The following is a 230,686-nucleotide window of genomic DNA, read 5'->3' as shown; positions in this document are numbered from 1 at the left end:
CAAAACCAATCAGGAATTTCATTCCTAATCTAGTTTACAGTGCAAGGGGGAATGAAGTAGATACCATTATTGTGAAGGGTCGGATTCTAGTCGAAAATAAAACAGCAATAACATTTAACATGGAAGATATATTGAGGGAGGCGCAAGCATTTGCAGATGAAATCGGAGAACGGGCGACCCCTCAATTTATAGATATAAATGGGAAAAATGTACAATATATGAAGGAGCAAAAGCTTTAATAATGGAGGGGAACATGGAGCAGTTAGATTTAATCATTAAAAATGGGGATGTATTTTTAGATGGACGGACAATAAATGCAGACCTCCATATAAAGGATGGTAAAATTATATCTATCGTAATGCCAAATACAAGTGAGAGCTTTTCTAAAAAAGTAATAAATGCGCAGGGAAAATTAGTCTTACCAGGAACGGTTGATCCACATGTTCATGTAAGAGCACCGGGATACGAAGAAAGAGAAGATTTTTTATCCGGTACCATGGCTGCGGCGAACGGTGGAGTAACAACAATGATTGAGCACCCAATTGCAAACCCTCCGCAATATTGCTTAGAAATTTTGGAGCGTCGTATCGCAGCAGCAAAAGAATCTGCGATTGTCGATTTTGCTTTTTATGGAGCTGCGGGGTCAGAATTTCCGGATAAGATCATGGAATTAGCTGCATCAGGAAAGATTGTTGCCTTTAAAACGTTTCTTCATGAGGCGCCAATGAATCGAGAAAGTGAATTCCTCGGATTGGTCATGAAAGATGCAGGAGAACAATATGAGGGCATGAAACAAATTTATAAGAGTGGGAAAATCTGCGCAGTTCATGCTGAAAATAATGCGATGATTCATGTAGGTATTAAGAAGATGATTGAAGCGGGGAGGATACAGGGAAAAGCACATGCGGACTCAAGACCGCCCATTACAGAATATGAGACGGTCTCGAAGCTTCTATTGTTTGCAGAAAGTACAGGAGCACGTATTGAATTTTGTCATGTCAGCACACCAGAAGCTATGGAGATGATTAAGCAGGGAAAAGCGAAAGGCTTGGATGTTTATGCAGAAACCTGCCCACATTATTTGTTAATGGATGACTCCTTCCTAGAGTCTTACGGTCCTTACGCAAAATGTAATCCACCACTTAGAGATAAAATGCGGGTTGAAAGAATGTGGGGATATGTGAATGATGGAACCGTTGATTTTATTGGAAGTGATCACGCTCCGTATACATATGAAGAAAAGAAAAAAGGGGAAAAAAATATTTTTCAATGCCCGGCAGGGATTCCTTGTATCGAGATGAGATTACCCTTAATGCTGAATGCAGTCAGCCAAGGAAAACTGTCTTTGGCGAAAATGGTAGAATTGCTCTGTACAAATCCAGCAAAGACATTCGGATTGAGTCATCGTAAAGGAAGTATCCAAGTGGGAGCAGATGCAGATATTATTCTTGTAGATCCAAAGGAACCATACACGGTGAAAACTTCTGATATGTATACCAAGTGCAGAGATTCCGCAAAAATATTTGATGGAATGAAATTAACTGGACGATTAAAAGCTAGTATTGTAAGAGGACGTATCGTAATGGAAAATGGGAACGTAAGTGAGGAAAATAAGGGTTATGGCAATTTAATTTGTCCATTATAAAAATCGATAGGGGGGCATATAAGATGAAAATTTGCATTATTAATCCGAATAGCAGCATTGATATGACAAGAGTAATTGAAGAGAATGCAAGAAAGTATGCAGATGGTGAATTTGAGATTGAATGCATTGCAAATAGCGGTGCACCGGAGTTTATCGGAAGCTATGAAGATATGCTGGAAGCAGAAGTGAAAATGATAAAAATAGTAAAAGAAAAGCAGGATGAATATGATGCATTTATCATTGCCTGTCATAGTGATCCGGGACTAGATGTATTAAAGGAAATTAGTAAGAAGCCGATTGTAGGTATTTGTGAAGCTTCTCTAAAGCTTGCAACAATGCTGGGGCACAGCTTTTCAGTAATATCTACGGGGGAACGACCTATTCCAAATAAAGAAGCTCTTTGCAGAAAATATGGAGTAACTTCATACTTGGCATCGGTTGTAGGGCCAAGAGAATTTAAGACTGACTGGCATAATATAGATAGCTTTATTGAAACGGGGCGTCGCGCTGTTGTAGAAGACAAAGCAGAGGTATTGGTGCTTGGATGTGCCGGAATGGGGCATATTACAAAACAAATGGAGGAAAAACTGGGAGTTCCGGTTTTGGATGGTGTGGTTTGTGCGTTAATTGTTGCAACCGGTTTGGTAAAGGCAGGCCTTTCTACAAGTAAAGTCAGAAGATATTGCAGGAGGGAAGGAGGTGTATTTTTGTGAGAACAATGAGAGAAGACATACAGGCCTTAGAAGAAATATTTAGCCGATTCTATGAAGTGGGGATGACAAATCTTGGCGGAGTAACGAGGCTTGGATATTCTGAGGAAGAAGATTGTATGCATGATATCTTTATAGATATTGCAAAAGAAGAAGAATTTAAAGTATATACTGATGAAGTAGGAAATACTTACGCTGCGGTAGAAATGTCAAATCGGGAATATTATTTAATTGGATCTCATTTAGATTCTGTAATAAACGGTGGGCGCTATGATGGTGTAGCAGGTATCATTGCAGGAATTTTGATAATGAAGTGGGCAAAAGAAGATAATTTGGGATTACCGATTCGCACGGTGGCGTTTCGCTGTGAGGAATCGAGTAATTTTGGCAGATGTACGATTGGAAGCAGCTTGATTACAAAACGGATTGGACGAAATGAGGTAGAGGGGCTACATTCAAAGGATGAAATTGCTTTTGGCGAAATCTTTAAAAAAAGAGGTCTTTCTATGGACCCGCCCCAGATTAGTAACGTAAAACAATATTTAGAGCTGCATATTGAACAGGGCAAAGTTTTGGAAGAGCACGGGATGAAGGTAGGAATTGTTACTGACATTGCAGGCCCAAGAAGATTTCATGTACACATTCATGGAAAAGCAGAACATTCGGGTGCAACTCCAATGAATATGAGAAGTGATGCACTTTGTGCAGCGGCAGAGTTTATTTTGGAGGTGGAACGTATTGGAAAAGATGAAAGCCATCGAAAATCCGTTGCGACAGTAGGTGTAGTAAATGCATTGCCAAATGTTTTAAATGTAACACCCGGAGAGGTTATGCTGGGCATTGATTTGCGAGGGATTGTAATTGACTCATTAGATACGATGGAAAAAAGAATGCGTGAAGCAGTAAAGTATATTTCAACAAAGAGAAACATTGCATTTTTTGTTGAACAAATCAGTGCGGCAGATCCGATTAAATTAGATATGAGTATGCAAAAACGATTGGTAGAATGTGCGGAACATTTAAGGATTCCATATAAATTTATGCCGAGCGGAGCAGGTCACGATGCAATGACATTTGCTGAGATTACCAAAACAGCAATGGTATTTATTCCGTGCTGTAAGGGAATCAGCCATAACAAAAGCGAATTTACCTCATTGGAAAGTATTTATGATGGAGCAAGGGTCATATATGAATATTTGAAGGGAGAAAGGGATCGATATGATTTTAGTGAAAAATGGAAGGATCATTGATCCTGAAACAAAAAGGGATGAAGTCATAGATATTATAATAAAAGATGGAAAGATTTATCGGATTGGAAAATATCAAATTACCGATGAATATGAACGGGTCATTGATGCTTTGGGCTATGTAGTGGCACCAGGACTGATTGATGTGCACTCTCATTTTAGAGACCCGGGGTTTACATACAAGGAAGACATTGAATCTGGTTGCAAGGCAGCAGCAAAAGGGGGTTATACAACAGTTATTTGTATGGCAAATACCAATCCGGTTGTGGATAATAAAGAAACACTCTCTTATATAAAAGAAAAGGCAGAGAAAGCAAAGATCCGTGTTCTCCAAACTGCGAGTATTACAAAGAATATGTGCGGAGAAGAGTTGACGGATATGGAGAAACTTTTGGAAGCAGGCGCAGTAGGATTTACAGATGATGGATATGCTTTAAAAGATACGAAAACTGTACTGGGAGCAATGCAAGAAGCGAAAAGATTAGATACAGTATTGAGTTTTCATGAAGAGGACCCAAGCTTAATTGATAAAGCAGGTGTGAATAAAGGAAAAGTCAGCGAAGAATTAGGCATACCGGGGGCAAGTCATTGTGCAGAGGATGTGATGGTAGCCAGAGACTGTATGCTTGCCTTGGAGACAGGAGCTAAGGTCAATATCCAGCATGTTAGTTCTGGAAATTCTGTAGAGTTGATTCGTTTGGCTAAGAAATTAGGAGCGAATATATGGGCCGAGGTGAGCCCCCATCATTTTTCTTTAACGGAAGAAGCAGTGAAGAGAATAGGAGCAAATGCGAAGATGAACCCTCCCCTTAGAACAGAAGATGATAGATTTAAGCTAATTGAAGGTTTAAAAGACGATACGTTGGAATTGATCGCTACAGACCATGCTCCACATTCTGCACAGGAGAAAGAAAAGGGATTATTGGAAGCACCGAGTGGGATTATTGGACTTGAAACAGCATTGGCACTGGGAAATACCTATCTAGTACGTAAAGGACATTTGACAATGATGAAGCTTTTAGGAAAGATGACTTATAAACCAGCACGGCTTTATGCCCTAAATGCAGGCATCATTAAAGATGGCGGAGATGCAGACTTAGTGATTTTCGATCCGTCCGAAGCTTGGATTGTAAAATCTGACTTTGCTTCTAAATCAAATAATTCCCCGTTTATAGGGGAAAAACTTTATGGAAAAATTAAATTTACTATTTGTAATGGCGCCATTGTATACGAAGAAAATTAAATAAATACAAAACTGATTAAAAGGCTGCCGATGAAGTAACCGCTGAAAGTTAGACTAAAAAATTTAACTTTCAGGATGGCGATTCAGAGGCGGCAGTCCTTTTTATAATAGGATTTTTAATGCCAGAGTTCAACACCCATGTAACAGATTGATTCAATTTCCCTTAAATCGATGATATTTGAAAAGGTCTGATCCTTAGTGAAAGAGAAGCCGTCTGTATTGGTACCGGATGAATTGTGATTAACTTTTGTTCCATCCTTTAGGGTTATTTCAATATCTCCCGTTGAATCTCCGGCATGCTGTGCGGTATCGTACAGTGAAACACCGCGTCCTTTTGCTGTAATAGTAATAGAAATCGGCGAAATCCTTAATGAAGTAATGAACACACTTTTATCGGTACCCGAAAAGGAGATTCGTTTCATAGGATGCGTGGTAATCGAAGCATCCTTATAGTCCAAAGGAATCTCAAGATTCCATTGACCGGTTATCAGGGTTTCTTCAAACGGTTCGCTGCTATGATAAATACAGATATCTTCAAGCCGAATTTCCAATTTTTTATTTAGTAGGCTTTTGCTGGAGTTTAAACATAAAAGGAATGTTCTAATATTATCGTCCGGATCTTCGTCTTCCATCTGTTCTATAAAATAACCCATGCCATGACCTCCCGGAAAACTGAAAGGAAATAATGGCGTCGAATTCTCTACTGTAATGTTATTAGAAGAAAAATTATAATATGGAAGATTAAAAACACTCTCGTCTTCAGCAACTAGATCAAATAGGACGTAGACTATATTTTTATCTCCAATTGCTTGTCTTGCTCTTACCGTATAACCATTATTGCTGCTCTCTTGTCCCAGTAGTATTGCAGAATTTTGAAGCGCATCGATTTGTTCTTGGTAGGATGGTTTAAGGTACGTAAGAAAAACAGGATCGATAATCGTGGTAACGGCAGCAAAAGATATAGTTGCCATTGCAAGAATTGCAATTAAAATGACAGGGAAAAGCCGTCGCTTTCTTGCTTTTTGATTCCATCTTAAATTCCATCCAGTCTTTTGGCTTGGTACATTTTTTTGTATCTCCTGCTGAATCGGTTCTTTTGCTTCTTCAGTCGTGTCAAAAATGGAAAGATTAGATTTTGTTAACACTTTTTTGAGCAAGGCTGCTCGTTCGCTCTCCGTAAAAGGAGGGATTTCTAAAGAATCTCGTTCCTTATCTTTCATTTCATCCAGCTTATTTGGATCAGGTGTCCAATTATCTATCAAATCAGTTAGTTTATTCATATAATAAATCCCCTCTCGATTAATTGCTGTTTTAAACTCATTTTTCCCCTATACAGCTTGTTTTCTACCATCTTCTCCGGCAGATGCAATTCGCCGGCAATTGTCTTTATCCGTTCTTCTAAAAAATAGCGGCGTATGAAAATTTCTTGATCGGGTGACGGCATGTTTTCAATTACATCATGCAAAATTAGGAGATTTGTTTTCTTTGCAAGCTCACCCGTGAAATCCACGTCCAAAGAAAGGTCATCTTCTTCTAGGGGTACGAGAAGTATGCTTTTTTTCTGCTTTTGATAGTCCAAAGCGGTGTGTCGTGCAATACCGTAAAGATAGCTTTTTAATGGAACATTAGATGTACTGTCAAAACGCTCTAAGCTTTGCCAGAACCGAACGAAAATATCTGAAACACATTCTTCAATATCCTCTGAGTTGTTAAGACCTAATATTTTACATGCAATCCAACGAACTGAATCTCCATATAAATCAATCGCTTTTGCAAGTCCTTTTGAAGGAGAATTTTGGAGCAGTATCAATAATTGTTGATCATTCATAGTAACCTCGTTATAACTAAGTTTTTTATTTACAATTTTTTTCGGACAGTTAAGTCGTTGTGAAGAGTTCTTCAATAATACATTCGATCTAAAAAGTATTTTCACTCAAACTATTTTTAGAAATAGTTGACTTTATTATAAATGTTATTCTATCCAAATAGTAAAATAAAAAGAGTATTTTATGGATAATCAGAATTTAACGGATGCTTTTCGGTCACAATAAAAGAAAACGAAAGAGGTATTTTTAAATGGCAGTATCACATAAAGGTGCAATTAGCTTTGGGTTGGTTCATATACCCGTGGCATTATATACCGCAACTCAGGATAATGATATTCATTTTAATCAGCTTTGCAGAGAAGATAACAGCCGGGTTCGATATAAAAAGATATGTTCCGATTGTGGAAAAGAAGTTTCCTCAGGAGATATTATAAAAGGTTTTGAATACGATAAGGATCAGTATGTGATCGTATCGGATGAAGATTTTGAAAAAATCAAGACAGAGAAGGATAAAACGGTTCAAATCTTACATTTTGCTGACTTAGACAACATTCAGCCTATTTTTTATGATAAAACGTATCACGCAGTTCCTGAAACAGGTGGAGAAAAGGCATTTGAGCTGCTTCGTGCTGCTATGAAACAAGAAAACAAAGTAGCAATTGCAAAGACCGTGATGGGTAACAGCGAAACTTTATTGTGTATTATACCAAGTGAGGAAGGAATCTTGGTTGAAAAGATGTTTTATTCTGATGAAATAAAAGAAATTCCGAAGTCTTATGCAAAACCAGATTTGAATGAGAGTGAATTAACAATGGCGAAAACTTTAATCTCTTCTATGGTAAAGCCTTTCGAACCAGAATTATATAAAGATGAATACCAAGAACGATTGAGAAAATTGATTGAAGACAAGATATCCGGAAAAGAAATAATCGCAGCAAAAGAAGATGAAAGAGGAAATGTAATCGATCTTATGGAGGCACTGCAAAGGAGCATTGAGCAAAATACTCCCACTCCGGCGAAGAAAAAAAGAACTTCAAAAAAACCAAGAGCAAAAGAGGCCTAAATGGATATTTTTAAAAGTAAGATCGTGAAACCGATGTTAATTGGAATGGAAGGGGAGCCGTTTGATAATAAAAGTTATATTTTTGAATTAAAATTAGATGGTGAGAGGTGCATTGCTTATTTAGATGAAAATGGGACAGAGCTAAGGAATAAAAGAAATATGAAAATGCTTCGAAAAGTTCCGGAATTATCTCAAATTCATAAACAAGTAAAATGTCGATGTATTTTAGATGGTGAGTTGATTATTATTAAAGATGGCGTTCCTGATTTTTCTGAAATTAAAAAAAGAAGCTTAATGTCGAATACATTTAAAATTGAGATGGAATCCAAGAAGCTTCCCGCCACCTTTACCGCTTATGATATTATATATTATAAGGACAAGCAAGTTACGAATATGCCTTTAATGGATCGTAAATTGCTATTAGGCAAAATAGCTAAAGAAAGTGAACGATTGGCAATCTCTCGTTATATTGAAGAAAAAGGGATTGCGTTATTTGACCTTGCAAAGCAAAAAGAATTAGAGGGTATTGTTGCAAAGCTTAAGGATAGCAAATACTATTTAGATAAGAGAACGAAGGATTGGATCAAAATAAAATATCTTAAAGATGATGATTTCGTAATCTGCGGATATATTGAAAAAAGCGACTATATTGTAAGTCTTATCCTAGGTCAATATAGTAAGGAAGAATTAATTGATAAGGGGCATGTGACCTTGGGAGTATCAAAAGAAAGTTTTTCAAAGATAGCATCTCATAAAAAAACTTCCAATCCACCTTTTACAGAGCAGGCAGCTCAAAGTAGAAATAAAAATGCAGTATGGCTTTCTCCTGATCTGGTATGTACGGTAAAATATATGGAGAAAACATCAAGTGGATCTCTTCGCCAACCGGTATTTAAGGGGCTTCGCGAAGATAAACAGGCAAAAGAATGCATCTCATGCATGTAATTGCAATGCTTTGTCTATGATATGAAATTAGAAGCAGGCAGCTGAAAAGACTGCCTGCTTCTATCTTTATTTTGCTTTTTACTTTTATTATCGTCCTATTTTATCAAGCAAAGATAATAATTCTTCAATTTTAATATCTTTTTCTGCTTCATTATCGCTTTCCAATGCACTTTTTACACAGCATTTTATATGACTGCGAAGAATTTCTTTGTTTGCTTTTTGTAAAATGGCTTGTGTTGCAAGGATTTGATTCGAAACATCCACGCAATAGCGGTCTTCTTCTACCATTTTTAAAATTCCTTCAAGCTGGCCTTTTGCAGTTTTCAGCAAGCGGTTGATTGTGCTTGTAGATGCTTTCATAACGATTTCCTGCTATTCTTCTTCAATGGAAGTTACGTGATAGCCTGCATCCTCCACTGCTTTTTTCAAAGTACTGTTATCTACTTCCTTAGATAGCGCAATTGTTGCGGATTGCTGTGCGAGATTTACTTTTGCCTCTACGCCGTCGATTGCGTTGAGCACGTCCGTTACACGACCGCTGCAATGGCTGCAAGACATACCTTCAATGTTCATTTTTAATGTTTTCATCTTTTTTTCTTCTCCTTTTTGTTCATTAGAAATAATTGGTTCTATAATTGGCGATGCTGCGGACTGCGGTAAGGCTGTTGAAATGCCAGTGTGGTCTGCTTTAAATAATTTTAAACGTAAGGCATTGCTTACGACGCAGACACTGCTCAAGCTCATTGCAAAAGCTGCAAACATCGGGTTTAACTTCAATTCATAAAGGCCGTAGAGCAGGCCTGCGGCTAATGGAATGCCGACACTGTTGTAAAAGAATGCCCAAAATAAATTTTGTTTGATGTTTCTGATGACTGCTTTACTTAGTTTAATCGCAGTTACCGCATCGAGCAAATCATTTTTCATCAGGACTATATCTGCACTTTCGATTGCGACATCAGTGCCAGCACCTATTGCAATACCGACATCTGCTCTGGCAAGAGCGGGAGCGTCGTTGATGCCGTCACCAACCATTGCGACCTTATGGCCTTTTTTCTGTAACGCTACAATTTCTTTTTCTTTATCTTGAGGGAGCACTTCCGCAATTACAGTTGATATTTCTAACTGATTTTGAATGGCAGAAGCAGTTTTTTTATTGTCTCCGGTTAGCATGATAACATGGATGCCAAGATCCTTTAGAGCAGAAATCGCACGTTTACTTGTCGGTTTTACAACGTCAGCTACGGCGATAATGCCAAGCAGTTCTTTTTCCGATGCAAATAGAAGCGGTGTTTTTCCTTCTTGTGCAAGCTGGTCGATTTTCGCTTCATAAGAAGCAAGTGAAATATTATTTTCTTTTAATAATGCAGCATTCCCTGCGAGGTAGAGTGAACCATTAATTGATCCTTTTACGCCACGACCGAAAATAGCAGTAAAATTACTGACAGCAGATGGCATAATTTGTTTTTGTTTGGCGGCATTTAAAATAGCTTCAGCAAGTGGGTGTTCACTTTGTTTTTCTAAGGTTGCGGCAAGCTGAAGTAAATTCTGTTCTGTAAATTCTTTTTCTTGACTGACAGTAAGAATGTCCGTAACCTGAGGTTTACCCTCTGTAATTGTCCCGGTTTTATCTAAGACAACCGTTTTGATATTGTGTGCGGTTTCTAATGCTTCTCCTGATTTAATTAAAATACCATTTTGTGCACCTTTTCCGGTACCTACCATGATTGCAACCGGAGTGGCAAGCCCAAGCGCACAAGGGCAGGAGATTACGAGGACAGCAATGCCAATGGAAAGTGCAAATTCAAAAGTGGCACCAAGCAGTAGCCATATGATTGTAGAAGCAACTGCAATGGCAATGACGACCGGAACAAATATACCAGTAATTTTATCAGCCATATTTGCGATCGGGGCTTTGCTTGCACTTGCTTCTTCTACTAAAGCTATAATTTGTGCAAGTGTAGTATCGTTTCCAACCTTGGTTGCTCGGCATTTTAAGAAACCAGCTTTGTTAATTGTAGCAGCGGTGATGGAATCACCAGCTTTTTTTTCGACGGGAATACTTTCTCCGGTCAGTGCAGATTCATCTAAGCTGGATGAACCTTCAAGGATAATGCCATCCGCAGGCACGCTGGCACCTGGTTTTACTAAAAAGATATCTTCTGCAACGATCTCTTCAATCGCTATCTCTATTTCTTTACCATCCCGTTCCACGATTGCTGTTTTCGGAGCTAAATCCATAAGCTTTGTAATTGCTTCACTTGTTTTACCTTTGGAGCGGGTTTCTAAGTATTTTCCCAAAGTGATGAGAGCAAGTATGGTAGCTGCCGACTCAAAGTATAGATCCATATGGTATTGATGAGCCAACTCCAGATTTTGAATGCCGAGTCCGTAGCCGATTCGGTAGATTGCAAATAGGCCGTAGATGAGGGCGGCACTGGAACCGATTGCAATTAAACTATCCATATTTGGCGCCCCATGCAACAATGTTTTAAATCCGACTTGGTAATATTTACGGTTAATATACACAATCGGAAGGCAAAGTAAAAATTGTGTGAGAGCATAGGAAACACCATTTTCAATTCCGGTAAGGAAAGCCGGGAGCGGTGCACCCATCATATGACCCATGGAAATATAGAATAACGGAATCAAAAATATAAAAGAAACCCATACGCGTTCTTTCATTGAATGCAGCTGCTCTTCCATCATGTTTGGAGCAGAGGACGTTCGACTTGTGCCCTTACTGCTTTTTTGGTTTGTTGTTTCATGTACAGATGCACCGTATCCTGCATGTTTTACTGCATTAACAATGCTTTCTTCATTCAATTGATTTTCATTGTATTCAACCTGCATGCTGTTGGTAAGCAGATTTACATTAGCAGCAGCTACGCCATCTAGTTTATTTATACTTTTTTCTACTCTTGAAGAGCAAGCGGAACAGGTCATTCCTGTAATATCAAATTTTTGCTTCATAGATTTTTCCTCCCACAGATATAGTACCCCCCGGGGGTATGGTATAAACATAGCATCAATATTTCTGCATGTCAAGGATTAGTTTTCTCAAATTGATAAAAACCATACAGTGGACCGATTTTGTTTTTTATCAATTTGAATTAGCATCAAAAGAGGGAGCTTTATTAGAAAACAATAAAAAAAGAAAAGGATTACTTTCTTAATCCTTTTCTTTTTCTTAAAATGTCGAGGATACTATCCTTAATAGTCACAACTGCCTTAATGAGTGAAGCGACCATGAGTAATGCGACAGCGATCGATCCGGCCATAAGAATTGTTTCTGATCCTACTTTTGTCATGTTGTCAAAGTTGCTGTCAAGAAATGCAAGCATTGTATTGTACATGCCGGCGCCCGGCACCAAAGGGAGAATCCCTGGAATGATAAAAAGAGTAGTCGCATCCTTTAATACTCTGGAGCAAATATCACTGAGCAGAGCAACGGTACACGAGCCTAAAAAGCAGGCAGCAACGTTTCCGTAGCCAATAGAAAGTGCATACTGAAATGTAATCCAGCCTAGTGCACCGACGAAAGAGGCGCTAAACATATGTCTTCTGGGTACATTGAAGATGAGGCAGAAGCCAGCGGTGGCTGCCAAGGCGTAAAAAAACTGTAGAAACATTAATAAACACCTCCAATTGCACCAAAAATTTTAAGTACCAGTCCGACTCCTGCAGCAATTGCTATTGCGACTAAAATTGCTTCCATGGCTCGAGAAAGGCCGGAAACCAGGTCTCCGGTGAGAGAGTCTCTGACCGCATTTGTGATAGAAACACCGGGAAGGAAGATCATAATGGAGCCAATAATGATCAAGTGAGGGTTGTGACCAAGTCCGATTTTGGAAAAGAGCAATGCTAAAAGTGCAACGACGGCACAGGAGCAAAAATCTTTGATAAAAAGATTCAATTGCAGACGTTCTAAAAAAATAGTTACAAAATAAGTGAGTATTCCAATCGCAAAGGAGGCAAGAAAATCTGAAAAGAGCCCACCCAGCATGAGTGTAAAAAATGAAGCAATCATACCTGCACCGAGAACCCGCCATAGAAAGGAAAATTGAAAAGAACGGTTGATATCTTTTAACATTTGCATCCCTTCTTCGACAGAAAACTCGTTTGTTGCGAAGTTTCTGGAGAATTGATTAATTTTTGATATTTTTTCAAGGTCAATGCTGCTGCTGTGGATACGTTTTAAAAAAGTATGCATATCACTGTGTTCAGAACCGTCGTCAACTGAAACGAAAATACCGGTTGTAGTAGCAAATACTTCTGCATAAGGTATATTGCAGGCTTTGCAAATGCGGGTTACGGTATCTTCAACACGATAGATTTCAGCTCCGCTTCGCAGCATGATTTCTCCTGCGTACAAAGCTAAAATTAATATTTTTTTTTGTATTTGATTAATCATAGGAACCTCTTGTTGTTCATTATTACTAGCGATAATAGTACTTATAAAATATATCATATTTTAAATTGCTGTATTTTAAGCAAACATATATATGACACGAAGAATGTTTCTTGAAAGCAAGGCTAGATATTTTCTTTATATTTTGTTCATTGTATCGTAATTTATTTTTTCAGCTAAGATATTCTCCTTTTCAACCGTGCTGTACCTTGGAAAAAGGGAGGAAACTATGAAGAAATATGAATCAAAATTTTTATAGCTTTTTTCCATTTTAACATAGAGAGGATTTAAAATATCCCTTTAATTTCAATTTAATAGCCTTTTTTTCGACATTGCAAAAAATATGGTATAAATATGATGTATAACCAATAAAAGGTTATTTTTTAACTTTATAATTTATATTTTTTCAAAGATGCAGATGTTCAAAAATCAACGATTTAAGGGGGTATCGAGAAAAAAATAACAAAAAAGTGTATACTTTTATTCCTGTTATGTTATAATAGCTAAGTGTTTAGCTTTAAATGAACACAAGAAAGAGAGGAGAAATAGATATGGCAAAGAAGCTTATATCTGTGTGGCTTTCGTTGACAATCTTACTTTTCTCATCAATTTCTATATATGCTGGAGATAATGTTCGAGGGGATTTTTTTATTAAGGACATTTCAATTAACGGACAACAAATTATAAACTATCAAATGGACGATCCATTCTTTCTTTATAAGAATACAACCTATCTGCCTTTGAATGCAGAGATGGGAAAAATTCTTGGATTGAAGATTGAATTGGATATGGAAAGCCGCACATTGAAACTTTGGAAAGCAGAATCTACGCAGACCCAGCTCTCGCAGAGATGGATGAAAAACAATAAACAGGACGTAAAGACAGAAATTGCAAATAACGTCTCGGTAATCGCGTATGAAACTGCAAACAACGAAAAGGCTGCTGAAAAGGCAGATGATACCGAAAGTGAGACGGGATCAGATGACGAATTGCAGTCGGATCAGGAAACGGTGATTGAATTGCCAAAACTTGAGGCAAAGCAGGTCGACCTGAAGGGGTTGCCGGTACTGGTAAAAGGGACAGTACCTTATATTCCGGTCGCTGCAATCACAAGCAATGGTTTATTCGGATGGGATGTATATTTTGATTCGTATACAGGCATTTATATCAGTACAAAAGAAGGTATAAAAGCAAAATCTCTGTTTAATGAGCCACGCTCAAGATATAATCGGGGATTGGTAAGTTATATCAAAAAATATAATAGTAGTTATACTACGGATAAAGCACAAAATTTAGTCTTTTTATTTCAACATGAAGCCAATATTTACGGTGTAGATCAGACGTTGCTTCTGGCGGTAGCACATCGGGAAAGCACGTTTAATCCTTCTGCAAAATCATCAAGCGGATCGCTGGGGATGATGCAGATTATGCCATCCACCGCAGCACGATATGGGATTAGTTCCACACAGCTTTTGGATCCTCATGTAAACATTGAATTCGGTGCAAAGTATTTAAAAGAGAGAATTGATGCTTACGGAGGCAATGTAACAAAAGCATTGTCCGCATACAATCAGGGGTCGGTTGCTGTAAACAGAGGAAGTTATTCCACACGGTATGCAGCGAAAATTATTAGTACGCAGAGTAATTTAAAAACGTATTTGTCAAGCGGCGGATATGGAACCGGTAAATAAAAGAAAAGTAAATAAAAAGCATATAGCATATAGAAATTAAAAAAGATACCGTCAGCAGTTGTTGACGGTATTTTTTTGTGTGCGAAAGCATTTCTTATTTTCTTGCACGGGAAAGAGAAAAATATGGTAGCTTTATTGTTCATGGAAAAAATAAAATTTGAATTATGGGATAAAAAAATGGCAAAAAAGAAAAGAAGCATAATATCAAACAAAATATTCGTATTTTATTTGATATTTATTATAGAATCTGTTAATATAGAGGTGAAAAAAGGAATATATTGCGAAAATCACGAACTATTTTAATAAATTACAATCATAATGTTCGTAAAATGGGAGGATGACCGATGGTAAGACGAATTTTTGTGGAAAAGAAAAAGGGCTTTGATATTGAAGCGCAGCGGCTTTTTTCTGATTTGAGGATCCATTTGCATTTGAAGCAAGTGGAAGCAGTAAGAGTGATTAATCGTTATGATATAGAAGGAATCGAAGAAAAGGTGTACGAGTCTGCAAAATGTACCGTTTTTTCAGAACCTGTGGTTGACCGGGTTTGGGAAGAAACGATGAGTTTAGGTGCAGATTCTTTTTATTTTGCAGTGGAATATTTACCGGGGCAGTACGATCAGCGTGCAGATTCTGCGGCGCAGTGTATTCAGATGCTGAGTACAAGCACAAAAGCCTTGGTTCGTTCCGCAAGAGTGTACATCATTACAGGTCACCTGAATGAGGAAGAAAAACAGGCAATTAAGGAATATTGCATCAATCCGGTTGATTCCAGAGAAGCGAGTTGGGGAAAGCCATTGCGTTTAGAATTAGACATGGATGTACCGGAGAATGTAGAACGTATTTTGGATTTTACAAGCTGGGATACAAAAGCTTTGGAGGAATTTCGCACAGAAAGAGGGTTTGCCATGAGTAAAGAGGATATGCTCTTTATTCAAGCATACTATAAGAAAGAAAATACAGTTCCTACGATAACCGAGCTTCGAGTAATAGATACCTATTGGTCGGACCATTGCCGCCATACCACATTTCATACGAAGATCACAGACGTTCAATTTGAAGAGGGACCTTACAGTGAGATGCTGAAAGAGGCCTATGAATCTTATTTACAGCTTCGCAAGGACGTATATGGAGAGCGTGAGAAAGACATTTGTCTTATGGATATGGCTGTTATGGGTGCAAAATATCTAAAAAAGCAGGGCATTGTAACGGATTTGGACGAGTCTGAGGAAATCAATGCGTGTAGCATAAAAGTAAAAGCATTGATTGACGGAAAAGAAGAAGACTGGCTGGTGATGTTTAAAAATGAAACACACAATCACCCGACTGAAATTGAACCATTTGGCGGAGCGGCTACTTGCCTTGGCGGAGCGATCCGAGACCCACTTTCGGGGCGTGTTTATGTATATCAGGCTATGCGTGTGAGCGGAAGCGGTGATCCAAGAACGAAAATAGAGGATACCTTAACGGGGAAACTCCCTCAAAGAAAAATCACAAAAGGTGCAGCAGATGGATACAGCTCCTATGGAAATCAGATTGGACTGGCTACCGGTCAGGTTACAGAAATCTATGACCCGGGTTATGTGGCAAAGCGCATGGAGGTCGGCGCAGTAATTGGAGCGGCACCTGCCAGCCATGTGAGAAGAGCACGCCCGATTCCGGGAGATTGCATTGTTTTAATTGGTGGGAGAACGGGAAGAGACGGCTGCGGAGGAGCAACGGGTTCTTCCAAGGAACACACAGAAGATTCCATTTTAAATTGCGGTGCAGAGGTGCAGAAGGGAAATCCTCCGGTAGAACGAAACATTCAGCGTTTTTATCGGAGAAAAGAAGTGGCGACATTAATCAAACGGTGCAATGACTTTGGTGCAGGCGGCGTTTCCGTAGCAATCGGAGAATTGGCAGACAGCATAGATGTTAATTTAGATTTGGTACCGAAAAAATATGAAGGTCTTGACGGAACAGAATTAGCAATATCCGAATCACAGGAACGTATGGCAGCTGTTGTTTCTAAGGAGGATTGCGAAGCATTGATTCGCTATGCAAGCGAAGAAAATTTAGAAGCAACTGCGGTTGCGTGGGTAACGGACAGCGGGTATTTCCGTATGTTTTGGCGTGGAGAATGCATTTTAAATTTAAGCAGAGCATTTTTAGACACCAACGGGACGACACAAAATATTGAAGTAAAAGTGGAATCACCATGTGCACCTGTCTTTGAGCGAACGCAAAAAAAAGACATAGAAGAGATTGCGTCTGATTTGAATTGCTGTAGTCAAAAAGGGTTGATAGAGCAATTTGACAGCACGATTGGTGCGGGGAGTGTCCTGATGCCTTTAGGTGGCCAATATCAGTTGAGTCCGGCAGCCGGAATGGCAGCAAAATTACCGATTACAAAGGGCTATACAGATACAACTTCACTTATGACCTTTGGATTTGATCCGCAGATTTCAAAAAAAAGCCCCTTTCATGGAGCATTGTATGCCGTGATTGATTCAGCAACAAAGATAACGGCAATGGGCGGTGATTACGCAAAGGCTCGTTTAACGTTTCAAGAATACTTTGAGAGACTGGGGGACGATCCCGTTAAATGGGGGAAACCGTTTGCGGCATTGCTTGGAGCGCTGAAAGCACAGATTGAACTGGAAATTCCTGCAATTGGAGGAAAGGACAGCATGTCCGGTACTTTTATGGATATTCATGTACCTCCCACTTTGATTTCTTTTGCAGTGGGCATGATCGAAGCTGGTCAAGTTGTTTCAACAGAATTTAAAACAACCGCAAGTAAATTAGTGTTTGTGTATACGGATCGTGATGCAACGGATGTTTTGGATTTTGCCCAGTACCGTAAAAATATGAAGACAGTTCAACAGTTGAGCAATGAAAAAAAGGTATTGGCAGCTGCTGCTGTTGGAAAAGGCGGTATTTTTGCCTCCGTGCTTAAAATGGCAGCGGGCAATAAGATTGGAGCATCCTTAAAAAATATTTCCAAAGAAGAATTATATGCGAGTGCCTATGGCTCTTTGATTTTGGAAATTGTCGATACGGAAGATGCGGAAAGCTTATTTGCGGGCAGCCAATATAAAGAGATTGGATTCACAACAGATGATTCAGAAATAGAAATTATTTTAAATGATTCGAAAGAAAGTCATAAGGTAAACTTAGACCAGCTGATTTCAGCTTGGGAAAGCCCTTTAGAAGAAATTTTTCCGACGAAGGCAAAAGAAGAATGTGAGAAAAAAGAAGTAAAAAGGGTTTCTTATTATGAAAGGAATCATGCAAAGCCAAGCGCATGCTATGCAAAACCACAAGTTTTTATACCGGCATTTCCGGGAACGAATTGTGAAATGGATTCCAAAAGAGCCTTTGAGCGTGCAGGAGCGGTTGGAGAGATACAAATTATCCGAAACCGGAGTGAAAAAGATTTGAATGAATCCATTGAAGAGATGGCTAAAAATATAAGAAACAGCCAAATCATTATGATTCCGGGCGGATTCTCAGGAGGAGATGAACCGGATGGTTCCGCAAAGTTTATTACTGCGCTATTCCGCAATCCAATGATTCAAGAAGCAGTGGAGGATTTAATAGAGAATCGTGATGGTTTAATGCTGGGAATTTGTAACGGATTTCAGGCCTTAATTAAATTAGGGCTGATACCATACGGAAAAATTGTTGATGCAGCAGAAGGAAGCCCGACTTTGACTTATAATCGAATCGGACGGCACGTATCGTGTTTGACAAGAACCAGAATTGCTTCTGTGAAATCACCTTGGCTTGCGTTTACTGAAGTAGGAGATGTGCATACCATTCCGATTTCACATGGAGAAGGCCGATTTATAGCCGATGAAAAGCTTGTAAAAGAACTGGCGGAAAATGGGCAGATTGCAACACAATATGTGGATTTGAACGGAGTGCCGACGATGGAGCCGAGATGGAATCCAAATGGAAGTGTAGAAGCCGTTTGCGGGATCACATCACCGGATGGAAGAATTTTTGGCAAGATGGGGCATTCTGAGAGAATTGGACACAATCTATATAAAAATGTAGTAGGAGAAAAAGATCAGAAGTTATTTGAAGCCGGTGTTGCTTATTTTAAATAAAAGGAGGAAGAACAATGAAAGTTGCAATTGTAATGGGAAGCAAATCGGATTATCCGGTTGTGGAAAGAGCGGAAAAAATATTGGAGCAGTTTGGAGTCGCATTTGAAACACGCATCATATCAGCTCATAGAACACCGAGAGTGGCAGAGCATTTTGCTTCTCATGCAGAAGAAAAAGACATTGAGGTTATGATTGCCGCAGCTGGAAAAGCGGCACATTTGGGAGGTGTTATGGCGGCTTTTACGGCACTTCCGGTGATCGGTCTTCCGATTAAGTCTTCTACGATGGATGGGCTGGATTCGCTTCTTTCGATTGTACAGATGCCAAAGGGAATACCGGTAGCGACGGTTGCGATTGATGGCGCAGAAAATGCGGCACTTCTCGCGGTGCAGATTCTATCTGTAAAGTATCCCAAATTAAGAGAAGCGATGAAGCAGTATAAAAAGAAAATGGAAGACGATGTTATGAAATTGGACGAACAGTTTCAATCTGAAAATAAATAACGTGCAGTGATAAGAGAAAGGGAGAGAAAACAGATGAAAAAATTAGAGCAAATTTATGAAGGTAAAGCAAAAAAAGTATTCAAGACAGAAGAACCGAAGCTTTATATTGTTGATTATAAAGATGATGCAACCGCATTCAATGGCGAGAAGAAAGGCTCCATTGCAGAAAAAGGCGTAGTGAATAACATCATGTCCGATATTATTTTTGCAATGCTTGAAAAAAAGGGGATTCCGACCCACTTTGTTGAGAAACTCAGTGATCGGGAGACTTTGGTAAAAGCAGTTTCTATCTTACCACTTGAAGTCATCATTCGAAATGTGGCGGCTGGATCATTTTCTAAGCGCTATGGCGTAGAAGAAGGAAGGCCGCTTGCACGGACTGTATTGGAATTTTCCTATAAAAATGATGACTTAGGTGATCCGCTAATTAATGATGACCATATTCTTGCCTTAGAGCTTGCGACGGAAGAACAACTTGAAACAGTTCGGAAATATGCTTACCATGTAAATGATGAATTAAAGCCGTTCTTTTTAGAAAGAGGGCTGAAGCTGGTTGACTTTAAAATTGAATTTGGACTCTACGACGGTGAAGTGATCTTAGCAGACGAAATTTCACCGGACACCTGCCGTTTGTGGGATGTCAAAACAAATGAGAAGATGGACAAAGACCGTTTTCGAAGAGATTTGGGAAATGTAGAAGAAACGTATCAAGATGTATTGAAGAGAGTGGAAAAAGAATAAATTTCATGAGCAATAGCTGGACAAGAGGCAATGTGCAGGTAATCGGAGAGGCGAGAAGAAAGGATCAGGAATGGAAATGAAAGAAGAGAAATTCACCTATAAAGATGCGGGTGTTGATACAAAGGAAGGTGAAAGAGCCGTTCGCTTGATGAAAGATCATGTGAAAAGAACATTTACACCAAATGTACTCACAGGCTTGGGGAGTTTTGGAAGCTTATTTAAGCTCGATGTGAAAGAAATGAAAGAGCCGGTATTAGTTGCCGGAACGGATGGTGTAGGAACGAAGCTCAAAATTGCATTTCTTATGGAAAAGCATGATACGGTAGGACAGGACTGTGTTGCAATGTGTGTCAATGATGTGTTGTGTCAGGGTGCCGCACCTCTGTTCTTTTTAGATTATATTGCTACCGGTAAAGTGCACGCAGAGAAAGTTGCGGAAATTGTCAAGGGAATTGCGGATGGCTGCGTTCTCGGAGAATGTGCATTGGTAGGCGGCGAAACTGCGGAAATGCCGGACTTTTACGGAAACGGCGAATACGATATGGCCGGCTTTGCAGTGGGCGTAGTGGACCGTGAAAGAATTATAGATGGATCAAAGATTAAAAAAGGAAATGTGTTAATCGGTATTCCATCAAGCGGCATTCACAGCAATGGTTATTCTTTGGTTCGCAAAGTGATTTTTGAAAAAGAAAAAATGGATGTTATGGACTATGTGGATGAGCTGGAAGAAACCATTGGAGATGCACTCTTGCGTCCTACAAAAATTTACACGGCAGCTTGTAATGCGGTTCGCAAAGCGGTAGATGTAAATGGAATCATTCATATTACGGGAGGCGGTTTTTTTGAAAACATTCCAAGAATTATTCCTGAGGGTCTCGGTGTGGAAATTCAAGTTGGAAGCTGGACGGTGCCTCCGATTTTCCGCTATATTCAAAAATGTGCAGGGATTGAAGAAAATGAAATGTTTGCAACCTTTAATATGGGTGTAGGTATGATTATGGTCGTAGAAGAAGCAGATGCAGAGGCTGTTATGCATGCATTAAGAGGAGCCGGAGAAACACCGAATGTGATTGGAAGAATTGTGGAAGGACAGGGCGTTGTTCTATGCAAAAAATAACGGTATTGGTTTCCGGTGGAGGTACGAATCTGCAGGCGATCATTGATGCCATTGAGTCCGGTGAGATTGAAAATGCTAAGATTGTTCAAGTGATTTCCAGTAACAGCAAAGCCTTCTCGTTGGAACGTGCAAAGAAACATGGCATTTGTGCAAAAGTTATTGGAAAAGAAGTGTATTCGGATCCGATGAAACGAAGCGAAGCATTGCTTTGCGCATTAAAAGAAGAACGAACAGACCTTGTGGTCCTGGCCGGATACATGAGCGTACTCGATGTGTCATTGATACAAGAATATGAAGGCAGAATGATTAACATTCATCCATCCTTGATTCCAAAATACTGCGGCAAAGGGTATTATGGGAAACGTGTACACCAAGCCGTTTTAGATAACGGAGAATCCACGACTGGTGCAACAGTTCATTTTGTGGATGAAGGCGTAGATACAGGCGAAATTATATTGCAGGAACGTGTTCCTGTGCAGGATGAGGATACGGCTGATACATTGGCAGCCAGGGTCTTGGTCACAGAACATAAAATATTAATAGAAGCAATTAAAAAATTGACGGAAGAGAAAAACAGAGGAGGAAAATAATGGGTGGATTATTTGGAGTGGTCTCCAAAAAAGATTGTGTGATGGATTTATTTTTTGGAACCGATTATCATTCCCATTTAGGCACCAAACGCGGTGGGATGTGCGTATTTGGTGACAATGGCTTTGAACGTGCCATTCACAGTATAGAAAATGCTCCGTTTCGAACCAAATTTGAAAAAGAAGTAACGATAATGGTGGGAACAAAGGGAATTGGGAGCATCAGTGACGGAGAGCCGCAGCCTTTAACGGTATTCAGCCGTCAAGGACATTATTCAATCGGTACGGTAGGGCGTATCAACAACAAAGAAGAAATTGTTCAAGAACTCATACGCATGGGAAATAATCAGTTTCTAGAAATGAGCGGCGGAACAATCAATAATACAGAACTAGTTGCAGCACTGATTTCTACAAGCAATAACATCGTAGAAGGCATTCAGTTTGCACAGAAAAAGATTGAAGGTTCCGTTACAATTTTAATTTTAACAGAAGACTGTATGTATGCGGCAAGAGATCTTTATGGAAGAACCTCTATGATACTAGGGAAAAAACGAGATAGCATCTGTGCTTCTTCTGAATCCTTTGCCTTCTATAATTTAGGCTATAAACCTCTTCGAGAGCTTGGACCGGGAGAAATTGTACGCATTACCGCAGAAGAAGCGAGAACCGTCAGTCAGCCGAAAGATAAAATGCGTATCTGTACCTTCCTTTGGACCTACTTCGGTTATACGACCTCGACGTACGAAGGGAAAAATGTAGAACAGATGCGCTATCGAAACGGCGCCAGCATTGCAAAACACGATGAAAAGTTAGATGTGGATTATGTAGCAGGGGTTCCGGACAGCGGAACGGCACATGCACTTGGATATGCAAACCAGTCCTGCATTCCTTACGCACGCCCCCTGATTAAATACACGCCAACCTGGCCTAGAAGCTTTATGCCGCAGAATCAAAAAGCAAGAGATTTAATTGCAAAGATGAAGCTGGTACCGGTTCATGAAATCATTAACGGAAAAAGATTCGTTTTAATCGATGATTCCATTGTACGAGGCACACAGCTTTATGGGACTGTAAAATATCTTTACGAAAACGGTGCGAAGGAAATTCACGTGCGTTCAGCCTGTCCTCCAATTATGTATGGATGTAAGTATCTGAATTTTTCCAGATCAGTCAGCGACATGGATTTGATTACACGCCGTGTGATTCAAGAATTGGAAGGCGGAGAAGCGACCGAAGAGGTTTTGCAGGAGTATGTGGATGCATCGACAGAAAAGCACGCAAAGATGATTGAGAAAATAAAAGAAGAGTTAGGATTTACAAGCTTAAAGTATCATGAACTGGAGGATACCTTGGCTGCGGTAGGAATTGATAAGTGCAAGCTTTGCACTTATTGCTGGAATGGAAAGGAGTAAAAGATGAGAGCATTAATCAGTGTTTCCGATAAAACAGGAGTGGTAGAATTTGCGCAGAAATTAGAAGAACTGGGTGTGCAGATTATTTCAACCGGAGGTACGGCGGCTCGTTTGAAGGATGAGGGAGTTGCGGTAACTGGCATTTCGGAAGTCACCGGCTTTCCGGAATGTTTGGACGGTCGTGTAAAGACCTTACATCCGGCTGTACACGGCGGCATTTTAGCGATGAGAGAAAAACCGGAGCATATGCAGCAGTTGAAGGAATTGAATATTGAACCAATTGATATTGTTGCAATCAATTTATATCCATTCAAGCAAACGATACTGAAAGAGGATGTCACTCTGGAAGAGGCAATTGAAAACATTGATATTGGCGGCCCGACTATGCTGCGTTCTGCGGCAAAAAATCACAAAGATGTCGTGGTGATTTGTGACCCAAAAGACTATGAGAAAGTTCTCTTTGAGCTAAAGGAAAACGGGACCGTTTCTTATGATACAAAATATAAACTTGCGTTGAAGGTATTTGAGCATACCGCAGCTTACGATGCATTGATTTCTGATTATCTGAGAAAACAGATCCAAAATGAACTTCCGGAGCAGCTGACTTTGACCTTTGAAAAGGCACAGGAGCTTCGCTATGGTGAAAACCCACATCAAAAAGCGTGGTATTATAAGGAAGTCAAGCCACAGGCAGGAGATCTGATTAATGCAAGACAGCTCCATGGAAAAGAACTTTCCTTTAATAATATTAATGATACAAATGGAGCATTAGAGGCTTTAAAAGAATTTGAAGAACCGACTGTGGTTGCAGTAAAGCATGCAAACCCTTGTGGTGTGGGAATTGGAAGCGATGTTTACGAAGCATATCTGAAAGCGTATGCGGCAGACCCGGTCTCTATTTATGGCGGAATTGTTGCGGCAAACCGTTCGGTTGATGAAAAGACAGCGTTAGAAATCAGTAAAATTTTTGTAGAGATTATTATTGCACCAGATTTCACCGAAAAGGCATTGGAGATTTTGACAAAGAAAAAGAACCTTCGCCTCTTAAAGCTCCCTGCAATTTCTGATCCGATTCAGCCCGGTACTTTGACTTTGAAGAAGGTAACAGGTGGACTTCTTGTTCAGGAGATTGATACGACACTTTTTGAAGAAGAAAGCTTGAAAGTAGTGACCGATCGCGAGCCAAATGAAAAGGAGATGGCTGATCTGCGTTTTGCAATGAAAGTTGTGAAACATATTAAATCCAATGGAATTGTCATAGCAAAAGACCAGCGTACTTTAGGAATTGGACCGGGACAGGTAAATCGCATTTGGGCAGTTGAAAATTCGGTTAAGCAGGCAACCGGCGAGACAAAAGGAGCCATACTGGCATCTGATGCATTCTTCCCATTCCATGACTGTGTACAAGCCGCAGCCGATGCCGGTATCACTGCAATTATACAGCCGGGTGGTTCCATTCGAGATGAAGAGTCCATTAAAAAGGCAAATGAGCTTGGAATCGCTATGGTATTTACAGGGGTTCGTCACTTTAAACACTAAGTGATATAACAGATAGCATTTTGCTTTAAAAGAAGCTCAGAGAAGCAGCAGAGAAACAGAAAAAAGAGGGAAATAAAATGAAAGTTTTGATTGTTGGGAGCGGAGGAAGAGAGCATGCAATTGCATGGAAGCTCAGCCAAAGTCCCCGTGTGACAAAATTATATTGTGCTCCTGGAAATGCAGGAATCACGAAGCAAGCAGAATGCGTTGCTGTGAAAGCGGAGGATATCGACGGAATCTGTAGTATTGCAAAAGAAAAAAAAATAGATATGGTTGTGATTGGTCCGGAAGTTCCCCTCTCTATGGGCATTGTAGACGCTTTAGAGAAAGAAGGCATTCCAACCTTTGGCCCGAATAAAAAATGTGCGCAGCTTGAAGGAAGCAAAGCCTTTACAAAGGCTTTTCTGGATCGACATAAGATTCCTACAGCCGGATATCGGGAATTTACCGATAAGGAAGAATTAAAAAAGGCAGTAGGGCTTTTCGGCTATCCAATGGTATTAAAGGCAGATGGCCTTGCTGCGGGAAAAGGCGTTGTCATTGCAGCGGATCAAAGCGAAGCGTTAAGAGCCATTGAAGAAATGATGGGTGATAAAGTGTTTGGAAGTGCCGGAGAAAAGGTCGTTGTGGAAGAATTTCTTACGGGAATTGAAGCGTCAATGCTTTGCTTTGTAGACGGGAATGTGATTGTTCCGATGGAGTCTGCACAAGATTACAAACGTATCTTTGACGGCGACAAAGGACCGAATACAGGGGGAATGGGAACTTATTCTCCAAGCTTAATCTTTACTGATGAGTTGGAGCAGCAGATTCGTGAACAGATTTTAGAGCCGACCATAGAAGGTTTTAAAAAGGATGGATTAGATTTCAAAGGTGTTCTTTTTATCGGTCTAATGATTGGAGAGGATGGCCCGAAGGTCATTGAGTTTAACAATCGTTTTGGCGATCCGGAGACACAATCCGTACTTTCCCGCTTAGATTCCGACTTGCTCGATATTTTTGAAGCGGTCATTCATGGAACACTTTCTGAGCAAAAAATAGCGTGGGGCAGTCGCAAGGCGGTCTGTGTTGTGCTGGCATCAGAAGGATATCCTGGGTCTTATCCAAAGGGCAGAAAGATCAGCGGGCTGGAGGCTGTAGATCAGGATGTTATTGTATTTCATGCGGGAACAAAATATGGGAATGAAGCGGATGAGGATGGAAAACTTCCGGTGCTTACGAGCGGTGGACGAGTTTTAGGCGTCACGGCAACTGGAATAACGCATGAAGAAGCGAGAGAAAAGGCATTTGCGAATGTGAAAAAGATTTTCTTTGAAGGAATGCAGTATCGAAAAGACATCGGGTGCATCATAAAGCAGTAATCAGATAGCAGGCAGCTGTTTCGAGTTTTATTTGAAGCAGCTGTTTTTTATTGATAAACTAGACTGTTTTCTAATAAAAAAAATAAAATTTTTCTTTCTTGACAGGGACACTACTTTGCATTACAATATAGATACTACTTTGCAATGCATAATACCAAGAAGGAGGTTTTATTTAGATGAAACGAAGGAAATTAATGAAAGAAATGGCTCGCTATAGTAATGAGCTAACCGAGGAGAATCATAAGCTCTTTGATAAAATTTTGTTGACAATCCGCTTTTCCAATCTTTCTGAGACGGATGCGGAAGAGTTTAGCCATCACTGTTTAAATTTATTTTTACAAGCACAGCAGGAAGGCATTCCGGTAAAGAGGATTTTAGGGACAGAGGATATCGATGCATTTTGTGAGGAGTATATTGAGCAGGTATACGGTTCCTACAGCCTGCTAAAAAAGATTTTGCTAAAAGTGTCTTATATCCCAATGATCCTTTTATTATTTACAGGTTTTTTTGGAATGTTTGTGAATATATTGCTGCCTGTGTGGATCGCTCAAAAAGCATTTACCTTTCATGTAGCAATCCCATTGTCTTTGGTGATAAATACTATATTTGCAATTGTAGTGGTATATGCTGTAGTGAATAAGTTGGACCAATGGCTTCTCGCTTGGGATGATATGGAGAAGAAGCAGAAAAGAAAATGGACTTTTTATCTTTGGGCTGGAAATGTCTTAGTCATTGCTGCATTTGTTCTCAGTGGATTTTATCTAAGGCAAATATTGTTTCAGATAAATGTCTTATTGTTTAGTTTGGTTTGTGTATTTTTAGACCGGCTGCTTGACTACGTATCAGAAAAAATAAATTAGGAGACGGTGAAATGAATAATAAATCACAGTTATTAAAAGGAAGCTTAGAAGGCTGTGTGTTAAAGATTATTGACTTAAAAGGAGAAAGCTACGGATACGAAATTGCAAAACTGTTAAAAGAAAATGGTTTTGATGATATTTCTGAAGGAACGCTGTATCCTTTATATACGAGACTACAAAAAAATAAATTAATCGAAAGTTTTATGCAGAAATCCGATTTGGGACCGTCGCGGAAATACTATAAATTAACAGAAAAAGGGCATCAGGAATTGTTTGACTTTGTTTCTGGATGGAAGCATCTGACAAGAAGCATAGATGGTATTTTAAATGGGAACATTGAATAAATAGGAATGTATTTTAGAGAATAGCCTCTTTTATTTACAAGTATATTATGGTAAGATTCGATAGAACAGCATCGCAGAGAAGATTGCGGTTGCAAGATTATAAAGGAGTAATAGAATGAACGGTCAGAAGTTTTCACCCATAAAATTTCAAGATGGAATGCTTTTGATTTTGGATCAGACAAAGCTTCCCACAACAACAGAATACCTTGAGATGCATACAAAAGAGGATGTTTGGCATGCCATTCATAAGCTTCAGGTTCGAGGAGCGCCTGCTATTGGGATTGCAGCCGCCTATGGAAGTTACATTTCCGTAAAAGGAAGTATGGAACAGGATTACGAGGGTTTTTATACGGAATTTTGCATGGTAAAGGATTATTTGGATTCGGCAAGACCGACCGCAGTTAATCTTTCTTGGGCTCTTTCACGGATGGAACAGTGTGTGAAAGAAAATAAAAGCTGCACAGTGGAAGAGATAAAAGGTGCAATGCTGAAGGAAGCAGAGCGGATAAAAACGGAAGAAGAAACCGCATGCCTGGCGATGGGTGAATACGGACTTTCTCTTTTGAAATCAGGAATGGGCATTCTGACACATTGCAATGCGGGTATCCTTGCCACTTCAAAATACGGGACGGCTTTGGCTCCGCTCTATGTCGGGCAGGAACAAGGATATGCATTTAATGTATTTGCAGATGAAACAAGGCCTCTTTTACAGGGGGCAAGATTGACTGCATGGGAACTGAATCAATCCGGTATCCCTGTGACATTGATTTGCGACAATATGGCATCTATGGTCATGAAGAACGGATGGATTGATGCGGTACTGGTGGGATGCGACCGCATGGCGGCAAATGGCGATGGGGCAAATAAGATTGGAACTTCTGGTGTTGCAATTTTAGCAAAGGAATATGGCATACCATTCTATATGTGCGTTCCGACATCTACCATTGATTTTGACACTCCAAACGGGGAAGAGATCAAAATTGAGCTGCGTAGTGGGGATGAAATTTCCCAAATGTGGTACGAGAAGGAGATGGCACCTGCCGGCATTCAAACGTATAATCCAGCCTTTGATGTAACCGAAGCGAAGTATATTACAGCAGTGATCACAGAGAAGGGGATTGCATATCCACCCTATGAAGAGAGTTTAAGGGGTTTGCTGGAAAAATAAAGATTTACTTTACCCTATAAAAATGTATTGACAAGTTTTTTGTAAAATGATAAATTATTTCTAATCAAGTAGCAATTAAAGACATTGACCAGAAACAAGTAATCTTATGGTATAACAACAGAGAGCAGCCGGATGGTGAGAGGCGCAGGTAAAACATAAGACGAATACATTCTGTGAGTTGCTCACCCAAAGGATTTCCGAGTAGGCTGAGACGGCTGCACCCGTTATCGTGCTGGAGTATGTTTGTACTCGACAAGGCAGAAACTGTGAAGTTTGTGTAAATAGAGGTGGTACCGCGGGAAGTCCTCCCGTCCTCTGAGGAAGCTCAGAAGACGGGATTTTTTTATTTAATAGAAAAAAAGCTGTTTCAGCACTTATTTTATGATAGTAAAACCTGAAATCCGCCTTTATGGGTGAGTGGAATTATAGTTTTGTAGGTCTGTAGTTTTGTAGGTTTGTAGAAAGAGGAGTAAAAACATGATCATCAAAGTATTTTTATTAGCATTATTTTTTGCTATGACGGTAGGTGTGGGTGTTTTCTGTAGAAAGCATACTGCGAGTGTAGGAGATTTTGTACTTGGAGGAAGGAATGTCGGTCCTTGGGTGACAGCATTTGCTTATGGAACTTCCTATTTTTCCGCTGTTATTTTTGTCGGCTATGCAGGGCAGTTTGGTTGGGCATACGGAATGTCTGCCACATGGATTGGCATAGGAAATGCACTGATTGGGAGTCTTTTGGCATGGGTTGTATTAGGAAGACGTACACGTATTATGACAAAGCATTTTGAGTCAGCTACCATGCCTGATTTTTTTGCAAAACGATACCAGTCGGAATCTTTGCGCGTGATTGTATCTGTTATCATATTTATATTTTTGGTACCGTATTCTGCATCGGTATATAAAGGTCTCTCCGGTTTGTTTGCTATGGCATTCGGAATTAATTTTGCATACTGCATGATCGGCATGGCAATTCTGACTGCAGTTTATGTGATGGTAGGCGGTTATATGGCAGCTGCATTGAATGATCTAATACAAGGAACCATTATGCTCTTAGGCATTGTAGCAGTTATTTGGATGACACTTCACAGTCAAGGGGGACTGATGGGTGCGATGGTTGGGATGTCAAAGATAGAGAACGTTTCAAATCCAGCATTTAAGGGTGCATACACTTCTTTTTTCGGACCGGACCCGATTGGACTTCTTTCCGTTGTCTTATTAACAAGCTTAGGAACATGGGGCCTGCCGCAGATGGTTCATAAATTTTATACTATAAAGAATGAAAAGGCGATTAAAACCGGTACGATTATTTCAACCCTGTTTGCATTGGTAGTAGCCGGTGGGTCCTATTTTCACGGTTCCTTTGGAAGACTGTTTATCCGTGCAAATGCGGATGGAAGCGTTGCATTTGATGAAATTGTACCGACCATGATCGGAAATAACCTGCCGGATGTTCTAATTGGAGTGGTAGTAATACTCGTGCTTTCTGCATCCATGTCAACACTTTCGTCTTTAGTCATTGCATCGAGTTCAACCTTTACTTTAGACTTTTTAAAACCATTATTTTTTAAAAACATGGATTCCAAAATGCAGATTTTATTTATTCGAGTGCTTTGTGGCTTGTTTGTACTAATTTCTGTATTGATTGCGCTGCGTCCGAATCAATTGATTACATCTTTGATGTCTCTGTCTTGGGGTACCTTGGCAGGATGCTTTTTAGGGCCTTTTATCTATGGATTATTTTGGAAAGGAAGCACAAGACTTTCTGTCTTTGCAGCATTTCTTTCAGGAATTGGAATCAATGTTTCAAATTTATTTCTACATTTTACAACGCCGGTTATTGCAGGCGCAGGTTCCATGCTGCTATCGCTTTTGATTGTCCCGCTGATTAGTTTTATGACTCCGAAACTGTCTGCATCGTTTGTAGAGGAAACCTTTGCTTGCTATGATGAGAAAGTTATGGCCGCACATAAGATGGTTTTAAATGAGGATGAAGATCAGCAGTAAGGCAAAAAAGTAAGTAAGCATGGAAAAAAAGATGAATCAGCGTAATGAAAATCAAGGTCGATTAATGTAAAATGCCGTAGATTCTTTTGATATTATAGTTTTTTTAAATAAAATAACTAGGAATATTACTTGATGCCCAAAAAAGAAACGAGTATAATAAAAGCGAACTGCAAAAGGTAAAAATTAGCAGCAGTTCGCTTTTATTATATGTTTTATTTAAAGGAGGAATTACTTATGTTCAAAAAGTTTACGAATGGCTGTGTTGCATTAGTTCAGAGATTCCTGCCAGATCCATTTATTTTCTGCGTAATTTTAACCGTATTTGTATTCGTAGTAGCGATACCGGTTACTCATCAAGGCCCGCTTGAAATGGTGGCGCATTGGGGAGGCGGTATTTGGACATTACTGGCATTTTCAATGCAGATGGCACTTGTTTTAGTGCTTGGGTCCGCGCTGGCAAATGCTCCTGCCGTCAAAAAAGTGGTGGTAAAACTGGCATCCATTCCTAAGACTCCGTTTCAGGGAATTGTTTCAGTCACTGCATTCTCAATTCTTGCTTGCTGGATCAATTGGGGATTTGGATTGGTTGTTGGTGCAATTTTAGCAAAAGAGATTGCGAAGCAGGTTAAGGGAATTGATTACCGGCTTCTGATTGCATCTGCATACTCGGGTTTTATCATTTGGCATGCAGGGTTATCTGCATCTATTCCTTTGACGGTCGCAACGGGAGGAGAAGCGCTCACGGTCGCAACGGGAGGTGCAATTACAGAGGCAATTCCGACGACTCTAACAATCTTTTCTTCATATAACTTAATTATGTGCGCAGCAGTATTTTTCATTATGCCATTTGTAAATGCTGCAATGCATCCTTCTGCAGATAAAGTTATCATGATTGACGCAAAGTTGCTAAATGAAACAACTTCAGAATCAAGAATTGCTGCAACTCCAGCTGAAAAAATGGAAGATAGCCGCATTATGAGTGGCTTAATTACAATATTGGGGCTTGCTTATATTATCATGTACTTTAAAGATAATGGGTTTAAGCTTGACTTAAACATCGTTAATACAATCTTTTTAATCGCAGGCATTTTATTGCATGGGACACCAATGCATTATGTCAATGCCATTGGTGAAGCGGTAAAAGGCGCGGGTGGAATTATCTTACAGTTCCCGTTCTATGCGGGTATTATGGGTATGATGACTGGTATGGGAGCTGATGAGATTTCATTAGCCGGAGCGATCAGCAACTGGTTTGTTTCAGTTTCCACAGCGACAACATTCCCGATCTTTACTTTCTTAAGTGCAGGCATTGTAAATTTGTTTGTACCTTCCGGCGGCGGACAATGGGCAGTTCAGGCACCAATTATGATGCCGGCTTCTTTAAAACTAGGCGTAGAGCCCTCTGTTACCGCTATGGCGATTTCATGGGGGGATGCATGGACGAATATGGTTCAGCCGTTTTGGGCATTGCCGGCATTAGGAATTGCTGGACTTGGTGCTCGTGACATCATGGGTTATTGCGTGATCTGCTTATTGGTAGTCGGATTGATTGTATGTGGTGGATTCCTCTTCTTAACGTGATTTTTGATGAGAAGGGCAAAGAGAAATCCCGAAGATAGAATTGTTTATAAATAGAGCAGCGTGCTTTGAAATTTTTCAAGCCACTGCTTTTTACATTTTAAAGGAAGGTTTATCTAAAGTTATTTATAAAAACATACAACAGGGGGGAAGATGTTTCAGATTGGTGAATTTTCAAAGTTGACACAGGTATCAGTTCGTATGTTGCGATATTATGATGAAACTGGATTGTTAAAACCTGCAAAAATTAATAAATTTACAAACTATAGGCTTTACTCTACGGAGCAAATAGAGCTTTTAAATAAAATTATATTTATTCCTTTGAAAAAGATATAAAGATATAAGAGGATTTCATATTGACTCTCACATTGTGTCAGGGTTTACACTGTATTTATAAATCAATACAAAATGTGGAGGGAATATTATGAAACAATTACAAGTCAACCCAATTGCACTTACTACCTCACAGATTATTCATATCGATAACGAGCAAGGAATCATTCAAGTCGCTTATATTGATGCAGATGATAAGACACCACTTCTTGATATTAAACCTTACGCTCCTAGCCTTGATCGAGTTGAACAGCCTGAATTACCAAATTGGTGCAGCTATTGGCCAAAAAGTACGGAAGAATCAGGAGACTTTGACTGGGAAGATGAATTTAATTTTTAAAAAAGTAAATTCATTTTATATCCAGCGGAAATAGAGATATTTCTCTTCAAGCTTTCCCTCAAAAAAGCTGCTTTATTTTTAAAAAAGTAATTGACATGAAAAAGTTAGAATGGTATATTAATAGTGGTTAGCAAAAGCTAACCGCTATTTTATATGAATAAGGCATAAATGAGGTTAGCGTTGCTAACCACTATTTATACTAAAGAGTTAGTAAGAGCTAACATTTAAAAGGAGTTGATGATGATGCCATTGACATTTACAAAGGTTGGAGAAGTAAAATGCATTGAAAGAATTAATGGTAAGGATGAGACAAAGCGCTTTTTAAACAATTTGGGCTTTGTTGAAGGCAGTGAGGTTTCCATTATAACGGAAATTGCAGGGAACTTAATTGTGATGGTAAAAGACACTCGTGTTGCAATCAGCAAGGAAATGGCGAATCGTATTGTCGTATAAATTTAGAGACGGAAGGGAGAGGCGATAATGTATACATTAAAAGAAGTGAAATGTGGTCAAACCGCAACGATTAAAAAACTCCATGGTGATGGTGCGGTGAAACGCAGAATTATGGATATGGGGATTACAAAGGGAAGCGAAGTATATATCCGAAAAGTAGCACCTCTAGGCGATCCAATTGAGATAAATATTCGCGGATATGAATTATCCATCCGTAAGGCAGATGCAGAAACAATCGAGGTAGAACTGGCTTAGCCGTAAGACATTGAAATAATAGATAAATGTTCTAACATAAAGTTAGCCTAAGCTAACTAAATAAAGGAGGAAAAAGATGTTGAAGATTGCTCTTGCCGGTAATCCGAACAGTGGAAAAACGACATTGTTTAACGCACTTACAGGTGCAAAACAATACGTTGGAAACTGGCCCGGTGTTACCGTAGAAAAGAAAGAAGGACGGATAAAAGGACACAAGGACGTACAATTAATTGATTTGCCCGGTATTTATTCGCTTTCTCCGTATACTTTAGAGGAAGTTGTCTCAAGAAATTATTTGTTGGACGAAAAACCGAATGCAATTATAAATATTCTTGATGGGTCTAATTTGGAACGTAATTTATATTTGACTACACAGCTTGAAGAACTCGGAATCCCAATGGTGGTTGCGATTAACATGATGGACGTAGTTAATAAAAACGGAGACAAGATTGATTGTGCGAAGTTATCAAAGTCACTTGGATGTCCGGTTGTCCCGATTTCTGCAATGAAAGGAGAGGGGATTGCGGATTTGATAGATAAGGCAATTTCAGTCTCCGGTGCTTCAAAATCCACTAAGCCTTTGAAACGCTTCTCGGCAAAAGTAGAAGAAGGGCTTGATGAAATCCAGAAACAGCTACCAAAGGAAATTGATGAACAACAGAAACGTTGGTATGCTGTTAAGCTCTTTGAAAGAGATGAGAAGGTAACACAGCGGATTAAGAAAACAACAAAAGTGGAAGCGCTGATTAATGAAATAGAGATGGAAATGGATGATGATTCAGAAAGTATCATTATCAATGAACGTTACCAATTTATAGGAGAACTGATTAAGAAGTCTTATTTAAAAAAGAATAAATCAAGAATGACTACATCAGATAAAATTGACCAAATTGTAACCAATCGTCTCTGGGCACTCCCGATCTTTGCAGTCGTAATGTTTGTCGTGTACTACATATCAATCACGACAGTGGGAGATATTGTAACCGGATTTACAAACGATACGTTATTTGGAGAATGGATATCAGAACCGGTTGCAGGCTGGTTGGAAGGTATCGGCGTAAGTGCTTGGTTGGTCGGATTGATCGTAGATGGTATTATTGGTGGCGTTGGTGCGGTATTGGGATTTATTCCACAGATGTTCATTTTATTTGCGATGCTTGCACTCCTGGAAGAATGCGGCTATATGGCACGTGTTGCCTTCATTATGGATCGAATTTTCCGCAGGTTTGGACTTTCCGGTAAATCATTCATTCCGATGTTAATCGGTACTGGCTGTGGAATTCCGGGGATTATGGCATCTAGAACCATTGAAAATGAAAGCGATCGAAGAATGACAATTATGACGACCACTTTTATGCCTTGCGGAGCAAAGATGCCAATTGTAGCGTTGATTGCAGGTGCTTTATTCGGAAGCGCTTGGTGGGTTGCCCCTTCCGCTTACTTTGTAGGAGTTGCAGCCGTCATTATATCAGGACTTATTTTAAAGAAAACAAAAATGTTTGCAGGAAAACCGGCGCCATTTGTTATGGAGCTTCCGGCTTATCACCTTCCTACAGCGGGAAGTGTTTTCCGCAGCATGTGGGAACGTGGAAGTTCATTTATTAAAAAAGCAGGAACCATTATATTGCTTTCCAGCGTTTTAGTCTGGTTCTTATCTTCTTTCGGAATGGTAGATGGAAGCTGGCAGATGGTTGAGGATATGGATGAAAGCATTTTAGCTGTTATCGGAAACGGCGTTGCTCCTATTTTCGCGCCGTTAGGATTCGGTGCTTGGCAAAGTGCAGTTGCGACTATTATGGGTTTAGTTGCAAAAGAAGAAGTTGTTGGAGTATTCGGAGTCCTTTATGGTGTATCCGGGGATGCACTTGAGATGGTAGAAGAAGGAACATTTGGACCGCTTGGACTGATTGCTCAGCATTTCACAATGCTTTCGGCATATTCGTTCTTAGTTTTCAATCTTCTTTGCGCTCCTTGCTTTGCGGCAATTGGTGCAATCCGAAGAGAAATGAATAATGCAAAGTGGACTGTATTTGCAGTTGCATACCAGTGTATCTTTGCTTATGTTATGGCATTTATGGTTTTCCAGTTTGGTTCCTTAGTCAATGGAACGTTCGGTGTAGGCACAGTAATTGCGTTTGTCCTTCTTGCAGGGGTACTGTACTTATTATTCCGACCTTATAAGAAGGTAAAAGAACCGGAAGAGGAAATGGATGATTTGATGCTATCAAAAGGGATGAACTAAATAAAGAAGCAGCTTTACGCTGCTTTTTTATAACACGTTGGTTAGCGTAAGCTAACTAATAGGAGGAAAGAAATGAGTGTTGTAATTGTAGGAGGAAACGATTGCATGGTATGTCAATATAAAAACCTATGCAAGAAGTATAAGTGTAACGCAAAAGTGTTTACACAAATGAGCGGAACCTTAAAAAATAAAATAGGGACACCGGATTTAATGATTCTTTTTACCGGCACAGTTTCACATAAAATGGTAAAATGTGCATTAAATGAAACAAAAAATGGAACGACAAAGATTGCTCGTGCACATTCCAGTTCCATTTCAGCGTTAAGAATAATATTGGAAGAGCATATCTCATAAACTTACTTTTGTTTTATGATAAAACACCCGCTTGAATTTTCGCCAGACGGGTGTTTTTGTGCTGTATAGGGAAGGGAATGAATCGATGAATCCGCAGGATTGGGAAATAGCAGAACGTATAGCATTAATGAGAAGATAAGGCATATGAACAATAACTAAAAGATGATAGCGTGTGCAATTTTGATTTCTTTATGATAGAATAGAAACGAAATGAATGCAAGGAGAACAATATGTCATATAAGGTTAAATTGGACGTATTTGAAGGCCCTTTTGATTTGTTAGTGTATCTAATCGAAAATGCTGAAATGAATATTTATGATATTCGGGTGTCGGAAATAACCGCACAATATTTAGCGTACATTGAGCAAATGAAGAAGCAGGATGCAACAGTCGCAGGGGAATTTATGGTTCTTGCGGCTGCTTTGATTGAGATAAAGTCGAAAATGCTGCTGCCGAGGGCTAAGATCGAAGGAAAGCCGGATGAAGAAGACCCTAGAGATGAACTGGTGCAGAAACTCTTAGAATATAAGAGATTTAAAGGTGTTGCTGGATATTTCGAGAAAAGAGAAGAATATATGCAGGGTATTTTTACAAAACCCCAGGAAGAGCTTTCACCTTATACTCTGAAACCGGATGAATATTTAAATTTAGATATTGGTCAGTTTATGAAGGCATTTCAAGTATTTTTGAATAAGAAGAGAAAACTGGAGGATATCAAAAAAAGATATGCTCGAGTAGAGCGGCAGCGCATGTCGGTTGAAGCACGAATTGAGCAGATCATAGGTTTTTTCCGGACGAAAAGAAAAGGAACGTTTACTGAGTTATTAGCTGGAAAAACGAGTCGATATCATGTTGTGCTAACTTTTATGTCTATGCTGGAGCTTTTAAAACAGAGAGCGATTACCGTCCATCAAAGCGTCAATTACGGAGAAATTACCCTGACATTATGTCAGGAAAAAGGACAAATACAAATAGAATCAGGGGGAACTTCCTATGAGCAGTAAAAAAAAGATAAAATCCATTTTTGAATCGATTTTGTTTGTATGGGGAGAACCGCTGGATGTGAAAATTGCGGCAGAAATTCTCAATTTACCTTGGAAAGAGGCATATGAATACTTCAAAGAATTGCAGCAGGAATATGAAGTACAGGAAAGAGGCATGCAAATCCGTGAGATAGATAAAAGTTTTCAATTATGCACAAAAGAGGAAAACAATATTTACATAGAGCGTCTTTGTACGCCGATAAAAGAAAAACGTTTATCCCAGTCCGCATTAGAAGTTCTAGCAATTATAGCGTATAAGCAGCCTGTAACGAAGGGAGAAATTGAATCCATCCGAGGAATTAAGTGCGACCGAGTTATAGAAGGACTTATGAAAAAGGAATTAATTGTGGAAGCCGGACGTTCGATGTCGATTGGCAGACCGATTCTGTACGGTACGACAAAAGAATTTTTAAAGCACTTCGGTTTTTCATCTATAAAAGAATTGCCGAATATTGACGATATTGAAAGCGTTGTCAAAGAAGAGAATTCGGGCCATTTGGATTTTCAGCAAATTGCTATTGATTTTGAAAAAAACTAAGTAGAAATAGTATCCATAAATTACCATAAAGAAAAAGGAAAAAGAAGCGAAAATTTGTACAAACTAATCGTATGAAAAAGAAATGGATATTTACAGGAATCATTATATTGTTTGTTATGACTTTTTACAGCCGTATGGCAGTTACGCAATATACCGTTTATACAGAAAAATGGGAAAAGGAGCAAGCACTGCGCATCGTGCTTCTTGCTGATTTGCACAGCCGCTACTATGCAGAAGGACAAGATAAATTAGCTCGGTTAATTTTAGATCAAAAGGCGGATTTAATCGCACTTTCCGGGGATATCATCGATGACCAAATTCCAACGCAGGGTGCGTTTGAACTCATAAAAAAAATTGAGGGCAGTGCACCTATTTTTTATGTAACAGGAAATCATGAATGTGAGCGAGATGACTTAGATGATATTCTTACTGAGTTAAAAAAGTATAGTATAAAGGTATTAGACGATAAAGAAGCGGTGTTTGTATTTAAAGGACAGAAAATACGCATAGCCGGTCTTGAAGATCCTTGCAATCGAGATTGTAAAATGACAAAAAAAGACTGGATTTTAGAGAAAAAAAATTTATTTCACAAACAAGAGGATACAGTTTCTATTTTGATTTCTCATCGTCCGGAGCTTTTTTATTTATATGACCGATGGGGGTTTGATTTAGTTTTGTGCGGACATACACACGGCGGATTTCTTCGCATTCCGGGACTTTTAAATGGACTGTGGGCGGCTGACCAAGGTTATTTTCCTAAATATGCGGGCGGATTATATTTCCATGAAGGAAAGGCTGGTAATTATGCGCAAGTTGTAAGCCGCGGATGCGCAGTCAACCCGATTGTTCCTCGTATCTTTAATCCGCCTGAAATTGTTGTCATCGATATTAAAAATAAAAAATTGAAAAATACAGAGCTGCTGTAATTAATAATTTAAGTGAGAGCCAATTCCAACCGAAGACAAAACGGGCGGAATTGACTCTTTTTATTATGCCAAAAATGCCCGTATCGTGACAGATTTGTCACACTTATGAGAAAATTAAGAAACAAAAGCTGCTTGTATATTTGTTAATTATATAAATATAATTAATTTTCTGACTTAGAATATCAATGGATGTCAGCAAATTTGAAAATAAAAGACAAGCTTTAATTTTTTATTGGCATGCGTTTTGCTTTTTAACAAAGTGAGTGTGTAAATCTTGCTGCAATTGGAGGTTATATACATTTTCAGAATAAAACAGAAATTATAGCATTAGAGATTATCGAGAAAAGGAAAGGAGAAAAAATATGAGAGAGTATATGCCATACGGCGAAGAAGCGCCGTTCATCAAAGCGGGACCATTTAAAATCCGTTTTCCATTCATTCATTATCGATTTGAGGTAGCAGATTACATCCAAGGCCTGCTTATGTGTGCTGTATGTCTCGGTGCAATTCCGCTTTTACAGGATGCGTTAAGTATGCCTTTTGAGGTTGCACTTGCAGTTGTTATTTTAAACGGATTTTTTTATACGTGGCACACGTTGCTTGGAGATCCGGTTGTTCCGGGCTGGATTACACCGGCAATTCCATTGCTAACCGCGTATTGTCTGACTTTTCCTGCAGGTCATGCGAGAATGCAGGGCTTGGTTGCATTTGAAATTACACTTGGAATTTTTGCTATTTTATTAGGATTAACTGGTGTAGCAGGAAAAATTATTTCTCTGATTCCACCCGCAATTAAATCCGGAATCATATTGGGCGCGGGTATTTCTGCCATTACCATGATTTTCAAAGAAGGCGGAAAATTTGAGATGATGCCTTATACAACTGCTATTTGTTTGATCGTTGCGTTTTATCTGCTTTTCTCAAACGGATTTAAACGGTTAAGCACAAAAAATAAAGTATGGGAAACGATAGCAAATTTAGGAATTTTACCTGCTGTTTTAATTGCAGTTATCGTCGCACCACTCGTAGGAGAAAGTGCGCTACCTCACATTGAACTTGGCTTTAGTAATCCCGATTTTCATACTTTGTGGACGGATTGGGTACCTTGGGGGGCAGTTGGCTGGCCAACACCAATCATGTTTTTGAAATCAATTCCGACCGTGTTAGCAATTTATATTGTGCTATTTGGTGACGTTGTACAGAGTAAAGCACTGGTGCATGACGCAGATGTCGCAAGGGATGACGAACTCATTGACTATAATCCCAATCGTGCACATTTAATCTTTGGTATCAGAAACACCATTATGGGAGTAATCGGGCCGGATATCACCATGTGCGGACCACTTTGGGCAGCCATGCAGGTTGTTGTATGTGAACGTTATAAGAAAGGCAGAAGAAGCATGCAATCGCTGTTCGGCGGCGCAGCCTCTTTCCGATTCGGAACGTTTACAGGATACTGGTTATTACCGATTGTAACTTTGGTACAACCGATTTTATCTGTGGCGTTGGCTTTGACGATGATTGTTCAGGGATTCGTAAGTGTACGTATTGGCGTACAACAGTCTCAAAGCTTTAAGGATTTAGGGATCGCTGGTGTGATAGCCGGAGCGCTACTGGTAAAAGGCTCTGCCTTTGGACTCGCGATTGGAGTGCTTGCATGTCTTCTGTGCTATGGAAAAGATTTTCTTAAAGGAGACGCTACTTTTGGGCATTTATGGTCAAAAGAAGTTGAAATTATGACCCAAGAATCCGGTAATTTGGAAGCGGATGAAGAAATTGCTTAATAAAAAATAGTATTGGAGTGACTACTTTGGAAGAAAAAATAAAAAAAGTGATAGAAGATAAAGTAAACCCCATGTTATCCGAGCATTACGGAGGAGCAATGCTGACCCGATTTGAAGATGGTGTTGTCTGGATCCGTATGACTGGTGCATGCGGGCAATGTCCTTCTGCACAACAGACGATAGAAGGAGCTGTAAAGGAAATTATAACAGAAAACGTTGAAGGAGTTACGGATGTCTGTCTTGATACCTCGGTGAGTGAAGACTTGCTTGATATGGCTCGCAAAATACTGAACAAAGAGGTTTAATACCGGCAATTCAATCACTACATTGATGTTTGCATATAGAGTTAAGGTTTATGTAATTCGATTAAAAAATTGTATTAAATCGGATTCATGAGAAGGAGGAGTTTGGATATGTTAATGACGGGAAAACAGTACATTGAAAGCTTGAAAAAGTTGAATACGAGAGTGTATATGTTTGGAGAAAAAATTGAAAATTGGGTGGATCATCCTATGATTCGGCCTTCCATCAATTGTGTGGCAGTTACATATGACTTAGCGCAAGATCCGCAATATGCAGACCTTATGACTGCAAAGTCAAACTTGACCGGCAAAACGATTAACCGTTTTGGACACTTACACCAAAGTACAGATGATCTTAGAAAAAAAGTGAAGATGCAAAGACTTTGCGGACAAAAAACAGCAAGCTGCTTTCAACGTTGTGTTGGGATGGATGCTTTTAATGCAGTCTTTTCTACTACCTTTGAAGTAGATAAAAAATACGGAAGTACATACCATGAGAACTTCAAGAAATTTTTAAAGATGGTACAGGAAGAAGATTTAGTAGTGGATGGCGCTATGACCGATCCAAAAGGGGATCGCGGTGTTGGTCCATCTGGGCAGAAAGATCCGGATTTATTTGTGCATGTAGTGGAGAAAAGAAAAGATGGAATTGTTGTTCGTGGTGCAAAATGTCATCAAACTGGGTCCATTAATTCACACTGGCATTTGATTATGCCTACACAGGCGATGCGTCCGGAGGATAAAGACTATGCTGTTTCATTTGCATGTCCTTCTGATGCAGATGGCATATATATGATATATGGCAGACAGTCCTGTGATACCAGAAAGCTTGAAGAAGATGCAGATGTTGATCTTGGAAACAAGCAATTTGGCGGGCAGGAAGCTTTGGTTGTATTTGACGACGTATTTATTCCAAATGAATATGTTTTTCTAAATGGAGAATCCGACTATGCAGGAATGCTTGTAGAACGCTTTGCAGGATATCATAGACAATCTTATGGTGGGTGCAAGGTAGGTGTAGGTGATGTTATCATCGGTGCAGCGGCGCTTGCAGCGGATTATAACGGAGCAAATAAGGCATCTCATATTAAAGATAAACTAATCGAAATGACACACCTGAATGAGACTTTGTATTGCTGTGGAATTGCCTGTTCTGCAGAAGGATATCCAACTGAATCCGGAAATTATCAAATTGACCTTTTGCTTGCGAATGTATGTAAACAAAATGTTACAAGATTTCCATATGAAATTGTAAGATTGGCAGAAGACATTGCAGGTGGATTAATGGTAACGATGCCTTCCGAGAAAGACTTTAAATCGAAAACTAAGGTAGGGAAAAACGGAGAAACAATTGGAGAAGTTTGCAATAAATACTTTGCTGCTTCCCCGGTATGCACGACTGAGGAAAGAATGAGAGTTCTGAGATTCTTAGAAAATATTTGTCTTGGTTCTTCCGCAGTTGGTTATAGAACTGAATCAATGCATGGTGCAGGTTCTCCTCAGGCACAGAGAATCATGATCAGCCGCCAGGGCAATATTAATGCGAAAAAAGAATTGGCAAAAGAAATTGCCGGAATCAAATAAAGATCTGCCATTGATTCTTTTAACTCTGCATAGTATGATAAAAGAAAAATTATGTGGGGCGGTTTTACCGTCCCACTAATAATACACGGAGGAAGAAAGAATATGAAATGTGGTGTTAGATTTTGCGGAGGATGCAATCCGAGATATGACAGAGGAAATGCTCTGGAAGAGATAAAGAAATCATTAAGTGACGTTGAGTTCGAATATGCCTGTGAGGGTGTAACCTATGATGTTATTTTAGTAATAGGAGGCTGTACAAATTGCTGTGCTTCTTATGAACAATTTAAAACTAGAGAAGGCGTTATTAAAATGTGGGACTATGGCGACATAGACAGGATTGTAAAAGTCATTCGTGATTTAAGTTAAAGAGGTGAGTGTTTTTTAATCCTCACCGAAGTGATTTACAAGGAGGACTTAAGTATGGATTGGAAAGCAATTTATGACAGCCGTAAATGTACGGCAAAGGAGGCTGTCAATAAGATTCATTCAGGTGATACGGTAGTCTTGGCTCATGCAGTAGCAGAGCCGCCGCTTTTAGTAGAAGCTATGGTGGCGAATAAAGAAGCGTATAAAAATGTAACGGTATCGCATATGGTTACATTAGGGAAAGGAGAATATTCCTTACCGGAAAATAAGGAGCATTTCACTTTTCGAGGCTGGTTTACGAGTGCAACGACAAGAAAATCGCTGGAACAGGGGCATGGACAGTTTGTTCCTGTGTTCTTTCATGAAATTCCGGGTATGATTCGTAAAGGAATTTTTAAAGTCGATGTATTTATGGTCATGGTATCCCCGCCGGATGAAAATGGGTTTTGCAGCGTCGGAGTATCGTCTGATTATACAATGCAGGCAATGAAATCAGCGAAAATTGTCTTAGCAGAAGTCAATGATCAAGTTCCTGTGGTTTATGGAGACACTTTTGTACATGTGAATCAAATTGACGCATTTGTAGAAAGCTCTCATCCGCTCCCGGAAATCGGAGTTCCCAAAATTGGTGAAGTAGAAACAGCGATTGGAAAGAACTGCGCTTCCTTAGTTGAAGACGGTTCCACATTGCAATTGGGAATCGGCGCGATTCCGGATGCTGTGTTGAGCCAATTAAAAGATAAAAAACATCTAGGGATTCATTCCGAAATGATTTCAGATGGTGTAGTTGACCTTTATGAAGCCGGAGTTGTGGACTGTTCTCAGAAATCGATTGATAATGGAAAGATGACGGTTACCTTTTTGATGGGAACCAAACGTCTGTATGATTTCTGTAATAAAAATCCTATGGTCGAGATGAAACCGGTTGATTATGTAAATCATCCATCCATTGTCGCACAATCCTCAAAGCTGGTTTGCATCAATGCTTGCCTAGAGGTGGACTTTATGGGGCAGGTTGTATCAGACGCCATTGGAATCAGGCAATTTTCCGGTGTTGGCGGTCAGGTTGATTTTGTTCGAGGAGCGGCCATGTCACTCGACGGAATGGCAAAAGCAATCATTGCTATGCCTTCTACTGCGTCGATGAAAGATGGCAGTAAGGTTTCCAAGATTGTACCTTATATTGCACATGGTGCAGCAGTCACGACATCAAGGCATGATGTCGATTACATTGTAACGGAATATGGCATCGCACAGATGAAGGGGAAGTCTCTTCAGGAAAGAGCGAGAGCGCTGATTGAAATTGCGCACCCTGATTTCAGAGAAGAACTTGGAAAAGAATTTGAAAAAAGATTCCATGTAGAGTTTTAAGTATGTTAAAATAAAGAGAGTCCATAATGATGTTTTTTCACTATGGACTTCTTTCTATTTTTACTTTAGATAGTGACACGTGTGGAGAATTCTTATGTTTAAATCGGTTCAAACAAGAGCAATGTTTTATTTGGTGTGCATTGCAATCAGCTTGCTGATTATTATTAGCTATGTTTTGGTAGCAGGCATAGAAAAAATAGGTCATGGCATGCAGGAAAGAACACTTGAAGATCGAACACATTTACTTTCTGAGTGTTTTCAAGCGGTAAGCCAGAAAGAAGGGGCTATTACGCCGGAAGAAGCCTATCTGATCATTCGAAATTCAAATTATATTAATGAAGATGTCAAAGAGAACAGCTTTCTGATTAATAAAGAGAAAAGGACAATCGGATATTATGGATGGGAACTTCCTTATGATTTGACCTTTTCCAAGCAATCCTCCCTACAGCAAATTTATAAAAAAGGGGAAAATTATATTTCACACCTTACCTCATTGGATCAAATTGCGGGGCTTGAAGGTTGGTATGTCTGTTCAGAAGACAGATATTCAAAAGTTTTTCGAGACATCAACAATATAAAAACAGGAACCATTGTTTTACTGGTTATTCTATTGTGCATTTTATGGCCGCTTTCTAAACGGATCTCTAAAAAGATAACAAATCCAATACGTGACCTTTCAAAATCGGCGGCTCGCATCGCTTCTGGAGATATCAGCCAAGAAATTAAAGCAAAAAATAAAGATGAGCTGGCGGACATTGCCGCTTCCTTTAATTTAATGTTAAATCATTTGAAGTCGACGATGCAGCAAGTTCTGACGAAGTCGGGAGAAACGGCTTCTATGCATGAAATTATGGAATATGCAGAGCAGGCATATGAAAATCTTTTAAGCGGAATTATAAGCATTAATAATATTGGAGAAATCACAACTTTTAATGAGGCAGCTGAGCAATTAACTGGATTAAAGGCAGAAGAAGTACTGGGCTTAAATGTGCAAAATCCTATACCGAAAGAAATTAAACCATTGATAGATACGTTGAAACGCTGTCTGGCAAAAGGAAGTTTGCAATTGAAGACCTTAGCAGATATATATAATACACATGGAGATAAAATTCCGATTTTATACAGTGTTAAAATTCAATTTGGTTTAAAAAAGGAAGTCATCGGTGCGATCTGCGTGTTCCGAAATATCCTAGACATTCAGAGGTTTGAAGAAAGTACCAATCGAACAAAAAATTTAAAAGCCTTAGGAGAGATGAGTGCCAGCCTGGCACATGAAGTGAAAAATCCTTTGACAAGTATCCGAGGGTATGCACAATTGGCAAAGCTAGAATTGACAGAAAATGAATTAAATGTAGAGGGACTTGATATCATCATTCATGAAGTGGATCGCTTAACGCAGATGCTTGACCGCTTTATGCATTTTGCAAGACCGAAAATCCCTGTTTTAAAGGAAGTTGACTTACGGAAGACGATCAATTATGTAATTACCTTGCTGCAAAATGATCTTCCGAAATCGATAAAAATAAATACCGTATTTAATGATATTCCAAATGTGATGGTAGATGAAGAACTCTTTGAACCTGTAATTTTAAATCTCTTGCTCAATGCGGTGCAGGCGATGCCGCATGGCGGCGTGATTACAATTAAAACAGGCTACAATGAGAACCGTAAAATGGTGTTCACAGAAATCATCGATACCGGCGAAGGAATACCAAGAGATCTGTCGGAACGAATCTTCGAGCCGTTTTTTACGACAAAAGATATCGGTGCTGGCATGGGACTTGCCATCTCATCTAGAATTATAGAGGCCCATAAGGGCGTCTTGGAAGTGGAGAGTGTAGTAAAAGAAGGAGCTAAGTTCACCATTCTATTACAATCAGTTGAAGCCAGACCTTGGATTTGAGAAAGGGGAAGAAATGTGGGACAGATAAATATTCTGGTAGTTGATGATGAGCAGCATGTCAGACAGCTCTTAAACAAGGTTCTAACAAAAGAAGGATACCAGGTATGTACTGCATGTGATGGATTAGAAGGGTTAGAGATACTTCAGACCATCAATGTGGACATCATAATCAGCGATATTAAGATGCCTAAAATGACGGGGATTGAATTTTTACATCGAGTGAAGGAAATGGATCCTGAGATTGCTTTTATTTTAATTACGGCATTTGCAACCATGGAAACTGCAATTGATGCATTAAAAAGCGGTGCGCAGGATTACGTAACCAAACCTTTTGACATTACGGAGATTTTAACAGCAGTAAAAAAATTATGTCTGCCTGTTCAGAAAAGAGATCCTTTTGGGGGCCTTCTTTTGGGCGCAAGGGAAACCCAGTACAGTATAAGCAGCAAAAGTCCGAAGATGCAGGAGGTTTTGCAGCTCGCAAAACAGGTGGCTGCCTGCGGTTCAACGGTATTGCTTACGGGCGAGACCGGAACGGGAAAAGGCTATATTGCAAGAGCCCTTCATCAATGGGGGCTCAGGAATGATAAACCGCTTATCAATGTGAACTGCGGAGCAATACCGGATAACCTGTTGGAAAGTGAATTGTTCGGATATGAAAAAGGTGCATTTACCGGAGCGGTATCATCTAAGCCTGGACGTTTTGAATTAGCAGACGGAGGAACGATATTTTTAGATGAAATCGGAGACATTTCGCCGTCACTTCAAGTTAAGCTGCTTCGGGTATTGCAGGAAAAGACCTTTGAACGGCTGGGTGGAATTCGCTCTGTCAAAGCAGATGTCAGAGTCATTGCCGCAACAAATAAAAATCTTTTAAAGGAAGTACGGGAAGGCCATTTTCGAGAAGACTTGTATTATCGGCTTAATGTAGTTCCGATTCACATTCCTCCTCTGAGAGAACGTGTGGAAGACATTGAAGATCTCGTAACGATTTTTTTAGAGGATTCTGCACGGATCTCAACTACAAATACACGAAAAGAATTGACAAGTGAAGCAATGAAATGTCTTAAGGCCTACAGCTGGCCGGGAAATATCCGAGAGCTGGAAAACATTATTGAGCGTTGTGTTGTGATCTCTTCCGGAAACACGATCCATGTGGATTCTTTGCCAATTGAAGTTCGTGAAGAAAAAGAGGTTTCAAAGAGTTTTCATAAGAAACAGGAGCCGATGTTGAACAATGCGATTGACTCAATAGAAAAAGAAGTGATTCAAAATGCGATGACTGAGAGTGGCGGCAATAAAACGAAGGCAGCGCTTGCTCTAGGCATCAGCAGGCGCTCACTCCATAGAAAACTTCAGAAATACGCAATGAATGATTAAAGGAACGACTGTCTTCTTCCTAAGTAAAAATATTCTTTAGTCTTTATGAAAAGGATTTGAAAGAAAAGAAGGTTAAGAATATAATAATAAAGTAGTGCTTTAGGTACAGTTTTACATGCTTGCAGGAAGAAAGGATACAGGATGAATAAGACGGTTGGAATTAGCTGTGCGGTAGGAGCGGCATTTATTTATGGGTTTGCACCACTTTTGGCAAAAATTGCTTATATGGACGGCTGCAATACGATTACCTTAACCTTTTTTCGAAGTTTAATCTCTTTTCCCGTGATGTTTGCCATTCTAAAAACTAAAAAAATACCAATTAAAGTATCTCGAAAAGACTTTTTTACCTTAATTATACTCTCTTTTTTAGGGGCCTTCGCAACGGGACTTATGCTTTATGGAGCTTATAATTATATATCAGTTGGCTTGACAACTTGCATTCACTATGTTTATCCGGTTTTGGTAGCACTTGTATGTGTTCTGTTTTTTAAAGAGAAAATCAGCATGACAAAGCTGGCTGCAATGGGACTTTCTATCATTGGTCTCTTATCCTTTTTAGAGGGAGATTTGCAGGTGAATTTTATCGGAATTGCATTGGCATTAGGCTCCGGTATTGCCTATGCTGCTTTTTTAGTTGTAATGGATAAAACAGAAATTAAACATCTTCATCCATTTTTAATTTCATTTTATTGTGCCTCAGTCGCGTCGGTATGTCTTTTTATCTTTGGAACAGCAACGAATCAAATCGTTTATCACATTGCACCCAGAGGATGGGTTTTGATGTTTGTCATGGCGATGGGGGTATCTGTAATTGCCAATTCAATTACACCGATCGCTGTCAAAAATGTTGGACCGACCGTGACTGCGATTTTAGGTATGTTTGAGCCAATTATAAGCGTGATTTTAGGAATTTTGTTTTTAAAAGAGGCGTTTACATTCCGAAGTGTGGTGGGCTGTATATTGGTCATTTTATCAGTGGTGATGCTGACCTTGGAACGAGACAAAACAAATGAAAAATTAGAATAAAATAGTATGGAACAATGCATATCTCCACTGAAAAAGAAATATTCTTTTTTAAAGGAGATTTTTTTTATGCTTAAAAGTAGGGATACAAAAAAATTATTAATAAGAGCCATGAGCATGGTCCTTATAGTAGGAGCTTTTATTTTTGGTGCGAAGTTTATGGAAACAGACAAGAACACAAAAGGGAAGCTTCGTGAGGTTCCTCCGAGAGAAGCAACGGAGGAACAAGTATCTGGTAATTCGGTTATGAAACTTCCGCAGGAACCGGAAATTTCTGCACAGACTGCTATTGTAATGGATTTAAATTCAGGAATGGTACTTTATGAAAAAAAAAGTCAAGAGAAGGTATACCCTGCCAGTACTACAAAAATTTTAACGGCATTGCTTGCGATTGAGCAAGGTGATTTAAATGATGCAGTTACGATTTCAAAGACAGCATCCGGTGTAGAAGGATCATCCATTTATCTCGAAGTAGGGGAAAAAATATCGTTAAAAGACTTGGTGTATGGCTTGATGCTTCGATCGGGAAATGATGCAGCGATTGCAATTTCAGAAAAAATATCAGGAAGTGCCGCGGCGTTTGTAGAAGAAATGAATGAGAGAGCAAGAGAAATCGGTGCCGAACATACACACTTTATGAATCCAAACGGACTGTATGACGATGAGCATTATACAACAGCCTATGATATGGCATTGATCGCAAGACAAGCCATGCTGAATCCTGCGTTTAAAGAGGTTGCAGCATCAAAAAGCTGGACTGCAGAACGTGGAGAAGGAAAATTTAATGTGTTTTACAATAAAAATAAAGTTGTGCAGGAGTATGAGGGTGGTACCGGGGTTAAGATTGGTTATACGAAATCATCAGGAAGAACCTTGGTCGCTTCGTCAAAACGAGGGGAAATGGAACTGATTTGTGTGGTTATGAACGATCCGAATTGGTTTGAAGATTCCTATCAGTTAATGGATGCAGTATATGATTCCTATGAACAGGTAACCATTGCACAAAAACAGCAGCGCTTAAAAACCATTCCGGTTGAAGGCGGAGTAAAAGAATACGCTTATGTTGGAACAAAAGAGCCTGTTTTATGTCCGGTATTGAAGGAAAATGAAGAAGCAGAAGTCAGCATTCAATATGTGCTGGGTTTTCAGTGCCAAGCTCCGGTACGTAGATGGCAGGAGGCGGGTATGCTCAATGTATATGTGAACGGTGCTTATGTACATTCCGTTCCTCTCTATTTTCTTGAAGATATTGATGCACTTTAAAGGGAAGTGTTGTCACCAATTTCACTTCGCTTCAATATTTTAGTATTGTAGTAAAAAAAAAAGGGGGCATCTAAATGAACTACAATACTTATGATTGCATTGATGCGGGAACTGAAAATTGCCCTTGTTATCTCGCGCTTACAGGTGATTGCTTGATTTGCAGCCGTTTGCAAGGCAAGGATTGTTGCGATTGCAATTGGCGTGGCGTTTGCATATATAATGAATTTGTGCAGGGGAATCGGAAAGTAAATAATCCTAGAGCAGAATTTGAAGCAAAGATATTAGAAAAAAAATTCTATCTGGATGATTTGGTTATTTTTGTATTAGACGTAGGAAAGGGATTTGCAATTAAAGCAAGTCATCCCGGCTCCTATGTTTTTTTAAGAGGAAGAGAGAGCAGCCATTTTTATGATTTGCCGATTTCTGTCATGCATGCAGATGTAGAGAAGGGAACCATTCATGTTGCAGTAAAGATCATTGCATTGAAAACAAAGGCATTGCTGGAAGAATCGGAGCGCTTTATCTTGCGAGGGGTATATCGAAATGGAATTCAAGGAGTCAGTGCACTTCGACCATCAAGGACAAAGGGGCAAAAAATATTATTGATTGCAAAAGGAATCGGAGTTGCTCCGGCAATCTTAACCGCAAATGCACTGCGCCGTCAAAATAAAGTGGATTTTGTTTTGGACACTGAAAAAATAAGCACAGAGCTGATTCATGATTACCTAGAAGGGAAATATAAAATCGGAGATGTAAAAGAAGAGATAAATTGCAGCGATGAACTGGGGACGATCAAATATCTGACTTTGAATAATGAGGAGGATCAGAAAGATTTGCTTCGTTTGTTAAAGAAAGAAAACTACGATTGTGTTAGTGTGCTTGCTTCAGACTATTTTGTGGATACGATTGGTGCTTTGGTACGTAAAACGTTACCAGAAGCAAAATTTGCAAACAGCAATAATTTCCGTATCTGCTGCGGAGAAGGGATCTGCGGAGCCTGCTCGTTTGTCAATGATGCAGGAGAGACTATAAGGATGTGTAAATGTCAGAGAAAGGAATAAACAGAATTGGAGAATCCGGAGTGATAGCACCGGATTCTTTTTTCATGTAGAAGACAATCGAAGTGTATCTTGAGACAATACATGAATAAAAACGAGTAAATGGATTAGAATAATAAGGAAATTTTATATGAATTCATCAATAGGTGAATGAAAGAAAAAGGGACAACTTATTTAACTTTTGCTTGCTTCATAGGATGATAAATGTTATGAATAAAGCAAAGGTATATTCTATGAACAGGAGGGATTATAATGGCGTATTTTTTGACTGACGATAATGTGAAGTTATTCTATGAAACGAAAGGAGAAGGAAAAAAGACGATCGTTCTTATCCATGGATGGTCCGCTCACCATTTATTTTTTAAAAAACAAATACCGGAGCTGTCTAAAGATTACAAAGTAGTTTATTATGACTTGAGAGGGCATGGGTTATCAGAAGTGCCTGATGATGGATATACAATTTCAAGATATGCGCAGGATCTAAAAAATCTGATTGATTTTTTAGACTTAAAAGAGATTACCTTAATTGGATGGTCGATGGGTACTCATATCATGTTTGATTATGTGAAACAGTTTGGCGTGCATGGCATTGATAAAATGGTTATCATCGACATGACAGCGAAACTGATCACAGATGATGCATACAAGGTTGGACTTTATGGAAAATTCACCATGGAAGACAACTTTGGTACGATGGTTTCAATGAATGAAGACTGGAAGGGGTTTGCAGATGCATTTGTTCCGGCCATTTATGCGAAATCAGGCTGCAAAAACAAAGAAGATCTTGAATGGAACTACGGAGAGGCCTATAAGAATTCTTCCACCGTTATGACTCGCATGTGGATTTCTATGAGTGCGCAAGATTATCGTGAAGTATTGCCAAAGATTACCATTCCTACATTGATTACATTTGGAGAAGAAAGTTTACTGTATACGAAAGAGAATAGTGAATATTTGAATCAAATGATAAAAGACTCCAAGGTGGTTGGATTTCCAAATTGCGGACATGGTTTGCAGCTTGAAGACCCTGACAAATTCAATAAAGAAGTGAAGGAGTTTATTGGGTAATTGCTTCTAAATAATACTTTATAATTTGGAAGCCGTTGGACATGTATAATTAAATTTAAATAAAATAAAAGAAGGCAAGTTTTTTCTTGCCTTCTTTTATTTTGAGATGAAGCAGTACAGAACCGCTTCAAGTAAGAGGAAGTTTTTGAATCTTGATAAAGTCGAATAATGTCGTAAAATGTCTAAACAGAATTAGGAGACGCGTTTATGTTAAAATCACTTCGTTTTTACTTTTTAGGATATATCGGGTTATATATTTTAAGTTTCATTATTTTTGTAATGCAAAGCATTTTATTCATGAGAGAAGGTATCTCTCTTAATTTGTACTCGCCTGACCCGGAATATTTTCCTTTTCTGCTTCTGATAATACCGTGCGCTTTTATATTTGGTATATATTGGGGAAGAAGACGCAATGATCAAAGAATTTCTTTTGAAAAAACATATTATTATTTTCTTATAGGATTTAATTTGATTTTAATTTATATAAGCATTGCTTACCGGAGTGAAATACTTGAAACGATTACTCTCTTTCTGTATGATTGGTTTGGATTTGATCCGTTTAATGAAGATCCAAAATTCGCACAACGAATTATTGTTGCTGGGTGTGAAATGTTGTTTGATCCGTGGTTTTTCATTCAAGTTTTTATATTAGATTTGGGATTTTGCTGTTCAATGATTCGATTTAATAGAGGATGGATACAAAGCAGGATAAAGTAAATAAATATGGAAGCAAGCTGCCAACATTTTTAACACGAAACTGCATCACATAGGAGAAACATATGAAGTATATTATTCATGGAATTTTTGGATATTTGATTTGGGCGAGTGCACTTTAAGCATTGTTTAAAAGAATGGCAAAAACTACAAAGAGGATATAAAAATATCCTCTTTGTATAACATTTAATTATAAATAATTTTGCATCAATACAGAAATCATTTTGGAACATTCTGCTCTTGTAGCATTCCCTTTTGGAACAAACGTTTTTGACGTTTTTCCATTAATAACACCTGCTTTCTGCAGTTCTTTTATGGCTGCTTGTGCATAGCTGTCAATCTGATTTCTATCTGTAAAGTTTACTTCTTTGTTTCCTCCGCGCAGTTCTTTCTTTTCAATCTTTGACAAATACCTGGAAAGGATTACTGCCATGTCTTGCCTTGTAATCGTATCATTAGGATGAAAGGATGTTGACCCATCACTGTTTGAATATCCAGCTGCAAGGCCGGTATCAGCAGCCCATGATACTGATTTTGTGAACCATGCCTTTCTGCTTACATCATCAAATTTTGAATCCTCATATTCATTCAAATCTGAACCCGACAGATTGGCCAGAATTTGTATAAATTGGGCTCTTGTTATATTTTCATCCGGTTCAAACGTTGAATCATTCATGCCCTTGATTACCTCTCTTGACGCAAGATAAGTGATGTCGCTGCCTGCCCAATGCTTTTGTATATCCAGAAAGCCTACATCATTATGTGCAATGATATATGTTGAGCAGTGATCTGCTGTTATTGTGAAAGTCTTTCCATCCGCTTCCATCTTCCCGCTTACAATCGGTTTCAACAAGCCTTCGCGGGTTATCTCATAAGCCACAATTGCTTCCTTTTTTTGATTTGCAAGCTTTTGATAAGGCAGCTTTATAACCAGATTACTATCAAACTGTGAGATTTTTTTTGTGCCCACTACTACTGAGACTTCAAAGCTTTGACCCTTTTTAATCTGCTCTTTGCTTTTCTCCGAAATGTTTGCCGCATTGATTCGTACCGTTTCTGCACTTTTCTTTGTAATTGTAATCTTTAGATCTCCCTTTTCCTTATACAGGGTGTTTAAAGAATGCTTGTCAAAGAAAAGTTTTCCTACAGAGGTCGATAATTTTACCGTATCTACACTGTTATGAAGCTCGGAAACTGCTGCTTGAGGAATCGTGGTTTCAACGCTATTGGCTTTTGAATCCGATCGAACCTCAAGAATGATTTCTTTATTAGCGGAAGTTCCTTGCTTCTTAATTTTTTCAGCTTCTTTTAGCATCTTGGCAATGGCATCCTTTACTGTTTCTGCGCCAATAACTGCACTTGCTTTTCCCTGTGCATCTGTTTTAGCTTCTGCTGTGGCTTTACCGCTTATGGTAGTTCCTTCTGCATTAGTGGTTTCCTCTGTAACCGTTTCTTCTGGATTCCAGCCTTTTGTACCGGAAACTTTAGTCCAATCTTCTGTATAGAACCAAAGGATTTTTTCACCTCCATTTAATTTCCAGTCAGCTGCACTTACATCGATTAGATAATTATCTACTTTTACCATCCAGCCGGAATTTTTACCCAAGTCAAATTCACCAAGCCCGTCTATACTGGAGACATATTTATCACCAGATTTAATCGTATAGGTTGTGCCGTTAAGGGCTAAAACTGCTTTAAGTGCATCCATAACTGATGTGACACCTGGATCAATGACATAGCGGCTGCTGGTCCAAGTCTTTCCATTTGCTCCTTTAATCGTTAAAATAACGGATTGTTCTTTTTCTATTGGATTTTCCTGCTTTTCATCGATCACATTTATAACAAAAATAGCGGAAGTATTTATCCTCTTGATAAAGTTATCATTGTCATCATAATAATCTTCATAATGAGATACTTTAATACTTTGAGCACCTGTTACCTTGCTGTCAAATCCTTCAATCGTGCAGGCAGCGGTATCAATATCTTTTAATACAACAGCGCCGTCTGATATATATTTTGCCTTTAGGGCAATTCCTTTAGTATTGAGGCTTTCTCCCAATTTATAGACGGTTTTATCCGGCAGCTTTGTAACGATTAAGTCTGAGAGATAATGCTTCAACTGATAATCTGAATGATCTCCGATATTTGCCCCAATGATACGAATGGTATAGATAAGTGGTTCTTTTTCTCCATTCTGAACAATGATTCTGACTTTGTCTGCTAAAGCGAGTGGCTCAGAGCTTGTACCGGAAGAGATTCTTCTATTATTGATAAAGATATTATCTGAGCTGTTGCCAGTTGCTGTAATCATTAAACTTTTTAAATCTGTAGCATCGTAGATATAATGGTAGGTTCCGTCGATTAACGCTATGGATTCTCCGTTGATTACAAGTTCTTTTAAGTTATTTGTTTTTCCCACCGCAGATTTTTGGCTTTGCGCTGTAAAGATTCCGGCTACTTCCGAAGAGGTTTCTCCCATGATTCCGTTATCTTCAAGTGCAGCCGTATAAATTTTAATATATTTTGCACGATCAATTTGCACACCATTGCCATCTTTATCAACAGCCCAATCCAGATCCATCCCATCGCCATTATACTCTTGAATTCCATAGGCGTATGGGTTAACAGCGATATGATTGCTTCCTGTTTTATGGCAGTCTGCATAGCCGAAGGAAGGTGTCTTTTCTGCCTGGATCATGTTTCCTACAAAGGAAAGTGTGCTATCAGAGTACTTTGAATTTGCAGCAACGCCCTTATTATATGCGTTATAGAGCTTTGGATTTGGATAGTATGCTTGTGTATGGTTACCATTCTTGTAGATATATCCGGTTTTTTTATCCGAAGTTGTCCAAGGGACATCAACGGTGCCCTTAAATGAAGTATCTGGATTTGTATAGGTTATGGCAAGGTTTTTCTTTGTATTTGCATTGTAGTATTCACTTCCTGCTAATTCATACCAGTTTTCACCGTCATTAGAAACCATAACGGCGCCTGGCTCACTTTTTCCGTTGCCAGCATTTCCATATACAATAAAGTCAATTCCATAAGGGTTATTTGGGCTATTCGTTATAGGTTGATCAAATTCATATACAATGTATCCGCCATATGCTCCTAATGAAACTACTTTTTCCGAAAGGGGATTTTCCAGCGTCACATTTGGATCTGGGTAAGCATTATAAAGCATTTCTGTTTTGTTTACAAACTGCCCGGGAGCCGGTAAGAAAGTTACAACTCTGCTTGGCTTGTTCGAACTTACTTCTTCTTTATAAAGCTCCAGCTCTTCCACATCTGCGTAATTGGCTCTGACAATTAATGTTTCATTTCTTATCAGAAGTCCATAACCGGGATCAATCCCTGTTGTCTCATCTAATATCAATTTTTTAATTTTGTTTTTTAAATCATAGGCATACACATCACCGGTGTTATCCACCAGATAAAGAATTCCGTTGTATTCTGCCTGAGCAAGAATGTTTTTCAGTGTAAGATTTTGTAGAATGATCACATCTGCACGACCCAGCGAATCAAAGCGGATCTTACGGTACTGTGTTGCATGAATCTGATTTTCTACATTGAAAAAAGCCTTCTCTTTAGAATCGTATACAAACGGTAGCGTACTGTTTTTCCATGGAGCATCTCCATTATAGGATTTCGCACACTTGATGTCATATCGTGTTGTCCATTTGCTGTGATAATTTTGATCCTTTATTTCTTCGTCACTCAGCAAGAAATAGTTATGCTTTACTTTTCCTGGTCTGTCCGGTGTTTCATCTGCCCAGGTAGAATCTACATGATACCAATTTCCTGCAAGGTTCACTACATTCCATGCATGTCCGTTTCCGCTTACATAGTGGCTCTCTACACCTGCTTTTTGAAGCAGTAAATTCAAAGCCATAGAATATCCTTGGCATACCGCATCCCCGTCTACTAAAGCACCGTATGCTGTGTAAGCATTCATTTGATCTGCAGCACCTGTCAGATGACCGACTTTATTATATTGACAATGTTCAACAAGCCAGTCGTGAAGTGCCAGAAGCTTCTCTAGATCGGTCATATCAGAAAAAATACATTTCTCTGCTGCCGAGTCCAAAGCTGCCTGCAGTTTATTCTTTGCGATTGTAAGGAATTCCGTGTCTCTAAAATCTTCAATGATCGAAGGTCTTATGATTGCAGCGTTTCCTTCGAATTCAATTTGATATTCCGTTCTGACATAGAATAATTCAGGATGCTCAAATAACACGTTTAAGTATAGTCCGATCAAACTGTTTTCAATTTCACTAGCCGTTCCTGTATAAGGAATCGTGATGGTTATTTCAGATGCGGTTCCGCCATTATAAGATTTTAAGCTCTTATAAATGGTATTATAAGCTTCCTGTTCTTTTTCCACTTTCTCCTCTATAGTCAGCTGTGCATCCGTCTTAATGGTATCGATTTCTTTCTTTGCCTCTGCAAGAGCCTCTTTTATCTGCTCAAAGGTTTCCCCATGATTAATGGATGCTTTTCCCTTGACAATCGCAGTTTCTAATTCCTGTTGTTGCTCTTCGCGATAATCGGAGCTGTTTTTATAATTTGTCAACTCTTCAATTGCTGATGTTTTCTTATCTTCTAAGGTTTCTCCTGCTGTTATTACCAGTTTTGAAAGAGGTAACAGGATTGGGGTTGAACTTTCTTTGGAAGCGGTAATATAGTAGGAGCCTGCCGATAACGTGAGTCTTGCTTTTCCATCGCTGTCTGTCACTGCGTTTTCAATTGCTGTCAATGCTCCATATTCGTTGACAAGATACAACTGAGCCCCCGAGATATTTTCCGTCTGTTTCTTTATTTCATTCTCATCCTTCATACCATAGTACGCAAAACAGAACCCTTTTAAAGATACATTGAAAGGAACATTTGCTGCTGCTTCTATTTCGTTTCCTTCTTCAAACCATGTGTAATAATCTGAATACCCTGTAGTGTCGCGATAAATAAAGAACTCCACAATATCACGGTCCTTTATCTGTGCTTGATTTACAGTGTAGCCGGTATACCCTTGATACGTTTCGTTATAGATTCCATCATTCGGAGCTCTTCCGTTGATAGAAAATCCATTATTTGAAGTGTCGATCCCGAAAATAACAGAAATGCTGCCATTGGAACTTACCTGTAAATATTCACTTTTTGTTTCTTTGGTAAATGCGTCTCCAAAGATTAGTTCATGTTCTTTGACTAAAGCGTCCAAAGCAGAGACGTGATTTTCTACTTCATCAATATAGCCGTAGCTTTCGGCTAGATCATATGCAACATTGATGTTTTGAGGAACGGTTAAAAAAGCACCTTCTGCCTGAGCTCTAATCAGTACATTTGCTTCTGCATCGATCTCACCTTCGTTTGGATTTTCAGTTCCCTGGCTTCCCCTTACTGTGACAGTTGCTTTTACCAGTTGATTTACCAGCTTTTTCAGATCTACATTATCAGGGTACTTCTCTGCATATTTTGCGAATCTGCTGCTCTGCAGATTACTTGTTATGACAACCTCAGTATCATAGTCTGGCGTTGATGCCAATACTAAATTTTCATGCTGAATGAGCTTTGGCTTGCTTGAATGATATAAATTATAAGATTCATCATATCCTTCCTTTGGTAAATCATAAGGTTCAATTCCTTCGTTTGTACACTCAGAAATATCATATACCCAAACCAGATTATCATCTGTATCTAAGTAGCACTCCTTAAATGCATGAAGACTTTTTGTTACCTGCTCCGCATGCATTCCGTCAAGAATACCTGCTGCATAATTGGCCTTTACCCGTTCCATCAGTGCGATCTCTTTATTGATTTCTCCTTGAGTAAGAGGTTGGATATTTAAGGTGAACTCCTTAGTTACTGTAATGTCTGTATTCTTCCGTTGCATAGATATGGTGAGTGTTACGGTTTTTGCTGCATCACCTGGAAGAGATCTGTATACAATCGCACGGTAGCCATTAATCTTTACGCTGCTCGGATCGCTGCTCGATACAGTAAACTTATAGTCATTGTAATTTTCAATTCCGGTATTTCTAGCGGTAAGTAATTGGATATCCTCTGTAACATTTTTCGGATCAATTTGTTTGCCGCTCGAAGAAATCTTCAATTTATCAATTGTATAATTTTTAGTTAATTGTTCTTGCATGTATGCTGGCCAATCGACAGAATTGTCTCCTTGCAGCACCAAGTGAAATCTTTTCTTAAGAACGATTTCGTCTTCGCTCCCAGAGCTAGTCTTATTAAAAGTTATCGTAGCAACTAGGTTTACATTTATATCTTCCAGAGGCCTTGTGACCTCACCGGTAAAATTACCAAACAATTCGCTGTTATTCTTTATAATGTTGATATATGTACTGTCTGATTCCCAGCTGATCGCTGCCCACGCTTTTCCATTTACTTGCTGTGGCAAGGTTAAATTTTTGGTAACTGCATCAATATCTGTATTTTGTTCTTTTATCAAGTCAAAGGTAAGAGCGTCAACAACCTGTTCCGTCATCGTTTGGATCACCTTATCTCTATCCCATCGAATGATTGCATTTACAGAGAAATTAACACTTTGCTGTGCTTTTCTTAAAGTAAACTTTAAGTTGTTGACTTGTCCGAAGTTCATGGAATTAGTCAATTCCGGATCTGCATAGAAATAAGTGATGTCTCCATTTGAAGCGATATACCTTTCATCCACATTATCGACGATGGTTGCTGTTACATCAGAAAAACCTAAATCCTTCAACTTTTCCTGAACCATGGCAACAACATTTGTATCGTTTCCAAATGCAGGAGACAAAACCTTTAGCGTACCATTTAATGAACTATTTGCCCGATCCAGATAATCCTTAGTTGCTTCATCAAGCGATTTTACCGTCAATTCAAATTGTTTTGTATCGGAAGCAGTTCCTCTTGTAATCGTTGCAGTCAGGGTTATCTTTATGCTTCCTGATAGAGGAAGGGTTACCAATCCATTGTGAGTGATAATCTCTGTGTTGCTGCTGGACCAGGAAATCGTTGTTCCATGCTCTCCGGTGAGAGGAAGATTTAGGCTTCCTGCTTCTTCGATCACCAACGGTTCCAGCTGAAGGGCATTTCTGTCGGCTGCAACTGCTTCCACACTTGCATTTCCTCCGGCTTCTAATCCACCCTGCCACTTTAAGACCGGATATTCCTGATTGATTGCCTTATCGCCGGAATAATCTTTATTAAAAGCGTCTCCCAGCATGATCACAAACGTGTCATCTTGCATCTCTGCTGCAGTCTTTGCTATGGCATCTCCCGTACCGCTGCCCAGACCTGTGCTGAAGCTGCCTGTCAGGTAATAGCAATTGCTGACGCTTCCGGAAGAAGCACCTGCTACCGCCCCTATTTTACCCATGGAATCTTTTTCTTTCGTTAGGGTTCCAATGCTGTAGCAATTTTGTATACTTCCTGTTGAGTTTCCGGTGATTCCGCCTATTTCTCCGCAGCCTGAACCGGGACAAGAGCCTGTGATGGTTCCAAAATTATAGCAATTTTTAAGAATGCCCGATGACTGTCCTGCGATACCTCCTGCATCCAGCTCGGTAGCATAATAAGTGGTGGAAGTTTTTATATCCGCATAATTTGCGCAATTTTCAATCATTCCACCTGCATTATTTCCGACGATACCTCCCACACGCTGTCCGGTGGAAACAATACTGCCGCTGAAAGAGCAATTACTGATATTACCGTAATTTGAACCCATAATGCCGCCGATATTGCTGCTTGCCTGGGTTATGATTCCTTCAACAGTGATATTTTTTATGACGCTTTCTGTATTACTATACGCAAAAAGTCCATTTGAACCTTTTAAGCCGGTAATTGTATAGTTCTGCCCGTCAAATGTTCCTGCGTATTGATTTGAGTAACTGCCTATGGATGACCAAGTATTATCCTGCTCCTCATCACTTAAAACAAGATTTCCTGTGAGAAGAGCATTGGCCGTTACATTTCCGGCATTTACATAATTAGAAAACCATGCTAGGTTTTCACCGTTGGCGATCTGATAATAAACGCTTCCATCCTTTGAGATCGTGGAAGGCTCTTCTGCTGTTCCGCTCCATACGATCCGTATTTCCATGGTCTTTTGGATATGAAGTGCTTCTCCTTTTACGGTTATGCTCCCCATGATGGTCTTATAGCCATTGCAAGCTATCGAATAAGCGTATTCGCCGTCAGCTAGGCTATAGCTTCCGTCCATACTCTTTTCCTGCACATCTTCTTCGTGTTTTACCGATACAATCCCAACGGCTTTCGGATTGTCATCAATAAAAGAAATATCAAATGTAACCGTGCTTCTAGCGGACGCAGTAAGAACGATTTCAGGAATCTCTATATCGGTACCACTTACAGTAAAATTTCCTTCTTCTGTGTGATATCCAAATTTAGAAACAGTGAATGTATAGCTGCCCTTTGGCAGATGATATACCAGGCCGCTCTCATTTACTATTGTTCCTGTTGAATCCTTAACGAGTAGCTTTGAGTCTGTCGGAGTGATATTCTTAAAAGTTACAGCATAGGTCTTAATCTCTAAATTTACAGAGATTTTTTTTCCGCCGTTGCTGATATTAAAACTGCCATCTACTGTTTTAAATTCATCCTTTGAAACAGTGTACGAATAACTTCCGTTACTCAACTTATAGATTCCGCCTGCTTCAGCGGCAACCGGATTTCCCTGGCTGTCTACTACTGCAACCTTAGCCTGCTCTTGATCCACTTCAAAAGCAACAATGTACTTTGCATTAGGGTCCTGCCATCCCAAAATTGGATAACCGTTATTTTTATTTGGGACGGTATCGGAAACAAAGCTTCCCCCGAGATCAGCAACAAAGCTGTCGGTTTTCATGTTAGCCGAAGATTTCGCACTGACATTGGAATTTTCTCCGTCATTGCCGATCCCTACAGGGAAAGTTCCTTCAAGATAGTAGGCTTTTTCTAAAGCTGCATTAGAGGATTGATATAAAAATCCAATCACCGCACCTACATTGGTGGTTCCGGTTGACTTAACGGTTCCGGTGCTGTAACAGCTGGAAATTGTTCCGGTATAGGCGTATCCTACAACACCACCGGTGTTAGAGCCGGACGATTCTATTTCCCCTAGAGTATAGCTGCTGTTGATATCAGCATATCTGTTCTGTCCGGTAATTCCGCCTACATTAGAATTACCTGTCACTGCACCTGCATTATAACAGCCTGTTATTTTTGCATAAGAATTAGCTTTTCCGTAGTTACTGCCCGCAATTCCGCCTACATACTTCTGTGTTGAAGTAATCGTTGCCTTATTGCAACAGCTTTCAATGGTTCCGGCATTGTAGCCCGCGATACCGCCTGCATAATTAGATTGCGTTGATATATTTCCTTCCACGGTTACATTTTTTACAGCACCGGCACTGCCTATGTACCCGAACAACCCTTGATAGGTTGACGAAACATCGATGCGAATGCCACTGATGGTATGTCCTTCTCCATCAAAAATTCCCGTATACTGATTTGAATAATTTCCCATAGGAACCCAAGGATCATCACTGAGAAGGATATCATCCGTCAAAACGGCTCCTGCACCTTTGTCCTGTAACGTTCCATCTGTAAGAGTACCGTTTACCAACTCGGCGAACCACACTAAATTCTCCTCATTTGCAATCTGGTACACTCCGTCTTTCAGCTCCGGTTTGGCAGATGCTTCACCATCCACAGCATCCTTGCCTTCCATCTTAATAGACAGCGGCTGCTCCTGCTTCTGCTTCTCTTTTTCAGATATACCTTCCTCAATGAATAGGTCTTTCGAATCTTCTTGAAGGTCTAATTCTTTTTCCAGATCCGACGATTCTGATTCCAACTCTGAGACTTCTGACTCTGATTCCGACTCGCTACTTACAGTAGAACCGGAGTCTTCTTCAACTACTTCTGCAGACACATTGCTTTCTATCGTATCCGCCAGCGCTACTATTGGCAATAAATTTAGACATAACATCCATGTCAAAAACATTGCTAAAACTTTTTTCTTCATTGTTGTTCTGCACACTCCCTTCGTTTGCTTTGAAAAATTTATGTTATCGCAAATGCGTTACACTGAAATCATTGCCTTTTTCTTAAAAAGCAATAAAAAAAACTGCAGCAAAATGCTACAGTCCGTTTTCTCTGTATTATATTTGAATTGTTGTCTTTTAAGATACATTCTTCTTTTAAATGATCTAGATACTGCAATCAATTGCACAAAGTTAAATTTGTACAATAAAAAAAACTGCAGTAAAATACTACAGTCCGTTTTTCTGTAAATAAACACAACAAAAATTCAAGAAACTTTAAACAATACCGATAATCCGCGGTTTGTTGTTGACTCTTCATGCAGGTCTTCTGGCTCACGTATCATCATTTCTTCCCGCCTTCCCAGGAAATTCCCAGTGGCATACCAGTGGTATATAAGAGAAACTACACGCATACAGCGGCGGTACCGCGCAGGCCTTTAACCTGCTTCCCTCTTAGCTGCACAATTGTTAGTCCCCAGTTTACTTTATCGTACTAGGCTTTCAATGTGCAGAACATAAAGGTTTTATTAAATTGTTTCTTAATAGTAACATTATCATCTAAATATTGTCAAGCAATCTTCTACAAAATTCAACATTCTTAAGCTGATTCAGGGTCACTTACCATTTAATAGAGGATGGATACAAGGTAGGATAAAGTAAATAAATATAGAAGCAAGCTGTCAATATTTTTAATACGAAGCTGTGCTATAACCAAAGCTCTCCTACACGTGCCCTGCTTGCCTTTTTCTCTAATTTTTGTTACAGTTAAGCTAGAAAAGAAAAAGGGAAGGGTAACTCGGGATGAACGCAAATTATGATATTAAATTAATCGCATTGGATATGGATGGAACTCTATTAAACGAACAGGGGCGTTTGTCTTTATCCAGCCGAAGAGTTTTAGAAAAAGTCATGGAAGAAGGAATCCATGTGGTAATTTCTACCGGACGTGTATTTAGTGCGTTGCCCGAAGATGTATTGGATGTTGACGGCATGGAATATGCGATTACTTCAAATGGTGCCAATATACTAAAGCTGAAAGACCAATCGACGGTATATTCGAATTTAATCGGTGAAGACAACATCCTAGAGATTCTTCCGCATATTCAGGACGAAGACATTATGATAGAAGCCTTCTTTGACCATGACGTGGTTGCGGAGCGCAGATGTCTGGAAAATTTACAACGATATGGAATGGTGACGGAGCGATCACAGATTTATACCCTGAGTACAAGAAAGCCCGTGGAAAACATTGAGCAGGTTATAAAAGAGAAAGCCGGCCGGATGGAGAACATTAATTTAATTTTTTCAGATAAAGAAAAGCGTGCAGCGTATTGGCGATTTTTTTCAAAGTTTCCGTCTATTACGGTAACAAGCTCTATGCCGTATAATCTTGAAATCGGCGGTGCGACGACGAGCAAAGCGGATGCATTGCAGCACTTATGCGGTCTTTTAAATGTACAGCATAATCAGGTTATGGCATGCGGTGACAGTGAAAATGATCTGGCAATGCTTCAATTCGCAGGTCTTTCCGTTGCAATGGCAAATGCTGCAGAGCCATTAAAAAAAATTGCACATTTTATAACAAAAACCAATCGGGAAGATGGCGTTGCTCATGCGATTCAAAGGTTTGTGATTGGACAAGATGAGTAGAAAAATTAATAACTTAAATAGAAAAAAGCAGTTAAAATGTAATTTGAAATCAGTATTTTTGAAAGCTCTTTATAAGAATAAGAAGTAAAAAAACATACCTCCTCATATACTGTAATGTATGCAAAAAAACAGTGTTAAGGAGGTATTTCTTTTGAATAGAGTGATTGTAATTGGCGGAGGCTGGTCCGGGTGTGCAGCGTCCTTGGCTGCGAAAAAGGCCGGGGCGGATGTAGTTTTGGTTGAAAAGACGGATTTGCTTTTAGGGCTTGGAAATGTGGGCGGTATCATGCGCAACAATGGAAGATATACGGCAGCCGAGGAAAATATTGCGCTTGGAGCAGGAGAATTGTTTGCAATTACCGATGCACTGAGTCGGCATAAAAATGTAGATTTTCCCGGACATCGGCATGCGAGCCTGTATGATGTCATTAAAGTGGAGCCGCATGTAAGGCGGTTTCTTGAAGAGCAGGGGATTGAAATACATACGATTGCAAGAGCGATTGATGTCGAGTTACAGGCCTCTTCCGCTGGAAGCAGTGCACAGGAACAGAAAAAATGTCTTAAGAGCATTACTTTGGCAGATGGGACTATATTGGAAGGAGACTTTTTTGTTGAATGTACCGGGTCTACCGGGCCGATGGGGAATTGTCTGACTTACGGAAATGGATGCTGCATGTGTATCCTGCGCTGTCCTTCATTTGGACCGCGTGTCAGTATTACACAAAAAGCAGGCTTGAACGATATTATGGGGCAGAGAAAAGATGGAGCGTTCGGTGCATTCAGTGGCTCCGGAAAATTAGAGAAGGAATCCTTATCCAGTGAAATTCAAAGAGAACTGAACGAAAAAGGGGTGGCGATCATTCCATTACCGCCTGAGCAGATTACAAAAGAAAAATTGGATTTAAAAGTATGTCAGCAATATGCATTGGAAGAATTTGCAGACAATATTGTTCTTTTGGACACAGGGTATGCAAAAATTATGACGCCTTTCTTTCCATTGGAAAAATTAAGAAGAGTGCCGGGCATGGAAAATGCACGCTACATTGATCCATACGCAGGAGGAAAGGGAAATTCGATCAGATATCTTTCTGTTGCAGAGAGAGAAAATAATATGATGGTAGACGGGATAGAGAACCTTCTTTGCGGAGGTGAAAAATCAGGCTTATTTGTTGGTCATACAGAAGCGATTACAACAGGAACGTTAGCCGGATACAATGCGGCGCGTCTGATAAAAGGGATGAGACCGTTAGAATTGCCGCCGCAGCTTGCATTGGGAGATATTATTTCTTATGCAAATGAAAAGATAAAAACAAAAGATGGTTTGATGAAACGCTATACTTTTGCCGGAGCGGAGTATTTTGAGCGGATGAAAGAAAAGGGGCTTTACACCACTGATAAAAAGACAATTCAAAAACGTGCCAAAAAATATGATTTAGCAAATATCTATAAAGAGAAAATACTGTAAGAAAATGCTTGGACAAAAAAATCTCTTTGAATCAGTTGACAACTTCTGAGGGAAACTATATGATAAACGTGCGAAAATAGAAGAAAAAGAGGATAAAGATGAGATTAAACAAGTACATTGCTCAATCGGGGATTGCATCTCGAAGAAAAGCAGACGAACTGACCATAGCTGGAAATGTAAAAATAAATGGTACTGTTATGAGAAAACCGGGATATGACGTGGTTGAGGGTGACATCGTTGAGGTTTCAGGACGAAAGATTGAGCCTGTTAAAAAATTAATATATCTTATGCTGAATAAACCCAAAGGTTTTGTTACTACTGTTTCCGATGAAGACGGAAGGGCAACAGTTTTGGATTTGCTAACAGATGTTTCCGAACGCATTTTTCCGATTGGTCGTTTGGATTATAATACATCCGGTTTATTGTTACTGACTAATGATGGAGATTTGGCATATCGTCTGACACATCCAAAACATAAAATTTATAAGACCTATCGAGCCAGAGTCAATGGCATTATATCAGATGCGAGGCTTGCACAGCTCAGAAATGGAGTGGATATTGGCGGATTCGTAACGTCACAGGCGAAAGTGAAGGTACTAAAAGGAACAGCACATACCAGTCTGGTAGAAATTCAGATCTACGAAGGAAAAAATCGTCAGGTTCGCAAAATGTTTGCAAGTGTAGGAAATAAAGTGATTGATTTGGAACGAGTGGCAATGGGAGAGCTTTATTTGGGAAGATTGAAAGAAGGACATTATCGGAAGCTGACACAAGAAGAAATTAATTATTTGAAGAATTGCTGATTATTAGAAATTAGGTGTGGCTTGCTTGCACCTAATTTTTTCTTGCACTAAAAATACCCGTCATAATTGAACGGGCACTTTTAGTATGAGTGTATATATATGTTTCTTATTTTCTCTTGGATTCTTTTGGAGTGACACAAACGCCTTTTGCTCTGCAAACAACGATAGGCTCTTCTAAAAAATCAGCAGCAGAAGGACTGATGTCCGGTCTTGCAGCAACGACTTTCTTTGCAACAAATTCCATTTTTCTGGAAGTATTGCCTAATTTAGTGATTTCTCCATAAGCTTCAATGTAATCTCCAGCATAAGTTGGAGCTAAAAATTCAACTTCATCGTATCTTAAAAATAAGCCTTCGTCTCCATCTGCCTTAATTAAAAGCTCAGTAGCAACGTCTCCAAACAAGTGAACCATGTGAGCGCCATCAACTAGGCTGCCGCCATAGTGTGCGTCTTTGTGAGACATTCTTAAACGAATTGTTGAGGTGATCTTTTCCATTTCATTTTCTCCTTTACGCATTTAGGTACTTTATTCTACTTTTACGATACATAAAAATAGGATATGCCTAACATGTATCGCTTTGAAAGTTAATTATGTAACACTAAAAATAAGTTGCAAATTTCATGCCAATGCGTTATGCTTAGTATAAGCTAAAACTGAACCGATTTGGCATCGGATTTTTTTTGGAAGGAGATGAAAATGCGTAATATTTATGGAATAAATCGTGTCATGGAACCAAACCACGTTTTGCCTACCTCAGCATGGAGGATTAATAACGATAGAGATATATATCCAAATGAACTGCGAATTAATGTACAGAAAATTCATATAGAAAGCACCAGCTTCCGTCAAATTTGTATTGAATGCAACAATAATATGGAGAGGATAAAAGAAAGGATTCTGCATATTGTTGAAAAACGCGGTAAGCTGCATAATCCGGTGACAGATACCGGGGGAGTTATCTTTGGAACGGTCGAAGAAATCGGTGAGGAGTATGAAAATACAAAAGGGTTAAAAGTAGGGGATGAAATCATCTGCAATGCATCGCTGGCAGGGATTCCGCTGTTTTTAACGCACATTTCAAAAGTCGACATGGCATATACACAAGTGGATGCAGGCGGATATGCAATTTTATTCAATAAAGTTCCGGTGGTAAAAAAACCAGAAGATCTGCCCATTAATCTGATGCTCTATACGTTTGATGAGTCTGGAACTCTATATTCCGCTTATAAAAGTGCGAAAAATAAAAAACGCTGCCTTGTAGTAGGAAACAGCTTGCTGACCAATTTGCTCTTTGGAAGAGCAATTCGAAAATCAGCAGGTGACGATGCAGAAATTATCTGTCTTTTTGATAATAACACAGACATCGGAATAAGAGGGAAGGAACTAAAAGATATCTTGGAGAAGACCTTTTCGGAGGTTCACTATGTAAACATTTTAAAGCCAGTTGAGAGCTTGGAGAAACTGGATGTTGGATTGTTTGATGTCAGCGTAAACTGTGCGGATATACCAGGTGCAGAAACGATAAACATTTTATCGACCAAGCCGGGAGGAACCGTTTACTTTGCAAATTTGATTAACAATTACAACATTGCCTTATATATAACAGAGGCTATTTCCCGGGAAATCCAGATAAAATGTGCAGACGGATATGAAGAAGAGTACGCTGAATTTGATATTGAACTCATGCGTGATATTGCGCCGTATGTTGCAAATTCAAAGCTGGATTCTTATAAAATTGTCGATAACATAGCTTATTCGCTGCGTAAAAACAAATACGGATATGAGCAAACTGTCTATCAGAAGACTCTATTAGATGATTTTATCTGCAACAGCAGTGCGATGGCAACCGTTGTCGATGAAATTCTCAGCGTGGCAAAATATGATTGCAATGTGCTGATTACAGGAGATACTGGAGTTGGTAAGGAAAGAGTTGCAAGTTTAATTCAGAAAAACAGCAATCGAAATATGCAGCCATACATCAAAATCAACTGTGCTTCCATTGCGGATAATTTAATCGAATCCGAATTCTTCGGCTATGAAAAAGGAGCATTTACCGGTGCGAATGCCGGAGGAAAGAAAGGGTATTTTGAGTTAGGAGACAATGGAATTATTTTTTTGGATGAGGTTGGCGAATTGCCGATGGATTTGCAGGCAAAACTGCTGCGTGCAATTCAGGACGGAGAATTTTATCGAGTGGGCGGAACGGTACCGATTAAAACGAATGTCCGCATAGTTTCTGCAACAAATCGAGATTTGGAACAGTTGATTGAAGAAAAAAGATTTCGAAAAGATTTGTATTACCGTCTCAATGTGTTTCCGATTCGCGTACCGAATTTAGATGAAAGAAAAGCAGAAATTCCAAACCTTGTTCAGCATTTTTTCAGAAAATACAATGCGAAATTCGGAACAGTGCGGACGATTACGCCAGATGCTTTAGAATATTTGCAGGGCTGTAGCTGGCCTGGCAATATACGAGAATTAGAAAATGTCGTGCAAAGACTTTTGATTTCTGCTAGGAATGAAAATATTTCAGTATTTGATGTCACAAAAGAACTGCATTCCGATTTGTACAGCTCTGTTAACATTGACTTTAATCAAGAAGAGTTTGATACAAATAAAGAGTTGACACTGGACACGATGGTTAATAATTTCGAGCGGAGCATTATGCAGTTTGCTTACGAAAAATACGGATCATCAAGGAAAGCAGCAAAAGCGCTCGGTATTAGCCAAACACAATTCATTAGAAAGAAAAATAAATATAATATTTGCTTGCCGGAGCGGGAAGAATAAATATATGTTTTTATCTAAAAAAACAGTGAACCGAAAATGGATCACTGTTTTTTGGTTGTTTGAGTTGAAAATGGTTCTATATTTGGTCGCGGATACGATTTTTCAAAAAAAATGTCAAAAAAGATAGGCAAAATTGAAAATAAGCAGAAATATTTTGCAAAAAAAACGTATCTGGCGAAAAAAATAGTGGTTTTATCATTTTGGCATATTATTTGCTCTATATTTGAGTGGAAATATTTTTATGTGAGAGAATATTTTTATAGTTTACAGCGCATTATGCAAAATAATTTTTTTAAACTTTAAGGAGGATGAAAAACATGCAAAAAAAAGGATGCCCTTATGGCACACACAGAGTAATCTCCCCAAAAGGTGTTTTGCCGCAACCAGCTGAAAAGATTGACAACAATATGGAGATCTATGACAATGAAGTATTGATTAACGTTCATACTTTGAACATTGACTCAGCTTCTTTTACACAGATCGAAAGACAGGCGGAAGGAAACATCGAAGAAATCAAAAAAATTATGCTTGGCCATGTTGAAAAGCAAGGTAAACATAAGAACCCGGTAACCGGTTCTGGCGGTATGTTGATTGGTACTGTTGAGGAAATCGGCGATAATTACAAAGGTGATTTAAAAGTTGGCGATAAAATCGCTACATTAGTATCCCTTTCCTTGACCCCATTAGTAATTGATGAAATTCTTGCAGTAAGACCTGACATTGACCAAGTTGATATCAAGGGACATGCGATCTTATTCCAAAGTGGTATCTATGCAGTTCTTCCGGAAGATATGCCAGAAACATTAGCTCTCTCCGTATTAGACGTAGCAGGTGCTCCGGCTCAAGCAGCTAAGCTTGTAAAACCAGGAGACACGGTAGTCGTAATCGGCGGAGGTGGAAAATCCGGCCTTCTATGCTTGTATGAAGCAAAGAAGAGAGCTGGAATTAATGGAAATGTTATCTGTATTGGCGGATCTCCTAAATCCACAAAGAGAGCAGAAGATTTGGGTCTGGCGGATCATTATTTTGCAGCAGATGCAACCGATGCAATCACAATCTACAACAAAATTATGGAGTTGACAGATGGTGAGTTAGCTGATATTGTTATCAACTGCGTAAACATTGAGAATACAGAAATGGCATCGATCCTTGCTTGTAAGGATGACGGACTTGTATATTTCTTCTCTATGGCTACCAGCTTTACAAAAGCAGCATTGGGTGCAGAAGGCGTAGGTAAAGATGTAAACATGATTATTGGTAATGGATATTGCAAGGGACATGCAAATGTAGCTCTGCAAGTTCTTAGAGAGAGTGAACCTCTAAGAAAGCTTTTCCAAGAAATGTATGCATAGCTTTCATGAGGAAAACTAAATGATTTAGTTTTTCAATCAGGAGCGGATGGTTTCTTCGGCCTTCCGCCCTGAAAAAATAATTTAAAAAAAGCTTTGTTTTGAACGGAGCAATAAAAAGGAGATAGAAAATGGCAGAGAGAAGACATTTCAGAGACATTGAGCTTTGGAAAGATGTTACTGACGAACAGTGGAATGATTGGAAGTGGCAGGTTGCGAACAGAATTACAACCGTAGAAGATTTAAAGAAAGTAATTAATTTAACAGACGCTGAAGAAAAAGACATTACAGAAGTTGCAAATAATTTTCGTTTGGGAATCACGCCTTACTATGCATCCTTAATGGATGTGGATGATCCAAGATGCCCAGTAAGAATGCAGGCTGTACCTGTAATCGCTGAAAACCACAGAAGCGATGCGGATATGCTTGACCCTCTTCATGAGGATGAAGATTCCCCGGCTCCTGGTCTAACCCATAGATATCCGGATAGAGTTCTTCTTTTAATCACAGACCAGTGCTCTATGTATTGCAGACACTGCACAAGAAGAAGATTAGCAGGAGAAACAGACGGTGCTAGAAGCATCGAAGATATTGACAAATGTATTGAATACGTTAGAAAGACCCCTCAAGTAAGAGACGTACTTCTTTCCGGTGGAGATTGTCTATTGGTTGATGATGACGTATTGGAATACATCATTAAGAAGTTGAGAGAAATCCCTCATGTAGAGATCGTAAGATTGGGTTCTAGAACACCGGTTGTAATGCCTATGCGTATTACAGATAGCTTGGTAAATATGCTTAAGAAATACCATCCAATCTGGCTGAACACTCACTTTAACCATAAGAAGGAAATGACAGAAGAAGCAGAGACTGCAGTTGCTAAGCTGGCAGATGCAGGTATTCCTCTTGGAAACCAGTCTGTATTACTTCGCGGAGTAAATGATTGTCAGCACATCATGAGAGAATTAGTTCATGTATTGGTTAAGAATAGAGTAAGACCTTACTACATCTATCAGTGTGACCTGTCTCTGGGAATTGAGCATTTCAGAACGCCAGTTTCTAAGGGAATTGAAATCATTGAAGGACTTCGCGGCCATACTTCCGGTTACGCAGTACCTACATTTGTAGTAGATGCTCCAGGAGGCGGCGGAAAGACTCCGGTTATGCCTCAGTATGTAATTTCTCAATCTCCAGAAAAGGTAATTTTGAGAAACTATGAAGGTGTAATTACTACTTATACCGAACCGACAGAGCTTCCTAAGATTGAATGTACTTGTGATTATTGCACAGGAAAGAAACATTATGAATATGAAGGCGTTGCCGGCTTGCTGAGAGGACAGAGATTAGCAATGGAGCCGCAGGATCTTCTTCGTCATAAGAGAAATAAATAGTTCGAGAGAGCAAAATATAACAGATGGCGGGGCAGAGTGATCTGCCCCAAGCCAACTGAAACGGAGAAATGAAATGAGCTTACTGTACCAATTGCAACAGAAATATAAAACTTTATCCATTGTCGGAATGGCAAAAAATGCCGGAAAAACAACCGCTTTAAATTATTTGATTGAAGAAGCTATGGATGAAGGCATGATTTTAGGTGTCACTTCTACAGGAAGAGACGGAGAAAGCTCAGATTTGGTTACAGGTACAGAAAAGCCAAAGGTTTACTTAGATGCGGGAACGATTGTTTCAGTACCGGTGCAGCTGTATGATTTAGCAGAAACCGGGTTGGAAATTATTCGAAAGACAAAATATAGTACTTCGTTAGGAGAGCTTCTCCTTTGTCGCGTTGCCGAATCCGGTTATGTACAGATTGCAGGACCGGTAAACACCGTAGAACATAAAAAACTTTGCAAAGAAATGGAAGAGCTGGGGGCAGAATTAATTTTGATTGATGGAGCCATTGATCGAAAATCCATTGCATCACCAGAGACCTCAGATGCCATCATTTTATCAACGGGTGCGGTTTTATCCCGCAGCATGAAAAAAGTAGTTGAAGAAACGGTTCATGTCGTATCACTTTATACCATGCCGGAATTACCGCAGGGGATTGTACGCGATATCCTTTGTAAACAGTTGAATGAAAATGAAAAAGAAAGAATTACCTTAATTAGTGATAAAAATGAAATGCAGTTTCTTGATCTAAAAACCGGTCTAGGAGCCAGCAGATTTTTAGATGAAGCAATTGATGATAATACACAGTATGTTTACATACCAGGCGCTTTGACCACGAGTGTATTTGAAGACATTCATCCTGCGAAGAGAAAAAAGATTCAATTTATTTTGAAGGACCCAACGAAAATATTTATTGGTTCTTTGGCATGGCAGCAGTTGAAAAAAAGAGGGTTCCACGTCTGTGTGCTGGAAAATATCGAAGTAGCAGCTGTTACGGTGAATCCATACGCACCCTCCGGATATTCCTTTGATCATGATGAATTGAAAAAAGCAATGGAGGACGCATTGGAAGGAATCCCTGTCATTGATGTTAAGCTTGGGGGGTGTGTTTGATGAGTACGAAAGTGGCGAAACATCTAAGCAACAGTAAAACGAAAATAGAAACAGGGTTTGAAGATGTATTGCAAAATATCAATACCTTGACGCCTTTCGGTACCCGACGAGTGAAAAACATTAAGCCTTTTATGCCCGGAGATGAAGCAGATTTGCGGCATGAGTTTGACAAACTAGATTTGATGATAGATTTAGTGAAAGAGTATCCGTCGGAGATCGAACAGTTAACAGAAATTTTCATGGAGATTAAAGAAATTGCCTATACCCTAGACCGAAGCATAAAAAATGTATTATCTGTAGTAGAACTCTATGAAATAAAGACCTTTTTACTGCTTACAAAAAAAGCATTAGACATTCTTTCAAAGATTGGAAATAATATGCCGCTGGAATTTAAGCTGCAGGATACAGTGGCTTTACTGGATATTATGGATCCGGGGAAAGACCGTATTAATACCTTTTATATTTACGACCAGTTTTCAGAAAAGCTGGCTGCTTTACGAAAAGAAAAAAGAGAAATAGAGTTAGCGGTTCGGAAAGAATTAAAACAAGTACGTCGGAGACTGGAACAGGAATATAAATTTCAGATGACGCCGAAGTGTGAGCTTCTAATCCCAAAATCCAATACAACCTTAATGCAATTAGCGCGTAGTGTTTCGGACCTTGAGCAAATGGAAGAAGACTACATGACGATTACTTTTAAAGTCAAGGCAAATGATACAGTATACGCTTTACAGAAAAAGATGTCGGATCTAAACGAAGCAATTGAAGAAGAAGAGCTTATTGTTCGTACTGATTTATCTGTGAAGATTGCAAAAGAAGCTGACGCTTTAAAAAAGAATTGTGAACGCATTGGGAACTTGGATTTTACTTTGGCAAAGGCCTTTTATGCAGAGCTACATCATTGTATCCGACCTACTATTGTGTCAGAGCATGTTTTAAAAATAGAAGAAGGTCGACACCTTCTTGTAGAAAAAGTCTTAAAGAGCAAAGGAAAGCAGTATTGCCCTGTCAGCGTTTCACTGTCAGATGGAGTAAGCTGTATTACAGGTGCCAATATGGGCGGAAAGACCATTTCTTTAAAAATGATTGGTTTGGTCGCTATGATGGCGCAATATGGATTTTTTGTTCCCTGTAAGTCTGCGCAGATGGGCTTATCCAATTATATGCATATTTTGATTGGAGACAGCCAAAATGTGCAAAGAGGACTTTCCAGCTTTGGAAGTGAAATGGAAGAGCTTCGAGAAATTCTTGATAAAAGTCAGGAGAAATCTTTGCTGTTGATTGATGAAATCGCCAGCGGAACCAACCCGATAGAGGGTTTGGCATTGACTAAAAGCTTAATTCATTATTTGATGGAACACGCTTATATTACGGTTATTACAACGCATTTTGACCATGCGGCCGTAGGAGATAAGGTGCATAATATGCAGGTAAGAGGACTGGCGGATGCAGATTTTAACCGTTTGGCAAAAGAGCTTGCTCATGCAAATCGGAAAGAGCGCATTGAAATTGTCGGTCGGTATATGGATTACCGCTTATATTCTGTTAAAAATGAAGAGCAGATTCCAAGAGATGCATTAAATATTGCAAGAATACTGGGAATTTATGAGGAAATCATTGATTATGCAAGAGAAATCATGCAATCAGATAAATAATTCGTCTTATATTAATGGATAGAAAAATGTTGAAAAGGAGAAAAAAGGATGAAAAGTAAGCTAAATCTAGACCCAAAAGTGGTCGAAAGTGCAAGATCTGCCGCTGCTAAAATTGCGGAAAGTATGCAGAGTTTCATTAACAAGCATACGACAGTAACGACAGAAAGAACAATCCTGAGACTATTAGGTATTGACGGGGTGGATGATGTAGAAAGACCACTTCCAAACGTTATTGTTGATGAAATTAAGGAAGCAGGCGGCCTTTCAAGAGGTGTTGCATACTGGATTGGTAACGCGATTGTTCAGACAGGAAAAGAACCACAAGAGATTGCTGAATTAGTAGGCAAAGGCGAATTAGATTTAACAAAGCTTGAACTTTGTAAAGCAGAGGAAGCAGCGAAAGCAATTGAACCTTATGTTAACAGTTCATTAAAGAAAATTCAGGAACAGACTGCAAAGAGAAATGAATATATTGCAACCATAGGAGAGGGAAGAAGACCTTACCTTTATGTAATTGTTGCAACCGGTAATATTTATGAAGATGTAATTCAGGCACAGGCTGCTGCTCGTCAGGGTGCGGACATCATCGCTGTAATCCGTACAACGGCACAGTCTTTATTAGACTACGTTCCTTACGGTGCGACAACTGAAGGATTCGGCGGTACGTATGCAACACAAGAAAACTTCAGAATCATGAGAAAAGCACTGGATGAAGTGGGAGAAGAAGTTGGAAGATATATCCGTCTGTGTAACTACAGTTCTGGACTTTGCATGCCGGAAATCGCAGCAATGGGTGCTCTGGAGAGACTTGACGTAATGCTGAATGATGCATTATATGGTATCTTATTCCGTGACATCAATATGCAGAGAACGATTGTTGACCAGTTCTTCTCTCGTGTAATCATTGGATACTGCGGAATCATCTTTAACTCCGGTGAAGATAACTATTTGACTACAGATGATGCGATTGAATCTGCACATACAGTTCTTGCATCTCAGCTGATGAATGAGCAGTTTGCAGTACTTGCAAATATTCCGGAAGAACAGATGGGTCTTGGACATGCATTTGAAATGGATCCGGACACAGAGAATGGATTCTTATATGAATTATCTCAAGCACAGATGGCAAAAGAAATTTTCCCAAATGCTTCCCTAAAATATATGCCTCCTACTAAATTTATGACTGGTAATATTTTTAGAGGACATATTCAAGATGCATTATTTAACTTAATCGCTGTATGGACAGGACAGTCATTACAGTTATTGGGTATGCTGACAGAAGCAATTCACACTCCACATCTGCATGATAGAATGCTTTCTATCGAAAATGCAAAATATATATTCAATAATGCACGAGACCTGGGTGAGGAAATTGAATATAAGAAGGACGGCATCATTCAAAAGAGAGCGCAGAAAGTTCTTTCTGATGCAAACGAACTTTTACAGCAAATTGAAAAGGACGGCTTATTCCCAACCATTGAAGCAGGTAAATTTGCAGCGGTAAAACGTCCAATGGATGGAGGAAAAGGATTGGAAGGCGTTTGCACTAGAGATGAGCACTACTTCAATCCGTTTATCGAAAAGATGCTTGGAGGTGCGAAATAATGACAAATACAACAACAGCAGCAACAAAATTGGATTTAACGAAGATTAAGCCATATGGCGATACAATGAATGACGGTCAGGTACAAATGAGTTTTACATTACCGGTACCTGCTGGTGAAGAAGCAAATGAAGCAGCCCGTCTTCTCATGAAGCAGATGGGTTTTAGCGAACCGAGTGTAGTATATTTTAAAGATTTAGGAATTGGATATACTTACTTCGTTTGTTACGGAAAGACGACGCATACAGTTGATTACACTTCCATCAAGGTTACAAAGGTTGAAGTAGATATCATGGATCGTCTGGAATGCGAAAAATATATTGAAGAAAATATTAAGAGAACGGTAACGATGGTTGGTGCTTCAACTGGTACCGATGCACATACTGTTGGTATTGATGCAATCATGAACATGAAGGGTTTCCATGGTCACTTTGGACTTGAAAGATACCATGGTGTAAACGCAATCAACATGGGATCTCAGGTGCCTAACGAAGAATTGATTGCAAAAGCAATTGAAACAAAGGCAGATGCAATCTTAGTTTCTCAGACAGTAACACAAAAAGATGTACACATTCCGAATTTGACGCAGATGGTTGAACTTTGCGAAGCAGAAGGCATTCGTGATAAAATTGTTCTTGTTTGCGGTGGACCTAGAATTTCCCATGAATTAGCACAAGAACTTGGATATGATGCAGGTTTTGGTCCAAATACTCATGCAGAAGATGTTGCATCCTTTATTTTGACTGAGGTTGTAAGAAGAGGTTTGGTATAATTTTCAAAGAACAACTGGAAACAGTTTGTATAAAGATGTAAACTAATGGGGGCGGGTTAATTCACCTGCCCCGATTGTTATATTTTAAAGCATTGATGTTCATTGATACAATGCGTATCCGGCTTCAATGTATATCATTATAATAATGGAGGGAGAAAATATATGATTAACAAAATCAGAACTGCTGAAGAAGCAGTAGCTGGCATCAAAGATGGCGCTACGATTATGGTCGGCGGATTTTTAGGTACAGGCTCACCTGAAATTTTGATTGATGCTCTTGTGAAAAAGGGTGTAAAGCATTTGACTGTAATTGGCAATGATGGAGGACTTCCTGCAAATGAAGGAACTTCTGCAAGAGGTATCGGCAAATTATTAGAGGCAGGAATGGTTGACCATATCATCGCTTCCCATGTTGGTATGAACCCTTTGATTGGAAAAGGAATGAATGACGGAACTTTAAAGTGCACTTTAGTTCCGCAAGGTTCTTTAGCTGAAAAAATCAGAGCAGCAGGAGCTGGTCTCGGTGGTGTTTTGACTCCAACCGGTGTTGGTACAATTGTTGCAGAAGGAAAAGAGACCATCAATATTGACGGAAAAGATTATCTTTTAGAAAAACCAATAAAGGCTGATTTTGCATTGATTCGTGCATCAATTTGTGATGAATTCGGTAACTTTTCTTGTGCTAAGGCGACTAAGAATTTCAACTATGTAATGGCAATGGCTGCAGAAACTGTAATCATTGGTGCAGAAAAGCTAGTTAAGGTTGGCGAAATGGATCCGGACACCTTTACCATGTCCGGCGTTTTTGCAAAGTATATTGTTGGAGGTGAAAAACCATGGCAGATTTAAAGGCAAGAATCGCTTCTAGAACAGCGAAGGAATTTAATGACGGTGATGTAGCAAATCTTGGGATCGGTCTTCCTACTAAGGTTGCTAATTATCTTCCGGAGGGTGTGCATATTACACTTCAATCAGAGAATGGATTTACAGGTCTTTCTGGAAGTGCAGAATCAGGAAAAGAAAACGTTGACGTTATCAATTCTGGTGGGGCTTATGTAACGTATGCTCCAGAAGCTAACTTCTTTGATTCTGCAATGAGCTTTTCAATTATTCGAGGTGGACATGTTGATGCAACTGTACTTGGTGCAATGGAAGTTGACGAGCATGGAAATTTAGCAAACTGGATCGTACCCGGAAAAATGGTTGCAGGTATGGGCGGAGCTATGGATCTTGTAGTTGGAGCAAAGAAGGTTATCATTGCTATGCTTCATACACAAAAAGGAAACCATAAAATTTTGAAAGAGTGTACACTTCCTTATACGGCACTTGGTGTTGTTGACAAGATCATTACTGAAATGGGTGTTATGGAAGTAACGCCTGAAGGTATTGTATTAAAGGAATTACATCCAGACTATACATTGGATGAAATTAAGGCAGCAACTGGCTGTGAATTAATCATCAGCCCGGACTTAAAACCAATGCAAGAAGAATAATTTTTACACAAGATTAAGAAAATTTTAAAGGAGATACCTTCTATGCTAGTGTTACCTAGTGTAGGAGGTGTTTTTTATTGCACGGAATATATTTTCTGACCGATTAGATCATAAAAGAATGCCTATATTCTTTAAGAAAATCTCATTAAGAGTAACAAGAAAAGACCCTTGCGAATACCTTGTATATAGGAAAAGATATCCAATAATTAAAGGGGAGAATATAATGAAAAATTCCAGAGATTTTAATCGGAATACTTTCGATTCTTTTTGCGATGATCCATGCGCAGGTCAAGCACCTACATGTGGAGAAAGAAGACCAGTTGAAGGATATTCCTGTATTAACAGTATGAAAGAAGTTTTAGAAGCTATCATTTATGCTGTAAACCGTATAGATATCCCTGGATTTAGTGTTGCAATTGAAATTACAATGAAAAACGGTGTCATTTATACCGTTAATATTGATTCAGGCACATTATATCCAGCAAGGATCAGAGGTAATTTATTTGTTACAGAAGATATAGCAATATCGATTTGCGATATTTCCAAAATTCAAATTTTGTCTGCGCAATCCGACCCAACATTTGTAACAATATTGGAGAGGGCATTGCGGAGAATTTGTTATGACGGACCGTGCCCGCCTTGTCCGCCGTATCCACCGTGTCCACCGTGTGGACCGTCTTCCTGCCAGCAGTATTGTGGGGATCAGGTGATAACATGGGAACCACCTTATCAGGGACCACAAGAAATAGAATGCGATTCGCCTTCTGAAAAAGAAGAATGCGCAAGTGATTTACAACGTTTTATCCGAAGAAATATGGATAATATTGAAGAAGTTGCTTTTAACGGAGGATTGAATACAATAGAGTCTATTTCGGCTATCAGTAATATAACCTCTGTTGATGTAGTAGAAGATGCTTCACTTACAACAACTACAACTCCTGTTATACAAACCGCGGTTCTTTCTCAGAGCGCAGCTACTGTTGTAGATGGCGTGGTTCCAGCAGCGATAAGCGTTGTAACGGATGTAGCGCTAGTCGCTATATCTTTAGTCGCAGGAATTGGAACACTCGCAGCGCCTGTCAGCGCGCCAATTACAGTAACACCGGTTACGGTAGCAACATCTGTAAATACGGCAGATCTGCCAGATGGTGTTGTGACTGGCATCAGCGTCACCGCTCAGACAGTCGTTGAAAGTCTCACGACTACAGCTGCTACGGTAGTAAATGGATTTGGTGCACCGACATTATACGACGGTGTTGTATCGGTAGACGCAATCTCGACAATCGGCACAACGACAACCATTATACCGACTATCACGGCTGCCAGTACAGGGCTGCTACAAGTCGTCGTTCCGGCTGACGCTTTTGGTGCTGGAATCCCTGGAGCACCCGTCACCTTGGATATATTGGTAGGTGGAGCTACTGTTACACTTGGAACACCTTCTACAGTGTATACGCTGCCAACTGATGTAAGTCTTTTAGCAGGTGCGACTACAGCTACTTTGGTAGCCTTTACAGTTCTGGGAGCACCGACTGCGACATCAGTTATTGAAACAGTGGTTGAAAATCCAATTGGTGTAGCTGGTGCACTTACAACGACAACGTATCAGGGAGACTTGATTGAAAGCGCAAATCTCGCACCGATAAATGAAGTGGCAGTTCAGCCGGCATCGGTTACAGCTTTGACCGGAATTGGTCTGGTTACTGAACTTGTTAATGTTGTGGAAGATGTAGTTGATACTCCTGCAAGCAGTCTGTTTACAACAACAACTGAGAGTGTAGTGGGTGCAGCAGCACTGAATACAACGACAACAAATGTCGTAAACAGTGCTAGCCTAATTACTACAGATGTAAGTGTTGTAGAATCAGTCGATGCAGAAACGATTAGCGTACTTTCACCGACTGAAGAACCGATTGCCGGAACGGTAACACAGGCTTGTGACGGGATTATGACGGTTGAGAATACTAATGGTAATATTACTGTTTATTCTATTTGTGAGATCAATTCTGTTACTGTAGACTAGGTAAAGATAAGATAGAAATAATATGGACCGCTGCAAGTCAGCGGTCCGTTTTATTGTGCATAAAATAATTGGAAAGTATAAAAGTAGAATAAATTGAAATAGTTACATTTTTCTACAATTGTTGTGCTTGACAAGCTTTTTTTTTTCAGGATAGAATATTTTAAAGCAATAAATAAATGGAGTAGTCTTGTTGGCTTCAGGATAAAATTAGATTTCGTTGAAAGGATTGCATATGAATGCGCAACCTATCTGTTTAAATGAACAAGTGAAGCAAAAAGTCTTCAATTTTTTTGAAGCTTATTATTCCGGTGATCGCTTAAAAGTGTATAGTTATTTGGATACCTCCTTTCAAAGAAAAGTCCCTTTAAATTATTTTTTAATTCATCCCAGTTATGAAATAGATATGGGAAGACTTCTTTCAATCACGCAGATTGAATACAAACAAGATGATAAACTGGCGTTGGCTGAGTGCAATATAGAGATTCAAGGTAAGTTAAGAACGGTTGTATTGGATTTAAAATATGATTTTGGTGGTTGGAAATTGGAAGGAGAAAGTGTTTTTAGGGCATAGATTCTTTTTCAAAAGAAAAAAGAATCAAGCAATGACTTGGAAAAGGCAGCTAGAATGATTGCTTAAAAAGGATTGGTTTTTAGCAGTGAATGAATGCTGCTTAAAATACAATATTTTAAGGAGGAAATCATCTATGTTTAAAAGAAAGCTGGCACGCATTGTTGTGGTTGCTATAGTCTTAGCATTGTTTGTTCCGACAACGTATGCGACAGACTTAAGTGCAAGCAGTTCATGGGATGCAGGAGCACTGTTTCTTGATGCGGAAAATCAAATTGCAGCGGCGGATTTGAGGAAAACAGGAAGCGAAGAAAGCTTACTTTCGAAAGCTGTAGCATTACCGGAGATTGACTATACTACGGGATCAGCAATGTATCTGCATTTAAAAACGCTGTCGGAGGATATTGGATCGAGAATCGCAGGCAGCGATTCGGAAAACCAGGCGAGGGATTATATTATTTCCGCATTCGATTCTTTTGGCTATACAACGACAGCACAAGCATTTGTGTATACGCGCAAAGGAACGAGCTATGAATCAACAAATGTCATTGCAACTAAACCGGGAAAGTCAGAAAAGCAAATTATTGTTGGAGCACATTACGATTCAGTAAATACAAATGGAGCCAGTGACAACGCTTCCGGTGTTGCGGTTATGCTGGGAGCGGCAGAAGCGATTAAAGAAATCGACACGCAGCATACGATAAAATTTATTGCCTTTGGAGCAGAAGAAGTCGGACTAAAGGGTTCTACCTATTATGCATCACAGATGACAGAAGCGGAAAAGGCAAAAACTGTTGGCATGATCAATTTAGACACGGTATTGGTCGGCGACAAAATGTATGTTTATGGCAATGCGGGAGAAAAGGGCTGGTTTCGTGATCAGACCTTAGAACTGGCAAAACAGTTAGATCTGGATGTCATTACGCAGGAAGGGCTGAATCCAGATTACCCGCGAGGAACAACGGGAGATTGGAGTGATCATGCCCCATTTGATCAATTGGGATTTCCTTGGATTTATTTTGAAAGTACAAACTGGGACTTGAAGGATGAAGAAGGCAATTATTCATCTGGTGAGAATGAAACGGAAGAATTTGGTGAAATTATGCATACAGAGAGAGATAATCTCAAATTTATGCATGAAAACCTGTCTGGGCGAATTGAAAATAGACTGTATACTTATACCACATTACTTTCCCATTTGCTTTTAAAGGTAAACCCTCCGATTTCCATTCATGCAGATACAAACTTGCTATCCATGACAGAAGCGAGGGATGTGGAGATTACTTTTGATTTGGGTTATATTCCTGAATTAAAGCATTTAAAATGGACATTAGGAGGAAAAGATTTTAAAGAATGGAAATCTTTTCAAAACAAGACCGGAACGTTTTCAGGGGATCCATTCATTCGATTTTCTAAAGTACCGTATATAGAAAATGGAATAGTCAAAGCTGTGATTCGATGCGAGCTGCCTTTTGGAACAGATAATCTTCAAGGAAGACCGTATCCAAGAAGAGTGTATCCAAAGCTGATTGGTGAGTATCCATTGACAGTTGTCGATGAAGAGACGCTTGCAGAGGCAGCGACATCGTTTAAATTAAATGCATATGATTCTTACCATACACAGGAAGAAATTTTGCCGGCCATCAACGAAATCATTGAAAGAGCAAAGGCTGATCGTTACATTGAATATGCACCAATGGGTAAATCTGCACAAGGCAGAGAGATTCCATTTGTCATGTATGCAAGAGATAAGGGTAGCTTGGATACCTATTTGAACCAGACCTTACCAAAGATGCTGAAGGAGCCGGCTGCTTTTATCAAAAGCATTGAAGATGGAACGGCGGGTGTCTATAAGCCGGCAATTTGGTTTAATAACATCCATTCAGATGAATCAAATGGAATGGATGCACAGATGGATATACTGAAAAAGTTAGCAACACAGGACACGATAACCTTTGACAGAGGAAAGAAGGATAGCAGTGAGGTAGAAACGGTAACGTTAGACGTTCAGGAACTGCTCGATAACTATATCCTACTGTTTAATTTGAGCAACAATCCGGATGGAAGATACTTAAACAGCAGAGAAACCGCTTCGGGCTTTGATCCAAATCGAGATGTGACGTATCAGACACAGGTAGAAACTGCAAATGTATTTCAGGGCCTTGCTAAATGGTCTCCAATGATATTTAATGATTTTCATGGTTATGTTTCGGATTTTTTAATTGAACCATGTACACCGCCGCATGATCCGAATTTTGAATATGATTTATTAATGGACAATGCGATTGATCACGCACATGCGTTAGGGAAAGCTGGCATTGCAAATACAGATTATGATGGTTATATCATTCCAATGATTGATTATGAAGATGGATGGGATGACGCTGCTCCAATGTATGCTGCGGTTTTAAGCCTGATGCATGGAGCTTTGGGCCATACCATTGAAGTTCCAGAATTGAATCAAGAATCAAACGATGCCTTTCTATATGCAGGTCTTGGCTCATTAAAATATGCATTGGAAAAGAAAGAAGACCTCTTTAAGAATCAACTGGAGATTTACAGAAGAGGCGTGGAGGGTGTTGATAGTCGTAAAGTAGATCCGTGGTTGATTAATGCAAAAGGAGAATCAATTGGGAGACAGAGAGGGGCGAATGAAAACTTCTTCCCGCAATACTATGTTTTGCCTGTAAGCGGCAAATTACAGAAAAATGCACTCTCTGCTTATGAGATGGCAGATTTTCTAATAAAAAACGGAGTTGAAGTGAAAAGAACAAACACAGAAGTAACCGTAGGAGGTGTAATTTATCCAAGCGGAAGCTATCTGATTGATATGCATCAGGCAAAGCGAGGTTTTGCGAACTGCGTTTTATATGACGGATCAGATTTTTCGGATTTTGCCGATATGTATGCAGAGGTGACAATGTGCTTCCCTGCATTGAGAGGCTTTGATAAATATGAGGTTCGGCTTGCAGATGTGTTTAAAGGCAAAGCAGATGCAGTCGCAGCGGTGGAAATCCCAAGCACGGAAATTCCATCTTCAGTAGTTGTGATTAAAAATACGAATAATGATGCAATCAGAGCAGTGAATGAGCTGTTGTTAAACGGTAAAACCGTATCTATGACATATTCGTCTCAAAACGGCTATAACAAAGGAGATTTTGTAGTAGAAGGAAGTTTGCTTGAGGCGATAAAGGATAAATATTTCTTAGAACTAATCCCGTATACAGGGAAGGCATCTTTAAAGAAATTGCAAAGACCAAAGGTAAGTGCAGCCGGAAAAGAACTGACTTATGTGTTAGAAGAATTAGGGTTTGAGCTGGAAGAATCCTATGAAGATGCAGATATAATTGTGGATGAAAGCGGAATATTGACTGAAAAAGTTAAGAATCAAATTCAGTCAGGCACGCCGTATATTGGTGTTGGAGGAGCGGCGATCGGTGCATTTGAAAACAGCGGATTGCTTTCTGGTCTAGTGCGCGGGAGAAATGGGTATTCCTATGAGGGCGTTTTAAAAGCAGATCTGAATCTAGACAGTGTAATTACAGGGAGGTACCAGAAAAGTGATATTCTTTACAACAAGTCAGCGTCATGGATTGAGAGTGTACCGGTGACATCAAAGGTATTAGCGAGCATCAGCGATCAAGATGATTTCTATCTTGCTGGATGGTGGCCGGGGCACGATGAGGCAAAAGGGAAAGCCTATATCATTCAAGACAAAGTGGGCGATGCTGCAATCACACTCTTTGCCAACGATATTGTAAACAGAGCACATCCGACCCACCAATTCAGAATGCTGGCAAATGCGATATATGACAGCATGCCCGGAACCGTTACCACTCCGAAAAAAAGCAGGAACAAAGGTAAGAGCGCGGTAAAAGAGAAAACAGAAAAAGCGGATAACGTGAATGAAGCAGAGAAAGAAGTAGAATCGAAAACGGCACCAAGCGATATTAATAGGCATTGGGCGCAAGAAAGCATTCAAAGATTGCTTCAAATAGGAGCGGTCAGCGCTTATCCGGATAAGACCTTTAAACCAGATAAAAATATTACAAGAGCGGAATTGGCTACGATTTTAGTCAAAGCATTTAAAATAGAGCTTAAGACAAATAAAACATTTAGCGATACGAAAAATCATTGGGCAAAGGATTATATTTCCGCAGCAGAGGCATTTGGCATTGCTGCTGGATACGATGGAGACCATTTCGGACCGAATGATGCGGTTACAAGAGAACAGATGACAGTGATGATAGTAAAAGCAATGCAGTTGAATCCGCAGATGGCACAAATGGTATTTGGAGATCAGAATGCCATATCGGATTGGGCAAAAGATTACATTTCAACAGCGAAAAATGCCAACCTGATTTCAGGGTATTCAGATGGCTCTTTTCGGCCAAAAGCAAATGCGACAAGAGGAGAAGCGGCAAGTATTATTGTGAATGCGTTAAAGGATAGTAACAATTAAGTTTGCATAAATAAAAAGGTGCAGCTACAATGCGCCGTGCCAATAAGGATATTCTCAATTTTTAAGAAAAGCCGTAGGATTTCAAATCCTACGACTTTTCTCTTGCCCTAAACACATTATTTCAGATGAACTAAATGTTTAGCGTAAATGCTTTTCAAGCAAATCAACATAAGTTTCAACGTCCTCTGATTTGGTGAAGATGGCTCGTGCGCAAACGGCATTACCGCCCCCTTTTCCCTGATAAATGTCGGCATTGTCGCGAACGAGCTGGCCGCAGTCAGGCTTGCCATTAGAGAATAAAAGCACCGTTTTTTCAGGGGGGCAGATCAGGATCAAAAGTCCTTTGATAAAAGAGGTAACGTGTCTGCCAAGTGTTTGTAGATCATCAGGATTTAAGCAATCGTAGGATTGCAACATGATGGGATTGGAAAAATTCCCTTTAAATGGTGGGAATAATACATTTGTAGATAAAGAGTCATAGAGAGCCTCTATTTTTTGAACTTCATCGTCAATGATTCTTTTTTTTAAGTCATAAAGCTCTTTTCGGAACATCTGATTTTTTTTCTCTTGTGCGTTAATTTTTTCAAGAAGCAGCTGGGGTTCAGAGGAAAAACGTTCACACAAAGTCGTTAACGTTTTATGTTCAAAAGAAAAATGCTGATAAGCAAGCTGTCCGGCTATTACGGTAAATCGTGTCATACCCTTATAATTTTCCATTTTCAAGATCTTTACGATACCAACTTGTCCGGCTGTGGATGGATGCGTTCCACAGCAGGCAACACAGTCTGCAGGATTTTCTTCACTGCCGACGCAGACGATAGAGATATTTTCTTCAATTTCCAGTTCTTTTCTAAGCGGAAGCTGTTCTGCATCGGATTTTTTTTGAAAGTGGCGAACTGTAACTGGGACATCAGACCAGATCGCTTTATTAGCTAAAAATTCGACATGCGATGCCATTTCCTCAGTAAGATGAGTAAATTCCGGTTTTTCTTCCAAATTAATATCAATGGTCATGTAGTCTGAACCCATATGAAAGCCTCGATTGACACCTCCGTATTCCTGATAAAACATACCGGATAAGATGTGTTCTCCACAATGCATCTGCATATGAAGAAAACGACGATTCCAGTCAATTTGGCATTTTACTGTTGTTCCAACAGCTAGTAGCGTAGATAATTCAGCAAGATGAAACGAGGGTGATGAAAGCTGATGATAAACAATATCGTCCTTTTCAAAGACGTAATAAACCGGATAGTCATTGATGAAACCAATGTCTGTTGGCTGGCCGCCGCCCTCCGGAAAAAATACAGTTTTATCTAAGACGAGACAAAAGGTATTCTGTTGTTCTTTTGCTCCTAAATTTTTCATTTTATCCAGATCAGTGATAACTTCTAAAATGGTGCTTTCGCATTCTTTCAAATAAGTATTTTTCTGATACAGTCGTTTTGTTTTCATAGTAAAACTCCTCTCCTCGTACCATTTTATCATAAATTAGGACGCTTTGTTCATATATTTAGCTAGAAGAAAGGCGGGGTATATAATGAAAAAAAGATGGGGCTTTGCAACAACCTTAGCGGCGATTGTTTTCTTTTTACTAATTGTTCCTTTTGGAAATTTAAAATCGATGAGAGTGCAGTTAGTGTCACCATCGGATACAATCGTTCTGGATGCGGGACATGGAGGCATTGATGGCGGTGCAGTCAGTATGAGCGGGGTCATGGAAAAAGATATCAATTTAGCCATCACCCAAGAAATTTTCGATCTTGCCACCGCGGATGGATGGCATGTAATTATGACGAGAGACAAAGATAAGGGATTATACAGTGACGTTGTCGGAGACGGAACAAAAGCGGTTGAAATTAAAAACAAAAGAAGCATACGGAGTCTAAAAACAGAAGACTTGAAGGAAAGAGTAAAAATAATAGAAAAGGAAAAGCCATTGATTGCCGTGAGCATTCATCTAAATAGTTTTAAAGAGGATCGATCCGTTCATGGGGCACAGACCTTTTACCCAAAGGGTGTGGATGAGAAAATTGAAGAAGAGAGTAAGCATCTGGCAGAATGTATACAAGAAGCAATCATTCAAGGAGTTCAAGACGGAACAGAGAGAGCAGCACTTGGAAAGAAAGATGTATTGCTGTTTAAAAAACCAACAGTACCTACGGTGATTGTAGAATGTGGCTTTCTTTCCAATCACGAAGAAGAGAAAAAATTACAGGACCCGGAATATCAGAAAAAGGTTGCAAAGTATATCTACGAGGGGATTATGAAATATACGGGGCGAGAAAAAAAGACAAATCTGAAAATTCTTGATAACAGAGGATGAGAACAAGTTTGCACATAAAAAGAACGGCCTGTGGATAACTTATTTTTGCGGAAATTAAATTTTCCTTGAACAGCTTGAAAACAGTGTGTTTCAGGCTGTTTTAATTATCCACAAGCATCGTTGGATAACATTGTATACAATTTATTTTAGTATGTGGAAAAGCAAGGCAAGCCCCAAAATATGTACCTTTTTGCCTTGTTGAAAACTATTCTTGGAGACGCAAACATAGGTTTACATAATGTGCGAACTTCTCTGAATGATGTAAGATGCAAGTTAGGACTTAACGGCTTTCTGTCAAACGTAACAATTGGGAACGCATCTTTGTTTCTTCACTGGTGGGTGCAAGACAGACCAGATAGTCTCCAGCGAGAATTTTTGTGCTGCCCTTGGGGATCAATTCACTCCCTTCTCTTTTCACAGCAATGAGAAGGCAGCCGGATGGCCAAATAATATCCCGAACTTGGCAGTTGTCCGCAGAAGAATGAAATTGTACAATAAATTCCATGGTGATTTTCATACTATTGTCAGGCTCGTCATTTAATAGACGATGATTTTTTAAAAGATTTTTTAATAAGGAATCATAAATTGGACGGCTTTTCAGTAAATCAGCAACAACATAAGCGGCTAAAGAGACTACGGTAAGAGAGAGCAAATGCGTAAAGGAGCCTGTCATTTCTACAATTAAAACGACACCGGTTATCGGTGCACGAACAATTGCAGTGAAGTAACCGGCCATAGCCAATATTATAAAGTTATAGAAAAATATATCGTTAATGCCCAGATAGTTTACCGATACGTTTCCGAATATAGCGCCGATGCAGGCCCCTATAATAAGAAGCGGAAAGAAAATTCCGCCCGGGGCGCCGCAGCCAAAACTGATCATAGAAAAAAGGAATTTAAAAAGAAGAAGCATAAATAAAAATCCAATGCCTGACTCTGGGGTGAGATATGGGACAATCATATGGCCGCCTCCAAGAGCATAAGGAAAGAGAAGTCCGAAAAAACCTGCAATAACAAAGGCAATTGCAGGACGGAATTCTGCGGGAAGCATAGCCATTTTACGATATAATTGTTGAATCTTCAGTAAGAACCAGTTGTAGAATGAACCGCTTATTCCTACAGCAATTCCTAAAAAAATTAAAATCCAGTAATTAGATAAAGGCATTGATTTTTCAATTGGAAAATGAAATACAGGCTGTAGTCCGAATACTTGCTTCGAAACAAAATCGGAAGTAACTGCTGCAGTCATCGTAGAAAGTAAAATAGTTGGAGAAAAATATTTGAAAATTTCTTCTAGAGTAAACATTACACCGGCAAGAGGCGCATTAAAAGCTGCAGATAAACCCGCACTTGCACCACTTGCCATCAGGAATTTTTTTTCCATCCTTGTTTTTCCGTATTTTTGAGCGATCCCATCAGCAACACAGGCGCCTAATTGAATGGAAGGGCCTTCACGACCAAGGGATAGCCCTGCTAATATACAGACAGCGCCGCCGAAAAATTTTGCAAAAAGTGTGGAGATCCATGCATTTTTAAAATGTCCGAGCATGTGGCCTTTTACTTGTGGAATTCCGCTTCCTCCAATTAATGGGTACTTTTTAATTAAGAGTCCAATCCCGCAACCGGCAAGAATCAGACATGGGAAAAGCAGAAAGGAGGCAGTGGGATGAGCGGCAAACATTGCATACATTTGAATCGATAGTGCTTCGAACGCAGCTAAAACCCAACGATAAGCAACAACAGTTACACCAACGAGGAGACCAATCAATAGACTTTTGCCAATAAGAAACAGCATATGTCGATCAGAGTTAAAAAGAGCTTTGTAGTTATTTTTCATTTTTTCACATCCTATATTTTGTTTGTTTCTACTTTTATCATAGCTAGAATTGCGTAATTTGTAAAGTAAGCGATAATTGTTGGAATATTAAAATATCGATTGTGAGAGGGAATTTATTTGTGTGAATAACATTTAAATCTATGTGTAAAATAAGGCGGAAAGGAGTTTTTGTATGGATAACATTGAGAATAAGAGGAATGAATGGAAAAGAATTCCAAAACATATCGGGATCATTCCGGATGGCAATCGCAGATGGGCAAAACAGCGTGGACTGGAAAAGCAAATGGGATATGAATTTGGAATTGAGCCGGGATTTAAATTATATGAGATGTGCAGACAATTGGGCATTGAAGAACTGACACTTTATGGATTTACTGTCGATAATACAAAAAGACCAGCCATACAAAAACAAGCCTTTCAAAAGGCTTGTGTAGATGCGGTAGAAACTTTGGCAGAAAAAGATGCCGAGCTGTTGGTTGTAGGCGACAGCAATTCAAGCTGTTTTCCAAAGGAGCTGATTCCTTACCGGATTCGAAGAAAATTTGGAGATGGAGGAATACGTGTCAATTTCTTGGTAAATTATGGATGGGACTGGGACTTAAATTATCCAAGTGGGATTGCATCTAAAGATATTTCAAGAATTGATTTAATTCTTCGCTGGGGCGGACATTGCAGGCTAAGCGGGTTTCTTCCGGTACAGTCTGTATACTCGGATTTTTATACTTTACCGGAGCTATGGCCTGATTTTGAAGAAAATCAATTTTACCGTGCATTAGATTGGTACCAGAGGCAAGACATTACCTTAGGCGGTTGATGACTTTAGGGAGCCTGAAATATTCCTATTGCAGTGATTCAATGAATTCATTAAAATCATCAAAATCACTTTGGATAAATTCATAAAGAACAGGCTCTTTGAATTCATATTTTGCGGTAGGGATAATCATTAGGTTGATGCCGCTTTTGTGCAGGCGATTCTCTAAATCCCGGATATCATCTTTTGTATAAGCGGCGATAACCAGCTGCCCATAGTCACTGATGTAATAAAGCCCATGTACGTCCTCGTTTAAGCGGAAGGTTTGACGTATGACGTGGTCGTTGTTGTGATTGAATTCCAAATATAATCTCCCGTTATCGTGAATGGTTTGCATTGCTCCGGCACTGAAGTGAGAAAATTCACTTTCAAACTCATCCGGATCGACTAAAATTTCAAATAGAGTCACAAATTCCGGACGATTTAATAGCATGGCAACTTCTGCCGGAGAGACGGAGAAGGAAGAACGCTTTTTTGCAAAGCATACCTTTTCATTTTCTAATTTTAATTCAGAAAGTACAATTTTATAAGAGTTTTCTACCTCGATCAATGATTCTGACAAATAGGATAGAGAACCATCAGGATTCAAGAATTCTTCGATGGTATTTCTGCAGAGTGTGGAAGGCTGTTTTTCAGAAATCTCTTCTATCTGTGCATTTTTTGACAGAAGGTAAGAGGCACCCTCAATATCTCTTCCAAAAGTACGCATGAGGTAGTAGTGAATGACTTGATGATGTGATTTCATGGAAGTGCACAGTTTATCAGCAATAGCGTTAAGTTCTTCGGCATTCAGTATAATCGGGTCTTCCAATAAAAATGCATATTCACTTTGCGGTTCACAAGGAGTTGTGTTTAAAGCAAATGTGGTTTTTACAAATTGCTGGACCAAATAACGGGCTTCCCGTTCATTTAGGTTCTTTTTTTCGCCGCCAAGACCGTCGATTAGCGTCTTTTCAATTAAAGTAATCTCAAAGGATTCATTTCCTACTACACTGCGATAAGTTTCAAGACCAAATTCTTCTGCATCAAAATAAAAAAATTGATGGAAATCAGAAAAAAGAGAAGGACTTTCTATTGCCCAGTGAATATGCAAGCCGATGACTCCCATCAGCCTTGTATCGGTCACATAAGCAGAGATAAATTTATGTTCACCAACTGTGACAGCATTACTTGCGCCGCCTTGAATTACTTTTAAATCGTTTCGGTTCAATCTATTTCCTCCATGATTGTTGATATAGTCTTAATAATAAAGTATACCCTATTTTTTCATAAAAGTGTTAAATTAAATTTAAAAATCAGCAGGAGAGGTAAGGTAAAATATACTAACATGTATATTTAAAGAATAAATATATGCGCTTATGCCCTTATTGAAGCATATTTACTCATAATAAAAGCGACCAAATCGTTAAAAATTAAACAAAAAAGAAGAGAGTAACTTGCGATAAAAAGATGGAATAAGAGATTGACAGGAAAATAAGTTGAGTATATAATTTTTGTAAAACTTATGCAAAGTAGATATGCAAAAGTATTTGGCATAATAAAACACAAAACGACAAGAAAATAGAAACTGCTAGAAAGGAGACTTCGTTATGAGCGAGGAAATAAAACTAAGAGTCTCTCAAATTGAAAAATATTTTCCTGGCGTCAAAGCTTTGGATAAAATTGATTTTTCGGTGCGAAAAGGAACAGTTCATGCGCTTTGCGGAGAAAATGGTGCCGGAAAATCGACACTTATGAAAATCATAAATGGAATTTATAAACCGGATGCAGGAACCATTTTTATGGATGAAAAGCCTGTCCAGATAAAAGATCCGATTCAAGCTCAAAATTTGGGTATTGCAATGATTGCACAAGAGTTAAATTATGTGCCGGAGATGTCTGTAAAGGAGAATCTTTTTTTAGGAAGACTGCCTGTTAATAAATTTGGTAAAGTCAAATGGAAAGAGGTGAGAGAAAAGACAATCCACCTTTTAGAGGAAGAGGGCTTAAGCTATAAAGCGGATCAAAAGTTAAAAACCTTAACCGTATCCGATATTCAAATGCTCGAAATTATAAAAGCAATTTCAAATGACGCACAGATTATTGTAATGGATGAACCAACCTCTGCGATTACACAAAGAGAAGTAGCTCTTTTGTTTGATAAAATCAAGGTTTTAAAAGAAAAAGGAGTAAGTATTATATATATTTCTCACAAGCTGGATGAGGTATTCCAAATTGCGGATGATATTACTGTTTTTCGAGATGGGAGCGTTGTCAAGAGCATGCGTGCAGAAGATACGAATATTGATGAAGTGATTGCACTCATGGTTGGAAGAAAGATGGAGAATGTATACCCAAAAGAAGATATTACTATTGGAAAGAATCTTTTGGAAGTTGAAAATTTATGCAGTGAAAATCTGTATGAAGATGTATCGTTTCATTTAAATTGCGGCGAGATCATTGGTTTTGCAGGTCTTGTTGGAGCAGGAAGAACTGAAGTGATGCGTTCTTTATTTGGATTGGAAAATATATCGTCAGGAGAAATACGTATCTCAGGTAAAAAAGTCAGTATTCGGAATGTAAGGTGCAGTATAAGAAATGGCATGATTATGCTTTCCGAAGACAGAAGAAGATATGGAATTGTGCCGGTTCGAAGCGTCATGGAAAATGCCAGCCTCTCCTCTCTGAACCAATTTGTATACCGGGGCTATACCCACAAGAGAAAAGAGAGAGAAGTAGTAGGAAAATATTTTGAAAAAATGAATGTAAAAACACCTACATTGGAAACTGCTATCCAATCTCTTTCAGGAGGAAATCAGCAAAAAGTACTTTTGGCAAAATGGATGCTGCGAAATCCAGATATTTTGATCTTGGATGAACCGACAAGAGGAATTGACGTCGGTGCAAAATTTGAAATCTATAAACTGATGACTGAGATGGCAAAAGAGGGGAAAGGGGTTATTATGGTTTCCTCTGAACTGCCGGAGTTGATTGGAATGTGTGACCGGATATATGTGATGTGTCAGGGCAGAATAGAAGGAGAGCTGCATAAGGAAGCATTCTCTCAAGAAGCAATTATGAAATATGCTACAGGAACAATATAAAGGGAGGAAAAAGAATGAGATTAAAAGACAATGTAAGTCAGGCAATGCAGAAATATTCTATATTCTTTGTATTGTTAGTAATGATACTAATTTCCATGACACTGAATGAGAATTTTTTCAGTCCCGGTAATTTGACAAATATAGCAAGACAGTTAGCGGTTGCAACGATATTGGCATATGGAGAAATGCTTCTTATTATAAGCGGGATGCTGGATTTGTCTGTAGGTGCAGTATTAGCGCTGTCAGGTGTTTTATCTGTGAGCTTTTATAAAGCTACGGGTTCTTTGCTCGGCGCATTTGCCGTAGCGATACTTGTTGCAGTACTATGTAATATCGTGAATGCTTTTTTTGTTGCAAATTGCAAGATGCCTGCATTTATCGTCACATTAGCTATGACAATGGTAGCGAGAGGAATGGCACTTTATTATACAAGCGGGCAAAATATTCTTCAGATTTCAGATTATAAGGTGTTTGGACAGGGAAATCTAGCAGATGTTCCGATCTTTTCGGGAACCCCTTTCTTTAAAATGATACCGATTCCAATCGTCTTCTTAGTACTTATCACGATTGTGATCTGGTACGTTTTGAATCATACGAGGTTTGGACGTTCCCTTTATGCAATTGGAGGAAATGAAGAGGCTGCGATTGCATCAGGTATCAATGTAATTCGCTCAAAGTACATTGCATTCATATTAAATGGCATTTTAGTAGGTATCGCCGGAATTTTATATATGTCTCGTGTAAATGCCGGACTTCCGAATGGAGCAGTGGGATATGAAATGGAAGGACTGACCGCAGCGATTGTAGGCGGTACGAGTTTTACTGGAGGTGTTGGCACAACGCTTGGAACTTTGGTCGGCTCTTTTATCATCGGATGTTTAAACAATATTATGAATTTACAAGGGGTTGACTCCTATGTAAAACAGATTGTCAAAGGCGGCATCATTGTAGCAGCCGTTTTATATGACTTAAAATTCAAAAATAAAAAGAGCATAAAAGTCATTTTGGGTAACCGAGATACGGAAATTAAAAAGGAGCAAGCCGAGTGAGCTTTATTGCAGAAGTCTCATTGGATCGTCTTAAATTATTTATTCAAATATAATTTAAAAAGAAAGGAAAAATGTATTATGAGAAAGAAGATTTTAGCGGTATTATTGGTTTTAACACTGGTACTTACTGCCCTGGCTGGCTGCGGAGGAGATAATAAAGACGCGCAGGGTGATAAAGATGGGTATCGAGTAGCGTACATTGCGAGAGCACAATCTGACTCCTTTGCTGCTTGGCTGGCAAATGAAATGAAGGCAGAAGCAGACAATTATGATGACATTACTTTGGATGTAATTGATGGGCAGGCAGATGATGAGAAAGAAAACGCTGCGATTGAAAATGCAATTGCAAACGGCTACGATGCAATTATTGTACAGCCAAACAATGGAGAGGCACAGCGCCCTTATGTAGAACAGATTGTAAGTGCAGGAATTATTGCGATTACGACAAATGCTCGTATTGACGGAATTGAAGGAGCTTCTTCTGTCGATGCCGACCCATATGTACAAGCGAAGGTAAATGCGGAAGCTGCAATCAAGCAGGTGCCGAAAAACGGAAAAGTAGTTGTCCTGAAAGGACCTTCCGGCAACTTCCATGCAGATGAAAGACTAAAGGCTTGGAAAGAAGTATTCTTTAGTGCAAGACCTGATGTTAAGATTCTTGCCGAAGATTTTGCTAATTGGAACAAGGATGAAGCAATGCAGCTTATGGAAGACTGGATCATGGCACATGGCGAAATCGATGCCATCATTTCTATGAATGACAACATGGCAGCGGGTGCTTTGGAAGCAGTGAAAGGTAAAGCGGAATATGCAGATATCCTGTCTTACGGTGTAGATGGTACTGCGGAAGCGTGTCTTTTAATTGAAGAGGGTAAAATGACATCCACTTGTCTGCAATCTGCAATTGACCTCGCTAAGCTGAACATGGAAACGGTTCATAAGCTCTTAACTGGTGAAGAAACCCAGATCGATACAGATATTGCTGCACCACTTATTACGAAAGATAATGCAAGTGAGTACGTAAATATCTACAAAGAAAGAGGACTCATTACAGAATAAGAATGATAAAGCTAGGTGTCTTAAGGGTTAAAATTAAGGCACCTTTCTTAAATTAAAATGAAAGGATATACGGAGTATGAAAAATAGAGCAGCTTATATGACCGAACTAAATAAAATGGAGATTCGGGAGATTCCGATGCCTGAAGTCGGAGAACAGGAAGTTTTGATCAAGTTGGAATATGTAGGGATTTGCGGCTCCGATGTCCACTATTTTCATGATGGCAGATGCGGAGATTTTATAGTGGACGGCGAATTTATGCTAGGGCATGAATGTGCGGGAACGATTATTGAAGTTGGAAGCGGTGTGAAAAAACTTACTGTCGGAGATCGGGTAGCGTTAGAGCCGGGGATTACATGCGGACAGTGTGAGTTTTGTAAATCAGGCAAATATAATCTTTGTCCGGATGTACAGTTTTTAGCAACACCTCCGGTTCCGGGCTGTTATGAAAATTACATTGCATTTCCCGAAAATATGTGTTTTAAATTGCCAAACAATATCTCCACGAAAGAGGGAGCTCTTGTGGAACCGCTTTCCGTTGGACTACACGCAGCCGCACAAGGACAGATTGGTCTTGGGGATCACGTGATTATTCTTGGATCGGGCTGCATTGGATTGGTTACGCTGCTTGCTTGCAAAGCAAGCGGAGCAACGGACATTACCGTTGTCGATGTGATTCCAAAGCGCTTGGAATATGCAAAAAAGCTGGGTGCCACCAGGGTAATAAATGGAAAAGAAGTCGATGTGATTGCTGAAATGGATAAAATAACCGGAGGAGCAGGTATTGAAAAAGTAATAGAAACAGCAGGATCGCCAATTACTATTGCACAGACGCCGTATCTGGTAAAAAACGGAGGAACGATTGTTCTTGTAGGACTGGCAGCAGAGCCTGAAATCCTCTTTAACTTTGGTAAAATTATGGCAAAAGAGGCAAAGATAGAGTCCGTGTTCCGGTATCGCAATATATATCCAAAGGCGATCGCAGCAATCGCTGAAGGGCGGATTGATGTATCAGGGATTGTTACTCACGAGTTTGAATTTGATCAGATTCAAGAGGCGTTTGAATGCGCAATTAATGAAAAAGATGAAGTTGTTAAGGCTGTCATTAAAATAACGGACTAATTGAGAGGTGAGCAGAGAGGAGCGTTCTTTTGGAATACTTGTTAGGAATTGATATTGGAACTTCGGGAACCAAAACCGTACTGTTTGATCTTGAAGCAAATGCGGTTGCTTCAAAAACTCATGAATATCCGTTGTATCAAGAGCAGAATGGCTGGGCGGAGCAAGAACCTGAAGACTGGTGGGAAGCTGTAAAAGTCGGTATTCGCTCCGTTCTTGAGCAATCAGGGATCAATGCAGAGACAATAAAAGGAATCGGGCTTTCCGGTCAAATGCATGGTCTCGTTATGTTGGATCACCAGGGAAATCCACTTCGAAAGTCCATTATTTGGTGCGACCAGAGAACCGGAAAAGAAGTGGAAGACATGAACCGCATTTTGACACCGGAAAAGATTCTTGCGATTACAGCGAATCCTGCTTTGACCGGATTTACTGCAGCTAAAATATTATGGGTGAAAAAAAATGAACCTGAAATTTATAAACAGTGTGCTCACATTTTGCTGCCGAAGGATTATATCAGATATAAGTTGACCGGTGAGTTTGCAACGGAGGTCTCCGATGCATCCGGTATGCAGTTAATGGATGTTCCAAAACGCACATGGTCAAGTGAAGTTCTAGACGCTTTTGGAATTGACCAAAGCCTGCTTGGAAAAATGTATGAATCAACAGATGTAACCGGAGCGGTTCATAAAGAAGCCGCAGAAATAACTGGATTGGCGCAAGGAATCATTGTAGTAGGAGGCGCAGGAGACAATCCTGCGGCTGCAATTGGTACCGGTATCGTCACTGAAGGAAGTGCATTTACAACAATCGGAACCTCCGGCGTTGTCTATGCAATTTCAAATCAGGTTGCGATTGATAAAAAAGGAAGAGTGCATACGCTGTGCGCTTCCGTACCGGGAAAATGGACGGTCATGAGTTGTACACAAGGCGCAGGGCTTTCCTTACAGTGGCTGAGGAATCATGTCTGCAGTGAGGAAGTTGCTGAAGCGAAGAAAAAGGGAGTAGACCCTTATGAAATTATGACTGATTTGGCTTCAAGGGTGCCCATTGGTGCAAATAAACTTCTTTATCTGCCTTATTTAATGGGTGAGCGTTCTCCTCACCCCGATCCTGATTGCAGAGGTACTTTCTTTGGGCTTTCTGCAATTCATGAGCGTGCAGAGCTAATTAGGGCTGTTTTAGAGGGCGTTGCCTATTCACAGTTGGAGTGTGTCGACGTTTTCAGAGAAATGGGCGTAGCTGTTACAGATATGATGATTTGCGGCGGCGGAGCAAGAAGCGATTTATGGCGGCAGATGTTTGCAGACTTATACCAGTGCCCGGTAAGCACGATAAAAGCAGAACAGGGAGGAGCTTTAGGCGCTGCCATTTTAGCCGGAGTCGGTGCGGGCGTATATAAGGATTTAGAAGAGACCTGCAACCGCTTAATTCTTAAAAAGGCAGTGCAGGAACCGATTGCAGAAAATAGCTTAGAGTACCAAAAATATTATAATTTATATAAAGAATTGTACGTAACCTTATTTGCCAGTTTTAAAAAATTAGCGGCTCTTTAATTTACGTTTTTGATTTAAAGTCTCCAGAAAAAATATATGTTATGGTATTAAAATAAGAAAACGCCATCTTTATGGTGTTTTTTTATTGCATATAAGAGTGAGAAGGAGTAAAATTCGTTACAGTGAAGTTTTATAAAATAGTTTTAGAAAAGTGAGAACATTATGGAAAACCGTATGTTAATAAAAAAACGAAATCGAAATAATATATATAAATTGATTTATGATTTCAAAGGAATCTCCAAGCAGGACATTGCTAAGATTCTCAATTTAAGCCTGCCTACCATAAGTCAAAATTTAACGGAGTTAAAAGAAAGAGGCTTGATTCGTGAGGATGGCACCTTTGAATCCACAGGAGGAAGAAAGGCTAGAGTGATTTGCAGTGTCGACGATTTTAAAGTGGCATTAGGAATCGATATTACAAGAAACCACATCAGTTTAGTATTAATCGATTTAAAAGGAGCCGTTTTGTACAGCCGGCGGATTCGACTTGAATTTAAAGACGAAGAATCATTTTATCAAGAGCTTGCACAAAGCATTTACGACTTTGTTGAGGAAAGCAAAGTTCAGCCAGAGAAAATTTTAGGCCTGGGAGTTTCGCTTCCTGCAATCATTGGTGAAGACGGAAAAACAATTACTTATATCAGTGTACTGCCTGCACCTGATAACTTGTATTATAAAATGAAGCAATACATTTCTTATCCATTTCAATTTTTTAATGACGCAAATTCTGGAGGCTTTGCTGAATTTTGGAGGAGAGATTCGCAAGAGCCGATTGTATATGTATCTTTAAGCAACAGTGTAGGCGGTGCTATTATGTATTCACAGAGTGCATATCATGGGATGAACCACCGCAGCGGTGAATTTGGACATATCACTTTAGTAAACGACGGAAGAACTTGTTATTGCGGGCAAAAGGGATGTGCGGATGCCTATTGCAATGCAAAATTGCTTTCAGATTTGACAGATGGAAATCTGGCAGAATTTTTCAAGAAAGTTGACCGAGGAGAGAAAGAGTACTTAGAAGCATTTGAAGAGTATCTGCAATACCTCGCCCAGCTGGTCTATAATTTGAGAATGACATTCGATTGTGACGTAGTGTTAGGCGGTTACGTAGGGAGCCATATGGAAAAACACGTAGGAAGATTGACCGAGCTTGTGAATCAGCGCAATCCATTCGAAAAAAAAGGTTTTTACATCAAGGTCTGCGATTATAAATTTGAAGCATCTGCGGTCGGAGCAGCATTACACTATGTAGATGATTATATTAAAAAAATATAATAAAATATGAAGGGAAGTATGTTTGACATTCTAATTTTGCGGTTATATAATGAATATACAATTTAATACCTTATCAAGAGTGGCAGAGGGATAGGCCCTGTGAAGCCCGGCAACCTATGTGCTTGAGTTATTCAGGCAGAAAAGGTGCTAAGTCCTACAGATATAATCTGAGAGATGAGGAGAAGATAGCAATATGCAGCTTTGCCTCTTCCTTGGAAGAGGCTTTTTTATCTAATAGGAAAATTTCTTTCCCACGATATAAAGCGTAGAGTATCCAATCCTATCTTATGTGTATTTTGTAAAAAGGAGGAAAGAAAATGGTAAAAAGATTATTTACATCTGAGTCCGTAACAGAAGGACATCCAGATAAAATGTGTGATCAAATCTCTGATGCAATTTTAGATGCGATATTTGAGCAGGACCCAAACGGGAGAGTTGCAGCAGAAACAACCGTAACAACGGGACTTGCAATGGTAGTTGGAGAAATCAGCACGAATTGCTATGTGGACATTCCGAAAATTATTCGCAGTGTAATCAATGATATTGGGTATACGAAGGGTGAATACGGATATGACGGGAGCACATGCGCAGTGATGACAGCGATTGATGAACAATCTGGTGACATTGCTATGGGTGTTGACAAGGCATTGGAGTATAAAGAAGGTACCTTGCAGGATAATATTGAATCAATCGGTGCAGGCGATCAGGGAATCATGTTTGGTTTTGCCTGCAATGAAACAGAAGAGCTGATGCCGATGCCGATTGCGCTGGCACATAAATTAGCAATGCAGCTGACAAAAGTCAGAAAGTCAGGTGAGTTGACCTACTTACGGCCGGATGGAAAAACGCAGGTAACCGTTGAATATGACGGCGATAAAGTTGCTCGTGTAGATACGGTGCTTATTTCCACCCAGCACGATCCGGATGTAACGCAGGAACAGATCCGCAAGGATATTATTGAGCATGTGATTAAACCGATTGTTCCGGCGGAGCTTTTGGATGAAAATACAAAGTATTACGTAAATCCGACGGGACGTTTTGTAATAGGCGGACCGCATGGGGATTCCGGTTTGACGGGAAGAAAGATTATAGTAGATACTTATGGTGGTTATGCAAGACATGGCGGCGGCGCGTTTTCAGGGAAAGACCCTACAAAAGTAGATCGCTCCGCAGCGTATGCAGCAAGATATGTTGCTAAGAACGTTGTTGCTGCCGGACTTGCTGATAAGTGTGAGATTGAGTTGGCTTATGCCATTGGAGTTGCAAAGCCAGTATCTATCTTAGTAGAAACCTTTGGAACCGGAAAAATTTCCGATGAAAAAATATCAGAGCTGGTAGAAAAACATTTTGACTTAAGACCTGCTGCAATTATTCGGGATTTGGATCTGCGCAGACCGATCTATCGAAAGCTTGCAGCATATGGACACTTCGGCAGAACAGATATCGATTTGACTTGGGAAAAAACAGACAAAGCTGAGATTTTGCGTAAAGAGGCACAGCTTTAAACAAAAAAGCATACAATAAAAGGGAAATGGTCGCATAAGGTTGACCATTTCCTTTTTTTGAAGTAAAATAGGAAAAATATTAATAAAATTTGGAGAATGCAAGGAAACCTGCAAAATACCCCGTTTTATAAAAAAATTTAAGAGAGGAAGCAATCAAATGGGAGTAAAAGTAGCAAAATTTGGGGGAAGCTCCGTAGCAGACGCCATTCAGCTATCCAAGGTCAAAAACATTATACAAGCCGATGCGGATAGACGATATGTGGTGGTATCTGCTCCGGGAAAACGCTTTAGTGAAGACAACAAAATGACAGATTTACTGTATTTGTGTAAGACGCACATTGAGCATAATGTACCGTATGATCAAGTATTTCAAGTTATTTGTGACCGATTTCGGGCCATGGAGATGAACCTTGGTGTCGATGTAAATTTAGAATCGGAGTTTATTGAAATACGAAAAAAACTTGAGGCTGGCGCGAGCGCAGATTACATTGCAAGCCGCGGTGAGTATCTGAGTGCGCTTTTGACTGCCGCTTATTTGGAATACGATTTCGTCGATTCTGCGGGATTGGTTCAATTTGATAAAAAAGGAAGATTTCTGGATGAGGAAACTAATGAAGCCCTTTCAAAAGCTTTAGCAGAGCATAAGAAGGCAGTCATTCCGGGGTTTTTCGGAACTTATCCGGATGGAAGCATTAAAACCTTCTCTAGGGGGGGATCGGATATAACAGGCTCTTTGATTGCAAGAGCTGTAAAAGCAGATGTGTATGAAAATTGGACGGATGTGCCGGGATTCTTAGTTGCAGACCCACGCATTGTAAAGAACCCGGAGCCGATTAAAATGGTATCTTATCAAGAATTAAGGGAATTATCCTATATGGGTGCAAGTGTGCTGCATGAGGATGCGGTATATCCTGTAAGAGAGGCGAACATTCCGATTAATATTCGAAATACGAATGATCCGCAGCATCCGGGCACGATTATTTTATCAGAACCAAACCACAGTTCTGATCGTATTGTAACAGGGATTGCAGGAAGCAAAGACTTCTCTGTTATAGCAATATCAAAAAATATGATGGCTTCGGAACGTGGATTTATCCGCCGTATCTTGAGTATATTGGAAGATTATGACGTTCCGGTAGAACATTTACCGAGCGGGATTGATACAATCTCCATCGTCGTTTCCAATAAAAAGCTCAACCACGCCTTGGATGAAATTTTAGAAGAAATTGAACGAAAGGTACAGCCGGATAAGATTGATGTATTTAATAATATGGCATTGATTGCGACTGTAGGAGCAGGGATGACCAATCGCTTGGGCGTATCAGCGACACTGTTTACAGCGCTTTATGAAGCGAAGGTAAACATTCGTATGATTGATCAAGGCTCCAGTGAAATCAATATCATTGTTGGCGTAGAAAACAAAGATTTTGAAACGGCAATTAAGGCCATTTACAATGCTTTGGTGAAAGAAAGAGCGTAAAATAAAATAGCAGCAGGTATTTCCGTTTTCGGATTGATGTACCTGCTGTTTTTTTGTTTTTCAAATGATTATATTTGATTACCAACAAACAATTGAACAAATTTCTTAACTAAAATTAAGAAAATTACTAATATTTCTTAATTTTAAGATGCTATAATATTTTAGTAGGATAATAATTCATATTTTAATACGGAGTTGAATGAAATGCAAAGAAAACGAATTTTAATTGCGGATGACAGTCCTGAAATCATAGAATTATTGACGATTTTGCTTGATTCGGAAGGGTATGAGGTCATTACGGCAACGGATGGTGAGAATGCGGTCAAACTAGTGGATGATACCATTGATCTGATTGTATTGGATGTGATGATGCCTTACAAATCTGGATTTATAGCCTGTAAAGAAATTCGTGAAAAAACCATTGCACCGATTCTTTTCCTTACGGCGAAAGACAGTGATTCCGATAAAGCGATTGGATTCAGTGCAGGCGGAGATGATTATTTGTCAAAGCCGTTTTCTTACCCTGAATTTCTGGCACGTGTAAAGTCGCTTTTAAGACGTTACTATGTTTATCAAGGGAAGCAGTATAAGGAAGAAAGCAACACTTTATGCATTGATCCGCTCTGCATTGATTTAAACGAGCAGAAAGTTTTTGTAGAAGAGAAAGAGATCGTGCTGACCGCTTTAGAATACCGAATTCTTGTTTTGATGGCTAAAAACAGAAAAAAAATTTTTACGGCACAAAATTTATATGAGAGTATTTGGAGTGAACCTTATTTTTATTCTGCAAACAACACGATAATGGTACATATTTTAAAGCTCCGAAAAAAAATAGAGTCAGATTATAAGAACCCGAAGATTATTAAAACTGCTTGGGGGAAGGGTTATTATGTTGATTAGCAAGCTACGAAAAGAAAGTCTTTATTCTCAGGTTTTGTTATATATTATTGTTTCTGCGGGGATTGCACTGGTGATTTACGGAACTGCCGTTTTTTATTTAAGCAACTATTTGCAGGATCATAGCAGCCGTCCGAAAATTGTCGAACAGGACTCAAAAAAATACGCACGTAGATTACAGCGCTTTATAGAGGTTCATGAATTAGAGCGTACAGATATAGAAAAAATTGCACGTTGGAATCAAATCAATTGGTATGTCTCTTTAAAGATTTATCGTAAGGACATCGTGTACTTTGATTCTTTTCTTTATTATGCAAATTGGAAAAATCGAAAAAACGGAAAGGTGACGAAGGGATTTGGCTGGGATGAAACATCGCGTCCGACTTTTGAATATCCAATTCAGTTTCAGGACGGAGAGGCGAACTTATTAATCAGTGGCGATTATTTTTATCAATATGAAATGATGATTTCTTTTGCGAGCTTTGCGATCTTTCTTACTACTTTTCTGATCTGTTTCATATTTCTATGCCGGAGACGCTTTGGGTATATAGATGAGATACACAAAGGGCTGGAACGAATGAACAGAGAAGAGCCAGGATACCGGATCAACTTAAAAGGGAACGATGAGCTGACTTGCTTAGCCGCTTATATCAATGTAATGAATGCATCTATTCAGAATCAGAGGAAGCTGGAGCAGGAAATGATTGAAAAGAATCAAGAGGTCATTGCAGCAATCTCACATGATATTCGTACACCCCTTACCTCTGTCATATGCTATTTGGATTTTTTAAAAGACTGCCGATACGAAAGTCAGGAAATGATGAGGCGATATGTGGAAAATGCGAGAACTCGTGCATATCAAATAAAGGGGATGACAGAGGAACTTTTTGAAAGGTCTGTACGAAAAGAACGACAGGAAGCATTCAATTGGGAAGTATTGGATGGGAATGAACTGATTTCACAGGTTATTTCGGAGATGTATTTTACTTTGCAGGAAAATGGTTTCCATTCCGATTTTAATTATAATTTAAAAGAAGCCTTCGAGATTAATGTAGATGTCATTGCATTCAGACGTGTTTTTGATAACATCACCTCCAACATATTAAAGTATGCGGATCCGACTTTACCGGTATTTCTTCATGTCGAAATCAAAGGAGAGAATCTTTTTATTGTAGAAAAGAATATTAAGTCAGCCGAGTTATATGTAGAAAGCACTGGAATCGGGTTGTATAGCAGCAAAAAAATTGTAAGCCAGCACAGAGGTGAAATGGAAGTGAAAAATGAGGGATACTATTTTGAAGTATCTATAAAATTTCCGGTTATCGAAAAATAAGGAATTTTCAGATTTTTTTAAGATTATATTAAGTTTTTTTATCTATGCTTAAGCCATGGGGGTTAAAAACCCTGTGGCTTATTTTTTTACTTCATATCTTATTAACTATTTATTTTTATCTTATTGTTGAGGAGGATAAACTTATGGGAAAGAAGATTCCAATGTGGCAGATTGCACTCATCCTACTTGTTTTAATTGCATTACTAATCTATACACTGGTTATCATAGGAGGAACAGTACATATTCCAATCGCTGCAACAGCAGCTATTGCATCATTAATTGCAATAAAAAATGGTTTTAAGTGGTCTTTTCTTGAGAAAGCAATGATTAATGGCATATCACGTGCAATGCAGGCAATTTTAATTTTATTTGTAATTGGCATGGTCATTTCGACCTGGATTGCCGGAGGAATCGTGCCGGCAATGATTTATTATGGACTAATGATAATAAAACCATCTATTTTCTTAGTAGCAAGTATGCTGCTATGCTCAATTGTAGCACTTTCAACTGGATCATCTTGGACGACAGCTGGTACTGCAGGGATTGCATTGATAGGAATTGGGGCAGGATTGGGATTACCGCTTCCAATTGTTGCGGGTTCCATTATTTCCGGAGCGTATTTTGGTGATAAGATGTCTCCGCTTTCGGATACCACAAACTTAGCACCGGCAATGGCAGGGAGTAATTTATTTGAGCATATCAAGCATATGGTATTCACCGTAACACCATCTTATATTATCGCAATGGTTATTTTCGCAGTCCTCGGAATGAGGATCACGAATTCGTCTGAAGTTAATATGAATGAAGTTGCTGTACTGATGAATGGACTGCGGGATAATTTTTATATTTCCCCTTTGCTTTTAATTCCGCCTTGTCTTATCATTGCGATGGTAATATTTAAAGTGCCGGCTCTTCCGGGGTTATTCGGTGGTGCTCTTTTGGGTGTTATTTGTGCAGCGGTATTTCAGGGGGAAAATTTTGGTGAGGTTGCTACGGTAATTTCTTATGGTGGCTATGTCAGCGAAACAGGGATTGACTTTGTAGACACTCTTTTAAGCAGAGGCGGTATGAGCTCTATGTATGGTACGGTAGGAATTATTCTTTGTGCAATGTGCTTTGGAGGGGTATTAGATTCAACGAATATGCTGGCAAGTATATGTGATGTTATGCTAAAGGTTGCAAAGAGTACCGGACTTTTGGTTACTATGGTAGTAATAAGCTGCATTGCTGTTAATGCGGCTGCTTCCGATCAGTATTTATCTATTGTACTTCCGGGCAGGATGTTCAAGACTGCGTTTGAAGACCGCAAACTAAAAGCAAAGAACTTATCAAGATGCTTGGAAGATGCAGGAACGATTACCTCCTGTTTGATTCCTTGGAATACATGCGGCGCAGCAATGTCTTCTTCTTTAGGCGTTGCCACGGTTGCGTACGCGCCTTACTGCTTCTTGAATCTGATAAACCCATTGGTTTCCATATTCTATGGTTTCACCGGAATCACAATGGAAAAGATGACAGATGCAGAATACGAGGAAATTTTGGAGCAGCGGCGGCTGGATAATGAAATAGCTGCAAATGCACTGGCATAAGATGATGAGATTCAACCAATTTCTCGGTTGAAGATAAAATGAGGTAAGATAAGCAGAAAAATCCCGGCTGTTTGGCCGGGATTTTTCTGTTTTTGAGATATAGTTTTTAAAGAGAATCTTTACTCAACTCGAATTAGTTCGTATTGATCTGTGCCGTATCCTAACTTGACAGCGTGGTCAATTCCGGCTTTCCAATCTGTAGATGGATGAAGCAGGCCGAAATAATCACAGTGGCAGCTTCCTGTGCAGTCACAATTGTTTTCCTTTCTGTGTTTTAAGAGGGCATCTTCAAGCATGCTGCCCGCATTGACAGGCTGGTCATTTGCCATGTCAGAGCAACATAGATCCAATGCAACCGGGTCAAACGAAGCAAAGATACCCACATCAGGGATGACTGGAAGATCATTTTCGCCGTGGCAGTCACAGTTTGGAGAAACATCCATTAAAAAGGTTATATGAAAATGTGGTTTGTCTTTTATAACGGCGTGAGCGTATTCTGCTATTTTTTTATTCAGCACTTCTTCCGCCTCGTCCCATAGAGGGCGAATGGCATCCACAGGACAGACACCGATACATCGGCCACAACCAACGCATCGCTCAATATTAATTTGAGCTTTCTTTTCAACAAAAGAAATTGCATCGTGTGCACAGTTTTTTCGACAAGCCCCGCAGCTTATGCAGCGTTTTTGACTCACCACGGGTTTACCGCTGTTATGCATTTCCATTTTACCGGCTCTTGAACCACCGCCCATGCCTAAATTCTTTAAAGCACCGCCCATGCCCGTAGACTCATGACATTTAAAATGATTCATTGAAATGATGACATCGGCATCCGTTAAGACTCGTCCTATCTTTGCTTCCTTAACGTACTCACCATCAATGGGGACCAAGGTTTCATCAGTTCCTTTTAAACCATCAGCAATCAGGATATGACAACCGGTCGTAAAGGGATTATATCCGTTTTCATAGGCGGATTCCAAATGGTCTAAGGCATTTTTACGGCCGCCGACATAAAGTGTATTTGCATCAGTAAGAAAAGGCTTTCCTCCATTTTCTTTTACGATGTCTGCGATGACCTTTGAAAAATTAGGACGAAGATAAGCTAAATTTCCCGGCTCACCAAAATGAATTTTTATAGCAGCATACTTATTTCGAAAGTCGATGTGATCAATACCCGCTTCCTTCACTAATTTTTTCAATTTATCGAGCAGGCTTACACCTACCTCGGTACGAAAGCTAGTGTAGTAAATCTTTGCTTTTTCCATAATACTCCTCCTAAAGGTTTCTTCTTGTTTTCAGTATAGCAAATTCGGAATAGAATTCCAAAACAATTAAATGAATTTTAATTTTAAAGATAGGAAACTATTCATTAAAAAGATGTCTTAGTATTTGATCCGGATTGTCCAAAAATAATTTTGATAACTGATAGTGCTCCGTTTCTTGGTAGGGAACAAGCTTTATGTTAGATTCTGTAAGTTGATAAATTTGAGAATTGGGAAATGCCATTAGTATCGGAGAATGTGTTGCTATGATGAACTGTGAATTTTTCTTTATCAAAATATTTATTTCAGCCATAAGAGTCAGAAGTCTTGATGGCGAAAGGGCAGCTTCGGGTTCGTCGAGAATATAAATGCCATTGCCTTCAAAACGGTTTTGCACTAAGGCGAGGAAGCTTTCACCATGAGATTGTTCATGAAGAGATTTTCCTCCATAGCTGCTAAAAAGCTCTAAATCATCTACATTGGTGGCAAAATTGTAAAAGCTTTCCGCACGAAGGAAAAAACCATCCTTTGCAATGGATGATCTTGATATTGTCAAATACTTATATAAATCCGAATGGGTACTGCTTGTAGAGAAATTGAAATTTTTACTGCCGCCTTCTGCGTTAAATCCGTAAGCAACAGCGATTGCTTCGAGCAATGTAGATTTTCCGGTTCCGTTTTCTCCCACAAAAAAAGTAATATCATTTGTAAAAGGAATCTCTGCATTCTGCATAAGATGTCGAACAATTGGAAGATTGTAAAGATAGGACCTTCTGTCAACTTCTTGATTTAAAAAAATGCTGCTGATATATTTTCTTTCCACCAAATGCCCCCCTGTTTGATTATAAATGGTCTTTAATTTAATATAATAACACTTATTTTACACCAAGTTTATCATAGGAAACATGCATTTGCAATTTTGCACAGATGATCTTTATAAATAGTACAGTTTTAAGGATAAACTTTGTAAAAAAGGGGAAGAAAGGTATAGAAAGACATGAAAATGTAACATTTAAAATGCGGCTCAATTTTGATTTTATAGAGATAGTATGCTATAATATTGTGTTATTATATATGCTTATTTCATGAGTGTATATAGGATAATAAGGATGAAAAGAAAAACAGAAAAGTATCACATATAGAGATTATTAAGAAGGGATCATGAAAGATGGGGTTACTAGAAAAAATCTTTGGCGATTTGAACGCTAAAGAAGTAAAAAAAGTAGAGAAGATTGTTGATCAGATTGAAGCCTTAGACGAGCAGATGAAAGCACTTACAGATGAAGAGCTCAAAGCGATGACGCCAAAGTTTAAGGAGCGTCTGGCGGGAGGAGAAACCTTAGATGACATTCTGCCGGAAGCGTTCGCGGTATGCAGAGAATCTGCTTGGAGAAGCTTGGGACTGAAACATTTTCGCGTACAGCTAATCGGTGGCGTTGTATTGCATCAAGGACGGATTGCGGAAATGAAAACCGGTGAAGGTAAGACTTTGGTAGCGACCTTGCCTGTTTATTTGAATGCATTAGAAGGAAAAGGCGTACATGTTATTACCGTAAATGATTATCTGGCAAAACGTGATATGGAATGGATGGGAAAGCTGTATACTTTTCTAGGCCTGACCGTTGGCTGCGTGGTGCATGGAATTACCAATGAGGTTCGTAAGGCTGCATATCGTGCGGATATTACGTATGGAACAAACAATGAGTTTGGATTCGACTATCTTCGAGATAATATGGTTATCTATAAGGAAGACTTGACACAAACACAGCTGAACTTTGCGATTGTGGATGAAGTTGATAGTATTTTGATCGATGAGGCGCGTACTCCTCTGATTATTTCCGGACAAGGTGAAAAATCGACAGATCTTTATCATGTTGCAAATCGTTTTATCCGTACCTTCAAGCAGGATGTGGATTTTACCATGGAGGAAAAGGATAAGACCGTTTCCATTACAGAGGAAGGCGTTGCGAAGTGTGAAGAACATTTTAAAATCGACAATTTTTCCGACCCCGAGAACATGGAAATCAATCATCACGTTCACATTGCACTCAAAGCACATAACTTGATGAAAAGAGATGTAGATTACATTGTTAAAGATGGCGAAATTGTCATTGTCGACGAATTCACAGGGCGTTTGATGTTCGGCAGACGGTACAGTGACGGTCTGCATCAGGCGATTGAAGCAAAAGAAGGGATGGATATTCGCCAAGAATCTAAAACGTTGGCGACCGTTACTCTGCAAAATTATTTTAGAATGTATCAGAAACTTGCCGGTATGACAGGTACAGCTAAGACGGAAGAACAGGAATTCCGCGACATCTACAATATGGATGTTGTCGTGATTCCGACGAATAAGCCGATTGCAAGAGTAGATAAAGAGGACTCCATCTATGGAACAGAACGAGGCAAATTCAAAGCGATTGCGGAACAGATTGAAGCGCATCACAAGAACGGTCAGCCGGTCTTGGTCGGTACGATTTCGATTGAAAAATCTGAAGCAATCAGTGAAGTATTAAAGAAAAAAGGTATCAAACATAACATTTTGAATGCAAAACAGCATGAGAAAGAAGCAGAGATCATCGCTGAAGCCGGAAGACTGGGAGCTGTTACCATTGCAACGAATATGGCTGGTCGTGGTACGGATATCCTGCTCGGTGGTAACCCGGACTTTGAAGCAAAGAAAGAAATGAGAAAACAAGGCTTTGATGATACGGCGATTTCCTTTGCTTCCAGCTTTGTACCGCTGGAGGACCCTGAGCTCATTAAAGCGAGAAAAGAATATAACCGGTTATTGGAGCACTTTAAGAAGGAACGTGCAGATGAGCAGGAACAGGTAAAAGAGATAGGTGGCTTGCATATCATTGGTACAGAACGTCATGAATCAAGACGTATCGATAATCAGCTGAGAGGACGTGCTGGACGTCAGGGTGATCCGGGTTCTACTCAGTTCTTCATCTCCTTAGAAGACGAATTAATGCGTCTGTTCGGCGGCGAGCGTATTCAAGGGATTATAGACAAACTGCGTGTACCGGAAGACGAAGCGATTGAAGCAGGAATGCTTACCAAGTCTATCGAAAATGCACAGAAGAAAGTAGAAGGCCGGAATTTTGGAATTCGTAAGTATGTATTACAATACGATGATGTTATGAATAAGCAGAGAAGCATTATCTACAGCGAAAGAAGACGGGTTTTGAACGGAGAAGACCTGCGTGAGCATATGATGTCGATGCTTGAGGATATTGTAGATGAAAACATTGAAATCTGTGTAAGCGGTTCAAGATTCCCGGAGGAATGGGACATCGAAGGACTGAATACAAACATTCATAAGTATTGTTCAAAATTAGAGGACTTATCCTACGGTAAAGAAGAACTACAAGACTTGACCGCAGAAAAGCTTCGCAAAGATGTGATAGAAAAATTCCTTATTTACTATAAGCAGAAAGAAGAGGAAATCGGAGAAGAAAGAATACGTGAACTGGAGCGTATGATTTTATTGCGAGTCGTTGATACCAAGTGGATGGATCACATAGATGCAATGGATCAACTGAAATCCGGTATCGGTCTTCGTGCACTTGGGCAGGAAGATCCGGCGAGAGCTTATTCCAATGAAGGCTTTGATATGTTTGAGCTGATGATTAAATCCATCAAGGATGACACGGTAAAATTCTGTTTCAACGTTACCGTTCAGACGCAGACGCAGCGTAAGCAGATTATGAATGCCGGAGAGAGTTCAAAAGCTGAATTTAATGGCAGTATGGCCGGTGAATCGGGTAATGTTCCAGCGGAGACAAAGGTTCCGGAGCGTGAGAAAAAGCAAGAACCGGTGCATAAGGAGCCAACCGTCGGAAGAAATGACCCTTGTCCATGCGGAAGTGGGAAAAAGTATAAAAAATGCTGCGGTGCAAATATAAGTGATGCGGAGTAATTTTAGTGAAATAAACGTGTATTTGGTGACGTTAAAAAGATAATTGATTGAAGGGATGTGAAGAGAATGCTAGAATTGGATTCCATCAAATCGGAATTAGCATGCGAAATAAAAAATCTAAATGAATTGGGTGAGTCCCTTTGACGTGGCGAAGCTTGCCATCGATTTAGAAGAAATGAACTTTAAGGTGCAGATTGAAGGATTTTGGGACGATTTGGAGGATGCGCAAAAAACTTTAAAAGAAAAAAAGAGAGTAGAAACAAAGTTAGAGGAATTTAACGGTTTAAAGACACAGCTTGAAGATGTCGAGGTACTGATTCAGATGAGTGAAGAGGCCGGTGACGATTCCATGATAGAAGAGATTCAGGAAATTTACAAAGATTTTAAGGAAAAGGCAGAAGCACTTCGACTAAGAACGCTTTTAAATGGTCCTTATGATAGCAATAATGCAATTATTTCTATTCATGCTGGCTCCGGCGGATTGGATGCGCAGGACTGGGCAGAAATGCTTCTCCGCATGTATATGAGGTGGGCAGAAAAGAAAGAATACCGCATTCAGACGTTGGACTACCAAGGTGCAGATGAAGGCGGCATTAAAAGTGCGACATTGCGTATCGAAGGAGAAAATGCATATGGGTATTTAAAGAATGAAAAAGGAGTGCATCGAATTGTGAGAATTTCTCCGTTTGATTCCTCAGGAAGAAGGCATACGTCTTTTTCTTCTTTGGATGTTACTCCGGAGCTTGATGACACGGTTGAAGTGGAAATCAATCCTGATGATATCCGTGTAGACACTTACCGATCCAGTGGTGCAGGCGGGCAGCATGTCAATAAAACAGATTCGGCGATCCGTATTACGCATATCCCTACCAACATAGTAGTAACCTGCCAAAATGAACGTTCGCAGCATCAAAACCGTGAAGTAGCGATGCGCGTATTAAAAGGAAAGTTGTATGAATTGGCTTTGCAGGAACATAAGGATAAGGTTGATGAACTGAAGGGTGACTTTAGCCAAATCACGTGGGGGAGTCAAATTCGATCTTATGTTTTCCACCCTTATAATATGGTAAAGGATCACCGAACTGGAGCCGAAGTGAGCAATGTGTACGGTGTGATGGATGGAGATTTAGACTATTTCATCAATGAGAAGCTAAAACAGAAAGAAGAAGCAGAGTCATAAGATAGAATGAATTCGCAAGTTTTAAATAAGAATGAGAGCAGCCGAAATGGCTGCTTTTGTCTTTTAATACCAGTTATAAAATTACAAAGATATAAATTAATGGAATCACAAACCATATCTTACAAACATTGACAATAAAATAGGTTCATGATATATTATAGACAAGGGCATTCTGCATGGCAACAGCGGGGTGCCTTACTGTATTTCTAAAGAATTCCCATTAAATGTAATGCGGAAATTTGGATTAAGAGGAGGTATTTTATGAGCGTAGCAACGTTAAATGCAACAGTAAGAAACGGTAAAGCAAAGAAGAGCAGGAGAGAGGGGTTTGTTCCTGCCGTTGTTTATGGAAGAGGTGTAGAAAGTACACCAATTCAATTTTGCAATAAGGATATTATTAAGGTTATCAAGGAAAACGGAAGCAGAACAACTGTTAGAATAAAGATAGGTGATGAAACAAAGATCGGAATTGTCAAGGATATCCACTTTGATCCGGTTACGTCAGAAATGCAGCATTTGGATATACAACTTGTAGATAAAGACGAAATTGTGAATTGGGAGATTCCGATTACATTCAGCGGAAGAGAGCAGTTGAAATTAAAACGTTTGTTCCTTGAGACAAACTTGTCGCAAATAAAGGTAACCGGTAAGGTAAGCGATATTCCAGACTTTATCAATATAGATGTCAGTGAAAAAGAAGCAAATGAAGATATATTAATTGCAGATTTAAATTTGGATTCGACCGTAAAGACGGTTCGTCCGGCAGAGACCATCCTTGCAGTTGTAAAATATGCAGTTGTAAACTAAGAAAGAGAAATGATATTGAATTAATCATAAATGAAAAACACCTGCTGAGGAAGATCCAGCAGGTGTTTTTTTATACCATCGAAGTACAGGCTTCAATTAGATGAAAAGGGAAAAGAAGTATAGCCGCTTACCTGTTTTACCATTCATAGAAACCGTTTGCAAAGCGTATTCTTAACTAGGAATTTCGTTGGCATTTTTTGTGAGGTAGGGTATACTAATAGTAGAGTCTTTTGAAGGAGGATGCATGGGTGGATTTGAGAAAACGAAAACGATTTATCATTAATGCAGCATATTGTTCTCTAGTAGTAGGCATTGTTATAGTGGTATTTCGATATGCAATATTTTGGATTATGCCGTTTGTCGTAGGATTTTCAGTGGCATTTGTATTAAAGCCGTTGATTGACAGGCTGTCTAAAATGACTCATATCAATCGAAAACCAATAGCAGCAATGGTATTATTGCTTTTCTATGCGACTGTAGGACTTTTGATATTTTTATTTGGGCTGCAAGTGTTTTTTTCAATTCAGAAATTCACTTATCAAATACCTGATATTTACAATGAAAAGATGGAACCGGCATTGATCAGCGGTTATAAGAGTTTGGAAATTTGGGCTGCAAATTGGGACCCCAAAATAATGAATGCCATCAGTGAGGTTGCAAAGGATCTGCTCACTCAACTGGGCAGCTTGGTATCAAGCCTTTCAACTAAAATGCTTGCAATGATTTCAGGGATTGCGGTATGGGTGCCGGGTATGTTTGTCTCCCTGATTTTTACGATAATTTCTTCCTTTTTCATTGCAATGGACTATTATAAAATAACAAGTTTTATCGTTCGGCAGTTTAACCCCCAGCACCAAGGTTTGATATTGGATATAAAAGATTATGTGGTAAGTTCCATTTTTAAGTTTATCACTTCCTACGCATTAATCATGTCCATTACTTTTGCAGAGCTTTCCATAGGATTATCCATATTGAGAATCGAAAATGCGATTTTAGTTGCATTTTTAATCTCACTGGTGGATGTACTTCCGGTACTTGGAACAGGAGGTGTAGTCATTCCGTGGATTCTCATTGAATTGGCGGGGAAAAATTATTCGCTGGCCATAGGACTGCTTGTGCTGTACCTGTTTGTTACAGTCATGCGTAATATCCTAGAACCTAAAATTGTCGGAAATCGTGTAGGACTCCATCCGGTATTAATGCTGATTAGTATGTTTGTAGGTGTAAAGCTCTTTGGTGCTTTGGGCCTGATTATATTGCCGTTTCTTCTAATCGTTGTTAAAAATTTAAATGACAGCGAGAAAATACATTTATTTAAGTAAGGAGACATTAGTGTCATGATTTTGGAAAAGTTAGCACAGGAATTTCATTTAAAACAATCTCAAGTGGAGGCTACGGTGGGCCTGATTGATGATGGGAACACCATACCGTTCATTGCAAGATATCGAAAAGAAATGACCGGAGGGTTAACAGATGTTGTACTTCGAGATTTAGATGAGCGATTGACCTATCTTAGAAATTTAGATGAACGGAAGCAGGAAGTCATCCGATTGATTGAAGAACAGGGGAAGCTTACTGAGGAATTAAAAGAGGAAATTCTGAAAGCAGAAGTTCTGCAAAGAGTGGAAGACCTTTATAAACCATTTAAGCAGAAGAAAGCAACGAGAGCTTCAAAGGCAAGAGAGAAAGGGCTGGAACCTTTAGCCGTTATCCTGATGGCGCAGCAGCTGGAAAGCGGAACGCCGGAGGATGCAGCTACACCGTTTATAAATGAAGACTTGGGAGTAGAAACTATTGCAGATGCTTTGCAGGGAGCGATGGATATTATAGCAGAAATTGTGGCAGATGATCCAGACTATAACGCTGAAGTGCGGAGCATGACATTTGAGAAGGGACAAATTACTTCAGAAGCAGTTGATGCAGAGGAAAGCACAGTTTATGATATGTATTATGAACATTCTGAACGAATTTCCCAGATGCCGAATCACCGTGTGTTGGCTGTCAATCGAGGGGAAAAGGAAAAGAAGCTGAAAGTAAAAGTGAAAGCGCCGGTTGAAGCGGTTCATGAGTATTTAAAGGAGAAAGTAATCACGAATGAGAAATCGATTTTTACGGACTTGCTGTGTGATACAATAGCAGATGCATATAAACGGCTGATGGCACCTTCCGTTGAGCGGGAGATGAGAAACCTTTTAACGGAACGTGCCGAAAAGGATGCAGTTAAAGTTTTTGCAAAAAATACAGAAAAACTGCTGATGACTCCGCCGGTAAATGGTGCAAGAGTATTAGCAATTGATCCGGGATATCGTACAGGCTGTAAAGTCACTATGTTGGACGAGACAGGAAAATTACAAGCCTATGGCACGATTTATCCGACAGAACCGAAAAAAGACATCGCAGGAGCACAAAAGACACTGACCGCTTTGATTAAAAAATTTAAAGCAAATATTATTGTAATTGGAAACGGAACGGCTTCAAGAGAAACGGAAATCTTTGTAAGTGATTTGATTCGTCAGCTTGCTGAGCAAGGAATACAAGACTTACATTATACGATTGTCAATGAAGCCGGAGCTTCGGTATATTCAGCATCAAAGCTTGCTACAGAAGAATATCCGGATTTAGACGTAACGACAAGAGGAGCGATGTCAATCGGAAGAAGACTTCAGGACCCTTTGGCAGAGCTTGTCAAAATTGAGCCAAAGCATATTGGTGTAGGACAGTACCAACATGATATCAATCAAACACTTTTAAATGGAGCTTTGTCTAATGTGGTGGAGGACTGTGTAAACCGTGTGGGCGTTGATTTGAATACCGCTTCCCCTTCGCTGCTTTCCTATATTTCAGGTGTTAATTCAGGAATTGCCAAAAATATTGTGGCATACAGAGAGGAAAACGGTCGTTTTAAAAACAGGAAACAATTAATGAAGGTTGCGAAGCTTGGAGAAAAAGCATTTAAGCAGTGTGCTGGATTTATGCGCATTTCCGACGGAGAAAATCCGCTCGACGCTACCTCAGTCCATCCGGAATCTTATGAATCGGCAGAAAAAATGCTGGACAAGCTGGGAATTGAAAAGACAGAGATTGGAAAAGGCGGAGCCGATCAAATTGAAGAAAAGATCATTGAATTATATCCGGCTGAACGTAAAAAACCACAAAACGGCAACCTTAAAGGACTTGCAGCTTTAGCCGCATTAAAGACCGAGCCCAAAGAGGCAAAAAAGAGTTTACCGAAGAGCATCGAAAAAATGGCACAAGATTTGAACATCGGAGCTTTGACCTTAACCGATATTGTAGGTGAAATAAAAAAACCGGCAAGAGATCCGCGTGAAGGGATGCCGCCTGTTGTGTTCCGAAATGATGTGTTAAGTATAGATGACTTGAAAATCGACATGGAAATGACAGGGACGGTACGTAATGTCGTTGATTTTGGCGCATTTGTGGACATTGGGATTAAGAACGACGGCCTGGTTCACATTTCTCAGATGAGCAATAAATTTATTAAGCATCCTATGGATGTGGTTGGAGTCGGCGATACGGTGAAAGTGAAAATTTTAGGTATTGACCATGAGAAACAAAAGGTCTCGCTGACAATGAAATGGTAGAAAGAAAAGAGAAGAATCGATGAAGAAAAAAACAACAGTACTTTTTGATTTTGATGGTACGATTATGGATACAAACGATATCATCATAAAGTCATGGCAGCATACGTTTCAAACTTTAGAAGGGAGAGAGCGATCTTTAGAGGAAATATTAGAAACCTTTGGAGAACCACTTCGTATTACGATGGAGCGCGTTCTTCCGGATTTTGATACGGAAAAAGCGATAGAGATTTATCGCAGCTACCAGTTTGAGCATTATCGGGAACTGATAGAATTATTTCCTGGAATGAAAGAATTAATCGAAGGATTGAAGCAGAAAGGATATAAGTTAGGTGTTGTTACCTCACGATTAAGAAATTCCACTGAAATCGGATTGAAAAAATATGGTTTGATTGGATACTTTGATACCATTGTGACAGCAGATGACACAAATAAGCACAAGCCAGACCCGGAACCCATAAGGATTGCATTAGAAAAATTGAATTCTGAACCACAGGAAACTATAATGATCGGAGACAGCATGTTTGACGTTCTTTGTGCACAAAATGCAGGCGTAGAAGCTGTTTTAGTCAGCTGGGCTATGGCGACGGATGCACAGAGCAAACTTCAGGATGTGAAACCGGAACATGTGATTGAAAAAGCGGAAGAGTTATGGACCATTTTAAGATAGATAGGTTTGTATCATAAAAGTTATATGATATAAACATTTGTTACCCTTCATAAAATTGAGGATTGCTTTAATTATTTATAGGAGTCATTTCAGTTTATAGAATCCGTAAGAAGAAGGAGGAGTTGAATAGAATTGAAAGGAAAACAAGTGATTCTTTATTTTATTTGCGCGAATGCAGCAATCTGTCTGCTGAGTTTTATAGTGAACTTGGCATTCAGCTTAGGTGATGTGCATAAGGCTTTATATGGAATTATCCCAGACTACATATACATTTGGGGCTTTGCCGCTATCATACAATTCTTAAAAAGATTTTTTAAAAATGAGAAGGAAAACTCAGAGAGTTAGACACATTCATACTCAGCTCTGCTTCTTTAAGAGGTATGAGAAATTATGGTTCGAATTAAAAAAATACCTTGCGTGAATATGAGGTCTGCACAAGGTATTTTTTAATTCAGTTAAAGAAGTTCTTCAATTTCTTTTTCGAGCTGTTCTGGTTTATAAGCCGGGGAGTAGCGGGCTTTTACATTTCCACTTTTGTCGATCAGGAATTTACCGAAATTCCACTTAATATCTCCGCTTTTTTCAAGTGGTTTCAGATCTTTGACTTTGTTCTCAAAAGCTTTTGTTTCTTCATCACCGAGATCTTCAGGTGCTTGCTCTTTCAGCCAGACAAATAGTGGATCGGCATCCTTGCCATTGACATCTAATTTAGAAAAACGTGGGAATGTGGTGTTGTAGTTGATTGTGCAAAATTCTTCGATTTGTTCATCGCTTCCCGGGGCTTGCTCCAAGAATTGGTTACAAGGGAAATCAAGAATTTCTAAGCCTTCTGCATGGAATTTCTGGTATAGTTTCTCGATTGCTTCGTACTGAGGTGTTAGCCCGCATTTGGTTGCAGTATTAATAATCAGCAGAACCTTTCCTTTGTATTGAGATAGTGATACCATATCTCCTTGATTGTTCTTAACAGTAAAATCATATACATTCATAATATTTTCTCCTTTTCTATTTCTAATTTATTTAAATGCATTAAACTGCATTTTTTTCATCAAACTTGAAATGCTGGATTAAGTCCTTCAGAATAGAAGCCTGAGCGGACATTTCTTCGCTTAACGCAGCACTTTCTTCCGCAGTGGCACTATTTAGCTGAATGACCTCAGAAACCTGCGTGAGTCGGGTATTGACTTCAATAACAGCTTGCTCCTGCTCAATTGCGGCGTCTGCAATATGCTGAATCACTTCGGAAGATTTCTCAGAGCTTGAGATGATACTGTTTAAGGAATCGGCAGTTTCAGAAACAATTTCAGTTCCATTGGAAATGGCTGACATGGAATGCTCAATGAGTTCCGATGTATTTTTTGCACTTTCTGCGGATTTACCTGCGAGGTTGCGTACTTCATCCGCAACAACGGCAAATCCTTTTCCTGCTTCACCGGCACGTGCTGCTTCCACTGCGGCGTTTAGAGCGAGGATGTTTGTTTGAAATGCAATATCATCAATGTTCTTAATTATTTTTCCGATTTCACTGGAAGCGTAACTGATCTTATCCATAGCTTCAATCATTTTTTGCATTTGCTGTTTTCCTTGAGCAGAAGATATGCTGGCTTCTTCTGCAATATTCTTTGCTTCTTCCGCATCCTTTGACGTTTGTTGAATGTTGCGTGTCATGTCATTAACAAAGGAAGAGAGCTCTTGTATAGCAGAAGTTTGTTCTGTCGCACCTTGTGCCAAAGTTTGAGAGCCTGCTGATACTTGAACTGAGCCGCGAGAAACTTCATCGGATGAAGTATTAATCTGTGCCAATGTTTCGGAAATATTGATAGAAAATTTGTGTATGGAATCATTGATTCCAGATAGATCCCCTTGATAATTTGCTGCTGATTCTAAGATGAAGTTCCCATCTGAGAAATGTTTCATCGTAGTGTCAATGTCATAAAGGATATCGCTCAGGTTGTCAATGGTTTGTTTTGTTGCAATGGACAAGGTCTCCAGTTCATCTCCGGTATTTATTTCAGGGACCGAAGAATGCAGGTCCCCCTGACTGAGCAGGCTCAGACGCTGTGTGATACTTTTCAATCGGTCTGTTATCTTGCCGGCAATTACGGTTAATATGAACGTTCCCAGTGCACCCATAATGATACTGAATGCAATCATTTCGATCAGGGAAATGCGTTTCGCAGTCTGATATTGGCTGATTGTTTTTTCGATGTCTTCATAGTAGTTTCCGGTGCTGATATACCAACCGTAAGGCTCATATTTTTCTGTAAATGCACGCTTTTTAAAACTGCCTTCTCGGTTCGGTTTTGTAAAATAAAATTCCGTGTAATTTCCACCTTCATTTCCCGCCTGAATCAAACTTTGAATATAAAAATTTCCTTCAAGGTCTTTTGCGTCATATCGCTGCTGCCCTTCGTATTCAGGATTCATATGTACCACGCAGTCACCGTTTTCTAAGTCAGCCCAGAAATAACCTTCCCCGCCATTGTATCGAGTGTCACGGACAATTCGCTTGGCTGCTTCCATTTCTTCATCATGTGTAATTTCACCGTCCAAGTACCTTTGGTGATTCACATCTAATACGCTGATTAGATTTTCGATACTGGTTTTTATGACAGAATCAAACTTTTGCTGTTCCGCAGTTATTGCTGAATTATGGGCTTTTGTCAGTTCGATAAATGAAATGAGTCCTTGAATAAAGACGGCTGTAAAAATAAGAAAACTGAAAATAAGTACAAGCTTTGCTTTGATGGTTGTGTTCTTGATCATTAGTGTATTCTCCTCTATTCCATTTTTGAGATACGGTGGGTTGCATCACTGACTCCGTACATATTAAGATGCCCACATACAATATGCACTTCATAATCCCCTTATTCTCAATAGCTGTTCTGCTATTAGAAAGTTTACCCATTTTTCCAAAGCATAAACGAAAAAAGTTGCTTAAAAAATCTGAATTGGTGTTGAATTAGTTGTTATTAATGCAAGATCAACAGCAATAGCAGCTTTTCAGAACTTGAAGAATGGCCTCTACACGGTGGTCACTTATGGAATAAAAGATGCTCTGACCTATTTTTTTTGAGCTGAGAATGCCGTGTGCTTTTAGTACCGAAAGATGCTGAGAAAGTGCTGATTGCGTAATGTGCGCCACTTGATTTCCGATTTCACTGACACTGAGAGAGCTCTCCATGAGGATGCATAAAATCATAAGGCGGTTTTCATTAGCTAGAACTTTAAGAAGCTCTGTTACACGGGTCAAGTTCTCCTCTGCCATTAATACATCACGCTTAGTCTTCACATTACTGTCTGTTTCATTCATCTTTTGTTCCTCTCTTTCTATAAAATTTATATATGGGACTGTGAATCATTCAGTACCCTTAGTCGCTTTATGTCTCAGCTGGCAAATACCTTGTGTCATAGTTCCCATAGGGCAATAAACGCACCAAGAGCGTGGTTTATATAATGCCATAGTGATTAAGCCCAGCAGAGCAGATGTCAGCATCAAACTGTAAAAACCAAAAGAAAATTGTGCAACCCAAGGAGAAACAATTGAAACGTCAGTCCATTCCCAAGGAAGCTTAAATGTCCAAAATAGAGTAACGACCTCTTTCAATCCACGTGCTTCGGAAAATACCAGATAGGTTGAGAAGAGCATATTTCCAAACATAGTCAGAAAGAAAAGCAAAAAACCATATCGGAACCATTTTGAGCGAATCCACGACGGAATGGATCGGTGAGCGGACAAGTGAAGCTGATTGCCTAAGAGTGCAAAGAGCTGGCCACGGCCGCAGTAGTGATTACAATAATGTTTATTCCCTCCAATCAGCGCAAATAAGAGCGGCAGGATAAAACAGAGGATGCCAATCCATGCAAAGAGAATATTGAAAAATCCCAAGATCAGATAGATGGTTGTTACGATCCAGAGGTAATCATACCAATGTTTTTGTTGTCTCATTTATATCTCCTTTCTATCAACAATATGTATTACGGACGCAGGACAAGCTTTTTGACATTTGCCGCAGCCCACACATTTTGAATCATCTATGACTGCCAGACTTCCTTTAAAAATAGAAATTGCGTGAAGCGGGCAGACCTTTAAGCAGCTTCCGCACGCTACACATTCATTTGAAATTGAAGCTATTTTTTTTGCCATAATAAATCTCCTTATTAGAATATTAGTATATACTAATATATTAATATTTATAAAAAATGTCAATCATTTTTACAAGATTGACAAAATTTTTTTTCTGGAAAGAAGATAGGGAATTATTTAATTTGACCTTATTCATTAAGAAGTTTCTTAAAGAATAAAGCTTTATTTTATGAATCAGTACACGAATTGGGAAACATGGCACAATGGTTTCGTTTATAATAGTAGGCGGATAAAAATAAGGTCAGAAATTCAGCAACAGGAACGGCAATCCAAATCCCCGCTTCTCCAATCATTTTCGGAAGCATGATAATGGCAGCGGATGCAAATATGAGGCAGCGAAAAAGTGAAAGAATACCTGCAATGCGGCCATTACCAATAGAAGTAAAGAGGGTGGATATAAAAATATTGATTCCGGTAAATAAAAAACACCACGAAAAAAGAAACATACCATTTTTTGCGACTTGAATGACAGCAGTATCTTCTGTAAATATCTTTATCATGAATTCTCTTCCGGTGAGAGAGAGAAGAAAGATGACAATAGACATCCAAGCTAAGCTGATATAGGAGTGACGGAGAACCAACCGCGTGCGCCAGTCATTTTTTGCTCCGTAGCTGTAGCTGATAATCGGCGATGCACCGACGGAAACGCCCATGTAAATTGCAACGAGAAAATAATAAATAAACATGAGGATGGAAACGGCAGCAATACCGATTTCTCCTTGGTATTTTAAGATGCTGATATTGAAAAGAAACGTAATGATTCCTGTTGAAAGCTCTATCAGCATTTGTGAGCTTCCGTTGATACAGGAGCGTACGAAAAATATACCATCTGCAAGTGGTTTGGTCAGACGGAGGTTAGACCGTTTACTTAGGAAGTAAACAATGCCGATTGCTTCGGATAAAAGGATGGATAAAAAAGTACCTAAGGCGGCTCCCAAAATACCTAGATCCATTGGAGCTATAAACAGGTAGTCAAAAACAATATTAAAAAAAAGACCCGAAGTCGACATAAAAAAAGCAAGAGAGGGATTTCCGTCAATACGAGCAAAATGTTCGAGAAATAGTTTAAACATCATCGGAATGGTCATAAGTGCCGTTAAGAATCCATAAATTCGAGTGTAAGGCATTAGGATATCTGTGGAACCCAAAAGCTTTAAAATTGGATTTAAAAAAAACAAACAGAAAAAAGTAAGGATAAGACCGATGGCAAACAAGGCTAAAAGGGTAAAGCTGAATAAAGAATCTGCCTCTTTTTTCTTTTGTTCCCCAAGCTTAATTGCAATTAATGCGCCGGCTCCGGAGGCCAGCATAAGAGCAATTCCGTAAAAAACACAAGTAAGAGGGACAATGATATTGATTGCTGCTAGTGCATTTGCGCCGACAAAACGGGAGACAAAAAAACCGTCTACCGTCGTGTAAAAAGATAAGGTGATCATACTGATAATAGAAGGGAATAAAAACCGCAGGAACTGCGGATAGCTTTGTCGTTCATTAAATGCAGCTGATTCCATAAGAGGACCTCCGTTCTAGCTTAAAATAAAGGATAATCATAGTGTGATTTTCTATAATATAAGAATAAACCCTGTAGTAGCTATAGAGTCAAGTAAAAATGGAGGCATTGGCATGAAAATAGAGGTACACATATCTTGTATTTCATTAAAAAAATGAAAAAGAAAAGTGCGTCAAGCTGTGGCACAGCTTGACTTTAGCTAAATTATCATTTAAACTATTTAAATGTTTTTTTATAGCGTTATCTATGGATAAACTCTGATAAATTATTGTTTTAAAATTATATTAAAAATGGAGGATTTCAGCTAGTAAAAAGGTGCTGAATGGAATGCTAAAGAGGTGAATAGTCGTTGCAAAAATATATTTATATAGGTTGTGGAGGGTTTGCAGGTGCAATCATTAGGTATTCAATAAAGCAGATACAAATACAGAATTATTATGAACGAATCCCGTTAGACACCTTATTTATCAATATCAGCGGAGCTTTTCTGCTGGCATTTATTCTAACCGCTGCATCAAAAGCATGGAAAATCAATGCAAACATGCAAATGGGAATAACGGTCGGTTTCTTAGGTGCGTATACTACATTTTCAACATTCTGTAAAGAAACGGTGCTTCTTATACAGAGCGGGGATTACTTTGCAGCATTTTTTTATGTGATAATCTCTGTTGCATTAGGATTTGGAGCTGCTTGTCTTGGGATGAAATTTGCCCATAAAATCAAAACGGCAGCGTCCTAGGCAGGAAGAGAAAACAGGGGATTGAGATTCGATTATAGACGAGGAAATGTACGAAGGTTAGGAAGTGAAATATATGAATTTGTTTTTAGTTGGAATAGGAGGGTTTTTTGGAGCATTGACAAGGTTTCAATTAGGGAAAATGATCTCCAAAAGTTCAAAGACGGGGTTTCCTGTCGGAACATTTTTTGTTAATTTAACAGGAGCGTTTCTGTTGGGGGTAGTAAGCAGTTGTGGAATGGATAAAAACGTGTATCTTGTTTTGGGAGATGGATTTTTAGGTGCTTATACAACTTTTTCTACCTTTATGTATGAGGGCTTCCGATTATATCAGAAAAATGACAGGATCAATGTTTTCTTATATATTTTCATGACCCTTAGCTTAGGAATTATTGGCTATTTGATCGGCTTTGCAATCACGGCAGCAGTCACATTATAATGGAAAAGTAAAACTGAAACAGGTATTCGAATCTATAAAAAATCTCCCTCATATCCATTCGGAACAGAGGAAGATTTTATAAAGGTAGGATTTCCATATATTATTTTAGAACTGCATACACTCGATAGTATTCGGTGCAGTGTTCTCGTTCGTATTCATTGATACTTTGTCTTGCATAAACATCACCAGACAATGTGAGTCGATGAAGCTTTGCATAATTCAAAAGGGGAGCAAGCATTTTTTCAGCATCGCTTTGATACTTTACAACAGTAAACAAGCAGCGGCTCGCCCTTTCTTCTAAAATATCCTCTCCTGAAAAATCGAAATTTAAGTTTTGCGAAACACTTTTATCTAATACAATATAACGTTTTATCTGAAAAGGCTTTTCTTCATTCAAATTACAGTAAAAAGAAAAAGTTAGAAAAAAATCTAAGCTTTGATCGGAACGCAAGTCTTTTTGAAAGGCAAAGAGGCTATCCGAATAATTGCCATAGGTATTCTTTTTATAAAGAGCTGCCGGCATAGGGCGTATATCATATTTTTCATAGAACTGCAAAGATTCTGTATGAAGAGATTCCCAGTTTTCTAATTTAACTAAAAAATCTTTATAATATTGAATTTTTTCTTGGATCTGTACCTTTTTTGTTCCGATTAAAGCGGGGACTTCGTCTGCTCTCATACCATTAAATATTTCACGAATGTCTTTAATGGGAATGCCAATATCTCGATAAAACAGAAGATCAGTCAGCAGGAGAATATCTTTAAAGGTGTATTCCCGATAACCGTTGGAAGGATTTTTTTTCGGAAGTAAGAATCCCTCACTCTCATAATAACGTAATGTTTCCGGAGTAATTCCAAATAATTTTGAGACCTTACCGATATGCAGAGACATAACAATCCTCCTATGCGACAAGTGCAGTTTTTATCAAATAAAAAACATATAGGAAGCTTCTTCGTTTTGAAGGGACTCTTCTTCTACAAGGTCAGCTAAGGTTATGTGTGACAAGGTATCCAATATTGTTTTATCCAGCTGAGAAAATACTCGAGCCTGCATCGCTTTATCTACAAAAGGAGCTTTTTCATGCACCGTTTGTTCGGTTGGACGAAATAGAGAAGCTTCAATTGCAGAAAAAATTTGATATACAGTAATTTCTTTTGGATCTCGGTTCAGGCGATAACCGCCCTGCGGTCCTTTGATTGAAGTGACGAGCTCTGCCTGTCTGAGCAGGGAAAAAGCTTGTTCCAAGTATAATTTAGAAATACCGAGTGTCTCGGAGATTTTAATCAATGTAACAGTTTCGTTGTTAGCATGTATTAATGCCATATAAGTAAGCGCAGCCAAAGCATATCGGCTCTTCGCTGAGATTCGCATGATTTCCTCCTATATTTTTTTTGTAGTAGGAACGTGGTCTTACCTTATTATATCGAAAGGATTATGAAGTGTCAATACATAGTAAACATATATGCAATAAATTTTTTGTGATATAGAAATAGGAATCTTTGATTCTATCATTTCTATTTTTTTTATTTAATATTAAAAAATTGGAAAATAGATTGACAAATGGAAAAGATACGAATATAATAAAGCATATTAAACATGTATGAAATATAGGTTATAAATAAATGTGTGTAGGGATACACAGAAATGGAGGAAAGAAATGAGTAAGATTGTAAAGAGCTTAACAGACTTAATTGGAAGAACGCCGCTTATGGAGCTGTCTAACTATGAGAAAAAGAATGAATTGGAGGCATCTTTGGTTGGTAAGCTAGAATATTTCAATCCGGCAGGAAGTGTAAAGGACCGTGTGGGGAAGGCGATGATCGATGATGCAGAAAAAAGAGGCTTGTTAAAACCAGGTGCAGTAATCGTTGAACCGACAAGTGGGAACACCGGAATCGGGTTGGCGTCAGTAGCAGCAGCCAGAGGATATAAAATTATTTTAACGATGCCGGAGACCATGAGCGTTGAACGCAGAAATTTGTTAAAAGCATATGGTGCGGAAATCGTATTGACCGAAGGCGCAAAAGGAATGAAGGGTGCAATTGAAAAGGCAGAGGAGCTGGTCAAAACGATACCGGATGCATTTTTACCAAGTCAATTTGAGAATCCAGCAAATCCTGCAATTCATAAAGTCACAACTGGTCCGGAAATTTGGAATGATACGGACGGTAAAGTGGATATCTTTGTATCAGGAGTCGGAACCGGAGGTACGATTTCTGGTGTCGGAGCTTATTTAAAGGAGAAAAATCCACAGGTCAAAATAGTAGCAGTAGAACCTGCAAATTCTCCAGTGCTTTCTCAGGGAAAGGGAGGACCACATAAGATCCAGGGGATTGGAGCAGGATTTGTGCCGAAGACACTGGATACCTCCATCTATGATGAAATCATTGCGGTTGAAGATGAGGATGCATTTAAAGCAGGAAAAGAGATTGCGCATGCCGAGGGACTTTTGGTCGGCATTTCTTCCGGAGCTGCTGTTTTCGCAGCAACACAGCTTGCAAGACGTCCGGAAAATAAAGGAAAGCTGATTGTAGTACTGCTTCCGGATACCGGAGAACGTTATTTATCGACTCCTTTGTTTTCAGAATAAACATTGTAAAACTCTTTCAAAAAAAGTAAGATATAAAGTAAAAGAAAAGTGAAGTGCAGGTAGATGATATATCAGAAAAGAAAGAGGGAAATTCTATGCTGCGAGTGTATTACGGCAGAGAAAATTTGGATAAGGATCATTTCTTATTCGGAAAAATAAAAGAACAGCTGAAAGAAATTGCCAAACAGGAAGAAAAAAAGCATATTTTATTGATGGTACCAGATCAATTTACATTACAGGCGGAGCGAGATGCTTTCGCCTGTCTTGGTGTGCAAGGATTAATGGATTTGGAAGTTCTGTCTCAATCTCGTCTTGGAAGCAGAGTGGTACAGGAAACCGGAGGCAGTAACCGGCTTCACATTGATAAATACGGGCGGCATATGCTGCTTTCAAAAATTATAAAAGAGCAGGACACATCGTTTGATGCATTCCAAGGTATGGAGAAATCACACGCTTTTATTGAGCTGGTCAATGATTTCATTACTGAAATGAAGCAGTACAATTTAACGGCGGAGGAGCTGACGAAGTATCTTGCTGAAGTGGACCAAGATTCTTTGCTATACCGCAAGCTTTGTGATATTCAAAAAGTATATGTCTGTTATGAAGATGCTTTATCTGGGAATTACAATGACACAGAAGACAGTATGGCATTGTATGCCGAAAAAATATTAGAGTCACAATGGATTAAAAAATCTGAGGTTTGGATTTACGGCTTTGATTCTTTTACACCAAAGTCTTTGAAGATAATAGAATCCTTAATGCTGCAAGCAGGTACGGTAACCGTGATTCTGACAGACTGTAAAGAAAAAGTGAGGGATCAAGACCTCTTTGATTTATCTAAAAATATGATCTATCGCTTGGAAACGATTGCACAAAAAAACCAGCATGCGATTGAAATAACGGAAATTCCCGATTATTACCGGATAGAGGAAAAGAAGGAGGGGCAGTTTTCAGAAAAAGGTAAGATGAGCGAACTGATTCATTTGGAGCGAGAACTTTTTTCTTATCCGCAGAAACAATTTTTCGGGAAGTCAAATGCTGTTTTTTTCTGTGCTTGCGCCAACTTTTACGCAGAGGCTGAAACCGCTGCTGCAGAGATTATCTCACTTGTGAGAGAGCAGAGTATAAGATTTCGGGACATTGTAGTCATCTGTAATGATATAGAAGAACGTGGATCTGTTCTTAAACGAGTATTTCAGCAGTATGAAATTCCTTTTTTTCTCGATCAAAAACGAAGCATTTTGCACAATCCCGTTATTCGTCTCATATCGGCACTCCTGTCTCTTATCGAAGGGAAGTATCGTTATGAAGAGGTATTCGAATGTGTAAAGACAGGGTTGTTTTTTTCCGAGGAATTTACGCTTGACGATTTGGAAGCGTTAGAAAATTACTCGATTCAATATAAGGTGAGAGGAAGCCGATGGAAAAGTGACTTTGCGTATGGAAAAAAAGAGTGGGGAGAAGAGAAGCTTGCGGAACTCAATCGAATGCGGCATGCATTCTACTCTGTAATTGAGCAGCTCAGGATTGCATTTCAGAATGCTCAAACTGTGAAAGAACAAACAGCTGTACTTTATCAATTTTTAAATGAATCTCTCTATTTGCCTTTAAAATTAGAAAAATTGCAGCAAGAATTGATTGACAGAATGGAATATGAGTATGCGGAGGAGGTTGCACAGGTTTGGGATGTTGTGATTGGCATGCTTGACCAGCTCGTTGAGCTTTTGGGAAAAGAGAAGTTAGATGTTCAGGAATATGCGTCCCTTTTATATTCAGGCTTTGAAGCAGTAGAAATAGGACTGCTGCCGCCTACGGCAGATCAAGTTTTAGTTGGCACAATGCAGCGTACTCGTACAGGGAAAATAAAAGCACTTCTTGTTTTAGGTGCAAATGAAGGAATTCTTCCTTCCGGGCAAAAGGAAAAAGACTTATTAAATGAAGACGAAAAGGCAGTGCTGATGCAAAAGGGTATTGAAATCTGCAAGGATGACAGTTTGCGTGTACAAGAAGAAAAACTTGCGATTTATAAAACCATATCCAAGCCGACGGATTTTATGTGGATGAGCTATACCGTTTCAGACTTAGAAGGAAAAGAGAAGAGAGCATCGATTGTATTTGAGAAGCTGCATGAGTTGTTTCCTGCAGTAGCGGTAAAAAAAGACATTCAGAATCAAGAAGATACAATGCAAAAAATTCAAAGAGCGTACAGCACAGCGAACTATTTGACGGAGGCACTGCGTGAAGCTTCGGACGGCAGAGAGCTTCTTAAACAGTGGAAAATTGTATATAACTGGTTTTTAAAAAATGCAGAGAAAAACGAAGAAGGAAAGCTGCCTGGAATGATTTCGAGCTTACAAGCAGGTCTTTTGTACGAAAATCGTACTGAAAAATTGCAACGCAATTTAGTGGAAGCACTTTATAAAAAGGATGGGTGGGAGGATTTTTTGTTGAGTCCGTCAAGGCTGGAGCGGTTTTCCCGCTGTCCTTTTTCCCATTTCATTCAATATGGACTCCGTCCGGCAGAACGACGTATTTTTGAAATCGCTGGTCGGGAAGTCGGGGATGCTTATCATGAGTGCTTAATGCGGTTTTCACAAGCCTTGACGGTTGATGGTATGGAAATAACCGATGAAAAATCACCGTGGATGGCTTTGACAAAGGAAAGCTGTACCAACCAGATCAATGCTTTGATGAGAGAGATTGCAAAGGAATACCGAGAAGGTATTTTTTCACAAGGAGAAGAAGAGAATTATCGATTAGAGAGAATGAGCGATGTGTGCAGTGATGCAGCCTGGGCATTGGTTTCCCATGTACAAGCCGGCCACATCAAGCAGGTGTATTTTGAAGCAGAATTTGGGATTGGAAAAGAAAAAGCGTTTCCTCCTGTTATTGTGGATGTGCAGGGAACGGCGGTTCGAATTGAAGGGAAAATTGACCGTGTGGATATTCTTTCCGGGGAAAAAAATTCTTTTATAAAGATCATTGATTATAAATCAGGTAAAGAACGTTTTGATTTAGAGGAAGCAAAAAAAGGCTGGCGTCTGCAATTGATGCTCTATTTAGAAGCAGCTATGGGTGGCGTTGAAAGAAAAGAAGAAAAACCGAAACCTGCCGGCGTTTTTTATTTTGAAATCGCTGAGCCGATGCTGGACGCAAGTGGTTTATCGGAAGAAGAATATATGCAGATACTGAACGAAAAGCTTGCCCGTACCTTTAAGCTAGACGGTGTCCTCTTGGATGATCCGGATGTTATTAAAGGAATTGGTGGAGAATTTACGGGGTTCTCCGATATTATTCCGGTTCGTAAAAAGAAGGATGGAACTTGTTCCGGAACTTCAGAAGGAAAACTTTTGGATGAGGGAGAATTTGAAAATTTCCGCGAACAAGTACATCATACGATAGAGGACTTGTGCAGTGAATTGGTTTATGGAAATTTAGAGATTCAACCTAAAAAAACCAAGATGACAACCGCTTGTGAATACTGCAAGTTTAAAGGAATTTGTCATTTTGATTTGTCTTTTAAGGGATGCAGATACGCAAAGTAAATATAAGCTTCCCCTTTTACTTTACCTGTCGTAGTAATTATGGAATAGCACAACTACTACGACAGATAAAGTATTTATTAAAAAAATATAAAGGCAAGTATTTCAAAGGCAAGATTAAGAGCAGATAGACAGCATAATAGAAGGCAGAAAAACAAGAAATATAAAAGAAAGGGATTGGTATTGCACAAAACGAAAGAATATGGTAATATAATCAATGGCGAGAATATGCTTCTGTGGCTCAGCTGGTAGAGCAACGCATTCGTAATGCGTAGGTCGCCGGTTCAAATCCGGCCAGGAGCTCCAAAAAAGATAGACCTGTTTTTTAACAGATAGGTCTATCTTTTTCTATGCCCAAAAGTAGCTTTAGAAGAGGTTCCGACTGACGATAGGAAGAAGGAACAAATAACCACCAGCTATGCTGGTGAGGTTGAAAGGCTTTAGCTTCAAGCAGAAAAAGAAAGCCTCCAATGTTACAATGATGCTGGTTTGCCGACCGCACCAAAACAAAGGAGGTATCCAATATGGATAAAGAAAGCTTAACACATAGTGCAAACTTAAAATATAAATATGGAAATAGGGATTTTTGGTGTCGAGGGTATTATGTAGATACGGTAGGAAAAAATGCGAAGAAAATAGAAGAATATATAAAAAATCAATTCAGTGCATCTTGAGATGCATGCTGGTAGATAAAATTATCGTGGGGCAGAAAACCACCGTGGATGGTGTGGAACGGCAGGGAAGAAAAAAGCAGGGCATCACGGAACACAAAACCTAAGTGCTCTGCTTCACTCTTGGAAACTATTGGAAGATAATCTCTCTAACTACGCAGATATGAAAATTCTCATGTTTAATGGGTAAATGCTTATAACCTACAGCCGATGATATGCTATTTTTCTGGATCAAAAGAACAGTGGACATGCATTACTTTCCATTCGTTATGAATGCACTCTAAATACATAGTAGTTCTAACTGCTGGAACAGGAAAACTTTTGTACTTGGCTATGAAACATAAGCAAGCGGAGTCTATTTTATGAAACACATATAAATTCTCAATTATAAGCGGCTCTACTCCACCTGACTCCGTTGCCTTTGTTCCATATTGCACCCCTGTCCAAAATATAAATTTGCTACCTTACCTACATATCGAAAATTATTCGTAGCTAATAATTACTGTACCTAAGATTTTATCATGCGGAACAATCAAGCACTGTTCTATCGCTTTCCAATGAGTTTCATACAACTGTTTTTGAGCTTTACCATAATTTTCATCTGTGTTGAATTCCCAATAGAGTGCATAGCGAACACATTTTACAATACGAGTAAGTTTGTCGGGTTGAAGTCCATCCTTAATCGTTTTCATATCCTTTATATAGTGTGTACGCTGTACAAGTCGAAGAGATTGACAACCATCTATTGCCCTCATCATTTGTGTAGCATTTTTCATAATAGCTTCAAAATCATCCGTCTTATCTGGCTTTACCTGATAAATACTAATTTCTGAAAAAGACATCCTCCTACCTCCTTGAAAATCCTATAGTTATATAAATAATCAGTAGCTCAATTATTGTTAAAGTTATAATACCATATGTTGCTGTGAGTCTCCACAGCCTTTATGCAAGCATTGACTGGACTATACTTGGCTTATAGAGAAATCAAGAGCCATTGCACCTAAAATTAAGTGCAACGGCTCCATTTCATAACTAATGAGATTGCCGCTACATCAGAACGTGTAGCGACTCGTTTTACCCATTAAAACAGACTTAATTGAGTTTGCGGCAACTCCAACTGCGAGGCATAGTCAAACACCTCTTTGGTATCCGTGAGAATACCATGCGCCTTGCAAAAATCCGTTACAAGTTTTCCAAGCACCTTGCTGTTTGGAGATTTTATGCCATAGGACGACCCAAAGCTGTGCATATACTGCCGCTTCATGCCAGGAAAATGCGCATCAAGTTTTTTGTAAAAATACTCCCGATTGCCGCTGCGCAGGGTCATACCGATGCCAAAGCTGATGATGCCTTTTACTCCCGCATCACTGCAGTAGTTTAGCAGACCACGGATGTTTTCATCTGTGTCGTTGATAAAGGGCAGAATCGGTGTCATCCATACTACTGTGGGAATGCCTGCTTTTTGCAGCTCTTTCAGCACCTCAAAACGACGGCTGGTGACCGCCACATTTGGCTCTAAAATCCGACAAAGGTCATCATCGTAGGTGGTGAGCGTCATCTGCACCACACACTTTGCTTTCTGGTTGACGGACTGAAGCAGGTCAATGTCACGGAGTATCAAATCGGATTTGGTGATGGTGGAGAAGCCAAAGCCATACCTGTCAATCAGCTCCAAACAGGTGCGCGTCATGCATTCTGTTTTTTCAAGAGGCATATACGGATCGCTCATGGAGCCTGTTCCAATCATGCAGGGGACCTTCTTTTTGCGGAGTGCTGCCTCCAAAAGCTGTGGGGCATTTCGCTTGACGGCGACATCCTCAAAGGTGAAGGTCATACCGTAGCAGTTGCTGCGAGAATCGCAGTAAATGCAGCCGTGAGTACAGCCACGATAGAGATTCATTCCGTTTTTTGGAGATAATATAGATTTGGCTTCAATATCGTGCATGGGATGACCTCCTTATATATGAAAAATTTCAAGTTGCTTATTTTACACAGTTTTTCTTATGGGCTTTCAGTTTTTTCATAGCCCAATCATAATGGCTTGCTGTGGCACTCACAAAATAAGAACCTAACGAACTTCCGCCAACCCACTTAAATATGTCTTTTGAAAACAATTCCTCATTGGTAAATGTTTCTGCCAAATCCATTACTTCTTTGTGGGATTTCTTCAGCATTTCCTTTGCTTTTTCCAATGATGTACTTTGATGCTTTTCCCAAAACCCAACATTCATGTCTCCATAGGTCTTCCAATTATACGGTGCGGGAATAAACGGTTTGTTTTCTCCATTTCTATTTGCATTAACCCAATTAAGCAACAGTTGATGCCATTCAAAGAGATGAATTAAAATATCCCGAAGATTTTTGTCTCTGCCCCAGTGTGCCTCATGCTTTTTTCCATCCGCTGTGAAATCAAATGGAGTTGATAATTCTTTTTCTGTCAGTTCAGAAATAAGTACGTTCAGTTTCTCGTAATTGCTAATTGCTGCGGTTACCATATCCGACTTCGTTGTTGCTCTGGCCATTGTAATTATCCTCCTTGTAGCCTCAAGACCAAATACTGGATTATACTGTTTTCCAGCGCTTTAGCGTTGGGAAAAATTCGTACATCATGATTCTTGCTTTGTCCGCCGTTATGTCGGGGTTGCTCTCTGCCATGTGTGGCACGCAAATTTCAATCATTTCCTCCATGCTGCCCTCGAATGTAAACGAACCTTGCTCATAACAGTACTTGCAGTAGTCCACACTCCTGCTGCCATCAGCCTCTGTACCATACAAGTTTTCTGTACCCATAGGCATGCCGCAACTTTGACAAAATTTCTGTTCCAATTTCTGTGTCCTCCTTTATTTTAATAGTTCCATTCTATCAAGTGAAAGCTGACAACAGTGTGTCATAGTTTATGGTGAGCCGCAATTTTTTCTGCATAGGTGACAACTTCCTTGCGTAAATCATCTGGAGTTAAAATTTCTACCGCTGTTCCGAAAGAGAACAGATAACTTACCACCCAGCTGTCTATGGGAAAGCTGACCTTCACGCGCAAGTAACCATTTGCCTCCTCTGTGATGCTGCTTCGGTCAAAATCATCGTAGACGCGAAAAGCAACTTGTGGAGAAAACCGCCATTATACCATAGAACCATGACAGATCATGTCAAGGTTTAGATGAAAAAGCATTAAATTATCTACCGCCCTTATAGGAAGGATATTCTGGTCTATTCTCGGATTACGATGGTGAATAGAAAGAAGGCAAACCAAGCTGTAATAATGTGGTTTGCCAGTAATCAAGATTAGCTTTATCAGTACGTAAAAGACTCATACAAAGCGAATATTCAGTGGCTTTGGTGCAAATATTTTGATACAGCTACTGATTGTCGGAATTGATTTCAATCAATCCGTTGCGATTAAGGAAGTGGAAATAAATAAAAACTATTATGATTCCAATTGATCCATATATAGCATCAACAATATCTACAGTATTAATAAAGCTCATCAAAGTCTCACAAATAAAATTAGCCACTATCATAAACACTCCTAAAACAGCCACAAGACGAAATTTGATTCCAAATGTCAACCACGAAGAACCTATCGCCAAATAGGCTAAGAGACTTAATGAAAAATTTGATAGATGAGATATTATTTCAGGAGTTATTATTATAAAACTACTATCAAAAACATTCGACCATCTTATGATAGTCAGCACAAACCCAAAGCACATTAATAGTAACTGTGCAACTCTATATGACTTTTTTATTTTATATTTTATTTTCAATAGTATATCCCCCAAAAAATATAAATTCGCTTATAAGTACAATTTTCATTAACTACCGTTTCGCAAAGATTTTTCATGGTAGTATTGTTTATATTTTACCATGGTAAAGAGTTTGTTTCAATTGTCTAAATATGAACAACTCGTTCAAAGTAGCTTTAGCATATAATCATTATTTTTTTCTCTGTTAGACGCTTATAGCTGTTATTGCTTTTAAAATCAATTGACAAGTGCAATTGAAATAATTATAATAAACAGAACGATATTCTGTTTATTATGGGGGGCGTTACTATGCCAAGAAAAGCTGTATTAGAGGGTGGCAAACGAGATGAAATTCTAAATGCCGCTTTAGAATTATTCTTAAGGAATGGGTATGAAGCAACTTCAATTCGAATGATATTAGAACATGTCAACGGTGAGGTTGGTATGTTTTATCACTACTTTAATTCCAAACAAGAAGTATTTGACAAAGCGGTTGCGTTCTTTTTCAAAAGGAGCGGCGAAAAAATTTCAGCCATAGTAACCAAACATTCCACCCTTCGATTCATGCTTGAGCAGCTTTATAATTGTTATACCAGCAGTATGGAGGAATTATCTCAATTAGCGAATGGATCGATTCACTGGTCGATATTGTATGCTCTGCATGATCAGACTTTAGAAGCCATGCTCCCTGCTTTCCGCTCGATGATTCATGGATTGCTGCAAGAGGCAGGCAAGGACGACGGCTATGGTAAAGAGTATGTTGCTTCTTTCCTCCTAAAAGGGATTAGTGGCTTGATGCATGATAAGACATTTTTTGCTCTGCCACCTGAGATTAGAGTACAAGAAACGATGGAACTTATAGGCAGAACATTACAAATTCCATATGAAATATTTGAAGATTAAGCGAGGTATCAATTATGAGGCAATATATACTGACTGAACGGGCACATCTGATGTGTCCCAATATGCATTTTGGTATCAAGGCAAAAATCGCCGCCGGATATGACAAAGGAAAAGTGCAAGATGTGCTTCGGACGCTGGCGTCGGCACACCCCTTTTTAAAAAGCAGTGTTGCCAGAGAAGTGAAAAGCGGAAAGCTGTATTATTGCTGGCGCGAAGAATTGCAAGCCCCAGTCTTTGAAAAAGATAATTCTTCTCTATGGTCGAATGATTACATGGATATAACAAGATGCGGCTGGGATGCTTTTCATGAATGCCTTCTGAAGATTGTTCTATATCCAGGCGATGCAGAATTTGAAGTGATGTTTATTGCTCATCATCTTTTGGGCGACGGACGCAGCCTATTGGGTTTGGTATGTGAATTTGCAGATTGCTATATATCTGGGAAAAAGCCTACATATGCAGAAGAAAATTTGATTATGTCTATTGATGAACTTCCCAAAGGCAGCCAGCTTTCCACAATCAGTAAACTGATGATAGGGTATGCAAACCGCAAATGGAAAAATGAGAAGCATACCGTCAATTATGAGGATTATAGGAGATTCGAGAGAGAATTTATTGCAAACAATTCGGTTTCTTATATTGAGGAAGAATGGAGTACAGAAAAGACTGAAGAAGTTCTGAAAAAATGCCATGAGCAAAGTCTCTCATTGAATGACTATCTTGTTGCCGAGATGATGTGCAAGGAAAAAACGAGTCGGGTTGTGATTGCAGTGGATATACGCAAGCATCTTTCTCGCTACCAATCAGGTGCGCTGGGCAATTATGCCTCTGCGACTGCAATAGAGGTTTCAAATCAATCCGGAGATATTGAGTCCGTGGCGAAGTCGGTTTCGGAAAAAGTGAAAAAGAACATAGGCGATCCCAAAAAGCTCCTGATGATTCTTGCCTGTTATCTCAATATGAGGCCAGAGCTGATTGATGCTGCTGCGATTTCAGTAATGGGTGGCTTTGAGAGCGAAGCAGGAAAGTTTGTCGGGTCGTTGATTCTTGGGTATAAAAACCGAAACGGTCACAGCGTTACTAACCTTGGTAATGTAGATAATCCGAACCTTGCTGAAGCTATGTTTATCCCCCCGGCATCTCCGGCGAATGCTAAAACGATGGGTGTTCTTTCAGTAAACCACCGTTTGAGAAAGTGTACTGCCTATTATCAATAGATCGGGTAATTAGGAGTAATATTTAATAAAAGCAATAGCGTTATCTGTGATTTATCACAGATAACGCTATTGCTTTTTGTAAGACTTGACTGTTAAATCAAGGCGAGTATAAGTAATAGTAGGCAAACCAACTTATAAATTATCCCACTTGAATATCTTCTGCGATTTCACAATTTTTTACTTTGAAGTAGCAAGCATAAGAAAATGTCCTCATGCTTTGTTTTAGGCAATAGCTTCAAATTCATATTGTAAAATCCTTTTGCTTAATAATGATACCTTTTTCGCTTTGCAATAAGGAATACTGCTGTAAACACAACCGCCATTACTTCGGCCACAACAATGGAAAGCCAAATACCATTAACTCCCCAAATCATCGGGAGAATCATAACGGCACTGACCTCAAACACCAATGTACGTAAAAAGGAAATCAAAGCAGAGGTTAGCCCATCATTCAGAGCAGTAAAGAAACCGGAACCGAAAATAGCAAAGCCCATAAAGGGAAATGAAGTAGCGAAAATACGGAAACCAGAGACAGTCAGATATACCAGTTCCTTGTCGTAGCCCACGAATATTTGTGCCAGAAAAACAGCCAACAGCTGCGCGGCAGTTAACATAACGATGCCGCTAATGGCAAGTAGATGGAGGCTCTTTTTCAAAAGCCCCTTAAGCTCGTCGTAATTTTTTGCACCATCGTGATAAGCGATGACGGGAGCGGCACCGATAGAGTAACCTATAAAAGTAGCCGAGAAAATCATGCTGACATACATCATAACACCGTATGCCGCCACGCCGTTTTCTCCGGCAAATTTCAGAAGCTGTAGGTTATAGAGCATTCCCACGATACTCATGGAAACATTACTCATAAATTCGGAAGAGCCATTGGTACAAGCCTTAAAAATTGCTTTGCCATCAAAGCTGGTTTTACCAAGGCGAAAAATACTGCTGTTTTGTTTAAAAAAATAGATCAGAGGAATAACACCTCCTATAAACTGGCTGAAAGCTGTGGCAATCGCTGCGCCTGCCAGCTTATATTCCAGTGGCAGCAGAATCACTAAAAGCGCATCCAAAACCAGATTGGTAACTCCTGCTGCACCTGTCACCAAAAGACCGAGATGGGGCTTTTCCGCTGCTACAAAAAAGCTCTGAAATAGAAGCTGCAACACAAAAAACGGCAAAGTTGTAAGAAGAATTCTTCCGTAAACAATACAATTTTCAAGAAGTTCGCCTTTTGCGCCAAGCAACATGGAAATCGGACGAATCAATGTAAAACCCAATACAGCAAGCAGAACCCCTAAGACAAAAGCCACATATACAAACAGAGAAAAATATCTATTTGCCTTTTCCTTGTCACCGACACCAATGGTGTTGGCAACAAGGGCGGTTCCGCCGGTGCCGAACATGAAGCCAACGGTTGCTACAATCATCAAAAAGGGCATAATCAGATTGACTGCGGAAAATGCCACTTTGCCTGCAAAATTGGAAACGAAGAAACCGTCTACCACGCTGTAAATGGCCGTAAAAATCATCATAGCAATGGGCGGAATTGTAAATTTAATGAGTTTACCATAGGTAAAATGATCCGAAAGCTGTATTATCATAATTTCTTTTCCTGTAAAGCCCCGATTTGCTTACGAAAACAATCCACATATTTTTCCATCAGGCAGATGTAGGTGTTGATCTCTTCCGCTGCCCAAGAATCAAAAGCCCGTACTTCTGCTTCGTAGAGCTTCGCCACTGTCTGATTCACATATTTCTTACCTTTTTCTGTTAGGACAATTTTTTTTGCTCTGCCTGTGTACGGCTGCAGATATAGAATACCATCAGTCTCTAAACCTCGGATCGCCGAGTTGACCGTTTGTTTGCTGATACCCGATTTTTTATAAATTTCGCTGAGTAAGCAATTTTCTCCTGTGTCATAGATCGTATATAAGACAATAGAAACGCTATCTGTAATGCCCAGCTTTAAGGACGCTTGATGATATAGCGCTTCCGTTTCAGAAGTCAAATAATTGATTCGATGGATTTCGTCAAATCTCTTTTGGTTCATTAAGATACCTCCAAGTATGATTTCGCACATTTTATTATAGTACGAAATCGTACTCATATCAATCAAGTTTTTGAAAAAGCTTCAAAAAGAAAACCCGTGGGAATACCCCACGGGATGCGTTCAAATTTCCTGCTACTATTTCAAAAATTCGCTCATCATCGTTACTATAAGTTTCATGTTTGAATGGCATCGTAAATCTTAAGCTATCTTTCAACTATCAATATTATGTGCTTTAATCTTATTTAATTCTGCTTTTTGTCTCTTTTTGTATTTCTCTCGCCCGGTACTCCACCCCTCTGTTATAAATAGGTTAAGGATTAAGAAAACAATAAAGGATGTGAGATTAAAAGGAATTATACCAGTTGCTAAAATATAGATAGTGAAAGCTAATGTAAGAAGGGGTATAATTCCTCCCCAAAGCGGATTTTTAAGTTTTGTGCAAAGCAGATCCTCTGCAATCCATAATATAATAGTAATAACGCCAGCAATAAGAAAACTTTTCATGTTCTATTTCCCCTCTCATTTTTGTATTTTTCGATTATAATCTTCGCTATTTCTAAATCAATTCGCGAGTCAACCGCTAAGCCTTTGATAAACGTTTGAAAAGGTTCTTCTTTCTGCTGATCGTTCATTTCAATTTTTTGAATAAGTTTATCCAAACGTAATCGTACGGTTGGGTAAGAAACTTCATAAAATTTTGCAATCTCTTTTAGAGAACCTGATTTTAAAATAAAATGTTTAAGAAAGGTAGCATCTTCTTGCTCTAATGCAAGAAACCACTGTGGAATTTTATCGATGTCCAATTTATACCCCCTTTCACATTGACTTTAATAATATTAATTATACACTTAATATTATTAAAGTCAATGCAAACATATAAATTAGTTTTATTGCATTTTTTGCCAGTCATAAACGCTTAATCTAAAAGATAGCATCGCTGAAAAGAAAGCTATACATGGTTTTTTATTTTACCTGTGATAAAATAATAGAAAGGCTATTTATATTATCTGAAAGCAGGCTTGGTCTATTTTAGCCTGATTATATCTTTTTAGAGAGTCGATGAGAAAGGACTTGCGGTATGGAAATATTAAACGTGAAGAGTAAAGCTTTTAATGAAGGTGGTTGGATACCTGTAAAATATACAGCTCGCGGGGCTGATTTATCCCCTGACTTTGAAATAATCAATATTTCTCCTAATGCTAAGTCAATTGCGATCACATTAGATGATGCTTCTCATCCAATTTTTCCAAATTATAATCATTGGGTGATATGGAATATAGCTGTAAGGTCTATCATACCAGAAGGGATCTCTCATGGCAGATATGTAGGGGATTTAGGTGCAACCCAGGGAGTTGCTTATGGAAGAAATAAGTATAAAGGGCCGAAGCCGCCGCTTAAGTCGATACATACCTATGTGTTTACTATCTATATACTGGATTGTATGCTAGATTTAGCTGCAAGAAGTAAGAAACGAGAATTTTTACATAAAGCTGATGGTCATATCTTACAGCAGGCAAAGTTATCTGGAAAATTTCAAAGCCGTAGAGAATGAGTTGATCCATTTATTGTATGATTTTGCTCTCTTGCTCTATAAAAAACAAGCTCAAAAATAAGGTCAGCAATTCTGTAAGCGGTGCGACTATCCATACTCCTGTCATACCTAGTAGTGGAGGCAGAGTAAAAATGCAAATCAGTAGAATGACCAAGCCTCTTGCAGAAGATATGATAGCGGACTCCTTTGCCTTCCCAATTGATGTAAAGTAAAACGAAGTAATTACATTGATGCCTGAAAACAGGAACGAAGCCGCATAGATCATTATGCCTGAATTCACCATCTGCTCCACGACATTACTTTTTACAAACAGGCTGCTATACCACCCAGAGCCAAGCAGCACGAGTAAAATTAAAACTGCTCCTGCAAGGAGGACCATGAAGTTGGTGATCTTACGCAGACTTGCTGCCAGCAGATGTTCTTTTGCGCCATAAGTAAAGCTTATGAGAGGGCTTGCCCCTTGCCCAAAACCGATAACCACCATGCTGAAGAGATAGGCAATATAACCTACTATCGTAAATGCGGTTACACCATCCACGCCGATATTTTTTAGTATCACATAGTTATAGGCAAACATAGAAATGCTCATCGACATTTCACCAACAAATTCTGAACTGCCATTGAGCAGTGTGTCTTTTAATACTTCCTTGGAAAAATTAAATCTACGGAATTTGTACACATTTGATTTCTTAATGAAAAAATAGAGGATGCATAAAAGGGTAACGACAGCTGCAAGCAATGAAGAAACAGCGACGCCTTTTACACCCCAGTCGGTCCAGCGGACAAACAAATAATCGAGCAGGATGTTAAGAAATACGCTTAAAATGTTGACTTGCATGAAATACTGCGGTTTTCCTTCTCCGCGAATAAACATACCAAAGGATGTGTTTATTACCATAATCGGAAGTTCCAGCAGCATAATACCGTAATAATCTTTGAAAAAGCCTGCCACTTGCATATCTGCATCTAAAAGTTGAAGCATTGGTTCAATGCAGAGCAGCATAATAAGGCTGAGCAGAACCGTTGCAGCAACTGCCGTACCTATAGTCTGATTGAAAATACGATTGCACGTTCTAATATCTTTACCGCCAAGAGCCATCCCGGCGGTTGCAACACCACCTACTGACACCATAAGTCCAACTGCAAGGTACAAATAGACTATCGGTAGTCCTAAGTTAACCGCAGCAAGACCTTCTTTCCCCACATAGTTTCCGATAAAGAATCCGTCGGCGACCGTAATCAGTGAGGTCAGCACCATTGCAATAATCGATGGAATCGAAAATTGCAAAATTGTTTTGATTTTGTTGTTTTGGATGTTTTCTAAATTCATTTCTATTTCCTCCATCTACTCTCCTTTGCAAAGCTTGTTGTATCTTGTCAAAGGGGGGTATCCATTGTTTATACAAATTAGGATAAAGGAAGAAAAAGAAAATTACTTCTGTTTTTGTGCTCTATTTTATAGGAATACAAAGATCAATTTCCATATACATAGACGCACCGTCTATCTTTCTATAAATTTCGAAACCGTAACGGTCATCAATGTCACAGTTGCTTTGCGGCAGCCACACATTGAAGATGCTTTGAAAAGCAGTGTATATCTGTTTGACAAAACCTTTAAAGTGGTAGACAGCAAATTTTCCACCTTTAAGAACATAGACATTTTTAACTCTACAGTCTTTAGAGGCAGATATGCAGATCTCATAAAGGCATTCGTCTATATTGGTGATGGACGGATCATCATAGGTGCGTTCGAGAAATAACGTCTCTTCAGTAATATACTGTTTGTATTTTTCTTGAAACTCTGCCCAATGAATTGATAAGTCCCCATAATTTCCTTTATAACGTTCATAGATAACTGAAAAATCTTTAAGAATTTCTATAGATATTTTTTCGCTGCATTCATGAAAAGATTCAAATCCTATGGAAGAATTGCTGAATAGTGGGTTCGATAAAGATTTTTGCATAATACTGCGGCGAAATTCAATTGGAGATAAATTGTAATGTTGTTTAAAGACAGAGCTGTAGTTTGATGAACTGTAACCATAATCACAGCTGATATCAGTGATGCTCCTGTCTTTCTCAACCTTTAGCCGAAAGGCACTTTGCTTCATTCTGATTCGCTTAATAAATCCATATATGTTTTCTCCTGTCTCCATTTTAAACATTCTGGAAAAGTAATATCTTGAAAAATTGCAATGAGAGGCAATGTCATCAACCGATATATTTTCATTGATGTGTTCTAGGATATACTCGATAGCACGGTTTATATATACATTTGTTATCATTTTTCCTCCCTTTATTTTTAAAAGAAATGCACATATACAAAAATATAAGCTGTATAGAAAAGAGAGCAAACCAAGCTTAACAGCAAGGTCTGCCCATACTTTTGCGTAATCAAGATAAATTTTAACAGTGTGTAAGCGCCAGATCAAGTGAATGCTTATACTTTTCGCACAGGTCTGATATACTTCCAGAAATATTCCGGATTAAATGAAAAGTAAAGTATTCTACCAGGGGAAGTGTCAAAGCAGTAGCCAGTATCGGAAAAATCAAAAGTAGCCATTGCGTTTTCTATCTTTTCCTCCACGCTGCGGCATTCCTGCTCGTAATCGAATGGTCCATGCTCAAAGACGATATACTCAGCTTCGGGAATATCAATCATAAGCATTTGTGGGGGTACTTCACCTTTATAATCATGGGGAAGACGTACACCATAACACTCTGTACGTGGAATACCCCAATCGCAGAGTCTGCCGTCCGGGTCATTAATATATGCCATAATCTGACCGTTATCGCTGTTCGTATCGTCTCCGCCATTGTCATCCAATTTGCCCTTGATACTATCGAGTAAACCGCAAATTGTTTCACAATCCTGCCCCGGAATCAAACTTTGCTTTTGCCAAAAATCCCAATATCCATTGCTTTCATAGTTTTTAATATGCAAAAATTTGTGTGCAGGAATGGTTATAAAATAAGTTTTAACCTGATCTGTGGATTTTATCATACCAATCTCTCCAAGTCCTAAAAAGTAGCGGTCGAAAGGGTTTATTTTAGTACGAAGAACGACGGGCTTAGGCTCTTTTCGGTATTCACTCGGAGTGATACTGTATGTCTGCTTGAAAGCCCTGGTAAAGGCTTCATGTGAGGAAAAGCCGTAATCAAAAGCAATATCTAAGATGCTTCTTTCCGTATCGCGAACTTCCTTTAGTGCAAAGGCTAACTTTCTATGCCGTAGATAATCCCTAAATTGCATACCCGATATTTCTTTAAATTTTTTCGTTGTATAAAATTCAGAATATCCTAGTTTGCGGGAAAGAAAGCGCAGCGTCAAGGCTTCACCATTGTGATTTTTAATGCATTTGTCAATTTCATCAACAATCATTTGAATTTGCTTCTGCCACTCGTACATTCGTCTGTTCACCTCGTTTCGATCACCCTATAATAATTATAGAGTAATAAAAATTACATTACTTGATTTTACTTGCACAAATCCATGTTTTCTTTTGAGCTAGAGATATGGTTGAGAAACAATATCAATTTCAGCGTAACGGAATAAAAAATTTATGTCAATGAAATTCTTATATACTGTCAGAGTCAAAATTATTAAAAGAGGAAAGACGTTCCAGTTCTTTTATATTGCCAGATTGAATTGCACTGATATTTTGAGTGATTTTCTCTTTAGGCCAATTCCACCATTCAATCTTAAGCAGAGAAGAGATAACCGCTTCTTGAAACCGTTTTTTTAGGGGCTTAGCAGGGATGCCGCCAATAATTGTATACGGGGGAACATCTTTTGTAACGACTGCACGGGCGCCTATGATTGCTCCATCACCAATGGTAACTCCCGATAATATGACAGCTTCATAGCCGATCCAGACATCGCTGCCAATGACAATATCTCCTTTATTATCCCAAGCATTAGAAACATCTTTGCGGTCTAATTCCCATTCTTCATAGAATATAGGAAAAGGGTAGGTGGATAATGAAGACATGGTGTGATTTGCACTATTAAAGATAAATTTGGCACCACAAGCAATGGAACAAAATTTACCGATTATAAGTTTGTCATGATTGATAGGGTATTGGTACAATACGTTGTTCTTTTCAAATAGCCTTGGGTCATTGATGAAATCGTTATACATTGAAAAATCACCGATTGATATATTTGGATTTGATATGATAGGCTTTAAATAAATTGTTTCTTTATCTCCTGAACGGGGATATATCTGTGTCTTTAAATCATTCATTTTGATTTACCTCATTCTTTCAATTCTTTGCATATAGGTTACTTAACATCTCCTTGCGTTTCAATATATGAAATAGTGCGGTGGTATTTTGTATAAAAATAACGGGTTGCATATCGCAACCCGTTTGCATTATTTTTGATAGATGATTTTTCGAATCGTATAGACGGATAGGTAATGTTTTTCAGCAAGATATTTGATAGAAGAACCATTGTTATATGCTTCGACTATCTTCTTATTTCTTTGCTTCAATTCTTCTTTGTAACCGGTTAATTCTCCCCAACATCGGTGTCGCTCTTCACTTGCAGGTACGTAAATGTAGCCTCCTTGTATATAGCATTGCAATTCCTTAACCAACGCATCGGGAAGAAGTAGCTTTGCGTTTATATATTTCATGCAGACTTTCTCCTTGTTTGTAATCGTCAAGTACAAAGCCAGCATATGATTAAGCGGCGATTTCTACTCCATGCAAACGTCGCTGTTTACTGGCTTTGCATGGAGATAAACCTCGTTTTTTCCTTTTTTATCAGTTCGCATAAGATCACCTCTTTCAATTTGTGTCATGAAACAGGATTAGTATAGCACTTTGGATGCTCTAACTCAACGCTGTTTTTTATTTAAGAAGAGGCTTGTCATCACATAAAATAAAAATAAGAAGAGCTATTTTTCTAGAAGTATTGCGAGAGTAAAATTATCCTTATGATAAGAGTCACCCGCAACATTGCCAAATACTTTACATACGTGAAATCCGGATTGTTCTGCTTCTTTTATTAAAGTTTCTTTTGTAAAATAGGTATTCCATAAATAGTAAGCAGTAGTTTTATCATTTGAAATAATCGATATTTGCTCCAGTGTTACAGCATCGGAATATTTATAATTTCCATTCAGAATAATATATTCATTTTCGTTCCAAAATCCACCGTTGCGGCAGATCTCCCAAGTACGCATTTCTTGAAAGTCATTATACTTAGCCATTGAAAAAACATCTAACAAGAATTTTCCTCCGGGTTTTAGGTGTTGATATACTTTCTTCATAATAATTCGTCTGTCCACTGTTGATAATGCCCCGTAATCGCAATAGATCATGGTTGCAAAATCAAAGTGCTGTTTTAAATCCATAATCAAATAGTTTTCGTAGAAATAAGAAATGCTTAAACCTTGAGCTTGTGCTGATTGTTTTGCATATTCGATTGACCGCCTTGAAAAATCAATACCCGTCACCTGATACTTTCCCTTTGAAAATTTTTCAGCATATATACCGGGGCCGCACCCGACATCGAGAAGCAGAGGATGCTTGGATGAGGGGACTAGGGTTGATATCCATGTAACAGACTTTTCTATAAAGTCTAATTTTCTGCTTGCCCCTTCAAATTCAGGATCAAGGTGGGCTTTCAGCATTTGTTTGGAAATATGTTCATCATTCCAGAACGCTGCTTCCGACTTTGCATAAAGAGGTGGTTTTTCTAAGATTTTGCGGATTTGATTTAGCATGATTGTGTTCTCCTTTCATGAGCAACAAAAAAGCCGTAGATTTTACTCTACGGCTAATCTTTCAAAGGATGAAAAATAGATAAGAGTAAATAAAACCAAACGGTAGGCATAAAAACTAAACTGCCAAAGCAGTGAGTCCTTAACCTATTGAATTGATTTTATTTGCTCTTTTCCAGTCATATCTGCATCACTGATTCTGTAACATCAGATATGCCGGAGTTTCATCACCTTTTTCATTAAGTTTTATATTTTTATTCTACAGCATATCTTGCTTTGAATCAATAGCAATTCACATGCTTAATTGATCTTTACACAATGCAGGCAACCAATGTTACAATCCATATAAATATAAGACAAAGTGTCACATTCGACATTTGTTTTTCTCTTTTCGTAAGGTTATGTATATATGCCGAACGTTCTCTTGTCGGAGCGCTGTTAATAAAAAGCAGTGGCATGAAGGTTATCAGCAATGAATAACTCCCGACTGCTGCGAGCGAAGCCGTAAAAAAATGAAGTGGCAATATATTCGATATACACAAGCAATTCCAAATAACTGCTGCAAATAAAAGCAACAGCATAAGGATTCTCTTTGTTTTGATTTTCATACTTTAACTCCTATTATAGAATAGTCAGAATTTGATTGTTTTCATCCTCGTTTCTTTTTTTAAAGAGCTTTAGAGCCATTCTGACCAAGCTGTTTTTAATCGTTTTACACAGTCAGGGATGTCCGTTAAATTTATTTTACTAAATCCTAGAAACAGTGTGTTTGGAGGACAGTCTGCTTTCTCCTGCCAAAACTGCATGGTTGAGTATACTCTGACCCCATGCTCTAACGCCTTACGAATGAGTGCATCTTGATTTGCCATTGCAGAGAACTCCAGCAGAAAATATTGTCCGCTTCCGTTACATGAGATGCTTACTTTTTCGCTTACATCTGAAAATTCTTCAAGAAATCGTTCTAATCGTTTGCGGAATACATGATTCAGCCGTCTGACATGCCGATCATATTCGCCGGTTTGTATCAAATGTGCGATTACATATTGATTTAAAATCGGTATCATACTGTTATAGTATTGAAACTTGTCCAAATATATTTTTAGTAATTGTGGAGGCAGAATCATATATCCCATTCGGATGGAGGGGGACAGAGCCTTTGAAAAAGTTCCGATATAAATGACTGTGTCATTCATATCTATGGATTGCAGCGAGGGAATTGGTTTTGCATAATAACGCAATTCACTGTCAAAATCATCTTCTAAAATGTAAGCGTGGTTGCTCTTAGCCCATTTTAGCAATTCAAAACGCCTGCCGATCGGCATTGTCACACCCGTGGGAAACTGATGAGACGGCGTTGAGTATAACACCTGATTTTTAGGTGAAGAAGGCAACTTTGAAACGATAATGCCATCTTCATCAATCGGCACTGATTGAATTTCCAATCCGTTATTTTGAAATACAACAGCTGCCTTGTGATAGCCGGGCTCTTCCATTAAAATTGTAATCTTCTCGTCACAGAGCAGTTGGCAGACAAGGTCTAATGAATGTTGGATTCCACAAGTAATTACAATCTGGTTTTCATTGCAGTGGACACCTCTGATTCGTTTAAGGTATGAAAGCAGGTTACGCCTTAAATACAACTCGCCTTGCTTGTCTAAATACACAGCTAATTTTTTTTCGTGATCTAGCATTTCCAAACATTCTAAAGTATATCGTTTCCAAAGTGATTTTGGGAAGAGATCACTGGTGTGGCTGCTGTTTGTCAAGTCGTAGAGAACACTCGGATGTGATTTCATCTCACTTTTTAAAGTGTGCTTTTCCGTAAATTCGCATGCTTGATGAGGATACTGCCCCTTCAATTCAGGCAAACTGGCAATCATATGCCCGCTGCCTTTCTTGGGGATTAGATACCCCTCAGCTAATAGTTGACTGTAAGCGTTATCGACGGTATTTCGGCTTACGTGTAAGGTGCGGGCCAACTCCCTGCTTCCTGTTAAGATGTCACCTTCTTTCCTCGTTCCATTGATGATTTCATCTTTGATTTGGTGGTAAATTTGCATATATAAAGGCTCTTTTTTACTTTTATTGAGAAATATCATAAAAACTCCTTTGGTGGCACCATTTTTTTATGCTTTGGTGGCACTTTCTAAGGTGCCGTCATTAGTATATCATAAATGAGAATAAAGGAATATGACAATGCATTTACATTAAAAAAGATAAAGATTATGCATGATAGCAAAAAATCCTAATAAAAAATAAACGAAACAATTAAAAAAGGACGAAAAAAATGAATATAATAAAAAGACAAAATGAAACACGTGACATTCTTCTTGAACTTGTAGCAGTAGCGTTTCTTGCAACAGGAGGTATCTTTGTCAAATTCAGCGCTTTATCACCAATCAATACAGGGTTTTATCGGGTATTGTTTTCCTTCCCATTTTTATTTTTACTTGCGTATAAACATTTGAAACAATTAACCAAAAAGGACGTTCTCATTTTATTGATTGCGGGTGTTTTTTTAGCCGGCGATGTAGCCCTTTGGAATCTGTCGTTTAGCTATACTTCGGTGGCAAATGCAAATCTGTTAACCAATTTAACACCGTTTACAGTGATTCCTGTTTCCTATTTTCTTTTTAAAGAGAAAATACCGAAATTTTTTCTTGTTGGTGCAGCAATCACACTTTTTGGAGTTTTTGTCTTGATTAGTGGCAAAGCAAACCCTAGCACATCAAACTATTTTGGTGATTTCTTAGCCTTTTGTGCATCTTTTTTTTATGCGAGTTTTTTATTAATTGCATATAGACTGCGAGACCGTCTTGAAAGCAGTGTTATTATGTTCGTGAGCAGCTTCGGAAGTGTTACCGCATTATTTATTTTTTCTCTTTTCGTTGAGGGAGTTCAGGTTCCGCATGGAGTAGAGCAGCTTTGGCCTTTGCTCGCATTGACATTTTGCTTACAAATAGTCGGGCATAACCTTCTTGCACATTGTCAGGGAAAGATTAATGTGAATTTATCATCGATTCTTTGCTTGGCACAGCCTGCGATTGCATCTTTGTATTCCTTTGTAATTTTTTCAGAGAGACTTTCAATAAAAGAAATAATAGGAATCATCATAGTGATAGCAGGGGTTTATCTTGTCAAGGCACAGTATGATGAGAAAGAATACAATTATAAGGCATCGATTAAAAATGAAGATCAGATTGATGAAGTATCCGAAAGGACTTTGTGAAAGAGCTGAGAACAGATAGGCTTGCCGAGAACGGGTGAACTGCTGTTGAATTCCTATTATTCCTATTATATAATTAGATATAGATAGGATGTGATAATATGAGAATTTCTACGAGGGGGCGTTATGCACTTCGAATGATGCTGGACTTGGCTTTAAATGCACAAAATCAGTATGTAAGCATCAAAAGCATTTCACAAAGACAAGAAATATCAGGAAAATATTTGGAACAGATCATTACGGTTTTAAGCCGTGCAGGTTTTGTGAAAAGCATTCGCGGTCCACAAGGAGGCTATAAGCTTGCACGTCCTGCTGATGAATATACAGTGGGGATGATTTTAAGATTGATTGAAGGAGAGCTTACACCGGTGGCTTGTATGGAGGATCAGCCAAACCAGTGTCCGAGGTGTAAGGATTGTGTGACGCTGGACGTGTGGAAGCAGGTAGAAGAGGCGATAAACGGTGTTGTAGATCATATCAGACTTTCAGATCTAGTAACAAAACAAAGAGAAAAGCAGAATTTGATATAGACAAAATGAAGTAATTGTTTGGAAAACCTTGTATGTATTTATGAGGTTTTTTTCATGCTTAGAAATAGATACATCACGTGCCTCCCGATGAATCATAGTAAATCATTTAACCGGAACTTATAAATTAAAAAATAATGGGTATTGACAAGTAAACTTGGTGACACTATGATAATAATGACAATAAAACTTGTCAAAATTACAAATTTACTTTTAATGGAGGGACTTATATAATGGATAAAAATGAAATTTTGAAAAAGAGTCGAGAGCAAAAGGAAGATGAAGGCACTATTTTTGTGCAAAATAACGGACGTCGTTTCGGAGTGATTGGATTTTGCTCCATCTTTGTGATTATCATGGTTTTTAATTTATTTACCGGAGTAGAAAATTTTGTACCGTTTACGATGTTCTGGGCATATGCCGCAGCGGAATCATATGGAAAATACCGTACCACAAAGAGAGGTGTAGAAGGGATAACTGCTGTTTTAGCTTCCCTTGCTTCTCTCGGCTTTCTGATCTGCCACATAGTTGACACGTTAGGAGTCGGAGTATGAAAAGTGAACTCATACTGAAAAACAAACTTAAGGTTGCACGGGCGGAGAAAAATTTATCCCAGGGTGAACTTGCGGAGATGGTCGGAGTCTCAAGAAATACGATTAGTTCTATTGAAACAGGCCAGTTTAATCCAACCGCAAAACTGGCATTGATTCTTTGCATTGCACTTGATAAAAAATTTGAAGACTTATTTTATTTTGAATAACAGAAAAAAGCATAAAAAACTTGTAGGGTATTCGGCTATCCTTGCGTCTAATTGTAAGAAAGGAGGGAGAGGATGGAGCAATATTCGGTACCGAAAAAAGAAGATGAACCTGATATGGAGCGGCTGATCAGGCAATATGGTGACAGTCTTCTCCGCATGTGCTGTCTTTATCTGCACGATTTACAATTAGCGGAGGACGCAGTGCAGGATACTTATATAAAAGTTTATAGAAAGTGGGATACGTTCAAAGGGAAATCTTCTGAAAAAACGTGGATTACAAGCATAGCTATCAATGTATGTAAATCCCGTTTAAGAAGCTCATGGTATAACATGATGCTGTTTCGCGGCGAGCAAGAAAAAGAACCTTTCTATGAAGATAAAATTAAAGATGATACCATATTAAATGAAATTGCAGGATTAAAGCCGAAATACAGAGAGGTCATTTTATTATTTTATTACCAGGAGTTAAAAATAAAGGAAATCGCAGCTGCATTAAGGATTACAGAGTCGAGTGCAACTGTTCGGTTGAGCAGAGCCAGAGAGCAGCTTCGAGCATCCTTGAAAGGGTGGTATTTTGATGAATGATATAAAGTCTTATATTGATAAACAGCTTTCTGACATTGAGATAAGTGCAAAGCTGGAAGAAACGATTTTAAAGAAAACAGAAAAGGGAAAAGAGGAAAAAATAGGGGGCTTTGTTTTTTCCTCTAAAAAATTACTTTTAACTGCCGCCGTGGTCTGCCTGCTCCTTACGGGAACTATAACAGCATTTGCAACGGCATCTCCCATTTTGTATGATTGGATTTACTCGGTAAATCCTAAATGGGCAGCGCTGCTTTATCCTGTGAATTTGACGGCAGAGGATCAGGGAATAAAAGTAGAGGTGCTGTATGCGGTAAATGATGCCTACAATACAATGGTCTATTTTACAGTGCAGGATATAACAGGAGAAAACCGGATTGATGAAAGTTTGGACCTCTGCGATGCTTATTACGTAGAAGGACCGAGTGCATTTAATGTAAGGCTGCTTTCCTTTGATGAGGAAACAAACACGGCTTTTTGTGTTATGCGGGGATTCGGAACTGTTAAATTGTCAAATAAATTGTCGTTCTTTCAGCTGACAAAGATGATGAACAATAAAAAAACGTATGATTGGTATGATACGGGAATTTCTTTGCAGGAGCTTGCGGCAGGGGAAGCCGAAATCCTGTCATCTTCAGAATTCGCGGATATAGGTGGGTCCGCATGGACTGAGGATGAACTGCCCATCTTGAAACCCGATGAAATGGAGATACCTTTAGGTGACGACATTGACTTTGTTACAATCAGTAATATGGGATTCGTAGATGGCAAGCTGCATATTCAGACAAAGTGGGAAAAGAGCTATGACAATCATGGGCAGCTTTTACTTCTTGATAAGACAGAGCGCGCGATGGACGAAGAAAAAGCCCTTTCCTGCGATAACTATTATTTTAGAACGGAAGAGGATGCAAAAAATTGTGGAAATGATATGTTCGCACACCATATTGAGTTTATTTATGATATAAAAGATTGGAAAGAGTTAGAAAAATACCGTCTATGGGCAAGTTTTGTGGAAGATGGCCTCCTAATAGAGGGTAAATGGGATGTTAATTTCCGTTTCGATGACGCAGAAAAAATGGAAATGAAGAATACAGGTAATCTTGCACAAAAAATAGAAATCACGCCGATTGGGGCCTATATTGAAGGATATACAGGGGAATACGAAAGCATCCGTTTTTCTGTGAAAAAGGAAGATGGAAGCAAGGTGGGATTTTCCAGTTTTTCGACTGATGATGCTTACAATGGGGAGAACGGCTTATGTGATGTAAGCATGATGTTTGTCAGCCCAATTGAGCTGGATGAAATTCAAAGCGTAATGCTGGACGGAGAAGAGCTTTATAAGAAATAGAAAGACGAAAGCAAGTTTTGTAATATGATAAGAAACCTTTCAGTTAGATGATAAATCTGGCTGAGAGGTTTTTTTGCTCTCAGAGAATTTCAAGCTTTTTATAGAATTTGGATGGACAGAGCCTCATAAAATTCGTTATAATGAGGCATATTATAGAAGAAGCCAAAAGTTGGAACAAGATGTGGAAAAAATTGCGCAAAGAAGGAAAAGAAATTGAAAGAAACAGGTTCCGGCAGAGAGAAAAAGGAGGATTTTATGGGAAAAATCATCATGTCGCCGAGCAAGTACATTCAAGCGAACGGAGCTTTAAAAGAGCTAAAACGCTATACAGAGGATTTTGGAAAACGTTTTTTTATCCTTGCAACGGATTCTGGTTTAGAACGAACTCAGGAAAGCATAGAGTCAAGCTTTAGAGGAACGGATAAAGAAATAAGCTTTGCAGTCTTTAATCGTGAATGCTGCAAAACAGAAATCAACCGTTTAATGGGAATGTGCAAGATGGAGAATTGTGATTGTGTGATTGGGGTCGGTGGTGGAAAGCTGCTTGATACCGCAAAGGCGGTGGCACACTATTTAAAGCTTCCGGTTGTCATCATACCGACGATTGCATCGACCGATGCTCCTTGCAGTGCGCTTTCTGTAATTTACACGGAGGACGGAACCTTTGAGGAATACTTAGTGCTTCCGAAAAATCCGGAAATTGTTATTATGGACACGGAGGTAATTTCAAAATCTCCGGCAAGATTCTTGGTTTCTGGCATGGGGGATGCGCTGGCAACTTATTTTGAAGCAAGGGCAGCGAAGCGGTCCAATGCAAAAAATATGGCGGGGCTTTACCCGACAAAGTCCGCTTTCGCATTGGCAACGCTCTGTTATGAAACTTTGATTGAAGAAGGTTACCATGCAAAATTAGCAGCAGAAAATCAAGTGGTTACTCCGGCGGTAGAAGCGATCGTGGAAGCAAATACCTATTTGAGTGGAATTGGATTTGAGAGCGGGGGATTAGCTGCGGCACATGCCATTCATAATGGTTTTACTGTGCTGGAAGCGTGTCACCACTTGTACCACGGCGAAAAGGTTGCATTTGGAACGATAGTGCAGCTTGTAATGGAGAATGTGCCAGAGGATGAGTTATATGAAGTGCTTGAATTCTGTGTGTCGGTTGGACTTCCAATTACCTTAAAAGAGATGGGGATTAAAAAAATAAAAGAGGAAGAGCTAAGGGAAGTTGCCAAGGTAGCGACCGCACCGGGAGAAACGATATTCAATATGCCGTTTGAAGTGACAGCAGAATCCGTTTATGCAGCGATTATTGCGGCAGATGCCATCGGTCGAGACTTTATATAGAGAAAAGTAATTTCCAATACAAGAAATGCGTCTTGATTCGGTTTTTTGAGCCTTTTCAAGGCGCATTTTTATGCTTATGAACAAAAAACGCAGTTTGATTGGACGCTGTTTCATGGAATGCTTTTTATTCATAATCTTGAATATAGGGTTTAATATACAATTGTAACTATAACTTATATATTACTTATAAGTATATTATTTTTTGTAAAAAAAGAGAAAATAATATCGTTTATGTGTCATTATCATATATACTATAAACAGCGTTTATGAAAGCGGGAAAAGGAAAATATGCACCAAATTATTTCAAAAGAATTTCAGTTTGCGCAACTACTTCGGTTTGCGTTTCCATCGATTGTCATGATGGTATTTTTATCACTGTATACGATTGTAGACGGTTTCTTTGTGTCTCGCTTTGTCGGCACTGATGCATTATCCTCTGTGAATATTACGTATCCTTTTACCAGTATTTCCATTGCATTGGGAGTTATGTTTGCAACGGGAGGGAGCGCGGTGACCGCGATTCGAATGGGCGAAAAAAAGATGGAGGAAGCAAACCATGCATTTAGCTTGATTGTCTTTTTTTGTTTTATACTTTCAGTCGCAATTGCTGTGCCGGCGCTTTTATGGATGGAGCCGCTTGTAAAAGCTTTGGGTGCAGAAGGGGAGCTGGTTCCTCTTGGCGTAGAATACCTTACGGTTTTAGTTTGGCTTTCCCCCATTTCTATTTTACAGATTTTATTTCAGAACTTTTTCGTGACTGCAGGAAAACCGATGATTGGATTGAGCTTGACGATTGCGGCTGGCTTTGCAAACATGATACTGGATTATGTTTTTTTGGGGATTGTAGGTATGGGAATTAAGGGAGCCGCTTATGCAACCGCAATTGGCTATTGCATCCCAGCAGCAGGCGGCATTTTTTTCTTTATAAAAAATAGAACTGGACTTTGTTTTGTCAAACCGAAGTGGAATAAAATGGTTTTGGCACAGAGCAGCTTAAATGGTTCCTCTGAGATGGTAACAAATCTTTCGATCAGCGTAACGACTTTTTTGTTCAACGTATTGACCATGAGGTACTTTGGAGCAGATGGTGTAGCTGCTATTACAGTTATTCTATATTGCCAATTCCTTATGACATCGTTGTTTATGGGCTTTTCCATGGGTGTTGCTCCTGTGATCAGCTATCATTACGGTGCAGTGAATACCACGTATTTGAAGCATTTAAAGAAGATGTGCTGGAATTTTATAGCTGTCTCGTCCTTATTGGTATTTGCAGTATCTTTAACCTTCACGGAAGGGATTGCAGCACTTTTTTCAGAAAGTTCAGTTGGTGTGTACGTGTTAATTTGCCGCGGAATGAGAATATTTTCTTTTTCTTTTCTTTTTGCCGGCGTTAATATTTTTGCTTCAGCGATGTTTACTGCGATTTCGGATGGAAAAACCTCTGCGATTATTTCATTTTCAAGAACCTTTTTATTTATTATTTTAGGGTTTATTGTTATGATACAATTATTTCATGTGGACGGCATATGGCTGGCAATCCCGTTTGCTGAATTTATTACGGCTTTGTTTGTCTTATGGCTGTTGCATAGAAAAAAACAAGATTTAAAAACAGAAAACGTATAATTTATTTCTATTTTCGGAAAGGGATGACATAAAAATGAAAATAAAAGGTCCGAATTTTGACGATAACAGGATGGAAGAGAGCGACGCTCTACAGGAAATGATAGAAGAAAGTCTGCGGGATCAAGAAGAGGTATCGTTAAAGCATATAAAAGGTGCTTGCTTAAAAGAGATGGTGTTAGAAGAAGTATCTTTCGATCAGGTGATTTTTGAAAATTGCAGTTTTATCAATGTTTCTTTTAAGAAGACATCTTTTAATGATGTTGTGTTTCAATCTTGCGATTTATCAAACTGCAAGGTATCAGAGAATTGGTTTCACCGCTGCGTGTTTCAAAATGTGAAAGGGACAGGAAGTGATTTCGGAGGGAGCAGATTTCTTCATGTAAAAATGGAAAATGCTAATTTCAAGTATGCCAATTTTACAGAATCAAAATTTGATACTTGTATAATGGAGCAGTGTGATTTGACAGATGCTTTCTTTTCTCAATGTGGGTTTAAGCAATTGGAGCTGAATGAAAGTAAGTTTGTACAGACGGAATTTTTCAAGACTCCTTTGAAAAAAATTGATTTTACTACTTGTGTGCTGGAAGGCATTCGTATCTCTTCGGAATGCAGAGAATTGAAAGGTGCAGTGGTTAATTTATTTCAAGCAGCAGAATTAGCGAAAATATTGGGAATTACAATCAAGGAATAGATTTTAGGGTAGTTCATGGCATTCCTTTCTTTCGTAAGATATTTTTTTTAATAACAGTATATGCTTTATTATATAATATCAAAGATACATCGTGTTTGTCATAGTTCTGTTTCATCTAAAAAAGGAGTAAAGATATTTCTGAAATTTTAGTAAAAGTCATTTTAAAGGATTGACAAATGAAATAGAATCTGCTAATATTTTATTATAAAAGTTAGCGATGCCTAACTAATCAACGCAACAAGAGGATTGAAATAGATCCTTACTTTTTTCAACATAAGTTAGCGAATGCTAACCGAAGTGGAAAATTTAGAAATACTTTTGATAAATAATATAGAAATAGTGGAAGAATAGATAAAATTTAAAGAGGATAGAAATGAAAAAAGCATTTGAAAATCTTTTAATCGAGCATTGCTCTCCAACCTTGGCAGGTTTAAAAACTGCAAATTTATTTTGTTATGAAGCGACAAAGGAACAAGTACAAAAGGACGTAGAATTTTGGAATCAAAAATTGCAAACGTTTGGTGTGAAAGCAACAATTGTAAAAAGATGCAATCATAAAAATAATTATCTAATTTATGTATTTCGTGAAAAACGTTTGATGGAAGATATGAGGGAAGCGGGAGTGATTGACTATTTAGCGTCCGCAGGTTATTCGGAGCCATTGCAGATGGAACGCTTATTGTCTCAATTATCCATTCGACTGGCAGACTGCACAGAATTTCCTCATGAAATCGGATTATTCTTGGGTTATCCTTTACAAGATGTGGTGGGATTTATCCGGCATCAAGGGAAAAATTTTTGCTGTAGCGGCTTTTGGAAGGTGTATCATAACCCGGAGCAGGCGCAGAAGCGTTTCTCACAGTTTAAGAAATGCATGGATGTTTATCGAAAAATGTATCAAAAAGGGGCCACTGTTACAAAACTTACAGTAGCAGCGTAACAAGGAGTGGTTATGCTTGTGAATAACTAATAAGCGCAATCGATTTCCTTAAAAAAAGTTTCTGGTATTGAATCAATCAATTTCAGAAACTTTTTTCATGTGTAAGAATACTTTTCTGGGCTTATTTTTCAATTACCATGAAATAAACATTCTTATTAAAATTACTATTGAATTCATTTTCTGCATTCTTTAATTCAGTAACTTCTTCTTTGGAAAGATCAGAATAATTTAATGCTTTTAATGAATCGAGATGCTGCTCTTGCATAATAGAATCCTCCTTCGGTATTTATTAAAAGTATGTGTAATATTTTTATTTTCATTCGTGGATTGCCCATAAAAAGCGATGCAATTATTATCCAAAAACAATTGAATCATATTGCTCAAAAGTTGAAAGGAGCATATAATATACATTCATTACGAGAGATTGTCATTATTTTATAACAAATAAAAAATTATATGGAGAAGTGGAAAATGAAACGAAAGCTAGTATACTCACTGTTATTTTTATTGATTTTTATAAATTTGACGGTAACAGAGGTCGCTTATGCGTCGGAACGTGCAGCATACGGACAAGAATCGGAACCCCAGATGACCGTTCATTTTATTGATGTAGGAGAGGGAGACTGCATCTTCATTGATTTTGGCGAATACGAAGTTTTAATCGACGCCGGTCCGGATGCAGCAGGACAAACCGTTGTTGATTACATAAGGCCTTATGTGGATGGTTCGCTGGATTTAGTAATTGCCACACATGTGCACCATGATCACATAGGTGGAATGGATGAAGTGTTGAAGGCTTATGATGTAAAAGAAATCATACATAGCGGTGACAGCTACCACACACGTTTTTATCGAGATTTTTATCTTGCGGTTAGGGAAGAAGGCTGTATTTATACGGAAGATGAAGATCGTGTGATTGAGCTGGGAAATGGCGCAGTTTTACGAATCATTGACGGCATAGATGGAAGTAAGAATATAAACGACAACAGTATTATTACACAACTTGAATACGGGGAAATAAAGGTGCTTTTTGTCGGCGATTTAGAAGAAACCGGAGAAGAAGCGTATTTGAGCCGATTGGGGCCGGTACAGGTATTAAAAGTTGGACATCACGGGTCGGCAACCTCTTCGGGGAGCAAATTCTTATCCGTGGTAAAGCCACAGATAGGGATTATCAGTGCAGGCTATGCAAATGAGGGGAAACATCCGCATATTCGTGCAATGCGGCGATTGTTTCAGGCTGGGACGAGCCTGTATGGCACCTTTCGTTCGGGAACAATCAAGATGACATTGGATAAAACCTCATATTCTCTTGATACCAACTGCACTTTACAGTATTCCGATGCAGGGATAAATCACATTAAAAAAGAGTCAGAGACAGAAATTTGGAGATAGTCTTAAGAAAAATTTAAGTTTTTTTTAAAAGAACGTTAAGGGAGCTTTAAGAGAATTTTAAAATTAGGTCAATCAAAAGGTGCTATACTCATAAATATCAGCCAGAGAGGATTTTCTTCTTTACATAAGGGAATATTCATAAATTGATGTTTCCTTATGTTTCAAGAGAATTAGTTTAACCTTAGAATCAGCTGAGATAGATATACGATAGAAACGTGAAAGATTCATAGTTCAAAGAGGAGAATTTAGAGAATGCAAAGGAAAAGAGTAACTCAGATTTTTCCATGGCTGCGGCCGCTACGTGCAAAGCAGAGATGCTTGTGCTTTTATACAAAGATGCACTTCGATGGAAACAATTATGCAAAACAACAAAATAAGGAATGCTTACCTTACCTTTGTTATGAAACAAAATCGATCCTAATCAATGAAAATACCGGATTTGACAGGGTTTATCAGGAAAATAAGGTATTCAACTTAAAACTCGTTGCGAAAACGATGGACAAGCTTGTGATTAAACCGGGGGAAACTTTCTCTTTTTGGAAGCTGGCCAGATATGCTGAAAAAAATGAAAAATATAAGGATGGATTGTGCTCGGTAGACGGTGAAATTGTTGCACGGCCGGGAGGCGGGCTTTGCCAGATGAGCAATCTGCTTTTTTGGGTATTTCTGCATACTCCTTTGAGCATAGTGGAAAGACATCCACATGCAGTCAGAGAGTTTCCTTATCAGGATGAAGAAATACCAGAAGGAACCGATGCAACTGTAAGCGAAGGATGGCTTGATCTGAAAGTAAGAAATGATACGATGCGTCAATATCAGCTCGTATTTGACTTTGATGAAGAGAACCTTTACCTCGGAATTTATTGTGACGAGCCAGTCGGCCACCAGTATGACATATATGCAAAGGATATTTCATATTTTCAGCAAAATAAAAAAGTATATCAAGAGGCAATTATTTGCCGTAAAAAGATCAATTTGGCAAGAGAAAAAGAAGAACCGGAGCAAAAACTCTATGTCAATCGAACACAAATTTCTTATGCTCTGCCGAAAACAATCGAAATTGGGTATCGTTAATGGGGATTGAGAAAGGGATAGCTTATGCGTAAAGTAAAAGCATTAGATCAAGATAATAAGAAGAAAAAAATCGCAGTTTTATTTGGGGGATGCTCTTCGGAATATTCAATTTCTTTACAATCTGCTTACGCAGTTGTACAGCATTTTAATAAAGAACGGTATGAAATGCTGCTTATAGGTATCACAAAACAAGGGGAATGGTACCTTTATACAGGAGAAGCAGAAAAGATAGCGCAAGATACGTGGATGAATGAAAAAGACTGCACACCGGTAGTGATTTCACCAAGCCGCCAGCTTCACGGGATTCTGCTTCTTGAAAAAAATAAGATAAGGCGAGTTTCTTTGGATGCTGTGCTTCCAATGTTACACGGAAAAAATGGAGAAGATGGAACAGTACAGGGGCTTCTTGAACTTTCCGGAATTCCGTTGGTCGGATGCGGCACCTTAAGTTCTGCTTTATGTATGAATAAGAAATTAGCACATACCATTGTAGAAGCCTGCGGTGTTCGTGTTCCGAAGTCATTTGTCATTCAGAAGGGGTTTCATTTTGACCAGTTAAAAGAGCGTGTGGCTTCTCTCGGGTATCCGGTCTATGTCAAACCGGTAAAGGCAGGCTCCTCTTTAGGGATTACGAAAGTGAAAAGAGAGGAAGAACTGTATGAAGCTGTACAGAGGGCATTTTTAGAGGACGATGAGGTTATTTTAGAGGAAAATATAGAGGGATTTGAGGTCGGATGTGCAGTACTTGGAACGAAAGAGCCGATTATAGGTGCTGTCGATAAAATTGATTTGAAGCAGGGGTTTTTAGATTTTAATGAAAAATACGGGCAGAGAACAGCGACGATTCAGATGCCTGCTTTACTCGCACCGGAGCTGATTGAAAAAATTAAGCAAACAGGACTGAATGTGTATCAAGCATTGGGATGCTGTGGATTTTCCAGAGTGGATCTCTTTGTAACGCCCCAAGAAGAGCTTGTGTTTAACGAGGTGAATACGATTCCGGGATTTACGGTTCACAGCCGGTATCCAAGTATGCTTCAGGGAATTGGTTTATCTATGAATGAAGTACTGGATACGCTGATTGATAGCGCATTTGCATAAAAGCTTAAGCGGTGCAATGTAAGAATAATAATAAAATATTTTTGTTTTTTTCCTTTCTTTCTTGACAAAGCAAATCAGACAGTGGTATATTGAAAAAAAAGAAGGGCTTTCATTACTGACGGATAAGTGGGCAAAACCACAGGGGAATGAGAGCTGATATTGAGCCGACCGTCTGGGCAACATCGTATATTTCGAGGTTGCCTTTTTTTATGCAAAAAAAGATGATCTTTTAAACGGAGAGTGTGACGAAAAAAGCTTTGCAGCAGATGTCGCAAACAAAATCCAGAAAAATACGGTGTGTAGAACTAAGAAGTACAAAGGAAGATGGAGGTATTTATTATGTTTACACAGTGGGACGGATTTGCAAACGGAGAATGGCAGAATGAAATTAACGTTAGAGATTTTATTCAGAAAAATTATACACCATACGAAGGAGATGAAAAGTTTCTCTGTTCGGTGACCGAAAGAACGGAGCGCTTGATGCATAAATTGAATAATCTTTTCGCATTGGAGAGAGAATTTGGAGGTGTCTTGGATATTGATACGCAGACAGTGACCTCTCTTTTAAATTATAAGCCTGGATATTTAGATAAAGAGAAGGAATTAATTGTTGGATTACAGACAGATCGCCCTTTAAAGCGAGGTGTAAACCCGTTTGGCGGCTTGAAGATGACAAGAGATGCCTGCAAGTCATATGGATATGAATTATCCAAAAAAGTAGAAGACGAATTTCAATATCGTACCACGCATAATGACGGTGTTTTTCGTGTTTATAATGAGACAACCAAAAAAGCCAGACACTGCGGACTTATTACAGGTTTGCCGGATGCTTACGGAAGAGGACGAATCATTGGAGACTACCGCAGAGTGGCACTGTATGGGATTGACCGTTTGATTGAAGAAAAGAAAAAAGATAAGGAAAGCATTGGAGAAGAACTGATGGATGTGGATCACATTCGTCAGCTGGAAGAATTATTTCAGCAGATTAATTTTCTCGGTAAGCTGAAAGAAATGGCAGCTATGTACGGATTCGACATTTCAAAACCTGCACAAGATGCAAAAGAAGCGGTACAGTGGCTTTATTTTGGGTATTTGGGCGCAATCAAAGAGCAAAACGGAGCAGCGATGAGCCTTGGACGAACGACTACTTTCTTGGATATTTACTTTGAACGTGATTTAAAGAACGGCATTATTACGGAATCCGAGATTCAGGAAATTATGGATGACTTTGTAATGAAGCTTCGAATGGCTCGCCATTTACGGACTCCGGAGTATAATGAGTTATTTGGAGGGGATCCGATGTGGATTACCGAAGCTATTGGCGGAATGGGTGAAGATGGAAGAACCTTAGTGACGAAGAACTCTTACCGTATCCTTCACACACTGTATAATTTAGGAACATCTGCTGAACCGAATCTAACAGTTCTTTGGTCAAATCAGCTTCCGGAAAATTTTAAGCGTTATTGTGCAAAAGTATCTTGTGATACCGATGCGATTCAGTACGAGAATGATGATTTAATGCGTCCGAAGTTTGGAGACGACTATGCAATTGCCTGCTGTGTTTCCGCGATGCGTGTTGGAAAAGAGATGCAGTTCTTCGGGGCACGGGCGAACCTGGCGAAGATGCTGCTTTTATCTTTAAACGGCGGAAGAGACGAAAAGCAGAACATTCAGGTAGCACCGGAGAGTAAAGGATACACAGAGGAATACCTTGATTATGATAAAGTCGTGGAGCTTCTTAATTTTTATCGTTCATGGATGGCGAAAATGTATGCCAACACCATGAATGTCATCCATTATATGCATGATAAATACGCTTATGAAAAGACACAGATGGCACTGCACGATACTTCAGTACATCGTTATATGTCCTTTGGAGTAGCAGGAATGAGCGTTTTGGCAGACTCTTTATCTGCAATTAAATATGCAAAAGTAAAATGCATCCGAGATCAGGAAAGCGGTCTGATTACGGATTTTGAGATTCAAGGTGACTATCCTGCATTTGGAAACGATGATGACCGTGTAGATACAATTGCTTGTGAACAGATGGAGCTTTTCTTCAAGGAGCTAAAGAAAACACCGCTTTATAAGAATGCAGAGCATACCCTATCCGTTCTAACGATTACCTCAAACGTCGTATATGGAAAGAAAACCGGTTCAACACCGGATGGAAGAAAAGCAGGGGAAGCATTTGCGCCCGGAGCAAACCCAATGCACGGAAGAGAGAAAAACGGTGCGTTAGCGGCACTCAATTCCGTTGCAAAGATTTCCTACGAGTATTGTAAGGATGGCATTTCCAATACTTTTTCCATTGTACCGGAGGCACTTGGAAAATCCGAAGAAGAAAGAATATCTAACTTGGTGGCATTGCTGGAAGGCTATTTTGGGCAGATGGCGCACCACATCAATGTAAATGTATTGAATCGCGAAACTCTGTTGGATGCCTATGAAAATCCGGAAAAATATCCAAATTTGACGATACGTGTTTCCGGCTATGCGGTAAACTTTTATAAGCTGACGAAGGAACAGCAGCGGGAAGTGATTTCCCGAACCTTCCACGAGAGTGTGTGAGGTGGCGTATGCTGGGCAGAATACATTCCTTTCAATCCATGGGAGCCGTGGATGGACCGGGGATTCGGTATGTTATATTCATGCAGGGCTGTCCTCTTCGCTGTGCTTATTGCCATAATCCCGATACGTGGGAACAAGAGGCGGGTGACGTGTACGAACCGGAAGATGTGGTAAAAAAAATTCTGCGGTACCGCCCTTATTTTCAAAAGAATGGAGGCGTTACCATTACAGGAGGAGAACCACTTTTGCAGGCAGGTTTTATTTCGGAAGTGTTTCAGAGACTGAAAGAAGAAGGTATACACACAGCTTTGGATACCTCCGGAATGGGTTGCAGCGACAGAGAAAAAATAAACAACGTACTTGCTTATACAGATTTGGTATTGTGCGATGTGAAATTTCTTTCCGAGGCAGACTATCAAAAGCATTGCAGAGGAAGCTTTCAAACCGTTTGTTCTTTTTTAGAATTATTGAAAGAACAGCAAAAACCAGTTTGGATCAGGCATGTTGTAGTACCGGGACTAACCGATGCAAAAGAGCATATAAAAAAACTAGGTATGTTTTTAAACGCTTTTCCCAATGTGGAAAAGATAGAACTTTTGCCGTTTCGCAAGCTTTGCTTAGAAAAATATGAAGCGCTGGGTATTCCGTTTTCCTTAGAAGATACACCGGAAATGAAAGCGGAAGAAGTTAGAAGCTTATACCGGCATTTGGAATGCAGAAAAGATACAAAGTAACAGAATGAAATCAAGGGAGCACATAACGTGCTCCTTTGTCTTTATATTCTTGATTTAAGCCTTTCTTCTTTAGCAGTGGCAGGCTATAATATAGTAAATTGTTTATAATAAAAAGAAACGGCAAAGGGCCAATAAGGTGTCAATATGGGACAGAGTACAGAAGATAAAAAGGATAGTCTATCAAGAAGACTGATTGCGATTCGAAGAGATTTGCACTGCTATCCCGAATCCGGGTGGCAGGAATACCGTACCAGTGTACGAATTATAGAACATTTGGAAGAATGGGGTGTGAAATACCAATTTGGAAAAGAAATTCTTGATCCAAAGCTTAGAAGAGGATGCCCGAATGAGCAGGAGGACAAAAAAGCAATAAAGCGTGCGGTGAAAGAAACAAAGCGCAGCGATTTGATTGCAAAGATGGAAGGTGGCTTTACCGGAGTGATCGCGCGGATCGAGGGAGAGAAAAGAAGCAGTGAAAAGAGACCTGTATTTCTGCTCCGTTTTGATATGGATGCAAATGAGATACAAGAGTGTACCAGTGAGGAGCACCGCCCGTATAAAGAAGGTTTTGTATCACTGCATGATGGTATTATGCATGCCTGCGGTCATGATGGACACGTTGCCATTGGTTTGGGAGTTATTAAACAATTACAGGAAAATCGTGATTTATTTCATGCAGAGATTCGCATTTTATTTCAACCGGCAGAGGAGGGTGTTCGTGGCGCAGCTGCTTTTGCAAAAACTAATTTGACGCAGGGGGTTGACTATATGTTGTCCGGACACATTGGATTAAATGCAAATCGCTTGGGGATGTTTGCAGCAGCAACGACAGAATTTCTAGCAACGACAAAAATGAAGGTATCCTTTTATGGCAAAGCGTCACATGCAGGAAATTGTCCGCAGGAAGGAAAAAATGCTTTGGCTGCAGCATGTAATGCGACGCTAAATATCTTAGGTATTTCACGGCATAGCGAAGGAGATAGCCGGGTCAATGTCGGAGCCTTACGGGCAGACGGACCGGCGAATATAATACCGGATTATGCGGAGCTGGTACTGGAAACCAGAGGTAGTACCAACGAGGTAAACCAATATATGCAAAAGCGAGTAGAGACGATTTGCGAAGGTGCTGCTGAGATGGAAGGCTGTAAACATAAATTAGAGATAATAGGAGAGGCAGGCTGTGCATCCTGTAATACAGAACTTGCAGCCTTTGTTGTACAGCAGGCAAAGGCAAATCCTTTTTTCGATCAGATTGTCGATGAATTGGAATTTCATGCAAGCGAAGATGTGACTGAGCTGCTGAATGCAGTTCATGGACAAGGAGGGAAAGCAACTTATATGCTGTTTGGTACTTCTCTAAGTGCACCGCACCATAACGATTGTTTTGATTTTGATGAAGGTGTGTTAGAACCGGCAGCAGAACTTTTTTTTCAATGTATATTAGAATTATGTAAAAAGAAAGAGATCAGCCAGCTGATCCCTAAAAAGAATTGATTCTGTTTATTTTCGCTTCATACGGCGCAGCTTATCCTTTGTTTCCTTATCCACTCGAAGCGATTCGATCGTTTTCTGTAAAGCTTTATTATAGGTAAAATCATCCAGATTATTTTCTGAGAGAAAGTACAAGGTCTTTTCCGGAAATTTTACAAAACACATTGAAATTGCCCAAGCTACTGCCATCTTTACATAGTAGCCTTCATGCTTGATTTGATCCATTTCAGAAAGAACCATATCGATGTATTCGTCAAAGATATAATAATCCATCAGCATTACAATTGCAAATCGTAGGAAAAATTCCTGATCAGAGTGGAGATAGGGCTGTAGGAAGGAAAGCATTTCCTCCCTATGCTTTGCGGTATCTTTCAGGCTACTGCAAAAGCTGTCACAGACTGCCCAGTTATTTATTTTAGGAATAAAGCCTTTTATATAAGAGAGACGGTCTGAATAGTCCATTTTTGCATAAGCGATGACGAGGCCTTGCAGCAGGATTTCTTCATAATAGTCATCAGAGGCACCTTTTAAATAGAGGCTCCATTCATCTTTTGCAATCTCTTTCGCAAAGCTTCGAAGCTTTGGAATACGAATGCCGATTATGTTATGGACACCTGGAACCAGATTGCTGTGAAAGCTTTTATACGCCTCATCTGACATGGAAAAAAGGTGTGATTTAATTTCATTTGAAGAGAGGTTCATCATTCTATCATTCTCCTCCTTTTCTTTCTGCGGTTATATTTTATCCAGTTTTTTACCGCGAAGAGTCCTAGAATCGTTATAATTGGCGCAAGACCCCAAGCGGCAAAGTTACCTTTGCTGGCTAAGACCTCTGTCCAAAGCTGGTCCATTCTTAAATTAGTTTCATCGGATAAGTTGATAAATTGTTCCGATTGTGCCAATATTTCATCGGACGGATAAATGATTTCATTGTTTTGTGTTGCTTCGTCCAGTAAGTCAAAGGCGGCTAAATTTGGTGTGGAGTAGCCGATGTATTCGATATTATCAGCTGCTACTTGCGGCTCATTTAAAAAATTAATATACATTTCAGCTGCTTCTTGGTTCGTGCTGTTTGCAGGGATGCAGGCTGCATCGACAAAGAGATTCGTTCCCTCCTTCGGGACAGCAACTGCGAGAGCTTCATTTGAGTCCATCATGGCTAGGGTATCTCCGGCATAATAAGGAGCCAATATGGCTTCATTTGCTTCCATTTTATCAAAAATTTGATCCATGACATAAGCTTGTACCAAAGGCTTTTGCTCCTTTAAAAGATTAGCAGCTTCTCGAAGCTGTTTTGGGTCTTCACTGTTCAGGGAGTAGCCGAGTGTCTTTAATGCAATACCAAACGAATCTCTCGAATTGCTGAACATCAATATTTCATTTTTATATTTTTCATCCCATAAAATGTTCCAGCTGTCAACGGGCTCTTTGATTTTCTCTTTATTATAAATAATAACGACGGTTCCCCAGGTGTAAGGAAGAGAATAAACGTTCCCCGGGTCGTAACTGTTTTCTTCAAATAATGGATTCAGGTAGGTTTCATTCGGCAGATTTTCGCGATGTAAAGGAGCCAGCATTTCTTCTTTTATCATACGAGCAATCATATAATCCGATGGGAAAATAACGTCATAGTTAGAGCCACCGCTTTTCATCTTTGCATAAAGCTCTTCATTCGTTGCAAAATTTGTATAATTGACCTTAATCCCTGTCAATTTTGTAAATTCCTCATTAATATTCATTAAACCGTCGCTGCCGTTGGATAAGTATTCGCCCCAATTATAGACGCTGATGGAAATACCTTTTCCCTGAAAGCGCTCATAGTAGCTAGGATCCTTCAGTTCCAATGCAGAAGAAACCGTAGAGGAGAAGGAAAATAAAAGCAGGGCACTGACTGTACAGCAAAAAAATTTCAAAAGATTTTGTTTCATCGCAGTGCATCCTCCTTTTTTCGCTGCTCTTTTTCCAAACGTGCGTCATTGATGTTTACCAAAATCAGAATCAAGAGAACAACAATAAAAATGATTGCAGATAAAGCGTTGATTTCAGGACTGACACGTTTTCTGGTCATAGAATAAATCAAAATCGGCAAAGTTTGGAACTTATCGCCGCTTACAAAATAACTGATATTAAAATCATCCAGTGAAAAAGTAAATGCCATCAAAAATCCGGTTACGACCCCGGGCATAATCTCAGGGAGCGTTACCTTTGCAAAAGCCTGCCAGGGAGTACAGCCTAGGTCCATTGCTGCTTCGAATAGGTAATGATCCATTTGTCGCAGTTTTGGCATAACACTCAATATGACGTAAGGCAGATTGAAGGTGATGTGCGCCAGTACTAAAGTAAGCAGCCCGAACTTAATTCCCATTAAGACGAAAAGCAGCATTAAAGAAACACCCATAACGATTTCCGGATTGATAACCGGAAGATAGGTGACATTCATGACTACTGTGCGGGAACGCTTTTTCATATTGTGAATGCCGATTGCTGCCGCAGTACCTAGAACCGTTGCGATGACCGAGGCGATGACGGCGACTAGCAAAGTTGTGATAAAAGCGTTTAAAATTGCGTCGTTGTGAAAGAGTCTTTCATACCATCGGAAGCTGAAACCGGTCCAATGCCCTCGACTTTTACTCTGATTAAAGGAATATAAAATCAATACAAAAATAGGTGCATAGAGGAAGGTGAGTATAAGGCCGGTGTAGCCTTTGGAAAGCCATTTGCTCATATCAGCATACCCTCCTTTTCTTCCACATCGCTAAACATATTGGTCAAGGCCATGCAGATTAAGATGATGACCATAAGCACCATTGAAAGTGCTGAACCAAGATTTGGATTGTAGGCATTACCTAAAAACTGCATTTCAATCAAATCACCAATGAGCATATTCGAGCCGCCGCCCAGCATGCGTGAGATTACAAAGGTGGAAACAGAAGGAACAAAGACCATCGTAACACCTGTAGTGATTCCCGGCATACTCAGTGGGATAATTACATTTTTTAAAATTTGAATGGAATTACATCCTAAGTCTTGTGCGGCTTCAATTAGGGAATAGTCGATTTTTGTCATGACAGAGTATAGAGGAAGAATCATGAACGGAAGATAGTTATAGACCATCCCCAAAACGACTGCGCCTGATGTATTAATCATTTCAAAGGGTCCAAGTCCAAAAAAACCAAAAAAACGGTTAATCAGTCCGTTGTTTTCTAAAAGTGTCATCCATGCATAGGTTCGAAGGAGGAAGTTCATCCACATAGGAAGCATAATCAAAAGGATGAGAGTCCTTTGATGGCTGGGTCTACTCCTTGAGAAGGTGTAAGCCAGCGGATACGCTAGAATTAAGCAGACTACCGTTGCAATAATAGCCAGCCAAATAGAGTTGAAAATGACTGGTGCATAGGCAAAGGCGTCTTTGTAATTATCTAAGCTGAAATGTCCGGAACGGTCGGTTACGGAAAAATAAGCAACCAAACCCAGAGGAATGATAATGAATAAAATCATCCATAAAAGATATGGAGAAGCGGTAGCTTTTATTTTCATTGTTCCTCCTCCTGTTTTGAATCTTCTTCGGGAGGCATTTTATGCATGATGTGTATATCCTCCGGAATGATAGACATGCCAATACTTGTTCCGACTTCGTATTTTTGAGTCGTATGAATCATAAAGGATAAATCAGCGTGCTTTGCAATGATTTCCCAATGTACGCCTTTAAAGATAATGGAATCCACAACAGCACTGAATTGACCCTGCTGCGGTGCTGTAATTTTCCAATCCTCAGGGCGGATGACAACATCCACTGCTTCTTTTTTATCAAATCCAAAATCAACACATTCTAATTTTTTTCCTGCAAACTCGACAAGATAATCTTCATGCATGATTCCATCCAAAATATTGCTTTCCCCGATAAAATCGGCAACAAAAGCATTGACAGGTTCATTATAAATATCAGTCGGTGAGCCAATTTGAAGGATATTTCCATCTTTCATGACGATGACTCGGTCTGACATGGTAAGTGCCTCTTCTTGATCGTGTGTGACATAGATAAAGGTGATATTCAGACGCTGTTGAATGCGTTTCAGTTCAATCTGCATATCCTTACGCAGTTTTAGATCCAAAGCACCCAAAGGCTCATCCAAGAGCAGAACACGAGGATGATTGACCAGTGCTCTTGCAATGGCGACACGCTGCTGCTGTCCGCCGGAGAGCTGGGTAACTTTCCGAAGCTCATAACCTTTTAGATTCACCAAAGCGAGCATTTCTTTTACTAATGCTTTTCGTTCGGTTTCTGAAAGCTTCTTGCTAATTTTAAGACCAAATTCGATGTTTTCATAGACATTCAAATGCGGAAAAAGAGCATATCTTTGAAATACGGTGTTCACGTGCCTTTTATAGGGAGGGACACCGTTCAGCCTTGTTCCATTAAAAAAAACGTCACCCTGATCCGGATCAATAAAGCCTCCAATAATACGAAGCGTGGTTGTTTTCCCACACCCGGAAGGTCCCAGCAGTGTAACGAATTCCTTATCATTAATGTCGAGGTCAATTCCATTCAGGATTTTTTCACCATCGAATTCCACAGAAATGTTTTGTAGACTAATTAAAGTATTGTTGTGCATTTTATGCATCCCCCTTTGCGGATTTAGTCATGCAGGACACTACCTCCTGCGTGGCCACAGGTGCTTTTGATATCACTCCCCCGCAAAAGGTTTTTGACCGTACCTACGGGTTTTCTATGGCACGGATTAAGGTGATACATACGCAGCTGTCGGTTGGCTAGATGCTAGTTAAAGCAAGGTAAAATATATCGAGAATCGCGAAAAATGTCAAGAGTTTTTCTCAAATTAAAAAGAAAGAGACGGTAAATCCAGTTTTATCCGTTTTTACTGTCTCCTTATGTTATAGTTCTTTTGCAGCACGGCGGACGGTGTCCATCCCACTGGTTAAAGCATCAAGCTGATCATTCAAAAGTGTCAGGTCAGCTCCATGCACATTGTGGTTCAGAAATAATTCTTCCATATGGTCTGTAATGATACAGACTTTCTCTGTGACAGAGAGGAAAGTTGAAAAATTACTGCTTTGTGCTGCATTTCTAAATTTATTCACATCTTTTGTAATGTAGTCTACAATTTCTTTTTCATCAGCAAATTTACCCTGCGGAATGGGATATGGCTTTACACGCTGCAGATAGTATTTTTCCTTATGAGTGATATTATAGATGTAGGAAATCGTTAAAGTGTCTGTTAGTTCAAATTCTACGAAATACATAACACTGCTGATTTCTTTTACTTTGGTTGCTCCTAACTGCCTTAGACTGACTTCAATTAAATCGCCTTCGATTGTATTTTTGTTCATCGTTTCACTCCCTTTCCGGATGATGACAGAGAAAGATAATTAAACAAACCGAACTACCAAATAAATGGTAGACAGCACCACAGAGAGAATCATCATAGGATATCCGATTTTTAGATATTGTACAAAGGTAATCGGGTAACCATGCTTATTACTGATACCGGATAATACAACATTTGCAGAAGCTCCGATTAAAGTTCCGTTTCCTCCCAGACAAGCACCCAGTGAAATTGCCCACCAAAGAGGTGTGACATTAAGTCCGCTTTGTTCCATAGTAAGGATAAGAGGAATCAACGTGGCAACAAACGGAATGTTATCCAATATGGAGGATAAGATAGCGGAAATCCAAAGAAGAGCCAACATAGTAACGGCCATATGTCCTTCCGTTGCTTTCATTAGCAGGTGTGCAAGCTTATCAATTACACCTACTTCTACCATACCACCAACGACGATAAATAGTCCAGTGAAAAATACAATGGTTGACCATTCGACTCCGGCAATAATTTCATCGACATCTTGCTTTCCGACAATGAGAATGATGCAGGCCGCTGTAAGAGCAACAATGCAGGATTCGATTCCAAGTGTGCTGTGCAGCATAAAACCAATTGCAACAAAAAAAGTTAAAATAACACTTTTTCGCATTAAAGATGGATCTTTTACGGATTTTCGTTCGTCTAACTTAAGAACCTCTTGTATTGCAGAATCGTCAACAATGAGATGTCTTCCATAAATGAAGTAAACACATAAGATCGTTATTGCTAAAATAACCAAAATGGCTGGGCCTAAGTTAACGATAAAGTCCATAAAACTCAGATGTGCGGCACTTCCAATCATAATGTTTGGAGGGTCACCGATGAGCGTTGCGGTACCGCCAACGTTGGAAGAGAGTATTTGTGTCATTAAGAAAGGAACTGGATTGATCTTTAGCATGCGAGTGATGGCAATCGTCATCGGCCCCATAAGCAGCACGGTGGTTACGTTGTCTAAAAATGCGGACAGCACAGCGGTTAGAAGCATGAAAAACATCATTATTTTCCATGGATTTCCTTTTGCCAGCTTTGCGGCTTTTATCGCAATATATTCAAATATACCGGAGTTTTTGACTACAGCGACAAACAGCATCATGCCGATTAAGACTCCGATTGTGTTAAAGTCAATGTACGAAATACAAGCATCGATGCTCAACACTCGCAATAAGACGAGCAATACAGAGCCGGTTATGGCAGCGACTGCACGATGCACTTTTTCAGACATGATTGCAACGATTACCACAATAAATATAACAATTGAGATGAATTGCTGTGAAATCATTCTTGATACCTCCAAATAATATTTTTTGGCCTATATCTTTATGCTTTAAGATAAGCAGATTAGACCAACTTATACATAATAGTCTTTTCTTTTCTAAAGTGCAATACAAAAAAATAACTTTTTAACAAGCAGCTAAAAAGTTATTATAATAAGAATATTACAAAAATATTGGTTATTCTTTGAGTTTATGCGGCTGGCGTTCCGATAGAAAAACCGCAGTTTTATAGATGTGTTCCTGCTCTTCTACCGTCATGCATTGCAAATATGACAACGTTTTTGTAATCAAATAATTTTCAGAGGGGCAAGGTGCTTTATTTTCAGAAAAGAATTCGGCAGGAGTTAGGTACAAGGCATTTAAGATTTTCTCTAAGCTGCCAATTGTGAAATTGCGTTCGCCTCGTTCGATCTTCCCTAAATGGGAAGGGTTTAATCCAGCTTTATGTGATAATTCTTCGATGCTGTAACCTAAAGCGTTACGAAATTCACGTATTTTAATGCCAATTTGTATTTGTAAATTATCCATAAATGCAACTCCTAACGACCTATATTCTCCAATATCATAACTCTTTTTATTTTCTGTCACAAAGTCATAAAAGAAATAATAAATAGTCCTTAAAAGTATTGACAGAATAATGCAGCCGCAATACACTAAAAGTACAGTAAAATATAAAAATTAATAAAGAAACACAAGGATTAAAAAAGTGAGGGGTTTATTATGAAATTACTGGGAAATTGGACTGGTGTTACTTATTTTGAACGGATTCATGATTATATTCCGGACACCCCATTGATTTTATGTATTGAAACGATAGACGAAGATGGGAATGTGAAGGGTAGGATTACGGAGATTATTTTGGATGAGAAAGAAGCAAAAAGAGTTCAGGAATATACAAGAAAGACTTTTCCTGTCGTCGGATATATTGAAAGAGAATCCGGTAAACTGTATTTAAAAGAAGTAATTCTATCAGGAACGGATAAAGACAGTTTTACGGAAGGAAATTTACAGATTATAGCAGAAGTTGATTATGAAAAAGAAGAGATTGAGGGAAGATTTTATGATCTGCGCTGGAAGGAATGCGTTCAGGTATTAGAGCTGTCAAAATGCCATGCCGCGAAGAACGGATGTTGGCTCAATTTAAAGACGTCTCCATTGATTGATGCGATTGCAGAGGAAATGGGCGATTACACCGATTAAAATTCCGGTAATCATTCCCGAAAAAACAAGGACCGGAAAATAATAGAAGATCTTCATGCTTTCAACCAGAAAGGCAGCAATGATAATCTGACCGAGGTTGTGTGCAACACCGCCTGCCATACTTACGCCGATGATACTAAACCAGTTTGTCTTTTTCAGAAGAAGCATGCATAGAAAGCTGAATAAGGCACCGGCAAAGGAATAAGCGATGGCAAATACGTTGCCGAACAGCAGACCGGAAAGAACCACCCGAAGCAGATTAATAGAAAAGGCATAAGATGCACCAAGAGTGTAAAGTGCTACGAGGATAACCACATTGGCCAACCCCAACTTGATACCGGTGTTTCCGAAAGAAAACGGAATTAAAAACTCGATATAGGAGAAAATAAGTGCAAGTGAAGTAAGCGCTGCACTTATGGATAGTTTTTTGATTTTTAAAGATATCGTATTTTTAGACATAAGTTACCTCAAATAAGCGACACCGTAAGGTGTCTTTTTTCTAGTAGGAAATGGAGTCAAAATCATTGCTGGCTTCACCTTCAATTGTCACCATTACGTGATTGGGAAGACATAGAATGCTTTGGTTTGTGCGTCCGATACGCCCTTGATTCACACATACCTGGTTTTTGCAGTCCGATTCGATCATTTGGACTTGCTCGTCTAATATACGAATCACATTGATATGCCCGTTTTTTTTAATCGTTATGTCTTGATTTTGTGACAGATCATAGGTACCATAGAGTTCGGAGCCTACCGTCACTTTGACATATTTTGGGGAAACATCACTTTGAGCAATGAAAAAGGATAAGCAAAGACATAGTAGCGTGAGTGCGATTCCCAATAAAATATCGGCTTTTTTTATCATGTTATACCACCTGGAGATTTATTAAAAGAATGCGAGGAACTTATGAAGAAATTGCAACGCAGGCTCTTAGGATGTATTTTTATCTTGATTTTTATTGTAACACAAACCTCCTGTGCAGGGAAAGTACCTCTTTCGCAGACTGATTTTTTACTGAACACGGTATGTAAAATTACATTATATGAAGGTGGGGATGAACAGCTTTTAAAAGATGCATTTGCACTTTGCAGAGAATACGAAAATCGCTTGAGCCGTACAATATCCCAAAGCGATATTGGAAAAATCAATGCAGCTGAAGGTGCTTCGGTCGCAGTGGATAAGACGACTGCGGAAGTGATACTAAAAGGAATGGAGTACGGTCAGATTTCAAGAGGATTATTTGATATTACAGTGGGTGAACTGGCAGAGCTTTGGAATTTCAGTGGAGACAATCCTTCGGTGCCCGATGAAAAGCAGATTGAAGCGGCACTTCCTCACATCGGATATGCACGCATTCATGTAACACAGAACGGAGAACAGAATGAAGTGGCTTTGGAAGATCCGCAGGCAAAATTAGATTTAGGAGGAATTGCAAAAGGATACATCGCAGATAAGGCTGCTGTATTTCTCAAAGAGAATGGTGTTTCAAAAGCGATTATTAATTTAGGCGGAAATGTTGTCTGCATCGGAGAAAAGAGCGAGGGAGTTCCCTTTCAAATAGGAATTGAAAAACCTTTTGGCGAGGAAAGCCAGGGAGAAAAAGAAATTCTGGGAACGGTTGGGATGAAAGATAAATCTATAGTAACGTCTGGAACGTATGAGCGTAATTTCATTGAAAAGGGTGTTTTGTATTATCATATTTTAGATCCGCAGACTGGGTATCCGATGAAAACGGATTTAGATGGGATCAGCATCATCGGTCCTCGATCCGTGGATTGTGACGGCCTCTCAACCACCTGCCTAATGCTTGGTTTTGAAGAAGCAAAGACACTGATAGATTCTATGCCCGAGTATGAAGCGATTTTTGTGAAAAAGGACGGAACGGTCGTCAGCACAGAAGGCGTCGCTCTAATGAAAGAATAGAACCCTTAGAAGCGAGTCTATTCGTGCACCCAGAGGCGATCTCACTGACGGGAGAAATTGACAAATGAGCGTATGTTCAATATAATAAAAACTATGATTCATACTGCTAAAGAAGGTATTTAAAGATATGGAGGATAAAAATGAGTCAAGTTAGCGAAAACTGTAGCCACGATTGCGGAAGCTGCGGTGAAAATTGTAGTGAAAGAGATCCTAAGAGCTTTCAGGAGAAGCCGCATGCAAAGAGCAGCATTAAAAAGGTAATTGGTGTAGTAAGCGGTAAAGGAGGAGTCGGAAAATCCTTAGTTACCGGAATGCTGGCGGTACTGATGAGCCGTGAAGGTTATCACACAGGCATATTGGATGCAGACATCACAGGTCCTTCTATTCCGAAGATGTTTGGGATTACAGAAAAAGCAACTGGAACGGAACATGGTATCTTTCCGGCATTGACAAAGACCGGCATTCAAATTATGTCTGCTAACCTACTGCTTGAAGATGACACTGACCCCGTGATTTGGAGAGGTCCTGTAATTGCGGGAACGGTAAAGCAATTTTGGACTGAAGTAATTTGGGAAAATGTGGATTATCTGTTTGTAGACATGCCGCCCGGAACAGGTGATGTGCCTCTCACAGTCTTTCAGTCGTTACCGGTAGACGGGATTGTAGTTGTGACATCTCCGCAGGATCTGGTTTCCATGATTGTTGCCAAAGCGGTTAATATGGCGAAGATGATGAACATTCCGATTGTTGGATTGGTGGAAAACATGAGCTATGTGAAATGTCCGCATTGCGATGAAAAAATCAACGTTTTCGGAGAAAGCCATATTGATGAAACCGCAGACAAGCATCAATTAAAAGTTTTGGCAAAGCTGGCGATGAATCCGGAAATTGCAAAAGCATGTGATAAGGGTGCCATTGAGTTTTTTAATACGATAGAGCTGGACAAAGCCGTGCAGGCATTACTGACTGTTTAAGACGAAAATGATAGAAAAAGAACTTTCTTGGATTCTCAGAAAGCTCTTTTTTATTTTGGAGAAAAAAGGAGAATATGTTTCACTTTAAGCAATTTTGCCAAAATTAAAATAAATACGATTAAGGATATTGAAAATATAAATGAAATATGATAATGTTTGTTTATAACTAAACGTTTTTCATTTATGTTTTAATTAGGAGAAGGCGATGAATACAAAAACAATGGAAAATGATATCTATAAAGACTTTAAAGATCTTTCAGTTGACGAATTAATAAATGGATATGTAAACAATCCAAAAACCGGAGAGTTTTCTTGTATCTTTTGCGGGGAAACCTTTGAGAATGGTATTATTTACCCTAATGCCGAAAAGCTGTTTACTGCTGAAAAAGCAGTATCGGAGCATGTGAAGGAGGAACACGGCGGATCCTTCAATGTATTGATTAACCTTGATAAACAGATTTGCGGACTTTCGGAAATACAAAAAAGCATATTAACCCATTTATATGAACGAGATGATAATAAAACCATTTGTGAAGCAATGAATATCAGCGCAGCGACTGTGAGAACGCACAAGTTTAATCTCCAAAAAGCAAAGAGAGAGGCGAAGATTTTACTGGCATTAATCCAAACTGCTGAAGAGGATCCTCTTCTGTCAAATACTAAGCCGAGAGAGAAGACGAGCAGCAACGAGGAAGAACAAAAATCAATGTTTGAAGTAAATTCACTGCATCCATTTTTTACCCAGTATCGATTTAAATAAAGATAGAAGGTGAAGCGCATGACTTTGACAACCACCAATCATCACCGATGGAGAAATCATTGGAATCTCGTTCTGTTTATTTTCAGCTTTGTGATAAGTAATTTAGTCAGTGGGATTATCTACGATACGTATGTAAATTACTTACAGGAAGTTGCTGTAAACATTGCGACATCATTTTGGGCTTTTTATGGATACGCAACCTTCATAAGTGCGTTTGCTCTATTTTCTGTGCCTAAAATCGGATATAAGAAGCTGTTGTTGTTTTGCTCTGGCACTTGCTGTATCTCTTTACTGGCGGTAATCTATCTAAACAGCTCGAAGATATTCTACGTTACAACATTATTAGCACTGGTTGGGCTTCAGTTGCATTATACGATGCTTTCCCCTTATATTGCTACTTATACAGAGGGAATGGGAGAGGCACGAATTAAATGGTATACAAGGACCTACTATATGGGTTATGTGGGATATTTTTTTGCAACGTACCTCGGCGGTGTATTTACTGTAAAAATGTTTTCTATGAGAGCTGATATTACATATTCAGCAGCAAAAAAAGCAACCGAATATATTGCCGCGTTTACTCCGGAATTGAAGTTGGCGTACTTGCAGGGAAATAAGGATATTTTGTTGATTACAGCCATCATTTCTGCAATCGCTTTTATTCCGATTTTGCTGATAAAAGAACAAGGAGAAGATTATAGAATTAATACTGATAAATCCAACCCCAAAAACTTATTACCCCGTATGCAGGAAATGGTTCAAATCATCCTAAAAAAAGAAGCGGTGATTTATTTGACTTATTTTGCAATGGTTTCCTTTGCGATGGGCTTGTTTTCATCCTATTTTACGGTCTATTTAAACCGTAATCTTCATATAGACAAAGCAACGTCATCCCTTTTGGTATCCATATCTTATTTGGCTATCGTATTATTCATGCTATTTACGCCTTTTCTTGTCCGTAAACTTGGACAAGTCAATACGATCAGCACGATGTTGATTGTTTCTATACCCTTTATGCTCATTATCGCAAATGGAGAAAAGTTTGGAAGTTATAAGATTGCATTCGTAGGAGTTGCGCTGTTTATGAGAGCCGGTATCGCAAATATCAGTTCTCCGGCGGATAATTCGCTTGCAATGAGTATTGCGGATAAAAATTTAAGACCGATTTTTGCATCCATGGTAAATGTCATTGCCGGTTTGGCAAGTATAGTAAGCGGTTTATTTACAGGGAATATTTTGTTTACTACCCAGATGGGATATAAAAATGCTTATTATCTAGCTGCAGGCTTGTATTTTATAGCAAGCATTATTGTAGCGGTGGGGTTGAAAAAATATAACAGGATTGAGAATTCCGCAGAATCGAAAGAGGAGATAAAAAATGGTGAATAAGCAAACTGAAAAGTATTCTAAGATGTTATCTGAGTTTAAAGAAACGGTAAGAAATATAGAGTATCTCAAATATACACTTAATTCATTAATTTATTGGGACAAGATTACGAATATGCCGATCAATGGGATTGAATACAGAAGCCAAGTGATGGGTTATTTGGGAGATGAACTATACCGCCTACTTTCGAGTAAACAATTGAAAAGATGTTTGAATTATTTTGATGGCAATAAGAAAAATGATGACATTGTGAATGGCATGGTGGCCAGAATCAAGAGGAACCATTATTATGTTGAAAAAATACCGAAAGATGAGTACAGAGAGTATATTTCCTTGATTGCAAATGCAGAGCAGGTTTGGGAAAAAGCGAAAGCAAAAAATGACTTCAAGCTGTTTCAACCTTATTTAGAGAAGATTGTTGAAAAATTTAAGTCCTTTGCGGAGTATTGGGGTTATGAGGAAAATGCTTATGATGCGCTGTTAGGTTACTATGAAGAAGGCGTGACCGTAAATGAAATTGACAAGATGTCAAGCGATCTTAGAGACTTTATTATTGAACTGTTAAATCAAATCAGGCAGAAAGAAGATTATTTAGAGCAAGATTCAGATTTTATAATTGGTTTAGAAACGGGAAAACAGAAAGAATTATCTGAGTGGGTGTTGACAGAGATTGGATTTAATTTCGATTCAGGGAGGCTGGACGAAGGGGCGCATCCAACGACACTTGCCTGTTCTCCGGATGATGTAAGAATTGTCACAGCCTATAATGAAACTGATATTCGGACAGGAATTTTTAATGCACTTCATGAGGGCGGCAAAGGATTATACGAGCAAGACATCGATAAAAAGCTCTTAGGGACACTTCTCGCGGAAGTCGCTTCCTTTGGTGTGGAAGAATCAATCGGCAGGTTCTATGAAAATGTTCTGGGAAGAAGCAAAGCGTTCAGCACCAAGCTTTATGACAAATTGAGAGAGCTTTCCGCAGAGGTGAATATATTTGACGCGGAATCCTTTTATAAATATCTCAATCATGTGAGACCTTCCCTTATCCGAATTGATGCAGATGAACTTACTTACATGCTCCACATTATCATACGTTACGAAATCGAAAAAGATTTAATCCATGAGAAAATCACAGTCGCAGAATTGCCAGAGGTGTGGAATCAAAAGTATAGAGAATATCTAGGGATTGAACCAGACAATGACAGAGAAGGCGTTCTTCAGGATATTCATTGGGCAGCGGGATATTTTGGCTTTTTCCCAAGCTACTTTTTAGCGAATCTGGTTGCAGCCCAGCTGGCGGCCATGATGGAAAAGGAGATAGGCTCTATAGAGGAACTAATTTCACAAGGCTGTTTGGAATGCATTCATGATTGGCTGGCTGAAAATGTTCATAAAAAAGGTGCGGTTTATAGTACATCTGAATTAATTAAAAAAATTACAGGAGGTGCAATGTCATCAGAGTACTATATGGAGTATCTTAAGAAAAAATATGATAAAGTATATCATTTATAAAGGAGAAGAAGAAAATGGGAAATATCTTTTCGAAGCTAAAATTAGGCGATAAAATGTCTAAAAATTTTTTGGCAATTTTACTGATTGCAGCGAGTGGTACCATTATTTATGGGTTGCCGTATTTTAGATATGACTATTACGATGCATATCTTCAAGTATATCATTTGACAAATACACAGATGGGCGTATTTGGAAGTATTCTTGGAATTTTCGGCATGATTTCTTATTTATTTGGAGGAGTTGTCGCAGATAAATTTTCAATCAGGAGCATACTGTCATTATCTCTTATAGGAACTGGGGTTGGAGGCTTTATTCATTTGCTTCCTCTTAATTTTACCGCTTTAGTGTGCCTTTATGCCTTTTGGGGGGTCAGCTCTTTATTTGCATTTTGGCCTGCTTGTATAAAAGCAGTCCGCGTACTATCTGACTCTGATGACCAAGGAAAAGCTTTCGGTTGGTTTGAAGGCGCTAGAGGTATTGCTGCTGCAATTATGGCGCCGCTTGCTGTCATTGTATTTCAAATTGGTGTGAAACAGATTGATGATGTGACTGGCATGAAATATGTAATTATTTTTTATTCTATTTTAACAATACTTTGCGGAATCTTAGTGTTTTTCAAGATGGGAAATGAAAAGATTGAAGATGGCGAAAGAATCTCTTTTAAGGACATCGGAAAAGTATTGCGTCTCCCGGCGGTGTGGATTATTGGAAGCGTAACGTTTTGCAACTATGTATTTACTTTGTCACTCTATTATTTTACACCATATGCGACAAGTATCTTGGGAGCAACCGTAACATTTGGCGCAACCTTAGCTGCCGCAAAAAGATGGATTAGTCCAATTTCTAATGTTGGCGGAGGTTACTTGACAGACAGAGTGGGAACCGGAAATCTGCTGTTGGTATCCTTTTTAGTAATGGCGGCAGGAACAGCAGGGATTTTACTTTTACCAACAAATGCCGGCATGATAGCAGCCTTTACGATTCTATTTTTAATCAGTTACTTTTTCTATAACGTAAACTATGCGATGACATGGGCGATGATGGATGAAGGTGGAATTCCTGAGCAGTATTCAGGCACAGCTGCCGGTATTATATCAACGGTCGGATATCTTCCTGAAATTTTCTGCTCATTACTAGCAGGAATTTTAATTGACGGATTCCCGGGAGTGACCGGTTATCGTTATTTCTTTGGATTCCTGATTGGAGTATTATTGCTGGGCGCAATTTGTGTACTAGCATGGAAAAAATATTTAGGGGGCCGTCATGACAGAGGTACAAAAAAAAGTGAAACAAATTCCTAACCTTATCGAAAACGGGAAAACGCAGCCTATTTTAGATTATAAAGAATGCTTATTTGAAAAGGTATATGTAGAAACGCCAGTAGACACAGATGGAGATGGGAAACTCGATTTAATTGCTGTATATATCCGAAGGCCCAAAGAAACGTTAAATGGGTACCAAGTACCGGCCATCTATGTGGCAGATCCTTATATCATGACCTGCAATGAAGATTGGTATGTGCCTTATGATGTCGATAAAAATATTGAAGTTTTTTCGGAGCAGCAGATAAAAAAGGCACAAATTGTTTACCATGAGGACGTGAAGAAAGTTACAAATCCGGAACAAAAAAGAGGAACAAAAGGATTTGCAAAAACCTCTTTCACAGAGGAAATTCCATTAGATTGCATCACCGATTGGTATAGCTATTTTAATTCCAGAGGGTATGCCTCTGTATTCTGCGGCGGATTAGGAACCAGAGGCTCCGAAGGCTTAACCATATCCGGCTCAAAGGAAGAGCTGTTGGCGTTTAAGGCCGTGATAGACTGGTTGAATGGAAGTTGCAGAGCGTTTACAAACAAAACCGATAACATCGAAATAAAAGCGGATTGGTGCACCGGAAATGTGGCGATGTCAGGCAAATCCTATTTAGGGACATTATGTATTGGTGTTGCAACAACCGGTGTAAAAGGATTAAAGACCATCATACCAGAAGCGGCAATATCCAATTGGTATGCCTATGATCGGTATTATGGACTCAATGTACCGCCGCTAGGCTGGCAAGGGGATGACATCACGTTGCTCTCCAAATATTGTTGCAGCAGAGCCTTGGATGAAGCGGACTATGCTACGGTCAAAGAGCGATATGAGAAAATCTTAGAATCGATGGAGAGCGGTCAGGATCGGGCAAGCGGAAATTATAACCGATTCTGGGACGAGAGAAACTATTTAAATAAGGTGAACCAAATAAAAGCATCAGTATTTATCGTTCACGGTTTAAATGATTGGAATGTTAAGATGAATCAGTGCATCCCTTTTTGGAATGCAATTACTGCGAAAAACATTCCGCGAAGGATGATGCTCCATCAAGGTGCGCACATTTATATCCATGATTTAGAAGGCGCAGGATTCAATGATTTACTGCATGAATGGATTGATTATTGGCTGTATGGAATTGAGAACGGAACTGAGGAAACAGAGTCACAGGTGTGGGTGCAGAGCAATCTGAATCAAGAAAAATGGCATCAATCTGTAGATTGGGGACAAAACGAGATACAAATCCTATCCTTTCCGATACAAGGAAACGATAAAAAGACATGGGTGGATGACTTATCACTCACTGCGTTTGATCGAACAGAGAATAATGAGAAAGCGTGGCGTGATGAGATTACTTTAGGAGAAGAGGCACAAAGGTATTCTTTGAAGTACCTTTGGGAACCCCATGACGAATTGCGTATCTGCGGAACGGTAAACGTTTCTTTTGAAGCGGCAATCGATAAGCCTACGGCTATTTTCAGCGTAATGCTAGTCGATTACGGCGAAGAAAAGCGACTACTGGAGACGCAAGAGGTGGCACATAAAGATGGAATTATATGGGGTAAAAATACACCTGTCGCAGATGAGTTAAGATTTACAGAAGAAAAAGAACCTTCTTTATATCGAATTATTACAAGAGGATGGATGAATGCCCAAAACAGAACTTGTATTTGGAAAAAGGAAACGATTGAAGAAGGGAAGTTCTATTCCTACAGCTTTGATACGGTTCCGATGGATTATACTGTAAAACAGGGCCATAAATTAGGATTGATATTATATGGAATTGATCCGGAAGCCACGGAAAGGCCGCTTCTTTCTACTACAATAACCGTTGACGAAAAGACGATTCAGGTTAAGATTCCCTGTACGAAAATAAAAATAGAGAAATGAAAGTACACTTGACAAGGCTGTGAAAAAAGCCTGTGAATAACAAAAATAAATAAGCCCCTTATGGTGGATCAAATGATCATAGGGGGTTTATTCTTTTGTTTTGGAATGATAAAAAGAACTGCCTTAGCTAAGGCAGTTCTTTTATTTGGATAAGCCCTTCTTGGAGAGAGCGCTTATTTTGTTTTTGTTTCTTCTTTTTTCTCAGGAGCAGGAGCTTCTTTAGGAGCAGCCTCTTTTGAAGGAACTTCTTTAGGAGCAGCTTCTTTTACAGGAACTTCCTTTTTTGGTTCTGCTGGTTTTACAACCGGCTTTGCACCTGGCTTTGGAATCATGTGGATAATATGGCGAGGGCAGGCCTTCACACACAGTCCGCAGTTTTTACACTTTTCAGGGTCAATCACTGCATGATTGTTTTCCACGTGTACGGCATCAAAGTTACAAGCTTTCTCGCAAAGCTTACATGCGATACATCCAACTTCACAGACATTACGTGTTTCTTTTCCGGTATCACAAGAGCTACATCCTACGAAAACTCTGCTTGTTTTCGGCGCAACTGTAATCAACTGGTTCGGGCAAGCTTTTACACAGGCACCGCAGCCCACACATAAGTCTCGATTTACGACAGCAACGCCGTTGCAGATTTCAATCGCATTGTAGTTACAAGCATCCTGACAATCACCGTAACCCATACAACCGTATTTACATGAACCATGACCTTTAAAGAATAATTTGCTTGCTGCACAGCTTTTGAAGCCTTGGTATTCCATATCAGACTTTGTCTTTTCTGAAATGCCGGAGCAGTGTACGGTTGCAACCTGCGCTACGGAAGAGCCGGCATCGACGCCAAGAATGGATGCGATCGAACTAGCTGTTCCTGCACCGCCGGGAATACATAGATTTGCAGCTACATTTTTAGGGTCTGCTGCAATCGCAGCTGCGTAATCATCACAGCCTGCATAGCCGCAAGCACCGCAGTTTGCACCGGGAAGCGCTTCTCTTACTTTTACAGCAGTTTCATCTACTGGGACTGCCATAAATTTGGCAGCTAGCGTCAAAATGACAGCGGCGACGAGGCCGATGGCACAGACTAATATTACAGGGGTTATAAATGCTGACATTGTGGCACCTCCTTACAGTCCGAAAATGCCATCTATCATACCCGAAAATCCCATAAAGGATAGGGAAAGGATAGAAGCAGCGATTAAAACGGATGGTACGCCTTTAAAGGATTCCGGATAGTCATTAAATTCAATTCTCTGACGAATGCCGGAGAAAAGAACCATAGCCAAGAGGAAGCCAAGACCAGCGCCGAAGGCATTTACTAAAGATTGTAAGAAAGTATATTCTTCATCAATATTTAATACGCAAACACCAAGTACAGCGCAGTTTGTAGTGATCAGTGGAAGGAATACTCCCAAAGATTTATGAAGAGCAGGTACGTATTTTTTCAAAATAATTTCAACCAGCTGTACAAGAGCTGCGATTACTAAGATGAATACGATTGTCTGCAAATAGCCGATACCCTTCGGGGCTAATAATAAAGTCTGAATCGGCCATGTAGCTGCGGTTGCAAGTACCATAACGAAGATTACGGCACAGCTCATACCGAAAGCAGAATCTAATTTCTTGGATACACCAAGAAATGGACAAATACCAAGGAACTTTACCAATACAAAGTTGTTTGCAAGGACGGCTCCTAAGATAATGATTAACATTTCTTTCATTAGTTACAACCTCCTTCGCTTGCCTGGCTGCATGCTGCTGCGGAAGGGCATCCTGCACAGCCGTTTGCCTTGTTCTTGCTAGGCTTTCCGTTGGTCAGCTTATTTACAAGTGCAATGAGACAGCCAAATACAAAGAATCCGCCTGGAGCCAATACAAAGATTGCCATCGGATCGATCAATCCGGCAGTGATGTCATGACCGAATAATTGTCCGGATCCTAAAAGCTCTCTTGTTGCACCCATCAAGAATAATGCAAAGGTGAAACCAAGTCCCATTCCGATACCGTCTAGAGCAGAATCTAAGATAGAGTTCTTATTTGCAAACATTTCAGCACGACCTAAGATGATACAGTTTACTACAATCAATGGGATAAACAAACCTAAAGCTTTGTCTAATGCCGGCATATATGCTTTTAATAAGAACTGAACAACCGTTACAAATGCTGCAATAACAACAATGTAGCAAGGGATTCTGACCTTATCCGGAATCACGTTTTTTAATGCGGAAATAAAAATGTTGGAGCAAATCAATACTACGGTTGCCGCAAGACCCATACCGAGACCGTTGACTGCTTGTGTGGTAACTGCCAACGTTGGACAGGTACCAAGTACCAATACTAATACGGGATTTTCTTTGATGATGCCTTTGGTTATGATACCCAATTTGCTTGGTTTATTTTCCATTATAAAGCACCTCCTAATTCTGCGTATTGCTCTAAAGCTGTGTGAACACCATTGAAGACTGCATTGGAAGTGAACGTAGCGCCGGTAATTCCGTCAACTTTTGTTCCTTCACCGCCTTCTACATTGGTAATTGCGGTTTGATCGACAAATTTTGCCAGGTGCTCAGGAGTAGTTGCTTTTGTACCTAAGCCCGGCGTTTCATTGGAAGCATCGGTTACTTTTACAGCGGTAATCGCACCGTTTGTATCAATACCTGTCATAACGGTTACAGCTCCACCAAAGCCTTTAAAGGCAGTTGTAATAACGACACCGGAGTCATTTGTCGCCTTATATACTTCAGTAACACCTTCAAGAAGCGTTACATCCATTTTTTCAAATCCGTCTGCTGCACTGAGCACATCTGCACGAGCAGCATCCGCATTCTCTTTTGTAATCTTTTCAATAATCGGAGTAGTTACCTGATACGTAGCTGCCAAAAGCAAGGTGGCAACAAGACAAATCACGACAAGCACAACGGTTGGTGCAAAATTTTCTTTAAAACGACTGTTTTGCATTATTTGTCACCTCCTGCAGGGACACCGTTTAACTTTAAACGAGTCAGATTATCAATATGCGGTGTCAGAATATTCATTAACAGGATTGCGAAAGAAACGCCTTCCGGATAAGAAGAATACAGACGAATGAGCATCGTCAGGAGACCGCAACCGATACCGAAAATAATTTTTCCTCTTGTAGTAATCGGAGAAGTAACGTAGTCTGTTGCCATAAAAATTGCACCGAGCATAACGCCGCCTGCAAAGATATGGAAGACTGGATCCAGACCGGTTACCAATGCGAATACAAATACTGTGGCAATGAAGCTTACCGGAATGGTAGGTTCAATGACCTTTTTGAAAACCAGATAAACGCCGCCGAGTAACAATGCAAGTGCACTGACTTCACCCGTACATCCGCCGATGAATCCTAAGAACATATCCATGTTGGAAGGAACATCCATACCTTTTGAAAATAAGCCCAAAGGGGTAGCTCCGGTAATCGCATCTACTGTCTGCTGTGATTTTGGAAGAACCCAAGTCGTCATTGGAGTTGCGAAGGAAATGAATAAAACAATACGTCCTACAATTGCAGGATTGGCAAAGTTTTGTCCAAGACCACCAAATACTTGTTTTACAATGACAATTGCTACAAAACATCCAATGATTGCCATCCAGAAAGGAAGGCCGGCAGGTAAATTATAAGATAGTAGTATACCGGTTACAACAGCGCTTAAGTCGGATATAGTATCCGGACGACCTAACAATCTTCTGGTGATCGATTCAAACAATATACATGCAGCGACACAAACGGCGGTCAGTGCAAGTGCACGTAAACCGAAAACGACAACCTCCATGATCATTGCAGGGATGAGTGCGATACAGACATCCCGCATAATGTTAGAGGTGTTCACAGGAGACACTACATGCGGTGCGGAAGAAACAATTAAGTTTCCGTTTTTCATCTTACTCATTATTTCTTTCCTCCTTCCGCTAATACTAGACTTTTTCCTAATTTATTGATAAAGCTTAACTGCTTTCTTGCAGGACAGACATACGTACAGCAGCCACAGTCCATACAAGACATAACATGATATTTTTTCAATGTATCGACATCTTTGCGCTCAAAAGCCTTGAAAAGAGCTGTCGGCATTAAATTCATCGGACAGGCTTTTACACAGCGTCCGCAGTTGATGCAAGCGGTTTCCGGATTCATGTTTGCAAAGGTTGCGTCGAAAGCGAGGATGGCATTATTTCCTTTGATGATACATTTACCGTCATCTGGAAGTGCACGGCCCATCATCGGTCCACCCATCAAGATTTTCTTTGGTTCTCCCGTATATCCGCCGCAGAATTCAATGATATCAATAATCGGCGTACCAATAGGAACTTCGACATTCTTCGGCTCTTTTACTACATTTCCGTCTACCGTCAGACTCTTAGATACAAGAGGCATACCGGAATCGAGAAATTGCTGGAGTTTTAAAACTGTTGTTACATTTGAAACGATGACACCGACGTCAGCTGGCAGCTTTCCGGCAATCAAGTGCTTTCCTGTGCACTCATAAATGAGGACACGCTCTGCTCCCTGCGGGTATTGTTGAAGCAATTCGCAAACACTGATGTTTGGCTCATTTTTTACCAACTCGTTAAACTTGGCAATGGCATCTGGCTTATTTCCCTCAATACCGATGATAGCTTGTTTCAAATTTAAATATTTTAGAATGTTTTTTGTTCCTTCTACGATTTCTTCCGCATGCTCAAGCATTGTCATGTGGTCAACCGTAATATAAGGCTCACATTCTGCACCATTTAAAATTAAAGTATCAACCTGTTCCGGATTTCTTGGGTTGTACTTGATGTGGGTAGGAAATGCAGCACCGCCCAATCCAACAAGACCACAGGAACGTACCGCTGCTAAGAATTCTTCTTTATTGCCTACGGTAGGAGGAACTACGGTCTCGGCAACTTCCTGTTTGCCGTCTGTTGTGATCTCGATACTGGTATCGACGATACCCTGTGCAGTCATGCCCTTAACAAGAGCAGTAACTTCTCCGGATACACTGGAGTGAATCGGAGCACACATTGGAGCAGTATTGTCTCCAATTAATTGGCCAACCTTAACATGATCGCCGACTGCGACCGTTGGCTGGCAAGGCGCACCAATGTGCTGAACCATTGGAATATACACTTTTTCCGGTACTGGCATCTGAACAATGGGTTGCCCGGCAGTGTTTTTACAATGGTCGACATGGATACCCTTTAGATGTTTTGAAACTGAACTCATAAACTCTCTCTCCTTATCTAGCCTTGTCAAAAATTGTAGAATTTTAACCGTTTCTTTCGTAGCTTTGTCTACACTTGAAAAGGTGGAAGACTCTTAGGTTTACAGAAATAATATTGGTAAAATCGCATAAAAGCCTACAATAATAAAGATACACCTATTTTACAATTATGTAAAGTCCTTTTGTCGAGATCGATTGGGGAAAAACAACGTAAATTGTGTTTTTCTATCAATAATTAAGGCATAAATTGCAACAAATGTTTTTATTACGGAAACAGTTGGCAAATTGGGGTAAATTATAGGGTATAATGACAAAAAAAGAATCGTAGATTTTTCTACAAATTAAAGCGGTTACAGTTCTATCTTATGCTTTCTTATTACATTCTACTACTGTTTCAAAGGGATTCAAGGCTTTTTCAGGCAATCACTTTTTTCCGTAATATATCCAGCTTGCTTTAGAAGCGTAAACACGAATAAAAACAACAAGAAGGCATAAAGAATTTTGGAGTCAGCAACGGTATCAATCAATGTGGAGCAGGGATTGCTTTCTGCGTGCAAGCGGGAAAAGCATTGCCTTATCAAGGCGAGAGTGATAAAATAAACAACGAGATTCTATCATTACATATAAAATGTAAGAAAAGACTAGGAACGGAGTATACGTTATGAGTAACAATAAATATAAAGTGGATCTTTATGAAAACCGACCGATCAGAGACTTAAAAGATATGATATACAGCTCGGCGGAGCTCTACAAGGATCGGGCGGCATATTTAGTGAAGGATAAACCGGGTGGTGTGTATCGGCCGATTTCCTTTCAGCAGTTGAAAGAAGATATTGACAGCTTAGGGACTGCATTTATGGATTTAAAACTGAAGGGAAAAAAGGTAGCCTTAATCGGAGAAAATCGCTATGAGTGGATTGTATCTTATCTTGCGATTGCAAATGGAGCCGGTGTCATTGTTCCTCTGGATCGGGAGTTGTCCTCGGGTGAGATTCAAAATTTATTGATTCGGGCGGAGGTCAGTGCCGTTATTTTTTCTGCGAAGGTAGAGAGAAAAGTATTTGAAGCGTTGGAAGGGATTGAGGGAATCGATTGCATTATCAGCATGGATGCCGCTTCTGACCACGATCATATTTTGTCTTTAAAACAATTGCTCGAACGTGGAAGAAAACTTCTTTTAGAAGAAAACCGCTACTTCATTGATGCTGAGATTGACCCAGAGGAAATGCATATGCTTTTATTTACTTCAGGGACAACCGGAATGGCTAAAGGCGTGATGCTCTCACATAAAAATATTTGCGCGAATGTATACAATATGTCGAAATATGTAAATGTGAGCGATGATCAAATAGGACTTTCTGTGCTGCCAATGCATCATACCTACGAATTTACATGTCATAATATGACTGCATTATATCAAGGATGCAGCATTGCGATTTGCGAAGGTTTAAAATATATCGTTAAAAATATGTCGGAAGCGAAGGCAACGGTTATGCTGGGTGTGCCGCTGATCTTTGAGTCTATGCACAAAAAGGTATGGAAGAAAGCGGAGGCAAGCGGGAAAGCAGATAAAATGCGGGCTGCAATTGCCGTTTCAAAAACGTTAAATAAGTTTAATATAAAGACGACTAAGAAAATGTTTAAAAGTGTACACCAGGCATTGGGCGGCCATATGCGCTTGTTGATTGCAGGGGCAGCAGCAATTGATCCACAGGTGGTTTCAGACTTTAATGCGATGGGGATCAGAATGATACAAGGCTATGGAATGACGGAAAATTCTCCGATTATCGCAGTGAATATGGATCGATATTATAAAGATGCTGCCGCAGGACTTCCGATGCCAGGTACAGAAATTCAAATTATCAATAAAGATGAAAACGGAGTAGGCGAAATCATATGTAAGGGTGACTCGGTAATGATTGGATATTACAAGGACCCAGAAGAAACGGCAAAGGTTTTAAAAGATGGCTGGCTTTATACCGGGGATTACGGGTATTTTGATAAGGACGGATTTTTATATGTATCGGGACGTAAAAAAAATGTAATTGTCACAAAGAACGGCAAGAATATTTTTCCGGAGGAAGTCGAATTCTATTTAGGAAAGAGCGATTATATTAAAGAAGTGCTGGTTTCCGGCTTAGAGGGTGAAAAATCAGGAGAGACGATTGTCTTCGCAGAAATTGTACCGGAATACAGTGCCATCGAAGAAAAATTCGGAAGGCTTTCAGAAGAAGCATTGCGAAAGCTTTTAAAACAGGTAATTGACGATACGAACGATCATATGGCGACATATAAGAGGGTTAAACGCTTTAAAATTCGAGAAGAAGAATTTGAGAAAACGACAACGAAAAAAATAAAGCGTTCTTATAAATAGGAGAAATGGGGAATTTGGGATGTCAGATTTAAATCATGCGCAGTGGGCAATACAGCAGGTTGAGAAAATAAAAAGCAGCTCGGATCCACGAGTTCGGTATCGAAATGTCCGGCCAATTACAGATATTCGAGATATGTTTATTTCCAGTGCAAAGCTGTACGCCGATCGTCCGGCTTTCTTGGTGAAGGACGAGCCGGGCGGACCGTACCGCAGCGTCACCTACCGCAAAGCAAAAGAAGATGTGGACGCACTTGGTACGGCATTGCTTTCCATGGGTCTTTCCGGAAAGCGGATCGGCATAATCGGGGAAAACAGTTACCAGTGGGCGATTACTTATCTAGCAGCGGTGACTGGTGTCGGAGTGGTTGTTCCTTTAGATAAAGAGCTTCCTGAAAATGAATTACTGCATTTGGTGAAGGAAGCAGAGATCGAATGCATTTTCTTTGATAAAAAATACGAAGCATTGTTTCGTAGTATGAAAGAAAGCGGACAAACCAAACTACTGTTTTTAATCAATATGAAGGGGACGGAAATTGCAGAAGATACGCTTTCCCAAAAAAGCCTTCTTGAAATCGGATATAATCTTTTGAAAAACGGAAACCGTGCCTTTTTAGATGCGGGAATTGATCCGGAAGAGATGAGCATATTATTATTTACTTCAGGAACCACGGGGCTTTCAAAAGGTGTTATGCTCTCTCACAGAAATATTGCAGCAGATTTGATGGCAATGGTTACATTGGTTCATATTGTGAAGGAGGATGTCTTCTTTTCCGTATTGCCGATTCACCATACGTATGAATGCACCTGTGGATTTTTATGTCCCTTGTTTTGCGGAGCAGCGATAGCCTATTGTGAGGGATTAAAATATATTGTAAAAAATCTGGCAGAGGCAAAACCGACTATTTTTTTATGCGTGCCGCTTATTTTAGAAAATCTGTACAGTAAAATCTGGAAAACTGCTAAGAAAAAAGGTGCGGATAAGAAACTAAAAAAATTGCTGCGCATCAATTATTATACAAAGAAATTAAAATTGGATTTGGCACCGTTGCTTTTGAAATCCGTAGTCGCTGTGTTTGGCGGAAGGCTGCGCCTTTTGATCGCAGGAGGTGCACCGGTAGACCCTGCCATTATAGAAGGAATTCAGGCTTTTGGAATCAACTGCCTGCAAGGATATGGACTAACCGAATGCGGACCGATTGCAGCGTTAAATCCGGATGTGAATCCGAATGCTTCCTCCGCTGGGTGCATGCCGCCTGGAATGGAATGCAAGATTGTGGATGCAGACGATGTTGGCATTGGAGAAATCTGTATCCGTGGAGAAAACGTTATGATGGGGTATTATAACAACCAGGAAGCAACGGCTGAAGTTCTGAAAGATGGTTGGTTTCATACCGGAGATTTAGGCTATATGGATCGGGAAGGTTTTTTGCATATTACAGGAAGAAAAAAGAACGTTATCATCACGAAAAACGGAAAGAATGTGTTCCCGGAGGAACTGGAATATTATCTGAATAAAATATCCTATGTGGAAGAGTGTCTCGTATCTGGAAGGATGCGTGAAGAGGACGGGGAAACAGTTATTTTCGCTGCGATAAAGCCTGATCGAGAAGAGCTGGAAGAGCAGCTTGGCGTTGAATTCGAAAAAGAGATGGCAGAGCAGCTGATTTGGAAAAAGATTGATGAACTGAATAAAAAGCAGCCAATTTACAAACGGATTCAAAGAATGGAGCTTCGGGAAACAGAATTTGAAAAAACAACTGCAAGAAAAATCAAACGATATGCAAAAGCAAACCAATAGGAGAGAGGCAGCAAAAATGAGAAGATTGAATGTAGCAATGATCGGCTTTGGAAACGCAGGCAGAGCCTTTAGCAGAATTATATTGGAAAAACAAAAAGAAATAGAGAAGACGATGGATTGTGACATTCGCATTGTTGCCATTACAACAGGGAGACGTGGGAGTTTTCTATGCGAAGAAGGGATTGATTTAGAAGAAGCCTGCCGTCAGATCGAAGAAGAAGGGGCCTTCCGTACCGATTCACCGCAGTATTCAAAATTGACATCAACGGAAGTAATCCGCAGCGTAGAGTATGATGTAATGCTGGAATTAACTCCCCTTCAAATTTTTACCGGGCAGCCTGCGATTGACCATATAAAGGCAGCTATGCAGCGAAAAAAGCATGTGGTTACAGCAAATAAGGGGCCGATTGCATGGGCATATAAAGAATTGAGGGAGATGGCAGAAGAAAAAGGAGTTTGTTTTTATTATGAAACGACTGTCATGGATGGAACTCCTATCTTTAATTTGACTGTGGATACGCTAAAATTCTGCAAGGTGACAGAAGTAAGCGGAATTTTAAATACTACGACCAATTTTGTGCTGGAAGAACTTGCAAAAGGAGCTTCTTATGAAGAAGCAATGCAAGAGGGGCGTAAGAGAGGTTTTGTTGAAGCGGACCCATCCATGGATATGGATGGATGGGATGCAGCTGCAAAGACGACGGCTCTTTTAAATGTCTTGATGCATGCAGATATCACACCAAGAGATATTGATCGAACGGGAATCACTGCAATTACAGAAAAAGATATAAAAGAAGCAAAGAGGAGAGGCTGTTTCATTAAGCTTTTTTGCCGTGGTGTAATAGAAGACGGAAAGGTTGTTGGAACGGTCAAACCAATAGAAGTGCCGGAACAGGAGCTGATCGCACATATTGACGGTACATCCAGTGCGGTTTCCATTACTACAGATTTAATGGGAAAGCTGACGATTGTGGAACACAATCCAGAAATTTTGCAAACCGGATATGGCATTTTCAGCGATTTAATTCGTGTTATTGACCATAGCAAATAAACGATATAAATAAACGATTGATGATTTGATAGGAAGTGTTACGCATTTTTTAATTGCGGCAAGAAACACAATTGGCAAGTGCTTTTTTGAAAGCAGGGGTAATATCAATTGAAGGGCGTTTTAACAATATAAAAAAAGGAGCAGAAAATGCCTGTGTAATGAGGGCGTTTCTGCTCTTTTCTTATCCGTAGAAGGAATCTTTTGTCGGATATTAAAAATAGATTGTAAACTTGCATATTTCAATCATATTGGTTAATTACAATTTACGATTAAATGCACTGTACTGTTACATTTTTTGAGTTGGTTAAAAACAGCATAGTGGTATAGCAAACGTCAAATTCCACAACATCGCCGACCTGCAAATGATCTTTATTATCTTCTATATCAAGAATGGTATGATCGGAGCTTCCGCCTAAAATTTCGATATTCTTTGTACGGGGGAGAAGCTTGCTGAGGTCGCATGCGTCGAGCTTCCCAAGTCCAAGCAATGCACGTCTTCGAATGCCACGGTCTTCATATTCACATACATTTCCAAATGCATCGATAAAAATTTCTCCAACCGGATAGGTTGGTTTGTCTTTGACTTCTATGATCTGTGCCTTTAAGGTAAAAGCATCCATATTCAGGTAGCTCATATCATAGCCCCAGTCTTTTTGCAGATCGTAGGCTAAAATAATGCCTTCGCCAATTCTAAGGTGATTGATCCTACTAGGCATCGTTTTATCGTGAACCATTGTAAAGGAGCTGGTTGCCCCGCCCGAAATCACTTCAAGCTGACGGCCGATTGTTTCCTCAATTTTTTCTGCTACCTCAACCAATTCATTCATTTTTTCCGGAGTTGGTTTAATCGAGCCGTAACAGCCTAAATTGGTACCGACTCCTAAAAGATGGATGTTTTTTAGATCTTTTTCAATATGAAGTGCAGTTTTGGCTAATTCTTCTTTATCCCAGAACCCTTCACGAAGATCACCTAGATCAGCCATAAGGATAACATGATGCTTCTTATTTTGACGAATGCACTCTTCGTTCAAAGCGTCTATGACGCTTACTTCACTTTGTAAGCTGTAATCCGCTAAGGAAACCAATCGTTCCAGCTCAGATGGCATTGCAATTCGAATCAGCATAAAAGGACCTTCAATTCCGTAGTTTTTTGCATCTTCGATTTGTTCAAGACGAGAAGAAGCGATATAACGGCAGCCGCCAAGCTTAAATTGTTCTGCCACTTGAGGAATCCCGTTAAAGCCTTTGATGACACCGGCAACTTCGATTCCGGCTTCACCGCAGCGGTTTACCACTTGTTCGATATTATTTCTTAATTTTTTCAAGTCAATTTCAAGCAATGGATATTGATTGATTGTTTGTTCCATTTCCATCCTCCAGTTCGATATTCCAGATTGATAAATACTTTTTTAAACTTGCTGATTATAATAATACAGGATTGGAAAAGGTCTGACAATGTCTTTGTAATAGAATAAATTAAAATTTTAGTTAAAGATTGGAAAACAAAGGAACACGTGATAAAATAATATATCTTTAGAGTAAATGAAATGGGGAAAGTCTATGTATCTTATAAAAAACACAAATACAAATCCTTATTTTAATTTGGCGGCAGAAGAATATTTTTTGGAGCATTCCGAAAAAGAGGTTTTGCTCTTATGGCGAAATGATCGTACCGTTGTAGTAGGAAGAAATCAAAACACAATGCAGGAGATCAATTCTGATTATGTAAAGAATCAAGGGATTCCCGTTGTTCGCAGATTGAGTGGCGGCGGAGCAGTTTTTCATGATATGGGAAATATAAACTATACGATGATTCAAAAAGATGATGCAGGTTTATTTTCTAATTATGATTTTTTTACAAAACCAATTTGTTTATTTTTAAAAAGCTTGGGAGTTGATGCGTACTTATCAGGGAGAAATGACTTGTTGATTGAAGAGAAAAAATTTTGTGGAAATGCTCAGGCACGAAGAAACGGAAAGATCATGCATCACGGCTGCTTACTGTTTTCCGCAGATGTTGGGGAATTAACTGCCTGTTTGAAGCCGAACCCGCTGAAAATTGAAAGCAAAGGGGTAAAGTCAGTACGCAGTCATGTAACCAATATTTTAGAGCATTTAAAAAAGCCGATGAATGCGGATGAATTCTTTAACCAACTCTTTCAGTATTTTAAGGAGAATGTCTCGGAAATGAAGAAGCATGTTTTAGATGAAGAAGAGATTTGCTCAATCAAGAAACTGGCAGAACAGAAATATGCGTCATGGGATTGGAATTATGGGGAGTCACCGCATTATGCGGTAAAAAAAAGCTGTAAGTTTGATTTTGGTATCGTTGAGGTGTTTTTTTCTGTAGAAAATGGGATGTTAAATGCAATCAAAATATTTGGTGATTTTTTTGGAACAAAAGATATTTCAGAATTAGAAGAGCGATGCAGGGGTGTAAGGCATAAGAGAGAAGAATTTCAGGAAGCACTTAAAAGCTTATCGATTGAAGAGTATATTTGGGGTATGGATACAAAGCAGTTTTTAGATTTATTCTTTTAGGTAGAAAATTGGAGGATGAAACTGTAAATAATATTTCAGTGGAGGAAATTTTATAAATCTATCTTTATTTGGATATTCCCTCAGCTATAAAAGATTTAATACAGCAAAACCTTTCTCTTTGATTCAAAGCAGCTTAAAAAAGAAAAGCTGGATAGAAAAGTTTTTGAAAAAAGAAAATTCGAGCATTAAAAATTTGTAAGATAGGCATAAATAGAGTAGGCTAGAATAGGAAAATAATATATTTAAGGAGGAATATTATGAAATATAAAGTTTTTTATTTTACTAGGACCGGTACGAGTAAGAGAGTGGCTGAAAAAATTTCTCAAAAGCTTTCTTGTGACTCCATTGAAATTACGGATGATATGGACTGGAGCGGCAAGACCGGATTTGTCAAGGGCGGTTATTATGCAATGAAAAAGAAAGCGGTTAAAATTCAGATTCACGGAAGCCTTGAAGATGCAGAGGAATGTATCGTTGTGACTCCATTGTGGGCGGATCGAGTTGCTCCTGCTATTGACACATTTTTAAAGACGCAGAAATTGGACAAGGTGCATTTAGTAGTCACTTCCAATGGAAGCACTTTAAAAGAACGTTCTGGATATCAATCCATTACAGAAATTGTAAAGAAAAATAAAGATGAGGATGCATGCATTCAGAATTTAACAGAAGCCTTGCTGTCCTAATATGCAAGACTGAAAAGATAAGAAAAGATAATAGATAAATCAAAAAGCCGGTTCCGTGGAATCATTCCAAAAGAACCGGCAGGATTTATTACTTAAAGACCATATATATATTTGTTTCTATCCGATTAATGATACATTTGATGACAAAAAATTCAGTTGCGTCCATCATTCATTCCATAGTGACGAAATGAATGAATAAATTAGCTTGGCGAATTTTGATAAACAGGTATACCAAGCATATTTTATCACTTCTCAATAGATTTTAAGTGATTTTGAGTAAGAAGTTTGTTACTCACTTTATAGTATGTGTGCTTTCGGAAAAGGTTCCATATTATAAAGTAGAATTTTTTTAATGCCAAATTTTAATATGACTTCTCATCTGTTTGTCTGCAATGCAGTCTTCTATGCTGCTGACAATATCGGAACTCGGATTTGGATCTGTCGTTTCTAAAACAATCTCTAAAACTGGTTTTTTATCTTGATAAAAGGCTTCAAATTCTTTGATGCTGCAACAATCATAACTGCCGTTTGTGAAAAGCGTTAGATCAAATGAATGCTCCATAGAGGATGGGATACAATTTGTAACCTCCCACTCATAATAGTCTTTTTTAGAAACTGTCGCACTGACTTGGTCATCGTTTGCATGGATTGTTGTCGAATTATGGTTTCCCCAGATTTTTTTGCAATATAGTTTTAACGTAGCTTTTACAATGGATTCGTTTGGATTTATAGTAAAAGGCAGAAAGGTCAGATTTGCATGAAAAGACATGTAATCTGTCCCGCCTCCTATTAATATGCTGTCTTTAATCTTGTGATCGCAATGCTTTATAATGCTTTCTACTTGAATTGGATATATTTGCAGGATGCGCATAAGTTCACTCCCTTAAAAATTTACTTGTATTAAAATATTCGAATAATTCTTTAAGGTGACAAAGGGATTATGCATCTTAAACTAAAAAGCCGTTTTCTTGCGTGAAAAACGGCTTTTTTATAGAAATATATGTAGTTATTTGTAACTCCTTGTAGGTTCTTATTTGCTATTAGAGCGAATATGAGCGGCTACCTTCACATCTTCTTTTTTTATGTGGCTGATCAGCCAGCCGGCAATGCTGCTATTGACCTTGCCAACCAGTACGAGAGTAGGTCCGTCCTTTTCTAGCTGGGACATCAAATCACGCACGACTTTTTTAAACTCTTCATGGTATCGTTTATGATTTACATAATCCGGATAGTGGCTTGCTTGCTGCAATCTTTCTTCATCAGCAAAGTGCTTTGACGTATACTCATACAAAAAAGTAGTAGTCTCCTTTAAAACGTCACGACCCTTTCCCGCTGAACAGGCAGCTAGTAAATTATTAATTGCAGTAATTAGTTGTTTGTGCTGTTCATCAATTTTGCTGTTTCCGGTTTCTAAATCGGCAGTCCAATTATATGCCATAATGCTTACACTCCTTTTTCAAATAATAGATTCGGTACTTTGGTAACTCTAATCAAATTATATCTTGTGTAAAAATAGTTTGCAAATATTTCCTATATAAATTATATACCCTCGTACTTGAAATTAAAACAATCATTTATTTAGGGCTATTAAAAATAAAAGAGTTTATTTTATAAAATCAATGTTATATATTAGTTTATAGAAATGAAAAATCATAAAAACATGATATTTCGTAATGTTATAAAAATTAATCATAAGAAGGAGAAGTAAAATTGATGAAACGTACAGCAAATAATAAATCTAATATAACAATAGTTATTATGATGCTAAAACCATAAGTACTTTTAGTAAAATGAAATTCTTCTATAAAGACTATGATTTATATGAATTCCAAACTTATTTATTATATTTAGTTCAATATTCTAAGAATGAAAATCTTACATATGAAGATAAAGAATTTATATATAACTCATTGTCTTCAATTTGCAAAATATGGAATAATTTTGATTGGCATAAAATAGAAAGAGAATATGAATTTAAAAATCATCATTATAATTTTAGAACCGATTTACTTAACTATAAGGAATTAGTGATAAATATAAATGATATTTCTAAAAAATATATAGGCGATTTCGAATAACTAAAAAAAATTTATAATAAATGGTTGAAATGATAAGCAACCGTTAAAATTCAATCTGTAAATAAAAATACAAAAATGCGTTGACAATAGGATGTTTTCTAGTGGCAAAGAGGGGGTGTATATTTCAATTTTAAAATATGCATTCAACAATTTTTCAAACGCAAAATTGTGTATTGTAGGTACAAATTTGATTCAAAACATTTAATGTGACAATATATTTCAGCTTTGAGAACCCTTTATTATAAATGTAAAAACTCTAGCGGCACAGCGAGATGAATGGCGGCAAGGAAGCATATGTATTTGTATGTTCAGCTTGTTGCTCACAAGACAAAGCCATGTGTTCAATCCCATTTTTTTGTTTTTCAATCAGATGAATTGAAGTGTTTTTGATAGAAAACAGACAATTGCGACCTGCTTGCTTGTATGATATTTCAGGCTCAATACCCAGGAAAAGAGAATATTCTTGATATGTCTTGTCCCAGTGACTGGTTGCAATTTGAATTTCATGAATGCCGAGCGCTCCATTGCCGTGAGAGAGATTTTGCTCTTCAATGATTGCAGGAGGCTGATATTCGCTCATTAGAAAGGGAAGAAAAGTACTTTCTGGCCAACTAAGTGTCCATTTAAGGCGAATCCCATGATACTCCATCCGTGATTTTGGGCGTGGTTTAGATATTTCCAGCCCGTTTTCTCGAATCTTATCCATATTCTCTTGATACAAAGTAAGTGGAACAGAGTCCAGAGCGTAGTCGCTTAATCCATCTTGTCCAGGCAGATAAAGCGTAAGCCGTCTGGAATAAGATTGGTTGGACAAGCCGATCATTTTAACCATGATTTTAAGCAGTCCATTCATAAACTTGCCGTGATTGGTGCAGTACAATTCCAAAAAAGAACCATCCTTTAAATAAATCAGAGCATTGTGTGCTTTTCCGGGAAGACCACCCGGCACAACTTGAAATCCCATCTGGCGATACTGCCGCATGGCTGTCTCAAGATGATTGACTTGAATTAATACATGTCCTATTTTAAATGGAATATTTTTATTTTTCATAGATAAACTCCTTTTAACGCTTCCAGCTGTTCAGTAAGAGCTTTTATAAAAGAACAACTACTCTGATTAGTTAGAATACACTAACTAATATTGAATAAAAAGACCACCCAAAGGCGGCCTTTTCCGCTTGTCAACAGGATACAAAAGCCCCTTGACAAATAGGGGGTACCTACGATCAAGGGGACTGATACGTACTGATTTCAATTATTTAAAGTATCTATTTAATAAACCTTCAAATGCACAACCGTGTCTAGCTTCGTCTTTTGCCATTTCATGAACGGTATCATGAATTGCGTCAAGGTTCAATTGTTTTGCCTTAGTAGCCAATTCTTTTTTACCTGCACATGCGCCGTTTTCAGCTTCTACACGCAGTTCCAAGTTTTTCTTTGTAGAGTCAGTAACGACTTCGCCTAAAAGTTCTGCAAACTTAGCTGCATGCTCTGCTTCTTCCCAAGCAGCCTTTTCATAATACATGCCAATCTCAGGATAACCTTCTCTATGTGCAACTCTTGCCATAGCAAGATACATTCCTACCTCTGTACATTCCCCCATGAAATTATCTCTAAGACCTTGTACGATTTCAGGATCAACGTCCTTAGCAACTCCTACAAAATGTTGATCAGCCCACTCTTTTTTACCTTCTTCTGCAAGTTTAAACTTTTCAGCAGGCACCTTACATTGTGGACATTGTGCAGGTGGTTGATCTCCCTCATGTACATAACCGCATACGGTACAAACCCATTTTTTCATTTTCAATTCCTCCATTTCAATTTCAAATTATCATTTTTTATAGGCGCTTTATGCCTGTAAGTCAATTTAATGTGATTGCTCACGATTGATATATACCACAGGAATAGATTTTAAAACAATAAAATTTATTTTTCTATTGATTTTATAAAAATTACGAAATGCGTTATAGGTGAAGCAAATAGGATGCACCAAGGGGAATCGTTTCTTAAAACGAAACATCATACGGGTTCTATAAATGTCATAAAATGTCGAATATCACATTTCAGCTCCTATGTGTTGACAAATGTAGAAAAGAATAGTATGGTGTAATTACAAAAAAAATATTTAACTATGACAAATAATTAAATAAGAAGCCTGAAAGATATATAGAAATATTGCGAATGACATTTGCTATAAGCGATAAAAAGTATGCCCTTTAATTATGGCATATTAAGCCATATATTATAAGAAATATGAAAAGAAGGGGAGGAGACTATGATATACATTAGGTCACCAAATAAAATGAAAGGCTCCTAGATATCCTCCCTCTTGAATACTTAAGCCGAAAGTATAGGAATGGATATTTCAGAACCTCATCGTTAGTATTATATAGCATTTAATATGTGCTATCAATTACAAATAAATGTTTGATTAATTAAAGACAAAGGGAGAGTTTGTTTATTAAAAATATTAAATAATCACGATTGAATATAAGGGGGAAAATTGTTATGAAAAAGTGTATATTATTTATGTTGGTAGTAAGTTTGGTCTTTGGACTGGGAATTGTGAGTTATGCGGGAAACGCAGAAGATGCCCAAATTGAAAGTGTGATGAACCATTATAAAATGATTGATGAAAAATATGAAGTTGGAGAGGTCCTTAGCGATGAAGATGCAACTTTTATTAAAGAAAATACTCAAATAATATCAGCAAATACCAAGCTGCGGAGTCGTGGCGTTATTGAAAAATCTAAGAAGCCATTTAGAAAAGATGAAGAGCATTTAGGTGTAAGGGTTGTATTTGAAGGCGAAGTTGGTGGAACATCAAATTTTGTCTATCCAGCAGGACAAAGTTTTTATGGGAAAACAAGTGCGGTTGCATATAAAGGATTATTAAGTGTAAAGAAGATGGTTACTACAGTTGAAATAACAACGTGGGGGCTAACTGGGGATGATGGAATGGTTAAAGCATATGAAGGAAAGTTAACGGCATCATCTACAAGTGAAGATCCAAATCATTGTTATTTGGATAGATCTAAATCATACACTGTTGTAGCACCACTGCTAAGCGTTATACATAGTTGGGTAGATGTGACGTTAGATAATGGTAGCTTTACTATAGAGGGTATTTAAGTATCACTATTAGTTTAATAAATCAATGTATATAAGTGGGGGGCATATGGTTATTGTAAATCGATTAACTTTTATTTTTATTTTCGCAATTATTGGTGTGATTTTATTTCACAGCAAAAAAAGAGTAACACCAGTTGTGAAACTAATGATTGGATGCATAGGATTGATTATATTTACTTATTTTATTTATTAAACTAAAATTTTACTTAAAACCAAATAAAATTATTGATATTCTTTTTGTAACCCAATTGTCAAACAGCAGAGTGCATCTTAAGTTTTTATCTTCTGTAAGGCAATTTCAAATTTTGCATGAAGATGGAAACTTGAATTAGAAAAAATAATTTATTGTGAGGCGGTCTGCTTGGCCGCCTCACTTACTTATAAAAAATAATTCAGAAAGGAAAATGTATATTGGCTTTCCCTATAAGCCTATGATACAAGAGAAAAAAATGAATCGTAAATTTAAATTAATAATGGTAATTTCTCTTATTTTCATTATGCTTTAGCGAAAAATTAGTGTATAACAGCCTGTCTGAGAATATTGAGGATTTTTTTGGATTCATTGTAAAGGATAGTGAAGAGGATATATTAAAAACAATGGAGGATTATATAGGATTTTATTTAGATGATAATGATATATATTATTTAGATTATAGTGATAATCTCATTCAAATTGACCGAAATACGAAGAATGAAAAAGTAATCGCTATAGATGTGTACAATGGATTCAATACCTATTTCTATAATAATGATATATATTATTCCGATACACAAGCAAGACTTTGCCGTTTTGAAAGTAAAAACGGTATGGTTCAGTACATTGACAATATTTATACAAATGATTTTAAAATAGAAAACGATAAATTAATATATAAAGATTTATTGGATGAGGATAATGTAAAAAGCATAGATTTAATTTTGATAAAATAGAGAAAAGGGAGAAACCTTAAGAATAGGAGGCTTGAGGGATGAAAAGATACATAAAAGAGTATTTGATAGCTTACATAATCTGTTTTTGCCTTGCAATTTTGTTATTTTATAAATCAACAGATAATAATATTGAAAAAACAATTCAAATAGGTAGTTTAATTTTAGCGTTTTCTGTAGCAGTTGAACTAGTAAAATTTGCATTACGAAAGATCATTCACTATCATATAAAATATAAGAAAAAATAAATTTAACTTAAAATCCAAATAGCAGTATTGATATTCTTTTTGTAACCTAATTATCAAACAGCAGAGTGTATCTGTAAGGCAATTTCAAATTTTGCATGAAGATGGAAACTTGAATTAGAAAAAATAATTTATTGTGAGGCGGTCTGCTTGGCCGCCTCATTCATCGTTGAATTGAATTTTATTGCTTACAAAGTGCATTGTGTCTTTCTGAATTTGTCGATTGCAATGACTGGAAAATAGGTGTATAATTTAATCGTATGATTATAAAAAAATGTAATATAATGATGAAAATGATCGATTACTCGAACGAAGTATGTAGAAATTTCAGATATTCAGATATAAAGGCTTATAAATATTAAATACTATAATGTTTTATTTCATAGGTTTAGAAAAAAAATAACGGGGTAAGAAAAGCATATTAGGAGAATAATAAAAAGGATGACACAAAAGAGGAAGAAAAAGATTGCATTGCTATGCAGTGCAGTTGTTTTGATTATGAGTTTGCTCGGTGGCTGTGCAACCTTTGAAAACTTTGAACAAGGTTTCATTGCAAAGAAAACAGAGGATGTGGTTCGATTTGGGATATACCAGCCTTTATCCGGAACAGATAAAGAGTCTGCAGAAATGGAAATAAGAGGAATTGAACTTGCCCATAAATTATTTCCGCAGGCACTGGGTAAAGAGGTGGAATTGATTTACGCAGATAATAAATCAGATGTGTTTGCTGCTGAAGCTGCAGCAAAAGAATTGGTTGAAAAACGTGTGGCACTGGTCTTGGGAAGCTATGGGAATGCATTGAGTTTGGTAGGAAGTGATATTTTTAAAGAAGCAAAGCTTCCGGCAATCGCTGTGACTTGTACAAATCCCTTAGTAACAAGCAGCGAATTCTATTTCAGAACCTGCTTTGTGGATTCCTTTCAGGGGAATGCAGCTGCAAAATTTGTAAAGGAAAACTTGGCTGCAACGAAAGCAATCGTTATGAAGCAGACGGATAATGATTATTCAGCAGCGATGTCTAAAATGTTTTCAGATAAATTAGTAGCACTTACAGAAGATCCAAATGCGATTGTAAATACGTTGGAATTTAAAAAAGGTGATACAGATTATTCAGCTCAATTGGATGAAATTTTAATGTCAGGAGTTCCTATTGTTTATCTGCCTTGTACAGAAGAAGAAGGCATTGCAATTTTGAAGCAAGCAAAAGAGAAAGGCGTTACAGCAACTTTTGTTGGGACGGATAAATGGGATACCGACACATTTTTGGAAAAGGGAGGACAGGCAGTGGAGGGAGCCGCTTTTACAACCCTCTTTGATGCAGGCTCTTCTCTGACGGAGATGAGTACCCTCTTTTTAGAAGAATATCAAAAGGAATATGGAATAGAAGAAAAACCAGAAAGTGCAGTAGCTTTGGGTTTTGATGCTTATTTATTGGCTGTCAATGCATTAAATAATGCAGGAACAGCACTCGATGGCGAAGCAATTCGCGACCAGCTTTTTAAAACCAAAGAATTTCAAGGCACAACCGGAAGCATTTCGTTGAATGCATCGGGTGATCCGATTAAGTCGGTTGTGATTGAAGCGGTTGAAAATGGTGCGTTTGTGCATAAATACACAGCTGAACCTACATGGGGACAGTGAGAAAGAAAGGAAATACAATGGAAGAAAAAATTATAGCTGCGTTAGATAATATTAGACCGTTTTTACAAAGAGACGGTGGAGATGTGGAGTTTGTTGAACTGACAGAAGACAACGTTGTAAAGGTTAAATTGCAAGGACACTGTGCTGGCTGCCCTCATGCACAGATGACGATTAAGCAAGGAATCGAACGTTTATTAAAAGAGCAGTATCCGGAGATCACTGCGGTAGAAAGCGTTTAGAAACTGAAAATGACATTAGAAAAGGGGAAAAGACGGCGAGCTAAAAGACAGCGAGCTAAAAGACGTTTATTTTTTGGGGGCACAATCGGGATCATAATTTTTGCAGCGGGAATGTTTCTATTCCCGCTACTTTCACATAATGGATTGGATACGGTATTGGAACCGAAGTCTTCGATAGAAGAACCGGTTGAATTGAAGATTTCCTGCGTAGGTGACATCATGGTGCATAAATCGCAATTGCAAGCACAGTATGATACAAACTCAAATACGTACGATTTCACGAATAATTTTCAATATATAAAAGATTACATAGAAAGTGCAGATCTTGCACTTTGCAATGTGGAAACAACATTTCGCGGCGAACCATATTCAGGGTATCCTTTATTCAGCGCACCGGAGACTCTGGCTAATGCTTTGAAAGATTCGGGATTTGATGTTGCCATTACTGCAAATAATCATATGATGGATACGGGTTTTTCCGGTATGCAAAAAACCATTGAAGTTTTAAGGGATGCCGGATTCGTAACGGCTGGATCGAGAAAAGAAGGTGAAGCAAGGTATGCAACGATTGATGCAAAAAATGTAAAGGTTGCAGTGATGGCTTATACTTACGAGACACCGAGTCAGAACGGACAGACAATGATTAACGGAAACCCCTTAAATGCACAGGCGGAGACTCTGATCAATCACTTTAACTATGATACGTTAGATGAAGATTTGCAGAACCTTTCAAATGACATTCAAAATGCGAAAAAAGGAGGCGCAGAAATCATCATTTGTTATTTCCATTGGGGAGAAGAATACCAGCGGTCGCCGAATGATTGGCAACAATACATTGCCCAAAAAGCCGCGAATATGGGAGCTGATATTATCTTTGCATCCCATCCACATGTTCTTCAGGGCATGGAGATTTTGGAAAACACAGATACAGGGAAAAGGGTTCCTGTTTTTTATTCCATGGGGAATTTAATTTCGAATCAAAGAACAGAGACCCTAAACAACCGCTACACGGAGCAAGGGATGATTGCAACGGTAAAACTCTCCTATATGAAAAGTACTGGTGAAGTACTGAACATTTCACAGGAAGTGATGCCGACATGGGTAGATAAGTACAGCGAAAATGGGAAATTAGTATACAGCATTGTACCTCTTGACGAAAATTTGGAGAACAATCCGGCGTTAAAGAGTTCGGGACATTTGACTCGTGCGAGACAAGCCTTAGACGACGTTAACGCATTGCTTGCAAATTAAAGGAGGTGCGTAACGTAAAATGGATACGCCTGCGTATGACTTAAAAGAACAAGAGCCTACTTTGTCAGAGATTCAGCAGAAAATAGAAGAGAATGAAGCAGAAATGATTCAAACACTGCAAGAGCTGATTGCGATAAAGAGCGTAGAAGAACCGGAAACTGAGGAATTTCCTTTTGGAGAAGGTGTGCATCAGGCCTTGCATTACATATTGAAGAAGGCAGAAAGCGATGGATTTCGGACACGAAATGTAGATGAATTCGGAGCGCATATTGAGTTTGGCGGAACGCAGTATCAGGATCAGAAGAAAGAAACAGAAGTAGAAACGATAGGAATCCTTACACATTTGGATGTTGTACCAGAGGGGGACGGATGGAAAGGCGAACCTTATTCGGGAGAGATCACGGATGGGAAGATTTTTGGAAGAGGGAGCAGCGATGATAAGGGACCTTTAATCGCTGCTTATTTCGCGATGCGAGCTCTTCGGGATGTTGGATATGAGCCGCAGAAAAAGGTACGTTTGATTTTGGGTTTAGATGAAGAAACCAATTGGAGGGGAATGGAGTATTATTTAAAAAAAGTGCCCCCTGTTGATTTCGGATTTGCACCAGATGCGAAGTTCCCTGTGATACACGGAGAAATGGGACTCCTCGTGTTTGAAATAGCAAAGAAAATAAACAAATCTGTTACAAAAGGAATCGTTTTTCGAGGAATGAGCGGTGGACTGGCAGCCAATGTAGTTGCAGATCAGGCAAGATTATTGCTGCGAAGTGATTCATATGACGCGATAAAAGAGAAATTAGCTCAATTCAAGGAAGAGACTGGCTATGATTTAACAGCACGTCAGCGTGGCAAAAGTTTAGAGATCGAAGCAAAAGGGAAAACAGCACATGGTGCGGAACCTTGGAAGGGATTAAATGCCATTTCTGTTTTAATGGCTTTTGCAAAACATATATCATTCACAAATGAGGATGTTAACGATTTTATCGAATTTTATAATAACCATATTGCATGGGAAACGGACGGAGCTTCTTTTGGGTGCGGGCTGTCCGATGAAATCTCTGGCAATTTGATTTTAAATGTCGGTATGCTTAAGGTTGATGAAGGAGCAGCACGCCTTTTAATCAATGTCCGCTATCCGTTGACTGTGACAGAGGAAGCAGTGTTTAGAGGGATGGAGGAAATTCTTGAAGCCTACAATTTAGGACTTATTAAGAAAGAGCATAAATTGCCATTGTATCGACCTGTCGATGATGCTCTGGTACAAACTTTGATGCAGGTCTATCAAAAACATACGGGCGATAAGAAAAACAAACCAATTGTAATCGGAGGTGCAACTTTTGCACGTGCGATGCCGAATACTGTTGCATTTGGTGCACTGTTTCCGGAAGAAGAAAATCGTATGCATCAAAAAGACGAATCAATCTCTTTGGATTCTTTAAAAAAAGCAGCTTCTATCTATGCTGAGGCAATTTTTCGACTGGCAGATGCGAAAAAATATAGTGAAAAGAAATAAATAGGAAGATTATAAAGGTTAAATAAGAATAGCATATTTGAAATTATAAGTTTATTTAAGCTTATAATTTTTTCTTTGTAATTTTTTAAAAAAATAAGAGATTAGATAAAAAACAGTCGATGAAAGAATCAAGATTGTAAATAGAAAAATGATATAGATAATAACAAATTAAGAGGTAAGTAAAATGATACAAAAGACAAAACACACTGGTTATGGTATGATATTTTTGGCAGGAAGCTTATGGGGAACGATTGGTTTATTTGCGAGCTTGTTACACGGTATGGGTGCAGCTTCATCTCTGATTGCATTTTTACGTTTATTTATAGGGTTTTTGGTTTTAATTCCGATTATGTTAAAAATGGGTGGAATGAAATTATTCTCTATTGATAAAAAGAGTTTGTTTTTTTGCTTTTTAATGGGGATTTTCTCACAGGCGCTGTATAACTTTTTCTATACAGAAGCACTTGAAAGTATTGGAATGGTTACCGCTAGCATGCTGCTTTACATGGCTCCAATTTTCGTTTGTGTAATGGCTGTAATTTTTTTCAAAGAAAATATGGGGAGCGAGAAAGTAATTGCAGTAGCGGTAAATGTAATCGGATGTGCATTGGTTGTGACCGGAGGAAATATTTCAGCGTTGAACTTATCCGGATACGGAATTTTTGCAGGAATCATGGCTGCATTTTTATATGCATTGATGACGGTTTTTGCAAAAAAACTATCTGGAACTTGTGAACCTGTGACTATTATATTCTACAGCTTTCTTTTTGGATGGGTTGCAATGGCATTGATCGGACATCCATGGCAGCATCTTGCTCTTTTATTGGATTGGAAATTTGCATTTACAGCACTGGCCTATGGATTGATTCCTACGGTAGGTGCATATCTTTTTTATATAAAGGGACTTTCTACAGGACTTGAAGCATCAAAAGTGTCAATGATTGCGTCTGTAGAAACGATTGTTGGTGCATTAATCGGAGTCTTATTTTTAAATGAAACAACAGGGCTTATTAAAGTATTGGGCGTTTCATTTGTATTAACATCCCTTCTGATAATGGAATTTCCCAAAGATACATCGTTATCACCTGATCTGAAAGATAGGATAGAGAAAGGAATGGTAAATTGAAAATTGTAGATTTAACCCATGTGATCAAAGAAGATATGCCAGTGTATCCGGGGACAGAGGGACCATCTTTGATTTCGGCAAATACTTATGAAGAGGACGGATTCAAAGAAACCATCCTGCATATGTATTCGCATACCGGAACCCATATGGATGCGCCTGCACATGTAAAGCCTGATGGGAAGACTCTTGACGCATTTCATGCTTCGCAGTTTGTAGGAAAAGCGGTTGTGATAGACTGTCATGACTTGTCTGAGGGAGGGCGAGTGGATATGTCTTATATCAACAAGCAGAAGAAAGAAGTGGATGAATCGGATTTTGTTCTTTTTTCTTCAGGATGGAGCCGTTACTGGGGCACGGATAACTATTATGGCGATTTTCCGGTTCCAGATCAGGAAGTACTGCAATATCTTGTGGATACACAGAAAAAAGGGATTGGCATGGATGCGATATCCATTGAACCAATTTCTGAAGAGACACTGCCTCACCATCACTTGGTGCTTGGCAGCGGTATGGTAATTATTGAAAACCTAACGAATTTGGAACAACTGGGGAATGAAGTCTTTACACTGGCGGTACTGCCTTTAAAGTGGAAAGACGCAGATGGAGCTCCAATTCGTGCCGTCGGCATTTTGGAAAAATAAGAGGAAAAATATGTTTACTTTTATATTGACAGTGCAGTGGAATTTGATTATGATGAAACTAATTAAATAATCGGATGAAGGATGTGGGAGACGTTGCAGATTATATGCAAGGCCGAAGGTGTAATTGCGAAAAACTCTCAGGCAAAAGTACCGCATCTGGACGAAACTCTGGGGAGTTTCAGCGGTATCGATAGACTGCCGTTGAACACCGAAGAAGCAACTCAGAAATGGGGAATCTTTCAGGTCAGTGGACAGAGACGTATTGAAAATTTTTTCAATACGTCTTTTTTTTATCAAATGAGAAGAAAAGCTTCTAAGCCCCTATTCGATAAGAGGAGAAGTGGAGAAGACTCGAAAGACATGTCTGATTGTTCAGTAAGAAAAATGAAGGATAAGTAGAAATGATTTAGAGATTTTTATAAGAGAGAGGAGCGTATGATGGAACGAAAAACGCCATTGTATCATTGTCACACAGAATGCGGAGGAAAAATGGTGCCATTTGCAGGATTTTTACTTCCGGTTCAATATAAGAGTGGTGTGATCACAGAACATAATGCTGTGCGGACAAAAGCCGGATTGTTTGATGTTTCGCACATGGGAGAGCTGATGCTTTCCGGTACAGATGCTTTTGAAAACATGCAAAAAATCTTGACCAACGATTTTACAAATATGGAGGTTGGACAGTGCCGTTATACACTGCTATGCAACGAATCGGGCGGCATTGTAGATGATCTGTTGGTATACAAAATGCAAACAGACCAATATTTACTTGTAGTAAATGCGGCAAATGCTGAAAAAGATGAAAAATGGATCGAAGAACATCTTTTCGGAGCGGTACAGTTTGAGAACCGATCAGAAGAGACGGCACAAATTGCCTTGCAGGGGCCTCTTTCTTTACAGATATTAAAGAAGCTTTGCAGCGAAGAGCGCCTTCCGCAAAAATATTACACCTTTAAAAAAGAAGTTCCTGTAGGAGGCATTTCCTGCTTGATTTCAAAGACCGGATATACCGGAGAAGACGGCTATGAATTATACTGCAATGCAGAAGATGCAGTAAAGCTGTGGAATCAGATATTAGAAGCAGGTGAGGCAGATGGTTTGATCTGCTGTGGATTGGGAGCAAGAGACACCCTGCGCCTAGAGGCAGCAATGCCTTTATATGGACATGAAATGAATGATGAGATTACTCCATTTGAGGCAGGTTTGGATTTTGCAGTAAAGATGAAAAAAAATGATTTTATCGGAAAATCGGCATTGCAGGAAAAAGGAGAAAGAACCCGTATGCGTGTCGGACTAAAAATTTTAGGAAGAGGGATTGCACGAGAAGAATGCGCTGTGTTCTTTGAGAACAAAAAAATTGGAACGACAACTTCCGGTACACACTGCCCGTATTTGAATGCGCCTTATGCAATGGCACTTTTGGATCGAGAGCATATAAAGCCGGGTACTCTTGTTCAGGTGGAAGTTCGCGGACGAATGCTTGAAGCGGAAATCGTGGAGTTACCCTTTTATAAAAAAGGTCAGGATCGTAAATAGGAATGGATGGGGACAATCGTCATAGCCCTTATCAAATGGTTAAAAGAGGAGGATATAAAGATGGAATTTAAAAAGGATCGCAGTTATTCAAAGTCACATGAATGGGTTAGAGAACTTGTTGCGGATGAAGTGGAAATTGGTATCAGCGATTTTGCACAGGACGCTTTAGGCGACATCGTCTTCGTAAACCTACCGGAAGCGGGGGATGAGGTAGAGATCGGAACACCTTTTTGCGATGTGGAATCCGTGAAAGCGGTTTCTGATATTTACAGTCCGGTAGACGGGATCGTGAGTGAAGTGAATGAAGAGCTGCTTGATAATCCGGCGCAAATCAATGAACAGCCTTTTGAGTCATGGCTGATTCGAGTAAAGAAGATTGCAAAGCGTGAAGAGTTACTCTCTGCGGAGGAATACGAAGCATTGGTAAAAGAGGAGGCATGACAATGGCAAGTTATGTTCCATCTACAATAAAAGAAAGAGAAGAGATGCTAAAGGCATGCGGTGTTGAGTCAGTAGATGCCTTTTTTGAGCAGATACCGTATGAACTAAAACGAAAGGAACCACTCAATTTACCGGAGGGGCAAAGCGAGATGGAAGTGAGCCTGACAATGCAGGAACTTGCATCGAAGAATCGTATTTTCAAACATGTATTCCTCGGTGCTGGTGCTTATAGGCACTATATTCCGGCTCAGGTAAAATACATCACGGCAAAGGAGGAATTTTTAACTGCATACACTCCATATCAGGCTGAGATCAGTCAGGGGCTGCTGCAATCCATTTTTGAATATCAAACAATGATTTGCGAATTGACAGGGATGGATGTTTCCAATGCTTCCGTTTATGACGGTGCAACCGCTTCAGCAGAAGCGGTTGCAATGTGCAAGGAACGAAAAAGAGCGACAGCATTCATTTCAGAGTCGGTGGACCCGAAGACCCTGCAAGTCATTCGGACCTATTGTGAAGCAAACGGCATGGCAGTTCGTATGCTGCCGTTAAAGGATGGAAAAACCGATTTAGATATTTTAAAAGAGGAATTAAACGAAGAAGCTGCCTGTGTGCTGTTACAGCAGCCTAATTTCTTTGGATTGTTCGAGGATGCAGAACAAATAGGCTCAATTGTGCATGAAAAGGGTGCAAAGTTTATTATGAATGTGAACCCGATCGCACTGGGTCTTATGAAGACGCCGGCAGAATGTGGAGCGGATATTGCTGTGGGAGAAGGGCAGCCTTTGGGCATACCGCTTTCCTTTGGCGGACCTTATTTGGGATTTATGGCAGCGAAAAACTCGTTGATGCGGAAATTACCCGGCCGTATTGTAGGAGAGACGGTGGATGTTGATGGAAAGCGTGCATTTGTATTGACCTTACAGGCAAGAGAACAACACATACGAAGAGAGAAGGCTTCCAGTAATATTTGTTCCAATCAAGCGTTGTGTGCAATGACTGCCTCTGTGTATCTTTCAGTCTTAGGAAGCAGAGGACTGGCTGAAGTTGCAGAACAATGCTTCTCAAAGGCACATTATGCACTCGAACGGCTTTTAGAGATTAACGGGTTTGAACAAAAACATAAAGGTGAATTCTTTCATGAATTTGTTACCGTATCAGAAGTATCAGCTGATAAACTGCTTTCTGAGCTGGAAAAGTATGATATTTTAGGAGGCTTAGCGTTGTCTGAGCATGAGATTCTTTGGTGCGTAACAGAAAAAAATCGCAAGAAAGATATTGACTATTTGATCCATGCCATAAAGGAGGTGTGCGAAAAGTGCAGTTAATCTTTGAAAAAAGCAAAGAGGGAAGAGGCTGCGACATCCTTCCCAAAATGGATGTGATAAAGCAGGAATTTCCGAAAGAACATAGGAGAAGTGCTGTACCGAAGCTGCCGCAGATGGCAGAGGTGGATATCAGCCGTCACTATACCGAATTGGCGAAGTGTACGCATGGAGTGAACGATGGATTTTATCCGCTTGGTTCATGTACGATGAAATATAATCCACGAATCAATGAAGAAACAGCAGGATTAAAAGGCTTTACCCAATTACACCCCTTACAACCAGAACATACCGTACAAGGGGCTTTGGAAGTATTGACGCTTGCAGAAAAGTATCTTTGTGAAATTACAGGGATGGATGCGATGACCTTTCAGCCGTCTGCTGGTGCACATGGAGAATTTACAGGATTGCTCCTGATACGTGCATACCATAAGCATCGTGGAGAACTGGAAAAGAGACGAAAAATTATCGTGCCGGATGCAGCGCATGGAACCAACCCTGCCAGTGCAGTTATGGCAGGGTTTACCGTCGTGAATATTCCTTCCGATGAACAAGGCTTTGTGGATATTGAAGAATTGAAAGAAGTTTGCGGAGAGGATACCGCAGGCTTAATGCTGACAAACCCGAATACACTTGGTATTTTTGAGCAAAATATACTTGCAATTACTGAAATCGTACATCAAGCAGGTGGGCTCGTCTATTATGACGGGGCAAACCTCAATGCAATTATGGGGATTGCACGCCCCGGTGATATGGGCTTTGATGTCGTACATTTAAATTTACACAAGACGTTTTCAACACCGCATGGGGGTGGAGGGCCGGGAAGCGGCCCAGTTGGCTGCAAAGAAAGATTGATGCCGTTTCTTCCTCAGCCTGCAATAGTAAAGACAGGAGATAAATGTCAGCCTTTGGGTTGGGATCATCACGTTTCCAGTTCAATCGGTGCAGTGCGAAGTTTTCCTGGGAATTTTTTGGTAGTTGTAAAAGCATTGACTTATATTATGTCATTAGGTGGGAGCGGTATTCGGGAAGCTGCACAAAATGCAGTGCTGAATGCAAATTATATGATGCATGCACTCTCCGACTTATATCCGATGGCAGTTGAGCGGACATGTATGCATGAATTTGTAATGACACTTGAACAGAGTAAAAAAGAGAAAGATGTATCCGCTCTGGACATTGCAAAAGCATTGCTTGATTATGGCGTGCATCCGCCAACTATGTATTTTCCGTTGATTGTGCACGAAGCACTCATGGTTGAACCGACAGAAACGGAATCAAAAGATACGTTGGATGAAGCCATTCGTATTTTACGCGAGATTTATGAAACGGGGAGAAATCATCCCGATGAAATGCATCAAAAACCGCTTCATACACCAGTTCGCCGCCTAGACGAAGTAAACGCCGCACGTCATCCAAAGCTGAGATTTTAATAATAGGCAGAATCCAAAATAAAAGTCATGCTGAAGCAGCATAAAATAAGGAGAAAAAGATTGGATGTAAGTATTTTTGACGTGACAGGCCCGATTATGATTGGGCCGTCAAGTTCCCATACGGCAGGGGCGGCAAAGCTAGCCCGAATTGCCCGGCAAATTGTGGGAGTGCCTTTTACGCATGTTTCGTTCGGATTATACGGTTCTTTTGCTAAAACCTACCAAGGGCACGGTACAGATAAAGCGTTAGTAGCAGGCGCACTGGGACTGAGAGAAGATGATGAGCGATTGAGGGAAGCCTTTTATCTGGCGAAGAAAGAAGGCCTTACTTTTGACTTTTATGAAACTGATTTGGATGGAATGCATGAAAATTCTGTTAAAATAACATTTTTTCGGACAGATGGACTGAAAACGGAGATCATAGGCTCTTCAATCGGAGGAGGGCAGATTATCATTAAATATATTGACGGATTTGAAACGGAAGTAACAGCACAATCACCGACTTTGGTAATAAGGCAATATGACAGGAAAGGTGTTGTCAGCGATATTTCTGCTGTGCTTGCAAATAATAATATAAACATTGGTATTATGAAGCTTTCCCGCCTTGCAAAGGGGAAGGTTGCTTCTACCATTATTGAAACCGATGATATGATTCCATATAAAGTAGTAGAAAGCTTAGGACGTTTGGAAAATGTTATTTCTGTGAAAGCAATTGAAAGTTCCGTTTGAAGCGGGAGGTTTTATGTATAACAATATGCAAGAGCTTTTGGAGCTGTGTAAAGAAAAGAAATCATCGCTTTGGAAGGTCATTTTAGAGAACGAAAAGCAGATAAGTGAATGCACCGAGGAAGAAATTTGGAGCAATTTAAAAAGCCGCTATGCCGTCATGGAGGAAGCAGCAAAAAAGGCAAGAAAAGAACCGCTTTCTACAGCCGGAAATCTGATTTCAGGCGTAGCATTTAAGCAGCAATCTTATTCGGAAAAGAAGGGCACCATATGTGGTCCCTTTATCAATCGAGTGATGGCGTATGCGCTTTCTTGCAGCGAGGTCAATGCTGCTATGGGAAAAATTTGTGCGGCGCCGACTGCGGGTGCATGCGGAATTGTTCCGGCAGTATTGCTTGGCTTTGCCGAAGAGAAAAAATTAGAGCATGCTATTGTTTTACAAGGACTGATGACAGCTTCTGGGATTGGTGCGATTATAATGAAAAATGCGACCGTTTCCGGAGCGGAGGGCGGCTGTCAGGCAGAATGTGGTGTGGCAGCGGCAATGGCAGCGAGCGCCGCAGTTGAGATGAGCGGAGGCACGCCAGATCAGGCTCTACATGCATGCTCAATTGCCTTGATGAACATTACGGGACTTGTTTGTGATCCGGTTGCGGGGCTGGTACAGGTACCTTGTGCACAGAGAAATGCATCGCAGGCAGTCAATGCACTGCTCAGTGCGGATTTGGCACTGGGCGGTATGGAAAGTATCATTCCAGCCGATCAGGTGGTGGACGCCATGTACCGAGTAGGAAAATTACTTCCGTATCAGCTCAAGGAAACGGCATTAGGAGGATTGGCACAGACTTCACGAGGAAAAGAATTATTAAATGAAATTTTAAAATAAAAAAATGAAAGAAAGAAGAGAGGGGGAGCCGGCCTTTGGAACAAAATAAATATGATATTCTTATAATCGGCGGAGGACCGGGCGGCTACGAAGCTGCTTTTCGGGCATCTGAGCTTGGCTTGAAGACCGCTGTTGTAGAAAAAGAACAGATAGGAGGGACATGTTTGAATCATGGCTGCATTCCGACCAAAACACTCCTTCACGCAGCTAAATGGTATCGCAATGCAAAAGAGTTTGATGCGATTGGACTGCATGCAAACGATGTGAGATATGATTCAGAGAAAATGCATGAACGTAAGGAAGAGGTAATAAGAACTCTTCGTAACGGAATTCTTTCATCGTTTCACTCAAGAAAAATAGATTACTTGAATGGGACTGCAACGATAACGGGGAGACAGCAAGTAGAAATACAAGTCAATGAACAGGGTGAAGATCTGAACGCAGAGAAAAAAATTCTTTATGCTGAAAATCTTTTGATTGCAACAGGGGCAAAGACAGCGATTCCTCCGATATGCGGGATTGAGCTTCCGGGTGTATGTACCAGTGAGCAAATGCTTGAAAAGGAAATCTGCTCACAAAAAACACTCATCATTGGAGGTGGTGTGATCGGAATGGAATTCGCCACAATGCTGAGTGGATTTGGAAGCGAGGTCATTATAGTGGAGGCAGAAAAGCGCATCTTGCCTTTATTCGATCGTGAGATTGCACAGAAATTATCGGTTCACCTGAAAAAGAAGGGTATTCAAATCAAAGCAGGTGTACAGGTGGAAAAAATTCAGCAGATGAAAAAAGACGGAAAAGAGATTTTGCTTGTTCATACATCAGATGGACTTTCAACTGAGACCGAGACAGTACTTGTTTCTGTGGGACGAAAACCGAATATCGATGGACTTTTTTCTGAGTGCTTTATGCAGTCAGAGGGAGCTTCTTTAAAAATAGAAAAGGGGAGGCTGCTTGTAGACCAGAATTATGAAACTTCGATAGCCGGTATTTATGCGGCCGGTGATGTGACTGGCGGTGTTCAGCTTGCACATATGGCGGCTGCGGAAGGAATTTGTGCAGTAGAAAGCATCGCAAAGGTCAAACACAGTATGAATTTAGAGGCTGTACCTTCCTGTATTTACAGCGATCCGGAAATTGCGTCAGTCGGTATGACACCGGAGGAAGCAAAATCATGTGGTCTGCTTGTAAAAACAGGAAAATACTTAATGACAGCAAATGGAAAGGCTTTAATCGAAAATCAGCAAAGTGGCTTTATCCGAGTGCTCTATATGGAAGAAACAGGTGTTGTCATCGGCGCACAGATGATGTGTGAAAGGGCAACAGACCTGATTTCTGAACTGGCGACGGCTGTGGTCAATCAACTCACTGTGGAACAGCTTATTTCGGTAATTCGACCGCACCCAACTTTTTGTGAGGGAATTGGGCTCGCGATTCGATAAAAAATACATTTTATCTTTTCTTGACAAGAAACGATAAAATGAACTATAATAGATTGTTATTAAGATATCTGTTTCAGGGCGAGGTGTGATTCCTCACCGGCGGTGATGAGCATAGGCTATGAGTCCGCGAGCCGAAAGGCAGAGTTGGTTAGAACCCAATACCGACGGTATAGTCCGGATGAAAGAAACACGACTCATTTTTTGAATGGATGTGCGCGTTTGGCCTTGGATTTAATTCAAGGTCAATTTTAATTACCTGACAGATTCCTACATTGAAGCAGCTTAAATAAGAAAGCAGAGGGAGGAATCATTATGAAGGATTCACAGAAGAGCAACAATACGGTAAGAGGGCAATCTCAGAGAACAGCAAAGCTGGTGAAGATGGCGATGCTGGCAGCTATTTCACTGGCATTGGTTTTGATTGTACGCATTCCTTTTCCGCCGGCACCTTTTTTAGTGTATGACCCAGCGGATGTTCCTATTTTTATAGGGACCTTTGCGTTTGGACCAATGGCAGGTTTTATGATTACGGCAGCGGTGAGCTTTATCCAGGCATTTCCTTTGGGGGGGGATGGACCGATTGGATTTTGCATGCATCTGTTTGCAACGGGAAGTTTTGTATTGGTAGCCGGATTTCTTTATCAAAAAAATAAAACCAGAAAAGGCGCAATCCTTGCTTTGTTTAGCGGAGCCTTGATCATGACTGTGACTATGCTTTTATGGAATATTCTCATTACGCCGATTTATATGGGTGTCCCGCGAGACGTGGTAATGGGTATGATTGTGCCAATTGTATTGCCGTTCAACCTTCTCAAATCAGGGATTAATGCAGTGATTACTTTTGTCACGTATAAATCCATAGCGAAATTTTTGCATAGATAAGTAAAAAACAGATTGTTTTAAGACTGCCGGACAAAAATAACAATGGTTATTGCCGGCAGTTTTTTCATGAAATGGGAATGAATTTTTGCAGATTTCCATCGACAAAAAGTACATAAAAGTGATATGATAAATTGAATTGATTTCGGAATATAAGAAAGGGAAACGATCGCCATGAATCAGTCGGTAAAGGGTATGATCGCAGCAATTGCATCATCTACATTGTTTGGATTTAGTTTCTTATTTACAAAACAAATAACTGCAACCGTTTCAGCATTTTCTCTTTTAGGCTGGCGCTTTCTTCTTGCATTTTTAGCAATGAGCTTATGCATCGCAGTGGGGATATTTAAAGTAGATTTTAAGGGAAAAAACTTTAAACCGTTGTTATTAATGGCGGTTTTTCAGCCGGTTTTATATTTTACCGCTGAGACATTTGGAATTAGCTTGACAACGGCATCGGAGAGTGGAACGATTATTGCTTGCGTCCCGATTGTTACACTGTTAACTTCTATTTTGTTTTTAAAAAAATATCCATCTAAACTTCAAGTGATTGGGATTTTAATTTCTTTTGTGGGAATTCTATGGATGGTTCTTATAAAAGGAGCATCCGCAACCTGTAACTTAATCGGCTATTTGATTCTCTTTACCGCGGTTATATCTGCGGCGATGTTTACCGTATACTCGACGAAAGCAGAACAATTTTCAAGTGTTGAAAAAACTTATATTATGTCTTTTTTTGGAGCGGTAAGCTTCATCAGCTTTGCCTGCGTAGAACAGGCTTTAAATGGATCACTTTTTGACTTTTTTATGCTGCCGATTCGTAACCTGCAATTTTTACAAGCGATCCTTTATTTGAGCATCGGGTGTTCCGTCCTTGCTTTTATCTTGATGAATGCTGCGATTAAGAGCATCGGAGCAAACCGCATGACCTCTTTTGTTACGCTTACAACGGTTATTACCGTCATTGCCGGAGTTGTGCTTTTGAAGGAACCATTTTCTCATTTACAAGCTTTTGCGACATTCCTTGTTATAGTTGGTGTCTATTTGGCAAATCAGACACCAAAGGGTGCCTTGCCGGAAGAAGTTGTACAGAACTCTATAGAATTAGAGCCGCAGGAAGGAGAAGTATCTTTATGAATCAGGCAAAAAAGTGGATTATGAAAAGTGAAAAAGATACAGTGCAATTTGGTATAGCTCTTTCCAGTCAATTAAAAAAAGGAAGTATCGTAGCACTGATTGGAGATCTTGGTACGGGAAAAACGGCTTTAACGAAGGCAATTGCAGAGGGACTTGGAATAAAGGAAATGATTACAAGCCCGACTTTCAGCATTGTGCATGAATATTATGACGGAAGACTGCCTCTTTATCATTTTGATGTCTATCGCATCGGTGAGATCGAGGAAATGTATGAGATCGGATATGAAGAGTACTTTTACGGAGAAGGCGTTTGTGTTGTAGAATGGGCAGATATGATTCAAGAATTACTGCCAGAAGAAAGCATTACGATTACGATTTCCTATGGAGAATCGGAAAATGAACGGATATATTATGTGGAAAATTATGATTTAGAACCGGAAGAGGAATGAATATGAATTTATTGGCAATTGAAACAACGGGTGCGAATGCATCAGTAGCAATTATAAATGAAAATAGGAAGATTTGGGAGGAACACTGCGATGAAACGCTGAATCACCTGCGTCTTTTGGTCCCTATGATTGAACGTTTGCTTGCAAAATGCGGTCTAGACTTAAAGGAGATTGGCGGTATTGCCGTGTCGGAAGGTCCCGGCTCTTTTACAGGAATTCGAATCGGCATGTCGACGGCAAAAGCACTGGCACAGACTTTGAACTTGAACATTGTATGTGTGCCGACCTTAAAAGCTTTTGCATACAGCACTGTAGATGAAAAAAGGGTGTTGTGTCCGATTTTTGATGCAAGAAGGAGCCAAATATATACAGGAGCATACCTTTGGGAAGAACAGGGGGGTTGCACACAGCTGGTTCCGGATGGTGCTTATGCATTGGAAGAGTTTCTGGAGCGGATCAAGACGGCCATGAGAAAAACAGAGAAAAATGAGATTTTGTTTTTTGGAGACGGCATTTCTGTTTATAAAGATAAAATAGAAGAGTGGGTACGTATGCAGAACACAGCATCCGCAACTTCACGTCTCCATGTGTCCTTTGCACCTGAAGAGTTGCGCTATCAAAGAGCATCTTCCGTTGCAGCGCTGGGATACAAACTTTGGGAGCAAGGAAAAGCACAGAATTTATTTCAGGTTAAACCTGTTTATTTACGGCAGGCAGAAGCACAAAGAAAATTAGATGAGGCAAAAAGGAGACTCGTGCATGAATGAAATTTTGATTCGAGAGGCTGAGGAACGTGACATCAAGGAAATGGCGAAATTGGATCAAATGAGTTTTGCGATGCCATGGAGTGTGGATTCATTTCATGATGAGATCGTAAGTAATGAATTGGCGTTTTATATAGTAGCAGAAATACAAGGAAAGCTGATTGGATACGTTGGTTCCTGGATTATTTTAGACGAAGGACATATTACCCATGTCGCAGTCAATCCCGATTATCGCAAAAAAGGAGTTGGACATGCTATGCTTTCCCATCTTTTTGATTGTTGTAAGGAAAAAGGTGTTCTTAGCCATACATTAGAGGTTCGTCCATCCAATCAAGCTGCTTTGACACTTTATGGGCAGTTTGGTTTTAAAGAGGCAGGAAGACGAAAAGCATACTATGAGAATAATGGAGAAGATGCATTAATTCTTTGGAGACATACCAAAGGTGAACCGATGAAAGTTTAATGATAAATTTAAAAAAAAGAATAGAAAAAAGGCAGTAAGCTATACTAATTTTAAAATGAAAATTTTTTAAGTTACGTATAGCCGAGGTCATACTTCTCGGCAGAGGAGGAAAAAAATGAGATGGAATATCACTTCAGGAGATGATTACTATACAAACGATCAGGATTATTATCCAAATGATCAGGACTTTTATTCAACGTCATCTTATTGCAGCCGATTTACACGGCGTGGAGATGTGACTGTATTTAACATGAGTGATTACCAGTCCTGTGAGAATTGCAGGCATATGACCGCGGATAATCAATGCCTTTTGAAGATGCAGGGTCAATTTACCAGCAGCCGTTAAAGCTTGATTCCATGGCGAGAGGGAATTCCATTGACCTGCTTAGAAAGGGAAATAGAAATGAAGGATGGAAAATGGATAACGATGGGGATTGAAAGCAGTTGCGATGAGACTTCTGTCGCAATTTTGCAAGGTGGAAGAACCGTGTTGTCAAATGTGATTTCCTCTCAGATAAAAGTACATCAAGTTTTTGGAGGTGTTGTGCCGGAAATTGCAGCAAGGCACCATCTAGAGAATATCAACGGGGTATTGCAACAAGCTTTAGAGGAAGCGGAGGTGTCGCTTGAAGAGATTGATGCAATTGGTGTGACTTATGGCCCGGGGCTAGTCGGTGCATTGTTGATCGGGCTGGCAACGGCGAAGGCGATAGCCTTTTCATTGAGGAAGCCTTTAGTGGGTGTGCATCACATTCAAGGACATATCAGTGCAAATTTTATTGAACATACGGAGTTGGAACCCCCATTTTTAGCACTTGTCGTATCAGGTGGCCATACGCATATCGTGGATGTAAGAGGTTATAATGAATATGAGGTTTTGGGAAGGACGAGAGACGATGCGGCAGGAGAAGCCTTTGATAAAGTAGCACGTGTCTTAGGATTGGGTTATCCGGGAGGACCTAAAATTGATAAAATTGCAAAAGAGGGGGATGCAAAAGCCATTGAATTCAAGCGAGTCTATTTAGAAAAAGGCAGCTTGGATTTTAGCTTCAGCGGCTTAAAGACCAGTGTCCTAAACTATTTGAATGCGGAGAAACAAAGAGGGACAGAAATTCATGCTGCGGACGTTGCAGCCAGTTTTCAGCAGGCTGTCGTTGATGTGATTGTTGACAAAGCAATTTTGGCTGCAAAAACATGCGGAAAAAAGAAAATTGTATTAGCCGGCGGGGTCGCGGCAAACAGCAGATTGAGAAAAGACCTGTCTGAGGGGTGCAAAAGAGAGGGAATTACACTTTATGCACCTTCTCCTATCCTTTGCACGGATAATGCAGCGATGATAGCTTGTGCGGCTTATTATAAGTATCAGGAAGGTCTTGTAAATGATCTGACCTTGGATGCCTGTCCGAATTTACCCTTGTAGAGATAAATCTTAATAAAAAAGAGGAACCGATTTGTTTTCATGGATTTTACTTCATCGTAAATGACCCCGATCGACGGGATGGCATTTATAGGTTCGAAGTAAAAGTGGAGACAAATGAGTTCCTCTTTTTGATTTATTATCTGTTTTTTTATAAATCGAATGCTGTTTCTATTGCGATAAAAAGCCACGGTAAAAACATAGCAGGAATCATATTTGCAACTTTAATTTGTGGCTTGTCCAAAATAAAATTGATACCGATGGCTGCAATGATTAAACTGCCGACTGCCGACATTTCTGTAATAATTTCCGGTGTCATCAGGTCTTTTACCAGACCGGAACAGAGTGCAATGGCAGCTTCATATAAAAAAACAGGGATGGATGAAAAAGCTACACCGATACCGAGTGAGGAAGCAAACATGATAGAGAATACTCCGTCTAATATGGATTTTGCATACAGCATATCGTGGTTCCCTTGAAGTCCGCTGTTCATACCGCCGATCACGGCCATAGAACCGGTACAAAAAATGACACTGGCGGTTACAAAACCTTTTGAAAAATTTCCTTCTCCAAAACCCATTGCATTTTCTGCCCATTTACCGATGCGAGTCATTTGTTTGTCAATATCGATGAGTTCGCCGAGGGCACTCCCTAGGACTAAAGAGAGAATCAAGAGTATAATTCTTTGATTCTGCAACGAGCCGCTAATCCCTATAAAAAAAACACTTAGACCAAGCGCTTTATTTGTTATGTCCTGAAAACGTTTCGGCAGCCCTTTTAATACAAAGCACCCTAAAAGGGCACAGACAATAATGGTGATTCCGTTGACAATTGGTCCCAGTAAATGTTGAAACATAACGATTTATCCTTTTCTGCGATATTCATTTTATTTTAATTCTATCTTTTAAGTGCAATAAAATCAATCCTATTTTAAGCCGCGAATCTCAATATCTACGTACATAATATTAAATGCAGTCATTTTTTCTACTTCGGAAGCAATGTTTTTTTGAAATTGTTTGGCAGTTTGCAGCATGTTAGTTTCGAATTTTGCATAAATCGGAACTCGAATGCTCAAACCATCCGGAGCATTATGAACTGCTATCCGCAAGACAGAGGCAATTCCGGAGCTTTGTGCAGCGATATAACCTACAATTTCTGATATGACACGATCAGAGATAGAGTAATCACCCAGATAGCTGTAGGTAGGACGAACTACAGTTTTTTCATTAAAAGAAGGCCGTTCAGGAGTCTTTCCCCTAAAAATTCGCATAGGGTCTAAAAAATATCCGGAGAATTGCCGCTTCACTTGGAACGTGGGAGCTGGTATAACATGTTTCCCAAGTTCTTGCCGCTGTTTTTTTGCTGCTTGTCGTTGAGATATTGTTGTAATTGCTTCGATAGAAATAAATTCGGAGACAGAGGGAAGCTCCAAACGATCGGTAATGCGTAAAATCATTTTTTCAGACGTTCCTAAGATAAGGAGACTGGTAGGCTGAAGTTCCTTTATTTTTTCACTTACCTCTAGCCGGTGTGCTTCATTTGAAAAAAGTGCAGTTTTTACAGCGCCTATCTTTGTTGCTTGTCGTTTTGCGGATATTCCGGCTTGAATGCCGGTTCCGTAAATAAATAGTCCGTCATCAATGATTGCCTCTATGTTACGCTTACGACAGAGTGTCATTGCTTGAAAGCTTTTTCCGGTTCCGCTTTTCCCTACTAAACCATAAATTTTCATATTCACCGCACTTTCTTCATCATATAAGGAGAAAATTCGTTAAGAGAGCATGGCTCCTTCTGTAGAAATAATCTTAACAAGAATTTATGCTTTCTGACAAAATATTATTGTTAAATTGAAGGCGATCTGCTATAATAACGGTACTTACTTTAAAACATAACAAAGGAGGAATTAAATTATGGCATATGTAATTAGTGAAGCTTGTATCAGCTGTGGAGCTTGTGTAGCAGAATGTCCTGTAGATGCAATCTCTGAAGGTGATGGCAAATATGAGATTAATGCTGAAACTTGCATCGAATGTGGTGCTTGTGCAAATGCATGTCCTGTAGATGCTCCGGCACAGCAGTAATTGTATCCAATAGAGAACAAAAATAACCGTTTCAAGTGAAACGGTTATTTTTTTATGATTACTCCATATGGTTGATGTGGTATGCTAAAGAATGTAAGCTGTCACTCAAATGTACATTTTCTAAAGCAATGCTGTCTCCGACATCCAAGTCCATTGGCGCAAAATTCCATATTCCCTTGACTTGACCTAAAATTAGTTTGTTCGCTATTTCTTGTGCACTGTCTTTGTTTGTGCAGATGATACCGATATCAATTTGATTTTCTTCTAAATAAGCTTCTAACGTATTGGAATCCATGACTTCAATATCATTGATCCGCAGACCGATGAGTCTTGGATTGATATCAAACATTCCGCAAACGATGAAGCCGGCTTTATAATAATGCGTGTAATTGGCAAGCGCCTGACCTAGGTTGCCGCATCCCACAATAATCATTTTATATTCTTGATCTAACCCTAATATATTACCGATTTGTGTGTAAAGACCTTTGATATTGTAGCCGTAGCCTTGTTGCCCGAATCCGCCGAAATTATTTAAATCTTGTCGAATTTGTGATGCGGTGTAGCCGATTAGTTTACTTAAATCATTAGAAGAAATCCGGTCAATGTCCTTTTTCATTAATTCTTCAAGATACCTTCGGTATCTTGGAAGGCGTTTGATTACTGCCTTTGAGATTTTTCCATTGTCTTTCATTCTTTTTCTCCATTTCAGCAGACATATTCCTATATTATGCATTGTTTTTTTTGATAAAAAAAGCACAATATAACTATGTGTGCCATTATAGTTTGTATCCTTTTTGTAAAAATAAACACAACTTCACCCTTATTATAGCATTTAAGTACTGGCGATACAATAAAAATAATGATAAAATAAAATCTTAGCTGGTAAATTCCATGCTAAAAAAGTATAAAATGAGGAAAAACTATGATTGTAGTATCAGCGAATAATTTAACAAAGCGATATGGTATCGAGCCTGTACTGGCAGGGCTTTCTTTCCATGTCAATAAGGGGGATCGTATTGGTATTGTCGGAGCAAACGGTGCGGGGAAAACGACTTTACTTAATATATTGGCAAGAGAATTGCATCATGATGAAGGCGACTTTTTTGTGTCAGATAGTACAACCTTTGGGTATTTAAAACAAAAAGATCAGTTTGAATCAGAAAAAACTGTTTATGAAGAAATGCTGGCTATTTTTGGAGATGTGATTGCAATGGAAAAAGAACTTTCTGAGCTTTCGCAGGAAATTGCAGATCAATCTGCAAAGGGTGAGGATGTACATAAGCTCCTGCATAAATATGATGAAATGGCAGAGGCTTTTAAGGATAGAAACGGATATGGGTATAAAAGTGAAATAAAAGGTATACTAAATAGCATGGCTTTTCCAGAAGAATTTTTCGATAAAGAAATTTCACTGTTAAGCGGAGGAGAACGTACAAGGCTTGCGCTGGCAGCATTGCTTTTAAGAAAACCGGATATTCTTCTATTGGACGAGCCCACCAATCATTTGGATATTGGAACCTTAAAATGGCTGGAACAATATTTAAAAATGTACTCGGGTACAATTATTTTAATTTCTCATGATCGTTATTTTTTGGATCAAACAGTTAATCGAATTTTTGAAATTGAGCACCATAAATTAATGACTTATGACGGAAATTACACACAATATGTCCAGAAAAAACGCTTTCGGGAAGAAGATGCCTTGCGTCAATATGAAAATCAGCAAAAAGAAATTGCACGCCAAGAAGAAATGATCCGGAGATTTAAACAGCATGGCACGGAAAAGCTGGCAAAGCGTGCTCAATCACGTGAAAAACGGTTAGATAAAGTGGAAAAGCTTGAGCGGCCAGAAGCAAAACTCGGCAAAATGCGAATCCATTTTAAAGAAAAATTTTCAAGTGGAAATGATGTTATATTTGCAAAAGACCTGTCAAAATCCTTTGGATTCGGTCCGGAGCGAAGACAGCTATTTTCCGGTGTGGAAATGGATATAAAAAAGGGAGATCGCATCTGCTTGGTTGGACCAAACGGAATCGGAAAAACGTCGCTGCTTAAAATAATCATGGGAGAATTGCAGGCAGATACGGGGCAAATAAAAGTGGGGCATAATGTTGTATTTGGTTACTATGATCAGGAGCAAAAGCTGATGAGTGGAACGAATACAGTATTGGAAGAGCTGCATAATGATTACCATTTATACAGTGAAACAGAATTGCGCTCCCTTTTAGGGCGTTTCTTATTTCGAGGAGAGACGGTATTTAAACAGGTTGGTATGTTGAGCGGTGGAGAAAAAGCAAGACTTGCATTGCTCAAATTGATGCTTTCCGGTGCAAATGTCTTAGTGATGGACGAACCGACCAACCATTTGGACATTGAATCGAAAGAAGTATTTGAAGAAGCACTGATCGACTTCCCGGGTACACTTCTTTTGGTATCACATGACCGCTACTTCTTAAATAAAGTACCTTCCAACATCTATGAGCTGTCCGAGAATGGCATGACGACGTATGCCGGAGGCTATGATTATTACCTAGAGAAGAAACAATCAATTGCTTCAGGAAGAAATTACTTGGATGAATTAGCAAAACACACAGGTGCAGCACAGTCTTCTGAGGTGAGTACTGAGGAACAAAGCAATAAGGAAAAGAGACTGGAGCAGCGCAAGCTTGCAAAGGAAAAAGAAGCGGCGAAACGACGCCGAGAAAAAAGATTGAATGAATTGGAAGAACAAATTGCATCCCATGAAGAAGAAATTTCCAATATTGAAGAAGAGATGTGCAAGGAGGCTGTTTTCTCTGATTTTGAGAAGAGTAAACAGTATCACCAACGCTGTGCAGAATTAAAATTGCAATTAGAGGAAATTTATGAAGAATGGATGATTCTAAATGAAGAGAATGGCGAATAGAAGAGTACAGAGAGGAAGATTGGTATCTTATTTTTTGCGATAATTTTTAAATAATGGTTGCAGACGATAGGGTGTATGCTTATAATGGATTTTGACGTATGAAACAGAATCCTAGGGTTAGGATACCAAGATTCAAAAAAACAATAGAAGCGTATGCTATTTGGAGGTACATTATATGGTATTTGAAAAAATTAAGGAAATCATAGTAGAGCAGTTGGGTGTGGATGAAGCCGATGTAACGATGAACACGCATCTTATGAAAGACCTAGAGGCGGATTCCCTCGATGCGGTCGAAATTATTATGGGAATTGAAGATGAATTTGAAATTGAGATTCCTGATGAAATGGCTGAGAAGTTTGAAAGTGTTGGTGATATCGTAAGATACGTAGAAGATAAAACAAATGAATAATATGGACGAATTTGGAAATATTATTTTTATGAAAGACATATGTGAGAGAAAATAAAATAAAGAAGCTGTTTTTTAAAAGAAAAATAGCTTCTTTTTTTAAAAATATATAGAATTCCTATTGACAACAGAGTATTCGTGTATTAAATTAATGTTAGCACTCGATAATGGTGAGTGCTAACAGAGTGAATAATGAATTAAAATACATAATTCGAAAGGAGAGTTTGTTAAAATGAACATCAAACCTTTAGGCGACAGAGTCGTAATTAAAAAATTAGAGGCTGAAGAAAAAACCAAAAGCGGTATTGTTCTTCCCGGTGCGGCAAAAGAACAGCCACAAATGGCAGAGGTTGTAGCAGTCGGTCCCGGCGGAGTAGTAGAGGGAAAAGAAGTAAAGATGGAAGTCAAAATTGGCGACCATGTTATTTTTTCCAAGTATGCAGGAACTGAAGTGAAATATGATAGTGTTGAATATACAATCGTTTCACAGCGTGACATTTTAGCAGTAGTAGAGTAATAGGGAAGGGGTGTAAAAAAATGGCGAAGGATATTAATTATGGCGAGAATGCCAGAAGAAAATTACAAGCTGGAGTTGATCAGCTTGCAGATACCGTTAAAATCACATTAGGGCCAAAGGGCAGAAACGTATTGATTGAGAAAAAATTTGGTTCTCCGTTAATTACGAATGACGGTGTGACTATTGCAAGAGAAATCGAACTGGAAGATGCTTTTGAAAATATGGGTGCGCAGCTTGTAAAAGAAGTTGCAACAAAGACCAATGATGTTGCGGGAGACGGTACAACAACTGCAACCTTGCTTGCACAGAGTATTATTCGTGAAGGCTTCAAGAATGTGGCAGCAGGTGCAAACCCTATGATTTTAAAGAAGGGAATTCAAGGCGCGGTTGATGTAGCTGTAGAGGAAATCAAGAAGATCTCCAAAAAGGTAGAATCCAAAGAATCCATTGCTCAGGTAGCTTCTGTTTCCGCAGCAGATGAAGAAATTGGAAGCCTGATTGCCGAAGCAATGGAAAAAGTCGGAAATGAAGGCGTAATTACCGTTGAAGAGTCAAAATCCATGGGAACGACGTTAGATGTCGTAGAAGGTATGCAATTTGACAGAGGTTATCTGTCTGCATATATGGTAACAGATACAGACAAAATGGAAGCAGTTGTTTCCAATCCATATATTTTAATCACAGATAAAAAAATCTCTAATATTCAGGAAATCCTTCCTATTCTAGAGCAAATTGTTCAGCAGGGAAGAAAGCTGATTATCATTGCAGAGGATGTAGAAGGTGAAGCACTTGCGACGATTGTTGTAAATAAATTAAGAGGAACCTTTGACTGTGTTGCGGTTAAAGCACCTGGATTTGGTGACAGAAGAAAAGAAATGCTGAAGGATATTGCGATCCTTACTGGTGGTCAGGTTATTTCTGAAGAGGTTGGTTACGACTTAAAAGAAGCAACCTTAGATATGCTGGGTACAGCGAATACCGTAAAAGTCAACAAAGATACGACTGTTATTGTAGACGGCGCAGGACAGCAGTCTGAAATTGAGTCCAGAGTGCATCAGATCAAGACTCAGATTGAAGAAGCAACCTCTGAGTTTGATAAAGAAAAACTACAAGAAAGACTTGCAAAATTATCCGGCGGTGTGGCAGTGATTCAGGTAGGTGCTGCAACTGAGACGGAACTAAAAGAGAAGAAGCTGAGAATTGAAGATGCCTTAAACGCTACGAGAGCTGCTGTTGAGGAAGGAATTGTATCCGGTGGAGGTACGGCATTTGTAAATGTAATACCTGCTGTTGGTGAATATGTGAATACTCTTTCCAGTGATGAAAAGACTGGTGCAGCAATTATCATGAGAGTGCTGGAAGAACCGGTTCGACAGATTGCGGAAAACGCAGGTCTTGAAGGATCTGTTATCATAGCAGAAGTAAAGAAAAACAAAGCTGGTGTTGGATTCAACGCAGCAACAGAACAGTATGTGGATATGATTGAAGCTGGAATTGTAGATCCGGCTAAGGTAACACGTTCTGCATTACAGAATGCAGCTTCCGTTTCTGCAATGCTCTTAACGACAGAAGCAGGGATTGTAGATATTAAGAAAGATGAACCTCCAATGCCTCCAATGGGTGGTGGAA

Annotated in this window: 202 protein-coding genes, 1 tRNA gene, 4 pseudogenes, 6 riboswitches and 1 other annotated feature (2 of these 214 running past the window's edge); of the genes and pseudogenes, 143 read left to right on the top strand and 64 right to left on the bottom strand. The window is 39.2% G+C overall.

Annotated features, from left to right (window positions below):
• The 5 genes in view from U5921_RS05605 to U5921_RS05585 are tightly spaced (at most 23 nt apart) and all read left to right on the top strand, a layout consistent with a single transcriptional unit that may run on beyond the window.
• On the top strand, nucleotides 1–239 hold the 3' portion of the coding sequence (locus U5921_RS05605; protein ID WP_324825481.1) for an amidohydrolase family protein. Its footprint begins 1,186 nt before the window's first position; the window shows 239 of its 1,425 coding nt (coding positions 1,187–1,425); its start codon lies beyond the left edge, outside the window; the stop codon is at nucleotides 237–239.
• A gap of 14 nt (nucleotides 240–253) precedes the next feature.
• A complete protein-coding gene (gene allB, locus U5921_RS05600; RefSeq protein WP_324825480.1) occupies nucleotides 254–1,645 on the top strand; it encodes an allantoinase AllB in 1,392 nt (463 codons plus the stop codon).
• Between the two features lie 23 nt (nucleotides 1,646–1,668).
• A complete protein-coding gene (locus tag U5921_RS05595) occupies nucleotides 1,669–2,358 on the top strand; it encodes an aspartate/glutamate racemase family protein (RefSeq protein WP_324825479.1) in 690 nt (229 codons plus the stop codon).
• Between the two features lie 5 nt (nucleotides 2,359–2,363).
• Nucleotides 2,364–3,605: a hydantoinase/carbamoylase family amidase gene (locus U5921_RS05590; RefSeq protein ID WP_324825960.1), complete on the top strand. Its 1,242-nt coding sequence runs from the start codon at nucleotides 2,364–2,366 to the stop codon at nucleotides 3,603–3,605.
• Nucleotides 3,574–4,845 carry a dihydroorotase gene (locus tag U5921_RS05585; RefSeq protein WP_324825478.1) on the top strand — a complete coding sequence of 424 codons (1,272 nt, stop codon included), beginning with the start codon at nucleotides 3,574–3,576 and terminating at the stop codon, nucleotides 4,843–4,845. The genes U5921_RS05590 and U5921_RS05585 overlap by 32 nt, the downstream gene beginning before the upstream one ends.
• Nucleotides 4,846–4,961: 116 nt before the next feature.
• Here U5921_RS05585 and U5921_RS05580 read toward each other — a convergent pair whose 3' ends face one another.
• Both U5921_RS05580 and U5921_RS05575 read right to left on the bottom strand, forming a co-directional pair.
• Nucleotides 4,962–6,125 (bottom strand): DUF4179 domain-containing protein, encoded by a 1,164-nt coding sequence (locus U5921_RS05580; protein WP_324825477.1) that lies wholly within the window; start codon nucleotides 6,123–6,125, stop codon nucleotides 4,962–4,964.
• Nucleotides 6,122–6,673, bottom strand: a complete 552-nt coding sequence (locus tag U5921_RS05575) for an RNA polymerase sigma factor (RefSeq protein WP_324825476.1) — start codon at nucleotides 6,671–6,673, stop codon at nucleotides 6,122–6,124. The genes U5921_RS05580 and U5921_RS05575 overlap by 4 nt, the downstream gene beginning before the upstream one ends.
• A 248-nt stretch (nucleotides 6,674–6,921) precedes the next feature.
• Between U5921_RS05575 and U5921_RS05570 the strand changes: the two genes are divergently transcribed.
• Entirely contained in the window at nucleotides 6,922–7,734 is an 813-nt protein-coding gene (locus U5921_RS05570; RefSeq protein ID WP_324825475.1) for a Ku protein, read from the top strand.
• The gene (locus U5921_RS05565; RefSeq protein ID WP_324825474.1) at nucleotides 7,735–8,679 is read left to right on the top strand and encodes a DNA ligase; all 945 of its coding nucleotides are present in this window, start codon (nucleotides 7,735–7,737) and stop codon (nucleotides 8,677–8,679) included.
• A gap of 87 nt (nucleotides 8,680–8,766) precedes the next feature.
• Here the strand turns inward: U5921_RS05565 and U5921_RS05560 are convergent, their stop codons facing one another.
• From U5921_RS05560 to U5921_RS05545, 4 genes are all read right to left on the bottom strand, one after another.
• On the bottom strand, nucleotides 8,767–9,039 hold the full coding sequence (locus tag U5921_RS05560) for a metal-sensing transcriptional repressor (protein ID WP_324825473.1): 273 nt from the start codon (nucleotides 9,037–9,039) through the stop codon (nucleotides 8,767–8,769).
• Between the two features lie 12 nt (nucleotides 9,040–9,051).
• Complete coding sequence (locus U5921_RS05555; RefSeq protein ID WP_324825472.1) at nucleotides 9,052–11,649, bottom strand: heavy metal translocating P-type ATPase; 2,598 nt, start codon at nucleotides 11,647–11,649, stop codon at nucleotides 9,052–9,054.
• A gap of 191 nt (nucleotides 11,650–11,840) precedes the next feature.
• Nucleotides 11,841–12,308: a threonine/serine exporter family protein gene (locus U5921_RS05550; protein ID WP_324825471.1), complete on the bottom strand. Its 468-nt coding sequence runs from the start codon at nucleotides 12,306–12,308 to the stop codon at nucleotides 11,841–11,843.
• Nucleotides 12,308–13,090 carry a threonine/serine exporter family protein gene (locus tag U5921_RS05545; RefSeq protein ID WP_324825470.1) on the bottom strand — a complete coding sequence of 261 codons (783 nt, stop codon included), beginning with the start codon at nucleotides 13,088–13,090 and terminating at the stop codon, nucleotides 12,308–12,310. The genes U5921_RS05550 and U5921_RS05545 overlap by 1 nt, the downstream gene beginning before the upstream one ends.
• A gap of 548 nt (nucleotides 13,091–13,638) precedes the next feature.
• Here U5921_RS05545 and U5921_RS05540 point away from each other — a divergent pair.
• The 35 genes and pseudogenes from U5921_RS05540 to U5921_RS05370 all read left to right on the top strand — a co-directional run bounded on the left by U5921_RS05540 (nucleotide 13,639) and on the right by U5921_RS05370 (nucleotide 52,392).
• The gene (locus tag U5921_RS05540) at nucleotides 13,639–14,778 is read left to right on the top strand and encodes a lytic transglycosylase domain-containing protein (protein ID WP_324825469.1); all 1,140 of its coding nucleotides are present in this window, start codon (nucleotides 13,639–13,641) and stop codon (nucleotides 14,776–14,778) included.
• A gap of 344 nt (nucleotides 14,779–15,122) precedes the next feature.
• Nucleotides 15,123–18,875, top strand: coding sequence for a phosphoribosylformylglycinamidine synthase (locus U5921_RS05535; RefSeq protein WP_324825468.1), 3,753 nt, complete (start codon nucleotides 15,123–15,125; stop codon nucleotides 18,873–18,875).
• Nucleotides 18,876–18,889: 14 nt separating this feature from the next.
• Nucleotides 18,890–19,378: a 5-(carboxyamino)imidazole ribonucleotide mutase gene (gene purE, locus U5921_RS05530; RefSeq protein WP_324825467.1), complete on the top strand. Its 489-nt coding sequence runs from the start codon at nucleotides 18,890–18,892 to the stop codon at nucleotides 19,376–19,378.
• Nucleotides 19,379–19,411: 33 nt separating this feature from the next.
• Nucleotides 19,412–20,119: a phosphoribosylaminoimidazolesuccinocarboxamide synthase gene (gene purC / locus U5921_RS05525; protein ID WP_324825466.1), complete on the top strand. Its 708-nt coding sequence runs from the start codon at nucleotides 19,412–19,414 to the stop codon at nucleotides 20,117–20,119.
• A 76-nt stretch (nucleotides 20,120–20,195) separates the two neighbouring features.
• Nucleotides 20,196–21,236, top strand: coding sequence for a phosphoribosylformylglycinamidine cyclo-ligase (gene purM / locus U5921_RS05520; protein WP_324825959.1), 1,041 nt, complete (start codon nucleotides 20,196–20,198; stop codon nucleotides 21,234–21,236).
• A complete protein-coding gene (gene purN, locus U5921_RS05515; protein ID WP_324825465.1) occupies nucleotides 21,224–21,826 on the top strand; it encodes a phosphoribosylglycinamide formyltransferase in 603 nt (200 codons plus the stop codon). Before purM ends, purN begins: the two co-directional genes overlap by 13 nt.
• Nucleotides 21,826–23,235: an amidophosphoribosyltransferase gene (locus U5921_RS05510; RefSeq protein ID WP_324825464.1), complete on the top strand. Its 1,410-nt coding sequence runs from the start codon at nucleotides 21,826–21,828 to the stop codon at nucleotides 23,233–23,235. Before purN ends, U5921_RS05510 begins: the two co-directional genes overlap by 1 nt.
• 3 nt (nucleotides 23,236–23,238) lie before the next feature.
• Nucleotides 23,239–24,774: a bifunctional phosphoribosylaminoimidazolecarboxamide formyltransferase/IMP cyclohydrolase gene (gene purH / locus U5921_RS05505; protein WP_324825463.1), complete on the top strand. Its 1,536-nt coding sequence runs from the start codon at nucleotides 23,239–23,241 to the stop codon at nucleotides 24,772–24,774.
• Between the two features lie 77 nt (nucleotides 24,775–24,851).
• Nucleotides 24,852–26,135, top strand: a complete 1,284-nt coding sequence (gene purD / locus U5921_RS05500; protein ID WP_324825462.1) for a phosphoribosylamine--glycine ligase — start codon at nucleotides 24,852–24,854, stop codon at nucleotides 26,133–26,135.
• A gap of 176 nt (nucleotides 26,136–26,311) precedes the next feature.
• Entirely contained in the window at nucleotides 26,312–26,995 is a 684-nt protein-coding gene (locus U5921_RS05495; protein WP_324825461.1) for a hypothetical protein, read from the top strand.
• 11 nt (nucleotides 26,996–27,006) lie between these two features.
• Nucleotides 27,007–27,339, top strand: a complete 333-nt coding sequence (locus U5921_RS05490) for a PadR family transcriptional regulator (protein WP_324825460.1) — start codon at nucleotides 27,007–27,009, stop codon at nucleotides 27,337–27,339.
• Nucleotides 27,340–27,454: 115 nt separating this feature from the next.
• Nucleotides 27,455–28,507: an S-methyl-5-thioribose-1-phosphate isomerase gene (gene mtnA / locus U5921_RS05485; protein WP_324825459.1), complete on the top strand. Its 1,053-nt coding sequence runs from the start codon at nucleotides 27,455–27,457 to the stop codon at nucleotides 28,505–28,507.
• A 75-nt stretch (nucleotides 28,508–28,582) separates the two neighbouring features.
• Nucleotides 28,583–28,826, top strand: a binding site (T-box leader).
• Between the two features lie 158 nt (nucleotides 28,827–28,984).
• On the top strand, nucleotides 28,985–30,511 hold the full coding sequence (locus U5921_RS05480; protein WP_324825458.1) for a sodium:solute symporter family transporter: 1,527 nt from the start codon (nucleotides 28,985–28,987) through the stop codon (nucleotides 30,509–30,511).
• Nucleotides 30,512–30,745: 234 nt separating this feature from the next.
• Nucleotides 30,746–32,092, top strand: coding sequence for a short-chain fatty acid transporter (locus U5921_RS05475; protein ID WP_324825457.1), 1,347 nt, complete (start codon nucleotides 30,746–30,748; stop codon nucleotides 32,090–32,092).
• A gap of 150 nt (nucleotides 32,093–32,242) precedes the next feature.
• Nucleotides 32,243–32,407, top strand: a pseudogene (locus U5921_RS05470) (MerR family DNA-binding transcriptional regulator); the annotation flags it as partial.
• 124 nt (nucleotides 32,408–32,531) lie between these two features.
• A pseudogene (locus tag U5921_RS05465) lies at nucleotides 32,532–32,762 on the top strand (TrmO family methyltransferase domain-containing protein); the annotation flags it as partial.
• A gap of 243 nt (nucleotides 32,763–33,005) precedes the next feature.
• Nucleotides 33,006–33,215, top strand: coding sequence for a FeoA family protein (locus U5921_RS05460; RefSeq protein ID WP_417765042.1), 210 nt, complete (start codon nucleotides 33,006–33,008; stop codon nucleotides 33,213–33,215).
• A gap of 27 nt (nucleotides 33,216–33,242) precedes the next feature.
• Nucleotides 33,243–33,470 carry a ferrous iron transport protein A gene (locus U5921_RS05455; RefSeq protein WP_324825455.1) on the top strand — a complete coding sequence of 76 codons (228 nt, stop codon included), beginning with the start codon at nucleotides 33,243–33,245 and terminating at the stop codon, nucleotides 33,468–33,470.
• Nucleotides 33,471–33,546: 76 nt separating this feature from the next.
• Nucleotides 33,547–35,712 carry a ferrous iron transport protein B gene (gene feoB, locus U5921_RS05450; protein ID WP_324825454.1) on the top strand — a complete coding sequence of 722 codons (2,166 nt, stop codon included), beginning with the start codon at nucleotides 33,547–33,549 and terminating at the stop codon, nucleotides 35,710–35,712.
• A gap of 72 nt (nucleotides 35,713–35,784) precedes the next feature.
• Nucleotides 35,785–36,066, top strand: coding sequence for a DUF2325 domain-containing protein (locus tag U5921_RS05445; RefSeq protein ID WP_324825453.1), 282 nt, complete (start codon nucleotides 35,785–35,787; stop codon nucleotides 36,064–36,066).
• A gap of 230 nt (nucleotides 36,067–36,296) precedes the next feature.
• A complete protein-coding gene (locus U5921_RS05440; RefSeq protein ID WP_324825452.1) occupies nucleotides 36,297–37,070 on the top strand; it encodes a segregation and condensation protein A in 774 nt (257 codons plus the stop codon).
• A complete protein-coding gene (gene scpB / locus U5921_RS05435; protein ID WP_324825451.1) occupies nucleotides 37,060–37,647 on the top strand; it encodes an SMC-Scp complex subunit ScpB in 588 nt (195 codons plus the stop codon). The genes U5921_RS05440 and scpB overlap by 11 nt, the downstream gene beginning before the upstream one ends.
• 116 nt (nucleotides 37,648–37,763) lie before the next feature.
• A complete protein-coding gene (locus U5921_RS05430; RefSeq protein WP_324825958.1) occupies nucleotides 37,764–38,573 on the top strand; it encodes a metallophosphoesterase in 810 nt (269 codons plus the stop codon).
• A 362-nt stretch (nucleotides 38,574–38,935) separates the two neighbouring features.
• On the top strand, nucleotides 38,936–40,357 hold the full coding sequence (locus tag U5921_RS05425; RefSeq protein ID WP_324825450.1) for a solute carrier family 23 protein: 1,422 nt from the start codon (nucleotides 38,936–38,938) through the stop codon (nucleotides 40,355–40,357).
• A gap of 26 nt (nucleotides 40,358–40,383) precedes the next feature.
• Nucleotides 40,384–40,662 (top strand): NifU family protein, encoded by a 279-nt coding sequence (locus U5921_RS05420; protein ID WP_324825449.1) that lies wholly within the window; start codon nucleotides 40,384–40,386, stop codon nucleotides 40,660–40,662.
• Between the two features lie 108 nt (nucleotides 40,663–40,770).
• On the top strand, nucleotides 40,771–42,243 hold the full coding sequence (locus U5921_RS05415) for a 4-hydroxyphenylacetate 3-hydroxylase family protein (protein ID WP_324825448.1): 1,473 nt from the start codon (nucleotides 40,771–40,773) through the stop codon (nucleotides 42,241–42,243).
• A 102-nt stretch (nucleotides 42,244–42,345) separates the two neighbouring features.
• Nucleotides 42,346–42,609, top strand: coding sequence for a hypothetical protein (locus tag U5921_RS05410; protein WP_324825447.1), 264 nt, complete (start codon nucleotides 42,346–42,348; stop codon nucleotides 42,607–42,609).
• A 54-nt stretch (nucleotides 42,610–42,663) separates the two neighbouring features.
• Nucleotides 42,664–43,980 (top strand): acetyl-CoA hydrolase/transferase family protein, encoded by a 1,317-nt coding sequence (locus tag U5921_RS05405; protein ID WP_324825446.1) that lies wholly within the window; start codon nucleotides 42,664–42,666, stop codon nucleotides 43,978–43,980.
• Nucleotides 43,981–44,074: 94 nt separating this feature from the next.
• The gene (locus tag U5921_RS05400; protein WP_324825445.1) at nucleotides 44,075–45,883 is read left to right on the top strand and encodes an ATP-binding protein; all 1,809 of its coding nucleotides are present in this window, start codon (nucleotides 44,075–44,077) and stop codon (nucleotides 45,881–45,883) included.
• Between the two features lie 15 nt (nucleotides 45,884–45,898).
• Complete coding sequence (locus tag U5921_RS05395; protein WP_324825444.1) at nucleotides 45,899–47,263, top strand: sigma-54 dependent transcriptional regulator; 1,365 nt, start codon at nucleotides 45,899–45,901, stop codon at nucleotides 47,261–47,263.
• Between the two features lie 141 nt (nucleotides 47,264–47,404).
• Nucleotides 47,405–48,289: a DMT family transporter gene (locus U5921_RS05390; protein ID WP_324825443.1), complete on the top strand. Its 885-nt coding sequence runs from the start codon at nucleotides 47,405–47,407 to the stop codon at nucleotides 48,287–48,289.
• 66 nt (nucleotides 48,290–48,355) lie between these two features.
• The gene (locus U5921_RS05385; RefSeq protein ID WP_324825442.1) at nucleotides 48,356–49,549 is read left to right on the top strand and encodes a D-alanyl-D-alanine carboxypeptidase family protein; all 1,194 of its coding nucleotides are present in this window, start codon (nucleotides 48,356–48,358) and stop codon (nucleotides 49,547–49,549) included.
• 74 nt (nucleotides 49,550–49,623) lie between these two features.
• Nucleotides 49,624–50,610, top strand: coding sequence for a hypothetical protein (locus U5921_RS05380; protein WP_324825441.1), 987 nt, complete (start codon nucleotides 49,624–49,626; stop codon nucleotides 50,608–50,610).
• 249 nt (nucleotides 50,611–50,859) lie between these two features.
• On the top strand, nucleotides 50,860–51,675 hold the full coding sequence (locus U5921_RS05375; RefSeq protein WP_324825440.1) for an alpha/beta hydrolase: 816 nt from the start codon (nucleotides 50,860–50,862) through the stop codon (nucleotides 51,673–51,675).
• A 207-nt stretch (nucleotides 51,676–51,882) separates the two neighbouring features.
• Nucleotides 51,883–52,392, top strand: coding sequence for a hypothetical protein (locus U5921_RS05370; RefSeq protein ID WP_324825439.1), 510 nt, complete (start codon nucleotides 51,883–51,885; stop codon nucleotides 52,390–52,392).
• A gap of 187 nt (nucleotides 52,393–52,579) precedes the next feature.
• On the opposite strand, the gene U5921_RS05365 is transcribed toward U5921_RS05370, so the two are convergent.
• The gene (locus U5921_RS05365) at nucleotides 52,580–62,404 is read right to left on the bottom strand and encodes an S-layer homology domain-containing protein (protein ID WP_324825438.1); all 9,825 of its coding nucleotides are present in this window, start codon (nucleotides 62,402–62,404) and stop codon (nucleotides 52,580–52,582) included.
• A 319-nt stretch (nucleotides 62,405–62,723) separates the two neighbouring features.
• A riboswitch (cobalamin riboswitch) is annotated at nucleotides 62,724–62,905 on the bottom strand.
• A gap of 319 nt (nucleotides 62,906–63,224) precedes the next feature.
• Between U5921_RS05365 and U5921_RS05360 the strand changes: the two genes are divergently transcribed.
• The 3 genes from U5921_RS05360 (at nucleotide 63,225) to U5921_RS05350 (ending at nucleotide 66,341) form a co-directional block, all read left to right on the top strand.
• Nucleotides 63,225–64,073 carry an HAD family hydrolase gene (locus U5921_RS05360; protein WP_324825437.1) on the top strand — a complete coding sequence of 283 codons (849 nt, stop codon included), beginning with the start codon at nucleotides 63,225–63,227 and terminating at the stop codon, nucleotides 64,071–64,073.
• A gap of 151 nt (nucleotides 64,074–64,224) precedes the next feature.
• Complete coding sequence (locus U5921_RS05355; RefSeq protein ID WP_324825436.1) at nucleotides 64,225–65,538, top strand: FAD-dependent oxidoreductase; 1,314 nt, start codon at nucleotides 64,225–64,227, stop codon at nucleotides 65,536–65,538.
• A 98-nt stretch (nucleotides 65,539–65,636) separates the two neighbouring features.
• Nucleotides 65,637–66,341, top strand: a complete 705-nt coding sequence (locus U5921_RS05350; RefSeq protein ID WP_324825435.1) for a pseudouridine synthase — start codon at nucleotides 65,637–65,639, stop codon at nucleotides 66,339–66,341.
• 106 nt (nucleotides 66,342–66,447) lie between these two features.
• Here U5921_RS05350 and U5921_RS05345 read toward each other — a convergent pair whose 3' ends face one another.
• Nucleotides 66,448–66,828 (bottom strand): hotdog domain-containing protein, encoded by a 381-nt coding sequence (locus U5921_RS05345; RefSeq protein ID WP_324825957.1) that lies wholly within the window; start codon nucleotides 66,826–66,828, stop codon nucleotides 66,448–66,450.
• Nucleotides 66,829–67,038: 210 nt separating this feature from the next.
• On the opposite strand from U5921_RS05345, the gene U5921_RS05340 reads away from it, so the two are divergent.
• The 12 genes from U5921_RS05340 to U5921_RS05285 all read left to right on the top strand — a co-directional run bounded on the left by U5921_RS05340 (nucleotide 67,039) and on the right by U5921_RS05285 (nucleotide 85,562).
• Nucleotides 67,039–69,132 carry a sigma-54 dependent transcriptional regulator gene (locus tag U5921_RS05340; RefSeq protein WP_324825434.1) on the top strand — a complete coding sequence of 698 codons (2,094 nt, stop codon included), beginning with the start codon at nucleotides 67,039–67,041 and terminating at the stop codon, nucleotides 69,130–69,132.
• A 317-nt stretch (nucleotides 69,133–69,449) separates the two neighbouring features.
• Nucleotides 69,450–70,484: a zinc-binding dehydrogenase gene (locus U5921_RS05335; RefSeq protein ID WP_324825433.1), complete on the top strand. Its 1,035-nt coding sequence runs from the start codon at nucleotides 69,450–69,452 to the stop codon at nucleotides 70,482–70,484.
• Nucleotides 70,485–70,612: 128 nt separating this feature from the next.
• Nucleotides 70,613–71,872, top strand: coding sequence for a lysine 2,3-aminomutase (ablA, locus tag U5921_RS05330; protein ID WP_324825432.1), 1,260 nt, complete (start codon nucleotides 70,613–70,615; stop codon nucleotides 71,870–71,872).
• A 73-nt stretch (nucleotides 71,873–71,945) separates the two neighbouring features.
• Nucleotides 71,946–72,986 (top strand): hypothetical protein, encoded by a 1,041-nt coding sequence (locus U5921_RS05325; RefSeq protein WP_324825431.1) that lies wholly within the window; start codon nucleotides 71,946–71,948, stop codon nucleotides 72,984–72,986.
• Entirely contained in the window at nucleotides 72,986–74,641 is a 1,656-nt protein-coding gene (locus tag U5921_RS05320) for a MutS-related protein (protein WP_324825430.1), read from the top strand. The genes U5921_RS05325 and U5921_RS05320 overlap by 1 nt, the downstream gene beginning before the upstream one ends.
• Nucleotides 74,642–74,689: 48 nt before the next feature.
• Nucleotides 74,690–76,246: a lysine 5,6-aminomutase subunit alpha gene (locus U5921_RS05315; protein WP_324825429.1), complete on the top strand. Its 1,557-nt coding sequence runs from the start codon at nucleotides 74,690–74,692 to the stop codon at nucleotides 76,244–76,246.
• Entirely contained in the window at nucleotides 76,246–77,016 is a 771-nt protein-coding gene (locus tag U5921_RS05310; protein ID WP_324825428.1) for an OAM dimerization domain-containing protein, read from the top strand. The genes U5921_RS05315 and U5921_RS05310 overlap by 1 nt, the downstream gene beginning before the upstream one ends.
• 162 nt (nucleotides 77,017–77,178) lie before the next feature.
• On the top strand, nucleotides 77,179–77,865 hold the full coding sequence (locus U5921_RS05305; RefSeq protein ID WP_324825427.1) for a CoA transferase subunit A: 687 nt from the start codon (nucleotides 77,179–77,181) through the stop codon (nucleotides 77,863–77,865).
• Nucleotides 77,853–78,509 carry a 3-oxoacid CoA-transferase subunit B gene (locus U5921_RS05300; RefSeq protein WP_324825426.1) on the top strand — a complete coding sequence of 219 codons (657 nt, stop codon included), beginning with the start codon at nucleotides 77,853–77,855 and terminating at the stop codon, nucleotides 78,507–78,509. Before U5921_RS05305 ends, U5921_RS05300 begins: the two co-directional genes overlap by 13 nt.
• 223 nt (nucleotides 78,510–78,732) lie before the next feature.
• Nucleotides 78,733–80,532: a hypothetical protein gene (locus U5921_RS05295; RefSeq protein ID WP_324825425.1), complete on the top strand. Its 1,800-nt coding sequence runs from the start codon at nucleotides 78,733–78,735 to the stop codon at nucleotides 80,530–80,532.
• Between the two features lie 232 nt (nucleotides 80,533–80,764).
• A complete protein-coding gene (locus U5921_RS05290; protein WP_324825424.1) occupies nucleotides 80,765–81,103 on the top strand; it encodes a hypothetical protein in 339 nt (112 codons plus the stop codon).
• A 133-nt stretch (nucleotides 81,104–81,236) separates the two neighbouring features.
• The gene (locus U5921_RS05285; protein WP_324825423.1) at nucleotides 81,237–85,562 is read left to right on the top strand and encodes a M20/M25/M40 family metallo-hydrolase; all 4,326 of its coding nucleotides are present in this window, start codon (nucleotides 81,237–81,239) and stop codon (nucleotides 85,560–85,562) included.
• Between the two features lie 138 nt (nucleotides 85,563–85,700).
• Here the strand turns inward: U5921_RS05285 and U5921_RS05280 are convergent, their stop codons facing one another.
• Nucleotides 85,701–87,017 carry an alanyl-tRNA editing protein gene (locus tag U5921_RS05280; RefSeq protein ID WP_324825422.1) on the bottom strand — a complete coding sequence of 439 codons (1,317 nt, stop codon included), beginning with the start codon at nucleotides 87,015–87,017 and terminating at the stop codon, nucleotides 85,701–85,703.
• An 85-nt stretch (nucleotides 87,018–87,102) separates the two neighbouring features.
• Between U5921_RS05280 and U5921_RS05275 the strand changes: the two genes are divergently transcribed.
• Complete coding sequence (locus tag U5921_RS05275) at nucleotides 87,103–87,888, top strand: N-acetylmuramoyl-L-alanine amidase (RefSeq protein WP_324825421.1); 786 nt, start codon at nucleotides 87,103–87,105, stop codon at nucleotides 87,886–87,888.
• A 280-nt stretch (nucleotides 87,889–88,168) separates the two neighbouring features.
• Here the strand turns inward: U5921_RS05275 and U5921_RS05270 are convergent, their stop codons facing one another.
• Entirely contained in the window at nucleotides 88,169–89,725 is a 1,557-nt protein-coding gene (locus U5921_RS05270; protein ID WP_324825420.1) for a ClC family H(+)/Cl(-) exchange transporter, read from the bottom strand.
• Between the two features lie 172 nt (nucleotides 89,726–89,897).
• Between U5921_RS05270 and U5921_RS05265 the strand changes: the two genes are divergently transcribed.
• Nucleotides 89,898–90,539: an undecaprenyl diphosphate synthase family protein gene (locus U5921_RS05265; protein WP_324825419.1), complete on the top strand. Its 642-nt coding sequence runs from the start codon at nucleotides 89,898–89,900 to the stop codon at nucleotides 90,537–90,539.
• Nucleotides 90,540–90,564: 25 nt separating this feature from the next.
• Here the strand turns inward: U5921_RS05265 and U5921_RS05260 are convergent, their stop codons facing one another.
• Nucleotides 90,565–91,746 (bottom strand): hypothetical protein, encoded by a 1,182-nt coding sequence (locus tag U5921_RS05260; protein WP_324825418.1) that lies wholly within the window; start codon nucleotides 91,744–91,746, stop codon nucleotides 90,565–90,567.
• Nucleotides 91,747–92,125: 379 nt separating this feature from the next.
• Between U5921_RS05260 and U5921_RS05255 the strand changes: the two genes are divergently transcribed.
• The 11 genes from U5921_RS05255 (at nucleotide 92,126) to nhaC (ending at nucleotide 106,482) form a co-directional block, all read left to right on the top strand.
• Nucleotides 92,126–93,619: a sugar ABC transporter ATP-binding protein gene (locus U5921_RS05255; protein ID WP_324825417.1), complete on the top strand. Its 1,494-nt coding sequence runs from the start codon at nucleotides 92,126–92,128 to the stop codon at nucleotides 93,617–93,619.
• A 14-nt stretch (nucleotides 93,620–93,633) separates the two neighbouring features.
• Nucleotides 93,634–94,668: an ABC transporter permease gene (locus U5921_RS05250; protein ID WP_324825416.1), complete on the top strand. Its 1,035-nt coding sequence runs from the start codon at nucleotides 93,634–93,636 to the stop codon at nucleotides 94,666–94,668.
• A 78-nt stretch (nucleotides 94,669–94,746) separates the two neighbouring features.
• Complete coding sequence (locus U5921_RS05245; protein WP_324825415.1) at nucleotides 94,747–95,727, top strand: sugar ABC transporter substrate-binding protein; 981 nt, start codon at nucleotides 94,747–94,749, stop codon at nucleotides 95,725–95,727.
• Nucleotides 95,728–95,803: 76 nt separating this feature from the next.
• Complete coding sequence (locus U5921_RS05240) at nucleotides 95,804–96,847, top strand: NAD(P)-dependent alcohol dehydrogenase (protein WP_324825414.1); 1,044 nt, start codon at nucleotides 95,804–95,806, stop codon at nucleotides 96,845–96,847.
• Nucleotides 96,848–96,876: 29 nt separating this feature from the next.
• Nucleotides 96,877–98,400 (top strand): xylulokinase, encoded by a 1,524-nt coding sequence (gene xylB / locus U5921_RS05235; protein WP_324825413.1) that lies wholly within the window; start codon nucleotides 96,877–96,879, stop codon nucleotides 98,398–98,400.
• Between the two features lie 162 nt (nucleotides 98,401–98,562).
• Nucleotides 98,563–99,678, top strand: a complete 1,116-nt coding sequence (locus tag U5921_RS05230) for an ROK family transcriptional regulator (protein ID WP_324825412.1) — start codon at nucleotides 98,563–98,565, stop codon at nucleotides 99,676–99,678.
• A 67-nt stretch (nucleotides 99,679–99,745) separates the two neighbouring features.
• Nucleotides 99,746–99,859, top strand: a riboswitch (SAM riboswitch).
• Nucleotides 99,860–99,995: 136 nt separating this feature from the next.
• Nucleotides 99,996–101,183, top strand: a complete 1,188-nt coding sequence (metK, locus tag U5921_RS05225; protein WP_324825411.1) for a methionine adenosyltransferase — start codon at nucleotides 99,996–99,998, stop codon at nucleotides 101,181–101,183.
• Between the two features lie 157 nt (nucleotides 101,184–101,340).
• Nucleotides 101,341–102,663: an aspartate kinase gene (locus U5921_RS05220; protein ID WP_324825410.1), complete on the top strand. Its 1,323-nt coding sequence runs from the start codon at nucleotides 101,341–101,343 to the stop codon at nucleotides 102,661–102,663.
• A gap of 204 nt (nucleotides 102,664–102,867) precedes the next feature.
• Nucleotides 102,868–103,563 (top strand): response regulator transcription factor, encoded by a 696-nt coding sequence (locus tag U5921_RS05215; protein WP_324825409.1) that lies wholly within the window; start codon nucleotides 102,868–102,870, stop codon nucleotides 103,561–103,563.
• On the top strand, nucleotides 103,553–104,893 hold the full coding sequence (locus U5921_RS05210; protein ID WP_324825408.1) for a HAMP domain-containing sensor histidine kinase: 1,341 nt from the start codon (nucleotides 103,553–103,555) through the stop codon (nucleotides 104,891–104,893). Before U5921_RS05215 ends, U5921_RS05210 begins: the two co-directional genes overlap by 11 nt.
• 143 nt (nucleotides 104,894–105,036) lie before the next feature.
• Nucleotides 105,037–106,482, top strand: coding sequence for a Na+/H+ antiporter NhaC (nhaC, locus tag U5921_RS05205; protein ID WP_324825407.1), 1,446 nt, complete (start codon nucleotides 105,037–105,039; stop codon nucleotides 106,480–106,482).
• Nucleotides 106,483–106,601: 119 nt separating this feature from the next.
• Here nhaC and U5921_RS05200 read toward each other — a convergent pair whose 3' ends face one another.
• Together U5921_RS05200 and U5921_RS05195 are read right to left on the bottom strand one after the other, a co-directional pair.
• Entirely contained in the window at nucleotides 106,602–107,747 is a 1,146-nt protein-coding gene (locus tag U5921_RS05200; protein WP_324825406.1) for a DUF362 domain-containing protein, read from the bottom strand.
• Between the two features lie 97 nt (nucleotides 107,748–107,844).
• Nucleotides 107,845–108,570 (bottom strand): AAA family ATPase, encoded by a 726-nt coding sequence (locus U5921_RS05195; protein WP_417765041.1) that lies wholly within the window; start codon nucleotides 108,568–108,570, stop codon nucleotides 107,845–107,847.
• 342 nt (nucleotides 108,571–108,912) lie between these two features.
• On the opposite strand from U5921_RS05195, the gene secA reads away from it, so the two are divergent.
• The 7 genes from secA (at nucleotide 108,913) to U5921_RS05160 (ending at nucleotide 118,270) form a co-directional block, all read left to right on the top strand.
• Nucleotides 108,913–111,669, top strand: coding sequence for a preprotein translocase subunit SecA (gene secA / locus U5921_RS05190; protein WP_324825404.1), 2,757 nt, complete (start codon nucleotides 108,913–108,915; stop codon nucleotides 111,667–111,669).
• A 66-nt stretch (nucleotides 111,670–111,735) separates the two neighbouring features.
• A protein-coding gene (gene prfB, locus U5921_RS05185) for a peptide chain release factor 2 (protein WP_324825403.1) occupies nucleotides 111,736–112,849 on the top strand; the annotation gives its coding sequence in 2 pieces (ribosomal slippage) (nucleotides 111,736–111,801 and nucleotides 111,803–112,849; 1,113 coding nt in all).
• 261 nt (nucleotides 112,850–113,110) lie between these two features.
• Nucleotides 113,111–113,656, top strand: a complete 546-nt coding sequence (locus U5921_RS05180) for a 50S ribosomal protein L25 (protein ID WP_324825402.1) — start codon at nucleotides 113,111–113,113, stop codon at nucleotides 113,654–113,656.
• Nucleotides 113,657–113,904: 248 nt separating this feature from the next.
• Entirely contained in the window at nucleotides 113,905–114,978 is a 1,074-nt protein-coding gene (gene ytvI / locus U5921_RS05175) for a sporulation integral membrane protein YtvI (RefSeq protein WP_324825401.1), read from the top strand.
• Nucleotides 114,979–114,993: 15 nt separating this feature from the next.
• Complete coding sequence (locus U5921_RS05170) at nucleotides 114,994–117,258, top strand: Tex family protein (RefSeq protein WP_324825400.1); 2,265 nt, start codon at nucleotides 114,994–114,996, stop codon at nucleotides 117,256–117,258.
• Nucleotides 117,259–117,277: 19 nt separating this feature from the next.
• Nucleotides 117,278–117,925 carry a pyrophosphatase PpaX gene (gene ppaX / locus U5921_RS05165; protein ID WP_324825399.1) on the top strand — a complete coding sequence of 216 codons (648 nt, stop codon included), beginning with the start codon at nucleotides 117,278–117,280 and terminating at the stop codon, nucleotides 117,923–117,925.
• A gap of 132 nt (nucleotides 117,926–118,057) precedes the next feature.
• Nucleotides 118,058–118,270 carry a hypothetical protein gene (locus U5921_RS05160; protein ID WP_324825398.1) on the top strand — a complete coding sequence of 71 codons (213 nt, stop codon included), beginning with the start codon at nucleotides 118,058–118,060 and terminating at the stop codon, nucleotides 118,268–118,270.
• A 110-nt stretch (nucleotides 118,271–118,380) separates the two neighbouring features.
• Here the strand turns inward: U5921_RS05160 and U5921_RS05155 are convergent, their stop codons facing one another.
• From U5921_RS05155 to U5921_RS05130, 6 genes are all read right to left on the bottom strand, one after another.
• Nucleotides 118,381–118,914 (bottom strand): glutathione peroxidase, encoded by a 534-nt coding sequence (locus U5921_RS05155; protein ID WP_324825397.1) that lies wholly within the window; start codon nucleotides 118,912–118,914, stop codon nucleotides 118,381–118,383.
• A gap of 40 nt (nucleotides 118,915–118,954) precedes the next feature.
• Nucleotides 118,955–120,691, bottom strand: a complete 1,737-nt coding sequence (locus U5921_RS05150; protein ID WP_324825396.1) for a methyl-accepting chemotaxis protein — start codon at nucleotides 120,689–120,691, stop codon at nucleotides 118,955–118,957.
• Nucleotides 120,692–120,717: 26 nt separating this feature from the next.
• Nucleotides 120,718–120,801, bottom strand: a riboswitch (cyclic di-GMP riboswitch).
• 107 nt (nucleotides 120,802–120,908) lie between these two features.
• Complete coding sequence (locus U5921_RS05145) at nucleotides 120,909–121,238, bottom strand: ArsR/SmtB family transcription factor (protein ID WP_417765040.1); 330 nt, start codon at nucleotides 121,236–121,238, stop codon at nucleotides 120,909–120,911.
• 45 nt (nucleotides 121,239–121,283) lie between these two features.
• Nucleotides 121,284–121,874, bottom strand: a complete 591-nt coding sequence (locus U5921_RS05140; protein WP_324825395.1) for a 4Fe-4S binding protein — start codon at nucleotides 121,872–121,874, stop codon at nucleotides 121,284–121,286.
• Nucleotides 121,875–122,072, bottom strand: coding sequence for an ATP-binding protein (locus U5921_RS05135; protein WP_324825394.1), 198 nt, complete (start codon nucleotides 122,070–122,072; stop codon nucleotides 121,875–121,877). It lies immediately after the preceding gene.
• A gap of 167 nt (nucleotides 122,073–122,239) precedes the next feature.
• The gene (locus tag U5921_RS05130; protein WP_324825393.1) at nucleotides 122,240–123,583 is read right to left on the bottom strand and encodes an MATE family efflux transporter; all 1,344 of its coding nucleotides are present in this window, start codon (nucleotides 123,581–123,583) and stop codon (nucleotides 122,240–122,242) included.
• Between the two features lie 348 nt (nucleotides 123,584–123,931).
• On the opposite strand from U5921_RS05130, the gene crcB (U5921_RS05125) reads away from it, so the two are divergent.
• Entirely contained in the window at nucleotides 123,932–124,321 is a 390-nt protein-coding gene (crcB, locus tag U5921_RS05125) for a fluoride efflux transporter CrcB (RefSeq protein WP_324825392.1), read from the top strand.
• A gap of 73 nt (nucleotides 124,322–124,394) precedes the next feature.
• Entirely contained in the window at nucleotides 124,395–124,757 is a 363-nt protein-coding gene (crcB, locus tag U5921_RS05120) for a fluoride efflux transporter CrcB (protein WP_324825391.1), read from the top strand.
• Between the two features lie 100 nt (nucleotides 124,758–124,857).
• On the opposite strand, the gene U5921_RS05115 is transcribed toward crcB (U5921_RS05120), so the two are convergent.
• Both U5921_RS05115 and U5921_RS05110 read right to left on the bottom strand, forming a co-directional pair.
• A complete protein-coding gene (locus U5921_RS05115; protein ID WP_324825390.1) occupies nucleotides 124,858–125,649 on the bottom strand; it encodes a MerR family transcriptional regulator in 792 nt (263 codons plus the stop codon).
• A 33-nt stretch (nucleotides 125,650–125,682) separates the two neighbouring features.
• Nucleotides 125,683–126,129 carry an Rrf2 family transcriptional regulator gene (locus U5921_RS05110; RefSeq protein ID WP_324825389.1) on the bottom strand — a complete coding sequence of 149 codons (447 nt, stop codon included), beginning with the start codon at nucleotides 126,127–126,129 and terminating at the stop codon, nucleotides 125,683–125,685.
• A gap of 286 nt (nucleotides 126,130–126,415) precedes the next feature.
• On the opposite strand from U5921_RS05110, the gene cysK reads away from it, so the two are divergent.
• The 4 genes and pseudogenes from cysK to U5921_RS05090 form a co-directional block, all read left to right on the top strand.
• Nucleotides 126,416–127,348, top strand: coding sequence for a cysteine synthase A (gene cysK / locus U5921_RS05105; protein ID WP_324825388.1), 933 nt, complete (start codon nucleotides 126,416–126,418; stop codon nucleotides 127,346–127,348).
• Between the two features lie 95 nt (nucleotides 127,349–127,443).
• The gene (locus U5921_RS05100; RefSeq protein WP_324825387.1) at nucleotides 127,444–130,893 is read left to right on the top strand and encodes a PD-(D/E)XK nuclease family protein; all 3,450 of its coding nucleotides are present in this window, start codon (nucleotides 127,444–127,446) and stop codon (nucleotides 130,891–130,893) included.
• 227 nt (nucleotides 130,894–131,120) lie between these two features.
• Nucleotides 131,121–131,196, top strand: a tRNA-Thr gene (locus U5921_RS05095).
• Between the two features lie 245 nt (nucleotides 131,197–131,441).
• Nucleotides 131,442–131,564, top strand: a pseudogene (locus tag U5921_RS05090) (transposase); the annotation flags it as partial.
• 479 nt (nucleotides 131,565–132,043) lie between these two features.
• On the opposite strand, the gene U5921_RS05085 reads toward U5921_RS05090, so the two are convergent.
• From U5921_RS05085 to U5921_RS05060, 6 genes and pseudogenes are all read right to left on the bottom strand, one after another.
• The gene (locus U5921_RS05085) at nucleotides 132,044–132,403 is read right to left on the bottom strand and encodes a hypothetical protein (RefSeq protein ID WP_324825386.1); all 360 of its coding nucleotides are present in this window, start codon (nucleotides 132,401–132,403) and stop codon (nucleotides 132,044–132,046) included.
• A gap of 239 nt (nucleotides 132,404–132,642) precedes the next feature.
• Nucleotides 132,643–133,506 (bottom strand): SPL family radical SAM protein, encoded by an 864-nt coding sequence (locus U5921_RS05080; protein ID WP_324825385.1) that lies wholly within the window; start codon nucleotides 133,504–133,506, stop codon nucleotides 132,643–132,645.
• A 37-nt stretch (nucleotides 133,507–133,543) separates the two neighbouring features.
• Nucleotides 133,544–134,083, bottom strand: a complete 540-nt coding sequence (locus U5921_RS05075) for a ClbS/DfsB family four-helix bundle protein (RefSeq protein WP_324825384.1) — start codon at nucleotides 134,081–134,083, stop codon at nucleotides 133,544–133,546.
• Between the two features lie 40 nt (nucleotides 134,084–134,123).
• Nucleotides 134,124–134,387: a zinc ribbon domain-containing protein gene (locus U5921_RS05070; RefSeq protein WP_324825383.1), complete on the bottom strand. Its 264-nt coding sequence runs from the start codon at nucleotides 134,385–134,387 to the stop codon at nucleotides 134,124–134,126.
• Nucleotides 134,388–134,449: 62 nt separating this feature from the next.
• Nucleotides 134,450–134,665 (bottom strand): annotated as a pseudogene (locus U5921_RS05065) (WYL domain-containing protein); the annotation flags it as partial.
• A gap of 253 nt (nucleotides 134,666–134,918) precedes the next feature.
• A complete protein-coding gene (locus U5921_RS05060; RefSeq protein WP_324825382.1) occupies nucleotides 134,919–135,080 on the bottom strand; it encodes a hypothetical protein in 162 nt (53 codons plus the stop codon).
• A 534-nt stretch (nucleotides 135,081–135,614) separates the two neighbouring features.
• Between U5921_RS05060 and U5921_RS05055 the strand changes: the two genes are divergently transcribed.
• On the top strand, nucleotides 135,615–136,208 hold the full coding sequence (locus U5921_RS05055) for a TetR/AcrR family transcriptional regulator (RefSeq protein WP_324825381.1): 594 nt from the start codon (nucleotides 135,615–135,617) through the stop codon (nucleotides 136,206–136,208).
• A gap of 14 nt (nucleotides 136,209–136,222) precedes the next feature.
• Complete coding sequence (locus U5921_RS05050; RefSeq protein WP_324825380.1) at nucleotides 136,223–137,425, top strand: hypothetical protein; 1,203 nt, start codon at nucleotides 136,223–136,225, stop codon at nucleotides 137,423–137,425.
• 263 nt (nucleotides 137,426–137,688) lie between these two features.
• On the opposite strand, the gene U5921_RS05045 is transcribed toward U5921_RS05050, so the two are convergent.
• From U5921_RS05045 to U5921_RS05030, 4 genes are all read right to left on the bottom strand, one after another.
• Complete coding sequence (locus tag U5921_RS05045) at nucleotides 137,689–139,023, bottom strand: MATE family efflux transporter (protein ID WP_324825379.1); 1,335 nt, start codon at nucleotides 139,021–139,023, stop codon at nucleotides 137,689–137,691.
• The gene (locus U5921_RS05040; RefSeq protein WP_324825378.1) at nucleotides 139,020–139,472 is read right to left on the bottom strand and encodes a MarR family winged helix-turn-helix transcriptional regulator; all 453 of its coding nucleotides are present in this window, start codon (nucleotides 139,470–139,472) and stop codon (nucleotides 139,020–139,022) included. The genes U5921_RS05045 and U5921_RS05040 overlap by 4 nt, the downstream gene beginning before the upstream one ends.
• 210 nt (nucleotides 139,473–139,682) lie before the next feature.
• Nucleotides 139,683–139,976, bottom strand: coding sequence for a hypothetical protein (locus tag U5921_RS05035; protein ID WP_324825377.1), 294 nt, complete (start codon nucleotides 139,974–139,976; stop codon nucleotides 139,683–139,685).
• Nucleotides 139,973–140,275: a DUF2089 family protein gene (locus U5921_RS05030; RefSeq protein WP_324825376.1), complete on the bottom strand. Its 303-nt coding sequence runs from the start codon at nucleotides 140,273–140,275 to the stop codon at nucleotides 139,973–139,975. Before U5921_RS05030 ends, U5921_RS05035 begins: the two co-directional genes overlap by 4 nt.
• 275 nt (nucleotides 140,276–140,550) lie before the next feature.
• Here U5921_RS05030 and U5921_RS05025 point away from each other — a divergent pair, with 275 nt between their 5' ends.
• Complete coding sequence (locus U5921_RS05025) at nucleotides 140,551–141,024, top strand: YbhB/YbcL family Raf kinase inhibitor-like protein (protein WP_324825375.1); 474 nt, start codon at nucleotides 140,551–140,553, stop codon at nucleotides 141,022–141,024.
• Between the two features lie 10 nt (nucleotides 141,025–141,034).
• Here the strand turns inward: U5921_RS05025 and U5921_RS05020 are convergent, their stop codons facing one another.
• The 8 genes from U5921_RS05020 to U5921_RS04985 form a co-directional block, all read right to left on the bottom strand.
• Nucleotides 141,035–142,354, bottom strand: coding sequence for an MATE family efflux transporter (locus U5921_RS05020; protein ID WP_324825374.1), 1,320 nt, complete (start codon nucleotides 142,352–142,354; stop codon nucleotides 141,035–141,037).
• A gap of 121 nt (nucleotides 142,355–142,475) precedes the next feature.
• Nucleotides 142,476–143,309 (bottom strand): AraC family transcriptional regulator, encoded by an 834-nt coding sequence (locus U5921_RS05015; protein WP_324825373.1) that lies wholly within the window; start codon nucleotides 143,307–143,309, stop codon nucleotides 142,476–142,478.
• A gap of 155 nt (nucleotides 143,310–143,464) precedes the next feature.
• Nucleotides 143,465–144,433: a helix-turn-helix transcriptional regulator gene (locus tag U5921_RS05010; protein ID WP_324825372.1), complete on the bottom strand. Its 969-nt coding sequence runs from the start codon at nucleotides 144,431–144,433 to the stop codon at nucleotides 143,465–143,467.
• A gap of 169 nt (nucleotides 144,434–144,602) precedes the next feature.
• Entirely contained in the window at nucleotides 144,603–145,271 is a 669-nt protein-coding gene (locus U5921_RS05005) for a CatB-related O-acetyltransferase (RefSeq protein ID WP_324825371.1), read from the bottom strand.
• 129 nt (nucleotides 145,272–145,400) lie between these two features.
• Nucleotides 145,401–145,664 carry a CD3324 family protein gene (locus tag U5921_RS05000; protein WP_324825370.1) on the bottom strand — a complete coding sequence of 88 codons (264 nt, stop codon included), beginning with the start codon at nucleotides 145,662–145,664 and terminating at the stop codon, nucleotides 145,401–145,403.
• 264 nt (nucleotides 145,665–145,928) lie between these two features.
• Nucleotides 145,929–146,759 (bottom strand): class I SAM-dependent methyltransferase, encoded by an 831-nt coding sequence (locus U5921_RS04995; RefSeq protein ID WP_324825369.1) that lies wholly within the window; start codon nucleotides 146,757–146,759, stop codon nucleotides 145,929–145,931.
• 308 nt (nucleotides 146,760–147,067) lie between these two features.
• Nucleotides 147,068–147,364, bottom strand: coding sequence for a hypothetical protein (locus tag U5921_RS04990; protein WP_324825368.1), 297 nt, complete (start codon nucleotides 147,362–147,364; stop codon nucleotides 147,068–147,070).
• 69 nt (nucleotides 147,365–147,433) lie between these two features.
• Entirely contained in the window at nucleotides 147,434–148,816 is a 1,383-nt protein-coding gene (locus tag U5921_RS04985) for a PLP-dependent aminotransferase family protein (protein WP_324825367.1), read from the bottom strand.
• 227 nt (nucleotides 148,817–149,043) lie between these two features.
• On the opposite strand from U5921_RS04985, the gene U5921_RS04980 reads away from it, so the two are divergent.
• The 10 genes from U5921_RS04980 to U5921_RS04935 all read left to right on the top strand — a co-directional run bounded on the left by U5921_RS04980 (nucleotide 149,044) and on the right by U5921_RS04935 (nucleotide 157,800).
• Nucleotides 149,044–149,985: a DMT family transporter gene (locus U5921_RS04980; protein WP_324825366.1), complete on the top strand. Its 942-nt coding sequence runs from the start codon at nucleotides 149,044–149,046 to the stop codon at nucleotides 149,983–149,985.
• A gap of 98 nt (nucleotides 149,986–150,083) precedes the next feature.
• A complete protein-coding gene (locus tag U5921_RS04975) occupies nucleotides 150,084–150,512 on the top strand; it encodes an RrF2 family transcriptional regulator (RefSeq protein WP_324825365.1) in 429 nt (142 codons plus the stop codon).
• A gap of 230 nt (nucleotides 150,513–150,742) precedes the next feature.
• Complete coding sequence (locus U5921_RS04970) at nucleotides 150,743–151,063, top strand: DUF6442 family protein (protein ID WP_324825364.1); 321 nt, start codon at nucleotides 150,743–150,745, stop codon at nucleotides 151,061–151,063.
• Nucleotides 151,060–151,269: a helix-turn-helix transcriptional regulator gene (locus U5921_RS04965; protein ID WP_324825363.1), complete on the top strand. Its 210-nt coding sequence runs from the start codon at nucleotides 151,060–151,062 to the stop codon at nucleotides 151,267–151,269. Before U5921_RS04970 ends, U5921_RS04965 begins: the two co-directional genes overlap by 4 nt.
• Before the next feature lie 72 nt (nucleotides 151,270–151,341).
• Nucleotides 151,342–151,854: an RNA polymerase sigma factor gene (locus U5921_RS04960; RefSeq protein WP_324825362.1), complete on the top strand. Its 513-nt coding sequence runs from the start codon at nucleotides 151,342–151,344 to the stop codon at nucleotides 151,852–151,854.
• Entirely contained in the window at nucleotides 151,847–153,199 is a 1,353-nt protein-coding gene (locus U5921_RS04955) for a DUF4179 domain-containing protein (RefSeq protein ID WP_324825361.1), read from the top strand. Before U5921_RS04960 ends, U5921_RS04955 begins: the two co-directional genes overlap by 8 nt.
• 255 nt (nucleotides 153,200–153,454) lie before the next feature.
• On the top strand, nucleotides 153,455–154,546 hold the full coding sequence (locus U5921_RS04950) for a glycerol dehydrogenase (RefSeq protein ID WP_324825955.1): 1,092 nt from the start codon (nucleotides 153,455–153,457) through the stop codon (nucleotides 154,544–154,546).
• A 288-nt stretch (nucleotides 154,547–154,834) separates the two neighbouring features.
• Nucleotides 154,835–156,169: an MATE family efflux transporter gene (locus U5921_RS04945; RefSeq protein WP_324825360.1), complete on the top strand. Its 1,335-nt coding sequence runs from the start codon at nucleotides 154,835–154,837 to the stop codon at nucleotides 156,167–156,169.
• A 34-nt stretch (nucleotides 156,170–156,203) separates the two neighbouring features.
• A complete protein-coding gene (locus U5921_RS04940) occupies nucleotides 156,204–156,860 on the top strand; it encodes a pentapeptide repeat-containing protein (RefSeq protein WP_324825359.1) in 657 nt (218 codons plus the stop codon).
• 373 nt (nucleotides 156,861–157,233) lie between these two features.
• The gene (locus U5921_RS04935; RefSeq protein WP_324825358.1) at nucleotides 157,234–157,800 is read left to right on the top strand and encodes a DUF3793 family protein; all 567 of its coding nucleotides are present in this window, start codon (nucleotides 157,234–157,236) and stop codon (nucleotides 157,798–157,800) included.
• A gap of 121 nt (nucleotides 157,801–157,921) precedes the next feature.
• Here the strand turns inward: U5921_RS04935 and U5921_RS04930 are convergent, their stop codons facing one another.
• Nucleotides 157,922–158,065 carry a hypothetical protein gene (locus U5921_RS04930; protein ID WP_324825357.1) on the bottom strand — a complete coding sequence of 48 codons (144 nt, stop codon included), beginning with the start codon at nucleotides 158,063–158,065 and terminating at the stop codon, nucleotides 157,922–157,924.
• A gap of 206 nt (nucleotides 158,066–158,271) precedes the next feature.
• On the opposite strand from U5921_RS04930, the gene U5921_RS04925 reads away from it, so the two are divergent.
• From U5921_RS04925 to U5921_RS04900, 6 genes are all read left to right on the top strand, one after another.
• Nucleotides 158,272–159,195 carry a ComEC/Rec2 family competence protein gene (locus U5921_RS04925; protein WP_324825356.1) on the top strand — a complete coding sequence of 308 codons (924 nt, stop codon included), beginning with the start codon at nucleotides 158,272–158,274 and terminating at the stop codon, nucleotides 159,193–159,195.
• Between the two features lie 252 nt (nucleotides 159,196–159,447).
• Nucleotides 159,448–160,269 (top strand): glycopeptide resistance accessory protein VanW, encoded by an 822-nt coding sequence (gene vanW / locus U5921_RS04920; RefSeq protein ID WP_324825355.1) that lies wholly within the window; start codon nucleotides 159,448–159,450, stop codon nucleotides 160,267–160,269.
• A gap of 24 nt (nucleotides 160,270–160,293) precedes the next feature.
• Nucleotides 160,294–161,370 carry a D-alanine--D-serine ligase VanG gene (vanG, locus tag U5921_RS04915; RefSeq protein ID WP_324825354.1) on the top strand — a complete coding sequence of 359 codons (1,077 nt, stop codon included), beginning with the start codon at nucleotides 160,294–160,296 and terminating at the stop codon, nucleotides 161,368–161,370.
• A gap of 101 nt (nucleotides 161,371–161,471) precedes the next feature.
• Nucleotides 161,472–161,555: riboswitch (ZMP/ZTP riboswitch) on the top strand.
• Nucleotides 161,556–161,709: 154 nt separating this feature from the next.
• Nucleotides 161,710–163,941, top strand: coding sequence for a formate C-acetyltransferase (pflB, locus tag U5921_RS04910; protein WP_324825353.1), 2,232 nt, complete (start codon nucleotides 161,710–161,712; stop codon nucleotides 163,939–163,941).
• Nucleotides 163,942–163,949: 8 nt separating this feature from the next.
• On the top strand, nucleotides 163,950–164,675 hold the full coding sequence (pflA, locus tag U5921_RS04905) for a pyruvate formate-lyase-activating protein (protein WP_324825352.1): 726 nt from the start codon (nucleotides 163,950–163,952) through the stop codon (nucleotides 164,673–164,675).
• Nucleotides 164,676–164,819: 144 nt separating this feature from the next.
• Nucleotides 164,820–166,169 (top strand): amidohydrolase, encoded by a 1,350-nt coding sequence (locus U5921_RS04900; protein WP_324825351.1) that lies wholly within the window; start codon nucleotides 164,820–164,822, stop codon nucleotides 166,167–166,169.
• Between the two features lie 6 nt (nucleotides 166,170–166,175).
• Here U5921_RS04900 and U5921_RS04895 read toward each other — a convergent pair whose 3' ends face one another.
• The 8 genes from U5921_RS04895 to U5921_RS04860 form a co-directional block, all read right to left on the bottom strand.
• Nucleotides 166,176–166,871, bottom strand: a complete 696-nt coding sequence (locus tag U5921_RS04895; protein ID WP_324825350.1) for a DNA alkylation repair protein — start codon at nucleotides 166,869–166,871, stop codon at nucleotides 166,176–166,178.
• Nucleotides 166,868–168,094, bottom strand: coding sequence for a spermidine/putrescine ABC transporter substrate-binding protein (locus U5921_RS04890; RefSeq protein WP_324825349.1), 1,227 nt, complete (start codon nucleotides 168,092–168,094; stop codon nucleotides 166,868–166,870). Before U5921_RS04890 ends, U5921_RS04895 begins: the two co-directional genes overlap by 4 nt.
• Nucleotides 168,091–168,891 carry an ABC transporter permease gene (locus U5921_RS04885; RefSeq protein WP_324825348.1) on the bottom strand — a complete coding sequence of 267 codons (801 nt, stop codon included), beginning with the start codon at nucleotides 168,889–168,891 and terminating at the stop codon, nucleotides 168,091–168,093. The genes U5921_RS04890 and U5921_RS04885 overlap by 4 nt, the downstream gene beginning before the upstream one ends.
• Nucleotides 168,888–169,703 (bottom strand): ABC transporter permease, encoded by an 816-nt coding sequence (locus U5921_RS04880; protein ID WP_324825347.1) that lies wholly within the window; start codon nucleotides 169,701–169,703, stop codon nucleotides 168,888–168,890. Before U5921_RS04880 ends, U5921_RS04885 begins: the two co-directional genes overlap by 4 nt.
• Nucleotides 169,700–170,779 carry an ABC transporter ATP-binding protein gene (locus U5921_RS04875; RefSeq protein ID WP_324825346.1) on the bottom strand — a complete coding sequence of 360 codons (1,080 nt, stop codon included), beginning with the start codon at nucleotides 170,777–170,779 and terminating at the stop codon, nucleotides 169,700–169,702. Before U5921_RS04875 ends, U5921_RS04880 begins: the two co-directional genes overlap by 4 nt.
• Before the next feature lie 280 nt (nucleotides 170,780–171,059).
• Nucleotides 171,060–171,515, bottom strand: a complete 456-nt coding sequence (locus U5921_RS04870; protein ID WP_324825345.1) for a hypothetical protein — start codon at nucleotides 171,513–171,515, stop codon at nucleotides 171,060–171,062.
• A 39-nt stretch (nucleotides 171,516–171,554) separates the two neighbouring features.
• Nucleotides 171,555–172,823 carry an ArsB/NhaD family transporter gene (locus U5921_RS04865; RefSeq protein WP_324825344.1) on the bottom strand — a complete coding sequence of 423 codons (1,269 nt, stop codon included), beginning with the start codon at nucleotides 172,821–172,823 and terminating at the stop codon, nucleotides 171,555–171,557.
• A gap of 172 nt (nucleotides 172,824–172,995) precedes the next feature.
• Nucleotides 172,996–173,346 carry a helix-turn-helix transcriptional regulator gene (locus tag U5921_RS04860; protein WP_324825343.1) on the bottom strand — a complete coding sequence of 117 codons (351 nt, stop codon included), beginning with the start codon at nucleotides 173,344–173,346 and terminating at the stop codon, nucleotides 172,996–172,998.
• A gap of 192 nt (nucleotides 173,347–173,538) precedes the next feature.
• Between U5921_RS04860 and U5921_RS04855 the strand changes: the two genes are divergently transcribed.
• On the top strand, nucleotides 173,539–174,018 hold the full coding sequence (locus U5921_RS04855; protein ID WP_324825342.1) for a hypothetical protein: 480 nt from the start codon (nucleotides 173,539–173,541) through the stop codon (nucleotides 174,016–174,018).
• Here the strand turns inward: U5921_RS04855 and U5921_RS04850 are convergent.
• Both U5921_RS04850 and U5921_RS04845 read right to left on the bottom strand, forming a co-directional pair.
• A complete protein-coding gene (locus U5921_RS04850; RefSeq protein WP_324825341.1) occupies nucleotides 173,959–174,477 on the bottom strand; it encodes a Gx transporter family protein in 519 nt (172 codons plus the stop codon). The genes U5921_RS04855 and U5921_RS04850 overlap by 60 nt on opposite strands.
• Nucleotides 174,478–174,517: 40 nt before the next feature.
• Nucleotides 174,518–174,883, bottom strand: coding sequence for a NusG domain II-containing protein (locus tag U5921_RS04845; protein ID WP_324825340.1), 366 nt, complete (start codon nucleotides 174,881–174,883; stop codon nucleotides 174,518–174,520).
• 42 nt (nucleotides 174,884–174,925) lie between these two features.
• Here U5921_RS04845 and U5921_RS04840 point away from each other — a divergent pair, with 42 nt between their 5' ends.
• From U5921_RS04840 to U5921_RS04810, 7 genes are all read left to right on the top strand, one after another.
• Entirely contained in the window at nucleotides 174,926–175,942 is a 1,017-nt protein-coding gene (locus tag U5921_RS04840; protein ID WP_324825339.1) for an FAD:protein FMN transferase, read from the top strand.
• 140 nt (nucleotides 175,943–176,082) lie between these two features.
• Nucleotides 176,083–176,916, top strand: a complete 834-nt coding sequence (locus U5921_RS04835) for an Mrp/NBP35 family ATP-binding protein (RefSeq protein WP_324825338.1) — start codon at nucleotides 176,083–176,085, stop codon at nucleotides 176,914–176,916.
• Between the two features lie 205 nt (nucleotides 176,917–177,121).
• Nucleotides 177,122–177,676 carry a LuxR C-terminal-related transcriptional regulator gene (locus tag U5921_RS04830; RefSeq protein ID WP_324825337.1) on the top strand — a complete coding sequence of 185 codons (555 nt, stop codon included), beginning with the start codon at nucleotides 177,122–177,124 and terminating at the stop codon, nucleotides 177,674–177,676.
• Between the two features lie 18 nt (nucleotides 177,677–177,694).
• Complete coding sequence (locus U5921_RS04825) at nucleotides 177,695–179,065, top strand: MFS transporter (RefSeq protein WP_324825336.1); 1,371 nt, start codon at nucleotides 177,695–177,697, stop codon at nucleotides 179,063–179,065.
• The gene (locus U5921_RS04820; RefSeq protein WP_324825335.1) at nucleotides 179,055–180,578 is read left to right on the top strand and encodes a carboxypeptidase M32; all 1,524 of its coding nucleotides are present in this window, start codon (nucleotides 179,055–179,057) and stop codon (nucleotides 180,576–180,578) included. The genes U5921_RS04825 and U5921_RS04820 overlap by 11 nt, the downstream gene beginning before the upstream one ends.
• A 14-nt stretch (nucleotides 180,579–180,592) precedes the next feature.
• Nucleotides 180,593–181,879: an MFS transporter gene (locus U5921_RS04815; RefSeq protein ID WP_324825334.1), complete on the top strand. Its 1,287-nt coding sequence runs from the start codon at nucleotides 180,593–180,595 to the stop codon at nucleotides 181,877–181,879.
• On the top strand, nucleotides 181,842–183,782 hold the full coding sequence (locus U5921_RS04810) for a Xaa-Pro dipeptidyl-peptidase (RefSeq protein WP_324825333.1): 1,941 nt from the start codon (nucleotides 181,842–181,844) through the stop codon (nucleotides 183,780–183,782). The genes U5921_RS04815 and U5921_RS04810 overlap by 38 nt, the downstream gene beginning before the upstream one ends.
• A gap of 173 nt (nucleotides 183,783–183,955) precedes the next feature.
• Here the strand turns inward: U5921_RS04810 and U5921_RS04805 are convergent, their stop codons facing one another.
• Genes U5921_RS04805 through rsxC form a run of 6 tightly spaced genes read right to left on the bottom strand, consistent with a single transcriptional unit; the run spans nucleotide 183,956 to nucleotide 189,009 of the window.
• On the bottom strand, nucleotides 183,956–184,900 hold the full coding sequence (locus tag U5921_RS04805; RefSeq protein ID WP_324825332.1) for an RnfABCDGE type electron transport complex subunit B: 945 nt from the start codon (nucleotides 184,898–184,900) through the stop codon (nucleotides 183,956–183,958).
• A gap of 12 nt (nucleotides 184,901–184,912) precedes the next feature.
• Complete coding sequence (rsxA, locus tag U5921_RS04800) at nucleotides 184,913–185,506, bottom strand: electron transport complex subunit RsxA (protein ID WP_324825331.1); 594 nt, start codon at nucleotides 185,504–185,506, stop codon at nucleotides 184,913–184,915.
• Entirely contained in the window at nucleotides 185,506–186,189 is a 684-nt protein-coding gene (locus U5921_RS04795) for an electron transport complex subunit E (RefSeq protein WP_324825330.1), read from the bottom strand. The genes rsxA and U5921_RS04795 overlap by 1 nt, the downstream gene beginning before the upstream one ends.
• Nucleotides 186,189–186,743 carry an FMN-binding protein gene (locus U5921_RS04790; RefSeq protein ID WP_324825329.1) on the bottom strand — a complete coding sequence of 185 codons (555 nt, stop codon included), beginning with the start codon at nucleotides 186,741–186,743 and terminating at the stop codon, nucleotides 186,189–186,191. The genes U5921_RS04795 and U5921_RS04790 overlap by 1 nt, the downstream gene beginning before the upstream one ends.
• Entirely contained in the window at nucleotides 186,743–187,696 is a 954-nt protein-coding gene (locus U5921_RS04785) for an RnfABCDGE type electron transport complex subunit D (protein ID WP_324825328.1), read from the bottom strand. Before U5921_RS04785 ends, U5921_RS04790 begins: the two co-directional genes overlap by 1 nt.
• Complete coding sequence (gene rsxC, locus U5921_RS04780) at nucleotides 187,696–189,009, bottom strand: electron transport complex subunit RsxC (protein ID WP_324825327.1); 1,314 nt, start codon at nucleotides 189,007–189,009, stop codon at nucleotides 187,696–187,698. The genes U5921_RS04785 and rsxC overlap by 1 nt, the downstream gene beginning before the upstream one ends.
• Before the next feature lie 659 nt (nucleotides 189,010–189,668).
• Here rsxC and U5921_RS04775 point away from each other — a divergent pair.
• From U5921_RS04775 to U5921_RS04765, 3 genes are read left to right on the top strand one after another with little or no spacing between them, the layout of a single operon-like run.
• Nucleotides 189,669–191,381: an AMP-dependent synthetase/ligase gene (locus U5921_RS04775; RefSeq protein ID WP_324825326.1), complete on the top strand. Its 1,713-nt coding sequence runs from the start codon at nucleotides 189,669–189,671 to the stop codon at nucleotides 191,379–191,381.
• Nucleotides 191,382–191,400: 19 nt separating this feature from the next.
• The gene (locus U5921_RS04770; RefSeq protein ID WP_324825325.1) at nucleotides 191,401–193,179 is read left to right on the top strand and encodes an AMP-dependent synthetase/ligase; all 1,779 of its coding nucleotides are present in this window, start codon (nucleotides 191,401–191,403) and stop codon (nucleotides 193,177–193,179) included.
• A gap of 16 nt (nucleotides 193,180–193,195) precedes the next feature.
• Nucleotides 193,196–194,230 (top strand): homoserine dehydrogenase, encoded by a 1,035-nt coding sequence (locus U5921_RS04765; RefSeq protein ID WP_324825324.1) that lies wholly within the window; start codon nucleotides 193,196–193,198, stop codon nucleotides 194,228–194,230.
• A gap of 269 nt (nucleotides 194,231–194,499) precedes the next feature.
• Here U5921_RS04765 and U5921_RS04760 read toward each other — a convergent pair whose 3' ends face one another.
• On the bottom strand, nucleotides 194,500–195,597 hold the full coding sequence (locus tag U5921_RS04760; RefSeq protein ID WP_324825323.1) for an alanine/ornithine racemase family PLP-dependent enzyme: 1,098 nt from the start codon (nucleotides 195,595–195,597) through the stop codon (nucleotides 194,500–194,502).
• 193 nt (nucleotides 195,598–195,790) lie between these two features.
• Between U5921_RS04760 and U5921_RS04755 the strand changes: the two genes are divergently transcribed.
• Nucleotides 195,791–196,771, top strand: a complete 981-nt coding sequence (locus tag U5921_RS04755; RefSeq protein ID WP_324825322.1) for a lipoate--protein ligase — start codon at nucleotides 195,791–195,793, stop codon at nucleotides 196,769–196,771.
• Nucleotides 196,772–197,028: 257 nt separating this feature from the next.
• The gene (locus tag U5921_RS04750) at nucleotides 197,029–197,454 is read left to right on the top strand and encodes a flavodoxin family protein (protein WP_324825321.1); all 426 of its coding nucleotides are present in this window, start codon (nucleotides 197,029–197,031) and stop codon (nucleotides 197,452–197,454) included.
• 349 nt (nucleotides 197,455–197,803) lie between these two features.
• On the opposite strand, the gene U5921_RS04745 is transcribed toward U5921_RS04750, so the two are convergent.
• The 4 genes from U5921_RS04745 to U5921_RS04730 form a co-directional block, all read right to left on the bottom strand.
• Nucleotides 197,804–198,325, bottom strand: coding sequence for a hypothetical protein (locus U5921_RS04745; RefSeq protein ID WP_324825320.1), 522 nt, complete (start codon nucleotides 198,323–198,325; stop codon nucleotides 197,804–197,806).
• A 159-nt stretch (nucleotides 198,326–198,484) separates the two neighbouring features.
• On the bottom strand, nucleotides 198,485–198,892 hold the full coding sequence (locus tag U5921_RS04740; protein ID WP_324825319.1) for a bacteriohemerythrin: 408 nt from the start codon (nucleotides 198,890–198,892) through the stop codon (nucleotides 198,485–198,487).
• An 896-nt stretch (nucleotides 198,893–199,788) separates the two neighbouring features.
• Nucleotides 199,789–200,583, bottom strand: coding sequence for a VOC family protein (locus U5921_RS04735; RefSeq protein ID WP_324825318.1), 795 nt, complete (start codon nucleotides 200,581–200,583; stop codon nucleotides 199,789–199,791).
• A gap of 204 nt (nucleotides 200,584–200,787) precedes the next feature.
• Nucleotides 200,788–201,333, bottom strand: a complete 546-nt coding sequence (locus tag U5921_RS04730; protein WP_324825317.1) for an NADH peroxidase — start codon at nucleotides 201,331–201,333, stop codon at nucleotides 200,788–200,790.
• A gap of 707 nt (nucleotides 201,334–202,040) precedes the next feature.
• Here U5921_RS04730 and U5921_RS04725 point away from each other — a divergent pair.
• The 23 genes from U5921_RS04725 (at nucleotide 202,041) to tsaD (ending at nucleotide 223,151) form a co-directional block, all read left to right on the top strand.
• Nucleotides 202,041–202,664 (top strand): hypothetical protein, encoded by a 624-nt coding sequence (locus U5921_RS04725; RefSeq protein ID WP_324825316.1) that lies wholly within the window; start codon nucleotides 202,041–202,043, stop codon nucleotides 202,662–202,664.
• 597 nt (nucleotides 202,665–203,261) lie between these two features.
• Nucleotides 203,262–203,594 (top strand): hypothetical protein, encoded by a 333-nt coding sequence (locus tag U5921_RS04720; protein ID WP_324825315.1) that lies wholly within the window; start codon nucleotides 203,262–203,264, stop codon nucleotides 203,592–203,594.
• A 38-nt stretch (nucleotides 203,595–203,632) separates the two neighbouring features.
• A complete protein-coding gene (locus U5921_RS04715) occupies nucleotides 203,633–203,839 on the top strand; it encodes a hypothetical protein (protein WP_324825314.1) in 207 nt (68 codons plus the stop codon).
• A 438-nt stretch (nucleotides 203,840–204,277) separates the two neighbouring features.
• Nucleotides 204,278–205,477 carry an ABC transporter substrate-binding protein gene (locus tag U5921_RS04710; RefSeq protein WP_324825313.1) on the top strand — a complete coding sequence of 400 codons (1,200 nt, stop codon included), beginning with the start codon at nucleotides 204,278–204,280 and terminating at the stop codon, nucleotides 205,475–205,477.
• A 17-nt stretch (nucleotides 205,478–205,494) separates the two neighbouring features.
• Nucleotides 205,495–205,716 (top strand): NifU family protein, encoded by a 222-nt coding sequence (locus U5921_RS04705; protein WP_324825312.1) that lies wholly within the window; start codon nucleotides 205,495–205,497, stop codon nucleotides 205,714–205,716.
• A gap of 9 nt (nucleotides 205,717–205,725) precedes the next feature.
• Nucleotides 205,726–206,967 carry a CapA family protein gene (locus U5921_RS04700; protein WP_324825311.1) on the top strand — a complete coding sequence of 414 codons (1,242 nt, stop codon included), beginning with the start codon at nucleotides 205,726–205,728 and terminating at the stop codon, nucleotides 206,965–206,967.
• A 19-nt stretch (nucleotides 206,968–206,986) separates the two neighbouring features.
• A complete protein-coding gene (gene pepV, locus U5921_RS04695) occupies nucleotides 206,987–208,480 on the top strand; it encodes a dipeptidase PepV (protein ID WP_324825310.1) in 1,494 nt (497 codons plus the stop codon).
• 184 nt (nucleotides 208,481–208,664) lie between these two features.
• A complete protein-coding gene (locus U5921_RS04690; protein WP_324825309.1) occupies nucleotides 208,665–209,606 on the top strand; it encodes a DMT family transporter in 942 nt (313 codons plus the stop codon).
• Nucleotides 209,603–210,247, top strand: coding sequence for a cyclase family protein (locus U5921_RS04685; protein ID WP_324825308.1), 645 nt, complete (start codon nucleotides 209,603–209,605; stop codon nucleotides 210,245–210,247). The genes U5921_RS04690 and U5921_RS04685 overlap by 4 nt, the downstream gene beginning before the upstream one ends.
• 74 nt (nucleotides 210,248–210,321) lie before the next feature.
• Nucleotides 210,322–210,410: riboswitch (glycine riboswitch) on the top strand.
• A 272-nt stretch (nucleotides 210,411–210,682) separates the two neighbouring features.
• Nucleotides 210,683–211,783 carry a glycine cleavage system aminomethyltransferase GcvT gene (gcvT, locus tag U5921_RS04680; protein WP_417765039.1) on the top strand — a complete coding sequence of 367 codons (1,101 nt, stop codon included), beginning with the start codon at nucleotides 210,683–210,685 and terminating at the stop codon, nucleotides 211,781–211,783.
• Between the two features lie 60 nt (nucleotides 211,784–211,843).
• Complete coding sequence (gene gcvH / locus U5921_RS04675; RefSeq protein ID WP_324825307.1) at nucleotides 211,844–212,224, top strand: glycine cleavage system protein GcvH; 381 nt, start codon at nucleotides 211,844–211,846, stop codon at nucleotides 212,222–212,224.
• Between the two features lie 2 nt (nucleotides 212,225–212,226).
• Nucleotides 212,227–213,555 (top strand): aminomethyl-transferring glycine dehydrogenase subunit GcvPA, encoded by a 1,329-nt coding sequence (gcvPA, locus tag U5921_RS04670; protein ID WP_324825306.1) that lies wholly within the window; start codon nucleotides 212,227–212,229, stop codon nucleotides 213,553–213,555.
• Nucleotides 213,546–214,985, top strand: coding sequence for an aminomethyl-transferring glycine dehydrogenase subunit GcvPB (gene gcvPB, locus U5921_RS04665; protein WP_324825305.1), 1,440 nt, complete (start codon nucleotides 213,546–213,548; stop codon nucleotides 214,983–214,985). The genes gcvPA and gcvPB overlap by 10 nt, the downstream gene beginning before the upstream one ends.
• Before the next feature lie 60 nt (nucleotides 214,986–215,045).
• A complete protein-coding gene (gene sdaAB, locus U5921_RS04660) occupies nucleotides 215,046–215,714 on the top strand; it encodes an L-serine ammonia-lyase, iron-sulfur-dependent subunit beta (RefSeq protein WP_324825304.1) in 669 nt (222 codons plus the stop codon).
• Between the two features lie 13 nt (nucleotides 215,715–215,727).
• Nucleotides 215,728–216,597 carry an L-serine ammonia-lyase, iron-sulfur-dependent, subunit alpha gene (sdaAA, locus tag U5921_RS04655; RefSeq protein ID WP_324825303.1) on the top strand — a complete coding sequence of 290 codons (870 nt, stop codon included), beginning with the start codon at nucleotides 215,728–215,730 and terminating at the stop codon, nucleotides 216,595–216,597.
• Nucleotides 216,598–216,632: 35 nt separating this feature from the next.
• Nucleotides 216,633–218,039, top strand: a complete 1,407-nt coding sequence (lpdA, locus tag U5921_RS04650; RefSeq protein WP_324825302.1) for a dihydrolipoyl dehydrogenase — start codon at nucleotides 216,633–216,635, stop codon at nucleotides 218,037–218,039.
• A gap of 65 nt (nucleotides 218,040–218,104) precedes the next feature.
• Nucleotides 218,105–218,233: riboswitch (FMN riboswitch) on the top strand.
• 118 nt (nucleotides 218,234–218,351) lie between these two features.
• Entirely contained in the window at nucleotides 218,352–218,921 is a 570-nt protein-coding gene (locus U5921_RS04645; protein WP_324825301.1) for an ECF transporter S component, read from the top strand.
• Between the two features lie 171 nt (nucleotides 218,922–219,092).
• The gene (locus U5921_RS04640; RefSeq protein WP_324825300.1) at nucleotides 219,093–220,055 is read left to right on the top strand and encodes a DMT family transporter; all 963 of its coding nucleotides are present in this window, start codon (nucleotides 219,093–219,095) and stop codon (nucleotides 220,053–220,055) included.
• Nucleotides 220,052–220,504, top strand: coding sequence for a tRNA (adenosine(37)-N6)-threonylcarbamoyltransferase complex ATPase subunit type 1 TsaE (gene tsaE, locus U5921_RS04635; RefSeq protein WP_324825299.1), 453 nt, complete (start codon nucleotides 220,052–220,054; stop codon nucleotides 220,502–220,504). The genes U5921_RS04640 and tsaE overlap by 4 nt, the downstream gene beginning before the upstream one ends.
• Before the next feature lie 2 nt (nucleotides 220,505–220,506).
• Nucleotides 220,507–221,271, top strand: coding sequence for a tRNA (adenosine(37)-N6)-threonylcarbamoyltransferase complex dimerization subunit type 1 TsaB (tsaB, locus tag U5921_RS04630; protein WP_324825298.1), 765 nt, complete (start codon nucleotides 220,507–220,509; stop codon nucleotides 221,269–221,271).
• The gene (rimI, locus tag U5921_RS04625; protein ID WP_324825297.1) at nucleotides 221,264–221,731 is read left to right on the top strand and encodes a ribosomal protein S18-alanine N-acetyltransferase; all 468 of its coding nucleotides are present in this window, start codon (nucleotides 221,264–221,266) and stop codon (nucleotides 221,729–221,731) included. The genes tsaB and rimI overlap by 8 nt, the downstream gene beginning before the upstream one ends.
• Before the next feature lie 115 nt (nucleotides 221,732–221,846).
• On the top strand, nucleotides 221,847–222,077 hold the full coding sequence (locus U5921_RS04620; protein ID WP_324825296.1) for a hypothetical protein: 231 nt from the start codon (nucleotides 221,847–221,849) through the stop codon (nucleotides 222,075–222,077).
• Between the two features lie 57 nt (nucleotides 222,078–222,134).
• The gene (gene tsaD, locus U5921_RS04615) at nucleotides 222,135–223,151 is read left to right on the top strand and encodes a tRNA (adenosine(37)-N6)-threonylcarbamoyltransferase complex transferase subunit TsaD (RefSeq protein WP_324825953.1); all 1,017 of its coding nucleotides are present in this window, start codon (nucleotides 222,135–222,137) and stop codon (nucleotides 223,149–223,151) included.
• A 148-nt stretch (nucleotides 223,152–223,299) separates the two neighbouring features.
• Here the strand turns inward: tsaD and U5921_RS04610 are convergent, their stop codons facing one another.
• Together U5921_RS04610 and U5921_RS04605 are read right to left on the bottom strand one after the other, a co-directional pair.
• Complete coding sequence (locus U5921_RS04610; protein WP_324825295.1) at nucleotides 223,300–224,004, bottom strand: DUF554 domain-containing protein; 705 nt, start codon at nucleotides 224,002–224,004, stop codon at nucleotides 223,300–223,302.
• Between the two features lie 69 nt (nucleotides 224,005–224,073).
• Nucleotides 224,074–224,880, bottom strand: coding sequence for a hypothetical protein (locus U5921_RS04605; protein WP_324825294.1), 807 nt, complete (start codon nucleotides 224,878–224,880; stop codon nucleotides 224,074–224,076).
• Nucleotides 224,881–225,058: 178 nt separating this feature from the next.
• Here U5921_RS04605 and U5921_RS04600 point away from each other — a divergent pair, with 178 nt between their 5' ends.
• Nucleotides 225,059–225,229 carry a DUF362 domain-containing protein gene (locus tag U5921_RS04600; RefSeq protein WP_324825293.1) on the top strand — a complete coding sequence of 57 codons (171 nt, stop codon included), beginning with the start codon at nucleotides 225,059–225,061 and terminating at the stop codon, nucleotides 225,227–225,229.
• A 58-nt stretch (nucleotides 225,230–225,287) separates the two neighbouring features.
• Here the strand turns inward: U5921_RS04600 and U5921_RS04595 are convergent, their stop codons facing one another.
• The gene (locus U5921_RS04595) at nucleotides 225,288–225,920 is read right to left on the bottom strand and encodes a redox-sensing transcriptional repressor Rex (protein ID WP_324825292.1); all 633 of its coding nucleotides are present in this window, start codon (nucleotides 225,918–225,920) and stop codon (nucleotides 225,288–225,290) included.
• 231 nt (nucleotides 225,921–226,151) lie between these two features.
• Between U5921_RS04595 and abc-f the strand changes: the two genes are divergently transcribed.
• From abc-f to groL, 4 genes are all read left to right on the top strand, one after another.
• Nucleotides 226,152–228,134 (top strand): ribosomal protection-like ABC-F family protein, encoded by a 1,983-nt coding sequence (gene abc-f, locus U5921_RS04590; protein ID WP_324825291.1) that lies wholly within the window; start codon nucleotides 226,152–226,154, stop codon nucleotides 228,132–228,134.
• 175 nt (nucleotides 228,135–228,309) lie between these two features.
• Nucleotides 228,310–228,543, top strand: coding sequence for an acyl carrier protein (acpP, locus tag U5921_RS04585; protein WP_324825290.1), 234 nt, complete (start codon nucleotides 228,310–228,312; stop codon nucleotides 228,541–228,543).
• A 229-nt stretch (nucleotides 228,544–228,772) separates the two neighbouring features.
• Entirely contained in the window at nucleotides 228,773–229,057 is a 285-nt protein-coding gene (groES, locus tag U5921_RS04580; RefSeq protein ID WP_324825289.1) for a co-chaperone GroES, read from the top strand.
• A 20-nt stretch (nucleotides 229,058–229,077) separates the two neighbouring features.
• On the top strand, nucleotides 229,078–230,686 hold the 5' portion of the coding sequence (groL, locus tag U5921_RS04575) for a chaperonin GroEL (protein ID WP_324825288.1). 17 nt of this gene lie beyond the right edge of the window; 1,609 of the gene's 1,626 nt are visible here — the first part of the coding sequence; it begins with the start codon at nucleotides 229,078–229,080; its stop codon lies beyond the right edge, outside the window.

This window comes from Sinanaerobacter sp. ZZT-01, assembly GCF_035621135.1.
Lineage (GTDB): Bacteria > Bacillota > Clostridia > Peptostreptococcales > Anaerovoracaceae > IOR16.
The sequence above is the reverse complement of the archived record's forward strand: the minus strand, read 5'-3'. Positions and strand labels throughout refer to the sequence as shown.

Excerpts from the sequence above, each read along its gene's own strand:
- U5921_RS04710 (WP_324825313.1), top strand. The coding sequence starts at position 204,278 with ATGACACAAAAGAGGAAGAAAAAGATTGCATTGCTATGCAGTGCAGTT.
- U5921_RS04605 (WP_324825294.1), bottom strand. The coding sequence starts at position 224,880 with ATGAAAATTTATGGTTTAGTAGGGAAAAGCGGAACCGGAAAAAGCTTT.
- U5921_RS04985 (WP_324825367.1), bottom strand. The coding sequence starts at position 148,816 with ATGCAAATTTACCACCAAATCAAAGATGAAATCATCAATGGAACGAGG.
- rimI (WP_324825297.1), top strand. The coding sequence starts at position 221,264 with ATGAATGAAATTTTGATTCGAGAGGCTGAGGAACGTGACATCAAGGAA.
- U5921_RS05580 (WP_324825477.1), bottom strand. The coding sequence starts at position 6,125 with ATGAATAAACTAACTGATTTGATAGATAATTGGACACCTGATCCAAAT.
- U5921_RS05335 (WP_324825433.1), top strand. The coding sequence starts at position 69,450 with ATGCAAAAAAAAGGATGCCCTTATGGCACACACAGAGTAATCTCCCCA.
- U5921_RS04735 (WP_324825318.1), bottom strand. The coding sequence starts at position 200,583 with ATGAAAAATAAAAATATTCCATTTAAAATAGGACATGTATTAATTCAA.
- cysK (WP_324825388.1), top strand. The coding sequence starts at position 126,416 with ATGAGTAAGATTGTAAAGAGCTTAACAGACTTAATTGGAAGAACGCCG.
- U5921_RS05595 (WP_324825479.1), top strand. The coding sequence starts at position 1,669 with ATGAAAATTTGCATTATTAATCCGAATAGCAGCATTGATATGACAAGA.
- U5921_RS05245 (WP_324825415.1), top strand. The coding sequence starts at position 94,747 with ATGAGAAAGAAGATTTTAGCGGTATTATTGGTTTTAACACTGGTACTT.
- rsxA (WP_324825331.1), bottom strand. The coding sequence starts at position 185,506 with ATGAAAGAAATGTTAATCATTATCTTAGGAGCCGTCCTTGCAAACAAC.
- crcB (WP_324825391.1), top strand. The coding sequence starts at position 124,395 with ATGAATTTGTTTTTAGTTGGAATAGGAGGGTTTTTTGGAGCATTGACA.
- U5921_RS05265 (WP_324825419.1), top strand. The coding sequence starts at position 89,898 with ATGGATAACATTGAGAATAAGAGGAATGAATGGAAAAGAATTCCAAAA.
- U5921_RS05310 (WP_324825428.1), top strand. The coding sequence starts at position 76,246 with ATGACAAATACAACAACAGCAGCAACAAAATTGGATTTAACGAAGATT.
- U5921_RS04730 (WP_324825317.1), bottom strand. The coding sequence starts at position 201,333 with ATGAAAAAATGGGTTTGTACCGTATGCGGTTATGTACATGAGGGAGAT.
- U5921_RS05085 (WP_324825386.1), bottom strand. The coding sequence starts at position 132,403 with ATGTCTTTTTCAGAAATTAGTATTTATCAGGTAAAGCCAGATAAGACG.
- abc-f (WP_324825291.1), top strand. The coding sequence starts at position 226,152 with ATGATTGTAGTATCAGCGAATAATTTAACAAAGCGATATGGTATCGAG.
- groES (WP_324825289.1), top strand. The coding sequence starts at position 228,773 with ATGAACATCAAACCTTTAGGCGACAGAGTCGTAATTAAAAAATTAGAG.
- U5921_RS05380 (WP_324825441.1), top strand. The coding sequence starts at position 49,624 with ATGAACTACAATACTTATGATTGCATTGATGCGGGAACTGAAAATTGC.
- U5921_RS05210 (WP_324825408.1), top strand. The coding sequence starts at position 103,553 with ATGTTGATTAGCAAGCTACGAAAAGAAAGTCTTTATTCTCAGGTTTTG.
- U5921_RS04900 (WP_324825351.1), top strand. The coding sequence starts at position 164,820 with ATGGGACAGAGTACAGAAGATAAAAAGGATAGTCTATCAAGAAGACTG.
- U5921_RS05460 (WP_417765042.1), top strand. The coding sequence starts at position 33,006 with ATGCCATTGACATTTACAAAGGTTGGAGAAGTAAAATGCATTGAAAGA.
- U5921_RS05230 (WP_324825412.1), top strand. The coding sequence starts at position 98,563 with ATGGAAAACCGTATGTTAATAAAAAAACGAAATCGAAATAATATATAT.
- U5921_RS04955 (WP_324825361.1), top strand. The coding sequence starts at position 151,847 with ATGAATGATATAAAGTCTTATATTGATAAACAGCTTTCTGACATTGAG.
- U5921_RS04930 (WP_324825357.1), bottom strand. The coding sequence starts at position 158,065 with ATGCAAGAGCAGCATCTCGATTCATTAAAAGCATTAAATTATTCTGAT.
- U5921_RS04825 (WP_324825336.1), top strand. The coding sequence starts at position 177,695 with ATGACTTTGACAACCACCAATCATCACCGATGGAGAAATCATTGGAAT.
- U5921_RS04600 (WP_324825293.1), top strand. The coding sequence starts at position 225,059 with ATGGCATATGTAATTAGTGAAGCTTGTATCAGCTGTGGAGCTTGTGTA.
- ablA (WP_324825432.1), top strand. The coding sequence starts at position 70,613 with ATGGCAGAGAGAAGACATTTCAGAGACATTGAGCTTTGGAAAGATGTT.
- U5921_RS05550 (WP_324825471.1), bottom strand. The coding sequence starts at position 12,308 with ATGTTTCTACAGTTTTTTTACGCCTTGGCAGCCACCGCTGGCTTCTGC.
- purM (WP_324825959.1), top strand. The coding sequence starts at position 20,196 with ATGAAAGAAGAGAAATTCACCTATAAAGATGCGGGTGTTGATACAAAG.
- pflB (WP_324825353.1), top strand. The coding sequence starts at position 161,710 with ATGTTTACACAGTGGGACGGATTTGCAAACGGAGAATGGCAGAATGAA.
- U5921_RS04865 (WP_324825344.1), bottom strand. The coding sequence starts at position 172,823 with ATGATTTCACAGCAATTCATCTCAATTGTTATATTTATTGTGGTAATC.
- U5921_RS05405 (WP_324825446.1), top strand. The coding sequence starts at position 42,664 with ATGGATTGGAAAGCAATTTATGACAGCCGTAAATGTACGGCAAAGGAG.
- U5921_RS04645 (WP_324825301.1), top strand. The coding sequence starts at position 218,352 with ATGAAGGATTCACAGAAGAGCAACAATACGGTAAGAGGGCAATCTCAG.
- U5921_RS05570 (WP_324825475.1), top strand. The coding sequence starts at position 6,922 with ATGGCAGTATCACATAAAGGTGCAATTAGCTTTGGGTTGGTTCATATA.
- U5921_RS05495 (WP_324825461.1), top strand. The coding sequence starts at position 26,312 with ATGAAACGAAGGAAATTAATGAAAGAAATGGCTCGCTATAGTAATGAG.
- U5921_RS04815 (WP_324825334.1), top strand. The coding sequence starts at position 180,593 with ATGGGAAATATCTTTTCGAAGCTAAAATTAGGCGATAAAATGTCTAAA.
- pepV (WP_324825310.1), top strand. The coding sequence starts at position 206,987 with ATGGATACGCCTGCGTATGACTTAAAAGAACAAGAGCCTACTTTGTCA.
- U5921_RS05045 (WP_324825379.1), bottom strand. The coding sequence starts at position 139,023 with ATGATAATACAGCTTTCGGATCATTTTACCTATGGTAAACTCATTAAA.
- U5921_RS05340 (WP_324825434.1), top strand. The coding sequence starts at position 67,039 with ATGCGTAATATTTATGGAATAAATCGTGTCATGGAACCAAACCACGTT.
- U5921_RS04720 (WP_324825315.1), top strand. The coding sequence starts at position 203,262 with ATGGAGGATTATATAGGATTTTATTTAGATGATAATGATATATATTAT.
- U5921_RS04890 (WP_324825349.1), bottom strand. The coding sequence starts at position 168,094 with ATGAAACAAAATCTTTTGAAATTTTTTTGCTGTACAGTCAGTGCCCTG.
- U5921_RS04755 (WP_324825322.1), top strand. The coding sequence starts at position 195,791 with ATGTATCTTATAAAAAACACAAATACAAATCCTTATTTTAATTTGGCG.
- U5921_RS04770 (WP_324825325.1), top strand. The coding sequence starts at position 191,401 with ATGTCAGATTTAAATCATGCGCAGTGGGCAATACAGCAGGTTGAGAAA.
- U5921_RS05385 (WP_324825442.1), top strand. The coding sequence starts at position 48,356 with ATGCTTAAAAGTAGGGATACAAAAAAATTATTAATAAGAGCCATGAGC.
- U5921_RS04690 (WP_324825309.1), top strand. The coding sequence starts at position 208,665 with ATGATACAAAAGACAAAACACACTGGTTATGGTATGATATTTTTGGCA.
- U5921_RS04850 (WP_324825341.1), bottom strand. The coding sequence starts at position 174,477 with ATGTCTAAAAATACGATATCTTTAAAAATCAAAAAACTATCCATAAGT.
- feoB (WP_324825454.1), top strand. The coding sequence starts at position 33,547 with ATGTTGAAGATTGCTCTTGCCGGTAATCCGAACAGTGGAAAAACGACA.
- purH (WP_324825463.1), top strand. The coding sequence starts at position 23,239 with ATGAGAGCATTAATCAGTGTTTCCGATAAAACAGGAGTGGTAGAATTT.
- U5921_RS05010 (WP_324825372.1), bottom strand. The coding sequence starts at position 144,433 with ATGTACGAGTGGCAGAAGCAAATTCAAATGATTGTTGATGAAATTGAC.
- sdaAA (WP_324825303.1), top strand. The coding sequence starts at position 215,728 with ATGTATAACAATATGCAAGAGCTTTTGGAGCTGTGTAAAGAAAAGAAA.
- U5921_RS04895 (WP_324825350.1), bottom strand. The coding sequence starts at position 166,871 with ATGATGAACCTCTCTTCAAATGAAATTAAATCACACCTTTTTTCCATG.
- metK (WP_324825411.1), top strand. The coding sequence starts at position 99,996 with ATGGTAAAAAGATTATTTACATCTGAGTCCGTAACAGAAGGACATCCA.
- U5921_RS04805 (WP_324825332.1), bottom strand. The coding sequence starts at position 184,900 with ATGTCAGCATTTATAACCCCTGTAATATTAGTCTGTGCCATCGGCCTC.
- U5921_RS05430 (WP_324825958.1), top strand. The coding sequence starts at position 37,764 with ATGACTTTTTACAGCCGTATGGCAGTTACGCAATATACCGTTTATACA.
- U5921_RS04945 (WP_324825360.1), top strand. The coding sequence starts at position 154,835 with ATGCACCAAATTATTTCAAAAGAATTTCAGTTTGCGCAACTACTTCGG.
- U5921_RS05250 (WP_324825416.1), top strand. The coding sequence starts at position 93,634 with ATGAGATTAAAAGACAATGTAAGTCAGGCAATGCAGAAATATTCTATA.
- U5921_RS05115 (WP_324825390.1), bottom strand. The coding sequence starts at position 125,649 with ATGTCTCTGCATATCGGTAAGGTCTCAAAATTATTTGGAATTACTCCG.
- U5921_RS04840 (WP_324825339.1), top strand. The coding sequence starts at position 174,926 with ATGAAGAAATTGCAACGCAGGCTCTTAGGATGTATTTTTATCTTGATT.
- gcvT (WP_417765039.1), top strand. The coding sequence starts at position 210,683 with ATGATGGAACGAAAAACGCCATTGTATCATTGTCACACAGAATGCGGA.
- purD (WP_324825462.1), top strand. The coding sequence starts at position 24,852 with ATGAAAGTTTTGATTGTTGGGAGCGGAGGAAGAGAGCATGCAATTGCA.
- tsaB (WP_324825298.1), top strand. The coding sequence starts at position 220,507 with ATGAATTTATTGGCAATTGAAACAACGGGTGCGAATGCATCAGTAGCA.
- purC (WP_324825466.1), top strand. The coding sequence starts at position 19,412 with ATGAAAAAATTAGAGCAAATTTATGAAGGTAAAGCAAAAAAAGTATTC.
- U5921_RS04760 (WP_324825323.1), bottom strand. The coding sequence starts at position 195,597 with ATGGAACAAACAATCAATCAATATCCATTGCTTGAAATTGACTTGAAA.
- U5921_RS05350 (WP_324825435.1), top strand. The coding sequence starts at position 65,637 with ATGAGATTAAACAAGTACATTGCTCAATCGGGGATTGCATCTCGAAGA.
- U5921_RS05305 (WP_324825427.1), top strand. The coding sequence starts at position 77,179 with ATGATTAACAAAATCAGAACTGCTGAAGAAGCAGTAGCTGGCATCAAA.
- U5921_RS04875 (WP_324825346.1), bottom strand. The coding sequence starts at position 170,779 with ATGCACAACAATACTTTAATTAGTCTACAAAACATTTCTGTGGAATTC.
- U5921_RS04700 (WP_324825311.1), top strand. The coding sequence starts at position 205,726 with ATGACATTAGAAAAGGGGAAAAGACGGCGAGCTAAAAGACAGCGAGCT.
- U5921_RS05270 (WP_324825420.1), bottom strand. The coding sequence starts at position 89,725 with ATGAAAAATAACTACAAAGCTCTTTTTAACTCTGATCGACATATGCTG.
- U5921_RS05545 (WP_324825470.1), bottom strand. The coding sequence starts at position 13,090 with ATGATTAATCAAATACAAAAAAAAATATTAATTTTAGCTTTGTACGCA.
- U5921_RS05020 (WP_324825374.1), bottom strand. The coding sequence starts at position 142,354 with ATGAATTTAGAAAACATCCAAAACAACAAAATCAAAACAATTTTGCAA.
- U5921_RS04845 (WP_324825340.1), bottom strand. The coding sequence starts at position 174,883 with ATGATAAAAAAAGCCGATATTTTATTGGGAATCGCACTCACGCTACTA.
- U5921_RS05400 (WP_324825445.1), top strand. The coding sequence starts at position 44,075 with ATGTTTAAATCGGTTCAAACAAGAGCAATGTTTTATTTGGTGTGCATT.
- U5921_RS04980 (WP_324825366.1), top strand. The coding sequence starts at position 149,044 with ATGAATATAATAAAAAGACAAAATGAAACACGTGACATTCTTCTTGAA.
- nhaC (WP_324825407.1), top strand. The coding sequence starts at position 105,037 with ATGGGAAAGAAGATTCCAATGTGGCAGATTGCACTCATCCTACTTGTT.
- U5921_RS05300 (WP_324825426.1), top strand. The coding sequence starts at position 77,853 with ATGGCAGATTTAAAGGCAAGAATCGCTTCTAGAACAGCGAAGGAATTT.
- U5921_RS04965 (WP_324825363.1), top strand. The coding sequence starts at position 151,060 with ATGAAAAGTGAACTCATACTGAAAAACAAACTTAAGGTTGCACGGGCG.
- U5921_RS05060 (WP_324825382.1), bottom strand. The coding sequence starts at position 135,080 with ATGATAGTGGCTAATTTTATTTGTGAGACTTTGATGAGCTTTATTAAT.
- tsaD (WP_324825953.1), top strand. The coding sequence starts at position 222,135 with ATGAAGGATGGAAAATGGATAACGATGGGGATTGAAAGCAGTTGCGAT.
- U5921_RS05110 (WP_324825389.1), bottom strand. The coding sequence starts at position 126,129 with ATGCGAATCTCAGCGAAGAGCCGATATGCTTTGGCTGCGCTTACTTAT.
- U5921_RS05150 (WP_324825396.1), bottom strand. The coding sequence starts at position 120,691 with ATGATCAAGAACACAACCATCAAAGCAAAGCTTGTACTTATTTTCAGT.
- U5921_RS05490 (WP_324825460.1), top strand. The coding sequence starts at position 27,007 with ATGAATAATAAATCACAGTTATTAAAAGGAAGCTTAGAAGGCTGTGTG.
- U5921_RS05275 (WP_324825421.1), top strand. The coding sequence starts at position 87,103 with ATGAAAAAAAGATGGGGCTTTGCAACAACCTTAGCGGCGATTGTTTTC.
- U5921_RS05055 (WP_324825381.1), top strand. The coding sequence starts at position 135,615 with ATGCCAAGAAAAGCTGTATTAGAGGGTGGCAAACGAGATGAAATTCTA.
- U5921_RS05220 (WP_324825410.1), top strand. The coding sequence starts at position 101,341 with ATGGGAGTAAAAGTAGCAAAATTTGGGGGAAGCTCCGTAGCAGACGCC.
- ppaX (WP_324825399.1), top strand. The coding sequence starts at position 117,278 with ATGAAGAAAAAAACAACAGTACTTTTTGATTTTGATGGTACGATTATG.
- U5921_RS05005 (WP_324825371.1), bottom strand. The coding sequence starts at position 145,271 with ATGAATGATTTAAAGACACAGATATATCCCCGTTCAGGAGATAAAGAA.
- U5921_RS05170 (WP_324825400.1), top strand. The coding sequence starts at position 114,994 with ATGATTTTGGAAAAGTTAGCACAGGAATTTCATTTAAAACAATCTCAA.
- U5921_RS04705 (WP_324825312.1), top strand. The coding sequence starts at position 205,495 with ATGGAAGAAAAAATTATAGCTGCGTTAGATAATATTAGACCGTTTTTA.
- allB (WP_324825480.1), top strand. The coding sequence starts at position 254 with ATGGAGCAGTTAGATTTAATCATTAAAAATGGGGATGTATTTTTAGAT.
- U5921_RS05375 (WP_324825440.1), top strand. The coding sequence starts at position 50,860 with ATGGCGTATTTTTTGACTGACGATAATGTGAAGTTATTCTATGAAACG.
- U5921_RS05145 (WP_417765040.1), bottom strand. The coding sequence starts at position 121,238 with ATGAATGAAACAGACAGTAATGTGAAGACTAAGCGTGATGTATTAATG.
- U5921_RS05180 (WP_324825402.1), top strand. The coding sequence starts at position 113,111 with ATGAGCGTAGCAACGTTAAATGCAACAGTAAGAAACGGTAAAGCAAAG.
- vanW (WP_324825355.1), top strand. The coding sequence starts at position 159,448 with ATGCAAAGGAAAAGAGTAACTCAGATTTTTCCATGGCTGCGGCCGCTA.
- U5921_RS05140 (WP_324825395.1), bottom strand. The coding sequence starts at position 121,874 with ATGAGACAACAAAAACATTGGTATGATTACCTCTGGATCGTAACAACC.
- U5921_RS04950 (WP_324825955.1), top strand. The coding sequence starts at position 153,455 with ATGGGAAAAATCATCATGTCGCCGAGCAAGTACATTCAAGCGAACGGA.
- U5921_RS05025 (WP_324825375.1), top strand. The coding sequence starts at position 140,551 with ATGGAAATATTAAACGTGAAGAGTAAAGCTTTTAATGAAGGTGGTTGG.
- U5921_RS05390 (WP_324825443.1), top strand. The coding sequence starts at position 47,405 with ATGAATAAGACGGTTGGAATTAGCTGTGCGGTAGGAGCGGCATTTATT.
- U5921_RS05445 (WP_324825453.1), top strand. The coding sequence starts at position 35,785 with ATGAGTGTTGTAATTGTAGGAGGAAACGATTGCATGGTATGTCAATAT.
- U5921_RS04790 (WP_324825329.1), bottom strand. The coding sequence starts at position 186,743 with ATGCAAAACAGTCGTTTTAAAGAAAATTTTGCACCAACCGTTGTGCTT.
- U5921_RS04595 (WP_324825292.1), bottom strand. The coding sequence starts at position 225,920 with ATGAAAGACAATGGAAAAATCTCAAAGGCAGTAATCAAACGCCTTCCA.
- purN (WP_324825465.1), top strand. The coding sequence starts at position 21,224 with ATGCAAAAAATAACGGTATTGGTTTCCGGTGGAGGTACGAATCTGCAG.
- U5921_RS05240 (WP_324825414.1), top strand. The coding sequence starts at position 95,804 with ATGAAAAATAGAGCAGCTTATATGACCGAACTAAATAAAATGGAGATT.
- U5921_RS05455 (WP_324825455.1), top strand. The coding sequence starts at position 33,243 with ATGTATACATTAAAAGAAGTGAAATGTGGTCAAACCGCAACGATTAAA.
- U5921_RS04995 (WP_324825369.1), bottom strand. The coding sequence starts at position 146,759 with ATGCTAAATCAAATCCGCAAAATCTTAGAAAAACCACCTCTTTATGCA.
- U5921_RS05285 (WP_324825423.1), top strand. The coding sequence starts at position 81,237 with ATGTTTAAAAGAAAGCTGGCACGCATTGTTGTGGTTGCTATAGTCTTA.
- U5921_RS04765 (WP_324825324.1), top strand. The coding sequence starts at position 193,196 with ATGAGAAGATTGAATGTAGCAATGATCGGCTTTGGAAACGCAGGCAGA.
- U5921_RS04830 (WP_324825337.1), top strand. The coding sequence starts at position 177,122 with ATGAATACAAAAACAATGGAAAATGATATCTATAAAGACTTTAAAGAT.
- U5921_RS04775 (WP_324825326.1), top strand. The coding sequence starts at position 189,669 with ATGAGTAACAATAAATATAAAGTGGATCTTTATGAAAACCGACCGATC.
- U5921_RS05325 (WP_324825431.1), top strand. The coding sequence starts at position 71,946 with ATGAGCTTACTGTACCAATTGCAACAGAAATATAAAACTTTATCCATT.
- U5921_RS05320 (WP_324825430.1), top strand. The coding sequence starts at position 72,986 with ATGAGTACGAAAGTGGCGAAACATCTAAGCAACAGTAAAACGAAAATA.
- mtnA (WP_324825459.1), top strand. The coding sequence starts at position 27,455 with ATGAACGGTCAGAAGTTTTCACCCATAAAATTTCAAGATGGAATGCTT.
- purE (WP_324825467.1), top strand. The coding sequence starts at position 18,890 with ATGAAAGTTGCAATTGTAATGGGAAGCAAATCGGATTATCCGGTTGTG.
- U5921_RS04990 (WP_324825368.1), bottom strand. The coding sequence starts at position 147,364 with ATGAAAATCAAAACAAAGAGAATCCTTATGCTGTTGCTTTTATTTGCA.
- vanG (WP_324825354.1), top strand. The coding sequence starts at position 160,294 with ATGCGTAAAGTAAAAGCATTAGATCAAGATAATAAGAAGAAAAAAATC.
- U5921_RS05535 (WP_324825468.1), top strand. The coding sequence starts at position 15,123 with ATGGTAAGACGAATTTTTGTGGAAAAGAAAAAGGGCTTTGATATTGAA.
- U5921_RS05555 (WP_324825472.1), bottom strand. The coding sequence starts at position 11,649 with ATGAAGCAAAAATTTGATATTACAGGAATGACCTGTTCCGCTTGCTCT.
- U5921_RS05565 (WP_324825474.1), top strand. The coding sequence starts at position 7,735 with ATGGATATTTTTAAAAGTAAGATCGTGAAACCGATGTTAATTGGAATG.
- U5921_RS05255 (WP_324825417.1), top strand. The coding sequence starts at position 92,126 with ATGAGCGAGGAAATAAAACTAAGAGTCTCTCAAATTGAAAAATATTTT.
- U5921_RS05130 (WP_324825393.1), bottom strand. The coding sequence starts at position 123,583 with ATGGAATCAGCTGCATTTAATGAACGACAAAGCTATCCGCAGTTCCTG.
- U5921_RS05510 (WP_324825464.1), top strand. The coding sequence starts at position 21,826 with ATGGGTGGATTATTTGGAGTGGTCTCCAAAAAAGATTGTGTGATGGAT.
- U5921_RS04620 (WP_324825296.1), top strand. The coding sequence starts at position 221,847 with ATGAGATGGAATATCACTTCAGGAGATGATTACTATACAAACGATCAG.
- U5921_RS05015 (WP_324825373.1), bottom strand. The coding sequence starts at position 143,309 with ATGATAACAAATGTATATATAAACCGTGCTATCGAGTATATCCTAGAA.
- U5921_RS04750 (WP_324825321.1), top strand. The coding sequence starts at position 197,029 with ATGAAATATAAAGTTTTTTATTTTACTAGGACCGGTACGAGTAAGAGA.
- U5921_RS04610 (WP_324825295.1), bottom strand. The coding sequence starts at position 224,004 with ATGTTTCAACATTTACTGGGACCAATTGTCAACGGAATCACCATTATT.
- U5921_RS05135 (WP_324825394.1), bottom strand. The coding sequence starts at position 122,072 with ATGGCAAAAAAAATAGCTTCAATTTCAAATGAATGTGTAGCGTGCGGA.
- U5921_RS04835 (WP_324825338.1), top strand. The coding sequence starts at position 176,083 with ATGAGTCAAGTTAGCGAAAACTGTAGCCACGATTGCGGAAGCTGCGGT.
- secA (WP_324825404.1), top strand. The coding sequence starts at position 108,913 with ATGGGGTTACTAGAAAAAATCTTTGGCGATTTGAACGCTAAAGAAGTA.
- U5921_RS05290 (WP_324825424.1), top strand. The coding sequence starts at position 80,765 with ATGAATGCGCAACCTATCTGTTTAAATGAACAAGTGAAGCAAAAAGTC.
- U5921_RS04820 (WP_324825335.1), top strand. The coding sequence starts at position 179,055 with ATGGTGAATAAGCAAACTGAAAAGTATTCTAAGATGTTATCTGAGTTT.
- U5921_RS05475 (WP_324825457.1), top strand. The coding sequence starts at position 30,746 with ATGTTCAAAAAGTTTACGAATGGCTGTGTTGCATTAGTTCAGAGATTC.
- U5921_RS05075 (WP_324825384.1), bottom strand. The coding sequence starts at position 134,083 with ATGGCCAGAGCAACAACGAAGTCGGATATGGTAACCGCAGCAATTAGC.
- U5921_RS05415 (WP_324825448.1), top strand. The coding sequence starts at position 40,771 with ATGTTAATGACGGGAAAACAGTACATTGAAAGCTTGAAAAAGTTGAAT.
- rsxC (WP_324825327.1), bottom strand. The coding sequence starts at position 189,009 with ATGAGTTCAGTTTCAAAACATCTAAAGGGTATCCATGTCGACCATTGT.
- U5921_RS05370 (WP_324825439.1), top strand. The coding sequence starts at position 51,883 with ATGTTAAAATCACTTCGTTTTTACTTTTTAGGATATATCGGGTTATAT.
- U5921_RS05365 (WP_324825438.1), bottom strand. The coding sequence starts at position 62,404 with ATGAAGAAAAAAGTTTTAGCAATGTTTTTGACATGGATGTTATGTCTA.
- U5921_RS04960 (WP_324825362.1), top strand. The coding sequence starts at position 151,342 with ATGGAGCAATATTCGGTACCGAAAAAAGAAGATGAACCTGATATGGAG.
- U5921_RS05080 (WP_324825385.1), bottom strand. The coding sequence starts at position 133,506 with ATGCACGATATTGAAGCCAAATCTATATTATCTCCAAAAAACGGAATG.
- U5921_RS04795 (WP_324825330.1), bottom strand. The coding sequence starts at position 186,189 with ATGGAAAATAAACCAAGCAAATTGGGTATCATAACCAAAGGCATCATC.
- U5921_RS04925 (WP_324825356.1), top strand. The coding sequence starts at position 158,272 with ATGAAACGAAAGCTAGTATACTCACTGTTATTTTTATTGATTTTTATA.
- U5921_RS05575 (WP_324825476.1), bottom strand. The coding sequence starts at position 6,673 with ATGAATGATCAACAATTATTGATACTGCTCCAAAATTCTCCTTCAAAA.
- gcvPA (WP_324825306.1), top strand. The coding sequence starts at position 212,227 with ATGGCAAGTTATGTTCCATCTACAATAAAAGAAAGAGAAGAGATGCTA.
- U5921_RS04935 (WP_324825358.1), top strand. The coding sequence starts at position 157,234 with ATGAAAAAAGCATTTGAAAATCTTTTAATCGAGCATTGCTCTCCAACC.
- gcvH (WP_324825307.1), top strand. The coding sequence starts at position 211,844 with ATGGAATTTAAAAAGGATCGCAGTTATTCAAAGTCACATGAATGGGTT.
- U5921_RS04860 (WP_324825343.1), bottom strand. The coding sequence starts at position 173,346 with ATGGATAATTTACAAATACAAATTGGCATTAAAATACGTGAATTTCGT.
- U5921_RS05410 (WP_324825447.1), top strand. The coding sequence starts at position 42,346 with ATGAAATGTGGTGTTAGATTTTGCGGAGGATGCAATCCGAGATATGAC.
- U5921_RS04810 (WP_324825333.1), top strand. The coding sequence starts at position 181,842 with ATGACAGAGGTACAAAAAAAAGTGAAACAAATTCCTAACCTTATCGAA.
- U5921_RS04870 (WP_324825345.1), bottom strand. The coding sequence starts at position 171,515 with ATGAACAAAAATACAATCGAAGGCGATTTAATTGAAGTCAGTCTAAGG.
- U5921_RS05480 (WP_324825458.1), top strand. The coding sequence starts at position 28,985 with ATGATCATCAAAGTATTTTTATTAGCATTATTTTTTGCTATGACGGTA.
- U5921_RS05360 (WP_324825437.1), top strand. The coding sequence starts at position 63,225 with ATGAACGCAAATTATGATATTAAATTAATCGCATTGGATATGGATGGA.
- U5921_RS05200 (WP_324825406.1), bottom strand. The coding sequence starts at position 107,747 with ATGGAAAAAGCAAAGATTTACTACACTAGCTTTCGTACCGAGGTAGGT.
- U5921_RS05000 (WP_324825370.1), bottom strand. The coding sequence starts at position 145,664 with ATGAAATATATAAACGCAAAGCTACTTCTTCCCGATGCGTTGGTTAAG.
- U5921_RS04970 (WP_324825364.1), top strand. The coding sequence starts at position 150,743 with ATGGATAAAAATGAAATTTTGAAAAAGAGTCGAGAGCAAAAGGAAGAT.
- U5921_RS04855 (WP_324825342.1), top strand. The coding sequence starts at position 173,539 with ATGAAATTACTGGGAAATTGGACTGGTGTTACTTATTTTGAACGGATT.
- U5921_RS05560 (WP_324825473.1), bottom strand. The coding sequence starts at position 9,039 with ATGAAAGCATCTACAAGCACAATCAACCGCTTGCTGAAAACTGCAAAA.
- U5921_RS05425 (WP_324825450.1), top strand. The coding sequence starts at position 38,936 with ATGAGAGAGTATATGCCATACGGCGAAGAAGCGCCGTTCATCAAAGCG.
- U5921_RS04725 (WP_324825316.1), top strand. The coding sequence starts at position 202,041 with ATGAAAAAGTGTATATTATTTATGTTGGTAGTAAGTTTGGTCTTTGGA.
- U5921_RS05155 (WP_324825397.1), bottom strand. The coding sequence starts at position 118,914 with ATGAATGTATATGATTTTACTGTTAAGAACAATCAAGGAGATATGGTA.
- pflA (WP_324825352.1), top strand. The coding sequence starts at position 163,950 with ATGCTGGGCAGAATACATTCCTTTCAATCCATGGGAGCCGTGGATGGA.
- U5921_RS04715 (WP_324825314.1), top strand. The coding sequence starts at position 203,633 with ATGAAAAGATACATAAAAGAGTATTTGATAGCTTACATAATCTGTTTT.
- U5921_RS04785 (WP_324825328.1), bottom strand. The coding sequence starts at position 187,696 with ATGAGTAAGATGAAAAACGGAAACTTAATTGTTTCTTCCGCACCGCAT.
- U5921_RS05585 (WP_324825478.1), top strand. The coding sequence starts at position 3,574 with ATGATTTTAGTGAAAAATGGAAGGATCATTGATCCTGAAACAAAAAGG.
- U5921_RS05590 (WP_324825960.1), top strand. The coding sequence starts at position 2,364 with ATGAGAGAAGACATACAGGCCTTAGAAGAAATATTTAGCCGATTCTAT.
- U5921_RS05050 (WP_324825380.1), top strand. The coding sequence starts at position 136,223 with ATGAGGCAATATATACTGACTGAACGGGCACATCTGATGTGTCCCAAT.
- tsaE (WP_324825299.1), top strand. The coding sequence starts at position 220,052 with ATGAATCAGGCAAAAAAGTGGATTATGAAAAGTGAAAAAGATACAGTG.
- U5921_RS05315 (WP_324825429.1), top strand. The coding sequence starts at position 74,690 with ATGAAAAGTAAGCTAAATCTAGACCCAAAAGTGGTCGAAAGTGCAAGA.
- U5921_RS05280 (WP_324825422.1), bottom strand. The coding sequence starts at position 87,017 with ATGAAAACAAAACGACTGTATCAGAAAAATACTTATTTGAAAGAATGC.
- U5921_RS05035 (WP_324825377.1), bottom strand. The coding sequence starts at position 139,976 with ATGAAAAGTTTTCTTATTGCTGGCGTTATTACTATTATATTATGGATT.
- U5921_RS05215 (WP_324825409.1), top strand. The coding sequence starts at position 102,868 with ATGCAAAGAAAACGAATTTTAATTGCGGATGACAGTCCTGAAATCATA.
- U5921_RS05440 (WP_324825452.1), top strand. The coding sequence starts at position 36,297 with ATGTCATATAAGGTTAAATTGGACGTATTTGAAGGCCCTTTTGATTTG.
- U5921_RS04940 (WP_324825359.1), top strand. The coding sequence starts at position 156,204 with ATGAAAATAAAAGGTCCGAATTTTGACGATAACAGGATGGAAGAGAGC.
- U5921_RS04740 (WP_324825319.1), bottom strand. The coding sequence starts at position 198,892 with ATGGCATATAATTGGACTGCCGATTTAGAAACCGGAAACAGCAAAATT.
- U5921_RS04975 (WP_324825365.1), top strand. The coding sequence starts at position 150,084 with ATGAGAATTTCTACGAGGGGGCGTTATGCACTTCGAATGATGCTGGAC.
- U5921_RS04880 (WP_324825347.1), bottom strand. The coding sequence starts at position 169,703 with ATGAAAATAAAAGCTACCGCTTCTCCATATCTTTTATGGATGATTTTA.
- U5921_RS05040 (WP_324825378.1), bottom strand. The coding sequence starts at position 139,472 with ATGAACCAAAAGAGATTTGACGAAATCCATCGAATCAATTATTTGACT.
- acpP (WP_324825290.1), top strand. The coding sequence starts at position 228,310 with ATGGTATTTGAAAAAATTAAGGAAATCATAGTAGAGCAGTTGGGTGTG.
- U5921_RS04745 (WP_324825320.1), bottom strand. The coding sequence starts at position 198,325 with ATGCGCATCCTGCAAATATATCCAATTCAAGTAGAAAGCATTATAAAG.
- U5921_RS05100 (WP_324825387.1), top strand. The coding sequence starts at position 127,444 with ATGCTGCGAGTGTATTACGGCAGAGAAAATTTGGATAAGGATCATTTC.
- U5921_RS05295 (WP_324825425.1), top strand. The coding sequence starts at position 78,733 with ATGAAAAATTCCAGAGATTTTAATCGGAATACTTTCGATTCTTTTTGC.
- scpB (WP_324825451.1), top strand. The coding sequence starts at position 37,060 with ATGAGCAGTAAAAAAAAGATAAAATCCATTTTTGAATCGATTTTGTTT.
- U5921_RS05540 (WP_324825469.1), top strand. The coding sequence starts at position 13,639 with ATGGCAAAGAAGCTTATATCTGTGTGGCTTTCGTTGACAATCTTACTT.
- U5921_RS04885 (WP_324825348.1), bottom strand. The coding sequence starts at position 168,891 with ATGAGCAAATGGCTTTCCAAAGGCTACACCGGCCTTATACTCACCTTC.
- U5921_RS04640 (WP_324825300.1), top strand. The coding sequence starts at position 219,093 with ATGAATCAGTCGGTAAAGGGTATGATCGCAGCAATTGCATCATCTACA.